The sequence below is a fragment of the Paenibacillus sp. OAS669 genome (assembly GCF_014873645.1).
GTDB lineage: Bacteria > Bacillota > Bacilli > Paenibacillales > NBRC-103111 > Paenibacillus_S > Paenibacillus_S vulneris.
This window is the reverse complement of the sequence record NZ_JADBDR010000001.1, coordinates 301,736-532,421: the sequence shown is the minus strand read 5'-3', so window position 1 is coordinate 532,421 and position 230,686 is coordinate 301,736. Positions and strand designations below refer to the sequence as shown.

157 protein-coding genes and 2 pseudogenes (2 of these 159 cut by a window edge) are annotated in these 230,686 nt (G+C 48.8%); 132 read left to right on the top strand and 27 right to left on the bottom strand.

All coding sequences use genetic code 11. The features are described from left to right. From GGC63_RS01935 to GGC63_RS01910, 6 genes are all read left to right on the top strand, one after another. Positions 1–721: the 3' portion of an ABC transporter permease gene (locus GGC63_RS01935; RefSeq protein WP_192700896.1), read on the top strand. 230 nt of this gene lie to the left of the window's left edge; only the last 721 of its 951 coding nucleotides appear in the window; the start codon falls outside the window, past its left edge; it ends in the stop codon at positions 719–721. Between the two features lie 18 nt (positions 722–739). Continuing rightward, positions 740–1,615 (top strand): carbohydrate ABC transporter permease, encoded by an 876-nt coding sequence (locus GGC63_RS01930; RefSeq protein ID WP_079908727.1) that lies wholly within the window; start codon positions 740–742, stop codon positions 1,613–1,615. Positions 1,616–1,694: 79 nt separating this feature from the next. Beyond that, positions 1,695–3,335 carry an extracellular solute-binding protein gene (locus GGC63_RS01925; RefSeq protein ID WP_192700895.1) on the top strand — a complete coding sequence of 547 codons (1,641 nt, stop codon included), beginning with the start codon at positions 1,695–1,697 and terminating at the stop codon, positions 3,333–3,335. Positions 3,336–3,342: 7 nt separating this feature from the next. After that, positions 3,343–9,261: an OmpL47-type beta-barrel domain-containing protein gene (locus GGC63_RS01920; protein WP_192700894.1), complete on the top strand. Its 5,919-nt coding sequence runs from the start codon at positions 3,343–3,345 to the stop codon at positions 9,259–9,261. 191 nt (positions 9,262–9,452) lie between these two features. Next, positions 9,453–11,315 carry a sensor histidine kinase gene (locus GGC63_RS01915; protein WP_192700893.1) on the top strand — a complete coding sequence of 621 codons (1,863 nt, stop codon included), beginning with the start codon at positions 9,453–9,455 and terminating at the stop codon, positions 11,313–11,315. Next, positions 11,308–12,114, top strand: a complete 807-nt coding sequence (locus GGC63_RS01910) for a response regulator transcription factor (RefSeq protein WP_192700892.1) — start codon at positions 11,308–11,310, stop codon at positions 12,112–12,114. Before GGC63_RS01915 ends, GGC63_RS01910 begins: the two co-directional genes overlap by 8 nt. 323 nt (positions 12,115–12,437) lie before the next feature. Here GGC63_RS01910 and GGC63_RS01905 read toward each other — a convergent pair whose 3' ends face one another. After that, a complete protein-coding gene (locus GGC63_RS01905) occupies positions 12,438–13,022 on the bottom strand; it encodes a TetR/AcrR family transcriptional regulator (RefSeq protein WP_192700891.1) in 585 nt (194 codons plus the stop codon). A gap of 231 nt (positions 13,023–13,253) precedes the next feature. Between GGC63_RS01905 and GGC63_RS01900 the strand changes: the two genes are divergently transcribed. The 11 genes from GGC63_RS01900 to GGC63_RS01850 all read left to right on the top strand — a co-directional run bounded on the left by GGC63_RS01900 (position 13,254) and on the right by GGC63_RS01850 (position 24,220). Further along, positions 13,254–14,015, top strand: coding sequence for an SDR family oxidoreductase (locus tag GGC63_RS01900; RefSeq protein WP_192700890.1), 762 nt, complete (start codon positions 13,254–13,256; stop codon positions 14,013–14,015). A gap of 59 nt (positions 14,016–14,074) precedes the next feature. Continuing rightward, entirely contained in the window at positions 14,075–14,254 is a 180-nt protein-coding gene (locus GGC63_RS01895) for a hypothetical protein (protein WP_192700889.1), read from the top strand. 98 nt (positions 14,255–14,352) lie between these two features. Beyond that, on the top strand, positions 14,353–15,984 hold the full coding sequence (locus GGC63_RS01890; RefSeq protein WP_192700888.1) for a DHA2 family efflux MFS transporter permease subunit: 1,632 nt from the start codon (positions 14,353–14,355) through the stop codon (positions 15,982–15,984). Positions 15,985–16,295: 311 nt separating this feature from the next. Beyond that, positions 16,296–16,802, top strand: coding sequence for a DUF6773 family protein (locus tag GGC63_RS01885; protein WP_079908736.1), 507 nt, complete (start codon positions 16,296–16,298; stop codon positions 16,800–16,802). Between the two features lie 23 nt (positions 16,803–16,825). Beyond that, positions 16,826–17,023, top strand: a complete 198-nt coding sequence (locus GGC63_RS01880) for a helix-turn-helix transcriptional regulator (RefSeq protein ID WP_079908737.1) — start codon at positions 16,826–16,828, stop codon at positions 17,021–17,023. A 25-nt stretch (positions 17,024–17,048) separates the two neighbouring features. Beyond that, positions 17,049–18,470: an erythromycin esterase family protein gene (locus tag GGC63_RS01875; protein WP_192700887.1), complete on the top strand. Its 1,422-nt coding sequence runs from the start codon at positions 17,049–17,051 to the stop codon at positions 18,468–18,470. A 335-nt stretch (positions 18,471–18,805) separates the two neighbouring features. After that, complete coding sequence (locus GGC63_RS01870; protein WP_192700886.1) at positions 18,806–20,110, top strand: ABC transporter substrate-binding protein; 1,305 nt, start codon at positions 18,806–18,808, stop codon at positions 20,108–20,110. Next, on the top strand, positions 20,110–21,018 hold the full coding sequence (locus tag GGC63_RS01865; RefSeq protein WP_079908740.1) for a carbohydrate ABC transporter permease: 909 nt from the start codon (positions 20,110–20,112) through the stop codon (positions 21,016–21,018). The genes GGC63_RS01870 and GGC63_RS01865 overlap by 1 nt, the downstream gene beginning before the upstream one ends. A 1-nt stretch (position 21,019) precedes the next feature. After that, positions 21,020–21,841, top strand: coding sequence for a carbohydrate ABC transporter permease (locus GGC63_RS01860; RefSeq protein WP_192700885.1), 822 nt, complete (start codon positions 21,020–21,022; stop codon positions 21,839–21,841). 115 nt (positions 21,842–21,956) lie between these two features. After that, complete coding sequence (locus GGC63_RS01855; RefSeq protein ID WP_192700884.1) at positions 21,957–23,108, top strand: Gfo/Idh/MocA family protein; 1,152 nt, start codon at positions 21,957–21,959, stop codon at positions 23,106–23,108. A gap of 20 nt (positions 23,109–23,128) precedes the next feature. After that, positions 23,129–24,220: a Gfo/Idh/MocA family protein gene (locus GGC63_RS01850; protein WP_192700883.1), complete on the top strand. Its 1,092-nt coding sequence runs from the start codon at positions 23,129–23,131 to the stop codon at positions 24,218–24,220. Here GGC63_RS01850 and GGC63_RS01845 read toward each other — a convergent pair. Further along, positions 24,198–25,106, bottom strand: coding sequence for an AraC family transcriptional regulator (locus GGC63_RS01845; protein WP_079908744.1), 909 nt, complete (start codon positions 25,104–25,106; stop codon positions 24,198–24,200). The genes GGC63_RS01850 and GGC63_RS01845 overlap by 23 nt on opposite strands. A 191-nt stretch (positions 25,107–25,297) precedes the next feature. Here GGC63_RS01845 and GGC63_RS01840 point away from each other — a divergent pair, with 191 nt between their 5' ends. The 19 genes from GGC63_RS01840 (at position 25,298) to fumC (ending at position 48,772) form a co-directional block, all read left to right on the top strand. Further along, entirely contained in the window at positions 25,298–26,482 is a 1,185-nt protein-coding gene (locus GGC63_RS01840; RefSeq protein WP_192700882.1) for a sensor histidine kinase, read from the top strand. Next, positions 26,479–27,126: a response regulator gene (locus GGC63_RS01835; RefSeq protein WP_079908746.1), complete on the top strand. Its 648-nt coding sequence runs from the start codon at positions 26,479–26,481 to the stop codon at positions 27,124–27,126. Before GGC63_RS01840 ends, GGC63_RS01835 begins: the two co-directional genes overlap by 4 nt. 114 nt (positions 27,127–27,240) lie before the next feature. Continuing rightward, positions 27,241–30,330 carry an efflux RND transporter permease subunit gene (locus GGC63_RS01830; protein ID WP_192700881.1) on the top strand — a complete coding sequence of 1,030 codons (3,090 nt, stop codon included), beginning with the start codon at positions 27,241–27,243 and terminating at the stop codon, positions 30,328–30,330. 28 nt (positions 30,331–30,358) lie between these two features. Beyond that, positions 30,359–31,627: an efflux RND transporter periplasmic adaptor subunit gene (locus GGC63_RS01825; protein WP_192700880.1), complete on the top strand. Its 1,269-nt coding sequence runs from the start codon at positions 30,359–30,361 to the stop codon at positions 31,625–31,627. 33 nt (positions 31,628–31,660) lie between these two features. Next, positions 31,661–33,421, top strand: a complete 1,761-nt coding sequence (locus tag GGC63_RS01820; RefSeq protein ID WP_192700879.1) for a hypothetical protein — start codon at positions 31,661–31,663, stop codon at positions 33,419–33,421. A 335-nt stretch (positions 33,422–33,756) separates the two neighbouring features. Beyond that, positions 33,757–35,295: a spore germination protein gene (locus tag GGC63_RS01815; protein ID WP_192700878.1), complete on the top strand. Its 1,539-nt coding sequence runs from the start codon at positions 33,757–33,759 to the stop codon at positions 35,293–35,295. 6 nt (positions 35,296–35,301) lie between these two features. Further along, positions 35,302–36,480, top strand: coding sequence for a Ger(x)C family spore germination protein (locus tag GGC63_RS01810; protein WP_192700877.1), 1,179 nt, complete (start codon positions 35,302–35,304; stop codon positions 36,478–36,480). A gap of 25 nt (positions 36,481–36,505) precedes the next feature. Continuing rightward, positions 36,506–36,730 (top strand): hypothetical protein, encoded by a 225-nt coding sequence (locus GGC63_RS01805; RefSeq protein ID WP_192700876.1) that lies wholly within the window; start codon positions 36,506–36,508, stop codon positions 36,728–36,730. 16 nt (positions 36,731–36,746) lie between these two features. Beyond that, positions 36,747–37,835, top strand: coding sequence for a GerAB/ArcD/ProY family transporter (locus tag GGC63_RS01800; protein WP_192701392.1), 1,089 nt, complete (start codon positions 36,747–36,749; stop codon positions 37,833–37,835). Between the two features lie 143 nt (positions 37,836–37,978). Beyond that, positions 37,979–38,137 carry a hypothetical protein gene (locus GGC63_RS01795; protein ID WP_192700875.1) on the top strand — a complete coding sequence of 53 codons (159 nt, stop codon included), beginning with the start codon at positions 37,979–37,981 and terminating at the stop codon, positions 38,135–38,137. 216 nt (positions 38,138–38,353) lie between these two features. Continuing rightward, complete coding sequence (locus GGC63_RS01790) at positions 38,354–39,142, top strand: DeoR/GlpR family DNA-binding transcription regulator (RefSeq protein ID WP_079908754.1); 789 nt, start codon at positions 38,354–38,356, stop codon at positions 39,140–39,142. A 181-nt stretch (positions 39,143–39,323) separates the two neighbouring features. Further along, positions 39,324–40,541 carry a pyridoxal phosphate-dependent aminotransferase gene (locus GGC63_RS01785; protein ID WP_192700874.1) on the top strand — a complete coding sequence of 406 codons (1,218 nt, stop codon included), beginning with the start codon at positions 39,324–39,326 and terminating at the stop codon, positions 40,539–40,541. Further along, complete coding sequence (gene aepX, locus GGC63_RS01780; RefSeq protein WP_192700873.1) at positions 40,538–41,401, top strand: phosphoenolpyruvate mutase; 864 nt, start codon at positions 40,538–40,540, stop codon at positions 41,399–41,401. The genes GGC63_RS01785 and aepX overlap by 4 nt, the downstream gene beginning before the upstream one ends. Positions 41,402–41,590: 189 nt before the next feature. Then, positions 41,591–42,376 carry a carbohydrate ABC transporter permease gene (locus GGC63_RS01775; RefSeq protein ID WP_225947862.1) on the top strand — a complete coding sequence of 262 codons (786 nt, stop codon included), beginning with the start codon at positions 41,591–41,593 and terminating at the stop codon, positions 42,374–42,376. Further along, positions 42,373–43,197, top strand: a complete 825-nt coding sequence (locus GGC63_RS01770; protein ID WP_079908758.1) for a carbohydrate ABC transporter permease — start codon at positions 42,373–42,375, stop codon at positions 43,195–43,197. The genes GGC63_RS01775 and GGC63_RS01770 overlap by 4 nt, the downstream gene beginning before the upstream one ends. A gap of 33 nt (positions 43,198–43,230) precedes the next feature. Further along, positions 43,231–44,538, top strand: coding sequence for an ABC transporter substrate-binding protein (locus GGC63_RS01765; protein ID WP_192700871.1), 1,308 nt, complete (start codon positions 43,231–43,233; stop codon positions 44,536–44,538). Positions 44,539–44,586: 48 nt separating this feature from the next. Next, positions 44,587–46,083 (top strand): alkaline phosphatase family protein, encoded by a 1,497-nt coding sequence (locus GGC63_RS01760; protein WP_192700870.1) that lies wholly within the window; start codon positions 44,587–44,589, stop codon positions 46,081–46,083. A gap of 6 nt (positions 46,084–46,089) precedes the next feature. Next, positions 46,090–47,229, top strand: a complete 1,140-nt coding sequence (locus GGC63_RS01755; RefSeq protein ID WP_192700869.1) for a M20 family metallopeptidase — start codon at positions 46,090–46,092, stop codon at positions 47,227–47,229. A gap of 154 nt (positions 47,230–47,383) precedes the next feature. Beyond that, positions 47,384–48,772, top strand: a complete 1,389-nt coding sequence (gene fumC / locus GGC63_RS01750; protein ID WP_192700868.1) for a class II fumarate hydratase — start codon at positions 47,384–47,386, stop codon at positions 48,770–48,772. Between the two features lie 218 nt (positions 48,773–48,990). On the opposite strand, the gene GGC63_RS01745 is transcribed toward fumC, so the two are convergent. Further along, the gene (locus tag GGC63_RS01745; protein ID WP_079908980.1) at positions 48,991–49,356 is read right to left on the bottom strand and encodes an HsmA family protein; all 366 of its coding nucleotides are present in this window, start codon (positions 49,354–49,356) and stop codon (positions 48,991–48,993) included. A 211-nt stretch (positions 49,357–49,567) separates the two neighbouring features. Then, the gene (locus tag GGC63_RS01740) at positions 49,568–50,083 is read right to left on the bottom strand and encodes a PadR family transcriptional regulator (RefSeq protein WP_192700867.1); all 516 of its coding nucleotides are present in this window, start codon (positions 50,081–50,083) and stop codon (positions 49,568–49,570) included. Between the two features lie 318 nt (positions 50,084–50,401). Here GGC63_RS01740 and GGC63_RS01735 point away from each other — a divergent pair, with 318 nt between their 5' ends. From GGC63_RS01735 to GGC63_RS01720, 4 genes are all read left to right on the top strand, one after another. Further along, positions 50,402–51,706, top strand: coding sequence for an extracellular solute-binding protein (locus GGC63_RS01735; RefSeq protein ID WP_192700866.1), 1,305 nt, complete (start codon positions 50,402–50,404; stop codon positions 51,704–51,706). 77 nt (positions 51,707–51,783) lie between these two features. Beyond that, complete coding sequence (locus GGC63_RS01730; RefSeq protein ID WP_192700865.1) at positions 51,784–52,707, top strand: carbohydrate ABC transporter permease; 924 nt, start codon at positions 51,784–51,786, stop codon at positions 52,705–52,707. Positions 52,708–52,712: 5 nt separating this feature from the next. Then, complete coding sequence (locus tag GGC63_RS01725) at positions 52,713–53,564, top strand: carbohydrate ABC transporter permease (protein ID WP_192700864.1); 852 nt, start codon at positions 52,713–52,715, stop codon at positions 53,562–53,564. Between the two features lie 56 nt (positions 53,565–53,620). Beyond that, on the top strand, positions 53,621–55,561 hold the full coding sequence (locus GGC63_RS01720; RefSeq protein ID WP_318780965.1) for a glycoside hydrolase family 127 protein: 1,941 nt from the start codon (positions 53,621–53,623) through the stop codon (positions 55,559–55,561). 126 nt (positions 55,562–55,687) lie between these two features. Here the strand turns inward: GGC63_RS01720 and GGC63_RS01715 are convergent, their stop codons facing one another. Further along, the gene (locus GGC63_RS01715) at positions 55,688–56,602 is read right to left on the bottom strand and encodes a helix-turn-helix transcriptional regulator (RefSeq protein ID WP_079908768.1); all 915 of its coding nucleotides are present in this window, start codon (positions 56,600–56,602) and stop codon (positions 55,688–55,690) included. A gap of 458 nt (positions 56,603–57,060) precedes the next feature. On the opposite strand from GGC63_RS01715, the gene cysD reads away from it, so the two are divergent. The 3 genes from cysD to GGC63_RS01700 all read left to right on the top strand — a co-directional run bounded on the left by cysD (position 57,061) and on the right by GGC63_RS01700 (position 60,708). Beyond that, on the top strand, positions 57,061–57,996 hold the full coding sequence (gene cysD / locus GGC63_RS01710) for a sulfate adenylyltransferase subunit CysD (RefSeq protein ID WP_079908769.1): 936 nt from the start codon (positions 57,061–57,063) through the stop codon (positions 57,994–57,996). Further along, entirely contained in the window at positions 57,884–59,707 is a 1,824-nt protein-coding gene (locus GGC63_RS01705; RefSeq protein WP_225947860.1) for a GTP-binding protein, read from the top strand. The genes cysD and GGC63_RS01705 overlap by 113 nt, the downstream gene beginning before the upstream one ends. 185 nt (positions 59,708–59,892) lie before the next feature. Continuing rightward, a complete protein-coding gene (locus GGC63_RS01700; RefSeq protein ID WP_192700862.1) occupies positions 59,893–60,708 on the top strand; it encodes a tetratricopeptide repeat protein in 816 nt (271 codons plus the stop codon). Positions 60,709–60,830: 122 nt separating this feature from the next. Here the strand turns inward: GGC63_RS01700 and GGC63_RS01695 are convergent, their stop codons facing one another. Next, positions 60,831–61,562: an SGNH/GDSL hydrolase family protein gene (locus GGC63_RS01695; RefSeq protein WP_192700861.1), complete on the bottom strand. Its 732-nt coding sequence runs from the start codon at positions 61,560–61,562 to the stop codon at positions 60,831–60,833. A gap of 1,096 nt (positions 61,563–62,658) precedes the next feature. On the opposite strand from GGC63_RS01695, the gene secD reads away from it, so the two are divergent. The 4 genes from secD (at position 62,659) to GGC63_RS01675 (ending at position 67,658) form a co-directional block, all read left to right on the top strand. Beyond that, positions 62,659–64,800 carry a protein translocase subunit SecD gene (gene secD / locus GGC63_RS01690; RefSeq protein ID WP_192700860.1) on the top strand — a complete coding sequence of 714 codons (2,142 nt, stop codon included), beginning with the start codon at positions 62,659–62,661 and terminating at the stop codon, positions 64,798–64,800. A 231-nt stretch (positions 64,801–65,031) separates the two neighbouring features. Continuing rightward, on the top strand, positions 65,032–65,967 hold the full coding sequence (locus GGC63_RS01685) for a LytTR family transcriptional regulator DNA-binding domain-containing protein (protein ID WP_192700859.1): 936 nt from the start codon (positions 65,032–65,034) through the stop codon (positions 65,965–65,967). Between the two features lie 138 nt (positions 65,968–66,105). Continuing rightward, positions 66,106–66,951: an ABC transporter ATP-binding protein gene (locus GGC63_RS01680; RefSeq protein ID WP_192700858.1), complete on the top strand. Its 846-nt coding sequence runs from the start codon at positions 66,106–66,108 to the stop codon at positions 66,949–66,951. Further along, on the top strand, positions 66,948–67,658 hold the full coding sequence (locus GGC63_RS01675) for an ABC transporter permease (protein ID WP_192700857.1): 711 nt from the start codon (positions 66,948–66,950) through the stop codon (positions 67,656–67,658). The genes GGC63_RS01680 and GGC63_RS01675 overlap by 4 nt, the downstream gene beginning before the upstream one ends. A 187-nt stretch (positions 67,659–67,845) precedes the next feature. Here GGC63_RS01675 and GGC63_RS01670 read toward each other — a convergent pair whose 3' ends face one another. Further along, on the bottom strand, positions 67,846–69,288 hold the full coding sequence (locus tag GGC63_RS01670; RefSeq protein ID WP_318780964.1) for an MFS transporter: 1,443 nt from the start codon (positions 69,286–69,288) through the stop codon (positions 67,846–67,848). 435 nt (positions 69,289–69,723) lie between these two features. Between GGC63_RS01670 and GGC63_RS01665 the strand changes: the two genes are divergently transcribed. The 8 genes from GGC63_RS01665 (at position 69,724) to GGC63_RS01630 (ending at position 86,192) form a co-directional block, all read left to right on the top strand. After that, positions 69,724–70,071 carry a YciI family protein gene (locus tag GGC63_RS01665; RefSeq protein WP_192700855.1) on the top strand — a complete coding sequence of 116 codons (348 nt, stop codon included), beginning with the start codon at positions 69,724–69,726 and terminating at the stop codon, positions 70,069–70,071. Positions 70,072–70,078: 7 nt separating this feature from the next. Further along, positions 70,079–71,302 carry an RNA polymerase sigma factor gene (locus GGC63_RS01660; protein ID WP_192700854.1) on the top strand — a complete coding sequence of 408 codons (1,224 nt, stop codon included), beginning with the start codon at positions 70,079–70,081 and terminating at the stop codon, positions 71,300–71,302. 463 nt (positions 71,303–71,765) lie between these two features. After that, positions 71,766–74,000 (top strand): AraC family transcriptional regulator, encoded by a 2,235-nt coding sequence (locus GGC63_RS01655; protein WP_192700853.1) that lies wholly within the window; start codon positions 71,766–71,768, stop codon positions 73,998–74,000. A 273-nt stretch (positions 74,001–74,273) separates the two neighbouring features. Beyond that, the gene (locus tag GGC63_RS01650; RefSeq protein ID WP_192700852.1) at positions 74,274–75,923 is read left to right on the top strand and encodes an extracellular solute-binding protein; all 1,650 of its coding nucleotides are present in this window, start codon (positions 74,274–74,276) and stop codon (positions 75,921–75,923) included. Between the two features lie 104 nt (positions 75,924–76,027). Beyond that, positions 76,028–77,014: an ABC transporter permease gene (locus GGC63_RS01645; RefSeq protein ID WP_192700851.1), complete on the top strand. Its 987-nt coding sequence runs from the start codon at positions 76,028–76,030 to the stop codon at positions 77,012–77,014. A 141-nt stretch (positions 77,015–77,155) separates the two neighbouring features. Continuing rightward, positions 77,156–78,034 carry a carbohydrate ABC transporter permease gene (locus GGC63_RS01640; RefSeq protein WP_192700850.1) on the top strand — a complete coding sequence of 293 codons (879 nt, stop codon included), beginning with the start codon at positions 77,156–77,158 and terminating at the stop codon, positions 78,032–78,034. Between the two features lie 131 nt (positions 78,035–78,165). Then, a complete protein-coding gene (locus GGC63_RS01635; RefSeq protein WP_192700849.1) occupies positions 78,166–85,002 on the top strand; it encodes a fibronectin type III domain-containing protein in 6,837 nt (2,278 codons plus the stop codon). 452 nt (positions 85,003–85,454) lie between these two features. Further along, the gene (locus tag GGC63_RS01630) at positions 85,455–86,192 is read left to right on the top strand and encodes a YheC/YheD family protein (protein ID WP_192700848.1); all 738 of its coding nucleotides are present in this window, start codon (positions 85,455–85,457) and stop codon (positions 86,190–86,192) included. Positions 86,193–86,329: 137 nt separating this feature from the next. On the opposite strand, the gene GGC63_RS01625 is transcribed toward GGC63_RS01630, so the two are convergent. Continuing rightward, the gene (locus GGC63_RS01625; protein ID WP_192700847.1) at positions 86,330–87,556 is read right to left on the bottom strand and encodes a threonine synthase; all 1,227 of its coding nucleotides are present in this window, start codon (positions 87,554–87,556) and stop codon (positions 86,330–86,332) included. A 177-nt stretch (positions 87,557–87,733) separates the two neighbouring features. Between GGC63_RS01625 and panD the strand changes: the two genes are divergently transcribed. The 4 genes from panD to GGC63_RS01605 all read left to right on the top strand — a co-directional run bounded on the left by panD (position 87,734) and on the right by GGC63_RS01605 (position 93,148). Continuing rightward, positions 87,734–88,141: an aspartate 1-decarboxylase gene (gene panD / locus GGC63_RS01620; RefSeq protein WP_192700846.1), complete on the top strand. Its 408-nt coding sequence runs from the start codon at positions 87,734–87,736 to the stop codon at positions 88,139–88,141. A gap of 518 nt (positions 88,142–88,659) precedes the next feature. Beyond that, positions 88,660–90,822, top strand: coding sequence for a rhamnogalacturonan lyase (locus tag GGC63_RS01615; RefSeq protein ID WP_225947932.1), 2,163 nt, complete (start codon positions 88,660–88,662; stop codon positions 90,820–90,822). Between the two features lie 78 nt (positions 90,823–90,900). Continuing rightward, on the top strand, positions 90,901–92,238 hold the full coding sequence (locus GGC63_RS01610; protein WP_192700845.1) for an ABC transporter substrate-binding protein: 1,338 nt from the start codon (positions 90,901–90,903) through the stop codon (positions 92,236–92,238). Between the two features lie 121 nt (positions 92,239–92,359). Continuing rightward, a complete protein-coding gene (locus GGC63_RS01605) occupies positions 92,360–93,148 on the top strand; it encodes a sugar phosphate isomerase/epimerase family protein (protein WP_192700844.1) in 789 nt (262 codons plus the stop codon). Between the two features lie 62 nt (positions 93,149–93,210). Here the strand turns inward: GGC63_RS01605 and GGC63_RS01600 are convergent, their stop codons facing one another. Together GGC63_RS01600 and GGC63_RS01595 are read right to left on the bottom strand one after the other, a co-directional pair. Next, positions 93,211–94,242, bottom strand: coding sequence for a glycoside hydrolase family 88 protein (locus GGC63_RS01600; protein ID WP_192700843.1), 1,032 nt, complete (start codon positions 94,240–94,242; stop codon positions 93,211–93,213). A gap of 20 nt (positions 94,243–94,262) precedes the next feature. Next, entirely contained in the window at positions 94,263–95,978 is a 1,716-nt protein-coding gene (locus tag GGC63_RS01595) for a glycoside hydrolase family 2 protein (protein WP_192700842.1), read from the bottom strand. Positions 95,979–96,141: 163 nt separating this feature from the next. On the opposite strand from GGC63_RS01595, the gene GGC63_RS01590 reads away from it, so the two are divergent. The 9 genes from GGC63_RS01590 to GGC63_RS01550 all read left to right on the top strand — a co-directional run bounded on the left by GGC63_RS01590 (position 96,142) and on the right by GGC63_RS01550 (position 108,925). After that, a complete protein-coding gene (locus tag GGC63_RS01590; RefSeq protein WP_192700841.1) occupies positions 96,142–97,002 on the top strand; it encodes an AraC family transcriptional regulator in 861 nt (286 codons plus the stop codon). A 170-nt stretch (positions 97,003–97,172) separates the two neighbouring features. Beyond that, positions 97,173–98,198 (top strand): GDSL-type esterase/lipase family protein, encoded by a 1,026-nt coding sequence (locus GGC63_RS01585; RefSeq protein ID WP_225947859.1) that lies wholly within the window; start codon positions 97,173–97,175, stop codon positions 98,196–98,198. A gap of 64 nt (positions 98,199–98,262) precedes the next feature. Continuing rightward, entirely contained in the window at positions 98,263–100,521 is a 2,259-nt protein-coding gene (locus GGC63_RS01580; RefSeq protein WP_192700840.1) for a rhamnogalacturonan lyase, read from the top strand. 597 nt (positions 100,522–101,118) lie between these two features. Then, positions 101,119–102,075, top strand: coding sequence for an ABC transporter permease (locus GGC63_RS01575; protein WP_192700839.1), 957 nt, complete (start codon positions 101,119–101,121; stop codon positions 102,073–102,075). Positions 102,076–102,085: 10 nt separating this feature from the next. Next, positions 102,086–102,973: a carbohydrate ABC transporter permease gene (locus tag GGC63_RS01570; RefSeq protein WP_192700838.1), complete on the top strand. Its 888-nt coding sequence runs from the start codon at positions 102,086–102,088 to the stop codon at positions 102,971–102,973. Between the two features lie 68 nt (positions 102,974–103,041). Continuing rightward, positions 103,042–104,643, top strand: a complete 1,602-nt coding sequence (locus GGC63_RS01565) for an extracellular solute-binding protein (protein ID WP_192700837.1) — start codon at positions 103,042–103,044, stop codon at positions 104,641–104,643. Positions 104,644–104,661: 18 nt separating this feature from the next. Next, complete coding sequence (locus GGC63_RS01560) at positions 104,662–106,887, top strand: helix-turn-helix domain-containing protein (protein ID WP_192700836.1); 2,226 nt, start codon at positions 104,662–104,664, stop codon at positions 106,885–106,887. A 25-nt stretch (positions 106,888–106,912) separates the two neighbouring features. Next, positions 106,913–108,247 (top strand): glycoside hydrolase family 28 protein, encoded by a 1,335-nt coding sequence (locus GGC63_RS01555; RefSeq protein ID WP_192700835.1) that lies wholly within the window; start codon positions 106,913–106,915, stop codon positions 108,245–108,247. Between the two features lie 372 nt (positions 108,248–108,619). Further along, on the top strand, positions 108,620–108,925 hold the full coding sequence (locus GGC63_RS01550) for a hypothetical protein (protein ID WP_192700834.1): 306 nt from the start codon (positions 108,620–108,622) through the stop codon (positions 108,923–108,925). Positions 108,926–109,056: 131 nt separating this feature from the next. Here GGC63_RS01550 and GGC63_RS01545 read toward each other — a convergent pair whose 3' ends face one another. Further along, positions 109,057–109,218 carry a hypothetical protein gene (locus GGC63_RS01545; protein WP_179135864.1) on the bottom strand — a complete coding sequence of 54 codons (162 nt, stop codon included), beginning with the start codon at positions 109,216–109,218 and terminating at the stop codon, positions 109,057–109,059. 357 nt (positions 109,219–109,575) lie between these two features. On the opposite strand from GGC63_RS01545, the gene GGC63_RS01540 reads away from it, so the two are divergent. Continuing rightward, entirely contained in the window at positions 109,576–110,898 is a 1,323-nt protein-coding gene (locus GGC63_RS01540; protein ID WP_079908792.1) for an ABC transporter substrate-binding protein, read from the top strand. 31 nt (positions 110,899–110,929) lie between these two features. On the opposite strand, the gene GGC63_RS35050 is transcribed toward GGC63_RS01540, so the two are convergent. Next, entirely contained in the window at positions 110,930–111,742 is an 813-nt protein-coding gene (locus tag GGC63_RS35050; RefSeq protein WP_192700833.1) for an AraC family transcriptional regulator, read from the bottom strand. 74 nt (positions 111,743–111,816) lie between these two features. Next, complete coding sequence (locus tag GGC63_RS01530) at positions 111,817–112,593, bottom strand: AraC family transcriptional regulator (protein ID WP_192701388.1); 777 nt, start codon at positions 112,591–112,593, stop codon at positions 111,817–111,819. 412 nt (positions 112,594–113,005) lie between these two features. Here GGC63_RS01530 and GGC63_RS01525 point away from each other — a divergent pair, with 412 nt between their 5' ends. The 18 genes and pseudogenes from GGC63_RS01525 (at position 113,006) to GGC63_RS01450 (ending at position 142,948) form a co-directional block, all read left to right on the top strand. Continuing rightward, positions 113,006–114,313, top strand: a complete 1,308-nt coding sequence (locus GGC63_RS01525; protein WP_192700832.1) for an ABC transporter substrate-binding protein — start codon at positions 113,006–113,008, stop codon at positions 114,311–114,313. A 239-nt stretch (positions 114,314–114,552) separates the two neighbouring features. Beyond that, complete coding sequence (locus tag GGC63_RS01520) at positions 114,553–116,367, top strand: sensor histidine kinase (RefSeq protein WP_192700831.1); 1,815 nt, start codon at positions 114,553–114,555, stop codon at positions 116,365–116,367. Next, on the top strand, positions 116,342–117,877 hold the full coding sequence (locus tag GGC63_RS01515) for a response regulator (protein WP_192700830.1): 1,536 nt from the start codon (positions 116,342–116,344) through the stop codon (positions 117,875–117,877). The genes GGC63_RS01520 and GGC63_RS01515 overlap by 26 nt, the downstream gene beginning before the upstream one ends. A gap of 22 nt (positions 117,878–117,899) precedes the next feature. Then, positions 117,900–118,874: a sugar ABC transporter substrate-binding protein gene (locus GGC63_RS01510; protein ID WP_192700829.1), complete on the top strand. Its 975-nt coding sequence runs from the start codon at positions 117,900–117,902 to the stop codon at positions 118,872–118,874. A 39-nt stretch (positions 118,875–118,913) separates the two neighbouring features. Further along, positions 118,914–119,945: an ABC transporter substrate-binding protein gene (locus tag GGC63_RS01505; RefSeq protein WP_318780963.1), complete on the top strand. Its 1,032-nt coding sequence runs from the start codon at positions 118,914–118,916 to the stop codon at positions 119,943–119,945. 243 nt (positions 119,946–120,188) lie between these two features. After that, positions 120,189–121,220, top strand: a complete 1,032-nt coding sequence (locus GGC63_RS01500; protein ID WP_079908798.1) for an ABC transporter substrate-binding protein — start codon at positions 120,189–120,191, stop codon at positions 121,218–121,220. A 122-nt stretch (positions 121,221–121,342) separates the two neighbouring features. Then, the gene (locus GGC63_RS01495) at positions 121,343–122,863 is read left to right on the top strand and encodes a sugar ABC transporter ATP-binding protein (RefSeq protein WP_256865213.1); all 1,521 of its coding nucleotides are present in this window, start codon (positions 121,343–121,345) and stop codon (positions 122,861–122,863) included. Continuing rightward, positions 122,860–123,876, top strand: a complete 1,017-nt coding sequence (locus tag GGC63_RS01490; protein WP_079908800.1) for an ABC transporter permease — start codon at positions 122,860–122,862, stop codon at positions 123,874–123,876. The genes GGC63_RS01495 and GGC63_RS01490 overlap by 4 nt, the downstream gene beginning before the upstream one ends. After that, positions 123,873–124,856 carry a galactofuranose ABC transporter, permease protein YjfF gene (gene yjfF / locus GGC63_RS01485; RefSeq protein WP_192700828.1) on the top strand — a complete coding sequence of 328 codons (984 nt, stop codon included), beginning with the start codon at positions 123,873–123,875 and terminating at the stop codon, positions 124,854–124,856. The genes GGC63_RS01490 and yjfF overlap by 4 nt, the downstream gene beginning before the upstream one ends. Position 124,857: 1 nt before the next feature. Then, positions 124,858–125,097 carry an HPr family phosphocarrier protein gene (locus tag GGC63_RS01480; protein ID WP_079908802.1) on the top strand — a complete coding sequence of 80 codons (240 nt, stop codon included), beginning with the start codon at positions 124,858–124,860 and terminating at the stop codon, positions 125,095–125,097. A 774-nt stretch (positions 125,098–125,871) separates the two neighbouring features. Beyond that, positions 125,872–129,105, top strand: a complete 3,234-nt coding sequence (locus GGC63_RS35045) for a family 43 glycosylhydrolase (protein WP_192700827.1) — start codon at positions 125,872–125,874, stop codon at positions 129,103–129,105. Between the two features lie 63 nt (positions 129,106–129,168). Then, positions 129,169–129,954 (top strand): annotated as a pseudogene (locus GGC63_RS35285) (carbohydrate-binding protein); the annotation flags it as partial. A 24-nt stretch (positions 129,955–129,978) separates the two neighbouring features. Beyond that, a pseudogene (locus GGC63_RS34270) lies at positions 129,979–131,244 on the top strand (cohesin domain-containing protein); the annotation flags it as partial. A 150-nt stretch (positions 131,245–131,394) separates the two neighbouring features. Then, on the top strand, positions 131,395–131,700 hold the full coding sequence (locus GGC63_RS34815) for a dockerin type I domain-containing protein (protein WP_264082007.1): 306 nt from the start codon (positions 131,395–131,397) through the stop codon (positions 131,698–131,700). 381 nt (positions 131,701–132,081) lie between these two features. Further along, the gene (locus tag GGC63_RS01465; protein WP_192700825.1) at positions 132,082–133,074 is read left to right on the top strand and encodes an S-layer homology domain-containing protein; all 993 of its coding nucleotides are present in this window, start codon (positions 132,082–132,084) and stop codon (positions 133,072–133,074) included. An 88-nt stretch (positions 133,075–133,162) separates the two neighbouring features. Beyond that, positions 133,163–136,642, top strand: a complete 3,480-nt coding sequence (locus GGC63_RS01460) for a carbohydrate-binding protein (protein ID WP_192700824.1) — start codon at positions 133,163–133,165, stop codon at positions 136,640–136,642. A 66-nt stretch (positions 136,643–136,708) separates the two neighbouring features. Beyond that, positions 136,709–138,442 (top strand): S-layer homology domain-containing protein, encoded by a 1,734-nt coding sequence (locus tag GGC63_RS01455; protein ID WP_192700823.1) that lies wholly within the window; start codon positions 136,709–136,711, stop codon positions 138,440–138,442. Between the two features lie 30 nt (positions 138,443–138,472). Next, positions 138,473–142,948 (top strand): beta-L-arabinofuranosidase domain-containing protein, encoded by a 4,476-nt coding sequence (locus tag GGC63_RS01450; RefSeq protein ID WP_192700822.1) that lies wholly within the window; start codon positions 138,473–138,475, stop codon positions 142,946–142,948. A 282-nt stretch (positions 142,949–143,230) separates the two neighbouring features. On the opposite strand, the gene GGC63_RS01445 is transcribed toward GGC63_RS01450, so the two are convergent. Next, positions 143,231–144,784, bottom strand: coding sequence for an S-layer homology domain-containing protein (locus GGC63_RS01445; RefSeq protein ID WP_192700821.1), 1,554 nt, complete (start codon positions 144,782–144,784; stop codon positions 143,231–143,233). Positions 144,785–144,983: 199 nt separating this feature from the next. Next, the gene (locus GGC63_RS01440; protein ID WP_192700820.1) at positions 144,984–152,507 is read right to left on the bottom strand and encodes an endo-1,4-beta-xylanase; all 7,524 of its coding nucleotides are present in this window, start codon (positions 152,505–152,507) and stop codon (positions 144,984–144,986) included. Between the two features lie 430 nt (positions 152,508–152,937). Between GGC63_RS01440 and GGC63_RS01435 the strand changes: the two genes are divergently transcribed. From GGC63_RS01435 to GGC63_RS01415, 5 genes are all read left to right on the top strand, one after another. After that, positions 152,938–153,915, top strand: a complete 978-nt coding sequence (locus tag GGC63_RS01435; protein WP_192700819.1) for a DUF4097 family beta strand repeat-containing protein — start codon at positions 152,938–152,940, stop codon at positions 153,913–153,915. Next, entirely contained in the window at positions 153,896–154,594 is a 699-nt protein-coding gene (gene liaF, locus GGC63_RS35040) for a cell wall-active antibiotics response protein LiaF (RefSeq protein WP_192700818.1), read from the top strand. The genes GGC63_RS01435 and liaF overlap by 20 nt, the downstream gene beginning before the upstream one ends. Beyond that, positions 154,591–155,661, top strand: coding sequence for a sensor histidine kinase (locus tag GGC63_RS01425; RefSeq protein WP_192700817.1), 1,071 nt, complete (start codon positions 154,591–154,593; stop codon positions 155,659–155,661). Before liaF ends, GGC63_RS01425 begins: the two co-directional genes overlap by 4 nt. Beyond that, positions 155,658–156,317, top strand: coding sequence for a response regulator (locus GGC63_RS01420; RefSeq protein WP_192700816.1), 660 nt, complete (start codon positions 155,658–155,660; stop codon positions 156,315–156,317). The genes GGC63_RS01425 and GGC63_RS01420 overlap by 4 nt, the downstream gene beginning before the upstream one ends. Before the next feature lie 128 nt (positions 156,318–156,445). Further along, entirely contained in the window at positions 156,446–157,891 is a 1,446-nt protein-coding gene (locus GGC63_RS01415; protein WP_192700815.1) for an alpha/beta hydrolase family protein, read from the top strand. Positions 157,892–158,112: 221 nt separating this feature from the next. On the opposite strand, the gene GGC63_RS01410 is transcribed toward GGC63_RS01415, so the two are convergent. Next, positions 158,113–159,924 carry a hypothetical protein gene (locus GGC63_RS01410; protein ID WP_192700814.1) on the bottom strand — a complete coding sequence of 604 codons (1,812 nt, stop codon included), beginning with the start codon at positions 159,922–159,924 and terminating at the stop codon, positions 158,113–158,115. A gap of 149 nt (positions 159,925–160,073) precedes the next feature. Between GGC63_RS01410 and GGC63_RS01405 the strand changes: the two genes are divergently transcribed. Further along, positions 160,074–163,037: a TIM-barrel domain-containing protein gene (locus GGC63_RS01405; RefSeq protein ID WP_192700813.1), complete on the top strand. Its 2,964-nt coding sequence runs from the start codon at positions 160,074–160,076 to the stop codon at positions 163,035–163,037. A gap of 8 nt (positions 163,038–163,045) precedes the next feature. On the opposite strand, the gene GGC63_RS35035 is transcribed toward GGC63_RS01405, so the two are convergent. After that, positions 163,046–163,606, bottom strand: a complete 561-nt coding sequence (locus GGC63_RS35035; protein ID WP_192700812.1) for an AraC family transcriptional regulator — start codon at positions 163,604–163,606, stop codon at positions 163,046–163,048. Positions 163,607–164,025: 419 nt separating this feature from the next. Between GGC63_RS35035 and GGC63_RS01395 the strand changes: the two genes are divergently transcribed. Both GGC63_RS01395 and GGC63_RS01390 read left to right on the top strand, forming a co-directional pair. Next, the gene (locus GGC63_RS01395; protein WP_192700811.1) at positions 164,026–166,281 is read left to right on the top strand and encodes a TIM-barrel domain-containing protein; all 2,256 of its coding nucleotides are present in this window, start codon (positions 164,026–164,028) and stop codon (positions 166,279–166,281) included. A 42-nt stretch (positions 166,282–166,323) separates the two neighbouring features. Further along, on the top strand, positions 166,324–167,625 hold the full coding sequence (locus tag GGC63_RS01390; RefSeq protein WP_192700810.1) for an ABC transporter substrate-binding protein: 1,302 nt from the start codon (positions 166,324–166,326) through the stop codon (positions 167,623–167,625). An 82-nt stretch (positions 167,626–167,707) separates the two neighbouring features. Here GGC63_RS01390 and GGC63_RS01385 read toward each other — a convergent pair whose 3' ends face one another. Further along, the gene (locus GGC63_RS01385) at positions 167,708–168,316 is read right to left on the bottom strand and encodes a TetR/AcrR family transcriptional regulator (RefSeq protein WP_192700809.1); all 609 of its coding nucleotides are present in this window, start codon (positions 168,314–168,316) and stop codon (positions 167,708–167,710) included. Between the two features lie 177 nt (positions 168,317–168,493). Here GGC63_RS01385 and GGC63_RS01380 point away from each other — a divergent pair, with 177 nt between their 5' ends. After that, a complete protein-coding gene (locus tag GGC63_RS01380; RefSeq protein WP_192700808.1) occupies positions 168,494–169,504 on the top strand; it encodes an alpha/beta fold hydrolase in 1,011 nt (336 codons plus the stop codon). A 197-nt stretch (positions 169,505–169,701) separates the two neighbouring features. On the opposite strand, the gene GGC63_RS01375 is transcribed toward GGC63_RS01380, so the two are convergent. Next, the gene (locus GGC63_RS01375; RefSeq protein ID WP_192700807.1) at positions 169,702–170,286 is read right to left on the bottom strand and encodes a TetR/AcrR family transcriptional regulator; all 585 of its coding nucleotides are present in this window, start codon (positions 170,284–170,286) and stop codon (positions 169,702–169,704) included. A gap of 229 nt (positions 170,287–170,515) precedes the next feature. Here GGC63_RS01375 and GGC63_RS01370 point away from each other — a divergent pair, with 229 nt between their 5' ends. The 5 genes from GGC63_RS01370 to GGC63_RS01350 all read left to right on the top strand — a co-directional run bounded on the left by GGC63_RS01370 (position 170,516) and on the right by GGC63_RS01350 (position 174,387). Then, positions 170,516–171,547, top strand: a complete 1,032-nt coding sequence (locus GGC63_RS01370) for a zinc-binding alcohol dehydrogenase family protein (RefSeq protein ID WP_192700806.1) — start codon at positions 170,516–170,518, stop codon at positions 171,545–171,547. Between the two features lie 238 nt (positions 171,548–171,785). Next, on the top strand, positions 171,786–172,148 hold the full coding sequence (locus tag GGC63_RS01365) for a winged helix-turn-helix transcriptional regulator (RefSeq protein WP_079908824.1): 363 nt from the start codon (positions 171,786–171,788) through the stop codon (positions 172,146–172,148). A gap of 247 nt (positions 172,149–172,395) precedes the next feature. Continuing rightward, the gene (locus GGC63_RS01360) at positions 172,396–172,836 is read left to right on the top strand and encodes a hypothetical protein (protein WP_192700805.1); all 441 of its coding nucleotides are present in this window, start codon (positions 172,396–172,398) and stop codon (positions 172,834–172,836) included. A gap of 255 nt (positions 172,837–173,091) precedes the next feature. Beyond that, a complete protein-coding gene (locus GGC63_RS01355; protein ID WP_192700804.1) occupies positions 173,092–173,652 on the top strand; it encodes an NAD(P)H-dependent oxidoreductase in 561 nt (186 codons plus the stop codon). A 24-nt stretch (positions 173,653–173,676) separates the two neighbouring features. Then, a complete protein-coding gene (locus tag GGC63_RS01350; RefSeq protein ID WP_192700803.1) occupies positions 173,677–174,387 on the top strand; it encodes an SDR family oxidoreductase in 711 nt (236 codons plus the stop codon). Between the two features lie 80 nt (positions 174,388–174,467). On the opposite strand, the gene GGC63_RS01345 is transcribed toward GGC63_RS01350, so the two are convergent. Both GGC63_RS01345 and GGC63_RS01340 read right to left on the bottom strand, forming a co-directional pair. Further along, on the bottom strand, positions 174,468–174,761 hold the full coding sequence (locus tag GGC63_RS01345) for a spore coat protein (protein ID WP_192700802.1): 294 nt from the start codon (positions 174,759–174,761) through the stop codon (positions 174,468–174,470). Positions 174,762–174,784: 23 nt separating this feature from the next. Next, positions 174,785–174,991, bottom strand: coding sequence for a spore coat protein (locus tag GGC63_RS01340; protein WP_225947858.1), 207 nt, complete (start codon positions 174,989–174,991; stop codon positions 174,785–174,787). Positions 174,992–175,442: 451 nt separating this feature from the next. Between GGC63_RS01340 and GGC63_RS34250 the strand changes: the two genes are divergently transcribed. Together GGC63_RS34250 and GGC63_RS34245 are read left to right on the top strand one after the other, a co-directional pair. Next, complete coding sequence (locus GGC63_RS34250) at positions 175,443–175,916, top strand: cation diffusion facilitator family transporter (RefSeq protein ID WP_318780962.1); 474 nt, start codon at positions 175,443–175,445, stop codon at positions 175,914–175,916. Continuing rightward, the gene (locus GGC63_RS34245) at positions 175,891–176,217 is read left to right on the top strand and encodes a cation diffusion facilitator family transporter (protein ID WP_225947857.1); all 327 of its coding nucleotides are present in this window, start codon (positions 175,891–175,893) and stop codon (positions 176,215–176,217) included. Before GGC63_RS34250 ends, GGC63_RS34245 begins: the two co-directional genes overlap by 26 nt. Before the next feature lie 143 nt (positions 176,218–176,360). Here GGC63_RS34245 and GGC63_RS01330 read toward each other — a convergent pair whose 3' ends face one another. Beyond that, complete coding sequence (locus GGC63_RS01330; RefSeq protein ID WP_192700801.1) at positions 176,361–177,182, bottom strand: DUF2935 domain-containing protein; 822 nt, start codon at positions 177,180–177,182, stop codon at positions 176,361–176,363. A 643-nt stretch (positions 177,183–177,825) separates the two neighbouring features. After that, positions 177,826–178,704: a sigma-70 family RNA polymerase sigma factor gene (locus tag GGC63_RS01325; protein ID WP_192700800.1), complete on the bottom strand. Its 879-nt coding sequence runs from the start codon at positions 178,702–178,704 to the stop codon at positions 177,826–177,828. Positions 178,705–179,147: 443 nt separating this feature from the next. Between GGC63_RS01325 and GGC63_RS01320 the strand changes: the two genes are divergently transcribed. The 5 genes from GGC63_RS01320 (at position 179,148) to GGC63_RS01300 (ending at position 182,511) form a co-directional block, all read left to right on the top strand. Next, positions 179,148–179,702 (top strand): NADPH-dependent FMN reductase, encoded by a 555-nt coding sequence (locus tag GGC63_RS01320; RefSeq protein WP_192700799.1) that lies wholly within the window; start codon positions 179,148–179,150, stop codon positions 179,700–179,702. A gap of 21 nt (positions 179,703–179,723) precedes the next feature. Continuing rightward, positions 179,724–180,074 (top strand): ester cyclase, encoded by a 351-nt coding sequence (locus GGC63_RS01315; protein WP_225947856.1) that lies wholly within the window; start codon positions 179,724–179,726, stop codon positions 180,072–180,074. A gap of 89 nt (positions 180,075–180,163) precedes the next feature. Next, positions 180,164–180,565: an ester cyclase gene (locus tag GGC63_RS01310; protein ID WP_192700798.1), complete on the top strand. Its 402-nt coding sequence runs from the start codon at positions 180,164–180,166 to the stop codon at positions 180,563–180,565. Between the two features lie 218 nt (positions 180,566–180,783). Continuing rightward, entirely contained in the window at positions 180,784–181,221 is a 438-nt protein-coding gene (locus tag GGC63_RS01305) for a hypothetical protein (protein ID WP_192700797.1), read from the top strand. A 438-nt stretch (positions 181,222–181,659) separates the two neighbouring features. Continuing rightward, a complete protein-coding gene (locus tag GGC63_RS01300) occupies positions 181,660–182,511 on the top strand; it encodes an alpha/beta fold hydrolase (RefSeq protein WP_192700796.1) in 852 nt (283 codons plus the stop codon). A 184-nt stretch (positions 182,512–182,695) separates the two neighbouring features. On the opposite strand, the gene GGC63_RS01295 is transcribed toward GGC63_RS01300, so the two are convergent. Continuing rightward, the gene (locus GGC63_RS01295; protein WP_225947855.1) at positions 182,696–184,375 is read right to left on the bottom strand and encodes a hypothetical protein; all 1,680 of its coding nucleotides are present in this window, start codon (positions 184,373–184,375) and stop codon (positions 182,696–182,698) included. Positions 184,376–184,880: 505 nt separating this feature from the next. On the opposite strand from GGC63_RS01295, the gene GGC63_RS01290 reads away from it, so the two are divergent. The 8 genes from GGC63_RS01290 (at position 184,881) to GGC63_RS01255 (ending at position 197,482) form a co-directional block, all read left to right on the top strand. After that, positions 184,881–186,698: a sensor histidine kinase gene (locus GGC63_RS01290; RefSeq protein ID WP_192700795.1), complete on the top strand. Its 1,818-nt coding sequence runs from the start codon at positions 184,881–184,883 to the stop codon at positions 186,696–186,698. 43 nt (positions 186,699–186,741) lie between these two features. Continuing rightward, positions 186,742–188,322, top strand: coding sequence for a response regulator (locus GGC63_RS01285; protein WP_192700794.1), 1,581 nt, complete (start codon positions 186,742–186,744; stop codon positions 188,320–188,322). Between the two features lie 199 nt (positions 188,323–188,521). After that, positions 188,522–189,427, top strand: a complete 906-nt coding sequence (locus GGC63_RS01280) for an ABC transporter permease (RefSeq protein WP_192700793.1) — start codon at positions 188,522–188,524, stop codon at positions 189,425–189,427. A 2-nt stretch (positions 189,428–189,429) separates the two neighbouring features. Continuing rightward, a complete protein-coding gene (locus GGC63_RS01275; protein ID WP_192700792.1) occupies positions 189,430–190,299 on the top strand; it encodes a carbohydrate ABC transporter permease in 870 nt (289 codons plus the stop codon). A 66-nt stretch (positions 190,300–190,365) separates the two neighbouring features. Beyond that, positions 190,366–191,946: an extracellular solute-binding protein gene (locus GGC63_RS01270; RefSeq protein ID WP_192700791.1), complete on the top strand. Its 1,581-nt coding sequence runs from the start codon at positions 190,366–190,368 to the stop codon at positions 191,944–191,946. 75 nt (positions 191,947–192,021) lie between these two features. Beyond that, on the top strand, positions 192,022–194,673 hold the full coding sequence (locus GGC63_RS01265) for a glycosylhydrolase-like jelly roll fold domain-containing protein (protein WP_192700790.1): 2,652 nt from the start codon (positions 192,022–192,024) through the stop codon (positions 194,671–194,673). Between the two features lie 47 nt (positions 194,674–194,720). After that, on the top strand, positions 194,721–195,623 hold the full coding sequence (locus GGC63_RS01260) for a nucleoside hydrolase (RefSeq protein ID WP_192700789.1): 903 nt from the start codon (positions 194,721–194,723) through the stop codon (positions 195,621–195,623). A 287-nt stretch (positions 195,624–195,910) separates the two neighbouring features. Then, positions 195,911–197,482: an ABC transporter substrate-binding protein gene (locus tag GGC63_RS01255; protein WP_192700788.1), complete on the top strand. Its 1,572-nt coding sequence runs from the start codon at positions 195,911–195,913 to the stop codon at positions 197,480–197,482. Positions 197,483–197,606: 124 nt separating this feature from the next. On the opposite strand, the gene GGC63_RS01250 is transcribed toward GGC63_RS01255, so the two are convergent. Continuing rightward, positions 197,607–198,431: an AraC family transcriptional regulator gene (locus GGC63_RS01250; protein WP_079908850.1), complete on the bottom strand. Its 825-nt coding sequence runs from the start codon at positions 198,429–198,431 to the stop codon at positions 197,607–197,609. Between the two features lie 124 nt (positions 198,432–198,555). On the opposite strand from GGC63_RS01250, the gene GGC63_RS01245 reads away from it, so the two are divergent. From GGC63_RS01245 to GGC63_RS01200, 10 genes are all read left to right on the top strand, one after another. Next, positions 198,556–200,859, top strand: coding sequence for a glycoside hydrolase family 2 TIM barrel-domain containing protein (locus tag GGC63_RS01245; protein ID WP_192700787.1), 2,304 nt, complete (start codon positions 198,556–198,558; stop codon positions 200,857–200,859). Between the two features lie 33 nt (positions 200,860–200,892). After that, a complete protein-coding gene (locus GGC63_RS01240) occupies positions 200,893–201,072 on the top strand; it encodes a hypothetical protein (protein ID WP_192700786.1) in 180 nt (59 codons plus the stop codon). Between the two features lie 153 nt (positions 201,073–201,225). Further along, on the top strand, positions 201,226–201,825 hold the full coding sequence (locus GGC63_RS01235) for a glycerol-3-phosphate responsive antiterminator (protein ID WP_225947853.1): 600 nt from the start codon (positions 201,226–201,228) through the stop codon (positions 201,823–201,825). A gap of 282 nt (positions 201,826–202,107) precedes the next feature. Further along, a complete protein-coding gene (locus GGC63_RS01230; RefSeq protein ID WP_318780961.1) occupies positions 202,108–207,609 on the top strand; it encodes a glycerophosphodiester phosphodiesterase family protein in 5,502 nt (1,833 codons plus the stop codon). Positions 207,610–207,872: 263 nt separating this feature from the next. After that, positions 207,873–208,655, top strand: a complete 783-nt coding sequence (locus GGC63_RS01225) for an HAD-IIA family hydrolase (protein ID WP_318780982.1) — start codon at positions 207,873–207,875, stop codon at positions 208,653–208,655. 138 nt (positions 208,656–208,793) lie between these two features. Further along, positions 208,794–210,134, top strand: coding sequence for an ABC transporter substrate-binding protein (locus tag GGC63_RS01220; RefSeq protein WP_192700784.1), 1,341 nt, complete (start codon positions 208,794–208,796; stop codon positions 210,132–210,134). Positions 210,135–210,269: 135 nt separating this feature from the next. Further along, positions 210,270–211,163 (top strand): carbohydrate ABC transporter permease, encoded by an 894-nt coding sequence (locus GGC63_RS01215; protein WP_192700783.1) that lies wholly within the window; start codon positions 210,270–210,272, stop codon positions 211,161–211,163. Between the two features lie 21 nt (positions 211,164–211,184). Continuing rightward, positions 211,185–211,997, top strand: a complete 813-nt coding sequence (locus GGC63_RS01210) for a carbohydrate ABC transporter permease (RefSeq protein WP_192700782.1) — start codon at positions 211,185–211,187, stop codon at positions 211,995–211,997. Positions 211,998–212,059: 62 nt separating this feature from the next. Next, entirely contained in the window at positions 212,060–212,896 is an 837-nt protein-coding gene (locus GGC63_RS01205) for a sugar phosphate isomerase/epimerase family protein (RefSeq protein ID WP_192700781.1), read from the top strand. A 395-nt stretch (positions 212,897–213,291) separates the two neighbouring features. Continuing rightward, positions 213,292–217,068 carry an OmpL47-type beta-barrel domain-containing protein gene (locus tag GGC63_RS01200; RefSeq protein WP_192700780.1) on the top strand — a complete coding sequence of 1,259 codons (3,777 nt, stop codon included), beginning with the start codon at positions 213,292–213,294 and terminating at the stop codon, positions 217,066–217,068. 129 nt (positions 217,069–217,197) lie between these two features. Here the strand turns inward: GGC63_RS01200 and GGC63_RS01195 are convergent, their stop codons facing one another. Then, on the bottom strand, positions 217,198–219,507 hold the full coding sequence (locus GGC63_RS01195; RefSeq protein ID WP_192700779.1) for a putative bifunctional diguanylate cyclase/phosphodiesterase: 2,310 nt from the start codon (positions 219,505–219,507) through the stop codon (positions 217,198–217,200). Between the two features lie 693 nt (positions 219,508–220,200). Between GGC63_RS01195 and GGC63_RS01190 the strand changes: the two genes are divergently transcribed. Genes GGC63_RS01190 through GGC63_RS01180 form a run of 3 tightly spaced genes read left to right on the top strand, consistent with a single transcriptional unit; the run spans position 220,201 to position 223,605 of the window. Next, complete coding sequence (locus GGC63_RS01190) at positions 220,201–221,154, top strand: ABC transporter permease (protein WP_377740576.1); 954 nt, start codon at positions 220,201–220,203, stop codon at positions 221,152–221,154. Between the two features lie 19 nt (positions 221,155–221,173). Beyond that, positions 221,174–222,055, top strand: coding sequence for a carbohydrate ABC transporter permease (locus GGC63_RS01185; RefSeq protein WP_192700778.1), 882 nt, complete (start codon positions 221,174–221,176; stop codon positions 222,053–222,055). 38 nt (positions 222,056–222,093) lie between these two features. Continuing rightward, positions 222,094–223,605: an extracellular solute-binding protein gene (locus GGC63_RS01180; RefSeq protein WP_192700777.1), complete on the top strand. Its 1,512-nt coding sequence runs from the start codon at positions 222,094–222,096 to the stop codon at positions 223,603–223,605. A 130-nt stretch (positions 223,606–223,735) separates the two neighbouring features. Here GGC63_RS01180 and GGC63_RS01175 read toward each other — a convergent pair whose 3' ends face one another. Continuing rightward, on the bottom strand, positions 223,736–226,030 hold the full coding sequence (locus tag GGC63_RS01175; RefSeq protein WP_192700776.1) for a helix-turn-helix domain-containing protein: 2,295 nt from the start codon (positions 226,028–226,030) through the stop codon (positions 223,736–223,738). Between the two features lie 264 nt (positions 226,031–226,294). On the opposite strand from GGC63_RS01175, the gene GGC63_RS34810 reads away from it, so the two are divergent. The 3 genes from GGC63_RS34810 to GGC63_RS01160 form a co-directional block, all read left to right on the top strand. Next, entirely contained in the window at positions 226,295–228,178 is a 1,884-nt protein-coding gene (locus tag GGC63_RS34810; protein WP_192700775.1) for a stalk domain-containing protein, read from the top strand. Positions 228,179–228,590: 412 nt separating this feature from the next. After that, positions 228,591–230,474 (top strand): sensor histidine kinase, encoded by a 1,884-nt coding sequence (locus tag GGC63_RS01165; protein ID WP_192700774.1) that lies wholly within the window; start codon positions 228,591–228,593, stop codon positions 230,472–230,474. Position 230,475: 1 nt separating this feature from the next. After that, positions 230,476–230,686, top strand: partial view of a response regulator transcription factor gene (locus GGC63_RS01160; RefSeq protein ID WP_192700773.1) — the beginning only. The gene runs 1,313 nt beyond the window's last position; only the first 211 of its 1,524 coding nucleotides appear in the window; it begins with the start codon at positions 230,476–230,478; its stop codon lies beyond the right edge, outside the window.

The following is a 230,686-nucleotide window of genomic DNA, read 5'->3' as shown; positions in this document are numbered from 1 at the left end:
GCTGTTCGAATCCGAAATGTTCCGCAATGCGTTCAAGAACACGCTGCTGATCAGCTTGTACAAAATGATCAGCGGCTTCCTGTGCCCGATCGTTCTGGCGCTTGCCTTGAACGAAATTCGCGCCATCTGGTTCAAGAAGACGCTTCAAACCGCCGTCTACCTGCCAAGATTTGTCTCCTGGGTCGTATACGGCGGGATCATTACACTGCTGCTTTCGCCAGAGACTGGCGTCGTTAACAAAATCGTCGAGCTGTTCGGCGGGACACCCGCTTATCTGCTCGTCGAGCCTGCCTACTTCCGGACGATACTGGTCGTGACCGACGCGATGAAGGAGATGGGCTGGGCAGCCATCATCTATATGGCCGCCATCGCCGGGCTGAACCCGGAGGTATACGAGGCGGCGGTGATGGACGGAGCGACGCGGCTTCAGCGGATCCTTCACGTCACTTTGCCGGGCATCACAGGAACGATCGTCGTTATCTTCATCCTTAGAGTCGGATACATCATGAGCGCCGGGCTGGATCAGGTGATCAACCTGTACAATCCGATGGTGTTTGAGGTTGGAGATATTCTGGATACCTACATATACCGGGTAGGCATCGAGCAGTTCAGCCTCAGCCTCGCCGCTGCAGCCGACGTCATCAAAGGTGTCATCGGGCTCGCACTGGTGCTGATCGCCAATCATATCGCCAGGCGCATCAACGATTCCGGCATTTTCTAGCGAAGGAGAAGAGAAACGATGAAGCTCACGAGAGGCGAGACCGCCTTTGTTACCGTCAACTATACCGTACTCACCGCCTTAACCGTACTAATCGTCATTCCTTTCTGGTACGTCATAACCATCTCGGTGACACCGTATCACCTGTTCAGCGAGAAAAACGGATTCATCCTGTTTCCGACCTCCTTCAGCTTGCAGTACTATGAATATTTACTGCAGAAAGGCTCCCTGATCTATACCGCCTACGGCACCACGATCCGCAACACGGCGGCGGGTGTCCTACTGGCTCTGTTCCTGACCACAACGGCCGCTTACGCGCTGGCAGAGAAAAAGCTGCCAGGCAGGCGGATCATCCTGCTGTACTTTCTCTTTACGATGCTGTTCAAAGGCGGGATGATTCCCACCTATATCACGATCAAGCAGCTCGGGCTGCTCAACACCGGCTATGTGCTCATCCTGGTTATGGCTTACAGCGCATTTAACATGATCATTATGAAGTCGTTCTTCGAGGGTATCCCGGACAGCTTGAAGGAATCCGCCTCGATCGACGGAGCCTCGGAGCTCAGAATGCTGTGGCAGATTGTGCTGCCGCTGTCCATGCCGGTGATAGCTACCATCGGTTTGCTGTATTTGGTGGTGTACTGGAACGATTTCTTCAACGCCATGCTGTATGTGACCGATTGGCACAAAGCGCCTGTGCAGCTTGTTCTTCGCACGATCGTCGCCAGCTCCAGCCTCCCGCCGGAGCTGCTGGAAGCGGCAGGCTCGACGCCACCGCCTACGATAGGCATCCAGATGGCTGCGATTGTCATTGTAGCGCTGCCAATGCTGATCATTTACCCGTTCGTGCAAAAATATTTCGAGCAGGGCATGCTGGTCGGATCAGTGAAAGGATAGTGGGATCGTCCGCCGTAAATAGGATCGCAGCCGGGGAGAAATAGACAACTGATTGGAAGGAAAATAAGGAGGTTTATGAATGATGGCGAGTTCAAAGAAAAGATGGCCGCTCGGCATACTTACCGCCGTACTGGCCGGGACCGTAACTGTTGCGGGTTGCAGCAAGGAGAATGGGGTAGGAAGCACTCCGCCTGCGCCCACAGGGGATTCAGGATCACCTCAGGCGAAGGCGGAAACCCCCTATGAGCTTAAATGGCTCCGGGCTCAAGACATTTCTAAGCCTTACGACCCTTCAAAAGATGTAGTCAAGCAGGCGATCGAGCAAAAGCTCCGTGTGAAGATTGTGCCCGAGCTGGTTGATGTTCAGCAGTACAAGACGAAGCTGAATCTGAAAATGTCCAGCGGTGACATTCCCGATGTAGCAAGAATCGATTTTGCTGACGATTTCCAGAAGTATGCCCTGCAGGGAGCCTTCGTCGATCTGACCAATCTGATTAACGAGAAGGATACTCCGAACATTCTGAAGGAGGTACCGAAGAACGTTTTCGAACAGGCAAAGGTCAACGGTAAAATGTACGGGATTCCTTATCAAGGAGGGCCTGGTGCCGGGTATCGGTGGAATCTGGTCCTTCGCAAGGACTATCTTGAAGCGGCGGGAAGCGCGGTGCCGAAGACGCTTGACGAATATTATAATCTGCTGAAAAAGATCAAAGCGGAAAAGCCGGAGGTTATCCCTCTCGGTGGGTATACGGCCCAAATCGGGCAGCCCAAGTACGCCAACAATTCCTTCGACCACATCTTCGGCGCGTTCGGAGTGACGCCGGGTTATTTTACGGAGAAAGACGGCAAGTTCAGCAACTATGACATCGATCCGAGAATGAAGCAAGCCCTTCAATATTTGCAAAAAATGTATGCGGAAGGTCTGATCGATAAGGAGTTCGCCACCATCAAGGAGGAGCAGCTGCGGGCAAAGCTGTATAGCGGCAAGCTGTTCTCCTGGATGGGCTGGTGGTCTACGGCAAGCGATTACGACACCCAGATCGAGACAAGCGAGCTTAAGAAAAGCGGCAAGCTGGCCGCAGACGGGAATCTCCCGAATCAAGCCGATCAGCCGTTCAAATATTTGACCCTGACCGGTTCGCTTACGGGTCCGGACGGCAAGGCGGTGGCTCCAATGGGAGCGCCTTTCTCCCAGATGCACGCCATCAGCGCGAAAACCAAGGATCCCAAAAAAGTGCTGGGCATTATCGAGCAATCGTTGTCCCTCGACAACCAGATGCTGACCGTTTGGGGCATCGAAGGAGAAGACTACAAGATCGAGAACGGCAAGATGAAGCTGGCCACCGATCTGATCGACCCCAAGACACAGCAGGACAAGAACGGGAATTTCCGCGGGACGCAGGGCTATCTGTTCGCTCCCGGGCTGCAAGGGTGGCCGCGATACCTTGAATCGCTCCCGGTGCGAAATGCACAGGCACTTGATATAGCAATCCATAATCCGTACCAGATTACCGACGCTTCCAATTATCTGGATTCCCCGACCAAAATCGCCAAGCTGGTGGAGTTGAATACAATGCGCGACTCCGTCTTCACACAGATCATTATGGGCGGTGACATCAAGAAATTCGACGAGTTCACGGAGAAGTGGAAGGCGCAGGGAGGCGCACAAATTTTGAAAGAGCTGGAGGAGTCGCTGAAGAAGAAATCAGGCAAGGGGTGATTCCGTAATGAAAAGGTGGTTCGGCAAGATAAGCATGCTGTTAATTGTGACGTTGCTGATACAGCCGCTTCCGGTTTCCGTAGAGGCGGCGGATTCGGCACCGTTGTTCGAGGACAGCTTTGCCGGAGGGCTTGGTAATTGGGATATGTTCGGCAACACGGCATGGCAAACCGCGGGCAGCGGAGCAGAGGTGGTGCTAACAGGCTCGACGACAGCGACCTCCCCTCAGCGGGCTATTGTGAAGACGTCTTCGTTACCGTACAGCTCCAAGGATTACGTCATGGAGTTTACGGCCAAAGGAGACCGGTTTCGGGCGCTGTTCCGCTACAGCTCCGGTACCAGCTACTATTTCATGGAATTCAAAAACTCCAGTTTCGTCGAACTATGGAAATACCCAGAGTCGCCCTCCGCCGTGCAGGTGGGAGCTTCCGCAGATATTAGCGCAGCAGTTCATGGATTTCAGCTTGCGGATACGCATTCCTATCGGATTGAGATAAATGGAAGCGGTTTCTCATTGCTCGTCGACGGCACTAAAGCTGCTGCCTTCAACGACTCGTCCCTTGCGGCTGGCGGGGTCGGCTTCTCACTGAAAAGTATCGGTCCGGCCGTTCATTTGAGCGTAGATCGTATCGCGGTCTGGCCGCTTTCCTCACAATCAGCGTTCGGGATCGTTCATACGCCTCTAACCGAGGTTCCGTACAATGCCGATGTACCGGTTGCCTTTACCGTAGCGAATGCCGCCTCAGCAGTGACGGCTCAGATCCGCTACGCTTACGGAAGCGACGGAACCGAACAGTCGGTTCAGGCATCGGGAGGCGGCAGATCGTATTCGGGCACGATTCCGGGAACGAACCGGTCCGACCGTATTCGCTATTATATTACCGCCCAAGACGGCTCCGGCCAAACCGCGCGCTATCCGGCAACGGGAGCAATCGAGGTCGCGATCAGGGAAATAACGCCTTACCGGAACGATTTTGAAGCGGAGCCGGCAAATACAGCCCCTGTCGGCTGGTCCGTGACGGGGGCCGGGACGAAGGTGATTCAGCTGCCGGATGGGAACAAGGTGCTGAATCTGAATGGGTCGGGGAGCGCCAAGCTGAATCTTCCCATGTATCAGAATGCCGATAACTTCGTCGTCAAGTTTAAGGCCAAGTATGAGCGGACCAGTACAGCGGTGCAGAACACATGGCGGCTGCGATACCGCGCCGCAGACGACGCGAACAACAATGCGCTGGAATGGGCAACGCATAATTCCAAATATTTTCTCATGCGGAAGACGACGCTTGGGGGCAATTACTATATCGCCAACTATGTCAAATCGCTGCTCGGCGACTGGCATGACTATGAGCTGCGCGTCAGCGGCATTACCCATAAGCTGCTCATAGATGGTGTGGAGACGGCAAGCGGTGACGATTCTGATCCACTCGCTTTGAAGAAAGGCTATTTTCAATGGAATGTTGTTGGCGGAATTAACCTGATGATTGACGATTTTTCCATCGATCCGCTGCCTGTGCCCTATGTGATCGATCTCCAGCCTGCCGGCAATTATGCTGGAATTTATTCGAAGGAGGAGTCACCGGGCCTTAGTCTCGCTTTGGAAGCCGGAGCAGAGCCTCATGAGCTGCGGATCGATTATACCGTACGACGGGCGGACGGTGACGGAGCGCTTGCCGCATCAGGCTCAAAAACGTACAGCTTGGCCAGATATGCAAATCAGCGGGACACGATTCCCTTCACCCCGGACCTCAAGGAGATTGGGACCTACGAGGTATCGGCCGACTTTACGGTGGACGGCGTGAAGCAGCCCGAACAATCAAAGCGGATGCGCCTTGCGATCATTACCAAAGCGGCGCCTATCCCGCAAGTCGATCTGGACAACGAGAGTAAATTCGGCTTGAATACGCATTACGCATTGAACTGGAGAGACGATATCATAGACGGCGCGCGGAAGATGGGTGCCCGGAGCCACCGTTCCGGGATTTCTTGGGAGGATGTCGACAGAAATATGAAGGACAGCTCTGGCCGGACGGTTTACAATTACAGCGGGACCGATTCTTTGCTAAATAAGCTATTCACCTACGGGTTTAATCAGATTCCGGTGCTCGGTATTGACCGGAACGCTTATTATCAACAGGGAACGGCCAACACGCCAGCTGCTCTCAAAGCGATGGGTGACTTCGTTGCGAATGCTGTCAACCGCTACAAGGGCAAAATCCGGCAGTGGGAAATGCCGAACGAGCCTGAGATTTTCTCCAAGCCTTATATCCCTGAGGAATTCGTACAGCTGCAGAAAACCGCCTATCTGGCGATGAAAAAGGCGGATCCGGACGCCATGCTGCTGGCCGGTGACCACACATCCAGCGTATTGAGCGTGCTTCCAAGCGAGCTGGAGCTGGGCTCCTTCGACTATGCCGACGCTTATTCTTATCATCCGTACGTATACAATTCGATGCCGGACGGGAATCTCCAAAATATGATGGATGGAGTCAAACAGCTTGTAAACGCTTATGGAGGCTGGAAAGATTATTATTTGACCGAGGGGGGATGGCCGACGGCCAAAGCGGGCTACCCGTCGGTTTCGGAGGAAACCCAGCGGGACTATATCGTTCGGGCTTTTCTCAACTATATGATTACCGATCAAGTGAAGGTCTACGAATATTATAACTATAAAAACGACGGTACGGATGACCGGTACTATGATATTTTCTGGGGTATCACGGACAATGACGGAAGACCGAAGCTCGCTTATACTGCGGTCAATCAATTGATGACCACTCTGGACAAGGCGCGGTATGTCGGAACGTACGACACCGGAGATGCGGATGTCGCCGTGCAGGTTTTCCTGAACGAAGGATTACCGGTGACGGTCGCTTGGAGAAAGGTCGACCACAAGGACAATCCAGCGGTTCGCGCACCTGAAAGCGTCATCACGCTGCCTTTTGCTGCGGCGGGAGTGAAGCTGAAGAATGTTAACGGCGCGGAGCTTCCGGTAACGGGTGCAGGTGGGGGTGTGCAGATCACTGTCAGTGGATCACCCGTTTACCTCACGGGTGTGCCTGAGGATTTCGTGCTTGGCGCTGCCGCACAGCTGCTGAAAAATAAGGCGCAGGAGGCGGCCGCCAAGCTGGACCGGATACGCACGCCAGCTAACGCCATCCTTGTGGACGGGGATAAGGCGGAGCTTAGTCGCATAACTATGGAATGGGAGACGGCCTTGGGGAGCGGAAGGAGCTCGTCCGGACTGGAACAGGGAATCAAGGACATCTACCGGCTGATGACCCGGATAGCGGGTCAGATCGAGGCAGGCTCCCTAGAGCGAGCTCCCGGCTACGTGGCTCTGGAGGCACTATATAACGTGGCGGAGAGTGCCTCAGTCGCCTTATCCTACACACTTCAAGGCGTGGGCGCGAATACCCTCGATTATGCGGCAGCCATGCAGACGGCCACCGCCGCCTTCAACACGAAGAAGGGCGATTACAGCGTAATGCCCGTCTCGGCGTCGGCCGTGCTCCGCATGAACCGGTACGGCCGCTTGGCGGAAGCTGCTTCAGCCAGAGGCAGCTATGCGGATAGCTACGCCTACAATCTGTTGGCACGGGAATTCGCCGGTGCGGCATTGGCGATAGTTCGTTCCGAGCCGGTTAAATTTGTCGGCGTCAAGGCTAGTGTCGTACCGACGGAAATTACCGGTGAAGCCGGCCATCCAAGCGGATTCCAGCTATCCCTTGTCAACGATACAGATACTCCGCAGCCAGTGACTGTGCGGATGAAGCTGCCAGAGGGTTGGGATGCCGCACAAACGGATCCGGCGGAAGCCACCGTGATGATTTCGCCGCATGCATCGCTTGATCGGCTTTACCAAGTGAAGGTCCCGGACCGTACGGTCAAGGGACGTTATGAAATCGCATTAGATATCGTCTTCGACGGAGCGATTCTGGATACAAAGAAGGTTCAACTGACCATAGAAGACGGCATCGGCCTGAAACTGCTGCCCGTCAAAAAAACGATCGAACAATTGGATGTCGTCTCCGTGCAGCTGACGGGAACGTCGTCGTTTGAGAAATCGGGCCGAGTAACGGTTAAGGGCCCGGATGGCGTTGCGCTTGAGCCTATCGCCTCCGATACGTTCAGCAGCTTGAAGAAGGGCGACCGGCTTCAGCTGGATTTCCGCTGGACGTATCATAAACCTGCTGCATTCAACGAATACGGCATCGACCTGCAAGTCGAGGATACTGCAAGCGGTAAAGTGATCTTCCGCGATCCTGCGATGCCCGTCGACTTCAACCTGGTGCAGAAGGCACAAGCCGTAACGATCGACGGCGATCTGAGCGATTGGAACGATGCTTATCCGTTCCATCTCCGCAGGAACGATCAGAATGCGGACGGCTTTCACGACCCCGATAATCTTGAAGCTGCGGCTTACGCCAAATGGGCCGAGGACGGGATGTATTTCGCCGTGTCGGTCCGCGATAATATCCATAAGCAATCGGAGAATGCGGCGAATATGTGGAAGAACGATTCCGTTCAGATCAGCCTGGATCCTCTGAACAATCGGGAGGCTCCGTACGGGGCGGACGATACCGAATGGGGATTCGCTTTGACGAACGACGGTAGTCTGCCCGTTCATATTTTCTATTCGGCCCCGCCCAATCCGAATGGCGAAGTAAACGGTCGTGTTCCCTTCAAGGCGGTTCGGGATGAAACGGCCAAACGGACGATTTATGAATTCAAAATTCCATCCGCTTATGTGAAGGATTTGAAACCTGGACTCGGAGGGAAAATCGGCTTGAATGTCGCAGTGAACGACGCGGATCTGCAGAACGGCAGGGACAACTTCATCCAATGGACCCCCGGCACGGCGGATTCAAAGAATACGGCCCTGTATGATGCGTTTACGTTCATTGATTATCAGCCACAGCTACCGAAAACCGGCGTTTCAGGTGTTGCGGTGCAGCCAGAGATGCTGCTGCTCCAGCCGGGACAGGGGGCTGCGTTAATAGCCGTCGTTACGCCGAAGGACGCAACGGATAAGTCGCTCACCTGGTCGACCGGCAACGCATCAGTTGCCGAGGTCACTTATGGAGGCATCGTCACCGGCGTTAGCGAGGGCAGGACCGCTGTGACGGCGACGACCACTGACGGCAGCTACAAGGCCTCAGCTGCCGTGATCGTGGACGGCACGCCACCGGTAACGGCCGACGACGCTGCTCCAGGGTGGCAGCGAGCAGGGCAGACCGTAACCTTGTCCGTTTACGATGCCTTAAGCGGTACCGCCCGGACGGAGTATCGGCTGGACGACGGGCCTCTGTCGGAAGGGACATCGGTTCAAGTGAACGGTGACGGAATGCATGTACTCGTATACACAAGCACGGACCGGGCTGGCAACCGGGAAGTTCCCAAAACGGCGGTGATCCGTATCGACTCCGCTCCGCCGTCGTTTCAAGTGATCGGGCCGATTACGGTGTCCTGTGCGGCTTACGGAACCCTGACCTTTGTGGCGGAGGATACGTTAAGCGGCGTAAAGGAAGTCTCGTACCGGCTGGACGGCAAGCCGATCCAAAGCCCTTATACGATCGAACCGATGTCACTGAGCGTTGGGGAGCATCAACTGATGCTGGAAGGCACAGATGCGGCAGGCAACAAGACGACGGTGCAGCAGGTCTTGACGGTTATGTTGACCGTAGAGGAGCTGGGCGACTTGATTAGGTATGGGTACAACAAAGGCTGGATCGATGGCCGGGGCATCCGGGACAGCTTGCTAGCCAAAGTGGAGGCCGCTCTGAAAGACGCCGCCCGAGACAATCAGAAGTTCGATTTCACGCCGCTGATTCATGAAATGGAGGCCCAGGCTGGCAAACACATAGACGCAGCATTCGCTTCACGCTTGTTGGAGGATATCGAGTATTTGCGGCGAAGCATGAAATAAAGATGCTTTTTTTAAGATAAGCAGGGATAGGGTACGGTACCACAGCCTGGCCCCGGCAAGCGGGTGCCGGTCCGAAAGGCTTTGGTAAGCCGGGCATGATTTTCGGAGGCATAGGGAGAGCTTCATCGGATCGGGTCTGTCTCGGCTGATGAAGCTCCCGCTGGATGAGAGCAATAGAGAGAGGGGGGACGATGATTTTGCTTATATCCAAGCGGACCGGGTATTCTGGCTTGTTAGCCAGGCTCGGGATACCAATCTTCGTGTTGATCGTCACCTTCATCGCTCTTTTTGCAGCAGCGGCCAGCTACATCCTCATCCGGGTGCAAAATGAACATAACCTCAAGCTGGCGGAGCAGTCGATGAAATTCGTCGATAGAAACATCGAATACCAGTTCGATACGATGAATAACATGGCGGCGTTTATTATGAGCAATCAGTCGATAGAAAATTTGCTGGAGAAGACGCACCCGCAGCCATTTGATGCCGTCGACGACTTTTACACACTGCAGATGAATCTGCAGAATTTGTCCCTATTGTCGCTGCTTAACAATTTCGGCCCCCTCTCGGTTGCACAGCAATCCTACGTTGTGGCAGTCGCCCTGGCCCCCGGCAGCGGACTGTACACTATGGCCTCGGACCATTTCGATCCTTCCACGGGAATTTTCAAGGAGGCGGACTTGAAAAACGAGGAATGGTTCCAGCAGCTGCAGCACGGGGAACGACAGACCGTCTGGTGGGCGCAGAACACGGACACACTGCACGCCCCGATGATTTATTCCGCGAGAAAGAAGACGAGCATCAAGGACGGCAGGACGATCGGCACGGTTATCGTTGGCGCGGATAAGCGCAGCATGCAGGGGGTATTTGACAATGCTCCGCTCGAGAAAGGCTATCATCTTCTGCTTGATGAAAAAAACCAGGTTATATACAGCGAGCGGTACGCTTTTCTGGAAAATGCGGGAGCGCTTCCTTTCGTTGACTCGCTAGCCGGTAGCAATGCCTCAGTTGTGACGAAGATCGACGGAGAGAACCACCGTGTGATGTCCGAAGCGTTAGGAAACGGGTGGAAGCTGCTGGCGGTTGTACCGGAAAGCCACTTCAGCCGCTATACGTTCGCCATATCAGCTATCGCGGTCGCGACCGCCCTTATCGCGCTGCTGGTTGCTGGCATCTGGCTGCGAAGCATTGTCGTACGGGTGACCGTTCCGATCTCCAGATTAGTTGGCGCCATTCAGCGCCCTGGGGTCGTCGAGCGAAAGGAGCCGTTCGTGTACCGGAATACCGGCATCTATGAAGTGGATGAGCTGAATGAGAAATTTGCTTCCATGCTGAAGACGATTCATGATTTGATCGAGCAATCCTTTAAGGAAGAGCTGGAGCGCCGGGAGCTGCGTCTGGAGCTGCTGCATGCTCAGATCAATCCGCATTTTTTGTACAATACGCTCGATCTTATCAACTGCCGAGCCATTATGGCAGGTGACCGGGAAACAAGCCGGATCGTTCGTTCCTTGGCCAATGTATTCCGCTACGGGCTAAATCAAGGACAAACCTGGATTACTCTGGAGGATGAGCTGAAGCAGGTCGAAGCCTATCTCCACATCCAGAAGATGCTGATGAACGACCTTCACGTGGAGATTCATGTGCCAGACTCCTGTTTATCCGCGAAAGTTGTGCATCTGACACTGCAGCCGCTGGCGGAGAACGCGATTATACACGGTTTTGCCGGCCAACGGTCCGACTGCCGGATCGTCATCTCAGCCCGCAAGGAAGGAACGGAGCTGGTGCTGCGGGTGAAGGACAACGGCCGCGGCTGCGACGCGGAGCGAATGAACCGGATGCTGGGGCAGCAGCCGGAGAGCGATACAGGCGGCAAACTGATCGTTGCCACCGGCTATGGTACAATGAATGTCCACCGGAGAATCCAGCTTCACTGTGGAGAAGCATTCGGTCTGCGTTATGTGCATGCAGTGAAAGGTACCTGCGTGGAAGTCGTGCTGCCTTATAGCCAGGCTGTACGGGAAGCGGCTGGACAACGGAGGGGAACAGATGTATAGACTATTGATTGCCGAAGATGTAAGAACGGTCAGGGAAATGCTGGTACGCTCCGTCCCTTGGCATGCCTTGGGCATCGAGCTGCTGGGCGCTGCAGAGGATGGGGAAGAGGCGCTCGACCGGCTTGTGCGAGAAGAAGCGGATTTGCTCCTAACCGATATCGGGATGCCCGGCATGAACGGCCTGGAATTGATCGAGTCGGCAAAAGCTCTTAAGCCGGAGCTCGCATGCATCATCTTATCCGGACTGAATGAATTTGATCATGCACGGCAGGCTATCAAGCTGCAGGTGCTCGACTATATTCTGAAGCCGATCGACATGGATGAGCTGGAACGGGTCGTATCAAGCGCGGTCGAGTCGCTGCATAAGGAGAGGGAAGAGCGGCGGACGCTGGCGTTCGCGGAACAAGCCGCCAAGGATCATCTGCCGCATTTATCGGAAGCGCTGCCTCCCGCGGAATGGGCAGGAAGCGTGAAGAAGAAAAAGCTGGCGGAGCGTGCGCTCCGCTACATGAAGGAAGCAGATCTGCGTCAAGAGCTGGCGCTCTCGGACGTGGCGGCGGCAGTCGGGCTCAGTGATAAATATTTGAATCAGCTGTTTAAAGAAGTGACTGGAACAACAATCCATCATTCGATGATTCGTCTGCGCATGGAGGAAGCGGCCCGACTACTAAAGGACCCATCCGTCAAAATATACGAGATCTGCGAGCGAATCGGGTATTCGGATCAGGATCATTTCCGGGAGAGCTTCAAGAAACAGTTCGGACTAACTCCAACGGATTATCGTAACCGGTACTTATAGGGGGGGGCCATTGCCCCCGAGGTTCCATTATGCGAGTCTACCGTACCTCTCATGCCTATGTATCCATCGGATATAAGGGAAGGAACATAGGATTACAACTTGATGTTGCCTGACTACAATTCATATGAGAGAGGACCTGCCTAATGTTCTCGATCGATGGTGTAAGGGTAAATGGTCAATGTAGTATTGGCTGTACTGCCTTACAACCTTATACCGTCCGTTCCCCGCTTTATAAATGATGATGAAATAATCCCATGGGCACCAAGTTTAAGCTGTTCCTTCCACGATTTCCAATGTAGGCCGATTGGGTAAATAGAGATCGATTATCGCATGGTTGTCCGCAACAAAGTAAACTGTTTGGCAAGAAAAAGCGGCGTATAAGGCATGTCATTTCGAAGCCAAGATACAATCGTCCCGATCAAGGCGGAAGAACCGTACCAGATAGCAATATCTTTTTGAATGCCGTCTGTCGAACGGGAACCGCCCTCCATAATCTCTTCTATTTTTGCGCTAATCAATTCTGACAACAGCTTCAACAGACGATCTGTAAAGATCGGAATACGTTTAGATGCAAGAACGACTTTATAAAATGAGGCATGCTCGGCAATATGCTCGAGTAAACTAATCAGCGCCGGCAGCTCTTCTTCCGAGGAATTAGAGCTAGTCGGTGTTTTTTGCAAAACCCCTGTAATTTCTATAATCATGTCATCCGCCATCTTCTCCAGCATATCTGGAATATCCCTATAATGCAGATAAAAGGTAACTCGGTTAATGGTAGCCCTCTCAGAGAGGCGATTGACCGATATTTTCTCAATCTCCATTTCCTGAAGCAATTCAATTAAAGCATTTCTAAGAAGTTGACGTGTACGAAGTACACGGGGATCCATGCGAGGCGGCGTTTTGTCCATCGGATTCTATCCTTTCCTTTTTATATAAAAACTACAAATGATTTGCCGGACGTAGTATTTTTTCAGGATTAGCTACAGAAATAATGTGTTCTGTATTCTAATTTACACTTCATCATTATGTGTCGCTTGTAAATACGGCTGTCTTATTTATAATCTAATTTATATATTGTTAACTATACAACAAGATGTAAACTAAGTCACGAATCAGTAAACTATTTGGAGGGATTTATTATGCGTTTGGAAGGTAAAGTAGCGGTCGTTACCGGGGCAGCCTCGGGCATGGGCAAAGCCATTGCTGAACTGTATGCAAAAGAAGGAGCAAAGGTGGTCGTCTCCGATTTGAATATGGAAGGTGCTGCAGCAGTTGTAGAGAGCATTAAATCCAACGGCGGCGAAGCCATTGCTGTGAAAACGAATGTTGCCGACTTGAATGACATTAATAGTATGATCGATACGGCTGTTAATGAGTACGGAACGCTTGATATTTTGGTTAACAACGCCGGCATTATGGATAACATGGCACCCGTAGGCGACGTGGACGACGATAAATGGGATCTTATTTTTGATGTAAATACGAAAAGCGTTATGCGTGCAATCCGTAAATCGATTCCCATCTTCCTGGAAAAGGGGAAGGGCGTTATTATAAACACAGCCTCTACGGGCGGTTTCAGCGGCGCCCATGCGGGAGCAGCCTATACAGCTTCTAAGCATGCCGTTGTCGGTATCACCAAAAACACAGGCTTTATGTACGCGCAAAAAGGCATTCGCTGCAATGCGATAGCACCGGGTGCAACGATGACGAACATCACTTCATCGATCCATAACGTGAATGAGTTCGGTGCTTCCCGAACAAAAGTAACCCAAGGAGTTATTCCGCGCATCGGCCAAGCCGAAGAAATCGCACAAGTGGCTCTCTTCCTTGCATCCGATGAATCAAGCTTTGTGAATGGCACGGTCATCACCGCAGACGCCGGGTGGACAGCAGGCTTCTAGGAAGCCGATCTTATGGATCGATATTTCGTGTACGAAATAAAATGAAGGGTCAATAACAAATGAGCAAAATGCAAATCGGCGAATCTATAAGTAAACTGACTACTATTTTCAATACTCCGATGGGGATTGAGGTAGAGAGTCTTCTGAAGGATTTGGCACCGGAGGAACTGGATAGCATTATCCGGTCATTGGATCTGCTGACTAGTTATTTGGAGAAGAAGGTTGAGGAAGAACCATGAACAGGAAATATATGATTCTCGCCGTATCGATGATTGTTGCAGCTGGGGGCGGGTGCTCGTTCTGGTACCAAGTCAAGAGTAAATAGGAGGCATTAAACATGTCGGACCCGTCTCAAGCTGCAGCAGCGGCCCCTCCGCTCGATCATACGGAGGAGTCTAACTTTTGGCTGCCTCTTATTGCTATTATTCTGGCTACCTTCGTGTCGGTACTAAGCAGCAGCTTGGTGAACGTTGCGCTTCCCAAGCTGTCAACTGTATTCGGAGTACCGACGACAACAATTCAATGGGTTGTCACCGGGTTCATGCTGGCGTCAGCGGTTGTTATTCCGGCGAGCGGCTTTTTGTCCGCCCGATTCGGCAGCAAGCAGGTGCTGCTTCTTTCCGTTATCGGTTTTACGATGGGATCTTTATTGTGCGGCCTTGCTTGGAATGATACAAGCTTGATTGCATTCCGGATTTTTCAAGGGTTGACGGGCGGTTTCATCATGCCGGTCGGTATGGCTGTTATCTATACGATCGTACCGCGACAGCAAATCGGTCTGGCGATGGGGATCTGGGGTGTTGCAGCAATGGTTGCGCCGGCCCTCGGTCCTACGCTAGGCGGCTTTTTGATTCAGTACTACAGCTGGAGAACGCTGTTCTTTTTAAATGTGCCGGTTGGCGTTGTCGCTGCAATAGCCAGCTACTTTTTTCTAAAAGACGGCGTGAAGCAGACCAATCTGAAATTCGATACGCTTGGGGCTGCAATGTCGGTCATTTTTTTCGGATCACTGCTGCTTGCCTTGAGTAAAGGGCAAACGGAGGGATGGACCTCGCAGTATATCGTCACTTTGTTCTTCATCTCCGCAGTAAGCTTTGCACTGCTGTTATGGGCAGAATTGACCGCTGAGGCGCCGCTTCTTAATTTGAAGGTGTTCAAGAATCTGCAATTCAGCGCAAGTACGTTGACCGCTGGACTTATCACTATGGCCATGATGGGTGGTACGTTCATGATGCCGATCTATCTGCAGAACGTGCAATCCATGACAGCACTGGATTCCGGTATTTTACTTCTTCCACAGTCGGTAGCTATGGCACTTATGATGCCGATCAGCGGGAAGCTCCAGGAGAAGATTGGCGTTCTCCCGTTGGGCGTCATCGGGCTGCTTATCCTCGGTATAACAACGTATGATCTTTGTAAGCTTACAGCGGATACATCCCATCTGTGGATTAATGTTGTATTAACTATTCGTGGCTTTGGCATCGGGCTATGTATGATGCCGATCTCAACAGTCGGGATGAGCAGCGTCCCAAAGGAACTGATCAATGATGCGTCGCCGCTCTCTAACGTAACCCGTCAAGTAATGAGCTCCATGGGGATCGCGATTTTGACCACCATCATGAATTCACGGCAATATTTTCATTACTACCGCATTACAGAAGATGTGCCGAGCTATTCGGAAGCTGCCGCTTCCTTCATCTCGACCTTATCCGGGATGCTGATACAGGGCGGCGTCGATTCAGCGACCAGCAACAGCACGGCGATAAGTTATTTGGCAGGCATTATGCAAAAGGAAGCGATGGTTCGCGGTATCGCAGATACTTTCTACGTTTCAGCTATACCAGCATTCATTTGTATTCCTCTTGTCTTTTTACTGAGAGAAAAAAAGAAAGCAAAGGAGCAGCCCGCTTCGGCTTCGGTTTCTTCCGAAAGCTCAGAAATCCATGCGGCAGAGCCTGTTAAAGCATAAGTTTGTGCCAGTATTTCGACAACGTGTCGGATGACAAGGAAGAATACTATTTCAGACCCACATCAATCGTGGGTTTTTATTTTTATCTTTTCGAACGAGGAGGAGCAAAATGACAGCGTATACATCGGCTATCTCAATGCAATAAGTCACCGGGCAAACATGATAGGTTTATAAAATTTCGTGAAGGTTCTTCCACCTTGTTTTTGTAGTGAAGATAAGTATATATGTCAAATTGTAATATATATATTGCATTATGACATATATATTTGTTACAATACACACGAGTAATCTTATACAGAGGAGTGGGAGTCATGATTTGGACCAGGAAGAGCGCAGTGGAGGATGAACGTATTGTTAACATGAAAAACAAAATTTTTAAAGAAGCTTATGCGCTGATCATGACGATCTGCAGTATTTCCGTCATTGTGAAAACCTTTATGTCCTCCGATATGGAATCCGTTATGCTGGAGCTGCTCATTCTTGCGGGAGGGAGCCTTTATTGCTTTATCCGCAGCGTAACGCTGGGATTGTATTCCGACGAAGTAGAGGTGCACGACAGGAAAAGAAAAATGTCGTTCAGCAAACGAATCGCATTTACGGGTCTCGTTATCGGCTTTTCTATCGCCATGCTGCTCGGTATTCGAAGCGCGGTACTTTATGGGGATGGCGGCGGTGCAACCACAATCAAATATTTCTTTATCGTCTTCTTCGTCTCGCTAATCATCTATATCCCGTTTTTTGTGGCGGCCGTCTCGGGTCTTCATTATTTTGCCAACAAAGTAAGCCGGAATATGTCGCACAACGATCTGGAATCGTAGAGAAGAGATGAGGCGGACGCGCAATGAAAAATATCAAACTCAAGATGGCTCGGGTGGAAAAGGATCTTTCTCAGGAAGAGCTTGCCCGGATCGTCGGTGTTTCCAGACAAACCATAGGATTAATCGAATTGGGCAAATATAATCCGTCCCTCAGTTTGTGTGTGGCCATTTGCAAGGCGCTGTCTTGCACGCTCGACGATCTGTTCTGGGAAGAGGAATAGAACACGTAAAGGAGAATAGTCTACCATGAAATCATTTTCTAGTATAAGTAAAGTTTCTGCGGCATTTCTGCTGACAGTCTCCATTCTGGGAGCCGCCGTTACTTTAGAAGGAGGTTCTCGGACGGCTTATGCCACCGAAAATTCTCAGAACCAGGCTGCCGAAGGGAAGGGCGCCCGTACATCCGATGAAAAAATCGCTGATTGGAAAGCATGGGCCAAAGAGAACGTATACCGTCTGGATACGATCCAGCCCTCTAATGGCGATGGTGGGACGGACTCATTCCGGGATCTGAACATGCTGAAGCCTCTGCTGTATGACAAACGTATTGTTTTTCTAGGGGAAAGCTCCCATGGCGTTGCTGAGTTCAACCTTGCGAAGACCCGGCTCATTCAATTTCTTCATCAAGAAATGGGCTATAACGTACTGGCCTTTGAGAGCTCCCTAGGAAACGCCGCTTTGGCTTACGGCAAGTCCGGACAACAGAGTGCGGAACAGACGCTGAAGAAGTCCATTGTCGGTGTGTGGGCGTCCAAGGAAACCTTGCCCTTATTCGATTATATTCATGCATCGCAAACCAGCCGGCAGCCTCTCATATTAACAGGCTTCGACATGCAGCTGCAGTACCCGTTATTTGACGGTTCATGGCTTAAAGATGAGGCGGTCGCCAAGCGTCTTGCCGAAGCGGAGCAAAAACTGTCCAATTACTCACTCGGCAAAGAGCTGGAGGTTTACCGCCAAGAGAAGGAATCATTGATCGAGGTATATAAGGAAGCGTTAGTATCATTGCAGTCGGATGCGAATCAAGATTATTTGAAAATAAATTATCCCAACAATCCAAAACTCGCGGTTCTGCTCGAAAGAAGCCTGAACGACCGGATTCGGGTAGCGGAGGAGTATGTGGAGATTTCGATCAGGTCCAATATCGGCCTGGAGGCCGGTGATCCCGCCCCTTTTTACGAATCGATGACATGGCGGGACAGAGCCATGCTTGATAATCTCATGTGGCTCGCTACCCAGGTATATCCTAACGAGAAGTTTATCGTCTGGGCTCACAACGATCATATCCGTAAAGCGCACTCTGAAGTGATGGGCACGCCGTACCCGGTTTCATTGATGGGGGAAATGCTCTCCGATGAAATGAAGAAGTATAGTTACGTGCTTGGTCTTTATCCAGCCAGCGGGAAAACCGCCGATAACTTAAGAAAATTGCATGACGTTGCCCCACTTGATCCGGGCTCGATCGAATCTATTTTATCGTCTGCCGGTTCTCCTTATACCTTTGTTGATATGCGCTATCGGAACAATGGAGCTGGCAGCTCATGGATGTTCGAGCCCCGTTTTGCCTACAGCTGGGGAATGATTCCGGAAAGCATCATCGCCCGCGATCAATACGACGGAATTCTGCTCATTAATGATGTGAATCCGCCCCAGTATTTGTCGAAGTGAAAAGGAACAACAATTATGCCGAGGCCTATCCGGGCCCCGGCTTTTGTACGTATTTCGAAGGACTGTACCTACGGGCATGCACTGCAAAATTGACAGCGATCAAATTAACTTTTCTCTAAATACTAATCCCAATGTTTTTTCAATACAAAAAGTCACTCAACCACAAAGTAGTGTTATTTTTTCACAAAGTAGCGTTACTTAAGTAAGCGCATTCTTGATATGCTAGGAAGCAGGAGGCGAAGTTGTGAAACGGGGAGCGCGCTAGGCAAGAAGCCCGATTTGCAAGCTAGGAGCATCATATGCTAACGAGGATTTAAAGGAAAAGGGGAGTATGTATGAGCAAGATTATGAAAGCGGTATCTATCACTATGGTTCTGGTTTTGATGACATTAATGGTAGCTGCTTGCTCCAAGAAAGAGCCGGGGGATGCCGGGAAGGCGGCCGGTGCCAAAAAGAACGCAAAGCTGGATTTCGTTTGGTTCTCGGACGGCAATGAAGGCGAGATCATGAAAGGCATCATTAAAGATTATGAGGCTAAAAACACGAATATCAAAATCAATATGATCGAGGTTCCTTTCAAGGACTTGAATACGAAGCTGAAAACGATGATCGCTGGCGGACAACCCCCTGCGCTTGCCCGCGTCACGACAGATCTTGGGGCATTCGCCAATCAAGCGGTAGATTTGAGCCAGAACAGCGGCGGTTTGGATTCCTTTACCAGTCAGTTCCTCGATTCATTGAAACCGTTCTATGTCGTCAATGGCAAAGCGGTGGCTGCTCCCATGGACGTGACGGCCAACGGACTGATCTATAACAAAACCTTGTTTGACAAAGCGGGGGTCAAAGTGCCGACATCTCCTGACAATGTCTGGACATGGGACGAGTTCTCAGCTGCCTTGAAGCAGGTTATGGACAAGGGCGGAGCCAAATACGGTCTCGTATGGGACTATACGCCGCAGCGCTGGTCGACCTTGCTGTATCAATTCGGAGGCAGCATGATGAGTCAAGACGGCTCGAAAGCGACGATCAACAACGAAGCAGGCGTGCAGGCGGCGGAATATTTTAAGAAGCTCCATACGGACGGCATCGCCCCGACATCTGTTTGGCTAGGCGGGGAAAACCCGAATAATTTGTTCCGCACCGGAACGGTTGCCGCGCATTTGGCTGGAAACTGGATGATCAGCAACTATAAAGATATTACGAACTTTGAGTGGGGCGTTACGTATATGCCGAAGGGCAAAGTGCGCTCCTCGGTGCCCGGCGGCAAATTCGCCATGGCGTTCAAAAATTCCGGCGTGGAAAAAGAAGCGACGGATTTCATCAACTACATTTCGAGCAAAGAAGTGAACTCCAAATTTACGCAAGAGGCGCTATTCCTGAGTCCGCGCAAAGACAGCGCCAAGCTGGACTACGCTTTCGGCAAAGACATGATGGAAGTGTTCTCGAACGAACTGAACAACACGGTACCGGCTGCGGCGGAGGATTGGTCCAGACAAACAGTCGTGCCGAAATTCAGCAACGATTTGAAAACGACGATATCGGAAATCGTTGCCGGAAAATCGACGGCGCAGGCAGGTCTTGATAAGATTGCCGGATTAATCGATAAAGCTATTAAAGATGAAAAGAGGGGGCAACCCTGATGTCTGCACAAGCCTCGGCCGCCAAGGCGATACAAAAAAGGAAGCGGCCCAACCCATCCATGGGTTGGATTCCGTATCTGTTTGTGCTGCCTAACTTGCTCATTTTCACCACGTTTATCGTCATTCCTATGATTACCGGGTTTGTCTATTCATTTCATGAGTATGACGGATTGAATCCGATGGAATTCGTCGGTCTGGATAATTACAAAGAGCTGTTTACCAACGGAGAGTTTTGGACGGCGCTGGGAAAAACGGCCCTCTATGCGCTTATCGTAGTGCCCTTGATTTACTGCTTGTCGCTCGCCGTAGCGATGATGCTGATTCAGCCGCTCAAGTGGAAAGGCCTGTTTCGCTCCGTCTTTTATTGGCCTACGATGATTTCTTATATCATTGTCGGTTTGACGTGGAAATGGATTTTCGGTGATTTCGGCGTTTTGAATTACTTCCTGACGCTTTTTGGTATCGAACCCGTTCATTTTTTGTCCGATTCCTTTTTTGCGAACGGTTCCGTTATTATCGCCACCGCCTGGTCACGTCTTGGATTTTATATGGTCATTTTTATGGCCGGATTGCAAGCCATTCCGACCGATTTTTACGAAGCGGCAAGACTGGATGGGGCTTCCAAGCTTCGGGTATTCCGGAGCATTACACTGCCGCTGCTCAAGCCGACGACCGTTCTTGTCATTATGCTTTCCCTGATCGAGGCGGTAAAGGCCTATCCTCTATTGTTTGCTCTGACAGGCGGCGGACCGGGCAAAGAAACGACGTATGTCGTGCAATATATCTATGAAACCGGCTTTGCCAAGCAGGAGCTGGGGATGGCCAGCGCCATGTCGGTGCTGCTGTTTATTCTGATTTCGCTGTTTACCGCATTGCAGTTCAGATTGTCCAAGGGAGGCGCCGACTAACGTGGAACTGAAAACATCTGCCAAAATATCCTTGTACCTTCTTCTGTTTGTATTGGCTGCCGCATGGCTGTTTCCCGTGCTTTGGATCGTCCTCTCGTCCTTCAAGACGAACAACGATTTGTACAGCTTTCCTCCGCGGTTTTGGCCCGAGCCGTTTACGTTCGAGCACTTTACCGATGCTTTCGAGAAGGGTAATTTCGGCCGGTACTTTATGAACAGTGCCATAGTAACGATTAGCTCGACGGTGCTGCTGCTGCTGATCAACTCGATGGCGGGGTTCGCGCTGGCAAAATACAAATTTAAAGGAGATACCCTGCTGCTTGTCGGATTCGTGTCTACATTGATGATTCCGCTTGAGGTAATTATGATCCCGATCTTTAAGGTGCTCAGCTTTCTGGGTCTGTTCAACACCCTGCTGGCTCTTATTATTCCTCCTGCGGCCACCCCGACCGGGGTATTTCTGATCAGACAGTACTTGCTTAGCGTTCCGGACGAGCTGCTGGAAGCAGCGCGGATGGACGGGGCAACCGAATGGCGGATTTATTCGCGGATCATTTTGCCGCTGTGCAAGCCCATATTATCGGTTCTTGCGATTTTCTCTTTTATGTGGCGGTGGGACGATTTTCTATGGCCGTTGATCGGCATCAGCGATCCGTCCTTGTATACCATTCAATTGGCCCTGTCCAACTTTATGGGGGAATTCAATGTGGACTGGGGCAGTCTGCTCGCGATGTCTGTTATTACGATGATCCCGGTACTTGTTGTATTCATTATTTTCCAACGCCAATTTGTGAGCGGAATGGTGACATCCGGCATGAAATAACGGCAGGGTCTGTAAGAAACCGCAAAGTAGTATTATTTTTAAACAAAGCAGCATCACATGGGGCCCTGTATTATTGATATGCTGGGAGCAACCAAACGATGGGAGGCATAAGAACGTGTTGAGGGTAGCTATTATCGGAGCGGGCGCGATTTCAGCGGCGCATATGGAAGGGTATTTGCAATTTCCGGAGCGATGCCGCATTGTTGCAGTCAGCGATATTTATGTTGAAAAGGCGCAGGAGCGCATCGACCAGTTCGGGCTTGAGGCCCGGGCGGTCAAGGATTACAAGGAGCTTTTGCAGGAGGATATCGATCTCGTCTCCATCTGCACGCCGCCCTATACGCATGCGGAATTGGCTGTCCAATTTATGGAAGCCGGTGCTCATGTTCTGGTGGAGAAGCCGATGGCTTCTTCTCTTGAAGAATGCGACAGGATGAATGAAGCGGCTCGAAGGACAGGCAAAATGCTATCCGTAGTGGCGCAGAACCGGTTCAAAACGCCCATGATGAAAATGAAAGCGGTTCTGGAGAGCGGCCTCATCGGAAAAGTCCTCCATGTGCAGGTCGATTCGTTCTGGTGGCGGGGACACTGCTACTACGATCTGTGGTGGCGCGGAACCTGGGAGAAGGAAGGGGGAGGGCCGACCTTAAACCATGCCGTGCATCATATCGACGCACTGCTCTGGATGATGGGAAGTCCTGTGGAGCTGCAGGCTATGATGAGCAATGTTGCGCATGACAATGCGGAGGTCGAGGATCTTTCGATCGGCATGCTCCGGTATGCGGACGGCGCTCTGGGACAGCTGACCAGCTCGGTTGTCCATCATGGCGAAGAGCAGCAGCTCATCTTCCAAGGGGAAAAAGCGAGGGTTTCGGCCCCATGGAAGGTGACCGCGTCCAACTCGCGAGCGAACGGGTTCCCCGAGCCGAATACAGCGTTGGAAGCTCAGCTTCAAGCTTTGTATGACGGGCTGCCCGAGGTGGCCTATGAAGCGCATACGGGACAAATCGATAATGTATTAACCGCTGTAGAGACGGGCGCTCCCGTGCTGATTGACGGTATTAGCGGCCGCCAGACCCTGGAGCTCATCACCGCGATCTACAAGTCGGCCAGCACCGGCGAGAAGGTCAAGCTTCCGCTTACCGAACAAGATCCGTTCTACACAAGAAGCGGGGTTCAAGCTAATGCCACGCGATTTTATGAGAAAAAAACGTCGATTGAAAATTTCGCGTCACAGTCGATTACAACGGGAAGCACTTATCAATAAAAAAAGGGGATCTATAGAACATGCAAAAGAGTGACGGAATGAATTACGCGCCGAAAGGCAATTTTAATGCGGTCTGCGGGCCCGGAGAGTTCATCTTCGCTGCGGCGGCACTGGACCATGGACATATTTACGGCATGTGCAACGGATTGAGGGAAGCGGGCGGCCAGTTAAAATGGGTGTATGACCCGGATCCGGCGAAAGTGGAGGCATTCGTGAACGCTTATCCCGAAGTTCGGGCGGCCCGCTCGCTAGAGGAGATTTTGCAAGATGACGAGGTCAAGCTGGTCGCTGCGGCCGCCATTCCTTCGGACCGCGGACATCTCGGGCTTCGCGTCATGGATCATGGCAAAGATTATTTCACGGACAAAGCGCCTTTCACGACACTGGAGCAGCTGGAGGCGGCCAGGAAGAAGACGGCCGAGACCGGACGTAAATATGCGGTCTATTACAGCGAGCGTTTGCATGTGGAAAGCGCGGTTTATGCCGGGCAGCTTGTCCAGCAGGGGGCTATCGGCCGTGTCCTTCAGGTGATTGGCTTGGGGCCGCACCGGATCAACGCCGGCAGCAGACCGGACTGGTTCTTTGAGAAGGAGAAGTTCGGCGGTATTCTGTGCGATATCGGCAGCCATCAAATCGAGCAGTTCCTTTATTTCACCGGGGCGAAGGATGCCAAGGTTGTCCACAGCAAGGTCGCTAATTATCATTACCCTCAGTACCCCAACTTTGAAGATTTTGGCGATGCGACGTTGATCGGAGATAACGGAGCGACCGGTTATTTCCGCGTCGATTGGTTGACGCCCGACGGGTTAAGCACCTGGGGGGACGGGCGTTTGACGATCCTCGGTACGGATGGATACATCGAGCTTCGCAAATATGTGGATATCGCCCGCGATCAGACAAGCGACCACGTCTATTTGGTGAATCAAGAGGGTGAGCATCATTTTGCCGTAAACGGAAAAGTCGGCTTCCCTTACTTCGGACAGCTGATCCTGGATTGCCTCAACCGCACGGAGACGGCGATGACGCAGGAGCATGCCTTCAAAGCGGCGGAGCTGTGCCTGATTGCCCAACGCGATGCGATCGATATTGTTAAAAGTCAGGAGTTGTCGTAAAGACGGATTGGTTTTGCCACTGCTTCCGGTATTGATGCGGTGTGACGCCCAGTTGTTTTTTAAATGTTTTGCAAAAAAAGGAGCAGTTGGGCATCCCGACGGATTCCCCGATGTACGCTACGGATTGATCGGTGGAGATAAGCAGCTTCACGGCTTGCTGCATCCGCCTCGCGATCACGTAGTCGGAAATGCTGGAGCCTGTGCACTCCTTGAACAAGTGGGATAGATGGTGCGGAGACAGATGCAGCTCTCCCGCCATCTTCTCCAGACGAAGCGGTTCAGTATAATGCCCCTCCAGCCAGGCGAGAATTCGCTCGGCTTGGTGGGGTTTTCGCGTTACGCTCTTGCTGATCTGGCCCTTGCTTTTTTGCTCCCAAAGCGGCTTGAATTCGCGGAAGAACGAGATGAGAAACAAGGAGTATTCTTCGAGCGCATCTTTTTTGTTTAAAGCGGGCAGTCTATGCTCCATGCTTTGCAGCAGCGAGTGAAACTGCATCGACGGTTCAAGCTGATACAGGCATGGATATGGCAGCTTGCTTGTATGAATATGTCTGAAAAAAGCCGCCAGGCTGGGCCATTTCTCGAAATAAGCTTCATAGAGCGAAGGCTCAAACTGAATGATGGAGCGAATGAAAGGCGTCTGCCGGGTAACTTCCATTTGGATATGATGCAGTTGATAAGGCTGAAAGAGACAGAGCGTGCCCGAGGTGACTTCGTAGCTTTTCTGATCGACGATCAGCGTTCCTTTCCCTTCATGGACTATCAATATTTCAATGCCTTGATGGGCATGGAACGTGCCTCGAAACGGCTCGATTTCCGTGCTTTGTCTTTTGTAGGCAAAATAAAGCTTAAGCTCATTCAAGTCGAGAGATTCAATATAAGACATATCCTTCACTCCTTATCCCTTTTAGCTTACAAAAATAAAGGGGAGTAGGCAAGGAGCAGCGAAAGCCGAAACCTGTCCGGGATTCGGCTTTTGTTTGTATTTTCGAGAGACTGTACCTACGGGCATGCACTAAAGTACAAGTATTAAGGGGAAAATAATACTATAATGAAACTATAGAAAGAGGTGATACTATGGAATCTGGCCCAAGCCATGAACAACTATCTGTTTCAAGAGGTCCCATTCTGATATGGGTGAGCCTGGTCTATATCGCTGTGATTATTATACAAATGACATCCGCTCCATTATTAGGCCAAAGTTTGCTTTTTACGGGACTGATGTGCCTTCATGTCGGGTTGTATTGGTTTTCAAGCAAGCTTGTCGCCAAGATGGCGTGGATTTATATTGTTATTCAGGGCCTCGTAATCCTGGTATGCGCATATGTGATGCCGCGCGGGTTTGAAGCCGTTCTCATAGGCTTGTTCCCGATATTGATCGGTCAAAGCGTTGGAGTGTATTACAACGTGTTAAAAGTTTTTTTCGTGTGCCTGTTTGTGTATATTTTATACTATCTTTCTTTCGTTTATATTAAAGAAGCGAATTACCCGCTGTTTTTTTTGAGTTTTCTAATCTTGAACACGATTATTACCGTTGCCTATGCTACGTTGTTTTTTCAACAGGTGCACGCCCGAATTCGAACGCAAACGTTTCTTCGCGAGCTGGAGCATACCCACCGGAAAGTAGAGGAGCTGACCTTGGCCAACGAACGTCAAAGAATGGCAAGGGATCTGCACGATACGTTGGCGCAAGGCCTGGCAGGGCTCATTATGCAGTTAGAGGCGGTAGATGCCCATTTGTCGAACAACAATATACGAAGGGCTCAGGACATCGTGACACAGTCTATGGCTCAAGCAAGAAGAACACTGGGCGATGCCAGAGGAGCCATTGACGATCTGCGCTCCAAGCCTGCAGCGGAAACGGATTTTGCTGAAGCTGTCCGCGAAGAAATCCAACGTTTCACAAATGCTACAGGCATCCATGTGACCTCGGACATAAGAATTCAAGCTCCATTATCCGGTCTCATCATGGAACACGGGCTGCATCTCGTAAGTGAGGGATTGACCAATATAGCACGGCATGCGCAAGCCGAACGAGCCTGGATCGAAGTAATCACTAGCAGCGATTCCCTTCTGATCGGGATCCGGGATAACGGCATCGGATTTAACACCCATACAATTGGTAAACAACCTAGTCACTATGGTTTACTGGGGATGATGGAGCGCACCCGATTAATAGGAGGAACATTGGATATCAGCAGCGGGACTGAAGGCACTCACATTGAGGTCAAGGCTCCGCTTAGGAAAGGAGATTTGTCATGAAACATCAAGTGCTGATCGTGGATGATCATTTTGTCGTTAGAGAAGGACTCAAGCTAATACTGGAAACCAATGATCAATTTCAGGTCATCGGGGAAGCGGAGAACGGAGAGGTGGCATTACGTTTGCTGGAAGAGCTGCGGCCCGACGTGATCCTGATGGATTTGAATATGCCCAAAATGAGCGGTCTGGAAACAATGCAGGTGTTAAAAGAAAGACAGTATGACGTTCCTGTCATTATTCTTACCACCTATAACGAGGATGAGCTGATGATAAGGGGGCTGGCGTTGGGAGCTAAGGGGTACTTATTGAAGGATACCGGCCGCGACCATTTGTTTCGAACGCTTGAATCGGCCATAAGAGGAGAGACGCTGCTTCAACCGGAAATTACGGCTAGAGTATTTGCCATGAAGGAGCAGGACATGACTCCTGTCTCCAAACCTGAAAAACCGATGATGTCCGAAAAGGAGCTGATCATCCTGCAGGCCGTCGCACGGGGCTTTCGAAGCAAAGAGATCGCGTTCGACATGGGGATCTCCGAACGGACCGTCAAGGCGCATCTGACGAATATTTATAATAAGCTTGGCGTAGATTCCCGTTCCGAAGCTGTAGCGGTTGCTGTGGAGCGCGGAATTCTGCACCTTTAATGCCCGATCGTACATAAGGCGTCTGCCCTTAGGTACGATTTTTTTTGTGCTCAAAACCTATAAGATGAGGAGGCAGAGCTAAATGTAATCGAAGGTTACGAAAGGAGTGCAGGAATGAATCAATTAACGCGTTTTTCCATGAAAAACGTTTCGGCGTTGTTCATCATTGTGATCATGCTTTTTGTTGGCGGATTTTATTCAACGACCAAGCTGAAAGTAGAAAACATGCCCGATGTGTCGTTCCCGGTTTTGGTTGTATCGACAACTTATGCGGGTTCGCCGAAGGATGTAATGGATGAGATTACCGATCCGATTGAAAAAAAATTGGCGAATGTGGAGGATCTGGATTCCATGTCCTCGACATCCAACGATAATTATTCCACTATCATTCTCATGTTCAAACAGGGAGTGGATATGGACAAGAAAAAGACGGATGTCCAGGATCTGCTGGCCGAGGTGACACTGCCTCAATCGGCAGGCACGCCCAAGGCTTCAACCTTCGGGGCGGCGTCAGCCCCTTCCAATTATCTGGTCGCCTATGCCGGCAATGGCATGAGCCAGAGCGAGCTGGATAAAGATTTTAAAGACATCATCAAGCCAGGCCTGGAAGGGATCAAGGGAGTCGACCATATCGATTTCATCGGCAACCGCGAGACATCGCTGGATATTCAACTGGATGCGGGCGCGCTGGATTTCTACGGTCTGTCCCCGTCGCAAGTCAGCAATGCCATTAATGCGGCTGCAACCAAGAGCCCGATCGGCAGCGTGGAGATTAGCGGAAACAGCAAAATGACCCGGGTCACAGGCGATCTCCAAAGTCTGTATGACCTGGAACGAATGGAAATAACAACCTCAAAAGGAATTGTAACTCTTAATCAATTGGCGAAAGTCAAGGCTATCTCCGAATCGAAATTTAAAGGAAGACTGGACGGGCAGCCTGCTATTGCCATGATTTTATATAAAGCTAGCAGCGCGAATGCGGTGGATTTCTCCGATGCCATTCATAACAAGCTTCAAGAATGGCAAACTACGCTGCCGAATATTACGTTCAAAAATACGTTTGACAGCGCGGATGAAATCAAGCATTCGATAGATGGCTTGATTCGTGAAGGTATAGTAGGAGCCATTTTGGCAGCGGTCATGATTTTGTTATTTTTACGTAATGTCCGGATGACCCTAATCGTTCTCGTATCGCTGCCGCTGTCCATATTGATTACCTTGCTGTGCATGTATGAGCTGGGAATCACGCTCAATACGATGTCGCTGGGCGGCATATTTATGGCCATAGGACGGGTCGTTGACGATTCGATCGTCGTCATCGAGAATATTTACGCCAAGCTGGAAAAAGCTCATGAACGGAATGAATCCGTCATTGCCTTGGCCACCAAAGAAGTATCGTCCGCCATTACGTCTTCGACGTTGGCGACCGCGGGCGTGTTCGTTCCGTTGGCGCTGGTTTCCGGCTTTATTGGAGAATTTATCAAGCCGTTCGCAATAACGATCGTCTGTTCTCTATTGGCCTCCTTGCTTGTTGCTTTAACGGTGATCCCTATGCTGGCGAAGATACTGGTACTGCGGGGGAAACCGCCGAAGGCGCATCATGACGATTCCAAGCCATCCGGGTTGACTGAGTTCTACGAGAAGGCGCTCATCTGGAGCTTGAAGCATCGTATCAAGATGCTGCTTCTATCAGGTCTCGTGTTTGTGGCTACGATTGTCGTTACTGTTCCTTCGCTATCGGTATCGCTGATGCCGAGTGCAAAAACGTCCCAAACGATGTACTTCCAAATCAAGATGCCTTATGAAACCTCGTATGAATCAACTGACGCTAAGACCAAAGAGCTTGAAACGATCTTGTCGGATAAAAAAGATTCGAACGGCGAACCGGTGTTTACATTTGTCGAAGCTTTGGTAGGGTACGCCGGCGATGATAAAGAACGAACTCCTTACGCGTCGCAAATTTTCGTTGAATTGAACGATAAGGTTGACGCTGACAAAGTGAAAGATCAGGTCAAAGCTTTCATCCTTTCCGAGCTGCCTGCCGGCTCTGAAGTAGAGCCCAAATCGATGGGAGGAAGCATGGGGACATCGCCCGACTTTGAGTACAGCCTACAAGGGGAGGACCAGCTTCAATTAGAGAAAGCGGCGGCGATGGTAAAAGCCAAGCTTAACACGATACCTGAGCTTACGGAAGTGGAGGACAATCTCAGTGACGCCAAGACGGAGATCGAGATTGCCGTTGACCAGAGCAAAGCCAGAGCGTTCGGCTTAAATCCCGCAACCGTGAGAGACACGGCGCGCGCGTGGATCCAGGAGCAGAAGCTGGGCGACTTGAAATTTGACAATATCGTCTATGCCACCAAGGTGTCTATGGATAAATCGGACAAAGATACGCTCGAAAAGCTGGGCAACATTCCGTTGAAGAGCGATAACGGCTCGGTTGTTTTATTGAAGGAAGTCGCTAAAGTGAATGAAATCAAAGGAGCTGCGTCATTGACGCGCGAAGGCCAGCAGCAGCTTGTCAAAGTGACCGCCAAAATTACCGGACAAGATAAAGGCGGCATCAGCGCCAAAGTCGGGCAAGCTCTGAAGGAGCTGGAGCTTCCAGACGGGGTAACGCCGAAAGCCGGCGGGATAACGGACGATATTAACGAAAGCTTCTCCCAATTGTTCGTTGCCATGGCTGCAGCCGTGCTTATCGTTTACATGATCATGGTTCTGGCCTTTGGCAATGCGAGCGCACCGTTCGCCATCCTGTTCTCGCTTCCGCTTGCCGCTATCGGCGGACTGCTGGGTCTATTCCTTACAGGTGAACCGCTTAATGCCACCTCCATGATAGGATTTCTGATGCTTATCGGAATTGTGGTCACCAATGCCATTGTCTTGATAGATAGAGCGCAGCAGCTACGGGAAGAAGGCTTTATAGTTCGCGATGCGTTAGTACAAGCCGGTAAAGTGCGGTTACGTCCCATCATTATGACTGCCGGAGCGACCATTGTCGCACTGCTCCCGCTCGCGCTGGGATTTTCAGGTGAAGGGGTTCTGATCGGCAAAGGACTCGGTATCGTAGTTATCGGAGGCTTGCTGACATCTACGGTGTTGACACTGGTTGTCGTTCCGATTGTCTACGAGCTGATCGAGCATATGAAGCTTGGAATCGCAAGGAAATTAAAGCGGCAGACAAGCAATGAATTCCAAGCATAATAGATAGAGATATAGAGGAGGTTTTCCGATGAAGAAGGCTTGTCGGGGGAGAAAAGGGAAAAAAAGAGCGGTTTTATTACTAATGTTCATTGCAGCGGTCATCGCGACGTCAGGCTGTTCCGTAGGCGCAGGTCCGGCAACCGTGCAACTGGAGCCAAGACCGGTCAAGACGGAGCTGATCAAGAAACAGACGATCGGCGCGCCTATAGAGCAAGTAGCGGAAGTTAAGGCGGGAACGACGCTGGATGTTGTCGCCAAAGCGAACGGGGAAGTGGTGAACGTTCTGAAGAAGCGCGGAGATTATGTTGAAAAAGGAGACGTGCTGTTTGTCATCGACAGCAAGGAAGCTGAAATCTCCAAAAGGAAAAGCGAGGTTGCGCTTCAAAATGCACAGGAAGCATTAAAGAAAGCAAAGGATGACAAAGCCATCAATCATCAAAGCTTGCAGGATGAGGTTACTCGCACACAGACCGCTTTGCAAAATGCGCAGCAGGATTACAATAAGCTGCGAAACGATTTCGACTCGGGTGTCATCACGCAGCACGAGGTCGATCAAGCGAAGCAAGCGGTGGATAATGCGGCGATGAATTTGCAATCCGCTCAGAACAAGCTGAACGCCAATGATAATTCCAATTCGTTGGCATCCTACGAAACTCAGCTTCAAACAGCGCAGCTGACTCTCGATGAGGCTGCTATGTCCTTAGAGAATTACAGTGTGAAAGCGCCTGGAAGCGGTGTTTTAACCGATTTTAATGTTGTGGCGGGCCAAGTGGTATCGTCTTCCTCAGGGAAAATAGGCCAAGTCCAGCAGATCGATCCGATCAAAGTGACGGCCGAATTGTCGGAAAACAATGTTCAGCTGGTTAGAGGGAAGCAGGAGCTTGTATATTATGACCCCGATAATCTCTCGGTCAAAGGAACGGCCAAAATCAGCTATTTGGCGCCCATTATGAGCGCAGCGACCAAGACGTACACGCTGGAGCTGGAGATTCCGAACACAAACCGGCAGCTTCAACCGGGCAAAAGATTCATGGTTCAGCTTACGACGGAAGTGGAAGAGCAAGTTATTGCCGTGCCTACGTTAAGTGTGATCCGCGAAGACTCCGACGCCTACGTTTTTGTGCAGCAAGGCAATCAGTATCAGAAGCGTAAAGTTTCGCTTGGGCGTATTAACGGGGAGTATCAGGAGGTGCTGACCGGTGTTAAAGACGGCGAGCAGCTCGTTGTAACCGGACAGCATACGCTCAAGGACGGCCAACAGGCTGAACCTGCGGCACCGGCAACGAATGCCAAATAAGCATGGAACATCATCAAGAAGGAGCGGTAGATCATGAAGAATAAAACGTGGAAAACGAGTCTTACAGCCATGCTGCTAAGCGCAGCGATGATTCAGTCAAGCGTCCCGGCTCTTGCGGCTTTGGCCCCGGAACCGGCTGTATCGGCGACAAGTAGCAACTATGGGTTAACGGACGACATTCGCGCCGCAATCAAGAATGTTTCCGTCATTCCAACGGTATCGGGATCGCAAATTGCAGCAACAGTGCGTCTGTATAACGGAGGGGCTGCCCAGAACCGGGTGCCGGAACATGAGCTCCGCGTGCTAACGACGAGCGGCGTAGAGTACAAGCTTGTCCCGAGTGCAAATAACAAGACGGCTTTGCAGCCTAAGGAAATTAGCGAATTGGTGTATATGGCGACGGTGGAGAGTAAAGAGATTACCAGTATTGACCAGCTATCGTTTGTTCATACCGATGTTTATACGTATCCGAAGCAAGAAACCACGCTGCTCTCCATGCCCGCAACGTCAGTATGGTACGGGAATAACGGAACGAATCAGATGGTTTCGCTGCGATGGGGCCAGCCTTTCAGCATCCCGGGAGTCAATTCGGATCTGGTGTACACGCCCGCCGAAGTTTCTAAACAAAGCGCGAGCGCAGCTCCTGCGGCATCGGCTGAAGCTTCCAAGCAAAGCACGGTTGCCGGGCCAGTCCTTCTGGTCACTTTATTGGCCGAAAATCCGAGTGCAGGCCGGCAAATGATCCCATCATTTCGGATCGACGCGCGATCCGGCCAAAAAACGTACGAAGGCAAACGTTCAGAAACCGATCCGGTTTCGTTGGAGGCAGGCGAAAAAGCGTATATTCATTTTTCCATCCCGGTTGATCAGGATGCAGCCATGACGGATCTGCTCGTGGTTTCGACAGATGCGTTTATTTCCAAAACGGGGAATCAGGAAGTGCCCATTTCCACAGGAAAAGCGGCCATAGCTTGGCCGACAGCGGATCAAATGAAAAGTCCTGCGGTGTCGTATACGATGGGAGCCCCCATCCCTTTCGATTCCTTAACCAAGGTGATCGATAAACAAACTGAAGTTTCGCTGGTGGAGCTCCATTTGCACGAAAACCCGGAATCCGGGTACAAAACGGCCATTGCCAAGCTCAAATTTACGAATAACGGCAGTTCTCCCGTCTCTATGCCGGAGCTTCAAGCTGAATTGGCCGATAGCAACGGCTTAACCTTCACAGGTGTGCGTCAAACGAACGTATCTCCAACACTGGAACCCGGATTAAGCTACATTGCAGCCTACTCCTTTCATCTGCCTCGTTCCGAGAGCGGCGATCAATTCCAATTAAAGCTTCTTGATCCGATTACGGCAGCTCCTTACAAGACAACTGTCGCTTCGATTCAAACGGGGGCGCAGCAGGAAGAGGGCGGGGATACGTTCTCCATGTATCCGTATGATATTACACTGAATGATTATAGCGTCAGCTACTCGACCATGGCCGGTAATCCTATTACCTATACGTACAAGATTAATGTTGATATGGATATCAAACAGAAGGAGAATGTCGTTGTCGATACGAATTTCCCGATGCTGCGATTCGAAATCGTCGATCCTGCGGGCCGGATTGTCGGCACGACGGACGCTTCCTTTACGGGTCCCAAAAAATTGATCAGCGGCAAACAGAAGATCGATTCGAACAGCATCCAATCCGACGAATTCTCGTCTCCAATTACCGTGAATATGTACGAAGTCATTACGACGCCGAACGGCGAAGCTGAACGTTTGGTCAAGAGTTTTCAACAATAGCCTGCCCTTAAAGTGAAAGCGGGCCTACCAAAGAACCTTCCTTTTATGCCGGAAGGTTCTTTTATTTAGAGGAAAATGTAGATTTCATCGTATGTTCTCATCATAAGGAGCTACACGAATAACCTCAGCAATGCCCATTCTACTTCCCTCCAATTTATTATTTGGTATATTGTACGGTGCGAAACAAATGGAAACAACAAAATGATTGGCAGCCTGTGATGGGGTACGGGTGCTGCTGGCGGAAGTTGGAATGAAAAGCCGTTATATGGATAAAATAATGGTGCGTTTACAAGATGAAACGGCCAGTAAAGGAATCGATTGGCAGGGAGAGTGCTATGCGGACACGAAATTCTACCCGTAACGTCAGCTTCGAATCCGATGATCACACGGCATTGGGTCCGGAATTGGAACGTAATGTTGAGGCACTCAAACAGGTGTTGGGTGAAGCCGACGATGTTTCGTTCCGCTCCTTCTTGATAGCCGGAAGGGTTAGGGCGGAGCTTGTCAGCATCCCCGGCATGTCGGACAAGCAGGAGATTGACAACAGTGTACTAAAGCCGCTTATGCAATCCCAGGACGTGGTGTGTGCCGATTTGCAAACGGTTAAGCACAGACTTTTGCACGTCGTGTCCGCCGATGAGGCTTCGACCGTTGAGGAATGCGCGGGACAATTAATCAAAGGGTATCCCGTGCTTCTGATTGACGGTTGCACCGGTGCTTTACTGCTTGGAATTCCCCAATGGGACAAGCGCAGCGTAGAAGAGCCGAAGACCGAACCGTCGCTTCGGGGGCCGCGAGAAGGTTTTACTGAATCGATTGAGACCAATCTGTCGCTGTTGCGGCGCAAAATCCAGAGCGTCAAGCTAAAGCTCAAATCGCAAAAGATCGGCCGCTATACAGGGACGGAAGTCTATATCGCTTATATGGATGACCTGGCTAAGCCTTCCTTGCTGCAAGAGGTGCAAAATCGACTCGAACGCATTGATCTGGACGGTGTACTGGAATCCGGATACATCGAAGAACTGACGGAAGACAGCCCGTTCTCGCCGTTTCCTCAACAGCAATTTACAGAACGGGTCGATATAGCGGCTGCTAGTTTGCTCGAAGGCCGTATCGTTCTGCTGGTTGACGGTACGCCCGATGTGCTGATCGTACCCGCGACACTTGCGACACTTCTACAGGCTGCGGACGATTATTACAACCGAGCGTTATACACCAGCGTTCTGCGCTGTTTACGCTACATAACGTTGCTCATTTCCATGATTCTTCCGGCGATGTACGTCGCGATTTTGAATTTTCATCATGAAATGGTACCGGGCAAATTATTGACCAGCATTGCTTCCGCACGTGAGGCAATTCCGTTTCCGACGTTCGTGGAGGTGATGATGATGCAGCTCGCGTTCGAGGTGCTGCGAGAAGCTGGGCTTCGCCTTCCGCGGCAGATCGGTTCGGCCGTTACGATAGTCGGTGCGCTTGTCGTCGGTGAAGCTGCAGTATCGGCGGGGCTCGTGTCGGCGCCGATTGTCATCATCATCGCGTTCACGGGTATTGCGGGATTTACGGCTCCCCATTATTCGTTGGAGCTCGCCATACGCCTTTTGCGGCTGCCGCTGATCGTGTTAGGAGGGACGCTAGGCATGCTTGGAGTTATGTTCGGAATAATAGCTGTTGCCATCCATTTGTGTATGCTTCGTTCCTACGGCGTCCCTTATTTATCTCCGTTTGCGCCATTTGAGGCAAGTGAAATGAAGGACACAGCGATCCGGGCTCCAAGGTGGAAAATGACGATGCGTCCCGGTTTTTCGAGTATGCGAAGCCGCCGACGACTCGCCCGGGGACAGAAACCGGAGCCCGGTAAAGGAGGCAGAAGCTAAAGGAATATGGTGAGTAAATGGGCATCTTCCTGGATATTTGCCTGCAAATGGCTTACATTCGCGATGGTCGTGACAGCTTTGCTTTTGTCGACTGGCTGCTGGGACCGAAAGGAAGTGAACGATCTGGCGATCGTAACGATCGCCGGGATAGACCGGAAAGACAACGGGGAGATCGAGTTGTCAGTGGAGATCGTCGTGCCTAAGCAGGAAGGCGGCAAGACACAGATAAGCGGCAACGCTTCTAAAGAAAGCGGTCCAACTTTAATCTGGTCCGCTTCAGGAGCTACGGTTGCTGACGCAGTCTCCAAGCTGCAACGCAAGCTATCTCGCGCCATCTATTGGGGGCAACTGGAGCTGTTGGTCGTAGGGGAAGCGTTGTCCCGCGATCGTTTTCGGGAACAGTTGGATTATATCGTGCGCGACAATAATATTCGCCTGAGGGTGCAGCCGTTCGTCTGCAAGGGGGCCGTGAGCGATTTTCTCGCTTCTGCCTCTCCACTCGAACAAACAAAAGCGGACTTTCTGGGTGGTGAAGCTGATCGCGTCTTCCATCGGTCGATAACGCTTAACCTCTTGGTGCAAGGGCTTGGTAAAAATACGCAATCGGCAATGCTGCCATACCTCGATATCACACAGGAGGGTAACAAAAGTATACCCTATGTGAAAGGTTATGCCGTATTTTCCCGCGAGCGTATGGCTGGAGTGATCCAAGGGGATTCGTTCTCGGGAGCGAAGTGGATACTTCATCAAGTTAAAGGTGATATCGAGACCGTGAAGATGAGGAAGCCCATTTCGTCACTCATATCAATTGGCATTCTTTCATCCAGCACCCAGCTCGTTACTGAATTGCAGGAGGGAATGCCAAGAATTGAGGTCGGGATTGAAGCCGAGGTGAACGTCGTTCAAAATACAACTCGCTTTAAAACGTCTGATCCGAATTTCATCCGTCAAGTCGAAAAATCGGCATCCGACGACATACGACGCAATGTAGAGACCGCAATTAAGCAATCCCAAGAGATGGGGGCTGACATTTTCGGTTTCGGCGAAGTGATTAATCGCCGTTATCCTGGAGAATGGCAACAATTGCAAGACCGCTGGGACATGATTTTTCCTTCTATGCAAGTCAAAGTGGAGGTCAAGGTGAACGTTCGACATATCGGGATGTACAACGAGCCCACCGGATGAACCGCAATAAGAGGTGTGAGAGCCAGTGACTTGGTTGAACTTAACTGGGGTAACGTGCGTAACCGCGTTGATGGTTTGGGCCGAATGGCGCGGTCTCGAATTCGATTGCAAGAAGGAACGAGCGGCCTTAATTGCCATCGCTGCCGCCGGCTGGCTTGTAGCCGTGCTAGTCCTTGTTTTTCCGAATATGCCCGGACCGATCGAGCTATTCAACAATATACTCAAACCGCTAGCCAGCGGGTTAAAGTGAGGGGAGAGGTTTGCTGATGGTAGAGGGAGGGAAAATTTCCGCATCACAGCTAGGGCTTCTTTTTTATGCGGTCGCCGCTTACGATGGAATCCTTTTTATTCCGAGGATAACGGGGGAGGAAGCCGGACGAGATCTGTGGCTATCGCCGATCTGGGCTCATTTGATCGGTTTGCTCTTCGTGCTTGCGATGCTTTGGCTTAGCCGTATGTTTCCGACGGAAACCATCATACAGTACAGCAGGCGTATACTTGGTTCGTGGTTAGGCAAAGCGGCGGGCCTTACTGTGATCATTTACGGTGTCAATTTGACTTCTGTCGTCTTGAGAGAGTATGGCGACTTCATTTCTGTCGTCTTTTTGCAAAAAACGCCGGCTGTTGTTGCTATAGGGGGGATGCTGCTTCTTGTGTCCTTCGCGGTCAGGGGGGGCGTGGAGGTGTTGGGTCGGTTGGCGCAGCTGTTCCTGCCGATCACGTTCTTGGTGTTCGGGCTGCTAGTCGTCTTATCGGTTCCCGATTGGGACGTAAATCGTATTTTGCCGATTATGGGTAAAGGGATCGCTCCTTCCGCTAAGGGGGCCATCATCCCCTTAAGCTGGTTCTCCGGCTATTTGATGCTTGGATTGTACTTTCCTTTTGTGTCAGATCAGAGGAAAACGACGAGGTACGTAATAATAACCTGGTTTGGACTCATGGTTACGCTGTCCGTCTCTGGGCTTGTATCGGTTTTACTGTTCGGCAAGCATGCTCATACGTTGAATTATCCGTTCATTGAGGTTGTTCGCTATATTGGGGTTGGGGAATTCTTCCAGCATATTGATGCTTTAATGTTGGCTGTTTGGCTTCTCGGTACGTTCGTTCAATTGACCTCCTATTTGTATACTGCATCGTTGGGGGTGGCCCAATGGCTCGGGCTCAAACAATACCGGGCACTGGTTTTCCCGATCGGCTTTTTTATTCTCGCAATCAGCATGTGGGGACCTTCCAGTGTAGACGTTTTCGAGACCTACTTGGGAACGAGTCAAGTCGTGTTCGATTTCTTCTATGTTGCTCTCGGCCTGCTCCTATTCGTAACGGCATGGATTCGGGTTAAAATTCTCCAAAATTAATATGAACAACTATGTCGTCATAGAACAATCATATGGAATAGAACAATCATATGGAGAAAAATTACAAAGGTTTCATATAATATTCCAAAAAGCTGATGTTCACCTTTGGCCTCAAGGGGAACACATGGAACGTGAGGGGAAGCATGGATTTTTATGTTGTAGATGTTTTTGCTGAAGAAAAATATCAGGGAAATCAGTCAAATGTGAATATTGCCGCCAAATTAACAAATGGGACCTATGATATCCAGATTGGCGGTAAGGTACAACTGGTTGCAAAGGGAGACTGGTTACAAAGTATCTAAAAACGGTTATGGCCCAAAAGGAAAGTTCAGTGTTGAGGTACTACATATGAAGAATCTTTTGTGTGGTTTTTATGTTGTAAGTTCCAAGTGAATTTATTAAATGAACGATATTACGTTGTAATTAAATTGTAAATGATGTTATTTCCCGTGGATTCTTCGGTGTGATTCGATTAAGATAAATGTAATGGAATGACATACAAAGTGTGGAGGGTAAGGATGCATTCTTCCTATAGCGATGTAGAGAAAAGAAGGAAAGAGATCTTAAAGGAACTAGAAGAACATGACAAAGTCTATGTAAAAGAGCTTGCTGAGAAATTCGGCGTGACAACTGAGACCATTCGTCGAGACATGGACAAGCTGGAGAGTCAGAATAAATTAAAAAAAATATTTGGCGGTGCGATCAAAACGAGCCATCAAAAGCTGGAATGGGCATATAACGACCGGGAGTCGCTTAATCTGGAGGTCAAAAGAAAACTGGCGGCCGAGGCAGCCAAATGGGTGGAGGACAACGATATTATATTTCTCCAGGCAGGGAGCACCATCGCCCAAATGCCATCATTTTTAAGAGACAAGAAGGAGCTTACGGTAGTCAGCAATTCCGTTCCGATCATTTTTGAATTTGCTCAATATAAACGAAATGGAGAGTTTGACGGGCGAGTGATTCAGATTGGCGGGGAGCTTCAAGTTTCTTCGATGGGGATGTCGGGTGTACTCGCTCAAGACATGTTAAGGGACATTACTGTAAATAAAGCTTTTTTTTCCTGCGGAGGCTTTACTCCTGAAAATATCAGTACGTTTCAAAGTGAGAGCGCAGTAATGATGAAAATTTTGTTGGCACAAAGCCAAAAGAAGGTGCTGGTAGCGGATGCATCTAAAATAGGAGTCAAACATCTATATAAAGTAGCAAATTTACATGAAGTGGACATCATTATTACGGATACGGATTTGCCTGAAGAATGGAAATCATACATCGAATTATCCACATTAAAATGGGTTTCTACCTAAATTCAAGTGATTTAAGATAAAGCAACACGTCGTTTGGAAACAAACGGCGTGTTGTTTTTATTTTGTAATATATTTGTTTTATGATAATTTACAATATATTTACGTTGTTTTTACGCTTGTATTACATTTGTGTGATAAGATTTATTTGTAAAAACAACATGAAACGAAAGGGGCAACAACGTTGAATTACCAACTTAGTCATCGTGTTAGTGCGTTAAATCCTTACATCGGAGCGGAATTAAGGGATAAAGTCGAAGCACTCCGCAGATCGGGACGCAAGCTCATAGCTCTTAACGTGGGCGAACCAGATTTTTCCACACCGGTCCATATCGCTCATGCAGGTATAGAAGCAATAATTAAAGGCGTAACGAAATATACCCCGGTGCAGGGTACATATGAAGTTCGGCAAGCAGTCTGTGAAAAACTCAAGCGGGACAACGATCTTAGTTATGCCCCGGAGGAAGTGATAATCACCACTGGGGCCAAACAGGCAGTAGCCAATGTGTTGCTCTCGATTTGCAACGAGGGGGACGAAGTTCTTTTACCGATTCCCTGCTGGGGGAGCTACCCGGAAATGATCGCGCATGCAGGGGCGGCTCCCGTGTTTGTTGAAACCGATCCGGAACAAGATTTCGGACTAAGCGTGAAGCGACTGGAAAGTAAAGTAACTTCCAAGACGCGAGCTATTTTGCTCACAAATCCCAACAATCCGACCGGAACGGTGCTTAATCGAGAAACGTTGTATGCCATTGGCATGATCGCCGTTCGTCATCATCTCTACATTATCGCGGATGAAATCTATGAACATTTAATCTACGGCGATAAAGTTCCTTCGATCGCATCGTTAAGTGAGGAAATTAAATCGCTGACGATTACGATAAACGGGTTATCCAAGGCGTTCTCCATGACAGGCTGGCGAATCGGTTACGCCTGCGGCCCACTGCCTGTGATTCGTGCAATGACAATCATTCAAAGCTATACGACCTCCAATCCAAGTTCGATCGGTCAATATGCAGCGATTGCCGCACTCAAAGATGAAGGTGACTCGGTAAAGGAAATGACAAAGTCTTTTGATGAACGGAGGCAATATCTGATTCGTGAAATTCGATCGATTCGAGGATTGACATGTCCCAATGCAAGAGGCGCATTTTACTTGATGGTTGATGTGTCCCGGTATTTTGGTTCTGTTTATGAGAAGGGGACGATCGCCAATAGCAAGGACTTTGCCGAATACTTGTTAGAGCAAGCCGGCGTCGTTGTGACGCCAGGGGAAATGTTTCAGGCTCCCCGGTTTATTCGGCTTTCATACGCCACATCTATGACGCAATTGCAAGAGGCAGTTACATTGATTAAGGCGGCGTTGTCTCAATTGGTAATGGGAGAGGAGGATCCGAAATGAATCCATCATCGTTACGTTCATTGTTAGAAGAGGGACGATTGCTCCGATTTTTAGAGGCGCATAACGGATTGACGGGATTAATTGTAGATCGGGCGATGGCGACACTCGAGAATGGACAAACCAAGGCTTACGATGGCATGTGGTTAAGCAGTTTATGCGATTCCACTGCTAAAGGAAAACCGGATATCGAACTTGTTGATTTTACCTCCCGACTCGAAACTTTGCATCAAATTCAGGAAATATCTACAAAACCTATTATTCTCGATGGGGACACCGGCGGTCAAATTGAACATCTGGTATTTCATATCAAGACCTTGGAAAGATGGGGCGTCTCAGCCATCATTCTCGAAGATAAGATTGGTTTGAAGAAAAATTCTTTATTCGGAACGGAGGCCGATCAACAACAAGACAGCATCACTCATTTTCAAAGCAAAATTAGAGCATGCAAGCAAGCACAAGTTCATTCGGACTTTATGGTGATAGCGCGTATTGAAAGTTTGATTTTGAACAAAGGTTTGCCGGATGCTTTGCAGCGGGCCGAAGCGTATGTGCAAGCGGGGGCGGACGGGATATTAATCCATAGCAAAAAGGAACAGCCAGATGAAATCTTTGCTTTTCTGCGGGAATTCAAACTGCAGTTCAAGGATATCCCCGTCGTTGTAGTACCCAGCACATTTTCAAGTGTGACGGAGACGGAGCTGGAGTCAGCGGGAGTGAATATCGTCATTTATGCCAATCATTTGCTGCGCAGCGCTTATCTATCGATGAACAGGGTAGCCCATACTATCCTGCAGCAAGGAAGAGCTTACGAAGTGGAATCCGAATGCGAGCCAATTCCAAATATTATTCGAATTCTGTGAGTCATCAATGGATACAAAGGAGTGCATATGGATAATCATAGGGTTTTGGGAAAGCAGAGGGGTTTGAGCGAGCCATCGGTGAAACGCAAAAAAAGTATAGTCAAATGGGCGTATGCGAACTTAACCGCTTATTTATTAGTTTTTCCAGCTATTGTTCTACTTTTTATATTTCATCTTTATCCGATGTGTATGACATTTTTTCTGAGCCTGACGGATTGGAATCTGATTGCCCCTGATTTTAATTGGATTTTCGCAGGCAATTATACGAAGATGCTTACCTCGTCCGAATTTTGGAAGGTCGTTGGAAACACGTTTATATTTGGTGTCTTCTCGGTAGGCTTTACAGTCTTGCTGGCTACTGTACTTGCTGTTGTACTGGACGAAAAACTGCGGGGCGTCAAGTTATTTCGTTCGGTCGTATTTTTGCCCTACATTACACCCATGGCAGCTATTGGAACCCTATGGGTATGGATGTACAGCCAGGATTTCGGTCTTATCAACTGGGCGCTCGGTTTGTTCTCCATTCCTCCTGCCCCCTGGCTGGCAAAGCCGGGGTGGGCAATGGTTGCACTAATCATCACGAAAGTATGGAAGGTGGTTGGCTACTACATGGTGGTTCTGCTTGCCGGCAAGCAGAACATAGCAGAATCGCTGTATGAAGCGGCCAAGATGGATGGAGCAGGAAAGCTGCAGTTGTTTAAACATATTACAATGCCATTGCTCTCTCCATATATCTTTTTTGTTCTTATTGTCGCATTAATTGGCGCTTTTGAGGATTTTGATCTTCTGTATTCGATGACGCGAGGCGGGCCTGCTGAAAGCACAAATATGATGATTTATTACATTTACCAGCATGCCTTCGATTTTTTTGATATCGGCTATGCTTCTGCAGCTGCGACAGCACTTTTTGTTATCCTTCTGCTCATTACATTTATCCAGATGAAGGTTTCCAAAAGGTGGGTGCACTATCAATGAGATGGCAGCAATTTGTATTTCGATGGTTCGGATACGCCTTTTTGAGTCTTTTTTCATTCATAATGCTATTTCCTTTTGTTTGGTTGTTGAGCACTTCATTAAAGAGCTTCGATCAGGTGTACGTGTTTCCGCCGACCTTGATCCCGGAAGTATTCCGCCTGGAAAACTACGTAGAAATATGGAAGTCGGCTCCGCTGCTTCGGTATCTATTCAATAGCCTGTTTACAGCAAGCGTCATTATTATAGTGCAACTGCTTCTGATCATCCCGGCGGCTTATGCTTTTGCCAGACTACGGTTCAAAGGAAGCGGCATTCTTTTTCTCTCGGTTCTGGCTACCATGATGATCCCGAACCAAATTACGTTTATCCCTAATTTCTTGACGATCAAACAATTGGGCTGGGTAGATACGTATGCCGGTTTGATCGCGCCATTCAGCGTGAGCGCCTTTGGCATATTTATGCTGCGGCAAGCCTTTATGCAAGTACCGAAGGAGTTGGAGGAAGCCGCCATTCTCGATGGCTGCGGACACGCCAGAATCATGCGCCATCTCATGCTCCCTTTGTCAGGAGCCGCCGTTGTGACGTATATATTGTTGTGCTTTATCAAGAGTTACAATGAATTGTTCTGGCCGCTTATTGTGACCAATAATGAAAATTTGCGAACGGTTCAGTTAGGACTGACGCGATTTATTACAGAAGGGGGAACACAGTGGAATCTGGTCATGGCCGTCGCTACAGTCATTATCGCGCCATTGGCCGTACTGTTCATTTCCATGCAGAAGTTTATTGTTAAAGGCGTGGCCACTACGGGTTTAAAGTAAGAGACAGGCTATTAAAATAACGAGGTGAAACCATTGAAACGTAAATTCATTAGTAGTGTTCTCGCAACGTCATGTTTGGTTACGGTACTTGCAGGCTGCGGACAAGAAGCTTCCTCCTCATCTCAGAACAAGCAGGGGAACCCGGTGCAAATTGAGTTTTGGTATGGCAATGGCGGGGTGATCGGAGAAGCCACGAAGAGTTTGGTTGAACAATTTAATCAATCGCAGAATGAAGTAAAGGTCAATGCGGTGTTTCAGGAGACTACGAATAATATAGGCAAGAAGCTATTGACGGCCATTGTGGGCAATGCTGTACCGGATGTTGTTCAGTTGAACGCAAGATTCTGGCCAACCTTTGCTTACAATAAAGCACTGCTGCCGCTTGACTCTTATATTCAAAACGATTCGAAGTTTGATTACGGTGATTTTGTGGACAGCTTTGTTAAGAACACCTTAATCGATGGAAAGACCTACACCCTTCCATTCAATCGGAGTACATCGATCTTGTATTACAACAAAGATATCGTGAAGGAGATCGGGCTTGATCCGGAGCATCCGGTGTCCACCTGGGACGAATTGGTGGCTGCTGCGAAGAAAGCGACCGTCGTTAAGGATGGGAAAACAGAACGATTCGGCTTTTCAACCTATTTGCCGCCCCTCTACTACTACTCGTTGATGTGGTCCAATGGCGGTGATCTTTTCAGCCCGGATCAAAAGGAGGTTGTGCTCGACCAAGCGCCGGCGGTTCAAGGTTTGGAGATGTACCGGAACATGATCTATGAGACAAAAACGATGATGCAGCCTACGGGCGGGACGACTACCGACAGCGGGCAGGAACTCGTCAATTTTAAAAATGGCAAGGTGGCTTTCCTGGTGGCCTCGACAGCCGATTTGAGTGAGATTCAAAAAAGTATCAAATTTAACCTTGGCGTCGGTTTCGTGCCAAAATTTAAAGAGTATGCCGTAACTACGTCTTCCGGGGGAAATCTCGCCATTGTAGCGAAGGCTCCTAAGGAAAAACAAGACGCGGCCTGGAAGTTCATCAAGTTTCTTACCGATAAACAGCAAACCATTTATTTCACTCAACACACCGGATACATGCCGATTCGAAAATCTGCCGCTACAGCGCCTGAAATGGTGAAGTTTTATGAACAAAATCCGTTCTTTAAAACCGCAGTCGATGAGCTTCCCTACGGAAAGGCACTCCCGGTCGTGCCTGACTTCGATAAAATCGAAGCAGAAATCCAAAAGGCAATCGGTAAAACCTATGCACAAAATGTTCCGGCCCAAGAATCGATGAAGGAAGCTGCCGCACAGATACGTGCGATCATGAAGAAATAAAGGATAGTGAAAAAACGGATGACTATAAAACACAAAGGAATGAAATCCATGGGGAAAACAGCTGAAAAGAAGAGTCCTTCGGGACGGCGGGTACTCATTATCGGAACGGACGGATTAAGGCCGGATCAGGTTAAAGCCGATACGATGCCTACGTATTGCCAGTTAATGAAAAGCGGTACGGTGTTCAAATCTTTTTATTCCGTATATCCGTCTCTTACACGGGTATGCATGGCTTCCTTAACTACAGGATGCTATCCGGGAGAGCATGGACTAATGAACAATCTCATGTATGCTCCCGGTTTTTCGGAAGACGGGCTGCTTCAAACAGGAGACCATCGAGAATTATTTCAATTTCAGAAACGAACAGGGGAAGCGTTGCTCTTGCGGCCGACGTTAGGGGACCGATTAGCTCAAGCGGACTTGCGGTTGACGGTTTCGGCCGGAAGCTCACCCGGTGCTTCGTTGATCTGGAATTTTAATCATCCGCAGCATGTCATGAATCCTTCTACCGACTACGGGATCCCGGAGCTTAGCCGGTTGCATGCCGTTCGAGGCGCAGCCGCTGCCGAATCGGATGCCTCGATCCGAAAGAAGGAACGCACTTTATGGGCAACTCGGACGCTCATTGAACAGCAATTGCCTGATGAAAAGAATACCGTTATGGTGCTGTGGCTTCCTGAACCGGACGATACGCAGCATTATTTCGGCATCGCATCGCAAGAGACCAAGCAAGCCCAGAGGCTTGTGGACCAATGTCTGTCCGAGATTTTGGAAGCTATCTCACGACTTGGCATGGAGGATGAATTGGATATATTGCTCATCAGCGATCACGGGCATTCGACAGCAAACATGATAGGCAGCCTGGAACATTATTTGGATCAAGCCCGGAGGGAATTGAACAGAGAACTGAATTTCGTTGCAGTGGATGCTTTTATCTACGGGGACGAAAATCAGGTAGAGGAATTGCAGGCGCTCGCTGACTGGTTATCTGCCCAAACCTGGTGCGGTATGCTGCTGGCGAAAGAACCGCTTCATCAGCAACTGAACTATGCGCTGCCTTTGAGCGCGGTGCTCGGAAGCATTACTCACGACAGAGCCCCTCTGTTAGCCGTTGTTCCAACATGGACCGATGAAGTGAATCAGGATGGCGTTCAAGGAGTTGTTCATTACTTAAACGCCAAAACGGAGAATAAATCGTACCATGGCTCTATCCGAAATGAAGATATGCAGCCGTTTTGCATGGGAATCGGTCCCAGCTTTAAAAAGGGCTATGTAACGCATATTCCGGCGGGCATTATTGACATTGCGCCAACGGTTTTGCACTTGATTGGAGTTACTGGAGAAAGCGGCTTTTCGGGAAGAGTTTTATATGAAGGTTTGCAAGGCTGCGAGGAGCAGGCGGTGCGGCACGATACTGTTAAGCACGTGGACCTCTATGCGGATTCGGAACGAACAAAAGGAATTCGGATCGCGGATGTGAATGGATCGAATTATCTCATCGATTGTTTTTGTGAAAATACAAGAAGAGCGGAAAAGAAAGGATGAGGCGCGATGCCAACAAAATGTTGGGAAGCTAAGGAAGCGGATATGCTCAAGCTGCTGGAGAAGCTTGTTAATATCGATAGCGGGACGTTTTATAAAGCGGGTGTGGATCGGGTAGGGAATGTGCTGGCTTCTGCATATCAGGCTCTGGGATTTCAAGTTAGTGTCGACCGTCAGTCGGAACGTGGTGATCATTTGATCATCGTTCATCCCGAGGCGCAACATCCAAATATCTTGATGATTGGACATTTGGACACCGTATTTCCTGTAGGTACAACGCAAAGCCGGCCTTTTTCGCGCGATGAATTTTTTGCTTACGGACCCGGTGTATATGACATGAAAGCCAGCTTGGTCATGATGCTGTTTGCGATACAATCTTTGATCGAAGCAGGGGACGAGAGTTTCAAGCAGATCAAAATCATTCTGAATTCGGACGAAGAGCACGGCTCGATTTATTCAAGGAATCTGATTGAGCGGGAGGCGGCAGGCGTTAAGTATGCTTTGATCGTTGAACCGAGCGATATGACAGGGAAGCTTATAACCGGTAGGCGCGGTGGTGGTAAATTTGAATTGCTTGTAACTGGGAAGGCGGCGCATTCTGGAGAAGAACCGGAAAAAGGGCGAAGCGCAATTGGTGAAATCGCGTATAAAATTGTTCAACTTCATGCATTGACCGATCCAAATGCGGGCGTACATGTCAATGTCGGGGTGATTAGCGGGGGAACAACCAGCAACACGATTGCTGCACATGCCAAGGCTTCGATTGATGTACGAATGGAGACACCGGAACAGGCTATGGAGCTTGAACGCAAAATCAAACGCATTTGCTCGACTACAATGATTGAAGGAACAACATCAGTCTTGCAAGGCGGTATTACAAGACTACCGATGATCAAAAGTGCGAATTCCGAGCATTTATTGAGTATCGTTCAAGAAGAAGCGATGCAATTGGGAGAGTCGTTAACCGATAAGAGAATAGGTTCAGGGTCGGACGGTAATCTGACTGCGGCCGTAGGGATTGCAACGATTGATGCCTTAGGTCCACGTGGTGGAAATGCGCATACTGCGGACGAATTTTTGGTTATCGAAAGCTTGGTGCCAAAAACAAGGCTGCTCGCTAATATAGTGAAACGATTAAGTCGTGAATAAACCATTTCCTTATCAGGCCAAGTGGGGAGTGCCCCGCCTTCTTTGAGTCAAGCGAAACGACCTGATCCTAAGTTCCTACGGATGCAGCCAACCCGATGTTGTTCAAAGGTGGTATTCGGTAAAATATCAGGTAGAAAAAGGAGATGCTGTACTTATGAAATACAGAATAGAGTATGACACAATGGGCGAAATTCAAGTGCCGGCCAACAGGCTGTGGGGAGCGCAAACCCAGCGCAGCATCGAAAATTTCAGAATCGGTTCGGAGCGGATGCCGATGGAGATTATCAGGGCTTTTGCCATACTGAAAAAATCAGCTGCACAGGCCAACAAAGATCTGGGTAAGCTGGATACGGACAAAGCAGTGGCTATCCAGGCTGCTGCCGAGGAAATATTAGCGGGACAATGGGACGATGAATTTCCGCTGGTCGTATGGCAGACCGGTAGCGGCACGCAGTCCAATATGAATGTGAATGAAGTGATTGCACATCGCGCCAATCAGCTTCTTGAAGGCAAGGGAATCGATAAAAAGGTGCACCCGAACGACGACGTAAACCGTTCACAAAGCTCTAACGACGCGTTTCCTACGGCAATGCATATCGCGGGAGTTCTTGCTGTAGAGAATCATTTGCTGCCGGCGCTTGCGAAGCTGAAGGGAACTATGCGCTCCAAAATGGAGCAGTTCGCTGACATCATCAAAATTGGCCGCACCCATCTCCAGGATGCAACTCCCTTAACCTTGGGGCAGGAAATCAGCGGATGGTGGGCTATGCTGGAGAAGACGGAGCAGATGATCACAAGCAGCGTGGATACGATGAAGGAGCTCGCGATCGGCGGCACGGCAGTCGGTACAGGCTTGAACGCCCACCCGAAATTCTGCGACAAGGTAGCCGAGGCGATCAGCAAGGATACCGGCTTAACGTTCTTATCTGCAGCTAACAAGTTCCATGCTTTGACAAGCCATGACCAGCTTGTGTTCGTACATGGAGCGTTGAAAGCATTGGCGGCTGATTTGATGAAAATCGCTAATGACGTTCGATGGCTCGCGAGCGGGCCGCGGTGCGGCATTGGAGAGCTGGTGATTCCTGAAAACGAGCCTGGAAGCTCCATCATGCCTGGTAAAGTGAATCCGACCCAGAGCGAGGCCATGTCGATGGTTGCCTGCCAGGTCATGGGCAACGATGCGGCGATAGGCTTCGCGGCAAGCCAGGGCAATTTCGAGTTGAATGTGTTCAAGCCGGTGCTGATCCATAACTTTCTGCAATCAACCTGCCTGCTGGCGGACGTTATGGTGTCGTTCAACGATCATTGTGCAGTAGGTGTTGAGCCGAACCGGGAAGTAATTAACCGGTACCTGCAGGAGTCGTTAATGCTCGTCACTGCATTAAATCCTCATATCGGGTACGAGAAAGCGGCTATTATCGCCAAGTTGGCTCACAAGGAGCATCTTACCTTGAAGGAAGCGGCGATTCAAAGCGGATTTTTGACTGCGGAACAGTTTGACCAATTCGTCCGCCCGGAGCATATGGTGAGCCCGCAGAAGTAATCGGAGGAAGAGATTAAGGATGTTCTGTTCGATGGTCATCGAGTGCCTCAGGATGGCAAAGAAGTGGGTTATGTACCGTCATAAGTGTAAAGGTATGAAAAAATGCCGAGTTCAGGAGCAATTTAAGCTCCGACTCGGCTTATATTTAGCGATATCTCGGCAATCAGGTTGATGAAGGCCATGTGGCGTTCGAAGGCAACCGCTTTAAGCAGCGTGGCTTACTTAAAAATACTTAATCCAACTCCAATCAAGTAAGGTACTAACCACAATCCCCAAACCACCAAGCTAAATGTATGGAATTGACCAATTTGCTTTTCCTTCTTCCTCCATAATACAATTGCTGCCCATATTGCATGAATTAGCATCAATAATAGGGCGACCATGCCGGTAATACCATGCAAATTAATCTCTTTGTTTGGATTCAGCTGGCCCATAAAACCAGTGCCAATTCCATCAAACAATAAACCGGAAAAGAAGAAAGCGAGATGCTTCGGTTTCAATCGCCCCGAAATTTTTTCAGCCCAAACACCGATAGTATAAGCAACCAACGCCAAGTTTATAAACAAAACCGCAAAAAATAGCAACATAATTTCCTCCTGATTAGTTTGTTGTTGAATAGTCGAATGTGACTATTACGCATTTGATTATATACCCCGATTTTTGAATAGTCAATCCTGACTATTTCGTTTGTGACTATTTACCAATTTACTTTGAAATATTCAGGTTAGAACCTATATAAAAAGGGCTCTGCGCTGCTGCGCAAAGCCCTATAAAAATAATTGTACCGATCGAAAATTATTCATTTTTTAATTTTTCAATTACAGATTTCAACCAGTCCCTCTCAGCCTGTTTGCATACAAGATGATGTTCGATAGATAAATCAATCCCTCTTGAGAAATTATGTTTAGGTGTTTGCTGCAATTCTTCGATCTGTTCAGTCAAACCATTCAAACGTAACATGAGACAATCGATCGCTTCTTCCTTGGACAGATGGTCCATAAACATAAGTCCAATATCGCCTTTGAAAGAAGTAGTATCCTGCTCGGACAGGTTCCCACGAAGTAGCAAGTAAAATTCCTCTTCCCCGGCAGGAGTAATGGAGTATACTTTTCTTGGCGGGCGATTTCCTTCCTGGTCCTCGCGTACGCTGATAAAGCCTGCAGTGTTCAGCTTGTCCAAAATGGAGTAAGCTGTAGCTTTTTTCATGGAGGTAATCCGGCTCAAATTTTTATCGATAAATTCATTAATTTGATAACCATGCAGACTTTGAGACTTCAATATTCCAAGCAGCAGCAGCGTTCTTTCATCCATAGACTTCCCCTTCTGCTCTATCCAATTTATTTTATTATATATTACAGCAATTTCTTTATTTAATAAAGTTTCATGGAATATTCCACCATTATGAAATATTTATAATACCTTAATAGGATGACGAAAGCTGCCCATGCAGGTTCATACAGACCTCGATGGGCAGCTTTTTTTTACCCGCCGGCAGCTTGTATTCGACGTTATGGTGGTTTCCACAAGGTTGATATTTTTAAAAAATTGGTTGAGATCCTTTGTCGTCAAGATTTCCATATTTAGCTATAATTCATTTGTAGCGCTTTCATCAATACAACATAATGGGGGATGAGAACTTTGAAGAGAACTCTGTTTATTGCGTTGGCCTTTGCCTTAGCTACTTCGGCTGTGCTAAGCGCTTGTACCAGCAAGCCCGACAACACGGCAAAACCGGGAGCGCCAACGAAGCTAACGTTCTGGACGTTCGTCGACCTGCATCAGAAATATTGGGAGAGTATGGCGCAGAGCTGGAACCAATCGCACCCGGATGAGCAGATTCAATTGGAAGCGACGACCATCCCGTATGATGATATGCATTCCAAGCTGCTCATTGCTCTGCAGACCAAGACGGGGGCACCCGATCTGGTCGATATCGAGCAAAGCAAATTTCCGAATTTTGTTCGGGGACAAACGAATCTGGTGCCGCTCGACGATATCGTGACTCCGGCATTACCTGACATTGTGAAATCACGCGTTGATATTTACAGCAAGAACGGCAAATATTACGGAGTCGATTATCATGTAGGGGCTACCGTGATTTATTACAATAAAGAGATTTTAGGTAAGGCCGGTGTGAATCCGGACAATATCAAGCTATGGAGTGATTTGGAAGCAGCAGGCAAACAGGTTCTTGAAAAAACAGGCAAGCCGATCATTACTTTTGAGGGAAACGGAAACTGGTCCTGGTGGCCGGCGATTTCGCAGCAGAAATCGGATCAAGTCGACGCACAGGGCAACGTGACGATCGATAATGAGGTTAATATTAAGACGATGCAATTTTTTCAAAAGCTTGTTAATGAGAAGGTAGCGGCAGTAGCGCCTGGCGCCGGTCATGATACAGAAGAATATTTTGGCTATATGAACAGAGGCGGTGCTGCATCAGTATTTATGCCGTTCTGGTTCATGGGACGTTTTACCGATAAAATGCCGGATTTGAAAGGGAAAATGATCATTCGTCCGATGCCTGCATGGGAGCCGGGCGGGAATCGATCCGCAGGCATGGGAGGAACTGCGACCTCCATTACCGATCAATCCAAGCATGTGGAACTGGCCATGAAATTCCTTACCTATTCTAAGCTGACCAAGGAAAGCGGGATTCAAATTTGGAAGCAGCTTGGATTCGATCCTATCGTCACGGCAGCCTGGACGGACCCGGCAATGAAACAATCGAACAAATTCACGGACTACTTCGGCAACGATATATTCGATACGTTATTGAAAGTGAAAAATGAGATCGTGCCAGTTAACATCACCGATAATGAGCCGCTGGTATTTGACGCCATTCGCAATAAAGCGATGCCGCAGATTTTCCTGGAAAAGAAAGATCCCGCTCAGGTATTAAAAGCCGTAGGGGACGAACTAAGAAAAAAATAGTCGGTATGCCTGTCGCTGGCATAGCTAAATTAGTCTATGCCAGCGTACAGGATGGATGCGGGTAAAGGGGTTGAAACATGCTCAGTGAAAATGGAATAGCCAAGGTGCATGCGGTCCGCAAGAAGAGAACGAAAACGGTTCGTTGGGCACCGTACTTGTTTATATCGCCATTTATCCTATCTTTTTTGCTTTTTTTCGCGTACCCGATAGTCAGCTCTTTCATCATGAGCTTCCAGCATATAGAGTCAGGGGAAGAGACTTTTATCGGCTTCGATAATTACATCAAGCTGTGGAATCCCGATTTTTTCAAAGCGATCCTTAACAACGTCAGCTATACCTTTTGGACTATTCTTGTACTAATTCCGATTCCCATGGTGCTTGCAGTGCTCCTGAACTCGAAGTGGCTGCCGGGACGCAACGTCTTCCGTTCGGCTTTGTTCATCCCTGCATTGACTTCGGTTGTCGTGGCCGGGGCTATTTTCCGGCTTATCTTCGGCGAGCTGGATGGATCGTTGATGAACTCCGTGCTGCATGTATTCGGACTACCCAGCCAAAAATGGCTGCTGCATCAGCATTCGGCTATGCTCGCTATGGTCGTCTTGGCTTCCTGGCGATGGATGGGCATTAATATTCTCTACTATTTATCCGCACTGCAAAGCATACCGCGGGATTTGTATGAGTCTGCCGAGATCGACGGGGCGGGGATAGGAGCGAAGTTTTTTCGTATTACCGTTCCCATGCTAAGACCGATCACCATTTACGTTCTAACGATCAGCATTTATGGCGGATTCGCGATGTTTACCGAGAGCTATATGCTGTGGGCCGGGAAGCCTTCACCCCAAAATATCGGACTCACTATTGTTGGATATATTTACCAGCAAGGGTTTCAGTACTTTAACCTCGGTTACGGCGCTGCGATTGGGATAGCCCTGTTGATTATTACCATGCTCATCAATCTGATTCAACTACTCTGCTTTGGCTTGTTTCGGAAGGAGGAATGACCGGTATGGGAGCGAAACGGACCCGGACCGTGCCCAAAGTAATTCTCGTGCTCCTGTTTGTTATTTTATCCATCATGGCACTGTTCCCGCTCTACGCACTGCTGCTCGGTTCCATGAAGCCGGCGACTGAATTTTTCCGCTATGGGCTGAATGTCCGGTGGGATTTCTCGTTGATGAGCTTCAAAAACTATCAGGCGATTTTCGAGGCTAAGGGCGCAGCACGCCATTATTTTACTTGGTATAAGAACAGTATCGTCATTACTGTCTTGTTCACTGTCATCAGTCTGCTGCTATCTTCTCTGGTTGGATACGGTTTAGCCATGTATAAGTTCGTCGGCAGAAATTTGGTCTTTTCCCTTGTGCTGCTAACCATGATGGTTCCAGTGGAAATCATTATTCTTCCTTTATACAAGGAAATGATTGCGCTCCGGCTGATCAACACGATCTGGGGTATTATTTTACCTTTTGCGGTTGCTCCGCTGCCGATATTTTTCTTCCGCCAGTTTGCTTTAAGTCTGCCCAAAGAGTTCATGGATGCTGCGCGGATGGACGGCTGTTCCGAAGGCGGCGTATTTTTTCGGATTATGATGCCACTATTGGTACCTGCCTATGCCTCCATGGCAATTCTGCAGGCGCTGGCTAGCTGGAACAATTTCTTGTGGCCGATCATTGTTTTGCGCACGACCGATCAGTTTACTTTGCCTATTGGGCTGGCTACGTTCCTGTCTCCGCTCAGCGATAACTATGATGTATTAATTGCCGGAGCCGTGCTGTCTATTGTGCCGATATTCATATTATTTGTGTTCTTCCAGCGCTTCTTTATTGAGGGGCTTACCGTTGGCGGGGTTAAGGGATAGAGAAAATAAGAAGATGAGAGTGGTGCTTGCACATGACGAACCAAGAGCCGATAATCGTGACCAGTTCAAATTCATTACACGTACGAATCGCAGACCCTTTCTGGTCCCCCTATATTCAGCTTGTCAAAAACATCGTGCTTCCCTACCAATGGGATGCATTGAACGATTTGATTAAGGGTGCCGAACCAAGTCACGCCATACGGAATTTCCGGATCGCCGCGGGTGAAGAGCACGGGGAATTCCGCGGCATGGTCTTTCAGGACAGCGATGTATACAAATGGCTTGAGGCTGTCGGGTTTATGTTACAGGCAGAGCCTGACATGGAATTAGAGCAAGTAGCGGATGATGTCATCGAGCTGCTTGAGAAAGCGCAGCGGCCTGATGGCTATTTGAATACGTATTTTACATTGAAGGAACCGGACGGCCGCTGGACGAATCTGGCGGAGTGCCATGAGCTTTACTGTGCGGGCCATTTGTTTGAAGCGGGTGTTGCGTATTACCAAAGTACAGGCAAGCGCAAGCTGCTGGATATATGCTGCCGGTACGCGGATTACATAGATACGGTATTCGGAAGCGAGCCTGGGAAGCTGCAAGGTTATGACGGACATCAGGAAATTGAGCTAGCCCTTATGAAACTGTATGAAGCGACAGGGGAAATGCGGTATTTGCGTCTTAGCCAGTTTTTCCTTGACGAACGCGGGAAGCAGCCCGGCTTCTATGGTCAGGAATTTGTGAAGCGGGGGAAGAAGGTGCATTTTCCCGAGCTGGATATCGTCCACGATTTGAAATACAGTCAGGCGCACCTGCCCGTCCGCCAGCAGGATACGGCCGTAGGTCATGCCGTTCGTGCCGTATATATGTGCACAGGGATGGCCCATGTTGCGGCAGTCACTCAAGATGAAGGCTTGATTGAAGCGTGCCGCAAGCTGTGGTCCAATATGGTCAGGAAGCAGATGTATATTACAGGGGCCATCGGCGCCATGGCTTATGGGGAGTCTTTTACGATAGATTACGATCTGCCGAACGATACGATCTATGGGGAGACGTGCGCTTCCATCGGTCTTATCTTTTTTGCAAAGCGAATGCTGGATTTGGAACCTAGAAGCGAGTATGCCGATGTGCTCGAACGGGCGCTATACAACGCGGTTCTAAGCGGGATGGCCAGAGACGGCAAGCACTTCTTCTATGTCAATCCGCTCGAAGTGTATCCCAAAGCTAATCAGATTAACCCAAAGTATGCCCATGTCAAATTACAGCGGCAGCCATGGTTCGGCTGTTCCTGCTGCCCTCCGAATATTGCCAGATTGATTGCATCTTTAAATCATTATGTATATTCTCAGAGGGATACGATTTTATATACTCATCTCTATATTGGAAGCGAGGCCAAAGTCGTTCTTGCGGAACAGCACGTAACCGTCGTCCAAAGCTCCGATTACACTACAGATGGCTGTGTCCGGTTCCTTGTGCAGACAGAGAAGGCGTCCGCTGCTTTTACCCTGGCATTTAGACTGCCGGAATGGTCCGACCGGATGGATTACCGGGTAAACGGTGTACGTTATGAACCTGACATGATAAGGGACGGCTATGGATTCATCACAAGAGATTGGCAAACCGGCGATACAATAGATTTGCAGTTCGACATGACGGTCCGGAGGGTAAAAGGGCATCCGCTCATTCGGCAAACTACTGGACAAATCGCTCTTCAGCGGGGACCGTTCATCTATTGCATAGAAGAAGCAGATAACGGAAATGAGCTTCACTTATTTCAGCTGCGGGGAGACAATACTTACAAAGTAGAGTACGATTCGAATTTGCTTGGAGGGGTGTATAAAATTACGGCCCAGGCAAAGCGCATCGAGGTCCCGGTAGAAGTGGATCATTTGTATTTCAATGATGCACAGTGGAAGCTGCGTCCTGTTCAATCCACCTTCATCCCGTATTATGCTTGGGGCAACCGCGGAGCAGGGGAGATGCGTGTCTGGGTGAAGGAAGGCTAAGTGTCCCTGCTTAAAATGAGCTTTAGATGCCCGCCCGGAAATTTCAAGCACCTCGTGTCGAAGTTGAAAGATAAAAACTCCCTTCAGAACAGGAACAGGGGGAGTTTTTTTATCGTAAGGGTCGGTTTAGTCGTGCATAGGGCGCCCCGGCACAGGTTGGCCGGTGAAATTTTTGCGGAAGTTTAGCGGAGAGATACCTTCTTTATTCGAAAAGCAGGAGGAAAAATAGGAGGCATGCTGGAATCCGCTTTCTTCTGCGATCCTTGCCATCGACCAGTTTGTTTGAATTAATAGCTTCTTGGCTTGCTCGATGCGATATTGAAGCAAATAATCATTCGGTGTCATACCGAACACTTTCAGCATGCATTTGGCCAAGTAGTTGGGATGATAGTTCAAATGCTCCTGCAGCATGGCATTGGAAATTTTTTGAGTGTAGTTTTGACGGATGAATAGTTCGACCTTCTCGGCTAAGTGGAAGGCCGTCATATCGGTCGTTGCGATCAATTCCCGGCTAATATGCTGCATAAACAACTGGAAAGCATTCTGCTTTCTCCAGTTGCGGATCGAACGCGATTCATGCTCCAGCTGAAAAAAATATTCGATGCTGCCCAGTGCCTTCTGCGTTAACTTTACATATTTCGGGATAAAGATCGAGTTCACTTCAGCATGATTCAAAAAAGCGCTCTGCTTATGGTTCTCTATGAGGGAAGCTTGATTTTCCAGACATGCGTTCATATCCTCATATTCTTCCCAGGCACCATGCGTATAAAAATGAATCCAAATGATCTCCGTTTCATGCTCGCAAGGGGCGCTCCCGTAGTGGTGCAAGTCCGGTCTAAGAATAAGGGCATCGTGTTGTTGGATCTGCCAAGTATGCGTGTCCTCTCCTATGAAAAGAGATCCTTTCTTAACTACGATTAAATCGAAGGCTCCGATGTTAGTTCTGCTAATATGCCGTTCTCCCTTTTTGTAGAAAGCGCTTCCGAAATCCAGAAAATAAGGGATCGGAGGGGCAATGAAATGTAATATTTGCGGCTTCATAGACATCCCTCAAAGAATAAATATTTGGACAGCAGCTGTTACGATAATCATACTTGATTCGCTTTCCAAAATAAAGCATCGGTTCAGCAATTATGAACTGATTCTGCAGATTCATTTTGTGGAACTGCTTTTTATCATTCTTAAATGAAGTTTACTCTTTGTTTTACTGAATTAGGGGTATGGGCTTCATTTTCACATGGATAAATGAACAGAGGTTCGACTCCCGCAGCATACAAGAACCGCTGTTATTTGAGCGCAACGCAGCAGGTTTTACCGTCACACACAGTGATTATTGTGTTAAAGGAGCGTTATTTTCCAAAAAAATACTATAGTATTCGACGCAAAATAATAGAATTACTGAGAATTTTAGATTCTACCACTTTGCATAAAAGTAAGAATCTGATAGAATATAAACAAATACTATAAACTTAGTAGGGATTAATAGGAGGCTCCTTTCCATGCAAAAACTGACGCAGCTGGATCAACTTGATTCCACGCAAGAAATGACGCATTTGGATCAGCTCGAAGCTGAAGCGATTTATATTATACGAGAAGTAGCGGCGGAATGTGAGAATCCCGTGATGCTGTATTCGATCGGGAAGGATAGTTCTGTGATGCTGCATTTGGCGCTGAAAGCTTTTTACCCCGAGAAACCGCCATTTCCTTTCATGCATATTGATACAACGTGGAAATTTAAAGAAATGATCGAATTCCGCGATCGCAAAGCTAAAGAATTTGGTATCGAAATGATTGTTCATTCGAATCAGGAAGGTATTAATCAAGGGATCAACCCATTTGATCATGGTTCCGCGTATACCGACATTATGAAAACCCAAGCATTAAAACAGGGATTGGACAAGTACGGATTTACGGCTGCGTTCGGCGGTGGAAGACGTGACGAGGAAAAGTCGCGTGCGAAGGAGCGGATTTTTTCGTTCCGGAATAAGAACCATGCATGGGATCCGAAAAACCAGCGGCCGGAAATGTGGAAGCTGTTCAACACAAGAATTAATAAAGGCGAAAGCATCCGCGTCTTCCCAATATCCAACTGGACGGAAAAAGACATCTGGCAATACATTCGCAGAGAAAACATTGATATTGTGCCTCTCTATTTTGCAAAAGAAAGACCGGTCCTCCAGCGTGATGGACATCTCATCATGGTCGACGATGACCGATTGAAACTCGAACCCCATGAAAAAATTGAAATGAAGAAGATGCGGTTTCGCACATTAGGCTGCTATCCTCTTACTGGCGGAGCCGAGTCTGAGGCGGATACGCTAGATGCCATCATCGAAGAAACACTTGGTGCAGTTTCATCCGAACGGACAACTCGGGTTATTGACCAAGAAGCGGCTGGAAGTATGGAAAGACGGAAACGGGAGGGCTATTTCTAAAATGAAAAGTCTACTTAAATTTATTACATGCGGAAGTGTAGATGACGGAAAGTCCACTTTAATTGGACATATGCTTTATGATGCTAAGCTCTTGTTCGCCGATCAAGAAAGAGCATTAGAGCTGGACAGCAGGCTTGGCAGTCGCGGTGGAAAAATTGACTATTCCCTGCTTCTTGATGGGTTACTGGCAGAGCGCGAACAAGGGATAACGATTGATGTGGCCTATCGGTATTTTACGACGGATCACCGTTCCTTCATTGTAGCGGACACACCGGGACATGAAGAATATACACGCAATATGGCAGTTGGCGCATCCTTTGCCGATCTTGCCGTCATTCTTGTGGACGCAACAAAAGGGGTCATTACCCAAACCAAACGCCATGCACGGATTTGCTCGCTCATGGGAATTAAGCATCTGGTATTAGCTGTGAACAAAATGGATTTAGTGGATTTTGATCAAACCAAGTTTGCGGCGATCAAAGAAGATTTCTTCCAAACGACCGCTGAATTCAACCTTCAAAGCATACAGGTGATCCCTGTTTCGGCCACAGAAGGGGATAATATTACAAAAAAATCACAAAATACCCCTTGGTATGAAGGCCTTCCTTTATTGTCGTACTTAGAAAATGTGGATGTTCATAACACGGATGAAGCGAAACACTTTATGATGCCAATTCAGCGTGTATGCCGGCCAGACCATACGTTTCGCGGCTTCCAAGGCCAGATTGAGGCAGGCAGTATCGCGGTAGGCGATGAGCTGACGACTTTACCTAGCCGCGAAAAGGCGAAAGTGAAACGCATCTTAGTGACAGACCAGGACAGAGACTCAGCCCATGCCGGACAACCCGTAACCATTCAATTGGATCGCGAGGTCGACGTTTCGCGGGGATGTGTGTTCACCAAAGACAGTCATATAAAAGAGGCAGATAGTTTCAGTGCCACAATTCTTTGGATGGATGATTCCATGCTGGCACCAGGTAAAAATTATTTGGTAAAAGTAGGAACAAAAGTCCTGCCGGGTACCCTGACAGCCATTCTGCATAAAATCGATGTTAATACTGGAAATACAGTTCCGGCAGATCGTATTGTCAAAAATGAATTGGCAAAATGCGAATTTTCTTTATCGGATAATATTGTTTTTGATTCCTTTGAGCAATATAAAAGCATTGGCGGATTTATTCTGATCGATCGCGTAACCAATATGACTTCCGCTTGCGGCGTTATTGATCAAGCCCTTCAAAACTCCGATAGATTGGTCAAGTTAGATACGGAAATCACCAGAGAGGTTCGTGCACAACAAAAAGGACAGAACCCATTAACCCTCTGGTTCACCGGTTCGGTTTCGGATAAATCACCCCTTGCGAAGGAAGTGGAAAAACGGTTGGTATCGGCAGGCTACCATACCATGTTACTTGAGAATGGCCAGGGAGAATCAGCGCGGCGAATGGTGGAAGCTGCAAAATGGATGAACGATGCAGGACTTATTGCATTGGTATCGATTGATTCCCCATACGACAACGACCGGGAAATTGCGCGGGACATCCTTGGAAAAGATTATATAGAAGTATATGTAAACGAACCGCTTGCAGGAAGCTCGAGCACAAATGATGCCACTGGGAACCCAGTAATTGAAATCGATACAAACAAGTATTCAATCGAAGAAGCTGCGAATGTTGTAGCGAAACAAATTATGAAATACTTAATCAATTAGCAGCGCAATCGCGCGGCGAAAAAATCTTTTCATTATGCCTACATCCTCGTTAATAGTGATGTGGGCATCCTTTTTTTATGTCCGCGGCATGGGGCAATGGAATCCTATACTTACCCAGACTCTATTTGGCTATTTCTTCACTTCCGGCTATTATAGTACTAGAGCGAAAAAAAGGGGATGATTTAATGAAGCTGCTCATCAAAGTGGCGCTTGCCGGCGCCGCACTTATACTGATTATGATTATAGCATTTCGCTTACATACGCTGCTCGGGTGGGGACTCGTTATCGTACTAGCCGGGGCTATGGTGTATGTCTCCAGATCAAGCTACTATGCCATTCGAGGCAGCTCGGCGTTCGCGGCCGACCAGTTCGAGCAGGCGCTTGCCTGGTACCGGAAGGCATATCACAGCAAACCGTGTCCGGAGAACCATCAGATTGGATACGCCTATATGCTGATGAGGACAGGCGAGTCGGTGCAGGCGGAAGCCGTGCTGCAGAAGCTGCTTGGCCGAACCGGCAATCACGAGATCAGGATGCAAGCTTCCTGCAATCTGGCTACCGCATACTGGCTGCAAGGGAAGCGGGACGAAGCCGTCAAAGAACTGGAAGACGTGTTCAAGCAATACAAAAACACGCTAATCTACGGCAATCTGGGCTATTTCAAGCTGATGCACGGCGATCTGAGAGAATCGCTGGAATTCAATCTCGCAGCGTATGAATTCAACAGCGACGACAAGACGATTCTGGACAACTGCGCATTGAACTATTACATGCTTGGCCAAATGACAGAGGCAGAGGCACTGTTCGAGAAACTGATGTCCAAATCGCCGAAACGCGCCGAGCCGTACTATTACTATGCGTTGACCCTTAAAAAGCTCGGGAAGAACGAGGAGGCTGCTGAACAGATGAAGCAGGCGCTTAGTAAAGAATTGTCCTTCCTGACAACCGTCACACGCAGCGAAATTGCGGAAGCAGCCAAAGAGATGAATGTGGAAGAATAGCGATGCTCGGTATGTTCTTTTATTGGGAGTTGGATGACGACGAAGTCGGAAAAGCCCGATCACGTTACTTCAAGAAGATGCATCAACCAAATGGGAGGGAGGGATACGAATGGAGCGGCTTTCTACGCTCGTCTCCCATACCATCGGCTCATTCGCTCCCACAACATTTCAGCCTCACCCTTAATGTCTTGGGGGATCTGCAGCTTGGGAAGCTTGAGTTCCTCAGAAACGTGCATGCCCATAAGGAGATTTCCTAAATGATTAACATGCAGCCGGTCGCGCATCAGCCTCGTGTATTCCTCGGGCTCGTGGAGGTAGAAGGGCTCGAAACGACTATATGTGTCGAGATGGGTCAGATCCATCTCCTTGGACAGCTGCCGGTTAGCTTCGACTATATCCTTGAAGGTTTGCTCAAATCCCTCAGGATGAAGGTGATACAGCGGACAATAATACGAATGGAGCACCGGTTCGGATTTCAATTCCCGCAGTCTCGAACAGATTTGACGTACATTGTCGATATACTGTTCGACTGACCCGCCTTTCGCAGCATCGTTGCCGCCGACCGTAATGATGACGGCAGCAGGCAGGAAAGACAGAACGTCACGGTCCAGCCGCCGCAGCAGATCGGAGCTTGTGTCCCCACCAATCCCTTGATTGATTATGCAAACATGTTTTCCAATATGTGCCCTTAGATTAATCCCGAGCCAATCCACCCAATTGTGTCGGCCTTCGCTCGACCATGTCAGCTCAGTATTGCTGGAGCCAAACGCAATAATACGGTAAGAAGTCTCCGGCTGATTTTTCCACAACTGTACGTTAATCATATTTTCGCTCCGTTCGTTTCGAGAATCCATTTTAGCCTTCTCTGACCATTGATTATTAAAGCTCCCTCAATTATAACTCCCTTTGTCGTTGATGTGCACGAAAAATAATGAGCTTGCAGCGCTGGAGGAAAAGAATATGAGTATGTTATCAATCGGAAAGTACCATCATGATCTAAGAGAAAACTCTGAGTTGAATCTAAGAGTTTTTTGGTTTGAAAATAACTCTTCTTACAAAAAGTATCACAAAAATAACAACATATATCATTATTAAAGAAGTGAAATAAACCCCTAAACCCATCCAAACTCCTTTTTCGAATGTTCTTATGATACTATCAGGGTTAATAATAAGTCTAAGAACGAATTTAATAATAAAGATCAATGCAGTCAAAATCGCAGTGTCTTTTAAAATCTTCTTCAACATCAGTACCCCCTTTTTTACATATAAGGTTATACTTCGATAATGAGTGATTGGTTTCAATTAATAAAAATGAAACATAACTTATTAAAAATCGACAACGGAAGGGCTCTTTTTTTATAACACTATGTGAAAATGCAGTAGACTCATAGATTTTACAAAAAAATCATGCATTGCGAAGCGTTATTAAAAAACTGAAACTTTTCGAAATCCATGTCGTATTCATATAGCAAGCATTTCGGTCGGGTCTTCTAACCCTTTGCACCCGAATGCTTGAATTCTGGCTTCGCTCCGCTTTTGGCGAAGTCCTTATCGACCGGCGAAAGGGGGTGATTACTTGACAAAGCTTCTGAAAGTTTTCCTGACAGCGATTATGATTATCCTGTGCTGTCTTGTCTCCATTCAACTACCAAGCGGAGCTGTTGCAGCTTCTGCTCAGCCTTTACTGCTTGATCACTCATATATCGATGAGCACGCAACTTTGCTGAAGGAAAGGGACCATTCCCTTTCGTTCACGAACATTCTTCTTCTGTTCTGTTTATCCGCAGCACTTTCCCTTATGTTCCCCGAATATAAAATAAGGCGATATATTTATTCCTTTATCCCCATCTTTAAACGCTTCTTTCTGCTTTACCCGATCAAATATGAATCCTGTTACATAGACCAGCCCCATTTCAACGAAACATTACATTGAAATGGGGTACGAACTGAATGATAAAATGGTCAAAATTACTATGGTTTATCTTGATTGTTGCCGTAACCGGCACGTTGTTTTTTTCTACAGCACCCAACATTGCCAAAGACATTAATCTCGGGCTTGATTTGCAGGGCGGCTTCGAGATCTTGTACAAGGTGGAGCCATTGCAGCAGAGCGAAGCCGTGACGATGGACACCTTGAAAGCGATGGCGACAATGATCGAAAAACGCGTCAACATTGGTGGTGTAAAAGAGCCGGAGGTTACGATCGAACAGCCTGATCGCATCCGCGTCAAATTAGCCGGGGTGACAGACCAGGAAATGCTGCGTTCCTTGATCGGCAAACCGGCGGTACTGACATTCCGTGATGAACAGGGAAACCGCGTGATGCAGGGCAGTGACCTCGCGCCAAATGGGGCAAGCGTAGGCTATGACGATTTGCATCGGCCATTAATTTTGTTGAAGTTTACCAATGCAGATAAATTTACGCAAGTGACCCGGGAAAACCTGCACAAAAAGGTGGTTATATACCTTGATGAAACGCTGCTGACTGATCCGGTCATTGACGAAGTGATTACAAGCGGCAGCGCACAAATCAGGGGTCAGCACACCGCGGAGGAAGCGACTCAAATCGCGAAAATTTTAAATACGGGGGCGCTTCCTGCCAAGCTGGTCGAGCTGCAAGCCAACTCGGTCGGTGCCAGCCTGGGAGCGTTGGCGTTTGACAAGACAATGTTTGCTGGATACGTCGGTTTTAGCGTCGTTCTCTTGTTCATGCTGTGGGTCTATCGCCTGCCGGGGTTGATCGCCAATATAGCTCTTGTCTTTTTCACATACGCCTGCCTTGTCGTGTTGTACTGGATGCAAGCGACCTTGACCTTGCCGGGAATCGCCGGATTCATACTCTCAGTGGGAATGGCCGTCGACGCCAACATCATCACCTACGAGCGGGTTCAGGAGGAGATCCGCAGCGGCAAGACGATTCTGTCCTCCTTTCGCATGGGTCAGCGCCAATCGTTCATCACCATCGTCGACTCGCACGTGACGACGATCATCGCGGCCGCGGTGTTGATGCTATTCGGCTCCAGCTCTATTCAAGGCTTCGCGATCATTCTGATCATGACGTTGATCGTTAGTCTTCTGACGAACGTCTTTGGTTCCCGTTCCCTGCTCTGGCTGCTGATCAAGTCCAATTTGTTTAAAAAGCCTGCCTGGTACGCGGTAGCTGAGCAAGACATTGGCAGGTCAGCCCCGGTCGCCCCAGTCAAATTCGACATCGTTAAAAGCCGGCGGAAGTTTTACGCCTTCTCCTTGAGTATTTTGGTGTTGGGGCTGGCTAGCATGCTGATTTTCGGACTTAACCTGGGAGTCGACTTCAAGGCTGGGACGAGGCTTGACGTGATGATCGGCAAGCAGTTTAACACGGCCGACATCGCCGGTGTGATTCAAAAAAATGTTCCGGACATTGCCTTTAAGCCTGTTACGACGTTTGGCAACAACAACGAATGGGCGACGACAACGTTCGATCAGCCCGTTTCCAAAGCTCAGCTGGAGATGATTCAAAAGGACCTGCAGCAAACATATGGCGATCAGGTTAGCAGGCAAGAATCGACGGTCTCTCCCGTCATTGCTGACGAGCTTGTGAAAAAAGCAGCGATTGCCTTGCTGCTCGCAGCGGCCGGGATTTGTATCTACATCGCCATCCGGTTTCAATTATTGTTTGGGGTGGCGTGTATCATCGCGCTCCTGCATGACGTGTTTATTCCGCTTGCTCTGTTCTCCGTGTTCCAGCTGGAGATTGACCTGACGTTCATCGCAGCGATTCTGACGATCGTCGGCTATTCTATCAATGACACGATTGTCATTTTTGACCGGATTCGGGAAAATCTTAGGACGATGAAAGTCGAAACCGTTGAAGAGCTGCAGCAGATGGTCAACATTAGCTTATGGCAGACGATGCGCCGTTCGATTTTTACGGTTACGACCGTATTCATTACCGCATTGGCAATCGCCGTACTCGGCAGTGAAGGAATCCGCAATTTCTCACTGGCGCTGATTCTCGGATTGGTCAGTGGAACGTATTCCTCTATTTTTATCGCAGCACAGATGTGGGTATCGCTGAAAAAGCGGGAATTTTTACGGAAGAACGTGCTTTAACTAACTTTTCATATAAATAAAAAGTTGAAAAAGAAAAGTGGCTAAACATAATTATGGGTAAGACGTCAGCACTTTATTGCTTTATTGTGTTGGCGTTTTTTTACTTATACCTGAACGCAAGAAAGAATAAAATAAGGGCCCCAAGCTGGTATATTTTTTAATAGAAACTGACAAAAAAGGATCCCGACATTATAATTGATATAAATATGTGACACGGACCTGGAGGACGGCATGCAATTTCAACCAATCTTTTATAATGGGGAGCTATTCCTGCCTAAGATCGAATTAAATATGATATCGAACCAATCGTTTGGCATTATAACGGACTTGAAGCGTAAGCAGCTATTAATGGATCAATTGACGGATCATTCCATATATTATGTATTTCGAGTTCAACAAGGCGAGTATATGCGTTTAACCGTGGAAGAGCTGATCACTTTTCTAATCAAAGTAACGGGGCGGGATGAGCGTGTCGCTCTGTTAATGGATTATTTTGCTTTAAACGAAGAACGTAAAGTGAAAATCAAGGATCTAAGCTCATCAAAAAGGATGTATGTGACATTGCTGCGTGTCTTTTTTGCGCATCAGCCTACACTGGTGTTGGAAGAACCCTATTTTTATTTGGAAGAAGAAGATCGTCGTCATTTGAAACGGATTTTGGATGACCTTTCGAACGAAAAGCAGATTTTGATTTTAACTTCAAATTTAGAGGACGCCATCATTTCCTGTGATGCCATTTATCGATTGAACGAATTCGGATTTCATCCATTGGATATTCGGGACTCCGAAGAGGATAAGCAGGAAGTGCAGGAACAAGATCAGGCCAATATCACCTTGCAGAAGATTTCTACGAAAAAAAATGACAAAGTGATTTTATTTGATCCGCCGGAAGTCGATTACATAGAAAGTATGGATGGTTCGATCCTGGTTCATGTGGGTGGAGAAAATTATGTCTGTGGTTTGACGCTAACCGAGCTTGAGCAGAGATTGGTAAATTTCGGATTTTTCAGGTGTCATCGTTCCTACATCGTTAATCTGCAAAAAGTAAGAGAAATTATTACATGGACGAAGAATAGCTACAGCTTGCGATTAAACACAGGCAAAGATGCTGTGGTTCCATTATCTCGTTCAAAATTGCATGAATTAAAAGCACTTCTCAATATTTAATTTCCTGGGCAATAGCGAACCAGTCAAGCATTCCATGGTACCATTCGGGCGACAACGGCTACATTTCGGCGGGTTTTGATGGCTGAAAGCATGCAATCTTTATATGCTTAAGGCATCAACTCGAAGGAAGTGGTGTTCATGGATGTTATTCAAGTAGAACATATTCGAAAGAGATTCGGAAATAAGGATGCGTTGTCAGACGTGTCCTTTTCCATTCCGAAAGGGGAAATTTTTGGTTTCCTGGGTCCGAGTGGTTCGGGAAAAACAACATTAATTAAGATTTTAACGGCGCAATTAAATCCGACAAGCGGACAGGCAAGTGTATTTAACCAGCCAGCGGAGATGATGCAACAGTCTGCACAGAAGATGCGTTTTGGCATTTTGACGGATAACAGCGGTCTATATGAGAGATTAACGATTGAGGAAAATCTAGAGCTGTATTGCCAATTATATGATCTTCCTAAATCCTCGATCGATAAGGTGCTGCAATTTGTTAACTTAGGCGGAGAACGCAAAAAGAAAGTCAATCGATTATCGAAAGGGATGCGTCAGCGTGTCATATTGGCATGCGCCATTATCCATGAGCCGGAATTATTATTTTTGGATGAGCCTACTTCGGCCTTAGATCCGGTAAACTCCGCACATATTTATAAAGGCTTACGGTACTTAAATGAGAAAGGAACAACGATTTTTTTAACTACGCATGATATGGCTGAGGCGGAATTGCTATGTAACCGTGTAGCGATTTTATATCAAGGACAAATCCAAACCATCGGCTCACCCAAGGAGCTTAAAAAACAGCATCGGGAAGACGTAGTTAGTGTTGAGTTAATCAATGGGGAAGCCTACGAGCTTCCGATCGATGAGGGAACGGCTGATCAAATAGCTGATTGGATGAAACGGGGATTAATTGATAGATTGGAAACAAAAGAGCCAAGTCTAGGTGATATTTTTATTAAAATGACAGGAAGTGAGTTACTATGAGTATCTCATTAAAACGTGTTTGTGCGATATTTTTGAAGGATTACAAAGAGTTTTCACGCAATTATGCGATCTCCATTATTTTGACTTTTCCAATTATGTTCGCATTACTTTTTCGGGTTTCTAGCCCGTCTTTGACTGTAGCTGCCGGTTTTGTTCTAAATACTTCGTTTGTGATTCTAACGAGTTTAGCACAAGCATGCTTGATTGCGGAGGAAAAGGAGCGTAACACTTTACGATCATTAATGATGACTCCGACCACGACCATGGATGTTCTAATCGGTAAAAGTACTTTAGTCTTTGTTATGTCTGCTGTTGTTTTGGCTATTGCTACCTATATATTAGGCTATGTGCCAGCTAGTCTATGGGCGTTTGTGGCGACCATCATTTTTTCGATTATTCTATACACCGCAGCTGGGACGATATGTGGTTTGTATTCCAAGACGTTACTTGAAGCATCATTATCTATAATGCCTGTGGCGCTCGTATTCACTGGGGCACCATGGGGGGTGTTGCTAGCCGATGATTTTCCGATCTTCAAAGTGTTGGAGTATGCGCCAAGCGTTCAGCTTGTGCATCTGCTAAATATACGTAATATAGGCTTTACGACGGTAGATTTATTAAAGCCTGTCCTTATTACTTTGGCATGGACGGTTGTATTAACGATTGTGTCTGTTGTGTTGTATCAACGGAGGTTAAAAGACGAGTAAGAAAATATAAAAGAGCATCTGGCTTTGTGCCGGACAGCCATTATAGAGTTGTGTATCGCCGCCGAGCCGGGCTTTTCCGGCAAGGTGTCATGTTAATTCAATAAAGACAAAAAGGCAGCCGTTTGATATCGGTTGCCTTTGTTGAGCTAACGAACAATCAGGAAGGGTCAAACTTCTACGTTAGCCGTTATATTTTTCGTTTTCGAGGCAAAAACAAGGTGACAATCGCGCCGAGAAGGATGCCGAGCGCCGCCATATAAATAGCTGATCGATTACCCTCAGCTAATGCTTCACGCAGAGCTTCACCCGTTATTCCCCGAATGCCCGAGTTGGCGATGGCAATCAAAATGGCAAGCCCGATGGCATTGCCGATGTTTAATGTGGTCGACGCTATCCCTGACGCAACGCCTTGATCCTCCGGGGCTACGCCGTTTGAAGCTGCGATCCACATGCCGGTCCATGTGATGCCCTGGCCGATGCCGGAAATAATGAGCCCCGGAACGATTGTCAGATAGCTGCTGCCGGTGTACGCCCCTAACGGAATCAGCAGCGTCCCGGCAATTCCGATAATCATACCGATAAGCAATGTGCTTCGCGCCTCCAAACGGGTCGCCAGCCGTTCTCCGAGCTGGGTGCCTGCTGCAATCGCCAAAGAAGGAATGATGAAGGCAAGCCCGGTCTGCAAAGCACTGTATCCGTGCACGTTCTGAAATAAGGTTGTCAGGAAGTAAGGTAGAGCACCGAATGTGGCCATGTAGATGAATGTTATGACCATGCTGGTGATCAGGCTGCGGTTATGGAAAAGATGTATCGACATTAAAGGAGCGGTGCTGCGCATTTCGATAATGGCGAAGATCGACAAGAGGATCAAAGAAAGCACGGCGCTAATGATAATTTCTCCGGCACCCCATCCCAATTCGGGTCCTTGTACAAGAACATAGACTAGAAGAGTAGCTCCTGCGGTTACGGTGGCGGCGCCGGGTAAATCAAACGGACGTTTTTGGTTCCGATGTTCATCACGGGGAATCACGTACAGCGCAGCCAGTGCAACAATCCCTGCTAATGGAACATTAACCAAGAAGACTGCTTCCCAGCCGAACGCATTGGTCAGTACTCCACCCAGGATAGAGCCGATTGTCAATCCGCTGGCTCCGGCACCGCCCCATACGGCAAGAGCCCGATTGCGACGCGGACCTTCCTCAAACAATCTATTGATTAGCGATAATGTGGCCGGGAACAGAAACGCTGCTCCTATACCTTGAATGGCACGGGCTATAATGATGACGAGCGGGTTCCAGGCCAAGCCCCCCAATAAAGACGAAAGCGCGTAAAGGAGCAACGCGAAAATAAACATTCGTTTTTGTCCGAGTAAATCGGCAGCACGTCCTCCAAGAAGCAGGAAGCCCCCACAGAAAACAGTGTAGGCACTGACCACCCATTGCAGCGACTGTTCCGAGAATCCAAGACCATGGCCGATCTCAGGCAAAGCTACGAAAACGATATTGATGTCGAGCCCGTAAATAAGCTGGGCTAAAGCGAGCAGTGCCAAACTCCACCCCATGGCCTGCTGTTTGACAGCAGCCAATTCAGATGCAGAAGCACAAAGTCGAGTTTGTTGATCGTTAGACACTAGCATATCACCCCTATAATTCAAATATTTTTGAAACGTCCCAGGTCATTATATTTCAAAAATATTTGAATTGTCAACATGGAGCGAGTATAATGATTTCATAAGTCATGATCATGAATATGAGGTAGCCCAAGCGGCCAAAGTAATCAGCGATCCGATACGGCTCGCCTGATGTAGACGGGATTCACGAATCATATCATTGGGCAAACAAACATTGTTCACCGACAGCAGGATCAAGTCCATTTGTAAAACAAAGGGAGCTGCATAGGCTGCTTCTTATACACATTTCGCCATTATGATTATTAAGCTGAACCTTACCCGCAAGAAACGGCAAGTTGTTAAAAATAAAATTTTGTGCAATGTAGAAATCAGCACAGCTTATACGACATTATAGTGAAACCAAATCTAATACGGTTTGAAGAGAGGAGTTTTTGTATGAATTACACTTTGATGTTTTACGAAAGTCAGGAGGACTTTGCGGCGAGAACGGATCCAGCTAGACAACAACAATACCTGGCAGGCTGGACGCACTATGTGCATGCTTTGCGGCAGGCTGGAATTGTAGTATTCGGTTCGGGTCTCTATGCCCCTGAGACAGCTGCAACGATGAAGCGGCGCGGCGGCGAGATGGAGGTTCAGGACGGGCCATTTCCCGAGACGAAAGAGCAGCTCGGCGGGATATTCGTGATTGATGTTCCGGACATTGACACTGCATTGGAGTGGGCTGCTCGAGGGCCTGTCGATACGGTTGAGGTCAGACAGAACATCCCCGCGTTGAAGTAATCGTTCTATGGAAACTCATCTGATCATTGAAGAAACGGCACGTGCTGCTTATGGTCGATTGCTCTCCTATTTGGTAGTAAATTGGCGGGATCTGCAGGCTGTCGAGGATGCCGTTGGAGATGCTTTTCTCGCCGCGTTAGAAACTTGGCCCAAGATCGGCATACCCGATAAGCCTGAGGCATGGCTGGTTACGGCCGCCCGAAGGAGGCTTATCGACCGTGCCCGTCGTACACGTATCTCCGAAAGTGCTCTGCCGACACTCCTTGCCATGTCCGAGGATACGCAGCGTCTAACTTCTTCAAACGCTGCTTTTCCGGACGAACGCCTAAGGATGATGTTTCTTTGTACTCACCCGGCAATTGATCCAGTGATGCGTACACCCCTTATGCTGCAGACAGTGCTGGGAATCGATGCAGCTAGAATTGCGTCAGCATTTATTATCAAGCCCTCAACTATGAGCCAGCGACTTACACGGGCAAAAGCAAAAATCCGTGCCGAACGCCTCGTATTTGAAATGCCTGGTGCGGAAGAGATCCCGAATCGTCTCGATTCCGTTCTGGAAGCCATTTATGCTGCTTACGGGAGCGGGTGGGACGAGGCAGCTATTGCCGATTCACCACGCAGGAGCTTGGCGGAGGAGGCGATTTACCTGGGAAAGCTGCTTCTCCAATTTGCCCCCCGCGAACCGGAGGTTTATGGTCTGCTGGCGCTAATGCTGCACTGTGAGGCGCGCCGCGAGGCACGATATGATGACGAGGGGAACTATGTTCCCCTCTCCGAGCAAAAATGTACGCGATGGGAACAAGGCTTGGTCATGGAGGCGGAGCGTTTTCTCCATACCGCTTCGCAAGCTGGTGGAATCGGTCACTTTCAACTCATGGCCGCGATTCAATCGGTGCATGCTCAGCGTTTATGGACTGGGCATACAGAGTGGGAGGCGATTGCTCAGTTATACGAGGGCCTCATTCGTATGTACCCAACACTGGGCGCTTTAGTCGGGCGAGCTGCAGCGGTCGCGGAGGCTTATGGGCCAGAGCGGGGCATTACCTTGCTGGAAGCTATTCCATCTGAAGAAGTGGTGAATTATCAGCCGTATTGGGCGCTTGCCGGTCATCTGTACAAGCAGATGAATCGAAAAGAAGCTGCCCGTTCTGCATATAGCCGTGCTATCGGATTAAGTACAGATGCTTCTGTTCGACGATTTCTCAGCCGGCAAGCCTCCGCGATATAAACGTGGCATTGATAAAAAAGATCTCCGTATCTCTATGAGGCACCCCATGTGGGTGCCTTAATCTTCGTTACAGGTAGCAACATTTCAGCAGCAGCCCGTCCCGTTATAATGGTGCGATAAAAAAAGGAAAATGAGATTTTTAAAGCGCCGATCGATTTAGTTTCCAATATCAATCGGCCGGGCTGAGATAAGAAAATGGTTGTTAATGCAGGTGTTAATTTGGAGGCAGCAAGCTTTCGCGTCTTCGTCTGCATCGGGAAGGCGACGAGGTGACGGGGAGCGCCTGAAGATTATATCCATTTTTATATCTGAGCGATAGAGTGATTTCGGGAGAACTCATTACCTTCTTACCGGCTTCTTTACAGTCAGAGATATCACGTGTTATCATTCGTGCCATAGGGATTTCGCCTCATAGGCATTTCCCCCTTATTCTGGTTATCTCCAAGTCCCGAAGGAGGACAACATGAAGAAGTCCTGGTTTTATCGTTTACTGTTCTCATATTTCCCCATATTCTTCAGCCTCACCTCGATTCTCATTGTGGTTACCTTCATGCTGCTGAGCCAGATGTCCCAACGGGAAACGGCAAACAGTAACCAGCAGCTCGTGCGGCATCTCATGCAATTAATCGACTATTCGCTCAAGGAAATGGATAGCGCTCTCATCAAAGAGCTGGAATCCGATGAGAAGCTCAGCGGGTTCTTCCAGGGCCAGGGCGCCATTTCTTACTTTGACAATTACGAAATATCGAAGCGGATTCATCAGATGGAAGGAATCGATAATCTGATTGATTCTATCTATTTGTACCGTTTCACGGATCACATGGTGCTCAGCCCCAATACATTCATCCCTCTGGAACAGTTCGGAGACCGGGAGTTTGCATCCAGCAGGGAGGAGCGGGGATCGCTCTATGAGCTGTCCGGCCCTCGCACCTATATGGAGTTTCAGGGCCAGGAACGGTTTCCGGTCTCTGTCGTATCCATGGTACGCAAGTACCCGCTGCTTCAAGGCGGCCAGGGCTTAGTCGTTGTCAACATCAGCCTGGCCAAGATAGGTAAGCGGCTTGCGGAGCTGACAGGCTCCGGCAGCTTCATCGAAATACGCGATGCGAACGGCAATGTCATAGCAGGTCCGGCGGACGGCGACGGACAGCTGCCCGGGACAACGCTGTCCAGGCTCAGCTCCGACTACACCGGCTGGTCTTATACCGGCGGTGTACATGACGACAATATGATGCGATATGTATCGATATTTTCGTACGTATGGATTGCGGCGGGTCTGGTCGTGGTGGTCGTAGGTACCGTTTGGATGACGTATGTCACCCGGCGGAACTATAGGCCGCTGGAATCGATTATAGATCGCATTCAACACTATTCCGCAAACCGCAGCTCCAAGTTATCGCGCAGCGGACAAGACGAGTTCAAATTTATCGAACAAGCGTTGGACAGCTTAATCGATCAGTCCAATACGTATCAGAAAATGCATGAAGAGGACTCCGTCTACCGAAGCCGGCATTTTTTCATGGAGCTGCTGGAGGGGAGCCGACCCATCGGCCGTGAAGAATGGGACAGGGAAACGGAACGCTTCGGTCTGCAGGGGGAGTTTCGCACGCTGGTTGTCGTGACGTATGAAATCGACAAATATGCCTCGGTGCAGTCCAATTATTCCCAGCGGGACTTGTTTCTGCTGAAATTCGTGCTGAACAGCGTCATCAAGGAGCTGGCGGAGACGCATCGGGTGACGGTATGGACGGAATGGACCGCTCAGCAGCAGCTGGCCGCCCTGTATGCTTGCATACGCGAGGGGGAGGAGGCGGAGGAACGGGTACGGCAGATTGCGGACGAAGTACAAGCCTGGGTGAAGGCCAATTTGGAATTTACGGTAACGGCCGGTCTTGGCGCTTCCGTGGACGACACGCTGCACGTAACGGAATCCTATGCGCAGTCGCTGCAGGCGCTGGGCTTCAAGGTGAGCCTTGGTTTGAGCCGCGTTATTTCTTACCGCGATGCGGATTTCAATGAGGGCGAGACCTACCGCTACCTCCAGCTGATCCGCAACTTCGCCCGAGCCTTCCGTACGGGAGACGACGAATGGAGGGACATGGTTCAGTCTGTATTTCGCGAGCTTCGGACTCAGCGGCTGCCTAGAGAGGAGCTTGTGCAGGTGCTGAATGCCTTCATCGATCATTTGTATCGGGAAATGGTCGAGCTTCCGGAGGGCGCTCAGGAGATATGGAGGAACGAGACGGTCGGGAAGCTTGGCGAATTGCGCGATACATTCGACTGGAGCGGGGAAATGGAGGGGCGGTTCACTGCCATCCTCGAAGACCTTAGCGGCAAACTGCGGGAGCAGCAGGAGAACCGCAGTCATTACAAGCTGATCTTGGAAGTCAAAAGCTACATTGACCGTGAATATGCCGATCCCAACCTCTCCCTGAATCAGCTCTGCGATAAATTCGGTCTCAACGGCAAATACATAAGCCGGCTGTTCAAGGAAACTTTTGGCGAGAAGCTGGTCGATTATCTGGTGGGCGTCCGGATCGCTCAAAGCCGCCGGCTTCTCGAGGAAACTTCCCTGTCGCTCAAGCAAATCGCGGCGGAGGTCGGCTACCTCCATGATATTTCGTATATCCGCGCCTTTAAAAAGGTGATGGGGACCACACCGGGCGATTACCGCAAAAACTATGATAAAAACGTCTAACGATGCTTTCTCTTAGAGGTGCGACCGCGAATAGCGGAGGTTTTTATCGCCAAATAGAATTGTCGCTTCCGAGACTCAGAATCTTATCAAAGCCCGTCACGACGGGCTTTTTGCTATTCGGTTCATCGTTGGAATTTGGTTCATTCCGCGTTTTTGGATAATCGGTTAGCCCTAAGAATCATATCCATTGCTGAAAAATGCAGCCATGAGGTATTCTGCAATCAGGGCAACGAGCCGCATGGAAATCACGTCAACCGAGGGGAGCATGATTCAATGATCAAGAGACAAGGACAGTTCATTAGAGCGGGCATGACCGCCATGGCGCTGGCCGGCGTTGTAGTCGCAGGATGCAGCGCGGAACAGACGCCTTCCTCCAAGGAGGGAGAGAAGGGCTCCGCCCCCGATAAACGGGGAAGCATTACCGTCTCGATGTATGAACGCAACAATATTCCGCCGGAGGAGGGCAACTGGGACAAAAACCGCTGGACGGAATGGGTGAATAAAAACGGTCCCGTCGATGTGAAATATATAACAGTGCCGCGCTGGGAGTCGCTTCAGAAGTTTAATGCGCTGTTCGCGACCGGCGGCGCACCCGACCTGATCCTGGAGTACGATACGGGCTACCGGAATCAATGGTACTCGCAGAGACTGCTCATGCCGCTGGATGAGGTGATCGACAAGTACAGCACCACATACAAGGACCTGATGAAGCAATTCCCGCAGCTGAAGAAGCTCGGTACCAAGGATGACGGTAAGCTGTATGAAATCGGCAAGGTCACCCCGCTGATGGCAGGGCATCGGATCTACATCCGCGAGGACTGGCTGCAGAAGCTGAATCTCAAGATGCCGCAAACGTCGGAGGAGTTTCTGCAGGTGGCGAAAGCGTTCGCCGCCCAGGATCCGGACGGTAACGGCAAGGTCGATACGTTCGGCTTGAATCTTAGCGGCAACGGCATGTCGATCATTCAGCATATGTTCGGCTTCGGCGAGGTGCAGTGGCGCTTCGAGGGCGATACCTTTGTTCATGAATGGGACCGGCTGAAGGCGGCGACCGCCTTCCAAAAGCAGCTGTTCGACGCGGGGATCGTGGATAAGGACTTTCTCACGGACAAAAACGGCGAGAAGGCCAAGCAGGATTTCTTATCCGGCAAGCTAGGCATGTACTTATATCAGGAGATCGCGGACAAGGATTACGATGCGCTGAAGAAAAACGACCCCGGCGCGAAATTGGCAATCCTCCCTTTACCCAAATCCCAGTTTGGCCAGTTCAGTCCGGTCATCGGCAGCCCGATTCAAATGGTCGGTGCAATCAATGCGGGAGCGAAGGATCCCAAGGCGGTCATGCAATATATTGATTTCATGATCAAACCGGAGACGGCACGCACGCTGGAGAGCGGTGAGGAAGGCATTCATTGGAGCAAGGACGAGGCGGGATGCCCCAAGCCGCTGGACGCGGAGAAGAACAAGAAGGAAATCTCCTACACCTCTGATCTGCGGATGATGTCCTCCGTGCTTCTGCTGGGCAAGTGCTCGTTCGTGGAACAGCGTCCGCAGGATACGGAGACGCAGAAGTCGCTGCGCGAGCTCGCGATTAAGGCGAATCAGGCTTATGTGAGCAAGGAGCGCCAGATTCCGACGCTCAAGCCGGAATATCTCCCTGTCCTGCCGCAGGATCTGGCATTGATCGTGAAAAACACGGAGCAGCAGATGAAGGACATGTGGATGAAGGCGGTCGTGAGCGGCGGCAACTATACCCCGGACCAGGCCGAGAAGGATGCCAAGAGCGTCTGGGAGAAGTCGGGCGGTCTGCGAGTCGACGAATTCTACGCCAAGTGGTACGAAACGAACAAGGCTAACGCCTTCCTGCTGAAGGACCTGTATCAGTTTGGTGAGGATGCCGCGAAACTGTACGCCAATAAATAATAGGGAGGGGGAACGGGTCCGGTCGGCTGCCGAACGGGCCCGATTTCATCCTCGGCCAGAATACAAAGCCATTAAAGGATAGGAAACCATGAGGAGGAGCTGTCATGAAAACTAAGGAAAGGGCAATAGAAGGTGGCGTGAGCCTCACCGGCCAGCAGGCCAATGCTTCGGCTGTGGGCGGAGTACTGCGGACACAAGGCCGCAGCAGATTCCGGCGTAATGTGCCGCTGCTGATGATGTTTGCGCCGGTCATCGTATTCTTCATCGTATTCCGCTATGTGCCTATGTTGGGCAATATTATCGCCTTCAAGCATTACAATCTGATGCAAGGCATCTGGGGAAGCCCTTGGGCGGGACTGGATTATTACCGGATGATGTTTTCCAACCCGCAGTCCATCGCCATCATTCGTAACACATTCATCCTAAGTCTCCTTAAAATCGTCATTGGCTTCCCTTTCCCGATTCTGATTGCGGTCATGCTGAACGAGGTGCGCAAGGCATGGTTCAAACGCTCTGTGCAGACGCTGCTGTATTTGCCTCACTTCTTCTCCTGGGTAATTGTCGGGGGAATCGCCGTCATGCTTTTTGGATCCCAGGCAGGCGCCTTGAATGCGGTTATCAGGTACTTCGGCGGCGAACCGGTCAATTTCCTGTACCAGACCGGTTCCTGGCTAGCGATCTTCTTCGGCTCCGGCATTTGGAAGGAAGCCGGATTTTCGGCCATCATCTATCTGGCGGCCATAAGCTCCATCGACCCTTCGCTGTATGAGGCGGCGAGTATCGACGGGGCGAGCAAGCTCAAGCAGATCGGGTACGTAACGCTGCCGGGGATTATGCCTGTCATGACCCTGATGCTCATCATTTCTATGGGCAATGTCATGGAGGTCGGCTTCGATCAGGTATACAATCTGCAGAATGCGGTTGTATCAGATGTGTCCAACGTCATCAGCACTTATATTTATACCGTCGGGATTCAAGGCGGGCTGTACAGTATGACGACGGCAATGGGACTGTTCGAAGCCGTCATCGGTCTCGTCCTGGTGGTGGGGGCCAATCGTTTGGCCAAGCTGTTCGACCAAGCGTTGTGGTGAAAAAAATGTCTATCGACACCCTTTCATGGATGTTCGACCGCGGTCAAGGTAGTTTTTATCGCCAATCAGAATGCTGTTCGTACGCACTTTATCGCTGTAAAGAACTTAAATATTCTGATGTGGTAAGAAGGGAGGAAGGTCATGAGACTTTCGCGCAGTGAAAAATGGTTTTATGCGATCAATAACACTTTGCTGTTTATTGCCGGGATGAGCTGTCTGATCCCTCTTCTGAATCTGGCGGCGATCTCTCTCAGCGAATACGAGGCCGTCGCAGCTGGCCGAGTCGGCATTTGGCCTGTAGGCTTCTCGCTGGAATCCTACAAGATGCTGATCGACGGCACGCCAATTATGCGCACGTTCCGCAACAGTCTGGTCATTACCGGCCTTGGGGTCCTGTTCAGTATGCTGTTTACCGTTTTGGCGGCCTATCCGTTGTCCAAGAGCTATTTCTACGCCCGGCGGTTTTTTACATTGGGGATCGTTTTCACGATGCTGTTCGGTATCCAGGCGATTCCTGCCTTTCTTGTCAACCGGGCGCTTGGAATCGTAGACACGTACTGGGCGCTGTGGCTGCCGGGGCTGGTCAGCGCTTATAACATGCTCGTGCTCAAGTCCTTCTTTGAACAAATTCCTGAAGAAATGAATGAGGCCGCCCAGATTGACGGCTGCAGCGAGTGGCGGCTGCTCTGGCAGATTGTGCTGCCGTTGTCGCTGCCGGTTCTTGCGACGTTGACGCTGTTCTACGGTGTCGGCTACTGGAATTCCTTCCAGAGCGTGCTGATCAACATCCATGATTCATCCAAGTTCAATCTCGCTGTACTGGTGCAGAATATGGTCGCCAACCAGTCGCTGCTGCAGAACCTGAACAATGTGCAGCCACAGGAGGCCGATCAGATGCTGACGCCGGAGTCGATCCGATCGGCAGGGATTATGGTTATGCTGATTCCGCTGCTTGTGGTATACCCGTTCCTTCAGAAGTACTTTGTGAAAGGCGTACTGATAGGAGCTGTAAAGGGATAAGAAGCGTCTCATGGTTCATGCTGCTCCCCGCCGGTTATGGCAGAAAGGAGGTGATGCGGCTTGGCTTCCAAGCGAGGCCGCTAATGACTGGGCTGGATCATTAAAAAGTCGATGAAAGGAGAGAGGAAAGAATGTGGAAATCCATGCATCGCATAATGGCAATGTGGCTGGCAGGGATGCTGATTGCCGGTCTGCTGCCGCTTCAATCGGTCCCGGCTCTGGGGGCAGGCACGCAGGCGCCGGGGATTCCGACTAACGTAGAGTCCGTCTGGCGCACCGATACCTCGGTGCAGCTGACTTGGTCGCCCCCGTCTGACTCTTCGGGTGTGACCGGCTATGACGTATATCGGGACGGCGTGCTGCTGGGGAGCGCAAGCGGCGCCCCGCTGTACCAAGCGGACGGCTTAATTCCCGGAACGGATTATGCGTTCACCGTGAGAGCGAAGGATGCAGCAGGGAATAGCTCTGCCGACAGCACCCCGATCGTTGTCAATCTCGAGGAGCTCGACCGTGCGTTGTGGACCGTTAGCGCTTCGCATAACAACGGAGGGGGAGCGCCCCGTCAAGCGGTCGATCCGCTATCCTCTTCGCGATGGAGCAGCGGCACGGCTCAGGTGCCGGGCATGTGGTTTCAGGTCGATACCGGACCTGGGGCAAAGTCCTACCATAAGCTGGTACTGGATTCGACGGGCTTCAGTGGAGACTATCCTCGGGGATACTCGTTGAGCGTATCCGACGACGGTCTGACTTGGAGCAGCCCGATTGCATCCGGTAACGGCAGTGCACTGACTCAAGTCGAGTTTCCGGATCAGACGGCCCGTTACCTGCGGATCACGCTGACCAAAAGCGTCGGAAGCTACTGGTCGATTCAGAATTTGAAGCTGTTCGGTTCGCAAACGGAAGATTTGGAAGCGCCTACAATTCCAACCGCTTTAACAGTGAACTCGGTTACGGACACGGAAGCTTCGCTGTCGTGGAGCCTAAGCGCCGATAATGTGGCAGTACTCGGCTACGAAGGTTATTCCGGGACAGCATATGCGGGGTTCACGCGGCAGCCCGCTTTGACCTTGAAGGGGCTGGTTCCTCATACAGCTTACACTTATCAAGTTCTGGCAGTGGATATGGCCGGTAACCGGTCGGAGGCCAGCCCGCCGTTAAGCCTTACAACGCAAGCCTCACTGGAGCGGGCCTTATGGAAGCTCAGTGCTTCACATGGCGGAAGCAGTACAGCGTTAGCTGTGGACGGCGCCCCTTCCACCCGATGGACGAGCGGGGCAGCCCAGTCGCCCGGCATGTGGCTGCAGCTAGATACGGGAGCGGGAGGCAAGTCGTATAACAAACTGGTGCTCGACGCCACCGGTTCAAACGGGGATTATCCGCGCGAATTTCAGCTGTCCGTATCCGAGGATGGCGTGAACTGGAGCGATCCCGTCGGGACATTTACCGGAAATTCCGCTATCGTCAGTGCGATATTTCCGGCCCAGACGTCCCGGTTCCTCCGTCTTACTCTGACGAAATCGAGTGGCAGCTATTGGTCGATTCATGAGCTGAATCTGTACGGGGTGCCCGATCCTGATTATAATCCGCCGACAACGCCAGGGAATTTAACGGTCAGGAAGTTGATGGATACCCAATTTGACGCGGTCTGGGACGCTTCCACCGACGATACCGGGGTGGCGGGATATAACCTGTACCTGAATTCCGCCAAGGTAGCGTCCACTCCGGCGGCGGTGCGAACCTATCGCTTCACGGGCCTGAATCCGAATTCGTCATATTCGCTGGAGGTCAAAGCCCGTGATTTGTACGGCAATGAATCCGCTCCCGCCGCTCTATCGGTCACAACACTGCCGGTGATGGAGCTCCCGCTGATCGCGAAGTATGAAATGGAGCCCCAGGCTTCCGCCCCAACTGCCATTTGGGATACGCATAATCCGGCCCAGCCCGAGAATGCCGGCTTGCTGAAGGCTCCGGCTGCATATGCTCCTGGACGTCCGGGAGCAGGCCAGGCGCTTGTCCTTAGCGGAAGCGACCAGGCAACGATTACGAAGCCTGGCCTGTTAAACCGGGTTTCCTCGGCTTTCACGATCTCCGCTTGGGTCAAGCCCGATGATCTGAATGGATACCAGCCGATCGCATCCAAGAGGGATGCTAATTGGAAGGGAACGACCTTCTACCTCGGTCTTCAGGGGAACAAGCTGTACTTTGGCTCCGACTATGGGGAGAAATGGTATAACTGGTCGTTCGCGGCCCCCGAGTTGATAGCCGGCCAATGGTCGCACGTTGCGGCTGTCTTTGAAAAGTACGAAGGGGTCTGGCTTTACGTCAACGGCAAGCTGGTCGGTCAGGTACCGGCAAGCAGCGTATTTACCGATCTGCTTCCCAATGATCTGCCCATACTGCTCGGGACCGAGTGGCATTACGACAGCACCACCCGTTCGATGGTGAAATACGGCTTCCGGGGAGCGATCGACTCACTTCGAATGTATGCCGCCCCGCTGTCCCAGCCCCAGGTTCAGGCGGATATGAACAATACGATTATCACACGATCAGCTGAAGACAGCGACTTCACTGCCCCGACTAAATACGTAACGCTGCGGCTGGTCCGTTTCGATACTCCGACCGGATTGTTTACCAAGGGAAATGCCAAGATTCATCAGAATGCGATGCGAAAGGGCGGGCCTGATGCGGTGGATTGGCCTCAGATGGAGCTGGCTCTTCCTCAGGATAACCAAGGTTCCTCCATCCGTAGGGTACAGCCATTCGCTGACGGAGCGGAATACAAGACGGAGATCCTGCTGCAGCAGCAGCCCGCGAACATGCCCATTGTGCAGCAGTCCTATGACAATGTACTCTCGCCGGGAAATCATTGGTTCCGTGGAGTTGCATGGCGATGGGGGCAGACCAACGTGTATACCACGGATCTGACGGCCCGCTCATGGACCTGGGACTATGAGCTGTGGACCTTCCCGGTCAAAATCACCGGGGACGTTCCGGGAGCGGTACAATCCGTCATATTGAAAAATGACGGCAAAGAAATCTACAATAGCGGGACGCAAACCCTTAATTCCCTAACCCTGCTGCTGCCGCAAAATGAAACGGGCAAGCCTTACGAGTTATGGGTGGACGGCCGGGGACCGGTGGCATTCGACGTCGGGCTGGCACCGGTGGTTCCCGGTCATCCTAAGGATGTGCCGCTGAAGCTGAACAAGACGGTACCGGGTACGGGGCCGAAGTTTACGGTTACCAGTGTGGAAGCGCCTGAAACGTTTCCGCATCAGAGCGCGTGGGATGCCGATGTACAGGCACTGGCTGGGGCAAAGCCGTCATCGCCGAAGTATGAGCAGGAGACAGGCTCCATTGCGCGGCATCTCGGAACGGAGGTACCCCGTTCTCCGGAGACGATCAACTTTGTGTATTTACCCCATGGGATGAGCTCCGGCGGGTTCTATCATTCGGAGCACCGGGACATTGCTCAAGCGTATCAGGATCTTGGAACGGTCGACGACTATGCGGCCTATGTCGGCGACACTGGCTATGATCGAGTCTTTGAATTCGGCACGTTCTCCGAATCTTCCAGCGCCAAGAGCCACGAGAATATGGCACAGGCGCTTGCACGCCGTGGTGTTCAGCTGGGCATTATCCCGCGCACGGATTGGGATGTGGTAGACGCCGCCAGCCAGAACCTGCCGTTTTACAGTTCTTACATCGCGGATTTTCACGCTCCGCTGTACCGGGAGCTTCAGCTGGGTCTGCAGCGGCTGAGCCGCTATCCGAATTTGGCCGGGATCAGTCTGGGTGCCGACAATGCGGCTTATGCCCAGTATTGGGACTGGGCTCCGCCTAATCCGAACCGGCCTTGGGGGCGGGCGTTCACGCCGTTCCAATCTGCTGCGGGCGAGCCTCCGACGACGCCGATTGCCCCGAGTTTGCAGGGGCAGTACACGCTTAAGTCCCATGAGTATTGGGCCAGCGGCAGCAAACCGTTTCTGGATTATATCGCTCGGTATAACGATACGTTCAAGGGATACGGCTATTTTGCTCAAGCAGCCGCCGAGGTGAAGCCATCCTATATAACGACAACGGGTTCCTACGGAAGCTCTCCCGGGGTAGGCGGACGCGGGGGCTGGCTGTGGGCCACCATTCCCGGTAAGGAAATGCATGAATCATTGCCGGTACAGAGCGCTTACGACTGGAACGAGCTAAGCTCCTCCAAGCCGCTGCATCTGGTCTCGCTGGTCGACAAGCTGCGCAGCTATGCACCGAATAAAACGACATGGGCGCTGCAGGACGATTTCTCCCTGTTCTTCGGCAAAGCCGACCGGGAGAAGTCATATGCGATGACGCTAACACGTGGCGTACAGGCGATCGGCACCAATGTGCTGCCCAACGACCGCGGCTCGCTGGCCCGCCCGCAGATGATTGCGGAGCAGAAGGAGCTGTATGACTGGATTCACAAATACGGCGGGGTGTATTCCATAACGGAGCCTACGCCGTCAATCGGTATTATGTATGTGAACGATCAGGCGCTGCTGCGGGGTGTTGTCGGGGGTGAACATCCGACCGAAACGCAACTGCTGAAAGGCTCACATGAAGGCAAGGTCACGGAAGCTTTGTTCCTGACGCATGCGGCAGGTTGGCCTTCTAAAATCATTACGCCGGAAGAGTTAAAACGCGGGCTTCCGTCGTCGATCAAGGCGATCCTGCTCGTTGGGCTGAATGAATTCGACGCAAGCTGGCGATGGTATGACGGTCTCGTTCCTGAACTACAGAGCTTCGTCGATCAAGGCGGATTGATTCTGAAGGACGACGAATCCGTCTCCCCGGTAAGCGCTATCGGAACGGGCATGCAGGTTGCATCCTACGTGATTCAGAGCAATACGGACCAGACGAATTTGCTCTTGAGCCGTAACGAGGCGAATATAGCCAAGCTGCGGTCGGCGATGGCGGCTGTGCCAAGACCGGCGGCATCCTCGAGCAGCACCACCGTTTGGGCCGTTCCTGCCCGGGCGGGCGATACGGAATACGTTACCGTTCTGAACGAGCAGCATGACCCTGCTGCCGGAGAAAGCCAGCATCTGGTTGGCCAGACGGCCGCGCTGCAGTGGAGCACGTCACGGCCGATTTATGATATTAGGGCAGGGCGGAAGCTCACTTCTGCAGAGGCGGCACAGGTTGACCTTCAATCGCACGGGTTCCAGTGGTATGCATTGCCCCCTGCCGAGGTCACTGCGCCGGAGATCACAGTCACCCCGTCCAGTACCGGGTATTACGAGGCTTTCACGGCGATCCGCAATCCCGATGCCATGGCCGGCATCCCGGTGGAGGTGACGGTGTCGAACGCGTCAAGCGGCGATAGCGCAACGGTATATACGGCGACCGGCTTGACCGCCAAGCTGCCGCTGCATGTCACCGATGTCCCCGGGCTCTATCATGTGAAGGCAAAGGAACTGCTGAGCGGCCTGGAGACGACCGTGCAAGTAACCATACAGCCTGCGGCCTCTGAGCCGGAAACGTCCGTTAAGATGGACCGGGCGGCAGCTATTCGCACTTTCGGTTCCCGGACGGATGTTCCGCTGACGATCGCGCTGACGAAGGCACAGCAGGCTGATCCGGTCTGGTTGGCGCAGGCTGACCGGCTTGCGCAGCATTATACGCGGCAGGGCAGGAGCGTATCGCTCGGCTTGGCTGAGCCCGGAGGTGTCGTGAAGAGCCTGCAAACCTACCAATCGATCAACAAATATCCGCAATGGAGCACGATCGATTCCGATCTTGTGCTGCTGGGTACATCATCCACTAATGTGCTGCTGCTGGACCAGGCACGAGGCTATTTGCTACCGGAGCAGGGAACCGGGCTTCAGCCGGGACACGCGGCGGTTAGCCTGGCGAATTCGCCCTTTGTCGGAGAATATCAGGCGCTAAATGTCATAGCGAATGATATTGCAGGTCTCACCGCAGCTGTAGATGAACTGGTTCAGCTGGCGCCGCCGGCACCCGGAGCAGTTCAATTCCTCGGCGTGACACGGATTACGGCCTCGTCGGCTGTCTTGTCTTGGGCGTCCGATCCGCTGGCCTCCGGTTATCGGGTAGAACGGCGCAGCGGGGGAAGCGCCGCCTGGCAGACTGTAGCTGCCTCGGTTACGGGAACGACTTATCACGACGAAGGGCTCAGCCCCGGCGTGTTCTACACGTACCGGATCACAGGCTTCAACGGAAGCGGCGACGGACCCGCTGGCGACCCCGTCTATATCTTCGCTCAAGGCGTGCCTGCCGCAGAGACTAATCCTCCGCAAGCACCTGCCAATCTGACTGTGCTTGGAAGGACGGCTTCCTCAGTCCGGCTTGGCTGGAGCGAGCCGATAGGGCATACGGCTATCGCAGGATACGAGGTATACAAGGGGTCCGAGAAAGTGAGCAGCCAGACGGTGACGGGGACGACGTACACGGTATCCGGCTTGGCTCCGGCTACGTCCTATACGTTTACGGTCAAGGCCAAAACGGCAGCAGGGCTCGAATCGCGGGATTCGCTGCCTGTCACGGCTGCGACCTACGCTTCACCGGGAGGAGTCTATAAGCTGGAACGGACCGGCTGGACGGCTACGGCATCCCATCAACCAGCTAAGGCTGCGGGCGCACTGGACGGTAATCTTGCTACCCGGTGGGATACGGGGGTACACCAGGTAAGCGGGCAGTGGTTTCAGGTGGATATGCGTACGCAGAACATCTTCAACGGCCTCGAATTGGACGCTGCCGGAAGTGCTTACGACTATCCGAGAGGCTATGAAGTCTACGTATCCTCGGATGGGGTGAATTGGGGGACGGCCGTTGCTGCAGGCGCCGGCGCGCAAAAGCTAACGATCCGTTTCCCGGAAGCGAAGACAGCGCGCTATATCAAGGCCGTACAGACAGGAAGCGTGGGCAATTATTGGTCCATTCATGAGTTGAATGTGCTGGAGTATCCGCCGGACTAAGCAAACCAGGGTAAAACGGCAACGGTTGGCGAATGTAACATCGGATACCAGGATTCGGGAGCTGCATCATCTGAAGAATGGCCATAAGGGCTTTTACTAACAAGCCCGCAAAGTAAGACAAACAGAGCTTTAATGAAAAAGAAGGCAGCCGTTTATAAATGGCCGCTTTCTTTTTTTATTGTTTTAGACTGACTAGAGCAGGTCTTTCCTTTGGCTTGCAGGACGGGCAGCACCGATGGACGAGCCGTATTTTTCCCGAAAAAGTCCACTTGATTCCCTTTGTGAGCTCCCATTAAGGAATGCCAAATGGAAAAAGATTGTTATGGCGATGATCCATGGTATAGGAAATGAAGGAAATAAGACCAAATACGCCCGAATGCGCCCTGACAAAATTCGCCTAAGGTACATATCTTATTGGGAGTTCACGGTTCGACATAAAGGAGAGGGTTTACTTGTGGAAGATTCGATTTCACCGTATGTTTCAGAAGGTGCCTCAACTTAGGAAATATTTGCCGGAAACTGCGCTATGCAATGAAGTCCGGTTAGCCGAATATTTAGACCGCTATCCTGCGGTATACATTAAACCGGATGGAGGCGGACGCGGAAAAGGTGTCATTAAAGCCTGGAAAAAAGGGAATTTGATTTATTACGTAAAGGTAAAAGGGGATGTACAGAGCGTTAATTCTGTTAAAGAATTATTTCATAAGCTGAAATTAAAAAAACCGGTGCATATTGTTCAGCAAGCCATTGATCTTGCAAGAATCAACGACCGTCCTTTTGATATTCGTGTCATGATGATGAGGGATCGACAAGAACGATGGAACTATATCGGAATGGTCGCCAAAGTTGCTGGAACCAAAAGCATAATCACCAATGTTGCTAGAGGAAAAGGCTACGTGTTACCCATTGATAGGGCGTTACGAGAGTCATTAGGGCTTACTGGCTTAACGATCACAAAGAAAAAAAACGAATTGATACAATTAGCTGAACTATGTACCCGTACCCATAGTAAAAGTCGGTACGACTGGCAGATTGGTTATGACATTGCTGTTGACCGTAAAGGCAAGGTGTGGTTTATAGAAACGAACCCAGCCGTACCGGCTCATAGTCTATTTCGTTCAGAGCCAGCAGTTTACCGGACAATGAAACAGCTTGCCGCTTTTCATAAAAGAAAACAAAAAGATGTTTAGGTCTCGAACTATACCATAATCCGGAGAATTTAGACTCACTCACGAAACAAACCGCATTGTCGAACAGACGCTGCGGTTTGTTTTTATGTCTAGGGTAATGTACACGTTCAGGTGGAGGGGAACATTCTGCCTAAGGCTTAGCTCGCCCCGGACGAATTTTGCAGATGCTCACGAAGATCTTCATAGGTCTTGATGATAGGGACAGTCGGAGAAGGTGCGTACGGCAAATATTTATCAGCGTGGGACGTGTTGAAGAGTACAACGGTCTCCGAGGGGGCAATCCAGCCCTTCTCCTTCAGCTGCAGCAGGCCAGCAAGCGTGGCGGCTCCTTCGGGTGAGCTGGAGATTCCGAGACGCCCTAACCGCTTTTGGGCGCTTTGGATTTCTTCGGCCGTCACGCTGACGGCTGCGCCCTGGGATTGCTTCAGGATGCGCACCACAAGCTCGCCATCCGGCGGATTTGGAACACGAAGGCCTGTTGGGTTGGACCGGACTGAATCGGGCGGTGATGCAGTGAATGCCCCCCTAGTCATCGCGTCTACTAAAGGTTGGCACCCTTCTTCCTGTATGCTGACCATACGAGGGAGGCTCCCGCTTACCCATCCCAACTGATGCAGCTCTTGAAATGCCTTCCACATGCCGATGATGCCCGACCCGCCTCCTGTTGGATACAGAATCACATCGGGAAGCTTCCAGCCGAGCTGCTCGGCAAGCTCCAGCCCCATGGTCTTTTTTCCTTCAACTCTTCCGGGCTCCTTTAAAGTGCCGGCATGGAACCAGCCTTGCTCTTTCACTCCTTCTTCGATAATACGGCTCGCATCGTGAATCATTCCGTCAACAACATAAGTCAAAGCACCGTAACGCAGGCACTCCTCAATGATGATACCCGGGCAATCCTTGGGAACGATGACGGTTGATTTTATTTGCGCCCTCGCCGCATAAGCGGCCATGGCTGAGGCTGCATTCCCGTTGGATGGCACGGCAACATGGTCAACCCCGTGCTCTTTCAAAAGGGATAAGGTTGAAGAGAAACCTCTTGACTTGAAGCTGCCAGTAGGATTTTGCTCCTCTCTTTTCAAATACACGCCTTGTATATCTAGCTCTCGCTCAAGGGGGTTCATCGGCAGGAGCGGTGTCCAGCCTTCTCCTAATGTAACAATAGACTTTTCATGTTCCAGTGGAAGCAGTTCCTTATAGCGCCACATGGTGGCGGACCTCTCCCTCAGAACAGAAGGATGTAAGCTTCGGCTCACCTGTTCCAAATCGTACTCCACGAGCAAAGTACCGCCGCATTCGCACCTTCCTTTCAGGGAAAAGGGAAAGTGTTTGCCGCAGCGAGTGCACTTTTGACGAAATCTGCTCACAAGCCGCACCTCCTCGTACTGTCACCTCATAGTGTTTAATACGACAGAGCGAATTCGTATTACGATACGTTATTTCAACCGTAATGCGACGGCTTTGACCTAATTATCGGAAATTAAGGAAACATTAGGCGTTGCTCTCCATAGGATGTGGTGTAACTTCTTAAAGGAGGAATTCCATTGCTCCGTTTGATGTGTAAAGGCAAAATTCACCGGGCGACCGTCACGGAAGCTCGGCTTGATTACGTCGGAAGTATAACATTAGATGAACTGCTGATGAAAAAGGCCAATATCCAGCCTTATGAGATGGTGCAGATCACAAGCCTCCGCAATGCCACTCGCTGGAAAACATACGCCATTCCAGCTCCCGAAGGCTCGGGCAAAGTATGCTTGAACGGCCCGCCTGCTCACTTGTTTCAGCCAGGAGATTTGATCATCGTGCTCAGCCTCGGACTGTTCTCAGAGCAGGAGATGGACCAATTAAAGCCTGCGGTCGTCTTCGTCGATGAGAATAACTGCATAACCAAGGTGGAACACCATGATCTGGTCATATGGAGGCAGGATGCGGAGCTGAGTGAAGAAAAGTAAGGTAAGGATCGTTTTAATAAATTTGTTTCAGACCCGCATCGATCGCGGGTTCTTTGGTTTTGTGCAAACCTGATTTGGTGAATTGATTCAACATGTATCCAATCCGAATGCTCGAATTTGACAATTTCTCCTCGGTTTTTTCCATTTTCTATTACTATCCAAAATGATACTATCCATTTAATCACACCAACGGCACCTTGGCTGCGAAAGACGAGATGTATATCTACAGAAGCAATTTCCACTTACCTGGAAGTACAACGCTTGTGAATGGATGAAAGGGCTTGCAGATATTTTTTGATACCTTTGCCGTTTGCTATGCTAATTACCTTTAAAAATGTAAGCGTATTCCGATGCGTCTTACGGTAATGCTTCAGCAGGTACGCTCAACGAAAGGAGGTGAACGGAGGTATATAGCACATGTTAAATTCCACTAAAGAAACCAATTTAGGGAGGCTTGTAAATTGATTCTGAACATCAACCGTCGATTGAAAAAAATGAGCGTTTTGCTGCTGGGTGCTATGCAGATCGCGGTATTCCTGCCTCATACATCTGCCTTTGCGGCTGAAGGTCCGGCTGCTGCCCCGTTGCAGCCCCAGCGTCAAATGGAATTTTTGGATCGGGGTCTTGTCGCGGTGAAAGTGGATAACGGGGTGTTTGTCAGCTGGAGGCTTCTTGGGACCGACCCATCGGGCATTAAGTTCAATCTGTACAGAGATGGTGTGAAAGTCAATGCAGAACCGATCTCGAATAGCACGAATTATTTGGATATCTCCGGGGCCCCAGAATCCAAGTATTCAGTCAGGGCCGTGTTGAATGGACAGCAGCAAGAGCAGTCAAAATTGGTCGGTGTCTGGGGCAATAATTATTTATCTGTGCCTTTACACAAGCCGGAAGGCGGCACCACGGAGCAAGGCGAAGCCTATACATACAGGGCGAATGATGCTAGTGTTGGCGATTTGGACGGTGACGGCGAGTACGAAATCGTACTTAAATGGGATCCGACCAATTCTCACGATAATACAGGCGAGGGAATAACCGGAGAGGTCTTCCTTGACGCTTATAAACTCGACGGCACCTTCATGTGGCGAATTGGAATGGGGAAAAATATCCGGGCCGGCGCCCACTATACGCAATTTATGGTCTATGACCTGGATGGAGACGGCATTTCAGAAATTGCCGCCAAAACGGCGGACGGTACGACGGACGGATTGGGTAAAGTTATTGGCGAACCCCATGCGGATTATCGCGATAAGAATGGCCGAATTCTGGCCGGGCCGGAATACTTGACCATTTTTAACGGCAGAACGGGTCAAGAAATGACAACCACCGATTACGATCCGCCGAGAGGCAATGTAAGCGATTGGGGTGACAATTACGGCAACCGAGTAGACCGGTTCCTGGCCGGTATCGCTTATCTGGATGGCCAAAGACCAAGTCTCATTATGGCACGTGGATATTATAATCCCCGAACGGTGGTCGTCGCATACAACTGGAGAGACGGGCAGCTGACGAAGCAGTGGAGATTCGATACCAATAACCCTGGATACGAATCTTGGAGGGGACAGGGCAATCACAGCTTGAGCGTGGCGGATGTGGATGGCGACGGTAAGGACGAAATCATTTACGGCGCCATGACCATTGACGACAATGGGGAGGGCTTGTACAACACAGGACTGGGGCACGGCGACGCTCTGCATGTCGGCGACCTCGATCCGACTCGTCCGGGACTTGAAGTGTTTAAAGTTATGGAGTCTACACGGTCTCCCTACGGTGCGGCTCTTTGGGATGCCGGCAACGGAACCGTTCTCTGGGGAGTGTATACGGGACGAGATACCGGACGCGGCATGTCCGCCGATATCGACCCCAACTATCTGGGTGAAGAGCAATGGGCTGCTACGGGAGTAGGACTTTATACCAATAAAGGGCAAAAGATTAGCAGCTCGATTCCTTCTGTTAACTTCGGCATCTGGTGGGACGGGGACTTGCTGCGCGAGCTGTTGGATGATAACCGTATTGACAAATGGGATTACAACAACTTCACAAAGGTCAACTTGCTGACCGCTGAAGGAGCCTTGTCCAACAACAGTACTAAGGCAACACCTAACCTGCAGGCCGATCTGTTCGGTGACTGGAGAGAAGAAGCCGTTTGGAGAAACGAAGATAGCAGCGCGCTGCTTATCTATACGACAACGGATCTCACGGAACACCGCATTTATACTCTAATGCATGATCCCGTCTATCGATTGAGCATTGCCTGGCAAAACGTGGGTTATAACCAGCCGCCGCATACAGGGTTTTATTTGGGACACGGCATGCAAAATCCGCCGATTCCGAATATTTATTTGACGGCTCCTGCCGATGTGGAAGTGCAACCGGCTGTTCTCAATCTGAAAAGCAACAGCGGCGAGTATTCGTTGACGGTCAGCATTTCTTTACCGGATGGCTATAACAATTCACAAATAGACCTGACAACGGTGCGGATGATAGTGAATGGAACCTATATTCCTGCACAAACCCGTGAGGAAGGACAGGGGAGCAGCCGTATGAAGGTTAAGTTTGATCGCCAGCAGGTCATATCCGCATTGGCCGGGCAGAATGGTCTGATTCAAGCTTCTGTATCAGGGGTCCTGAATAATGGCACCCATTTTCATGGGATCGGCACATTTAAAGCTATCGACTAAATGGTAGATATAAATCCAGGAAGCCCGTGGGGGCTTATGCGGGCGTGAAATCGTTGAAGTGAGAAAGGGGATCTCTATATGCAGAAAAATAAAAAATGGGTGCTGATTTTGCTTGCAGCTAGTATGGCAGCAGCGCTTGCAGGGTGTAACAAAGGTGGCGGTGACGGCGTAATTGAAGGCGGATCGCCCCAGTCGGGAAGCGACGCAGGGAATCAACGGGCGGATCTGGTGATTACATCAAGCGGAGCAATGGATGATGCAGCATTTGAGAAAAACTACGGCCAATACATCAAGAAGAAATTCCCTAATTATACTATCACCTACATTAAGAAGGGGTCCGTCGGTTCCGGTACATCTATTAACGAGCTTCTAGTAGCGGGTACAAAGATTGATCTGATTTTTGAGTCGATCGGCGGGATGGTCGACGGGCTTATTCGACCGGGTCTCGGCGGGGACATTACCGAATTGGCAAAAAAAGCGAATATTGACCTTAACCGATTCGATCCAACTTTACTAGACGGGATGCGGGCAGTGGCCGGCGGAAAGCTGTATGGGCTACCGGTGAATAACATGGTTATGAATTTATATTACAATAAGGATATTTTCGACAGGTTCGGCGTCGCGTATCCGAAGGACGGTATGACCTGGGACGAAACGCTTGAGCTGGCGAAGAAGCTGAATCGGGAGGATGGCGGAACGCAGTTCCTCGGACTCGCGGTGTCTTCACAGCATTTGCTGCGTATGAACCCGTATTCGATCGGATATGTCGATGAAAAAAATCAGCAAGCCACCTACGACAATGAGAAGTGGAAAACAATTCTCTCCACCATCTACGTCGGGGAAGCGGACGATCCCGGTTATCAAAAATATATGGAATCGAACAAAGGGAAAATCCCGTACAAGGATGAGTTTCTGAAAACGAAAAACCTCGCGATGTTCGGTTATTTTACGGATTTACCGATTACGTATCCGGAGATGGATTCGGTCAACTGGGATGTGGTGGCGCTTCCAGCCTTTAAAGATATGCCCAAAATAGGTTCCCAGCCGTATCCGATCTATTGGAATGTTGTTTCCACGAGCACGCAGAAGGACGCAGCGATGGAAGTGATAAAATATTTAACGTCAGACGAATTCCAAATGATTCTTTCCAAGCGTGGGGAATTAACGTCACTTACGAATCCGGACATTCAGAAGGCATATGGCTCTGATTACCCCCGTAAAGATATCAACTGGGGAGCGGCATTCTACAACCAGCTAGCGAAGGTGCCGTACAAATCATTGTATGATGTTATAACGGAAAAGCCGCTGCTTGATTTAACACCGCAAATCGCTTCGAAGAAAATCGACATTAACACGGCGCTCAGACAAGCACAAGAAGCGGCAAACAAAGCGATAGCAGCTGAGAAAAGCAGGTAATGCATGGAAACCGTTCCGTCCGGAAACGACTGCCATGCATCTGTGGCGCGAGGGAAGACAAAAAGTGGCTATCGATAGCAGGGATATCGAAGATAAACAATTCCAATAGAGGGGCGAGACTATGTATTCATTTGGCTGGTGTAAAGGGATCGATGACGCGGAGATGCTTTGCAGGTTAGGATTCGACTACATCGAGTGCACTGTCACTTCTTTAAAATTGGAGGATAAGTCGGAATTTGAGAAGGTCCTGCCAAAGTATACGGAAAGTCCGCTGCCGGTTCTTGCCTTTAATGTCTTTTTTCCAGGGGGTTTATACGCTGTAGGTCCAGATACAGATTCTGATCGCATACGTAACTATGTATCGAAGGCGGCTTATGCGTTAAATCGAATCGGCGCGCGTATCGTGGTATTAGGAAGCGGCCGTGCCCGGAATGTGCCGGATGGATGGGAGCGGGAACATGCGGAGGAGCAGTTTTTACAGCTGCTGGATTGGATGGGGGACGAATTTGATGGAACCGGTGTTACCGTAGCGATCGAGCCCCTCAATAAGCAAGAAACGAATTTAATCAATAGCGTTTGTGATGCGGCTGCTTTCGCACGTCAGGTTAACCGCCCTTCGATACGAGTATTAGCGGATTTCTATCATATGGACGAGGAGAACGAACCGCTAGATACTTTAGTGGAACATAAGGATTGGCTGGCCCATATTCATTTGGCGGATACAGGACGGTTAAGTCCGGGCACTGGGCAATACCCATACGAGCAATTTGCTCAAATATTAAAAAAGACGGGTTATTCCGGCCTTATATCCGCAGAATGCAGCGTGAAACATCCGGAAGAAGAGCTTCCGGCAGCTCTGGAATTTATGAAAAATCGTTTCGGTTATGGGCCTGGAAAGCCACAACCCTAGTTAATCCAAGATCTTGAGATAATACAACAACCCTCCTTAAGCTTAAGGAGGGTTTGGCTATGTCAATAGGAATTGTTTTTCGTCCTCAGGAGCTGAGCGAGGAGAGCCAGGACCAGGCCCTGTCCCCAGCCCTGGATGCGCTTATCGGATACCTGCTTATAGCCCTCCGCGTCATCCATAACTGCTGTTCCAGCCGACACACGGCTGACGGTGCCGTTAGGTGTGATACTGGCAAGTATCGCATGGAGCGTTTTTTGCGCATACTTGCTGTACATGCGGCCTTTGCTTAATAATGCTACACCAATACCGGCGGAGCCGGAGGTTTCCAGCGGGGATGCAGGATCATCGAGAACCGTATGCCATAAGCCGGACTCATCTTGCAGCCGCACAAGCGCGCTTAATTGGTCACGAAGCGATCCTGCTATGATCATGTAGGAAGGATGCGTGACCTTGACGATGCCCAGCGCTTTCGTCATCGTAAGCGCAGCCCATGAGTTACCGCGTGCCCAGTATATTCCGGACATATGGTCCTGAGCGATATTGTCCCATCCGTGATAGTACAGGTTGGTTTCCGCATCCTGCAGGACATCCTCGTGACCATGGTACTGCCGGAGCCCGTCATTGAAGTATTTTTCTTCTCCCAGCAAATCCCCGATGCGCAGTAAATAATAGCCCGCCATGAACATGGTGTCTACCCACGCCTGCTCAGGAAATATATCTTTGTCCGAGTTCACGGTATGCTGAAGGATACCGTTGCCGAATCTCGGCGCATCATTCAGCAGATAGTCTGCCATTTCTACAGCTATATCGAGGTATCGCTGCTCCTGGGTTGCTTCATACAACGTAAGCAAAGCATGGCCGATGGAGACTGCGTTAACCGTCCACTTTGGCAGGCCTTCTTGTCTATATTCATCAACCCAAGACTGGATCTTCTCCAAATATGCAGGATTCCCGGTGACCTGATAAGCTTCGCATACGCCGTAGAAAGCAACACCACCCGGCCAATCCCAGCTAAAATCCATGTTGAAGGTTCGCTCAACGACCCGATCGATGGTCGCAAGAATCTCGTTCTCGTCAAAAACCAATTTCGCCATGAAAAATACTCCCCTAATATTTATGTTTGATCGTTCCAGGACCGATACATGCGACGCACTTCTCGGAACGATTGCTTAGGTTTGCGGTATTCGTTCACCAAGCCCTTGTTGTTGAAGCTGCGTGCCCGGTCACGGAAATACTTGCCGTCACTCTTCAGATCGCCTCGAACATCTGCGAACTGCCAGATATAGGTGCCGCCAATCTTGGGATCGTTCCGGAATATTGCCAGTGCCTCGGTAACGATTTGTGCCTGATAATCCTCGCTGAACAATCTTGGCTCCCAACCAACATCCCCGAAGATGCCGGCACCGCCGAATTCGGTCATAAGCACCGGCTTATCGCCGGCTCCCATTCGCTCTGCATGCTCGTGGAACTGCTGAAGCATAGCCTTGAAGCCGTCCACATCGCCTTCATACCAGCCGTAATATTTGTTGATGCCTACGACATCGAAAAGCGGAAGCAGGACGTCCTCCAACGGATACATCGTAGCGTAGGTAACCAATCTGGAAGCATCCAGTTCCTTAACCAAACGGACCAGGTGCTGTGTCATCCCATAGGCTTCCTGCGTACGGGAGTCGATCTCGTTATGAACCGACCAGAACACAACCGATGGATGGTGGTAGTGCAAACTGACCATCTCTCCTATCATGGAGAGCGCACGCTCCTGGAATAGTGGCTCACTAACCGTTTCGTTAGGTAAGAACGCCCCCCACATAGGGATCTCGCTCCAGAAGACAATTCCGTGCTCATCCAACAGGTCCAGCCAGTAAGGACTCTGAGGATAATGCGAGCCGCGTACCGAGTTACATCCTAGCTCAAGAATGATGTCGAGGTCCTTGTGCATTAGTTTGGGCGGAAAAGCGAAGCCCCACTCCGGGTGCTCTTCATGACGGTTTACACCTTTCAAATAGACGGGAGTGCCGTTGATGAGAATCCGGTGGTCCTTCGTTTCGATCCGCCGAAAGCCGATCCGCTCGACTTTGTCATCAAGATCGGTCCGGGCATGGATGCTATACAACTCCGGCTGGCCGACGTTCCATAGCCGAACATCGGTCCAATTCAGCCTCACTTTGCAGCTGACCGATTGACCCGCATCCACGGTTACTTGTTCCGAATGGATTTCACGACCACCCTCGCTTAGGGTCAACGTGGTTGTCAGCTCCGCCTGCGATAGGGAGCGGATCCGAGCCTGGATAAGAACATCTGCATCGGATCCATTCAATTCATAGTCAATCTTGAGCTGTTCGATGTAGAGATCCGGCAAACGCTGCAGCTCAACCGACCGGATGATGCCGCCATAATGGAACCAGTCGACGTGCTCGGTTGGAATCGTTAGGCGATCCAGGGTACTATCCGTTCGGACAACCAGCTCATGCTCCCCTGCGGTCAAAGAGGGGATGACAAATTCAAAGGGCGTGTAACCGCCATAATGATAACCTAGATGCTTTCCATCCAGATATACGTCGGAATGGCCCAACACGGCATGGAAGATTAGTCTGACATGCTGTGTTTCTTCGATCCGTATCGTCTTCCTGTACCAAGCGACACCTTCATAGTCATACAGGTTTAGCTCGTTATTCCAGCAGGCGGGAACGTACATAGATTGTGCAGCTTGTGGAAATCGCTCATACCATTTTTCTTCTAGACCCTCGTTGCAAGGATCCTTCTGAAAGTCCCACGGCCCGTCCAATAGTTCTGATGTGCGAATATGATGTTCTCGAAAAGTCCTTAACAAGTGTGTTATCCCTCCAAATCTACACAAGCCATAGCTAACTTTCTAATGGTCTGTTAATATGGATAGTATCATGTAAAGTTCCGGTTCGGAATGGAAAAAAAGGAGATGTGCTTGTAAATTTCGGGCTTAATGAAATTGAAAATGCATAAGGAGGGATGCAGGTTTGGAAGCGCCTAACTATAATTTGAATCGCATCGCGCTGCATATTCATTTTGTTCTCGATAAAGTAACGTACCCCGGTTGGGAAGATATCCGTAATTTGGTGAATGTGCATAGCTTGTACTGGATTCACGAAGGCGAGGGAACCTTTCTGACGAATACAGAACATAAGGTGAAGGCCGGAATGCTGGCTTACCTGAGGCCCGGTCTAGAGATGTCCATGCGCTCGGAGCCGCATGCCCCCCTCCGTATGAACATGGTGCTATTCGATTGCGCAGAGTTTGAGTACGATGCCGTATGGAAGGATGTTGTGCCAATAGGGAAATTAAACCTTCCCTTCCTAAGCCGATACGGCCTCTCCCAAACGGAGGAATTAGGACAGTTGTTCCGGGATATACATAAAGACTGGTTTCCGGGAATTGCTGCCGGAGCGGCCGTTTCCCAAGCCAAATTACAAATACTGCTGCACAAGCTGCATCAAATTGAGCAGCCTGATTGGAGTCTGGCTGAATCCGGTGCTCTGGCGGCCTTTGAGCAAATCAAGAAACATTTGGAGAACGGATATACGGAAAACCAGCGAATTGAACGATTGGCGGAGGAATACAAAATCTCGGCATCCTACCTGCGAAAGCTGTTCATTAAATATACGGGTATGGGCCCGAAGGAATATCATAATCATTTACGTAATCAGCAGGCATGCCGTTATTTAATATTTACGGATTACCCCATTAAGGAAATTGCCAAGCTGTGCGGTTACTATGAAGAGTATCACTTCAGCAAAATGTTCAAGCAGCTTAATGGGGTTTCGCCAAGCGTTTATCGCAGCAGGCACAGGAGCGCGGATGAACGTCGTCATGAGAATTAAACAGAATTAATAGTACAATCTTTTAAAAATGCAAGATGGAATCGATTATTACAAGTTATCTTACGTTTTTTATATTCCGATTCAAGGCGAACCATGGTACTATCCATACTATCAAATGCTCGATTGATAGCGTTTTAGACTGGAATGCTATTGGATAAGGAGGTAAAATTTTGCAAGTTTTTAAGGGTATTGCATTTCATAACGTAGATCAGCTGGTGCCGGTTGAAGGTGGAGGCTGGGCTCTGAGCCGTGTGCCTGCCCATGTGAGAGGGGAACTGAACGAGGCAGCCAGAGTGGACCGGGCGGTCAATACTTGCGGCGTGGAGCTGCGGTTCTTGATGCGGAGTGAAAGAGCGACGATTATTCTTCGCCGGGATAAGGCGCGCCCCGAATCGTCGCACACCGCAGAAGTCTATTTTGGCCCGTTTCAGGCACCCTATACTGTCACGCCAAGAAGGATTGGGACGGAACCTACGGCAATCACTATCGAACGGCCTGATACGACGAGGCTTTCAGCTCTTTATCGAGAGCGTGGTCTCGTCTTCGACCCGGAGGTGGTTCGAATCGTGCTGCCGTACGACTGGAAGATCATCTTCGTTGATGCGGAAGGTGACCTGGCTCCGCCAAGGCCGGAGCAGTTACCGCAGTGCCGGTATCTGGCTTACGGTTCATCCATCACACATGGCGGTGACGCCGTGCGCCCGACAGGATCTTATGCGATGCGCATCGCCGATCTGCTCAGTGTGGATCTCTTGAACAAGGGATTCGCAGGCAGCGCGCATATGGATCTGGCACTTGGCCATCATATTGCGGAACGGGAGGACTGGGACTTCGCATCGCTTGAGATGGGGATAAATGTCATAGGGCAATGGACAGCCGAAGTATTCGAGAACAGGCTGCGTGATTTTCTCGCAGCCGTTGTTAAAGGCAAACGTAATCGGTGGCTCTTTGTGACGGACCTGTTCCTATGTAACCGTGATTTGGATGGCATAGATCGGGTTGCAGCCTATCGGAAGGCAGTTCGTCGGGCCGTCGAGGAATTAGGTGACTCAAGGACAGTCTACACTCCAGGAACGGAGCTGCTGCAAAGTGTCACTGAGTTGTCCGCTGATCTTGTCCATCCTTCTGCGGCGGGTCAAGAGGCTATCGCCCTCCGCTGGTCGGAGCTCATGCGCCGCCGGATGGAGGCGGAATAAGCGATCTGGGGACGTTATGATGAAGTTTCAAGCAAATCGCAAGAGCTAGATGGAGGGACCAACGATGACAACCAGCCAAGAACGGCAAACAGACGACGCAAATAACAATTCCGCAGTGCAATTAGAATACCTGGATAGGGGGCTGGTCGCAGCCGCTACATCCGAAGGAATATTTCTCAGCTGGAGATTGCTCGGCAATGAAGTGACCGGCCATAGCAGCAACGGATTAATCGGCGCAGATTTTAACCTGTACCGCAATGGTGTCTGTATCGCAGAGGTCAAAGACAGCACCAACTATTTGGACCGCAGCGGGACGCTTACGTCAGTTTATTATGTTTGTTCCGTCGAGGACGGACGGGAAGCCGAACGAAGCGCTGAAGTGACCCCTTGGGAGGGTCCATATTATGAATTGCCATTACGAAAACCTGCTGACGGTATCACACCTGCAGGACAAACCTATTCCTACTCGGCAAATGATATGAGCGTCGGAGACGTAGATGGTGACGGCGAGTACGAATACTTCGTAAAATGGGACCCATCCAATGCGAAGGACGTATCCCATTCCGGCTATACCGGTCCGGTCTATATTGACTGCTACAAACAGAACGGAACGCTGCTCTACCGGATAGACCTTGGTGTGAACATTCGGGCAGGCGCTCATTATACGCAGTTCCTGGTCTACGATTTCGACGGAGACGGTAAAGCTGAGCTGATGCTCAAGACGGCCCCAGGGACCAAGGTGATCCGATACGATTCAGAAGGAAGACCATCCTCCGAAACCTATATAAGCATGCTTCAGGAGGATATCGATGCCGGGTACAGCCATCAAGACGACTATCGAATGAGCAGCGCGGATTACTACGAGCATATCGTGCGTATGTTCATGAGCTGGCACCGGCATGAAGAGGTAATAGCCGGTCGATGGCCATCGACACTGGAACAATGCTTCGGGATCAGCGGCCTTTATCATTATCCATTGTCAAGGGAGGATGCGGAGCGGCTGGCCGATTATTTCATCGACATTTATGCTCCAAGCCGGAGCGAGCGCAACAACCTCAGGTCCTTCGAGGGCTTCATTCTCGACGGGCCCGAGTATTTGACCGTGTTTCACGGGCAGACAGGCGTAGAATTGGAGACGATCCGTTATAAACCGGGCCGGCATGACGACGGTCTGATGTGGGGGGATTACTCGCATAACCGCATTGAGCCTGGAAACCGTGTAGACCGGTTTCTCGCCGGAGTGGCTTATCTGGACGGTAAACAGCCGTACGCTATCTTCGCTCGCGGCTATTACACCCGCGCTGCCGTTGTTTCCTATAGGTGGGACGGAAAGCACCTGAAGGAGCATTGGTTCATTGACAGCGGCTGGATTACGATGAATAATCCGTTCCACGATACACTTCGTTTGGAAGACGGACACAGCGAGAGCTTCGGCAGCCTTGCCAGGCAGGGAGCCCATTCCTTGAGTATCGCGGACGTGGATGGCGACGGTTGTCATGAAATTATATACGGTGCAGCGACCATCGACCATGATGGAACGATTCTATACAGCTCCCGGGCTGTGATGCCTCTTGAGAGCAATGCGCCTGGAACGATAGCCAAGCTTGGTCATGGCGACGCCCTTCACGTTGCGAACATCGATCCGGAACGGGAGGGCCTGGAGATTTTCATGGTGCATGAAAGCGGCGCCTCAGGACCTTACGGATATACGCTGCGCGATGCGGCGACAGGCGAGATTTTGTTCGGCGGCTTCGCAACTGACGATGTGGGACGCGGGATGATAGGACAGATTGATCCGGAGCACCGGGGCCTCCAAGTGTGGTGCAGCGAAGGCTATGAGAGCGATGAAGCCTTCGGCTTGATGACGGCCAAAGGGAAGCAGATTGCTAAGAAGGTTCCGGGAACGAACATGAGCATCAAATGGTCGGCTGACATGACGACCCAAATCGTTAACGGCAGATTGGATCAGCCTGTAACTATCGATGACTGGAAACAAGGCCGGCTGCTTACAGCAGAGGGGGCGGTTTCCAACAACGGAACCAAGGGGAATCCGTGCCTTGTCGCGGACGTATTCGGGGACTGGAGAGAAGAACTGCTGGTTCGCACGGAGGACAGCTCGGCGATTCGGATCTACCTGAGCACCGAAGTAACCGATCGCAAATTATATACCTTAATGCACGATTCTCAATACAGAACCGGTATTGCATGGCAGAATGTCGTATACAATCAGCCCTGCTACACAAGCTTTTATTTTGCAGCCGACATCGATTGGGCGAAGGTACCCATCCCCAATCTGCATTTCCCCAGAGTAAGACAAATGTAAGTTAATAAGCAGTCTGAATCTATTGTAGAATCGGACTGCTTTTTTGCGCTTGTGAGCGAACTAGGGCAAAGAAAAGGGGGAATCAGCATTGTTAGAAAGACAGTAGTACCTAGTTGATGTGCTTAGTTGGCTGAGTAAAGCTGCATGAGCGATTTTTACAAGTAAACCTTGATTTTTTCCATTCAGAACTAGATTACACCATGATACTATTCAAATATCAGACCAGGGGTTCCACTCGGTGCAGGTCTTCGGGAAAAATATTTTGAGCGATTTCCCCATTTCCATATAAACAAACTTTTGGCAGCAGCAAAGAAATAAGAACGATTAGCCGCTCCGTGGGCAGCCTATCCTGAGGAGCGGTTTTGTGTCGGCTTGGCGAATAATGCAGGGCCTGCTGACGATAGAAGCTTCTATGGAATTATACATTGGATAGCTGAAAAACCCAGTCGTATCAACGGTTTCGGAATTCTGCAAATCAACGGAATCATATCTATTGTGCATTTCGTCATCCTCCAAGTATAGTTTGTGTGCGGCAGCTGGCTCGTTCAAAGGAGCTGCTAACATCAAACTTATTACTTGAAGAGAGGAGGGTTACATTTGGACAGAAGCTTGGCAAAAACCAAACCGCAATTCATTGCAACGTCTTTGAAGCGCCGGAAGGCGGATGGATGGAAAAGAGACTACCAGCTATATTTGCTGCTCGTGCTTCCTATTTTGTATTTTATAGTTTTTAAATACGTCCCCATGTACGGAGCGGTCATCGCTTTTCAGGATTACAGTATTTTTCAAGGGGTAACCGGAAGCGAATGGGTCGGCTTCGAAAATTTCAGGCAGTTATTCGAGATGAGCCAGTTTTATATTGCCGTAAGGAACACGCTGACGCTCAATTTCCTCGATTTGGTATTTTCGTTTCCCGCCCCTATTATACTGGCTATTTTGCTTAACGAGCTTCGGGTGATCTGGTATAAAAAATTGGCGCAAACGCTTCTATATTTGCCTCATTTTATTTCGTGGATCATCATTGGCGGGCTCGTGTATCAAATGTTTGCCACAAAAGGGGGCCTGGTCAACAATCTGATTGTCATTCTCGGGTTTGACCCTGTGCCTTTCCTGACGGATAAGCTTGCTTGGCTCTCCGTGTATTTGGGAACCGGGATTTGGCAGAGTGCCGGCTGGGGAACCATTATTTACTTGGCAGCCTTAACTGGAATCAACAAGGAGCTCTATGAGGCGGCAGATGTCGATGGAGCCGGAAGATTAAAGAAGATGTGGTATATTACACTGCCGGGTATTCGCTCGACCATTGTGGTCATGTTAATTATGCAGCTCGGTCATATTATGACGATTGGTTTCGAACGTCCGTTTGTTATGGGAAATGCACTCGTGATGGATTATGCGGAAGTTATCAGTACCTTCGTATATAAAGCGGGACTTCAATCGGCGCAATTCTCGCTGGCAACCGCGATGGGTTTATTTCAGGCATTGGTAGCCGTTATCTTTGTCGTCGCTGCCAACCGGATCGCCAAGCGTTTCGGTGAGCAAGGAATTTGGTAGGAGGAACAACATGACAACCAGTGTACTTAAGAAGCAATCGACCGTTCGTATATCCGACATCATCATTATGCTGATTATTGGCGCGGCCATACTTTTATGTCTCCTGCCTTTCTTGCACATCATCGCTATCTCATTAAGCTCCAAGCAGGCCGTCCTATCCAACGCGGTTACATTTTTTCCTCGTGAGCTGGATTTGCATGCTTACAAAATCGTATTTGCGGATTCCAGGATGCTATGGTCGATGGGCTTAACGATTGTGTTAACGGTAAGCTATACCTTGGTCTGCATGGTGATGACTATCGCTGCCGCCTATCCATTAACAAAGGATCGGCTTAAGGGGAAGACCGTGTTTATGATGCTGATTGTTTTTACCATGTTTTTCAGCGGCGGCTTAATCCCCGACTATTTACTTGTGAAGGAATTGGGACTGTTGGACAGCCTATCTTCCTTAATTTTGCCCGGTGCGATAAGCGCCTTTAATCTGATCATCCTGCGGACGTTTTTCTTGTCCATTCCTGCCAGCTTGGAAGAATCGGCATATATTGACGGCAGCTCCCACATCGGCACCCTAATTCGTATAGTCCTGCCGCTTTCTTTACCGGTTCTTGCAACGCTTAGCTTGTTCTATGCGGTTCATCGATGGAATGGGTTTATGGATGCGCTTTTCTATATAACAAATTCCGATTTGTTCCCTATCCAGCTTAAATTATATCAAATTGTCATGAACAGTATGGTGACGGATTTGACCGCTCAGGAAGGAGCAGCTCAGGTCGATGTCGTTCCGGAAGGAATCAAAGCGGCCAGCATTATGTTCGCAACCACGCCCATATTAATCGTTTATCCGTGGCTTCAACGTTACTTTGTCTCAGGTATTATGATAGGTGCAGTCAAAGGGTGACCCGCTCGGGTTCCCCTTCCACAATGGAGAATTTTTTATGGAAAAACTAAGTAAAGGGGAGTTCAGATGTGATTATAAAAGCTAGATGGTTTGGAATTTCTGCCTCAGCCTTGTTGCTAGCGGGCTTGTTGTCTGCTTGTTCGAGTAAGGATGCAGCCAATGGGGAGGGAGCGGGAAGTGCTGCAAGTAAAGACCCTGTCACCTTGAAGGTAGAAGTGTTTGACCGCGGCAATGCTCCGGCGGGTGCAGGACCCGTCAATAATAACTTCTGGACGCAGTGGATCCAGAAAAATTTCGGCGATCCGAACAACATCAAGCTGGAATTCATTCCGGTTCCACGGAATCAAGAGACGGAAAAACTCAATGTGCTAATGGCTACCGGTGATGCGCCTGATATTGTGTTTGCTTATGATATGAATACGGTGAACAACTATGTGAAAAGCGGCGGGCTGGCTGAAGTGGGCAAGCTGATCGATGAACATGGTCCGAACCTGAAAAAGTATCTCGGTCAAGAGGTTCTATCCTACGGTGTATTCAGCGGCAAGCAATATACGATCCCCGCGAAGAGAACGCTGCAATATACCCAGTCCTCGTATATCCGCAAGGACTGGCTCGATAAGCTGGGATTGCCGGTTCCGACGACGACGGAGCAATTTTACAATACAATGAAAGCGTTTAAGGAGAAGGACCCCGGGAATACCGGCGGCAAGGTAATTCCTTTCGGCTTCAGTGCTTTAGGCGGCAGCGGGATTAATACGCCGATCGTTTTGGCCAGCGCGTTCGTAAAGAACATGCCGGAGGAAGATTTCTACGCATTTTCGACCACAAGACCGGTCCTGGAATTGATGAAGCCGGGTTTTAAGGATGGCGTGCAGTTCTTGAATAAGATGAACCAGGAGGGCTTAATTGATTCGGATTTCGCTTTGGACAAAGACGGCAAAGTTTTTGAGAAAAATGTAGCGAACGGTCTAATCGGGGCCTTTACAGCTGTGGCCGCTCATCCGACGTTAATGGGTCCGGGCAACTTATTCGATACGTTGAAGAAAAACGTCCCTGGCGCGCAGTATGTCGCGATGGATCCCTTTACGAATGAGGAGGGAAAACATCCGAAAAATATTTACGGTCCGTCCGGCATGCACATCATGATTCCCAAGTCGAGTAAGCATGCGGTGGAAGCGATCAAGTATTTGGATTGGATGTCTCAGGAAGACGTATTATTCACGCTCACCAATGGTATCGAAGGCCAGCATTATACACTCGAGAACGGCTTCCCGAAAGCAATCACAACGGATGAAGCCAAGAAAACATTCTATAATAACGTCGATATTGCCATTATAGTTAACGGTAAAGACTATGGTACTCTGGAAAAAAATATTGAAGCTACCGCTCTAGCTTTTCCGGATTATAAAGAAATGGCTAAGCAATCCATACTCAATGCGCTGAAAGACGGGTACACAGAGCCTCGATTTGAACGTCCGATCGATGCCGAGAATAAGTACAACAAAACGCTTGTGGATAAGTCGCAGGAGGCGATTGTGAAGAGTATCCTGGCCAAGTTGGAGGATTTCAGCAAAACCTATGACTCGCTTGCTCAGGAATACTTGAAGCTGGGTGGGCAGGCCGTCATTGACGAACGCAGAGCGGCGTACAAGGAAATGCAAAAAAAATAAATCAAAGGAGCGGGAGATATGAAAGCCCCACAATCCAACTACATCAAACGAATGCTGTTTTCATATCTCCCTATTCTGTTTGTTACGGTCAGCCTGCTGATCTTCATCTTCATTTCCGTATTTAATCAAATCAATGTTCGTAATGCCATTCAAGCGAATTACTTAACGGCTGCCTTTATCGTGAATGTGGTAGACAACTCGTTGAAGGGCATTGCTGACGATGCACAGAAAATGGCGGACACGAACGGACAGCTTCGTTTTTTTCTTGAAGGTCCCTCGGACAGAGCTTTGGAATTCGATATTTCCAAATTGCTTCACAATCTCATGGATCTTCGATACGGACTTATCGACTCCGTTTACTTATATCGGGCTAAGGACAGCAAGGTGCTTGACCAAAACGCGCTGAGGCCCATTGAATTGTTTCCAGATCGCAACTATATCCGCAGTTCAATAGAGCAGCCCTTGATGGAGGGCTGGTCTTCGCCGAGGCTCAAACAGAACGAAGGGAATGACATGGCTATCTCCGTTACTTCGTTGGTAATCAAAATACCGCGCGATTCCGGAAGTCTTGGATATCTAATCATCAATGTCAACCTTTCTTCCCTTCATACATTCATTAGCCAAATGATCAATCAGGAATTAACCGAGGTGCAGCTGTTTGATACTAAAGGAAATCCATTCTTCAAAGGGCGGCCTGATTCCATCGATCATGGGGTGAATGCGGATATCGTATCCGATTATACGAATTGGAAATACAGAATCAGCATTAAAGGGGACCAATGGTTTAATAATTTGGTTCAGGGGAATACGATTTTACTTATTCTCGGCCTTGGTGTGATCATCTTTGCGGTTGGCTCCACCTTTTATGTAACCCGAAGGAGCTACAAACCGATCAAAGCGATTTTGCAGCGAATCGATCGTTTCCCTTCTATGGTGAAGTCCGTGGATCAGAAAGGAAGCAAGGACGAATTTGCTTTTATCGATCAAGCCATTGAACGCTTAATTACAAACAATATGGATTTTCAGGAAAAACAGCAGGAGCACCAGGTTATCCGGAGACAGCAATTTCTGCAAATTTTGTTAAAGGGTGAGTATGAGGACGACCGGGATGCTTGGGAGCAGGAAAGGCAGCATTTCGGGCTAACGTCAGGCAAATTTATTGTTGCGCTGGTCGAAATCGACCATTATGTGCAATTCGGACTCCAATACAACCCAAAGGATCAAGCTTTATTCAAGTTTATTATAAGCAGTGTCGCTTTTGAGATTGCAGAGCAGAACGGTCAACGAATCATGTCGGAGTGGATATCCAAGCATCAATTTGTCATTCTTCTCCTCTCTGATGATACAGAGACTTTGGAGCATCGCATCCTGCAGATGTCCGAGCAAATCAGAGCTTGGGTCGATAAAAATCTGGATTTCACCGTGACGATCGGAATCGGTTCGGCTGCGGAAAACGAGTCGGCAATAAGCCGTTCGTTTGATGATGCATTAGAAGCCGTTAACCGAAAAGTGACGCTTGGGATCAATCAAATTATTGACACCGTTGAATGGTCAAGTCATTCGCACGGTGATTGGTTTAACTATTTGGAAATCATCCGTACTATCGTCCGTCAGCTGCGGATGTCGGATACCGGATGGGAGAACGAGCTTAGACGGCTTTTTAGGGAAATGACTGTCGAATGTCTTCCTAAGGATGAAGTCGAGCGCCAGCTTCATTATTTTGTATTTCATCTGGAGTATGAGATGGAGAAGGTGTTGCCGGAAACGGTTAAGGCTTGGCTTCAGGAGGCGAAGCCTGACTTGCTTCTTGCGATCGCGCAATCGGATACGCTGCCGGAGGTCGAGTCCGCCTTCCATAGCGTATTGGAGCAGCTATTTCAGTTTATCGAAGAGCTTGCGAGGAACCGGCGGCATGATGCGCTTATGAAAGAAATACGTAATTACGTAGCGGAGCACTACACGGATCCCAACCTGTCGCTTGCCATGCTGAGCGATCGTTTTCAAATCAGCTCGAAATATTTAAGCCAGTTGTTCAAAGAAAGCATAGGCCAAAATTTTGTTGACTTCCTAATCTTCTTAAGAATGGAATATGCCAAAGCATTGTTGCGCGAGACGGATATTTCAGTCGGGGAAGTCTCGGAAAAAGCGGGATACACGAATACGACCTCCTTTATCAGAACATTTAAGAAGATGGTCGGCGTGTCCCCTGGCCTATATCGGGAATCTCAACCAAAAAAACAATGAGTGAAGGATGGTAGTAAGAATAATTATGAGCAGACATTTTTATGGTACACCGTTCGAAATGGATGAAATAGCGGCTCCAACGTTTTCGGACAAGCGGTTTCAAGCAGAGGACTATTTAAGCGACAATCAGGATCGAAAAGCAGATTATCGTGTAATTCAAAGGGCTGTTGATGCATGCTCCGAGCAAGGAGGGGGCACGGTCGTTGTGTCTCAGGGGGAATGGGTGTCTGGTCCGATCCATTTAAGGAGCAACGTCCACTTGAAGCTTGAAAAGGATGCGACGATTCGATTTAGCAGTACATTTGCCGACTATCTCCCTGTCGTTTTTACAAGGTGGGAGGGGATGGAGTGCTATAATTATTCCCCACTGATCTATGCCAAAGATTGTGAAAATATTGCAGTAACAGGAGAAGGCAAGCTGATCGGAAGCGGGGAAGCCTGGTGGCATTGGAAAAAGCTGCAGCAAGATGCGGCAAACAGGCTATGCTATGCCGAAAGTCTCGGCATTCCCGTTCAGGATCGAATTTATGGTACGGAGAAAGATGCTTTAAGACCTTCCTTTATTCAACCCATCGGTTGTAAAAATGTACTTATCGAGGGGGTATCTATTAAGGATGGTCCCCAGTGGACGGTGCATCCGGTATACTGCGAAAACGTCATTATACGCAACATACATATTGTAAGCTGCGGACCTAATACGGACGGTTTAAATCCTGATTCATGCAAAAATGTGTTGATTGAGGACAGTTACTTTGAAACCGGGGATGATTGTATTGCCATCAACTCCGGCATGAATGAAGATGGCTGGAGAGTGAACAAGCCTTGTGAAAACATTGTGATCAGGAATTGTGTGATGAAGGAAGGCCATGGAGGCTTGGTCATCGGAAGCGGCATGTCCGGGGGAGTGAGAAACATTTATGCGTCTCATTGCAAGATCGGCGGGGGAGATCGAGGCATCCGTCTGAAGTCTATGCGCGGCCGGGGAGGCTTCGTTGAAAATGTATGGTTTGAAGATATTGAGATCAATGACGTAAGGGAAGAGGCTATACAGATTAATATGTTCTATCCTTATAGTACCGTTGTTCCAAAAACCGATATTCCTTCGGATTTCAACAATATCAATATAAAACATGTTACGGGAAAAGGTGCCAAAATCGCAGTAGAAATCAGGGGTTTGCCTGAACACCGGCTCAAGGATATCCGGCTTGAAAACATTCAGTTAAGTGCTGACACGGCCATGGTGTGCACCGACGTAGAAACCATAGATATCCGGGAAATCGATATCCAGGCAGACGTCAATAAGAGTACGGAATTTGCGAATATTGATCATTTGAAGCTGCAAGGTTTTTCCGTGAAATAGGTTAGGAGAGCTCAATATAGGCAGCCGAGAGTGTTGACTTGACTAAGTGGAATAGAGAAGGGGACCCTGAATAATTAGGGTCTCCTTTCCTTTTATCTTGGTCATTTCTTCCTCTACAAATGTTTCCTCGCTTATTTTTTTGTGTGGCAGCTTGAGAAAGATGCACTATAATTTTTTACTTTATTTAGCAGAACTTTTCTTACAATTGTACGTCACAGCTATATAATTTGATAGCGGATCTAAAGTTTATGTTTTAGATTTTTATCAATGGGGCTAGTGTAGAGATAGTATGTAGTAAGTAACTCCTAATTTGCGCTTGAGCTCAGATGCAAAACATAATGCAGTTATTTGCGTTTCGGGGGATATGATGATATGGGGAAAATTGAACTTAAAGAGGCATTTATTATCGATAGTATTATGAAACGAGATAAAACATTCGATGATTGCGTTATTGTTTATGGGCAAATTTCTGGAAAAGAAGTCCTTAAAATTGGAGATAAGCTAGTCAATGACTCTGATACAGGTTTCAAATGCACTATCATTAATTTCCCTTTGTTAAGAAGAGTGCCTTTCTATAAGGATCATGTACACATCATTATAAAGCCAGCAGATCCAGGTTACCCATTAAATGCAATACAAAAAATGACGTTAATAAAAACAGAAACATATTCTGTTTAGTTGTCGGTGTCCACTTTCATGGCTATAGAAAGCAGGATTTAGTTTATAAAAATTCTTAATCTTATTGCTAGCAAAAGAACAGACTGACCAATCCCTATGGAGTGGACAGTCTGTTTTTTATCGTGGGAATCCTATTCGATCGGAACGCCGTCCATTTTCTCGCCACGCTTGCCGTAATTGCGAAGCGGCGTGTCGTCATCGGCTCTAAAGCCGATACGCTCGTGCGCTGTCGTGTCCTCGTACATGGTTTCCGGGTTGCCATCCGTTTCGATATCGATGTGCTCGTTAGGCATTGTTCTAGCCTCCTATTTATTATGATTTCATGGGGTCAGCTTCTTTCCCTACGATCGTTACCCCCATGACTTTCCGTTCTTTCCTTTATATAGTTAACCAATGATGAACTTTTATACGGCCGGGTGATCTTCATTCTTCTTTATGAAACTTTCATTCGTGTAAAAGGAGAATTACAGCAATAAAATCAAGAAATGGATAAATAATGATCAAATTACTCAATGAATTCTAAAAAAATTTAGTTTATGCTTTATCTCATGTGGCGTTTCCAGATTAAATATAACATGTATCACAACCCTTGAAACCGCTTACTAAAAATTTTTTATTAGTTAGGTGACACCATTAGGAGGGGAAAAAAGATGAAATTGACTAGAATTGCATCTTCTGTTGTATTGATCACAGTGCTTGCGGGTTGCAGCCAAGGAACAGGCACAAAGGATGATAAAGGGATTGTTGACAAAGGGGCGGGTCAACCGAAAGTTACAAACGAACCGATAACGCTTACACTTTACCAGCACGCGGCGATCAGCAATGAGGAAATAGACAAATTTATAGTTCAGCCTGTACAAAAGAAATATCCTAACATTTCGTTTAATATTGTACGTAAAGGGACAGGCACCAATCCGGAGGAATTAGTGGCCGCAGGCATCGTCCCGGATCTGATCTATACGACAGACGCTAACACCCCTCTTTGGCGAGAACTTGATGTGCCGGAGGATCTGAATAATTTGATTAAGAGCAACAACTTCGATTTGAACCGTTTCGACCCTAATGCCATAGATGCTGTAAAAGTTTACAGCGGCGGAAAAGGTGCAATCTACGCTTTACCGGTCGCTCAAAATATCGCAGCTCTTCTCTATAATAAAGATATTTTTGATAAATTCGCTGTCCCGTATCCGAAAGACGGGATGAATTGGGATGAGATCATCCAGTTAGCACGCCAGCTGACCAAAACCGAAAACGGGGTCCGATACATAGGGCTGAGTCCCGATACGGTTTCCCGTTTAGGCTATGGACTTTCTTTACCGTACGTTGATCCGGCTACGAACAAAGCGACCATTAATAACGACAATTGGAAAAAAGTTCTTACCACGATGAAAGCGATGATCGATATTCCCGGATTTCTCGGAGAGGATAAGAAGCTCAATTATGGTAGCGGTGATTTCTTTAAGAACGGGAATATAGCCATGCTGACCGCCTGGATTCCCGATATGATAGCGAGCACGGATCCGAGTATCGCGGATAAATTTCCTTGGGATTTCGTCTCGCTTCCTAACTACCCTGAAGCCATCGGTACAGGCCGTATCATTACCCCACATACGATTATGCTGAATAAGCACAGCAAATATAAGAATGAAGCTTTTGAAGTGATGTCGATCTTTACTTCCGATGAGGTACAAGCAGAGCTGAGCAAAAGCGGAAAAATTTCCGTTGTAGCCAAAGCGGACATTCAAACTCAGTATGGCACCAATGTACCTTATCTAAAAGGAAAGAACGTAAGCGGTATATTTAAGTCAAAAACACGCAAAATAAACGATCCTCTTACGGAGTATGACGGTTTAGTTCGTTCGGCGCTTGATTCCGCGGCTAAAGAATTGGCAGCAGGGAAAGATGTTAATACGGTCTTACGGGAAACCGAAGAAAAGGCGAACAAAGCAATTGAGGAAAAATTAAAAAAATAAACCGTTCGGTTACTGAAAAAGCCCATGATGATCATGGACTTTTTCTTTTTTGATACTTCCTGTACTGCAAAGGTGACAACCCTGTTGATTCTTTGAAAGCTTTTGAAAAATAATTACTGTCATTAAACCCGCAGTCGAAAGCGATTTGCCTGATAGAATGATTTGTAGCTTTTAACATCTGCTTGGCCTTGTTGATTCTTATGATCTGCACATACTCTTTAAAGCCCAACCCTGTAGTTTTAAGAAAAAGTCTGGAAAGATGAGATTTGCTTAAATTAAGCATATCAGACGCAGAGTCTAATGTTATCGATAAATGATAATTTGCATTAATGTACCGAACAAGTCTTTCTATAGTGGGGTTTGCATTGCTGTTGCTATTATAGACGAATTCCGACTTGTTTCTAATAAAGTAGGAAAGCAGCTGGATGAAATAACTTTTAATAAGATCAGAGGATAAATCATCATTTCTATCCATTTCCTCTCCAATCAAAAAGAATAGCTTTTTAATCCGTTCAGGGTCCTGTGGCTTGTAAATACACTGCTCAAAAAGAGGTCTCATTCTGCATATGAATTTTGAACCTATGTAGTCCTCTGTAAAGTTAATGACGGCCCTCTCATAGCTTCGCGAAATGTAATTATTCTTATGTAACGTTCCTTTGGGAATAAAAAGGATATCATGATTTGAAACCGGATAAGTTTTATCCTTTACAAAATACTCGCTGCTGCCGGAAATAAGAAAATAAATTTCATAATTGTCATGATAATGATAGCTGGATTTAATAAGAACTGATTTAGAATAACCGTATTGAATCCCTGGTAGAGGGCTATCATCCTTTTTTGGCACTATCGTTCACCTTTCCATGACAATAATAGCAATATAGCAGTTCTGCTATGCGCGGCGCGATGTAGGGCATTGACTCACTTCCTCACAGCAGAAGGCGGGTATCCCTTAATCGATTTGAAGACATTACTAAAATAGGAAATATCGTGAAAGCCACAACGTTCGGCAACCCCCGTTACAGAAAATCCCCCGGTCGACAAAAGCATCTCGGCATGATTGACACGGATCTGGTTCAAATATTCCTTAAACGAGCAGCCGGTATTGATTTTAAACAGCTTCCCCAGATAAGCCGGATGAAGATTGACGATCCTGGCTATCTTGGTTAAGTTCAATTCCTCCGAATAATGCTCCATGACGTATTCCAGCACTTGACTGATCCTTTTGTCGGATCGAACCTCAGCCTCTTTACGATAATAGATGGTCATAACCTGATGCATGATCAGCATGAATAACGCCCTTGATTGCATAATATATCCCGGCTGCCTGCCGGCCCAAACCTGATTGAACTGTCGGATGTAATTTAACATTTCACTTGTAATGATATTTTTGGTCACAGTATCGAGCGGAAGCGCATCCGGGCTGCCCATGGGTAACCAGTTGAAATTGAAGGCATAGGAATGCATGGGGGTTTCCTTAATTGTGTGAGCCTCGCGTTCGCTTCCCAAAGGGATGTAGATGACATCGCCTGCTTCCACCGTATATTTTACACCGTTGACGTAATAGTTTGATTTCCCCTCAACAACAAAGGTAAGATCATGGAATTGGATGATATCCCTCTCAATCTTCCATTCCGGAAAGCAGCGTCGATCTACAAAATGGATAATACCGGGAAGTCTTGTTTGAAGCTGTTCCATGTTCAACTTTGCCCACCACCTGTATTAAATCGAAAATAACCGGGTGCCTCAACAAAAGTCATCGTACAAGACCATAGTAACATTGATTCATGGCGCAATAAAGAGATGCCAGACAAAAATTATTTAATAATTACAAATTAAAATCTAATTCCTCCATGGATTATGAAAGCGTTTTTACTATATAATGTATCCATTAGAAATACCACAACCTTAAGCCGATTAGACATGACAGAACGGGACCGGGTGGAAACGCCGCATGACGTGCCGGATGGAGGTTCACTGCCCTGAAGCTGAATTTTAAAATTACAAACTTCTCTGGTCTGTAAATTTTTCTTATTGTAAACCACTATCGTGGAAAGCAGTTCTGCTATGATACATACGAGAAATCATGAATGATATGGGGAGGATCAGAATGAAGACGAGGAATTATTTGATTGTCACGGTTATGCTATCGCTGCTTTCGTTAACGGCTTGCGCAAGTCAGAAAAATGGCGCAGTAGAGACCAGCGGGGATGCTTCTGTAAGTACGGAACCCGTTAAATTGAGACTGGCCGTAGTATCAACTGCGTTATCCGATGATTCGTTTCAGACGTACTTTGTTCAGGAAGTAAAAAAGAAATACCCCAACATTACACTAGAAAAGGTTGATTCCAGCCAGAGTATAGAGAGCTTGGTCGCTGCAGGGGAAACCCCGGATCTTATCTATTCCTCCTTGCCGGGAATCCCCAAACTACAGACGCTGAAGGTCCTGGAAGACTTAACCCCCTACATTAGAAAATTTAACACGGATTTATCCCGATTTGATCCGGTGCTGATGGATTCGCTGAAGCAGTTCGGCAGCAACGGCGAAGTGATAGCGCTTCCCTATAAAATGAATATTCCCGCACTTTTTTACAATAAAGAGGTATTCGATAGGTTTGGGGTCCCTTATCCGAAGGACGGAATGACATGGGACGAAGTATTCAGCTTGGCAAAGACGCTTACCCGAGAGGACGGAGGCACACAATACCTCGGGATTTCAACAGGCGGAGCAGACCGTATGGCGATGGGTCTTAACCTTCCCTATGTAGACACGAAAACAAACAAGGCACAATTGCAGACGGATGACTGGAAACAGGTACTCAGCATGTTTACATCGGCCATGTCGTTGCCGGGTTACGTAGTTAATGAGAAATTACCGGATCTCTGGGCTATATTTAATAAAGAAAAAAGAGTAGCTATGGGTGCCTTCTGGGGACCTGATGCTATCGGGAACTTCAGTGAAATGGAAAGGAAAGGTGAGGGCTTCCCATGGGATATGGTCACCGTTCCGACAGTCAAGAAGGGACAGGGCTATGCATGGCAGGTGGATGCACATACGCTGGTAGTGACCTCGACAAGCAAACACAAGGAGCAGGCCTATCAGGTTCTGTCAGTGATGACTAGCGATGAGGTGCAGAACCTGCTGAATAAAAACGGCGTACTTACCTCTTTGAAAAAAACGCCTGAGTTGATAAAGGAGTACGGCGCGGAAATTCCCACAGTCAAAGGGAAAAACGTGAACGCTCTCTTTGCCCTGAAGCCGGCAGTAAAAGAATTTACTAAATTTGATGATAAAGGCAGATCCCTTGTAAATTCAGCCGCAAACGATGTGCTGCTTAAGGGTACGAACGTGAACACCGCATTGAAGAATGCGGAGGAACAATTGGACCAGTTTATTATACAGCAATCCCAAAATTAACTAGAGTCTTCTTTGGAAGGGTACCGTCTTCCGACACTTTTAAAATGAAGCTTGGCTTGACAAAAGCAGCCTGTATGATCCGGATCGGGGTGAACAGGCTGCTTCTATTCTTGTTTTAAACTGAAAAAATCATAACAAATGCGCATTATTTTCTATTTTCTTAATCTGTAAAAAAGCTTAAAATATGTAATGGCGCAAGCGCATTATGGAACGAAACGATGAGAACCGGGGGGACCGGCATGAGATGGTACCGTTGGATCGCCTCCAGTTTAAGGGCAAAAATGTTAGTCATGTTTGTGATGCTGACGGCGGTTCCCTTAATTGTGATAGGGATTATCAGCTACACGAAATCGTATAACACCGTTTCCAAGCACAGCATTGCAACGACGGAGCTTGTGGCGGAGCATCTGAAGAACGATATCGATGTGCTGTTTTCGGACAACCGGAAATTTTTGGACATCAGCAGAAACTCCAATGTGCTGAGATTTCTGCTCATTCAGAGCGAGACATATAATGAGGCTAAAGATATATTAAAAACGTTCAGCCTTTACCGGGATACATACAGGTTCAGCGATGGCCTGACGAATATTATATTGTTTAACCGCTATGGCAAGGGGATTAGCGAGAAGCGAGGCATTTTTCAAATGGAGGAGGATCCGTTCTTCTATCCGGAGTTCAAGAGCTTGTTGGCCCATCCCGACGAGGTGCTTATCATTCCGCCTGCCGGCTCGCAAGGGATCAGCAATTTGGACCGGGCAGAGGAGGAGCGGCCGCCATTAATTTCGATTATTTCCACGGTAAAACAGGAGATTACGGACGAAGTCATCGGTTTTATGGTGATGAATTTGGATGTATCGGTTATCGAAAATTTTTGCAACAATACCAAGATGGGGGACAGCGGCTTCTTTTATGTCATGGACCCGCAGGGCAAGCCGATTATTTTACCGGAAAGGCTAAAATCAACAGGAGCCGTAGCAGGCTTGACGAAGCTGCAATTAAGTGCTGTGTCGGGGAACGACATTCGTGAGCTGGCGGGTAAGAGGCAGTTTATCGTGTACAAGACTTCAGAGCTTACAGGCTGGAAGGTCGTCGGGGAAGTGCCTCTGGAGGAAGTGACCAAGGATGCGGATCAGATTCAGACCCTTATATTTGTCAGCGTCATCTTTACGATTGCCTTTACTATTGCTTTGTACGCCTACGTATCCAACCGGTTGATCCGTCCGATCCGCTACTTAAAAAATAAAATGCGCCAAGCGGCCTCCGGTTATTTGGATGCTAAGGTGCCTGGCGGGGGTCAGGATGAAATAGCCGATTTGGGGGTCAGCTTCAACATGATGCTCGATCAGATCAAGCTGCTGATTGAAGCCAGTATTAAGGAACAAGAGCAGATCAAGCTTGCGGAGCTCCGGACCCTGCAGGCTCAAATTAACCCGCATTTTTTGTACAATACGCTCGATTCGATTATTTGGCTGGCGGAAAACGGAAAAAGCGAGGAAGTGATCGGCATTGTGAATGCGCTCGCAAGCTTCTTCAGGATTTCGTTAAGCAAAGGCAGGGATGAGATTACGATTAAAGAAGAGTTGGATCATATCGCCAACTATCTCACGATCCAGCAGATGAGGTACAGGGACATTCTGGACTATGAAATTGATGTGCAGGACAGCGTGCTTAGCTGCAGTGTTTTGAAAATGACACTCCAACCGCTGGTTGAAAATGCTTTGTATCACGGCATTAAGAACAAGCGGGGGAGGGGCTGTATTCGAATCACAGGCGGGTTTGGAGCTAACGGCAATATCGAGCTGTGCGTATCGGATAACGGCGCAGGCATGACGGCGGAGAAGCAAGAGCAGCTTAGACAGCTTCTTGCAGAGAGCAAGCACCTTCAAGCCCAGCCGGCGGGGTTCGGAATTATCAATGTGCACCAGAGAATTAATCTTTATAACGGAGACCCGTACGGTATTCGGATCGAAAGCGAATATGGCTTTGGCACGACAGTGCTCGTGAGTATACCGATAAGGAGAGAGCAAGATGAAAAAGGTGTTGTTGGTGGATGATGAAATCCTCGTTCGGGAAGGTATCTGCAATCGGATACAGTGGGAGAAGGAGGGGTTTATTTATTGCGGCGACGCATCGGACGGGGAGATGGCGCTCCCCTTAATCGAGAACCTGGCACCGGATATTTTGTTAACCGATATTAAAATGCCTTTTATGGACGGACTCCAGCTAAGCCGGATTGTGAAAGAGAAGATGCCTGCGGTCAAAATCATTATTTTAAGCGGGCACGACGAATTTCATTATGCAAGGGAAGCTTTGCGGATTGGGGTGGAGGAATACTGTCTGAAACCGATTAACGCGAAGGAACTGCTTCAAGTGCTCCATGGGGTTGCTGCCAAAATCGATATGGAGCGCGAGGAGCAGAAAAATAAAGAGCTGCTGCAGATGAGAGCGAGCATCAACCAGGAAACCGTCAAGGAACAGCTGCTGATCGACCTGTGCTCCGGCGCTATACCGACAGCGGATGCTATTCATGCGGCCGAGGCACTTGGCATTGGTCTCATTGCAAGGCATTACCTGGTAGTGCTTGCGGAGCTGACGGATGAAGCTGAGACACACTCGTTATTTAAGCAATTATTGAGTGACATGTCCGGCCATCTGCATGTGAAACGCAGCAAAAAAGAGCATGTCTGGATAATAAAAGGGGAAGAAACGGTAGGGGTGGAGAATACCGTCCACAGCCTTATCCGCAAGCTGAAGCAGATAGAAGAAGGACTTGGCTGCATCCTTTATTATGGCAAAGGAACCGTGAAAGGGCGAGTCCAGGAAATTGCCGCATCGTTTTCTGAAGCAGAGCAAAATAAATGCTACCATTATTTTTTGCGCAATCGTCCGATCGTCAGCGTGGATAAAGGAGGCCTGGCGGGCTATGACCGTCAACAAGTGACCAATTTTTTGAAAATGGGAGATGCCTCCAGGATCGATAGTTTTGTTTGCGGTTACATTCATAGCATTGATAAGCAGACCGGGGCGGAAAGCAAATTTTACTGGCATTATCTTATTCTGGATATGATTGCCTCTGTAATGGCGGTTATCCATGAATCCAACGGAGATGTGCAGGCATTTCTATCCGAGATGGCACCGGTGGAGGAAACGCTGTTAATAAGCAATACGTTGGAGGAGGTGCGGGCATGTGCCACCACCGTTCTCATGCTTGCCTTTCAGCATCGGGAGCGCATAACCGACAAATACGGCGAGCTGCTCGCCAAGGCGAAGGATTATATCGATAAAAATTTTGATAATCCGGACCTCTCCTTGCAGGCTGTTGCAGCCTATGTGAACGTAAGCCCCAGCCATTTCAGCGGGATTTTCTCTCAGGGGACAGGGCAGACATTTATCGATTATTTAATTAAGACGCGCATTAAGAGGGCAATGGAGCTGCTCAAAACAACGAGTGCCAAATCATATGAAATCGCTGCCATGGTGGGCTATAACGACCCGCATTATTTTAATACGGTATTTAAAAAAATCACCGGCGTTACAACCAAAGTATTCCGTAATCAGGCATAGCGATAAGAAGGGGGGAACGGCCATGCAGGCCCGAGTTACAAACCGGGCTTTACTGATTCTATGCTGCATTCTGATAAGCCTGACCAGCGGCTGCAAGCAAGAGCCGACAGCAGCATCTTCAACTATTCAGCAGCATGGAGCGGGAGGGAGTGTGCAGAAGAAGGGCCGTACGTTCGCTATCGTCTACTCGACTGCCGATGTGTTTCACAAGGTAGTGACGAGCAGAGCAGAAGCCGTTGCAAGCAAGCTTGGTGCACAGCTCGTGATTAAGGCACCGGATGAGGCGAATCTCGAGCAGCAAATTCGGATGATGGAAAATCTGATCAAGCAGCGCGTGGACGGCATTGCAGTTAGTCCGGTTAATGCGGATGCATTAGCGCCTTACATTAATAAAGCGGTGGATGCCGGGATTCAAGTCATCTGCTTCGATAATGACGCACCGCAAAGCAAACGTGCCGCCTTCATAGGTGTCAATAATTATGAGGCTGGCCGTATGCTTGCTTCGTATATTGATCGCGCATTGGACGGGAAGGGAATGATCATTGCCGAGACGGGTACGATATCCTATTCCAGCATACAGCAGCGGGTTGCCGGCTTTAGAGACTACTTGGCCAGGTTGCCGGAAATGCAGCTCCTTGAACTGAGAACGGACGGGGATAGTCTTGATAAAGCGATAGCAAATGTAGAAAAGATGATAGATGCACATCCGCATTTTGAAGCCTATGCCGCCCTGGATTCGTTAGCGGGCTCTGCGGCGATTCTTGTTTGGAAAGCAAAGGGTTTAAGCCAATTATCGGTAACAACCAGCGGTTCCCCGGAGCTGTTGGACGGAGTTATGAACAAGCAGATTACCGCTCTAATGTCGCTCCAGGAGGATGCTTGGGGGGACAGGATCATCCAGCTGCTAAACGATGCTTGCGACGGAAAGGCGGTGCAGGAATGGAATCAGTTAGAGCCGACCTTTGTAACGCAGCAATCATTGAAGAGCATTAAATAATACAAGGTGTCTTCATTTCGATAAGGGAAGGTGAATGGGGTGTATAATCGTTGGGGGAAGGCGGTCATCCTTTTGTTGGTATTTCTCTGCGCGTGTACATCTGTGCCTGTACCGAAGGAGACCCTTGTACAAGCTCCCGCCGTGCTCCAAACGGATTCCAGCCTGACAACGGCTCTCAAGCAAGACGAGCGGCCCGTCGTACTGGGGTTCTCGCAGGTTGGAGCGGAAAGCCGCTTTCGTAACGCGAATACCAAATCCATTCAGGATGCCGCCAAGCAAGCGGGAATCGACTTGAAGTTTTCGGATGCCGAGCAGCAGCAAAGCAAGCAAATTGAAGCGATCCGTTCCTATATTGCGGCAAAGGTTGACGTGATAGCCTTCTCTCCTGTCATTGAGACAGGCTGGGACAACGTACTTATGGAAGCGAAAGAGGCTGGTATTCCCGTCATTATAACGGATCGGTCTGTGGACGTGAAGGACCACTCCTTGTATATTACGCTTATTGGCTCTAATTTTGTGGAAGAAGGCCGCAAAGCAGGGAAATATGTCATCGATAAAATGAGGAACGTTAACAGGCCCATTCGTATTGCCGAAATCCGCGGTACGGAGAACTCGGCACCCGCGCTGGATCGGAAGCGGGGCTTTGAGGAAATCATTAAGGATAACCCGAACATGGAAATCATCGCCAGCGAAACGGGCAATTTTACGAGAGAAGAAGGCAAGGAAGTCATGACCCGTTTTTTAAAGAAGCATGGCCGCGATATTCAGGTGCTGTTCGCTCACAATGATGATATGGCGTTCGGAGCCATGGAAGCCATGGAGGAAATCGGCTTGAGACCCGGCAAGGATATCGTGATCGTTTCGGTCGATGGCGGGAAGGAAGCCTTTCAAGCGATGCTGGATGGCAGGCTCAACTGTACGGTGGAATGTAATCCGCTGTTCGGACCGCTCTTAATGCAGGCGGTCCGGGAGCTTATGGCGGGAAGGAATATCCCGAAGCGAATTATTGTTAAAGAGGGGGTGTTCACGCAGGGGACCGCCGCCCGTGAGATCGGCAATCGTAAATATTAGGATATAAAGCTGTACTATCTTCAGACAAAGCCCAATTGCCGGGCTTTTTTTGTTTATTCCTTGACGCGGCGGGACGAAAAAATTCAAATTACTTCATAAAAAAACAAAATTTCGATTCTCCAGGCTCGAAAACACCGAAAAAGACTCTAATTTATTCAGAATGGATTCTATTCAATCACATTTGAAAGCGTTTTAAAATAAAGTTACACCCATCGATGGTGAAATAAAAGGAGGGTTTAACGGATGAAAATGAAGTGGAAATCAGGCGCGGCCGTCTTGATGATGGCATCTATGCTTCTAACCGCGGCGTGCGGCGGTAATGCGACGACAGGCGGGGCTAAGGACACAACTGCCAAAGGCGGCGATACGCCGAAACCGGCCGACAAGAAAATTGTGCTTGGCTTCGCTCAGGTTGGAGCGGAGAGCGGCTGGCGCACGGCTAATACCAAGTCTATCCAGGATTCGGCTAAGGAAGCGGGAATTGAACTGAAATTCTCCGACGCGCAGCAAAAGCAGGAAAATCAAATCAAGGCGATCCGCAGTTATATTGCACAAAAGGTGGATGTCATCGCATTCTCCCCGGTGGTTGAGTCTGGCTGGGATACGGTGCTAAAGGAAGCGAAGGATGCGAATATTCCGGTAGTACTGACCGACCGTGCGGTAGATTCCAAGGATACATCTCTGTATAAAACTTTTCTGGGCTCCGATTTCGTAGAAGAAGGACGCAATGCAGGGAAATGGCTGCTCGAAAAAGTGAAGGATCAGAAAGGCCCGGTCAACATTGTCGAGCTGCAAGGTACGACAGGCTCCGCACCGGCGATCGACCGCAAGAAAGGCTTTGAAGAAGTGATTAAAGATAACGCGAACCTGAAAATCGTGAAGTCCCAGACAGGTGACTTTACACGCGCTAAAGGGAAGGAAGTTATGGAGGCGTTCATCAAGTCCGCGAAGGCGGAGAACACCAAAATGGATGTCTTGTACGCGCATAACGACGATATGGCGCTTGGTGCCATTCAGGCCCTTGAGGAAGCGGGCATGAAGCCGGGCAAAGATATTCTCATCATTTCCATGGACGGAACCAAGGATGCTTTCCAAGCCATGAAGGACGGCAAGATTAACGTAATTATCGAATGTAACCCGCTAATGGGGCCGCAAGTGATGCAAATTGTCAAGGATATTGTCGCTGGCAAAGAGGTGCCTAAGCGTATTTTGACCAAAGAAGGCGTGTTCCCGCAAGAAACAGCTGCGAAGGAATTGCCGAACCGTCAATATTAATCTGACCATATTGTGAAAGAGAATGTCTCCCGCCGGCTGCAACAGTGTAAAGCTGCATCAAAAAACGCAGCTTGGCGGGAGAGTTTGGGATATAGAATGTATTCAGGATAGGAGGCAGCAAGGTGACAGATAAAAAACCTCGATTGCGCATGGAGCGAATTCATAAGCAGTTTCCCGGAGTGAAGGCTTTGACCAACGTATACTTTCGAATGTTTTCAGGTGAAATTCACGCTTTGATGGGTCAAAACGGTGCAGGCAAATCAACTCTCATTAAAGTATTGACAGGTGTACATGCCATCGACGAAGGCCAAGTATGGCTTGACGAGCAGCAGATTCGCGCTAAAAGCCCGTTGGAAGCCCAGGAGCTCGGGATTAGCACCGTTTATCAGGAGGTTAATTTATGTACCAATTTAACGGTTTCTGAAAATATTTTTATCGGGCGCGAGCCGATGCGAAGAGGTTTTATTGATTGGAAAGAAATGAATTCCCGTTCCCGAGAGCTGCTGAAGCGGCTAAATGTAGACATTGATCCCTCCAAGCTGCTCGGTTCCTATTCCATAGCCATTCAACAAATGGTCGCCATTGCCAGAGCCCTCAATGTTTCGGCGAAGATATTAATTTTGGATGAGCCGACATCCAGCTTAGATTCGAATGAAGTGAAGCAATTATTTAACGTCATGCGAAAATTGAAATCGGAAGGCTTGGCGATTTTATTCGTTACGCATTTCCTGGATCAAGTCTATGAAATGTCCGATCGGATCACGATATTGCGAAACGGCCAATTCGAAGGGGAGTACTTGACGGAAGAGCTGTCCCGCATGGATCTCGTATCCAAAATGATCGGCAAAGAGGTAACTGAGTTGGAACAGCTGCCGAATATGACGGCTTCACATAAAAAGAACAGCGGAAAGCAGCCTTTCCTGCAGGCAAAGCAGGTTGCGCGAAAAGGCTCCATCGAACCGTTCGATTTGAACTTGTATCCGGGTGAAGTGTTGAGCCTTGCGGGATTACTTGGTTCCGGCCGTACGGAAATCGCCCGTATTTTGTTCGGAGCCGACCGGGCGGATCAGGGGGAAATGAAAATCAGCGGAAAAGTAGTGCAGCTGAATTCCCCGCGCCAAGCGATAGACGCAAGAATAGCCTTTTGCCCCGAAAACCGGAAAACGGAGGCCATTATTGAGGATTTGACGGTGAGGGAAAATATTATTCTTGCAATGCAAGCAACATTTGGCACATTCCGGTATTTGACGAAGAAGAAGCAAACCGAGCTTGCGGATCAATATATCGAGCTGCTCAATATCAAAACGCCGGGTCCTGAGGCTTTAATCAAAAATTTAAGCGGTGGTAATCAGCAGAAGGTGATCTTGGCACGATGGCTGTTGACCAATCCCGAGCTGCTCATTCTGGATGAACCTACACGGGGGATTGACGTCGGGGCGAAGGCGGAAATTCAGAAACAGATGGCACTGCTGTGCGAGAAAGGAATGTCCATCTTGTTCATTTCCTCCGAGCTGGAGGAAGTCGTTCGTTCCTCTCAAAAAATTGCCGTCCTGAGGGACAGGAAAAAAATTGCTGAAATAAGAAACGAAGGTGTGAGCCAGCAGGATATTATGAAATTAATTGCAGGAGGGGGAGGCGAATGAGCAACCGTTTGTTGTGGCCTTTAGTGACATTGGCTTTCTTATTGATCGCCAATGTCGTTCATAATCATGATTTTTTCTCCATTACGATGAAGGAAGGCCATCTGTTCGGCAGCCTGATTGATATTTTGAACCGCGCTGCACCTCTTGTCTTAATCTCTATCGGTATGACATTCGTCATCGCTACCAAGGGGATTGATTTATCGGTTGGCTCCATCGTTTCCATCGCAGGAGCGATGGCCTGCCTGCTCATCTCTAAGCAGGGCACCAGCGACATAAGCACACTGTTTATGGCTTTAGGCATTGCGCTTCTGCTTTCCTTGGCCGCAGGTGCTTGGAACGGGCTATTAGTCAGCTTCTTGGGCATTCAACCGATCGTCGCAACCTTAATCCTAATGGTCGCAGGGCGTGGGGTGGCACAATTAATTACGAACGGACAAATCATCACCGTGTCCTCCAAACCTTACTCCTTTATAGGAGGAGGCTATTTATTTGGCCTTCCGTTCTCGATTTTTATTATTACGTTCTTCTTTCTTATAGCAGTGATCCTAACAAGAAAAACAGCGATAGGACTGTTTATCGAATCAGTCGGCTCCAATCCGACGGCGAGCCGGCTTGCAGGAATCCGGTCGAGCTCAATCATTTTTATCGTATATGTACTCTGTGCCTTTTTAAGCGGGCTTGCCGGTATTATCTTAAGCTCGAACGTATCCAGCGCAGATGGGAATAATGCCGGGCTGTGGTATGAGCTTGATGCGATTCTGGCCGTTGTGATTGGCGGCAACTCATTGAACGGCGGGAGATTTTATTTATCGGGCACCATCATCGGCGCGCTCATCATTCAAACACTTACGACTTCCATCTATTCCATCGGTGTACCACCGGAGATTACATTGGTCGTCAAGGCTATCGTTGTGCTGATCGTATGCCTGATTCAATCGGATGCCTTCCGTGCATCGCTTGCAGCCAAGCGCAAAGCCAAACAAAAAAACGTGGAGCAGGGGGTTACCGTATGAGGCTGCGCAGCATAGATAAAAGATATTTACCGCTTCTGGTGACCATAGCCTTATTTGTTGTTATGTTTGCGGCGGGCTCAGTGGAGTATAGGGGATTTTTCTCACTGCAAGTTTTCTTTAATTTGCTGATCGATAATTCATTCCTGCTCATTGCAGCCATTGGGATGACCTTTGTCATCATTTCGGGCGGGATCGATTTATCCGTCGGTTCTATGATTGCATTAACTACTATGATTTCCGCAAGCTTAGTCCAAAATCATCATTGGCCGCCGGGTGCCGTTATCCCGTTAGTACTGCTTATGGGAAGCGTGTTTGGATGGTGCATGGGCAGTTTGATTTATCATTTCAATCTGCAGCCGTTTATCGTAACATTGGCGGGGATGTTTTTGGCAAGAGGACTATGCTATGTCATCAGCATTGAGAGTATTACGATCGAGAATGAATGGTATAAGGCGGTTTCACAGACCAAAGTGTACGTATTTGGCAGCTCCTATGTTTCCATTAGTGTCATTATCGCTCTTTGTATGGTTGTTGGAGCTATCCTGCTTGCACATTATACCCGATTTGGACGCAATATTTATGCATTAGGCGGCAACGAGCATTCGGCTATGTTAATGGGGTTGCCTGTCAAACGGACAAAAGTACTTGTCTATACCTTAAGCGGCTTCTGCTCTTCGCTTGCGGGTGTGGTCTTTACCTTTTATATGCTGTCGGGTTACGGCCTACATGCGCTGGGGACGGAGTTGGATACGATAGCGGCTGTCGTCATTGGCGGCACCTTGCTGACCGGTGGCACCGGTTATATTGCGGGCACGCTGGTTGGCGTGTTGATCCAAGGCATCATCCAAACGTTGATCATGTTTGAAGGAACCCTTAGCTCCTGGTGGACCAAAATTGCAATCGGACTGCTGCTATTCTTGTTTATCGTACTGCAAAAGCTGCTTGGCACTAGAAAGAAGGCTGGAGGGGAGGTCGTCTGATATGCATAATACAACAGAAATCGGTTGGGAAATTTCAAAGACGGCGAATCAATTCCGTTCATCTTGTGTGCTGAAATTCGGGGATGTCATTGTTGACGCGAAAAGCATTCTTAGTGTGTTTGTAACCCTAGTTGATCATCACAATTATGAGCTGTACGTGATGGGCCCGGATGCGGAGGAAGCCAAGAAAGCGATGTCGGATTTATTCGCCCGCTATGATTTGTCTTATGTAATCAAATAAACGGGGGAAAGAGCGGTCCGCCTATAGCGGACTGTTCTTACCACATAAATGTTTAACTTTATTAAAGCGTCAGCGTGATAAAGATCATTTCTATTGGCGATAAAAACTACCGCTGAACGCGGTCCTCATCATTGAACAGACGTCGATACGTTTTTCTCATCTCCGATTGGGCTCAAAGCCTGTAACCGTATCATTTGGGAAATCACTATTTCTTTAGTAATTACAAATAGTATCTAGTTATTCTATAGAATTTGGTATTGCCCCCCCTTTATAATGTGGACAGATAGCGCTTACAAAAGGGGTTATTTTTTTAATAACGCAGGGAAATTACAAGATCGTTAATAAGGGGGGGATTGGCAAGATGATTGCTGTAAATTAGAAGCATAAAGCCATGCTAGAAAAGACAACTTAAGCCCTTCAAACCATTGCATCTTGCAGATAACTGAGCTTGTTCCCAATACATAAAGCAAGCTAACGCCCTCGATTGTTCAGACTTCAACGATAACATTTCCAGTAACGGCTGGTCTTAACTACTCTACCCAATCCCCTAGTCCGTTTCAGCTCGCCAACATAGATAGTCACCTTATTGTCCCTAATATTGTATAAATTGTTTAGTGCCGAGCAACCCGACGGATTGCTGCAGGAATGCCTAAGCTTTCAAACAAAGGTTCCGAAAGCTGCTAATAACAAAAATTAAAGCGCTACCAAAAAAACTGGAAAAACCTTTGCATTTTCAAAAATGTAGATTGAGCCAATACGGGAGGTTTGAAATCCATGGGGAAATTATTGGTATTCGTACTCGTTTTTTCATTAATCATAAGCTCTTTGCCAGGTTTTACTGCACATGCGGATGGCATCACGGCCAAGAACCCCATAATATGGGCGGATGTGCCGGATGTCGATGTGATTAGGGTAAATGATACTTACTATATGACCAGCACGACAATGCACATGAACCCTGGGGTTCCAATCATGAAATCCAAGGATCTCGTCAATTGGGAGATCGTCAATTACGTATATGATATCCTTGCGTCTACTGACAAACAAACCCTCTCCAATGGAGAAAACATATATGGGAAAGGCTCATGGGCCAGCAGCATCCGTTTTCATAACGGCAAGTTTTATGTGGTATTTGCCTCCAATGATATTGGAAAGACATATATCTTTCAAACGGCCGACATAGAAAAGGGTCCATGGGAAAAGTATGAGCTTGCCGGCGGAGTGTATCATGATATGTCCCTGCTGTTCGATGATGACGGACGTGTCTATATGGTCTACGGTAATGGAACCATAAAGATTATTGAGCTGACCTCAGATGCCACAGCCATCAAAGCAGGCGGAATGAATAAAACGATCATTCAAAATGCAAGCGCTCCCGGAGGATCGGGTGGCCTTGGAGCTGAGGGCTCACACGTTTATAAAATAAACGGTAAGTATTACATCTTCAATATCTCATGGCCATCAGGGGGCATCCGCACGGAATTAGTGCATAGGGCGGATACTGTCGATGGTACCTATGAGGGAAAGATTGCTTTAAAATCGGGCAGTAATTCAAACAGCGCCGGTGTGGCACAAGGAGGGATTGTTCAATCCCCTGACGGAAAATGGTACGGAGTGTTGTTCCAGGACTACGGCTCCGTCGGGCGCATACCTTACATTGTTCCGATGACATGGAGCGAGGATGGATGGCCCGTCTTCGGGGATGTCAATGATACGGGAATTGCTGCAGGCCTCTCAAGAGCATGGGTCTCATCGGATAGCTTTGATCAAAGAGCAGAGAAAGTTGGCGCTTACCATACAGAGGCGGCAAACGGAGAAAACGATGACAACGGATCCAATCTTGCCCTGGTGTGGCAGTGGAACCATAATCCTGACAATCGGTACTGGTCCCTAACCGACCGGCCAGGGTATTTGAGACTCACTACTGGAAGCACGAGCAGCAGTATTCTTAATGCCCGAAATACGCTTTCCCAAAGAACCTTCGGTCCGGAAAGCTCGGGAACGGTTGCTATAGATGTCAGCCATATGAAGGACGGAGACTATGCCGGCATTGCCGCATTTCAGCAGAACTACGGGTTTATCGGTGTGAAAATGAGCGGGACTACCAAATCTGTTGTTATGGTAAATGGAAGCTCAGGGACGGCAGTGGAAGCAGCAAGTATCCCTGTCACTCAGAATGTCATCTATTTAAGGACCGAATTGGATTATAAGAATAGGACGGACAAAGCCTATTTCTATTACAGTCTTGACGGTGAGCGTTGGGCATCCATAGGTAACACACTTCAAATGTCCTATACGCTGCCGCATTTTATGGGTTACCGATTTGCCTTATTCAATTTTGCCACAAAGACGACAGGCGGTTATGTTGACTTCGATTATTTCAAAATAGATGACAAGTTAGCAGGATCCAACTTTGATACGAATTTGAAGTCCCTCCAGGTAAACGGGGCGCAAGTGAGCGGGTTCAGTCCGAGTAGATACGACTATTCCCTGGATGTTCCTGCAGGATCAGTCCCCCATGTTACCGCGACCCCCAATGATCCTGCTGCGAGTGTTTCTATTACCCAAGCGGCAGGGGTGCCGGGAAAAGCCACGGTCACTGTAAGCAGGGAAGGCCTACAAACAGCGGTCTATACCATTCAGTTTAATACGCCTGTTTCCGTAGCTATTGAGGCAGAAACAGCAGCGGAAAATTCCGCTGAAGCGTACGTACATGGCACCGCCAACGGCCATACCTGGTCGCTTGTGGACGGTCTATCTACGAAAGCCATGCAGTTTTTACCTGACGACGGCACTTCGGTGACGCCGGGCACAGATGCGGCAAGCCTTGCAGCCGGCTCCAGATTGAATTATAAAATCAACTTCACGACTGCAGGAACCTACTATGTTTGGATTCTTGCCAAGAGTCATAGCTACCAAACGGACTCCGTCCATGTGGGGTTGGATAATCAGTATAAATTCACTTCCAACGGGATTGAAGGTGTCAGCGGTGGTCAGTTTAAATGGGTGAATCTCAGCAACGGCGGTACTGTAGTGACGGGAGGTATTCCTTTGAATATTTCCGCCGGCGTGCATGAATTGAACTTTTGGGGAAGGGAATCCGGCCTTGCCATAGACCGGATCTATTTGACCACAAGTACCGCAACGACAGATCCGGTCTGGCCGGAGGCTAAGGTACCTGCAGCCGCACTTAGCGCAGACAGCAGCGTGAAGCCTGGAAGCAGCTTTACCGTGGGCGTTAGCCTGAACAATCTGACACAAAGCGTGTTTGCCCAGGACATCACCTTGTCTTATGATTCCAACGTATTTGACTATGTAAGTGCGGCAGGTGCGAACAGCAATATCCAGATCGTGACAGAGGATAAGGCGACTTCCGGAAAAGTAAGGCTCATTGCCGCCGATATCGGAGGCGTATCTGGAGTCAGCACGCCGGTTCTGAATGTAACCTTCAGGGTCAAAGCCGGTGTCCAGAATACAACCGGAACTATTGCGGCAGCCCAAGCCAAGCTGGGTGTGGCTCCTGAGGGAACTGTGATTCAGGCGGCGCTCAGCAGCAAGAGCATAGCTATAGGCAAGATTGATGCCGTTGTAGACAAGACGGCATTGGCAACAGCGATTACGAATGCACAAAGCTTATATGATACTGCGGTGGTTGGCACACTGCCGGGTCAATACCCGCAAGCAGCCAAGGATGCGTTCGGCGTAGCGATCAATGCAGCCAAAGCCGTCAAAGACAGCTCAAGCGCGACGCAGTCCCAGGTCGACAATGCAGTCACCGCACTGAACAGCGCGGTAGATACGTTCAAGGCAGCTGTCATTAAGGAAGTGTCTGCAGACCTCAACAAGGATGGAATCATTGATGTAGGCGACCTCGCGATCGTTGCTTACCATTACGGTAAAGATTCCACCAGCGCAGACTGGGCAGCAGCTAAGACGGCGGATATGAACTACGATAATAAGATCGATATTATGGATCTGGCGTATGTTGCATCGAAAATAACGGAGTAAAACAGGACACAAGAAGCTATGGACGGGGATTCGCTTCTCCCCCTCCATAGCCCTTAACAGGAGATGAAAACCATGATATCGCGATTGAGGAAATCACTTTGCGTATTTTTAGCATGTGTCACTGCGCTGCCACTAGTTTCCGTGCCGGTATCTGCTGAAGTTTCAGCGGCTGCAGCTGCAACGGAGGTTATCGTTAATTTATCGGCGGAGAAACAAGTGATTCGCGGCTTTGGAGGCATGAATCACTCCGTCTGGATCGGAGATTTGACACCGGCCCAAAGGGAAACAGCTTTTGGCAATGGGGAGAACCAGCTGGGTTTTTCTATATTAAGAATTCCTATACATGAGAACAAAAGCAATTGGCAAAAAGAGGTGGAAACAGCCAAAAAAGCCATTGAGCATGGAGCTATCGTATTTGCTTCCCCATGGAATCCTCCAAGTGAAATGGTAGAGACCTTCACTTTGGGTATGAGCTCGGGCAATGGTACCACTTATGAAGCGGAGTCGGGTACGACATTGAGTGATTCTTCAGTGCAAAGCTCCTATTCGGGCTATAGCGGCAGCGGGTATGTCCAATTTCAAGCTTCATCCGGAGCAGCCATTCAGTGGAACAGCATCGGCATTGGCACGACAGGAACCAAGAACGTTAAAGTCCGATATGCTCTCCAGTCAGGGACAAGTAATCTGGATGTTTATGTTAACGGGACGAAAGTGCTCAGTCAGGTGGCCTTTGCAGCAACCGGCAGCCCGGCTGCCTGGGGCGAACAATCGATTCAGGTACCCATGAGCAGCGGGACCAGCACGTTACAGTTTGTAGCTACCGGTGAAGAAGGATTAAACATAGATAACATCCATGTTACCGCCTATGTTGTGGACGCAACAGCAAAACGGCTAAAACACGATATGTACGCTGAATATGCGCAGTATCTGAATGAATTCGACTCCTTCATGAAGAGCAATGGAGTGGAGCTATATGCTATTTCGGTTCAGAATGAGCCGGATTATGCACATGACTGGACATGGTGGAGTAAGGAAGAAATGCTTCGTTTTATGAAAGAAAATGCCGGATCCATCCATAACAGGGTCATAGCACCAGAGTCGTTTTCTTACGTAAAACAAATGTCAGACCCCATTCTGAACGACCCGGAAGCATTGGCCAATATGGATATTCTTGGCGCTCACACGTACGGCACTAGTTATAATGATTTCCCTTACCCCTTGTTTGAACAAAAAGGTGCAGGCAAAGAACTCTGGATGACGGAAGTCTACTACCCGAACAGCGACACGAATTCGGCGGATCGCTGGCCTGAGGCGTTGGGTGTTGCCGAGCATATGTATAACGCCATGGTAGAAGGGAATTTTCAGACCTACGTCTGGTGGTATATCCGCAGGCATTACGGTCCTATGAAGGATGACGGTACGATAAGCAAGCGGGGTTACAGCATGGCTCATTACTCGAAATTTGTTCGACCCGGCTATGTTAGGGTGGAAGCGACCAAAAATCCCGATCCGCAAGTGTTCACATCTGCATATAAAGGTGACAATAAGATAGTTATTGTCGCTATCAACAAAGGTACTTCTGCAGTGAGTGAAAGGTTTGTTCTGCAGAACGGGTCTGCAACGAAAGTAGCCTCCTGGGTAACGGACAGCAGCAGGAATCTTGCGGCCGGAGCGCCTATGCCAGTGTCGAACGGCTCCTTCACAGCCGAGCTTCCGGCTCAAAGCGTTACAACCTTTGTAGCTGAGAATGTTGACAGCACAGGCACTACAGCTGCACTTACCGCAGACAGCAGTGTGAAGCCCGGAAGCAGCTTTACCTTAGGCGTTAGCCTGAACCATCTGACACAAAATGTGTTTGCCCAGGACATCACCTTGGCTTATGATTCCAATGTATTTGACTATGTGAGTGCAGCAGGTGCGAACAGCAATATCCAGATCGTGACAGAGGATAAGGCGACCGCTGGAAAAGTGAGACTCATTGCCGCCAATATCGGAGGGGTATCCGGAGTCAGCACGCCGGTTCTGAATGTAACCTTCAAGGTCAAGGCTGGTGTACAGAATACGACCGGCACGATTACGGCGACCCAAGCCAAGCTGGGCGTGGCTCCCGAGGGAACCGTGATTCAGGCGGCGCTCAGCAGCAAGAGCATAGCTATAGGCAAGATTGATGCCGTTGTAGACAAGACGGCATTGGCAACAGCGATTACGAATGCGCAGAGCTTGTATGACGCTGCGGTGGTTGGCACATTGCCGGGTCAATACCCGCAAGCAGCCAAGGATGCGTTCGGTATGGCGATCAATGCAGCCAAAGCCGTCAAAGACAGCCCAAGCGCGACGCAGTCCCAGGTTGACAACGCGGTTACCGCACTGAACAGCGCGGTAGATACCTTCAAGGCGGCTGTGATCAAGGAAGTATCTGCAGACCTCAATAAGGACGGAATCATTGACGTTGGCGACCTCGCGATCGTTGCTTACCATTACGGTAAAGATTCCACCAGTGCAGACTGGGCAGCAGCTAAGACGGCGGATATGAACAGCGATAATAAGATCGATATTATGGATCTGGCGTATGTTGCAACCAAGATAATCGATTAAGTCATCGGTACGTTCATTGCAGCTCTGCTTACCATTTTCGTTATATGAATAACAAAGTTCTGGTGATGCCCTATCTTGGGAAGGGACCTCATTGGGGATAGGGCACACTAGAATCGTTCCAAATGCTTCATTGCACAAAATGCTAATCCTTAAAAAATCAACTTTTTGAAGAAGAAATTCCATCGTGATTTTCTAGTGTCTTAGCTATAATAAAGGCAAAAAATGGGAGGGATACAAAATAAGGTAGAGGAACAGCGAGGCAACCCTGCATAGCTTTGGATTTCAAGCATGAATGCTCGTCATAGTTAAAGCACTATCATAATTGTTCGGGTCGGGATGCTCAGTATTCCTTCCTAATTCTCACGATAAGGAGATTGCCACATGAGAAAAGGAAAATTAACTTTTGTAATGTGTCTTATTGCTGTCATGATGGTTACTTGTATGCCCGGTACCGGTTATTCAGAAGAAAATACGATCTTCACTCTGAGTCAAAGTGCGGAAAAGGCTCTGCCAAACCAAGCTCTAGAAGTTACGTTGAATGGAAGCAACTTAAAGGATCTCTATGCCTACGAGGTTTTGATTACATTCGACCCTGATATGGTTGAGCTGGATAAGGCAGAATCGAAGCTGGAAGGTTTTTTTATACCACCGAAGATAGATAACGGCAAAATAACGATGGCCTTTACGAAAATTGGCAAGAAGGAAGGTGAGCAGGGAAGTACAGCCTTAAGTACCATTGCCTTCAAAGGGAAGTCTCAGGGAGATGCCAATATTAAGCTGGTATCCGTGAAAGCACTGAATCCGAATCTGACAGCGACGCTCTACAGCTATGGGACCACTTTTGACGATCTGGCGGGCTACGAATGGGCCAAGATGGAGATTGAGGCCCTCGCGTCCTCAGGAATTATCAAGGGTACGTCGGCTACTACCTTTAGCCCGGGAGCCGACATCACCAGGGCAGACTTCCTATGCTTGCTGGTCAGAGCATTAAATCTTAATGCAGAAATAGACGAGAATTTCAAGGATGTAGAGCAGTCCGACTATTATTACAAAGAAGTAGGAATTGCCAAAAAGCTTGGCATTGCTCAGGGTACAGGCGATAACCTGTTCGAGCCGAGAGTTAGCATATCCAGACAGGACATGATGGTAGTGGCTGCACGAGCGATGAAAATGGCCGGAAGAATGCTGGATGAGTCCATTTCAGACTTAGGAGGGTTCAGCGATGCCGGTGAAGTAGCGGATTATGCAGTAAGCCCCTTGGCTCAACTGGTCAAGAAAGGAGTCATCCAAGGCTACAATGGAATGATCAAACCGGTGGATACGGCTAGAAGAGCGGAAGCAGCCGTTATCATATACCGCTTGTTGAACATGTAGAGTTGTATTTCACTACTCAAAGGAGGTGTTTATTTTCAAGAGCAGGTAACAACAGCAGCTACTATTATAAGAGAGGTGGAAGGATTCAGTGAAGCTATGGAAAAAAATGATGTCAGTGACGATGGCTTTAACGCTCATGGCCCCATTAACCCCGGTCATGGATAGGGCAGAGGCCGCAACAGCTGCGGTCGCTCCGGCACTTGCAAAAACGCCTGGAAAAGGCAATCCGCTATTTACGCAAAAGTTTGGTGCAGATCCCTATGCAATGGTTTATAACGGAAGAGTTTATGTTTATATGACAAATGATACGTTGGAGTACAATGCTGACGGGACCGTTAAGGATAACGGGTATAGTTTGATTAATAAGATAACGGTTGTTTCGTCTGACGACATGGTCAACTGGACAGACCACGGGGAAATCCCTGTAGCCGGGCCGCAGGGCGCTGCTAAATGGGCAAGAAACTCCTGGGCCCCGGCTGCAGCACATAAAACGATAGACGGCAAGGAGAAATTCTTCCTCTATTTTGCAGATAGTGCAAACGGGATCGGCGTGCTCTCAGCGGACAGTCCGTTCGGACCGTTTACAGATCCCATTGGAAAGGCTCTGGTCAATAGAAATACCCCGGGAGCTAGCGATGTTACATGGCTTTTTGACCCAGCGGTACTGATTGATGATGATGGAAGCGGGTATATCTATTTTGGCGGCGGTGTTCCGACAGGTAAGGACGCTGACCCGGGAACCGCACGTGTTGCAAAGCTTGGAGCGGATATGATCAGTTTGGATCTGGCTGCAAGCGGAGGAGCGGTTAAGCCTATTAGCCCGCCATGGTTGTTTGAGGACTCTGGAATCCACAAATACAACGGGAAATATTATTACTCTTATTGCACTAACTTCTCAGGCGGACATCCATCGGATATTCCTACAGGAGCTATTGCCTATATGGTAAGCGACAACCCGATGGGCCCTTTTACCTTTGTCAAAACCATACTGCCCAACCCCGCTACCTTCTTCGGAGTGGGAGGCAACAATCACCACGCCATCTTTGAATTCAACGGTCAATGGTATATCACTTACCATGCCCAAACTCTTGCAAAGGCCATGGCGGAAAGCGGGACGGTACCACAAATGGGAGGGCAGCCCCATGGATACCGAAATGCACACATTAATAAGGTAAGCTTCGATGGAAACGGAGTCATCCAGAATATTACCGGAGATTATGCAGGTGTTCCGCAGCTGAAAAATGCGAATCCCTACGCAAGGGTTGAGGCCGAAACCATTGCTTGGAACGGGGGAATAACCACGGAGAGCATTACCGAACCTGGAGGCATGGTAAGCAGCATCAACCTGGCTGTCAGCAATATTAATGACGGGGACTGGACAGCCGCATCCAAAGTGGATTTTGGCGCGACAGGCGCCGGGACATTTACAGCCAAGGTTGCCAGCGGTTCGAGCGGAGGAACGATAGAGCTGCATCTCGATAGTGCGGATGGCCCGTTGGTGGGTACGCTTCCCATTTCCAACACAGGAGGGGAAAATAGCTGGAAGACAAAAACAACCAGTATTTCCGGTGCCACGGGTGTTCATGACCTGTATATGGTATACAGGGGAGCAACAACCGGTAATCTGTTCAAGGTCGATTATTGGCAGTTCGAGCAAAAGAGCGCTGCCCATCAACTGGCTGCCATCAACGCGTCCATCGATAAACAAAAGATTGATACCGTTTCCGGGACCAACACGGCAAGCATGAAGGTTATGGCGATCTATTCCGATGGAACGAGTGAAGATGTTACGGCCGAGGCCGTTGCTGCACCGGCGCAAAACGGCATTGTAAGTATCAGCAACGGAATCATAACCGGCGTCGGCTATGGTTCGACAAGCATCGACATCAGCTATGGCGGAAAAACAGATTCACTGAATCTAGTGGTGAAAGACTTGAGCAGCGAGCTGAGGGTGAAGCAGATTACAGTGGACAATAGCTCCGTTGCACTCGATTCCGGTAAAACCGCTGCATTCAAAGTCACGGCAGAGTATTTCGACGGGCATACGGAGGATGTAACCAAATTAGCGACCTACAGCAATCCGAATCCGGACGTTGCTGACGTCTCCAACGGCACCATTACGGCCAAGGCCAGTGGAACAGCTAACGTGGTGGTTAGCTACAAGGGAGCATTGGGCGAAGCAGCAACCGCGCAAATTCGGATAAGCGTCAATACTCCTGCTGTTGTGGCTATTGAGGCGGAAACAGCAGCGGAAAACTCGGTCAACGCTTATGTATATGGCACCGCCAACGGCCATATCTGGTCGCTTGTGGACGGCCTATCTACGAAAGCCATGCAGTTTTTACCTGACGATGGCACTTCGGTGACGCCGGGCACAGATGCAGCCAGTCTTGCTGCCGGCTCCAGATTGAATTATAAAATCAACTTCACGACTGCCGGAACCTACTATGTTTGGATCCTTGCCAAGAGTCATAGCTACCAAACGGACTCCGTCCATGTTGGCTTGGATAATCAGTATAAATTCACTTCCAACGGGATTGAAGGTGTCAGCGGTGGTCAGTTTAAATGGGTGAATCTCAGCAACGGCGGAACTGTTGTGACGGGAGGTATTCCTTTGAATATTTCTGCCGGCGTGCATGAATTGAACTTTTGGGGAAGGGAATCCGGCCTCGCCATAGACCGGATCTATTTGACCACGAGTGCGGCAACGACAGATCCGGTCTGGCCGGAGGCTAAGGTACCTACAGCTGCACTTAGCGCAGACAGCAGCGTGAAGCCTGGAAGCAGCTTTACCGTGGGCGTTAGCCTGAACCATCTGACGCAAAGCGTGTTTGCCCAGGACATCACCTTGTCTTATGATTCCAACGTATTTGACTATGTGAGTGCGGCAGGTGCGAATAGCAACATCCAGATCGTGACAGAGGATAAGGCGACTTCCGGAAAAGTAAGGCTCATTGCCGCCAATATCGGAGGGGTATCTGGAGTCAGCACGCCGGTTCTGAATGTAACCTTCAAGGTTAAGGCCGGTGTTCAGAATACAACCGGAACGATTGCGGCAACCCAAGCCAAGCTGGGTGTGGCTCCTGAGGGAACCGTGATCGAGGCGGCACTAGGCAGCAAGACCATAGCTATAGGCAAAATTGATGTCGTTGTAGACAAGACGGCATTGACAACAGCGATTACGAATGCACAAAGCTTGTATGACGCTTCTGTGGTTGGCACACTGCCGGGACAATACCCGCAAGCAGCCAAGGATGCACTCGGCATCGCGATCAACGCAGCCAAAGCCGTCAAAGACAGCTCAAGCGCGACGCAGTCCCAGGTTGACAATGCTGTCACCGCACTGAACAGCGCGGTAGATACCTTCAAAGCAGCTGTCATTAAGGAAGCATCTGCAGACCTCAACAAGGATGGAATCATTGATGTAGGCGACCTCGCGATCGTTGCTTACCATTACGGTAAAGATTCCACCAGCGCAGACTGGGCAGCAGCTAAGATGGCGGATATGAACAACGATAATAAGATCGATATTATGGATCTGGCGTATGTTGCAACCAAGATAGACTAATAAATCAAGAAAAAGGCGATGGGAGACGTTTGTCTCCCATCCGTTCCTTTATAGTGAGGGATCATAATGAAGATGCGCAAATTTCCACTTTATTGCCTGGCTCTTATGTTAGCCGCCACGCTATTATCTTCTTCGGCTGTAGCACAAGTTCCGGATGAATTCGTCTTGCGTTCCTCGGCCACTAATGTGAAGCTGGGTGATAACGTGACTATTTCTGTTGCTGGCCATGCACTTACAGATTTATATGCTGCCGGGATGGAGCTAACCTATGATGCGCAGCTGCTAGAGTATACCGGTTATTCCAGCAGTCTAAGCAATCAAGCCATCGTGCTGGAGCCTAAAGTACAGGGAAACAAAATCCGGCTGCTATTCACTCTAACGGGCAATAAACCGGGAATAACCGGCGATAAGGATTTATTCACCCTTTCGTTTAAAGCGTCCCGGGTAGGGACGGCTTCCGTTTCCCTAAGCTCCTTGACGCCAGTCAACAGTGAGCCGAGAAAAACCATCGGGAATATAGGCAGCGGAATAACCATGTCGGTCATTCAATCAAACTCGCGCTCCCGTTCCAGCCACTATTCTGCTCCTAATGCCTGCTCCCAAGAGGCGTCAACGCCGTTATCGCGAAGCTCCCAAGGGACCTCTGCTTTGTTTTTCGATATATGGTCTGCTACCAATGGTGTTGCGTGCATTAATGTGGGGTCCAATGATCTACTTGAAGCAGGAAACAATTCCAAAGACAGCTCGGTAACGATTAAGGTCAACACAGGTTTGGACGTAAACAAAATCCAGCTGAATCTGCCGGCATATCAGCTTCAACAGCTCAGCTCGGAACCAGGCAAAGTCAAGATGGTTAGGATTGAGACAGATTTTGCTTCCGTTTCCATTCATCGGGATGTACTTGATGGCAGCGTGCTGTCAGAAATATCCAATTTGCAACTACAGATCGCAAAGGCAGACCCTGCCAGCTATTCACAGGATGTTAGAGCAAAAATCGGAAATTCCGTTATAAATGAGCTTCAATTGAGTTTAGACGGCAGCCCAATCACAAGCTTTAACAAGAACCGTGTCGCAGTAGAAGTACTGTATACGTTGTTAGCGAATGAAAATCCAAATCAGGTAGTCCTTTACCATATATCTGATGATGGAAAATTAGATGTGGTTAGGAACGGGTATTACAACCCGGCTGCAGGGAAGGTACAGTTCCATCCTGCCCGCTTCGGCATGTATGCGGCAAACCATGTTCAGGTTTCCTTTAACGATATGGATGGGCACACTTGGGCGAATGACGCCGTTCTTGGCTTGGCGGCCCGTGAAGTAGTGAACGGTAGAAGCGAGGGTCGTTTTACACCGGATGGGGAGGTAACAAGAGCCGAATTCGTGAAAATGCTGATGCAACTGTTTGATTTGGAGGACTCCTCTGCAATGGCGTCATTTACGGATGCTGCTCCAGGTGCATGGTATTACAATTCCATTGCTTCTGCGCAAAAGACCGGCCTTGTGCAAGGTAAGGAGGACGGCAGCTTCGGAGTGAACGATCCGATCACCCGTGAAGATATGGCGGTGCTGATTTACCGGGTATCCAGGATAATTAGTTCTGCAGCTGTTCAAGCAAACGGGACAACGGGGGATTTCCTTGATCAGGATCGAATCTCTGCCTATGCCAAGGATGCTGTTTTATTTGCTAAACAGACGGGCTTAATGGACGGAGTGGCCGAAGGGCATTTTGAACCAAAGGGTGTATCGACGAGGGCACAAGCTGCAACCGTAATCTACAGGCTGTATCAAGCAGGGAAATGAAAGTAAAAAACTTTCAAAAGGAGCAATGTCATGAAACGGTTAAAAGGAATAAATAGGCCAATGAGGAAGAGCGTACCTAAGTTAATATCCTTAACATTAATGGCCAATCTAATGTCGGGTTTTTCTGGTTTCGCTATTCCGACATATGCAGCAGAATTAGATGGTTCAAAGCAGCTGGAGTTAAAATTTGAAAATAATATTGCAGATTCCTCTAGTAATAGAATTCAAGGGGTACTGAACGGCAACGCAAATTATGTTGATGGAAAAGTCGGGAAAGCCTTACAGCTAAACGGAACAAATAATTATATTGATTTAGGTACGTCACCCGCATTACAACCGCAAAATCTGACCGTTTCTTTTTGGGTAAAGCCAGATTCTGCGTTAAAAGGCGAGCATATGATCATGTGGAACAAGCCAAGTGGAAATTGGATGGGAGAAGGATGGTATTTAAGCATCCTGAGCGATACAGTTCCATTAAAGCTTTCCACGGGAACAAGTGTGCAGGAATCGTATGTGACAGGGGACAGAAGTACATTCTTTCCCGTTGGAGAGTGGACTCATATTGCGGTCACCTATGATAGTGCAACAAAAAATGTGGGAATTTACCGTAATGGTATTGCTCAAAAGGTTTCTTATAATAAGCAGGGCGGCAGCATTGTAGCAAATAATACCGATCATAAGTATTTAGGCTTTAACTCCCCCCTCTACGGTGGAGGCTATTCAAAACTGAACGTGGATGAATTCAAGATTTACAGTGTCGCTGCGTCAGATGAAGCTATTCGGAACGTTTATAAAGCGGAAGGCGGGTTTATAGACGAAAAGATCATTGCACAGCAAGATAAGGATGCAATCATTCTGCCGGAGACAACGAGAGGCAATCTTACGTTCCCGGCAAAAGGGATCAATGGAAGCACCATCTCATGGAGTACTTCGAATGAAAATGTAATTTCAAATGCAGGAGTGGTCACGGATCCAGGGGTTGATACTCCAGTTACAATAAAAGCCACTATAACCTATGGTTCCGTAACGTTAACCAAAGAATTTTCTGTCGTTGTAATAACCAGTAAGTATGCAGGAGATTCTGCAAAGCTCAAAAACTTTGACATGGAGCAGGTAGATGTTACAGATCCCTTTTATGTGAATGCATTCAATAAAGATGTTGAATATTTGTTAAAGCTTGATCCGGATCGTCTTTTGTCGGGATTCAGAACGGTAGCAGGTTTACCAAAGAAAGCAGAGCTTTATAACGGTTGGGAAGGCAACTGGAGCTATCTTAGAGGGCATACATTGGGACATTACATGACAGCGTTATCACAGGCATATAAACAAACCAAAAATAATCCGGCTCTGAATGCGCAAGTGAAGAGCAAAATCGATTACATTATCAGTGAATTGAAGGCATGTCAGAATGCAAGCAGCAATGGATATGTTTTTGCAACACCGGAGGCTCATTTTGATGTGATTGAAGGCAAGATCGAGGGGCAAAGCTGGGTACCGTGGTATACCATGCATAAAATTATTGCAGGGCTTGTAGATATTTATAAATACGAAGGAAATGGAGATGCCTTGCAGATTGCAAGCAAGTTGGGAGATTGGGCATATAACAGAACTCAAACATGGGACGATTCAACTCATACAAGGGTATTGAACGTAGAATATGGCGGTATCAACGACGCGCTATATGAACTCTATAAATACACCAGTAGCCCTAATCATTTAACGGCAGCCCATAGGTTTGATGAGGATTCCTTGTTTACCCCCATCGTTAACGGTCAAGATGTATTGTCGAATAAGCATGCAAATACACAAATTCCCAAGTTTATCGGCGCATTGAACCGATATCGTACATTAGGTGAAGCGGAATCGTTCTATTTAAAAGCAGCGGAGAATTTTTGGGAAATGGTGGTCAACGACCATACCTATGTAACGGGTGGAAACAGCGAAAACGAGCATTTCAGGGAACCCGGGCAGCTGGATAATTACAGGAATAACATAAACGATGAAACTTGTAATTCCTATAACATGTTGAAGCTTACAAGAGAGTTGTTCAGGCTTACCGGAGATATCAAATATGCAAATTATTATGAAAAGACATTGCAAAATGAGATCATGTCCTCCATTAATCCGGAGACTGGTATGAGTACGTACTTTAAACCGATGGGAACCGGATATTTCAAAGTATTTTCTACAGAGTTCGATAGCTTCTGGTGCGATACCGGAAGCGGTATGGAGAATTTCACCAAATTGGATGACAGTATCTACTATCATACCGATCAAGATCTTTATGTCAACATGTACCTGAGCTCAACGCTGAACTGGGCCGAAAAAGGCTTTCAGCTAACACAAGAAACCAATATCCCTCAAAGCGATAAGGCAACGTTTACAATTAATGCTGCACCTTCCGAGGCCATGAATATTAAATTTAGATCGCCAGAGTGGATTGCCCAAGGTCAAAAAGCAGCTGTGACGATTAACGGGGCAGCATTGAATGTGGAAGCAGCCAACGGATATATCGATATAAATCGTGTATGGAAGAAGGGGGATGTTGTTGAATTGACGTTTCCTTTAGAAGTACAGGTATCAACCCTTAAGGATAATCCTGAAGCGGCAGCATTTACGTATGGTCCTCTTGTTTTAAGTGCAGGACTTGGAACGGAGCAGATGGTCGCGATTCCGCATCTTGCTTCACAGAAAGCAAATTTGCCCCCGGGCGTAACCTTTAAGGATTATATCCTTGTTAAAGATGGCTCTGTTACGGACTGGATACATAATGTCAAAAAAAATCTGGTTAAGACGGAAGGAAAGCTGGAATTCACTTTGCGGAATACGGATGAAGATAATCATTTGAAGTTTACACCCTATTATTCACTATATAAAGAAAGATATGGGATCTACTTCTATTTATCTGCCTTAGATTCCCCGACGTTCCAGAAAAATATTTTGAATAAAAAGAATGCGGCAAAAAGGGCCATTGCCAAGATCGATGAAGTGCAAATTACGAATGACCAGCATGAATTGGCGCATAATTTGCAAGGAAATACGGGAGGAGGTTCCTACGGCGGGGAACAGTATCGTCAAGCATGGGGAGGGGCAACAGGAGCCGCATGGATTAGTTATGATATGGCAGTCGATCCTTCCGTTACTAATTATATATCCACCAAATATTATAGCGGTGACAAAGGAAGAACCTTCAATGTATATGTTGATGGCAATCTCATTAAGGAAGAAACCATAGCAGCCAAAACCCCCGACCAATTTTATGAGGTTAGATATCAAATTCCGGCGAATTTGATAGCGGGAAAAACAAAAGTAACTGTAAAGTTCGCCAACAAAGGCTCGGGTTACGTGGGCAGATTATTCGGAACGGTTTCCATTCTGAAAGACTATAACAATAGCACGAAGCTTCAGAGCGTTACTGCAGGCGGAACGTCAGCGGCATTGACGGATAACCATTATTCAGTTTCTGTTCCCGCTCATTCTACAGAGGCTCTAGTTAAATTCACTCCTGAAAACGCGAATGCTTTGGTATATGTTGATAATGTCTTAATTGACGATACAGCAGAAAGAAAAGTAACTTTACTATCTGACACGACAACTTTGAACGTTAGAGTGGTTGCCGAGGATGGAGTAACAGAAACAGCTTATACCTTAAGCATCAACAAACAAGCGCAAGAAGCAACGGCCGCACTTACCGCAGATAGCAGCGTGAAGCCTGGAAGCAGCTTTACTGTGGGCGTTAGCCTGAACAATCTGACACAAAGCGTGTTTGCCCAAGACATCACCTTGTCTTATGATTCCAACGTATTCGACTATGTAAGTGCGGTAGGTGCAAACAACAACATCCAGGTCGTGACAGAGGATAAAGCGACCGCAGGAAAAGTGAGGCTCATTGCCGCCAATATCGGAGGGGTATCCGGGGGCAGTACGCCGGTTCTGAATCTAACCTTCAAGGTCAAGGCCGGCGTACAGAATACGACCGGAACGATTGCGGCTGCCCAAGCCAAGCTGGGCGTGGCTCCCGAGGGAACGGTGATTCAGGCGGCTCTTGGAAGCAAGAGCATTGCTATAGGCAATATTGATGCCGTTGTAGACAAGACGGCACTGACAACAGCCATTACGAGTGCACAGGGCTTGTATGACGCTGCCGTAGTGGGCACACTGCCGGGTCAATATCCGCAAGCAGCCAAGGATGTGTTCGGCATAGCTATCAATGCAGCCAAAGCCGTCAAAGACAGCCCAAGCGCAACGCAGTCCCAGGTTGACAATGCGGTTACCGCACTGAACAGCGCGGTAGCTGCCTTCAAGGCGGCCGTGATTAAGGAAGTGTCTGCAGATCTCAACCAAGATGGAATCATTGATGTAGGTGACCTTGCAATGGTTGCTTACCATTACGGTAAGGATTCCGGCAGTGCAGACTGGACAACAGCCAAGATGGCGGATATGAATAGCGATAATAAGATCGATATTATGGATCTGGCGTATGTTGCTTCCAAAATATTTGAATAGGTGACTAGCTAGTCGTCATGATTAAAAACGAAGTGAAGCAGAACATTGCAGAGAGAGAGAGCAAGCAGCGGTTAGAGCTTGCTCTCTCTGCTGCTCAGGCGAGTAGGTGGCTTATCATAGGCACAATGCTTTGGCAGAGGGAGACTTTCAAGCCTATGTATGGTGGTACATCCGCAGGATATTGCTGCGCATAATCTCCTAAACGATAAAGGATCAGCCTCCCGGCTTAAGGGAGGCTGATTGCATTTTACCGATTCCAAGGGACCGTCAGAAGCAGCAGCATTACAAACTCAAGAAATTGTAAATCACTTGGGCCGCCTCCGCTCTAGTTCCGACTCCTTGAGGGATGAACCTGTTATCCTCCCGGCCCTCGATAAGATGCAAGCCTTTCGCATTCCTGACATAAGGCAAGGCCCATGGAGAAACCGCGTCCTCATCATCAAAGGCAGCTCCGGCAGGTATAGCATCTGCCTTATGCTGCAGTAGATAGGTGCGCATAAGCATGGCAACCATTTCTTCCCGTGAGATTGGTGTCCCGGGCTCGAAGGTTGTTTCGCTCGTTCCTTCAACCATTCCAGCCTTCACTGCAATGGAAACCTCAGGGAAGAACCAATCAGATTCCGAAACATCCGAGAAGCGGATATCCCCTTTGTCGGTTAAATGAAGGGCCCTAACCAGTAAAGCGGTAAATTCAGCCCGGGTGATCATCCGTTGCGGCTCAAAATTCATGTCGCTGGTACCAGCTACAATATGCTTGGCAGCAAGCTCCGTAATGACCTTCTTCGCCCAGTGACTATGGGGAACATCCTCGAATACTTTGGTATATTCTAAGGCGGCATATTGGCTAAAATGATGAAGGTCGGCGGAAATTTCCCCATTGGTGAAGGTTCCGCCCATAAACTCAAGCGCTTCATCTTTCGTTATGTGATAAACGGAGACCAGCTTGGCGTCTAAGGAAGGATCTACTTTCAATCGCAAAGTAATCGGCTTTGTGAAGGTTGTCAAGGAAATGGTCTGATTTTCTCCTGTAATCAATTGCAGGCTGAATTCGTATACGTTGCCGGACAGCCTTAAACCGACGTGATGGGAATGCTGAAGCCGATTTATCAGCTTCCCTGCATCATCGGGAGGCAGCGGATTCATGACGAAATAGAGTGTACTGGTATTCAGTTGTTCCTCGGATACAGCTCCTTTTAACTGCTGAAGCACCTCGGGTGGAAGCTCCACGCTCAGATTGTCGTTCCTGATCTCGAGGCGAGTCCGGGGGTCGGTGCCAATCTGGCTCATTGCTATTTTCACTTCCGTGGCGCCGGCAGGAAGCTCTACGGTTTTTTTGCCATGACCATCATCCGTCATTTTTACAGGAGCAGGAGTAGAGGACGGTCCGTTAGCACCGCCGGAAGCTCCTCCGCTGCTATGGCCTCCGCCGTTATTGCCGCTGCTTCTATTCACAATGCTAACGGTTTTCTTGACACCAATGGCTGCTTCTGAAGTATGCAATTGGGAATCCACTACATTCACCAGGGTCATTTGATCAAGCCCAATATCAGCCGTTCCGGCAGCTATCCCTGTGAAGGTAAGAGTAAAAAGGGTTTGGTCCCCGTTCAATCCCTGTACTGCCCCTACGCCTGTATGTGCGAGCAGAATCCTGTTGCCATTGATAATGGGGTCGACAGTAAACCCGCCGGGTGCATTGCTTTCAGCGGAATGGAACTTGAGCTTCGTTGCATCATAAGTAAGGTTGACTTCGTATGCATATAAGTCCTGCAGCTGTAATCCTTTAACACTGACCTTCCATTCGCTTCCAACTGCAGCCGAATCTGCGTTTGTTGTCAAAATAAACCGGGGTGATCCTTCAGCATACGCATGCGATATGGAGGCCGAACTAATGGAGCTTATGAATATGATCGCAAGAATCATTCCTATCAAACCGTATCTTCTAGGCATAATGATAAGTCCTTTCTACCCAAAATGCCGGAAGGAAGGTAAGGATAAGGGCAAAGGCTACCTTCCTCCGGAAAAACCATGGCTTGCTTCAATATTTCAGAATCAATCTTGCGATATGCGCCAGGTCGGAAATATCTATCCGGCCATTTTGATTCAAATCGTAGCGCATATAAAGGCTCCAGTCCGGTGAATCGGAGGTTTTATTGTAATTATTGGCCATGACTCCCAAATCCCCGATGGTAGCTTGGGTCTGAAGGGAGCTTTGGAAGGCTTGCAGCGCAAGGTTAAGCTGAGTGAGAGCCTGATCCACCTGCTCTTGGGCAGCGGAAGGATTCGAGGCTGTTGCCTGCGCAACGTTGACCGCCGCCTGCAGGGCCCCCTTGGACCCGACTGGATATTGTCCCCAGAGAGTGCCTTCCGTGGCAGCATTCAAGCTCGCAACGGCCGTTTCAATAGCGCGATTCAGTGCCGTTTTATCGACTGAGCTTATAACGACTCGATAGGCAGGCCCGCTGCTAACGTTCGAGACTGCTCCGTTACCGTCAGATACCTTTACATTCGTCAGGTATACGGCGCTAGTGACCGTGCTGGACACGGGAAGCGCCTTGAACTGAAGCTGAAGCAGGTCCCCGTCGCCGTTCACGGCGTTCTTCCCGCCTTGAGAGGCCACCAGAATACGTATTTGGCCAGGTGCCGCTTCATGGCTGTCAACGACGGAAAGTCCTGTCTTCAACGATTGAATGCCTAGAAGCTCTAGTTGGGAAGCGTTATAATTGACGGTTACATCCTGGGCGTAGACACTCTGTGTTACGTTACTCAATCCATAGTTCACGTTAAAGGACTGGCCGGGAACGACACGATCTATACCCGTTAATGCTGCTGAAAGTACGGTTGAGGGGAGCGTTCTAACTGATTTGGAGAGACCATTCGTGCTCCAATTGCCGGCCGTATCTCCTGCTTCAACCTTAAATGTATAGCTCGTATTCGGCATTAAGCCAGTAACAGGATAGCTATATACAGCTCCGGATACAGGAATTGGTTCAGCATCTACTCCATTGTATATCCTGTAGCCGGCCACCCCGCTTACGTCCTCAGCCGCCGTCCACGTTAATGTGAGCCCCGTGCTGGTTACATTAGATTCTTCGAGCCTGCTGCCTTGTGCCCATGTCGGCGGATTCGTGTCAGCCGCTGTCTTGCCGATGAGGGTGAGGTTCCCGAATACCTCTGTGGATTTATTCGCTCTTCCAAGAATATCATTCCATGTAGCCACGCTCTGGAGCGTAGACCCGGCTGCATCGTTTACCTGCGCATCAAACCGGATCCTTGTACCGTTTTGCGGTGTTATCGTTTTAAACGGTATCTTCATTTCGACCACATAATTCGTTCCGTCTACAGCAGCTGCCGACTCAAAACCGGGGGATGTGGCCGGCGTCGAATTGCTGAGGAACTTGAAGGATTGCTCATTTGCGTAGTTGACTCTGTACTCTCCGTCATCTTCGCGATAAGGCCATGCGTCCACCCGGTCTTCGTCCACGTAAGCTTCAACGGAGTCCTGGTTCGCCTTATTCGTGCTTGATTTACTGAGCTGCGTATCTTTTACCTGGAACAGTACATACAGATGGTTCTCATCCCAGAGAGCTCTCGCAGTTCCTGAAGCTCCTGCCGTTGCCATTAGAAAATGATTAATCTGCATCTCTGGGGCATTGTTCCAAATATCATCGACAGTTCCGTCGATTGCAGGTGTGCCATACGGAGCCGTGGAGCTGCTCGTCTCAGGCGGTGTATAGAGCGGATGCTCTGTCAGGTATTTATCCGGATCAATGATTCCGTAGTAGGCCGGCTTTGGCGCCAGAGAACCAACGAAAGGCAGCGGATTTTGGCTGGCTCTCCAGCTGAAATTATCCGCATATCCCCAGATGGTCACTCGTGCTATTTTATCGGCGTGCTTCTTATAGATTTTGAATAATTGCGCGTATAGACTTGCCTGTTTATCCGCCCATTCCGCAGATAGAGAGGAGTTCATTCCAGCCAGAACATCAAGCTCGCTGATGCTGAGCTCAACGCCCAACGAGGCGTACTTCACAATTGCAGCCTCAACATTGGCCGGGTTTGTTCTCATATCGTAATGAGACTGCAGACCGATGCCGTCAACGAGCAGCTTTCCTGGGTGGGTCTGAGCATATCTATCGTTCATTTCTTTTATCATGTCGTAGATAGCATCTCTCTTCGCAGGGAATTCCTCATTGAAATCGTTATAGTACAGCTTTATGTTCCACTCGGGATGGTCATTCAGCACGGCTCTAGCCGCGAGGAATGCCTGTTCTACGAAGTCCGGGCCTACGGAATAATACCATGGCGATTTCCGCATCGCATCTTTCCAATTGGTAACAGCCGGCGGTCCATCCTGCATAGCCTCATTGACGACGTCCCAAGAGATTACTTGATCTCCGTAGTGCTCCATCACGGTTTTGATATGAGTCCTCATATTGGCAAGAGCCTCGTCACGGCTGAGGTAGATCGGATTACCAGCTGCATCCTTCAATGCATTTCCAGCTGCGTCTACCTTTTGAGTAAACCACGCAGGGGTCTGGCTATGCCACACCAGCACATGGCCATGGATATTCATTCCCATACTCTGGGATTTCGCAACCATGCTGTCTGCGGTAGTAAATGTAAAGGTACCCTTGTTTTTCTGCAAAGCGTCCGGCTTCATCTCATTGCCAAAGGTCACGGTGTTAAAATGATAGTTATAGAAGGCATTCTGCCCGTTGCCCGGTGTCAGATCATTGGGTCCAGGCACATTTCCGAGCAGGAAGTCATTCTTATAAGCCTCTTTGAGAGGAAGTATATTTGGCAAACCCGTGTCCTCGAAGCTGAAATCGTCGATATAGTAGGAGGCTGTAGTGCTGTTAGGGCTTTCCACATATAAAGTTACATCATCGTCCAAATAACGATAAGTGCCTTCCAGCTTGACCCAGCCGGCTGTGTCACTTACTGTTTGCTGCTGAAGGCTGATATAGTAAGGTGTTGCCGCATGAACGACTGCGGTAAGCTTCAATTGCGCATTTGTCGGGCTGACCAGCTTGACCCATACGGCGGCTTTGTATTCGTGGCCGATCTTGACGACGTTCTTCACATGGATGGAAGGCCCATCCGAATTGGCATTTCTGCCGGTTACTTTCAAAGCGTACGTTCCGCCTGTCGTATGATTGGCTTCGTTTGTCGGGGTTAGGGTTACGGTAGCGCTGCCCTGCGGAGTGAAGCCTTGAAGCGTCTGATCCTCAAAATCTTTGGTAATAGCTGCCGATCCGTCTCCTGCGATGGTAAGCGAGCGGATGCTTATACTGGCGGCTCCTTTAGTTATGGTCAGTACGAATTTCCCATCCTCAATGGAAATATGGCAGGTAACTCCAAGTGATTTTAGCTTTGCATCATTAACAAGTACATCTTGTGCTTTTGCTTGCAAGGTTGCTGCGTCATTCCCGGCTGCATTTGGAACGGTAATACGGTTTCCTATTAGAGCCGTTGCTTGCTCCACCGCCTGTTGGTCGGAATTAACATTCCCAGGATCAGCCGCAGTCATCAATAAAGTCACATTGGAGAATGCCGCATCCAAATCGTTGGTGCTGCTTTTGTTTACAGCAAACAGACGAAGCTTGGCATTTTGGAAGAAATCAGGGGTAAATGACACATTCGTTCCCATCGTATTCCAAGTGGAGCCGCCGGTCGTTGAATAATACCCCTGCACACCGGTTCCATTCTTCACTATCCGAATCCAATAGCTTGAACCATTCAGGTTGGTGCTCGAAGTATTATTCGTCGTGCTGGTACCCGATTTACTTGCATTATGAACTTTGGTATTCGTGTTTACCTTTTGGGCATCAATTTCATAATTATCTCCACTGGAAGTATTGTAGATACCAATACCCGCTTGTGTGCCGTTTGTATCGGATGCACTAAGTGCTATATTCGTGTTAATGGTCGCTGTAATGGTCCAATTCCCAGCTAGTGAAACCGGTAACTGCAGTATGTTACGGTTATTGGGGTAATCCGCATCCGCCTTAAAGGCTTTTACAGTTACAGCGCTCTTGGTTGTACTGACTGAAGCTTCAACATGGTCCGGGTTCAGGATCTCCCAGCCTGCCGGAAGCCCATTGGCAAAGCTTATGACTTCATTTGAATTAAATGCTATTCTATACGTCTTCACATTCTGTCCTTTAATAAAACGTACAACAGCTGTACCTAGATTACTTTCGGCCTGGGAAATACTTACTTGTTCATCCGGATCACTTGATGACGCCGTTACTATGGGTACGGTGCTTCCAGTAACGGTATACGAATAATCGGACTTACTCACATCAAAATCGGAAGGCTGGACTCCGTCAACGAAAATATGATAAGTGGATACAACTTTGGGTGTTAGCGAAAGCTGATCGGCAAAGAGGATGTTGGAATCCTTCGCATACAGGGCCAAAACCACCTTGGCTGTGCCATCCGGCTCATTATAAGTGAAAGGTTGGTTAGGGGTCTCATGCCAGTCAGCCACCTTAACGTCGACAGGCTGGAAGGAGGTGAGGCCGAGCGGTCCGCCCTCCAGGATACGGCCTACAAGTTGGCCACTGGCGTTCCAGTAGGCAGGTTCTCCGGCTTCACGAGCTGCGTAAGGCTCAGGCATATCACGACTATTGATAGGAGTTAGGCCCAGCTGTTTTCCTTCGCTGTCGTAATATACCAGGGCAATTTCGACGTCACCCGGGTTTTCCGCAGCAACATCATAGCTTTCCGGGCGGGTCATCATGGATAGAAAATACCCCTTAAAGTTGTATTTTTCTCCTTTTGTCAGCTTGCCGGTAACATCCTGCCACATCCCGTCATATCGGTCAGCGGCATCAATGCGGCCGGAAATTTTTGCAGAGCCGGCAACCTTCGATGTGGAGCTGTTCTTGAGATAACGCGAAAGACCAGAGTAACTCTGCACGGTATCGGCAGTTAAGGAAGGCTCTGTTACCGATTGTATAAATGTCCCATTATTGAATCTGCCGGTGGACCAATTGTTTGTATTGGAGGCATTGGCGGTGTCAAAGTCACCGTTAAGAAGAATATTGCCTGGTATGGAAACGGTCGAGTTGTTAGCAGCGGTACTCCAGTCGGAGTCATTGGCTCCGAATAAGAACCGGTCGACGGTTAGGGAACCATTGGTCCCGTTCGTCGCTGCCACGATATAGAGATCCTTATGCCCATATGCGCTAAGGTCCCCCGTAGCTACCATGTCTTGATATTTGCCGTACTTGTCGTTAGCCGGTACCTGAATCTTGGCTACCTGCGTACCTTGCGATACTATATCGGCAGTATCGTTCACAGCGGTACCAGTTGGGAGGATATAGGCAAGAAGACTGCCTCCTTGTGTTGACTTCACCTGTGCGGTTAGATACAACAAATGTCTGCGGACCACACCGCCGTTAGCGGAGCCATCTGCAAAGTTCACGTTTTTGTATGCGAGATATTTTCCGTCACCCAGAGTAACAGCTTCATTGGCACGGCCGGCATTGCCTGTGGTGTCGCCTGTAACGCCATTGTCGTTTCCTTCCGCTTCCAGAGAGGAGAAAATATCGCGCTCACCGTCAAGACCGTTATATGAGGCATAAGTGCCCTGGGACGGTACAATGGTGACGATACTGGCTGCTGGGATGTCTATACGGAATTTGCCGTTTGATACGGGAATCGCATCGAGCTTCTTTTGATTCTCGCTGCCCGAGGTACGGAATACGGTTACGCTCTTGGTGCCTGCCGGGAAGTCCTTCAGCGTAAATTCCAAAGGCTGAACGCTGTCGTCGTTATTGGCGTTGGTGACCGTGATGGAGAAATCATTGTTGTTCGGGTTCTTGAAGCCGACCACATTCACATCGGTTGCGGGTACCCGTGTGACATCGAAGCGTACGTCGCCCGGCTTCATAAAGCGGGAGAAGTGGCCGAAGCCGTAAAAGCGCTTGAACACGCGGTATTCACCGGTCAGCGTGCTGATGCGCCCGGACTTTTGCTGGGAATTGGTAGTAACGAAGCGAATCAGGTCGGAGCCGTCTGCACCGTTGCTATCCCACATGCTCCACCAGACGAAGCCGTTAAAGCCCGGATTGCTGGTGAACATATTGGTCATCAGATTGGACCAGCGTACGGCGTCATTGATGTTCTGATTTCCGTAGCGCTGGGTGTAAGCACCGGCTGATCCGTCGCTCGTGTCCTGATTCATGAACTCTGCCTGCCACAGCTTATACCGGGTCAGGTATTCCGGATACTTGGATCCGTCCTTCGTATAATCCAACGGGCTCTGGGAAAAGTCTCCCGTATGGTAAAGCTTTGTCTCATCCGTGCCGATCCCGACAGTGCCATACAAGTGGGTAGTAAACACGTCGAGGTACGGATTTTTGTTTAACGCATTGGCTTCGTCGGTTTCGGAAAAAACGGCACCGCCTCTGCTTAGAGAAGCACTGAGGTTGGTTCCGTCCAATGCAGCAAGCTGAGGGATAAAATCAATGACCTTTCCGTCAGGATTCTTGATATCGTAGAGCGCGCCGCCGGGCTGCATGGATTTTTTTAAGGCAGGACCTATATAGCCGTCAATAAGCTCCTGGACATAGGCCGCGGTTCCGCCAGCGAGGTCAACCTCATTAAAGGGGTTGATGTGGGTAATGGGGATCCCCCATTGCTCCCACATGCCGCGGATATAATTGACGAGATAATCGGCATAAGCCTGATAATAAATTTTTACGGTTTTTCCATCGATTGTGGCTGTGTCGCCGCGGATAATTTTGTTAGGAGCATTGGTCGAGGAATTGCTCATCCAGTAAGGTACCGTCCACGTGCAGGCGTAGAATTGCTTAACGCCATACTGCATAGCCTGGCGCATGGTCCACACCTGGTCGAAATCGAAGAGCTCTTTTCTCGTACGAGGAGAGTTTTTGATCACAACAGGATCGCTGTCAGGTGAACTGAGGAGGTTGGTAGGGCCTCCGTCGTCATTGGCAATCGGTTGATTCCAAGACGGGTAATCCCATACGAAGCCCTCCACAGGCACCAGCGTACCCGGGTCATGCTCCGGCTCGTTAGGCCAGATACTATCGGTGTTGCCGTCGTAATAGCGATCGCTTCCTTCTATTTTATAACCGTACTGTCCGGCCGTTCCTCTCATGGGGATGGGATTCCCCTGGACGTCAAAGCCGGGCTTTGCCACATCGGCAAGCAAACCCGTTACCGGGTTAAAGCCAGGGCTTGCTGCCGTCCCGCTGGCGGTGAGGCCGCCGTTATCGCCAATGATCACACGTACGATGTCGTGGCCGGTGCCGTCCTTCTCGCTGAATGTCAGATTAAGCAGATGCCTTACAGTATCCTGATGGCCTGCGGCAGCAAGCTGCATCATATGTACGGAATCGGTGTATGCATAGGCAGCGCCTGCACCGTCCATAGTCTGGTAGGTATTGTACCAGTTGGCTGTCACCGGAGCAGCCATAGCCGCAGCCTGAACCGGGGCGGAAAACGGCACAGGGCTGATGATGGAAAGCAGCAGCGCGCTAACCATCTTAGCGGCAAGTGCTTTTCGCCAGCTAATTTTTCTCATTCTACATGTTCCTCCTTAGCTTTCATCTTGTTAAACAAGGCTCGGCTCAATCAATCTAAACACCTGATTGGAAGCGCTGACAACAAACAGGATTCTCGGTCTTGCTGGCGATAAGCATCTCACCTCCTTCGAAAAAAAACGTAAATGACCCATGCATGGTAAGGCTGGTCTACAGCTCATAATGTACCATCCCTATGACAATATTGAACATATACATTAATTTAAGACTTAACTTCCTCTATTACCGGAGAGAAGGAGGGAGACCTTACCATTTTTTGAGAGCTAACATCTTTTCCGTACAAACCAAAATCTGCTGACAGCTTCTACTAAGACCGGGGTCTTAGAGCATTTCTGGATGGAGGACGGGTTACAGGCGGATACGAATTTGGTATGATGGGGGGAACATGGGTATCGGGAAGGCAGGAGCGGTATGAAAGGTAAAAAGCAAGTCGGTATGGCATTGCTTGGGATCGGTTTGATCCTCTTAATCAGTGCTGTTCCGAAAGAAGGGATTACGTGGAAGCCCAACGAAGCGGCCGTGGGCGGGGGAAGCCTGCCGCAGACGATAGGGGTTCATGCATCCGGAATGAATGTAAGAATCGTTACGGAAGAAAGAGATGACGTGCTTGCCGTGATGGAGGGCAGCGGAGCACTGCATACCGGTACTGTCGGCCAAACGGTCGAGATCAGCGCGGAGCGCGGCCGTTTTGCGCTGTTCCCGCTTCGCTCCACACTGGTCGTGCACCTTCCGTCGGCTTATCGAAATCGGCTGTCAGTGAACTATGACGAAGGAGACTTCGCTTTCGAAGTACCGAAGGAAGCGGAGGGAGCCGGCTTATCGCTGGCAGAGCTGACGATTCAAGCCAGGACAGGACAGGCGAAGCTGGCAGGCGTACATGCAAATAGGCTGCAGTATACGGCAACGTCCGGCTCGTTCCGAGCGGAATCGGTCGTTGCCGGAAGCGCGTCCATCGAGCTGCAGACCGGTGACGTCCAACTCGATACCTTTGCCGGCAAGCTGAGCGTCGTTTTAAAGCAGGCGGGGGAGCTTTCTGCTGCCCATATGACGGTAAACGGGGGCGACTTTAATGTAAGGAGCGGTGAAGTCCGCTTGGAGCAGTACAGCGGCCCGCTGCGCGCTGAAATGCAGTCCGGCGAGCTGGTAGCGGACTTTCGCGAGCTGACCGGTCCGGCTTATGCTCGAGTAGGGAACGGAAGGGCCGAGGTTCATTTGCCAGCACCTGCGGACGCCCGGATAGAGGCGAAGGTCGAACGCGGTAACGTCGACAGCCGGTACCCATTCGAGAACATAGACAAGCGTTCTGAAAAAGAGCTCTTGGCATCCAGCGGGGAAGGCCGCATTCCAATCAACATGGAGGTGTCCGCCGGTGAAATCACGATTAAATGAACGGCATCACCATTCCGGGAACCGTGGCATGATCAAACGTATGGGCCGGCATCCGGTCACCCTTTTTGTCGTCGGGTTTGCTGTATTGTATTTCATTGCAGTCCGATATGGATACGGCGATTGGCTTGATCCGTTGTTCGGGCTCGGAGCAGGTTTACTTGTTTACCGCTATTTATCGAGAGCGGCCGCCGTCTTGCCATGGGCGTACGCCGTGGTCCAGGCGGCTGTGAGCCTGGGACTATCGAAGAGCGGTACGCTTATGGCCGCCGCAGTGATGGGCTGCGGATATTTGCTCTTGGCTGACTTTTCTCCAGGCCGCGTGTGGAAACGGCTTCGATGGACCGCTATGCACATTCGGTTAGACTATATGGAGCCTGTCCGCATTGATCGCGGTATGGGCGACGTTCGGCTTGATTTGTCTAGCGCTATCATCCCGAAAGGCGAGCATAGAGTGTTGGTCGAGCGATGGGTGGGAAGTATCGTTGTTTACGTTCCGCCCGATGTCGAAGTAAGCGTCGTAGGTAAGGCGGGCGCGGGCAGCATGGATGTGTTGGGCAGCAAATCAACCCGGTTCAAACGGTGCGTAGAGTATCAATCAGAGAAATATTCCGAGTCAGGCACGAGGCTCCATATCGTCGTGACGACTATGGCCGGAGATGTGGCGGTGAAGTATCTATGAAACGAACTCCATTTATGGGAATCCGGTGGAAATGGCTCTGCGTGCAGCTGCTCGCAGCCGTTCTCGTTATGTCGGCATCGGCTGTCGCTATTACGGCTTTGTTCGGGCTGCCTATTCCATTCTTGCTGCTAGCCCATCCCCCGATACTGGCAGGCGCCGCCGTACTGATCACTGCGGCCGGGACCGTCCCGGGTTACGTATACGGCGGACGAATGAAGCGGAAGCTGGAGCAGCTGGCCGACGCGGTTTATCACTATGAGCGGGGGTATTTTACCCATCGCATACCGGGGAACATGACCCTGGAGAACGATGAAATCGGTGTTCTGAGTGCCCATTTGAATACAATGGCGGAACGCATCGAGCTGCAGGTGGAGTCGCTGCAGCGTCTAGCGTCGGAAAAGTCGGAGCTAGGCGAGCGGCTCAAGGCTGCTGCTGTGCTCGAAGAGAGACAGCGCATTGCGCGCGACCTGCACGATGCGGTTAGCCAGCAGCTGTTTGCCATAACGATGATGACGTCGGCACTGGCCGAAAGCGTAGATTTGAACGCGGATAAATCACGCAAGCGCCTTTCTGCCGTACAGTCGCTGGCCGAAGAGGCGCAGAAGGAAATGCGGGCGCTGCTGCTGCAGCTGCGTCCCGCGGTTCTTCAAAGAGCAACCTTGAAGGAAGGCTTCGAGGAGCTGCTGCAGCAGTATGCGGAGAAGCATGATGTGTCGATACAATCCGAGATCGAGGATTTGCACGGAATTGCCGGCGGGGTCGCCGATCATCTCGTTCGTATACTGCAGGAAAGCTTATCTAACGCGGCGAAGCATTCGCAAGCCGCATCGATTACCGTAAAGCTATTTTTGTCCGGCGGCCAAATCCATCTTAAAATAACGGACGACGGCATAGGCTTCGACAAAGCTAGGGTGCAAGCCTCGACATACGGCCTGCGTATTATTAGGGAACGCGCTGTTGAAATCGGGGGCGTTGCCGATATCGTATCGGTACCGGGAGCAGGGACTCAGGTTCACGTCCTGGTGCCGTGTTCGGACCGGGAGCAGGAAGGAGAGCGTAGTTCATGATACGTGTATTATTGGTGGACGACCACGAAATGGTCAGAATGGGGTTATCCGCTTACTTGGAGATGCAGCAAGATATCGAAGTGGTCGGCGAAGCCTCGGATGGCAAGGAAGGGGTACGGCTGGCCGGTGAGCTGAAGCCTGATGTCGTCGTTATGGATCTGGTCATGGAACAGATGGACGGGATTGAAGCAACCCGAGCGATTTGCAGCAGCGGCGATCCGGTCAAGGTCATCGTGCTGACCAGCTTTTTGGATGACGATAAAGTCTATCCCGTTTTGGAAGCGGGAGCGCTCAGCTATTTGTTAAAAACGTCCCGAGCGGAGCAAATCGCCGAGGCGATTCGAGCGGCCGGCCGAGGGGAATCCGTGCTTGAGGCCAAAGTAACGGGCAAAGTGCTGTCCAAATTACGCCGCGGAGACGAGCCGAAGCCGCATGAAGCGCTGACGGCCAGGGAACTCGAGGTGCTCCGGCTCATCGCACTCGGGAAGTCGAATCAGGAAATTTCGGAGGAGCTTATTATCGCGATGAAAACCGTGAAAACGCATATCACGAACATTTTTGCCAAGCTCGGTGTAGAGGATCGTACGAAAGCCGCAGTTTACGTTCACCGCAACGGCTTGTTGTGTTCGGTTTTCCGTTCGGACGAGTCGGTCTGAGATGTCTAAGACCGTGGTCTTAGACGAAAATACGGTTATGGAACGTTTTGGCATCCGTTGTTTTTTTATAAGCTTAAAGCGTCAACAAGCTGTTGGCCTTAAAAAACAACGGAAGTAGGCTGAACTCATTGAAACGATACTTAAGCATTGCCAAAAAACTCGCCGGGCTTGCGCTGGCTGTCGCTGTTGCGGCGCATGCTCTGCTGACCCCTTCTGCAGCACATGCAGAGTCCTCTCGCTATAAGGAAGAACCGATTCAATTTCAAAGCGGAGAAACGAAGTTGAATGGAACGGTTCTGATGCCGAACACACCGGGCCCTCATCCGGCCGTCATACTTGTGCATGGCTCCAATTCATCCGACAGGGAGAAATATCGCAGCGAAGCGGAGATGTTCGCGACAGCCGGCATAGCGGCGCTTATTTATGACAAGCGGGCGGACGGATTCTCCCAATCCCGCGCCGGCGGCCGGTCGTATTCCATCCTGGCGGAGGATGTGAACGCGGCAGCGGCGGCATTAAGCGCCCGTATGGACATAGACCGGAAAGCGGTCGGTCTGTGGGGCATCAGCGAAGGAGCTTGGGTCGCCTCGCTCGCCGCAACCCGGGAAGCCAGTCCGGCGGCTTTCCTAATTACCGTCGGCGCCGCCGGTGTGCTGCCGATCGAGCAGCAGTCGTGGCAGCTGGCGAACCGGATGCAGGATCAAGGCGTATCGTCTCCCGGGATGGCAAGAGCGTTCTCCGAGAAAAGCTTGCAGCTGGCTTTGTCCGGAGGCATGTTTGCCGAAGCTTTATACGATCCCATGCCGACATTTGAACAGGTGAAGCAGCCGGTGCTCGCCATCTGGGGGAGCCGGGACCGGGTAGAGCCAGCGCTGGACAGCTCGAAACGGATTCAGCAGGCACTTCAGCGGGGCGGGAACGACAAGGTGACCCTTCGTTTTTTTGCCAACGCAGGCCATTTGCTGAAAGAGACAGCGGATGGCATTAAACAGCTCGATACCTATCCGGCGGGTTATGCGGAGTCTATGACGTCATGGATTCAGCAAACGGCGGGCGGGAACGCCCCGAAATCGGCGGTTATCGGTGAATGGCCTAAGCAGGAAAGACACGCTCCTTCCGGCATTGGCAAATTGCACTGGCATAATAGTGCATGGCTGCATGCCGCCATAGCGCTGGTTCTACTCTTCGGCTTTGCAGGGGTCGGCATCGGCACAGCATTTCGTACGCTGCGCAAGAATGCGGGAACTGCTTTGGAACCGGGACGGCGTTCAAAAATCGTCCTGTGCGCCGCCGCTTCCTTGACCGTCCTCGGGTTCCTGCTTTATTTCGGCTTCCTGCTCACTTCGGGAGCCAAACAGCTTGTGCCGGTATGGCTTGGCCGCTCCTTGGTTTGGCTAGTGCTGCAAGGACTTGCCTACACTGCGCTGGCTGCCGCACTAGTTCATGCAAAATCGCTTTGGGCGGCTAGATTCGCCATGGCAGCGGCGGCTGTCAGAGTCCGCAGCGGGGCACTTCTTGCGGCAAGCGTGCTGTTTATCGCCTGGGCGGCGTACTGGCAGCTGTTCTTCCGGTAACGGCTTCATGCGAACGTGAGCTGCCGACCAACTCTGGCATGCAGGATTGCAGCAGCGAAATTACATCAATAGGTAAAAGTCCAAAGCCACCACTTAGAATGCAGTGGTGGCTTTGGATAGAATCAGCTGGTGCCGATGACGAGTGCGATGATTGGTGCCTCGAAGTCATCCGCGATCATCATCATGGTACCGGCATAGTGTAATAAGCCGAATTCTCATAATTACGATAATTTTACTATGCATAAATAAGTATTGGGCATACCTGCTTGTATCGCTGCATCATGCTCCGTCCATACTCGTATATCGAAAGTTTCACCGTTGTTAAGCTTGACGGGGAAAGACCCCTTGGAGCTGATGAATTCAGCCAGCGCATCATCTATATAAGCCAGTGGGGTGCTGCTATTTCCTATATGAATAGACATCTTAATACGATTAGCTAGAACCGGCTGACTCCAAGTGGCACAAACCGTAACCAGGTAAATTCCGGAGGTTTTAGCTTTGAAGCTGGATGAAATCAGATCGAATTCGCCAATATTGTCCAGTTTTATGGATGGAAATGCGATTTTTGTTAATACACCTGCTGAAACAAACTGACTGACATCTGCGTAAGCATGAACGAAGCTAGGCTTTTTGATCGTAACGCTCTCTCCAAATACGACGCCCTCATTGGTGTAAGTTTCTGTAATCATTTTGGCCTCACCTGTGCCCAGCTTGTCAGCCATCAAGCCATCGCCATAATCCCAGTCTACACATCCGCGAAACGTGGCGCGCTGTCGGGTATAGCTCCCTTCAAAGGCAACTAGCTTCTTCAGATTGTGCGGAAACGCCGTAACTTCATCAATCAGGATCTGACTGGCATTACCAATTCGTACAAAGTACTTACACACAGGCTCTCCATTCACTTTCGCCCCTATAGCCATGCAAGAGTCTCTAAAAATGATACTTTTGGAAGGCTCTGCATTGGCTCCGCATGAAATTTGCACAAATGAATCCAGACGGTGAGAGGAGCCTACTTCGAACCAGCAACGATGAAAATATACAGAGTCATATGGAGAATGATGGTCTTCGATAATAATCGGAGCCGTGCTGCCGCTACCATCCTTAACGAACTGGCAATCTTGTACTCTTAAACCGGATGCGCCCTTAATCCATAATGCTGTATCATTACCTATGGTGTATAATTCACGAAGCGTATTTTGGCTGCAGGCCAATCCCAAAAACATGCCTACCTTGTTGTAGAAAAGATTGACCAGGTCGAAGGTATTAACATCGCTGTACATGCCCCAGAATCCATATTCGAAGCGTTCAATTTGTACATTTCGAAACTCGACATTTCCATTACTATTATCTTTGACCCCGTATGTACCCGCTCCGTAATTTCCTCTTCCGGTTGATACCGCCATGGGGTTGTTAAGAGATACGCGAGTACTTCCCGTTGAGGTCAATGTGATATGATCGAGAGTGAAGCCCTGGACCGTATCGGCAAATCCGGTTGCGGGCTCTCCAAGCTCAAAGCATGCGCCTGTTCCTGCATAATTGATACGAGTGCCTCCCTCGGTTTTCCCGGAAGGATCCGTTGGCCGGCCGTGGCGCAGCCCTATGATTTGAACGCCCCTTTTGCGAATATGGATTGTAGAAGAGATGACATAATCCGGTTTGGTCAAATAGAGCTTACGATTATTAGTGCCGCTCGTCTCGATATGAGCAATGGCACGAAGAAATCGTCCCGTATCGTCGCTTTCAGGTGGAATAACCGGGAAATCCTCTTCCAGATCAATCCATAAATTCGCTTGCTTACGCATAATGGTATCGATACGAGGATCCGGATTCGGCCCCGGGTTTTCATATACGGCATTGGTTACGGTTGACATACCAAAGCTTTTGTTTCCCAGCAAACCAAATCCGGTTACTGCCGCAGCTCCTGTCATTCCTAAAGATAACAGAAGCTTTCTGCGAGATAGCTTCCCATCCTGAATATCCTCACCGGAGTCAGCATTCTTACTATGGTGCTTATGCGGATCTACTGGATTCATTTTATTCACTCCTCCATTTAGTAATCGCTTTCATAATACAACAGGCTATTGCTTAGACAATAGTGAAAATAATTGCAATTTCTCGTGCTTTTTTTTGCTTATCCGTTGCAATGTTTCATAAAATTTTAACCAAAGGAGAGTATGGCTGAATGAATGCAGAGTATCCCATGGTTATCCGTACCCGCTCAGGGAAAATGATTCGTATCGATGTGTGGAACGAGAACGTATTCCGTGTCCGCATTCAGAATTCGGAGGATTGGGTGCGCTCTATCCTTGAACGCTATGGTTTCATACAACAAGGCGAACCGACGATGAAGGTCTATCAAATGATAGCAACTGACCAGTATACGAAAGTTCACACGAAGCAGGCTGCTCTAACCATTAAGCATTCGTCCGGCGAGCTGTTCTTCGAGAGTTCAACAGGCAGATTTCAGTTGGAGCAGCTTACTAGTTCTTTGCAGGATGAAAGGTATCCGTCTTCCATTTGCTTCATGCTTAGTCCGGAAGAAAGGCTATACGGGCTTGGAGATGAGAACAGGAACATGCTTATGAAACGGGGGCATCGGACTCACATGATCGCAAGCGAGCATGGGGCACGTGCTCCGGTACCCTTCTTGATGAGCAGCTGTGGTTGGGGAATGTTCCTGAATACAACGAGTCCGCACCTTTTTGATATCGGCAGTACGGATAGCAATCGGTTGATGATAAGCGGGCAGGACGACAAACTGGACTTGTTTCTTTTTGCCGGACAACATATGGCTCACATATTGGAATTATTTACGGAAGTATCAGGCCGGCCGGTTTTGCTGCCAATCTGGGCCTATGGCCTTACCTTCGTTTGTAATCAGCAGGCGGATGCGCGCGAAGTCCTGGAAGATGCGATGAAATTCAGGGAAGAAGGAATACCATGCGATGTCATTGGGTTGGAGCCGGGTTGGATGAAACCGGGGGATGAAGGCTCTATACATAAACAATGGCATCCTGAGCGGTTCTATGTTCCGCAATGGAGCCCCAAAGGACAGCACACTTTTATCGGCGCTCTCCGCAATAGGGGCTTCAAGCTTAGCTTATGGATGACCTGCTATTATGATCTAAGCCGCTACGAGGAGGAAAGAATCGGGGGAAGCATACGAGCCAGCAGTGGTCCTTCCGGCGAGCCTGGAGGAGATCCCGTTTACGGGAGTGAAGAGAGGTGGTATCAGCATTGGGAGACATTCGTGGATCAAGGGACGGCTGCCTTTAAGCTAAGCGCTGCCTATATCCGGCCGAACAACAGCAATAGACAGTGGGCTAACGGTCTAACAACCGAGTCCATGTGCAACCTATATCCCTTGCTGCTCGCAAAACAAATGCATCAAGGTTTTGTGGAACAGACCGGCCGTCGTCCTATGATCTACTCCGAGGTAGGTTATATGGGGCTGCAGCAATACGCGGCCATGTGGACAGGGGGGCTTGCGGTACAGGGGGCTGATCTACCTTCTTTATATGCCATGCTGAATCTAGGTTTAAGCGGAATGACGAACCTGTCGGCCGACATGGATATTCATACCGTGGAAGGTATCCATTTCGGCTTCTTGCAGCCCTGGGCTATGGTTAACAGCTGGGCATATTGGAGGCATCCTTGTCTGCTGCCGCATGATCTTCGGGAAATTTTCAAACGCTACGCGAAGCTGAGGTATAGATTGCTGCCTTACATCTATTCCGCCGCCTACACTGCTTATTGTAAAGGAATGCCTATCATGCGGGCGATGCCGATCGTATTTCATGACGATGTCCAAGCCTGGACCTATGAGCGCCAGTATATGTTCGGGGATGCTTTATTAGTTGGGGCCTATACCCGCACCATCTATTTGCCAAAGGGCAGGTGGATCGATTACTGGACAGGGGAGAGCCATACGGGGCCTAAGCAATTGGACTATCTCACGCCTGAAGGGACAGGAGGCCCTCTGTTGGTACGCGCCGGTTCGATAATTCCCATGTATTCGGATGCAGAGTACATAAGTGAAAAGCCGGTGGAGCAAATAAGCTTACATATATATCCGGAAGGTACGAGCGCTTATAGCCTTTACGAAGATGATGGAATATCGTTGGATTACATGAAGGATGGTGCATTTCTAACCAATATAGCCTGTTCAGCTCAAGACGGAGACATTGAAATAACAATAGAGAAAAGAAAAGGAAGCTGCGCGGGCATTCCTCATCTCAGAAGTTATGAAATATTGGTGTATACAACCTCCAAGCCAACGTGGGTCAAGGTGAACGGGATGGAGCGTCAGGAACATCCGGCTGCTTTATTGAAGAAAGGAACGGACGGCTGGACTTTTCATCGAAAGTCCGGATGTCTTCGTCTCTACTTGCAAGAGGGGACCTCGGACCAGGGTAGAGACCGCGATAGCCAGACGATTCACATCCATTGCAGTCCGCATCGCAAACCGGCGAATGAAGCTCGCTTTCAAGTAATAACGGCTGCAGCTATTCCACAAGAACAAGGCGCTGAGCACAAATTGCGCCAGAAAGGGAGTCGCGGAGCAGACCTTGACGTTATTCGCGTGGAAGATCTTCTCTATCAGTTGGAAATTTTACATCCTTCAGCAGTCAAGGCACGGGAGCAGTTGCTGCACCTGGGGGGATTGCTCATTCATTATGCCGTATCACGCGGCTGGTCGCTTCATGAAATTTTAAGGGAAGAATATGCGTCCTTCCTGGAAGCCACGGCCGCTTCATCCGTAGAAGAAAGCCTGCATAGGTTACGAAGTGCCGCCGAACGCCTGGCGCAGCATGCTCATAAACAAGCCCGTCCAAGAGAGCACCCTCTTATTGAACAAACAAAAGCTCTTGTCGAGCAAGAGTTAGAGCATGAGATTACATTGCGTGCTGCAGCAGAACGACTTCATACGAATGCCTCCCATCTGAGCAGACTGTTTAAACAATCTACATCCATAACATTCTCCCAATATGTATTAGAACGTAAAATGCTGCATGCTCGAAAGCTTCTCAATCAAGGCTGCAAAGTAGCTGTTGTAGGAGAACGTCTAGGTTACAAAGACCCGGGCTATTTCATACGAATTTTTCGCGAATACTGGGGTACAACCCCGGGTCAATGGCGGGAGTAAGCAGAGGCTTAAAAAAGGGTAGCTCGTTTAATATATTCCGAAGGGCTTATGCCCTTATTTTTTTTGAATATGCGGCTGAAATAGAATGGATCGCTGAAGCCCACTTTAGCCGTGACCTCACTAATAGTGCAGCCCTTTTCCAACAAGAACTGGGCTTCGTCAATACGAATCGAATTGAGATACTCTATGGGCGTCATTCCCATGATTCGGCGAAATGATTGGCCGAAATAAGAAGGCGTTAATCCTGCAAGCTCTGATAGAGCGCTGAGCGTGAGCTTTTGATGATAGTGAGTTTCCATATATTTAATGACATGTTGAATCCGCTCTTTGTATTTATGACTTTCTGTATTGAGAGAATAAACTTGAAATAGCTCATCCAGGATTTTCATGAAGTGGCTTCTGCAGGCTAGCATTCTGTGATCTATGCCATTGCCCCAAGCAAGGGAAAGATCCGTGAATAGCCGAACGAAGCGGTCAAAATTATCGGGGACAGTATAGGTATCAAAGGGGAGCTTGGGCACATCGTATGACCTGGTCTGAGATCCTTCAGGAATGACTGCCGTTAGCACGAAGTTCCCTCCCATACACCGGAGATAGTTCGTTCGGGATGTTTCGTAACCAAATTCCTCATTGGTGGGATGATAGACAAGCATCCCGGGCGACAGCCTTGTTTCTTTCCCGTTTGTCCATGCGGCTCCTTCCCCTTCCACAATCAGCATCAAATTGTGAAAATTGCGTTTTCCTACGGGAACGCACCAGGATTTATGGGTATGCCGATCTACAATATGATACAGGGTAGGCACTAAAAATGGATACTCCGGCAATGAATCCATACGATCCTCCGTTCACTTAATTGAGATCATGTAACCTGAACCAAATTATAACAAAGAACGAGAAATTGTACAGGTGACTAAGAAATGCTGCATGTTCAATTCATGAAAACTCAGTAGAATGGAGGCATAACCCCAGAGAGAAGGATGGTATGGTAATGAATTCATCTGTGACCCTCCGTGTAGAGAGCGGAGGCTTCGTGCGAGTTGAAGTTATTGGCGAATGGACATTCCGGATTCAGCTCTCTAGAGACGGGCAATTTAAAGATGCTGCATTATTGAAATATGGCATTGTTCGGGGAAGCTGGCCGAAAGTGCGGTTTGAGCTGCAAGAGACGGGTGACGGATGGCAGATACGAACAAGCGGTGCTCAGCTGTCAGTAAGCAAATACGACGGACGGATCGTATTGAAGGATGCCAAAGGACAGATTCTTCTGCGGGAAGCTGTCCCGGGACAAGCAAACGGCCCGGCTGGCTTAAGGGCAGAATTTGAGCTTAGCGATGAGGAACGATTGTATGGACTTGGAGATGAATCAAGAGAAGGAATTCAAAAGCGCGGCCATAGGGCTAAGATGTGGGTGAAAAATGTAGATTGCTATGCACCGATACCTTATGTGATGAGCAGCAGAGGGTGGGCGTTTTTCTTCAATACGACCTGGAGGCATTTCTTCGATCTAGGTTATACCAACAAAGAGAGATGGAGCGTGTTCGCCAAACGCGGAGAGCTGGATTACTATTTAATCGCCGGGGAGAGCTTGCCCCAGTTAATTAACCGGTTTACGGACATCACAGGAAAACCTCATGTGCTTCCCATTTGGGCATACGGTCTAACCTTTGTATGTAACGAACAGGCGGATGCAAAACAAATGCTGGACGATGCATTGAATTTTCGCAGAGAGGGGATCCCCTGTGACCTGATCGGTTTGGAACCGGGGTGGATGGCGCGGCATTACGATTATTCTACAAAGAAAACATGGCATCCGGAACGTTTTTACATTCCGCCCTGGGCGCCAACGGGGCCTCAAAATTTCACAGGGGCACTTGAACGTCTAGGCTTTAAACTAAGTCTGTGGCTATGCAGCGATTATGATGTGACGCATCATGAGGAAAGGGAGCGTGAAGGAAGCGAGCAAGAGCTTAATCAAGGTGAACCCCTAAATCACCCGGAGGACTTTGAGCAGGATCTTCGCGCCCATACACCGGTCTATATGGATCAGATTACAAACAAAGAAGAGCCTTGGTTTCAACATCTCAAGAAATTCGTCGATCAGGGTGTTTCCGCTTTTAAAATGGATGGGGCCCGTCAAGTGAATGAGCACCCGGACAGGAAATGGGCGAACGGGATGGATGATGAGGAAATGCATAATTTGTACCCAACCATCTTAAATAAGCAGATGCATGAAGGCTACTCGGAGCATGCTGGGCGCAGGTCGATGATCTATAGCTCAGGAGGGTATACAGGAATACAGCAATTTGCCGCAACTTGGGCCGGTGATACGGGCGGTGGTCCCAAGCCGCTGATCTCCTTGTTAAACCATGGTCTGTCAGGCCATTCCAACACCAGCTGTGATATGGACGTATTTACACCGGAGGGGATCCATTTCGGATTTCTTCAGCCATGGTCTCAAGTTAATAGCTGGGCTTATTGGCGCCAGCCCTGGCTCCTTGGGGAGAAATTGCTCCCCATATTCAAAGATTACGCCAGGCTTCGATACAGGCTGATTCCGTATATTTATTCAGCCGCACACAATGCGGCCCTAACGGGGATGCCGATCCTTCGTGCAATGCCGCTCGTATTGAATGAAGAACCCCAAATAGATCATTTAGTAAATCAATATATGTTGGGGGAGCATTTACTAGTCGGTGCATTTACTAATCATATGTATTTGCCGAAAGGGAAATGGTGGGATTTTTGGTCGGGAAGAACCTGGGAAGGCGGGCGAGAGGTCGTTGTCGGATTTCCAGTAAACCGTGGAGGACCGCTGTTGGTTAAGGGGGGAGCGATTATTCCCACATGGTCGGAAAGGGACTACATCGGACAGAAGTCCGAGCAAGAAATACACCTGCAGGTCTATACCGGCGGGAGCAGCAGCTTTGTCTTATACGAAGATGACGGTGTTAGCTATCAATATAAAGAAGGGAAGATAGCCGTAACCGAATTTCTTAGTCAGACCAGAGGCAACGAATTTGTGCTAACCATTGGTGTACGCCGGGGAAGCTATGATGGAATGCCCGCACATCGATCTTATAAGGTATCCATTTTGGCGGAGGCATGCCCGTTGTCCGTTACCATCGATGGAAATCACGCAGGAGGAGAAGCGTGGACCTATGACAAACAAGCAAAGTGTATCCAGATCCAAGACCTCCCGGATTCTCTTGAAGATGCAAGCAGAGAAATCATTATTCGGTTTTAATTAGTAAAGGTACCTACAAAACAAGGAAAGGGTCGATAAGCCATGAAAATAAAAAAGGGTGTTCTGCCGACGCTGCTTGGGATTCTTCTACTTACTGCTTGCACCAGTGGACCGCAATCGCCGACAACGGATGTAGACCCAAGGAACAAAACCGTCCTTGAAAGCGGCGAACCTGCCGAGCTAAGTATTTACTTATGGTCATTATCCCAACAGGAATTTGATTACATTGCCGAGCTAGCTAAAGCCCAGTTCCCCAACTTGACGCTAAAAGCGGTTGCACCTCAAACCAGTGGTAACAGTATAGATGAACTATTAACCCTTGGAACCATGCCTGATATCTTCGTAAACCGCTTCTCCACTGATCTGAAAAAACGGGACCTTCTGGTTGATCTTGAAGACTATATCAAGAAATACCACTATGACACGAATCGCTTGGAGCCTGTTACTCTCGAACTGATGAAGAACGATGCAAACGGAATGGTTGCCGGTATTCCGCTTGATTTTGCAGTGAATGCTCTTCATTACAATAAAGATATCTTTGATAAATTCGGCCTTCCCTATCCTAAAGACGGAATGACATGGGATGAGGTCTATGATCTGGCTAAGCAGCTTACTCGCAATGAGAACGGTACATTGTATCGCGGTTTCAGCGACCGATGGATGGACACATTCTTTGCACAAAACCCATTCGGTTTAAGCTACTTAGCTCCCGATGAAGATAAGGCTGCTGTTAATAACGAGGGCTGGAGGAAGGTCGCCGAGAATTGGAAGCGTTTTTACGCACTTCCCGGGCTTCAATTCGACGCTAAAACGATAAACAAGGAGGAGGACCGAAAGGTATTTCAAAAAGGAGCCTCGGCGATGACGGTGTGGGCAATGAATATGCAGGACTGGAATTTCAATTGGGATGTGGTCAGTATGCCCACCTATGCTGAGAAGGAGGGCATCGGAGCACCTGCAAGCGTCAGATATCTTTATATTACGAAAAGCAGCAAAAACAAGGATGTCGCGTTTCAATTTGCCGCCTGGTTAACCCATGATGAGGTTCAAACCGCGCTAGCCAAAAACAAAGGCTTTCTGACAGTCCTTAAAAATCAGGAGATTCAAAAAGCATACCGCCAAAACGACGAGATTTACCGAGGAAAGCATGTTTCATCCTTCTATTTCAACAAATATCCGGCGGTGGCAGCTGCCAGAAAACCAGGATTGGTCTCGATAGACGCTCAGAGCTTATTTATCAAGGAATTGGAAAAAGCAATTTTACAGGGTACGGATTTGAATACCGTTATGCGCAGTGCCGAGGAATCGATAAACCAGGCTATTCAAACGGAGAAAAGCAAGTAAGCATGTTTTTAATCACGCGAAACGAAGGCAAATCGGTATAGACCGATTGCCTTTATTTCGTTACCGGGCATGGACGGCTCATCTAACGCTCATCTAACTCCTTCACACATAACGATCCCAAGTAATGATCCAGCAGGTGTTCCACTTGCCCGGCAGTGAGTCGTGCCGGCCTCATCATTTGATGTATAGCTAGTCCGTCGACAAGCGCATACAATTTCTCCGTTTCCAGAGCGGCATCCAAGCCCGGCTTGGCCAGATTGTTCGTTTGCAAGCATTCAATTACAAATCTAGAGGCATTGTATAACCCATTCTGCATTTCTTCGCTTACATGCTTAAGCTCCGGGTAAATAAATACCTTGGCGTTAAATAAAAACCAAACCTCCATCTCCATAGTTCTTTCCTCATCCATAGGCAAAAATTGCATGATCAGTTGTTTCAAATCTGGTAAAAACGGTTTCGCAATAATAAGCGATTCGACACGCTCTTGAACGCGTTGAACAAAGATGCTCATGCAAAAGGCAAAGAGCTCAGCCTGTGTGGAAAAGTAGTGCCTCATCGACCCTACCGACAGACCGGCTTCCTTCGCAATATTTCGTACCGTGGCCTGTTCCAGTCCAAATTTCCGAATGACTCTCAGAGCGGCTTGAGCAACACTATGTCTCTGTTTCTCATGATCAACAATTTTAGGCATAATTTTATTATATCAATTTGATTTCACAATACAATGTGTTAAAAAAACTGCATGATGAATTTCAAAAGGATCTATTGCTTCATGAGTAATAGCTCAACATTTCTTTTTATAGTACATTGTGCTATAATAACTTTGTTTATTAATACAATGTACTAAAAAGAGAGGAATCATACTTCAATGAATCGTAGGGCTAGACAAAAGAAAACATCAAAGTGGAAAAGATTATCGCTCGGTGTAGTCACTGCCGTTATCGTCCTGGCAGGATCCGGGATGATTTACGAACGGGTGGCGTCAACAGAGGCAAAGAAGAGCTTTCCTCCACCTGGCAAATTAGTAGATGTTGGCGGGCATAGACTACATCTCAAAAAACAAGGAAGCGGATCTCCGACAATCATTCTTGAAGCAGGAAGCGGAGAAACGAGCCTATCCTGGAGAAATATCCCTGAGCGACTGGCAGAGAATGCTGCCGTTGTTGCCTATGATCGCGCCGGCTATGCTTGGAGCGAGAGCGCAAGTACGGAACGAACGGGAGCAAACATCGTACAAGAGCTGCACGCTGCTTTGGAAAAAGAGGGAGTTGGCGGGCCTTATCTGCTCGTCGGTCATTCATTGGGGGGGCTATATGCAAGATTGTTTGCACAGACATATTCCAATGAAGTCATGGGCTTAGTACTTATCGACGCCAGACCCGAAAACGATGAGAGAGAAACCAAACCTATTCTCGAAAAAGAGAATTTTGCTAAAACGCCGCCTGCATCGATTTTAAAGCTTCTTAAACTGTCAGGAGGCTTCCGGTTATTCCAGAATTATTTGTTGGAAGGGCTGGTTTCGGAAGCCGACCGAGGACAGTTCCTCGATGTTATAGCGACGCCTAGCTATTTTGAAGCTAAGGAACAAGAAGGGAATTTGGCGCAATCTACGGAGGATGCAGTCCGGGGACAAACCTTGGGATCGCTCCCGGTAAGGGTCATTGCCAGAGGACTTCCTCAGAATTATACTGCGTTCGGGATTTCAGAAGACGGGGGCAAGCGGCTGGAGGAGATATGGCAGGCGGGCCAGAGAAATATGCTGAACATTTCAACCAACAGCGAGCTTATCGTGGCAAAGAACAGCGGTCATATGGTCATTCACGACGAGCCCGATCTGGTTATAGAAACGATACGTAATTTGTTACAGCAAAATCAATAGCAGCCTGGTTGTTGAAAAAACTATTTAGTGAAAAAATGCGAAAGGTGATAGGCGGGGTATTCCTTGTAGGAGCGACCGGAGGGGGATACCCCACCGGTTACCAAAGTATGTCCACGATATTGAACATTCCGGTAATGGCAATATTCAATGAAATTCCTTACATGATGGAAATGATCATTCTAATTTATCCCCTCAAATTAGCTACCCTTCTCTAACAAGCTCAGCGACATCGCCGCGATGCGTTCCAGCTTCTCTTTTGGTGCGGTAGTTCGCGCCAAGACCCGCAGTCCGACTAACGAGTTATGAAGGAATTCGGCGTATAGCTTCGCCTCCTGCTGCGTATTAAATTCACCGTCCTGTTGTCCGCGGGCGATAATGCCTTCGAGCAAGTGCTCCAACTTCGCAAATCCTTGCTGTGTCTTCGCGTCAATTTCCGGATCGCGTGCTGCAAGCTCGACTGCCGAATTGACGATCATGCACCCGGGCGGCGCGTCCTCCTGACCGTAGATCATGAAGTCGAAGATGAAACGCAGTGCCCCCCTTGCCGTTTCGGAGCGGTCCACTCCGCTTTTTAGCCAGGTGTCGACCCGATTGTCGAAACGCTCTACGGCCTTCAAAAACAACGTCCGTTTGTCGGAAAACGTGTCGTAGAGGCTTCTGCGGTGAATGCCCATGTTTTCGACCAGATCTTGCATGGACGTCTTCTCGTACCCTTGCTCCCAGAACAGCTTCATGGCTTTCTCCAATACAGCGTTCTCTTCGAATTGTTTGCTTCTTGCCATGTTCTTCTTGCCTCCTGAACGCAATATAACATATTGAGAACGAAAGGTAAAGAAAGGTTTTTTTATTGCTACAGAGGGTCTAAGTCTTTCTGTAAGACATGTTTAAAAGCAGTAACAGTATAAATATTGATACTATATAACAGGAATGTGCGTACTTTTTAAAACATGGTGTATAAACTATACTTCGTTCATAACCAATTCAACAAAACATTTGAAGGAGAGATGTAAAATGGCAGCAGAAAAAATGAAAGCAGTAGGTCTTTACAAGTATTTGCCTATTGAAAATCCGGATAGTCTGATCGATGTGGAGCTGGATATGCCAAGTCCGGCAGGAAAGGATCTTCTCGTGAAGGTAAAGGCAATCTCCGTAAATCCTGTCGATTACAAGGTCCGGTCGCCCAAAGAGCGTGAGGAGACTGTACCGAGGGTGTTGGGTTGGGATGTTGCGGGCGTGGTCGAACAGGTGGGCCCCGACTGCTCCTTGTTCCGCCCTGGCGATGAAGTCTTCTATGCCGGCAGCATTACGCGTCCCGGGGGGAATAGCGAGTTTCACCTGGTGGATGAACGCATCGTTGGAAGGAAGCCTTCCAGACTCGATTTTGCACATGCGGCGGCTTTGCCTTTAACATCGATTACGGCTTGGGAAAGCTTGTACGACCGGCTGGGAATTTCACCAAATAAAGCTGATAACGCCGGCAGGACTATCTTGATTATTGGAGCAGCAGGGGGCGTAGGCTCGATTGCCACGCAATTAGCGAAATATTCGGGATTGACTGTCATCGGTACGGCTTCCCGCCCTGAATCGGCCGAATGGGCTAAGGAACTTGGAGCGGATTACGTTATTAACCATTTTGAGGCGTTCGTGCCGCAACTAAAGGCTGTCGGATTCGATCAAGTTGACTATATTCTCTGCTTGAACAGCACGGAAAAGCATTGGACGAACATGGCCGAAGCGATTGCACCACAAGGCAAAATTTGCTCAATCGTTGAGACCGATGAATTATTAAATCTGACATTGCTGAAAAACAAGAGTGTCACGTTCGTGTGGGAATTGATGTTTACCCGTTCCATGTACCAAACCCCGGATATGATCGAACAGCACAAGCTGTTGAATGAAGTCGCGCGTCTCGTGGACGAAGGAGTGCTTCGGACTACCACAAACGTAACGCTGACGCCGATAAATGCCGAGAACCTGCGAAAAGCGCATGCCATGCTGGAAACGGGTCGAACCGTCGGAAAAGTGGTTTTGGAAGGTTTTTAACTTTATAGAAGCGAGTCGGTTAATCGCATGCCGCAGCCTCAAGCGCAATTTACTTAATCCAGAGTCATTTTGTGACTGGTACGGGTTTGGATTTGGAAACGGACATCATCGAATCCATCACAAGGAGCTCCTCATGATTGGAAAATCTTCTTTTCCCTTGGCATCCACGGCGAATTTATTTATATTGAACATAAGTGTTGGGATGAGCAGGAAACCTGGATTGAGGAGCTGAGTATACATGCGAGACCGTAAAAGCGGGTACGGGCATTGTCCAAATGACGAGGGCTGCCCGGTTGAATTCACTTTGGATGTTATTGGGGGGAAATGGAAAGGGGTATTGCTTTATCATCTGATGGAAGGACCCAAGCGCTTTAATGAATTTCGTCGAATTTGTCCGACCATTACCCAACGGATGCTTACGCTGCAGCTTAGAGAGCTGGAGGAAGACGGAGTCGTACACCGGGAAGTGTATCACCAGGTACCGCCCAAGGTAGAATATTCCCTAACGGCATTCGGGGAAACATTGACTCCGATTATTGCCGCTATGAAGGAATGGGGGAACAACTACAAGAGGACCATTCGCAATCCTATGGAAAAATAATGAGTTGTGGATTGTACCGCGGCCCGGGAACGGTGTTCCAATTCTTGGCACGTGGGAGTCATGATGGCTGGGTGATTTGAAAAAAGCATAAGAGAATGATCGGTAAAAAAATAATTCTTTACCGATCGTTCCCAATATGTTACGATACTTTTCGAAAAGAAGGAAACGAATAAATCATCTTCAAAATAGAATGATCATTCTCAAATTGAAAAACCAGCTGTTACCAGATGAAAGGAGATGGAATGAAATGAGTTATTTTGAATCGGCACACGGGGTAGTAAGCTGGAGTGATGATCTGCAGAGCGTGATCATGGAATGGAGAGGCTTCGCTTACGGTCAGGAGTTTCAAACCATTTTTCTCAAGGGAGCGGAGCTTCTGCAAATAAAGAACGGCAGCAAAGTGTTGATGGATATCCGTCACGGCTCGGCCATCAAGGCGGAGGACAAACTTTGGATTGGGGAGATCTTCATCGAGCGTGCCTACGAAAGCGGCCTACGCCATCTTGCAATGGTTCAGCCGGAGAGCGTGATAGCCAAGCTGAGCGTCAATCGAACCGTAGAAGGTCTCAGCTCGCTGCCTTACCAGCAAGAAAGCTTCACCGATTGGGACGAAGCCGTGCTATGGCTCTCGAATCAGCCGCATCAGCAAGCAGCACTACCGGTTGAACGTGCGGAGCGAACAGCCTAATCTTTAACGTTCTAATTGGAGAACGGTCGTTCTAATAGAATGATGGTGTTCTCTAGGCCAGACAAATGATCATAGACCCATCTTTACATAGATCCGATGCAGGCGGTAAAACTAATCTGACGTTTCCGCACTGCTTGATAACGGACCTGCAGGCAGATTCCTGCTTCCGGATCATTATTACTAACATAATAACCGCTGCTTCTTTTTTAGAATGATCATTCTCATAAATGAAGCACTTGATAAGGAGCGATTTCCATGAAAACTTTAATTATCGTTGCACATCCTCATATGCAGAGTTCCCGAATCAACCGGTTTTGGACAGAAACCATGAAGCAGCAAAAGGATACGACCGTTCACGAGCTGTATGACACGTATCCGGATCACAATATCGATGTCGCGCATGAACAGCAGCTCTTGGACAGCCATGACCGCATCATTTTCCAATACCCACTCTATTGGTACAGTACACCTCCTCTGCTCAAGCAATGGTTTGATGAAGTCTTGGCTTATGGCTGGGCTTTCGGTCCGGGAGGGGAGCACTTAAAGGGCAAAGAAATTGGCATAGCCATCTCCACAGCAGGCACTGCAGCCTCTTATCAGCCGGGCGGATACAATTTGTTCACCATACGGGATATCGCCAAACCAATGGAGGCACTTGCCAATTATGTAAGCGCCCATTACCTTCCGCCGTTTGCATTACATAATGCACATCACTTGACGGATGAGCAGATCGCTTCCAGTGGGGCTGCTTATGTAAAGCACTTAGCATCTGTGCAGCATGTTCAATCGAGCGAACCCATCGTCATATTAAACTAATCTAAAACTAGGAGGACAATGTCCATGACTAAGAAAATTGCATTGATCACAGGAGCAAGCAAAGGACTTGGATTCGAGATTGCCAGACAACTGGGCCAGCAAGGCATCACGGTATTAGTAACAGCAAGGACACAAGACGCAGCTGATGAGGCTGCAGTTCAATTACAGGGTGAGGGCATTCAAGCCGTCGGTCTTCAGCTTGAGGTAACGAACGCGGAACATATCGCTGAAACGGTACGGTTTATCGAGAAGGAATATGGACGGCTGGATATTCTGGTGAACAATGCGGGAATTTGGGTGGAAAAGCCAGGCTACGAAGGGGATGCATTCCGAGATACGTTTGAAGTCAACACCTTCGCCCCTTACTTGATCACAGAGGCATTGCTGCCTCTGCTGCTAAAAAGCGATGCCGGACGGATTGTCAACCAGAGCAGTGCACTCGGATCGATACAAATGCTGCTAACGAATGAACTGGCTCAGCGCATCGCCACTCCTGCCTACTCGGCCTCCAAGGCGGCTTTAAACATGCTTACAGCCTACTGGGCGCAAAAATACAAGGCGACCAAGCTGAAAATCAATTCTGTACACCCGGGCTTGGTAAAAACGCGAATAGGCGGCGATAAGGCGGAGCTGTCCGTAGAGGAGGGAGCGAAGACTGCTGTTCGTTTAGCTGTATTGCCGGAAGACGGGCCAACGGGCGGTTTCTACTACATGGAGGAGCAGCTTCCTTGGTAAAAATATTTTAGGATCTAGCCTGTTGACGATCCACATAGTAAAGAACAGCCGCTTTTAAAAGAAAGAGGCTGTTCTTTAATCTAACTCAAGCTTAACGCGGTTTGAGCATTTTGAATATCCAATTGGATTTGCTGCTTCACCTGAGTAGGGTGATAGAATCCATTTTGAATCATATAATTGGATATTTGCTCATGCGCCATAATTGCATGATCCAATTGTTTACGAAGAATTTGTCTTACTTCCGGAGTACTTGTCTCGGAAAGAGCAGCAGCATAAGACTTAATGCCGCTTTTTGCTGAAATCAGCATGTCATTGGCTATTACTTGATCCGTCATTTGACCCATTCCAGCCATATTTTGGACAAGTGTATTCATTCCATTCTTCCTCACTTTCTATTTTAAACTTTAGCCAGCACATTTTGAAGCTCTTGGATATCCTGTTTAGATTGAGTAATATCCTGAACAATGATGTTCTTTAAGTTGGGATCCTGAACTAAATTTTGCATCGCAGCGGACTTAGTTAAACATACATTTTTAAAGGACAAGATTTCATGCAGCTCCAAAATCTCGTGGGTTCCCAAATTTCCTGCAATGGGGCTATTCAATGACCTCACCTCCTTATATTGACTCTAATACTGTATACGTAGTACCTTGGAATTAATCTTCCAAAATAATCCAGAATCGTGAAGGCTGAATTTAACAGAAAAATGGATGGAATATGTATAGATGACCTGCTGCAGATAGTCGATGATGGGTTCGATACGCCGGAATGCTGATGATCTTGGGCCGATGAATAAGCAAGCTGCAGCTCAATTGCTAGCCGCGAATATAATCGAAGGCATCACTGAATTGACGCTTGCTCCGCAAGAGCCTCCGTACATGACCTAAACGTGGTTTTTCTGAAGCGATTGCTTTAATTTTAGAAATTTATCATGAACAAGAAAGCCCCCAGGGCTCGTGCCTTTTTTGTCGGATGACAAGAATATAGTCCGATTAAATACCGCGTAGATTTTAACTGGTCTAAAACTAATTATAGGTCTTATATTCAATAGCCAAGTGTTAATAGTAGACGGTGTTCATAATGCAGGGGATGTGATTGCAACAATGGCTGCTTTAGGCTCAGCGAAGGTTGCACAAAAGCCTGCTGATGATGACCATCCGTACGGACATGGTAAGAGTGAACTTATCGGTTCTGCTATGGTAGCTATTATTATGGCTCTTGCTGCCATTTATATTGCGTATCATTCTATTGAATCTTTTTTTCATACAGCAACCGAAGCAAGCTTCGTTGCATTAATTGCTGCATTCATCTCGTTAGTTTGGAAACAATGGTTGTACATTTACTGCATAAAACTTGGTAAAAAGACAAATAGCAAGAGTCTTGAAGCAACGGCTTACGATCACCTGGCGGATGTGTATGCTTCCATCGCGGCAGTTGTTGGGATTACAGCCTCTATCGTTGGAGACAAGTACAATATTGGATTCTTAAGTTATGGAGACGCGGTTGCCGGTATTGTTGTTGCATATTGATGTGTTGATGGAAAAGACAATTTCACCGGAAAAGTTAAAAGAGTATGAAGAGCTTGTTTTTTCTGTTCCGGAAGTAAAACGTATCGACCGACTACGTGCGCGAGCATTTGGACAATACGTGATGATTGATGTTCGAGTTGGGATACCGGCTCGATTGAGTGTCCAAGAAGGGCATGATATTTCGAGGAAAATCAAACAAATTATCATGGAGCAACACAACGATGTTGAAGAAGTACTAATTCACTTGAACCCTTGGTACGAAGAAAATAATAATGAACCTATGTGTTTAGATCAAATTTGAGATAATGAAGAATTATTACCTAATAAAGAATAAATAGGGCGAGGCTTCCGAGGTGACCGGGAGCCTCGTTATGTGCTGATGTCTATTATTGGAAGATTATAATTTCTAGGATTAGCCCCAATGACCATGAACAGTATTGTAATTCATAAATGCCAAGAGTCTGGATCTATGGTTCTATTACTTGTTAAATATTGCTCAAACATATCTATGATCGCTAAAAATCGCTCTGCTTCACGATAAACATGGTCAGCTAAAAGGGGATGAATGATGCTCTTGATACGACAAGCATCAATTAAATCACGAGCAGTCTTTTTAAAGTCACGGAGACTGACTACAGATACGCGATTTTGGTCCAAGAATTGACTAAGTAACGGTTGTGTTTGAGATTGGGGACGCATGGAGCTTAAATCTTGAGCTTGCCAGAGCAATTGGTCAAAATCATGGCTAAATTCATTTGCTTGATCAACTAATTTGCGCTCCGATGGGTCAAGGAGATGACTTATAAACTTAGCATGGTCAGCCATTATTTTCAAAAAGAAAACATTTTCGTCGATAATAGCATCGGGAAGTGGTTCTAATTGGCCATTATTAAGTTCTGAGAGTCGATTTCTAAAATAATTAGCTTCTCGGCTAATGTGATCAACTAAAAGGGGGAAGTTATTTGCCCCAGGAAGTTTACAAGTTAGAATTAACCCCAATACTTTTCGTTTAAAGACCCAAATATGTGAAGCAGCATTGCGTACTTCCGAGTTAAAAGCCCTAATAAGTTGTGGATCAGTTGCAATAGAATATGAATTCGCTCTCGTCTCAATCTGTTCGAAAATTGAATAAAAACCATTTGCTTCCTGAATTAATTGTGTGTCTTCACATCGAAAACCAAGCCTAAGAAATAAGGAGTGCTCTTTCATTATTCGTGACCAAAATCGAATTTCATCGAGGGAACGTGTAACAAAAGCATCCGCCATGGACCCAGCCTCCTTATTAAGGTTCTTTTTATATTCATATGTGACAATACTGCTACAAGAACATAAAAAATCCAAATTCCCAATCGCTTAGGAATTTGGATTTATAATCGGATTTCAATGTAACTTAATGGTGCGGACTTTCATTCTTTTTTTCAATGTATGATGTCCCTGACAATTTATCGTTGTAAGGGGCATTCATGGAGCAGTTAGCTCCTGTGATTGATAGTGATTTCTCATGTTGGTATTTACTGCAGCGAAACCCGCCACAGCGGAAGCCAATGTATGGAACATATCCGTATTTGTTACTGAGTCATGTGCCCACTTTATGGGCATTTGTACCAACACAAGTTATCAGCACTTGGTAATAGGGGAAAAATTATGAGATTAGTTAGTCTTTATTCTCACGAAGTTGAGAAATAAAAAAGTTGGCTCCTGAATTTATGACCATCTATGCTGAAAATCAGAAACGGAGTAACGTACTTGTTATTGGAAGTTACTTGCGCGGCTCTATTAATTTGAACAATTCGGAATATATTCTTGTCATTTATCGGAACAAATTCTTGTCATCCGACATTTTTCGACGACACAAACCTTGGAGGCTTTCTTGTTGCTTGAAGGATCAAATGCCGTGCACCGGGAACAGTTAGTCGCCGGCGCTCAGAACGGCCAGATCCATCTGACCGATTTGCTCCTTGTCGGAGATGATATGGAACCTGGTGATTTTGCCGTCTGCGATCGCCACCTTGATTACGAACAGCAGCTCGCCGCGCGGAGCAACCACAATGCCCACGGCTCCGTCGATGAGCATCGGACGAGCGGCCCGTGCTCCTCCTGCGACCACCTGCCCCGATACGGCCTGCACGCCGCGTATCACTCTTGCTGCGCCGTCCACACCCCGGTCGTCCTGCAGCACGACGTTCGGGTCGAGCACCTTGAGCAGCGCTTCGAAATTGCCAGCGCGAGTCGCCGCGAGGAAGGCGTCGACCAGTTCCCGCTGACGCGCCAGATCGGGGCGTTGGTCCGTCCCCGTCCCCTGCACCCGTCTTCGCGCACGGCTGGCCAGCTGCCTTGCCGCCTCCTTGGAACGCCCGACGATCGGGGCGATCTCCTCGAAAGGCAGCGCGAACACATCATGCAGCACGAACGCGATCCGTTCGGCCGGATTCAAGCTGCCAAGCACGACGAGCATGGCGAGTCCGACGGAGTCGGCCAGCAGCGCCTCTTGCTCGGGATCGCTCCCGTCTCCGCGGCTTGAGCCGGGCTCGGACGCGTACGTCGCGAGAGGCTCCTCGCACCTTGATTTGCGCGAGCGAAGCATGTCAAGGCATACCCGCGAGACGACGGTCGTCAGCCAGCCGCCAATATTCTCGATGCCGCTCGTGTCAGAGCGGCTGAGGCGGAACCAAGACTCCTGAACGGCGTCGTCCGCCTCACTAAGCGACCCCAGCATCCGGTAAGCTACTGCCTGAAGGTGATTCCGGTGCGCCTCGAATTGCTCCGCCAACCATTCCTGTGTCTCCATTCGATCTTCCCATTCCTCTCTATTTATTACCACATCAGAATGTTTAAGTTCATTGCAGCGCTAATGTGGGTAGGAGCCGCATTCTGATTGGCGATAAAAACTAGCTTTGAACGTGGTCGAACATCCATGAAAGGACAACGATAAACGTTGATCTCATAATAATGACGTATAAGACCCGATGAATGTGACCAAAAGTCTTAACCAGCGGGCCGTTCTCCGGCCGCCAAATTTTTTTACTCGGATCGGTCACATCTTCGGAATGCGCTCCGTCAATGTAGTGAACAACGAAAACGGCGGGCAGCGAGGGGAGACCGGCCGGCTCCCGAACGCTCCGACGGTTCGTTTCCCGATTCCATCTTCTGATTATTTCGCACGAAAGCGATAGCTGCGTTGGAGTGCCTGGATAATGAAACAACAATACCATAGTGAAAGGTGATATGAAAATGAAAATAACGATGATAGCAGGAAGCAACCGGGAAGGTGCGGCGAGCACGATGCTTCTCCGATATATCGAACGTCAGTTGAAAGCGAATGGTATTTCTGTTTCATTCATAGATCTGCACAAGCTGCCTTTGCCTCTGTTTTCGCCTCAATCAGGGGAGCTTCACCCGAATGCCGGTATGGTAGTGGGGGAGGTTATCAGTGCAGACGGTTTGGTTCTGGCGACGCCGGAATATCATGGGTCGATCTCGGGGGCGCTCAAGAATGCTCTGGATTATCTTCAGCCTAGTCAGGTTGCAGGAAAGACAGTGCTTGCCGTCAGCTCCGCCGGCGGTCCGGTGGGAGTCGGCTCGCTGCTGCATTTGCAAAGCATTGTGCGCAATTTGCACGGCGTCAATAACCCGGAATGGATTTCCACAGGAGGCGGCTACCTCAGCTGCGATGCCGACGGTACCCCACTCGATGAAGACCTGAAGGCGAGGATCCAATCCGCAGTCACGTCGTTCATACGGCTGACCCGGGCGATTGCCCCTGGCATCACAGCGGCTCAAGGATAACCATATAAAGGAGATGAAAGAATGATGCAAACGATCGAACAGAAAAATACGGAAACGGCTGTCGCGTTCATTGAGGAGCTGGGAAAACGGGGCGATCTGGAGCATACGGAGCAATTTTTTGCGGGGCAAATGATGGAGGCCTTTACGAATCGTCGCTGGACGGTTGAGGAAACGCTGGCCCAAGGGGAGAAGGTAACGGCCCGGGTGATTATTACAGGTACACATTCTGGGATGTTTGCAGGCCATGCCCCTACCGGCAAGCAGGTGAGAACCGCGCAGTTTCACGAGCTTCGTGTCGTCGATGGCAGCGTTGTTCATCACCGCCCCTGGTTCGACACGGGGACGCTGCTGCCCCAGTTGAAGGCCGAATAGCTTGCCGTTCGCATAACAAAATGTCCTTACTAGAGCAGAACGAAAACCGGTTGATTTTCCAGAACTTTAATTAAAGGAGATGCTGAACGTTGAAATCGGTAGAACAGCAAAATATCGAGACGGTGACCGCGTTTATCAAGGATTTTTGGAACGAGAGTGATTTTGACTGCATAGATCGGTTTTTGTCTGAGGATTATCAGGAGCTTGCCTACGGGTCCCGGGAAGGGCTGAAGCAGTTTGCCGGCAAAATATTGGAGGCTTTTCCGGACAAACGCTACACGGTGGAAGATATCATAGCTCAAGGGGAGAAGGTTCTCGTGAGAATGACAGTGAGGGGCACGCATGAAGGGGTGTTTTTCGGAACGCCGCCTACCGGTCATTCGATCGATGTCACGTTGTACCGCCAATACCGGCTGGCAGAAGGCAAAATCACCGAGCACCGCGGCTGGATCGATATGGTGACCATGTGGAGTCAAATTAAGGGCGCATAGCCCGCGGTTAAGGTCAGGAATCCTCAAAGCAAGAGGGTCCTGGCTTTTTTGCTGCCGCAAAACGGAGCTTAATTGTTTATTGGCGTTACTAGTAAGCAACCGCAACATAATCTGACGGGTTCCCGTTATTTAGCTTACAGGGAATGATTGCAAAAAAGTTACACTTCTAACGATAGAATTATTTTTATAGCTGCATCTCAAACGTTTGGGGGGACATTATGAAGAAAATTTTTATTGCCGGTGTGCTGCTGTTTATCTTGCATATGGTAGTTGCTTGCAGTCAAAAAGAATTATCGTATGAGCAGAACCTGGATCCTCGTTTCCAAAAACCTGTACATCTTCATTTCAGCAAACCCGATGGTCAGGGCTACATGATTTATAAGAAAATTGAAGATAATGAAACAGTTCAAACGATACTGGATATTTTAATACATGTGCCATGGGAAAATGCAAAAGTATCCATGCTGGGACTGCCTGATTATAAAATTACAACCGTCAATATAGATCCAACAGTTAGTTATGAACCTGTAACTTATGCCATTTGGCTCTCGCCGAAGAAAGACATACTAGAAGTGAATATTGAAGGTCAGTCCAAGTTTGGGAAAATTTCGAAAGAAGACACTGCAAAGTTACTTTCAATTTTGGCATCGCCCTGACGGAGTAACCGTTGCAAATGCCCTACATCAGTGACATTTGCCTTAAGTTTGGCGGCACTTGCTCCCAGCTATTTACAAATGATGGTATACCTGTTACTATGGATTCAACTTATAAGGGCGGAGGGGTTACGTGTGTTAAACTAATTTTCGATTTTACTTGCACAAAAAAACAGTGTTTTAAGGCTATTTGTGTGCATAGAAATCGGAAATTGGTATGCTTACATGCTAACCTTTTTAGTCGTGTGCTAGCGAGGTTGAGGACTATCTTCATGTCGCTTCGCACGGACTAGATTTTAAAGAAAATGAATTGAACATCCCGCGACGGGATTTCTGACCCGCTATAGGGTCTCGTACGTTCCTTTCATTTCTTTTTCGATTACTGTGCGCACAGGCAAAATAGCCTGTGCTTTTTTTATTATCACTTTGGAGGAATTATACATGAACGAACGATTAATACAGGTGGATGGAATAGAAATACGTACCGATAGTTTTGGAAGAATAGATGACCCGGTCGTATTGCTTATAATGGGTGCCCAGTCCTCGTTAATTTGGTGGGAAGAAGAGTTTTGCCATCGTTTAGCGCAAACGGGGCGTTTTGTAATTCGTTATGATAATCGCGACGTTGGCGTTTCTACAACCTATGAACCGGGTCAGCCGGACTATACATTTGAAGACATGGCAGATGACGCCATTCGAGTGTTGAATGCTTATAAGATCGAGAGGGCTCACATTGTAGGCATGTCCATGGGAGGTATGCTGGCTCAAATGATCGCGCTCAGGCGTCCAGAGAGAGTCCTTACCGTTACACTGCTATCAACATCCAATTTTGCACCGGAGCTTCCTCCGATGGAGGAACGAATTATGAATTTTTTCTCCAACTTAGGGGAGATCGATTGGACAAACGAACAGTCGGTCGTGGATTTTGCGGTTGATAGGTCCAAAATTCTTGCAGGCTCGAAGCATTCTTTTAACGAGAACAAAGTTCGCGCTTTAGCTAAAATGGAGTTTGCAAGAAGCAGCAGCATGGCCAGTATACATAATCACGCCTTGCTGGCGGGTGGAGAATCATATCTGACTCGGACGAGCGAGATTAAGATTCCTGCTTTGGTTATCCATGGCACGGAAGATCCGATCATTCCTTATAAACACGGACAAAATCTTGCGAATGTACTTCCTGGCGCGGTCTTGCTGACACTCGAAGGCACCGGTCATGAGCTGCACGAGGATGACTGGGATACTGTAATCGAATCGATTGCAAGACATACCTCGAAACCGGATTCGTTCAGCTAATATGGAGCATGGGAGTTATCGGATCAGATCGTGAAGCTACGTGAGGCTGTCCTTTAAGCAGGTAGCCAATTAGGAGAGATAACCCGATTCTGTCGAATCGGGTTATTTGCTGTCGAATAACACAGACGAGGCTTTGCTGGCACATTGCTCGGTATATCGAAGGGATGAAGTCGGGAACGTAGTTTTACTCTAACAGATCTTCGATATTCAGGGTGACGCCGCCATAGGAAGCATATCCGTAGCTTTTGGGCTTCCCATCTGCAACGGTATCGAACAGCAGTTTAGCAGGCGTCGCACCACCAAGTGCGGAAAACGTTGCTCTAAATTTCATTTCACCCTGTTTTGGACCAGTCAATTGAACATTAGCTTCATAACGGCTTTCCCCGCCGGCATTAATATTGGTCTTCTCATACCCGTTGTAGAAGTTCACGCCATCATCACTATAATTCACATACTGTACTTCCGTTTGTCCCGAGAAGATAGAGGAGCCATTTCGAATATAGGAGATGTACCCGGAGGCTTTTCCTGCAATCTTCCCATTCACATTGGGATTAACGGAATTGAGTACGGTCAAGTCTTTGATCCCATACGGGATATTATCTGTAGTGGGTTTAATCGGTACTGTCGGTTTAGGCTTATAATCAAGCAGGCTTACTTTCTGAATCCGCATTTGAGAGCCGCCACTGCCCCTGTATACTTCCAGCCACATCGCACGCTTGCCGTTCGGATGCCAGGACATTGGCGAGTAGTACACCCAATTTGGATCCGTAGTAAGCTGTATTCCTTTATACCCTGATTCGTTTATAGAACGATCAATGTCGATCAATACGGGACCTATGTTACCTTCCCTGAAATTCCGAACCCCAGTTACTGCATATGTATACAGCGGCCACATCATATCCGTAAAGGTATATATACCGTAGGGTCTTGGCATAAGCCCAAATAGGGCCGGGTCCGTATGGTTTGAGAATCGGGTGCTCATGACCATACCCAATCGTTCATCCGGGGAAAAGATAGTTGTTTCATCGTAACCGGGAGTATAAGTAATTTGCGTAGTATTTTCAGTATTCAAATCCTGTACAACAGAATCTGGGGTGCTGAATGCCTTCCCTCCGACAACCGATATGGCATTTCCTCCCTTTACAAACTGCTTCACTTCTCCTCCTCTTAACGGATTAGGAATCATATAGCCCGGTTTGTTCGGATCGTCCTTGAAGGTGGGGATACTGCTGATAAGCTGAGCCTTTTCAATTACATAGGTATCCGTTTTACGTGCCAGGACACCGATAGCTGCTGCACCGCCAATATCCGAGCGGAGTATCGTCCAGCTCATGTGTTTGTTGTCAGGAGCTATGATTATTTCTGACCAATGGGCGGTTATGCGTGCATCATCTACCAAGGTCGATGGATAGACGACAGGTACTAATTTAGCGCTGGTGCTGCTGTCGATGCTGGGCCCGCATTCAAGCACGTAATCCCCTAGCAATATTCGCTTATTATCCTGAAAGGGCATAATCCGGATACCGGGTGACTTTGGTTTTGTAGGTATGACCCCAGAGAAGATGACCTTGAAATTCGTTCCATCATCGTTCATTACCGCTATGTTCCAATAATCCGGAGTATGGATATCCGTTTCCTTTTTATAAATAAGGAGTACTTTTCCAGAGTACGTATAAGTGCTGCTCTCCAGCTTCTTAACCGAACCCGGCAGCGGAATAGTGCTTATAGCTACCCTTCCAATTCCATTGCTGCTGGCTTCCAGACTGTTACTGTCAGAAGGTGCGTTCGAAGCCGATGCCGGTGTTGCCACGGAAAATAAAAGACTCATCGCTACCAGTACAGGAACGATTCTTTTTTTCATCATGCTCGCCTCCAAATGAATAATTGACCAGGTTACTGCGTAGGGCTCAATCCATTTTTCCCAATGAAGAGCCTAGCTTGCTTTAGAACTATCCAAACCTGCAAATGTAAAATTACCTTGACCCAATTCACCTCCCGTCAGGAAATTGTATCCGGTTACAAAATTCAATATATGATTTGGTAAAAAATTACTCAACAGGTCGTTTTTAAGTTTTTGCAGGGTCATTTTTAAGGTTGCATAATAACATTGTTGGAGTAGCAGCTCCAAAAAACAGACTTAACAGGACTATGAAGCTGCTCAGGATCTAATAGAAAATCATAAAAATGCCCTTGTATAAACTTAAAATTGCCCCTTTGATAAATGAATCCTCTTAAAGTATATTTCATGTAAACGGATACAAAAAAAGAACAATGGCCATTGCCATCTTCTACCATAGAACTTTGGTAGCGTCGATACATCGCGGCATGTACAATAGTTAGAAAAGGCGTTTGACAAGAAGGGGCAGGGTATGGAGCGTAGAAGCCGGATGCGAAGGATTATGTCCATGATAAGAAACATGAGATTCCAAAATAAATTGTTGGCAGGCTACCTTCTGGCCTGTGTCATTCCGCTGCTAGGTGTAAGCGCCATCATTTTCCACCAATCGGCAGCTGGACTTGAGGATTCCTCTCAAGAATTCGCTTCACTGTATACATCCCAAATCAGAACCACCTTGAACGAATTCATCAAAGAATACGACAAGGTCACGAAGTCGGTGCTGGTCGACAACGATTTAATCTATAAAATCGGACAAGAGCGAAGCTTGCCCATGGACGAGTTGATTATCCAGAAGGTTGCCGTCCAGCGGCTGCTGATGCGGGTCGCCTTGCTTAAACCGGAGATCAGCACCGTGATGCTGATAAGCCGCGATAACAGTGTATATCAGTATACAACGACAACAAGCAGAGTGAATGAGAACATGTTACTATCCCGTGACTGGTACAAAGGGCTTCGCGGCTCGGAGGATACCTTTTTCATTACCGGACTGCATGACCGTTCTTATTACGAGGATAAAGGTGCTGGAGCCGTAGTAACGGTAGGAAGGGTTCTATTTAGCTACGACGGCGCCTATGCGGGCATCCTGCTCATCGATCTGGATCCGTTTACATTGCTCCAGCTCGATCATGATTTTGTATTGGCTCGTGATAAATACGGCATGAGTGTCATCATAAGCAATCGGCAAAACGAAATCGTCTATCATTCCGATGCGGCCAGCGGCCGGTTGTCCTGGCAGCAGGTGCTTGAATCCGGAGCGGAGTACCTCAAGGATGACAACAGCCATGACCAGATTGTATTATCGGGAAGCACCTCGCAGGGGAACCTGTTTATCAAAACCGAGATTCCGCGCTCGAAGCTGCTTCAGAAGATCAATCGGATCAAAGGAATGACGGTGGCCGTTATTCTGATGAGCTGTCTGGTCATAACTCTTATCTCGTTTGGGTTGAGCTATACGATCACAAGGCCTATTAAGTCGCTCCGCCGAAGCATGAAGCAGGCGGAAGCAGGCCAATATCTGCCCATAGAGAAGGAGCAGGCTAATGATGAGATTGGAAGTCTGGTTTATAGCTACAACAAAATGATAATAACGATCCGAACCCTGATTGAAGATGTGTATATTGCTGAGATCAAGCAGCGTCAAGCCAAATTCATCGCGCTTCAGAATCAGATCAATCCCCACATGCTGTATAACACCCTGGAATCCATCCGCATGAAAGCGCTGGTGAAGGACGACGAGGAGACCGCCGGCATGATTAAAATTTTGGCCCGCATGTTTCGGCTGGCATTGGGTAAAGAAGGCAAGCACCATTCTGTGAGACATGAACTGGATTATACGACGAATTACTTAGAGCTTCAAAACATCCGGTTTGATAATATGTTCAGGCTGCATATCAGAATCCCCGATGAGATGCTCGATTGCAGTATGATTCCACTGGTATTTCAGCCTATTGTGGAGAACAGTATTAACCACGGATTCGAGGACTATAGCCGGCCCATGAATATCGAGATTGAAGGCGTCTGGACCGAAGAGGAGGAAATTCGAATCCGTATCACAGACGACGGAGCCGGTATTCCTATGGAGAAGCGAGAGGAACTGATCGCCATGCTGGAGGATGCTAAATCGGACAAATACAAGCTGGAAGAAACCGATGTAGCGGAAAGCGGAGGTCTGGGCCTCAAAAATATCGCCGAACGGATTAAACTCCACTACGGCGACCAGTATTATCTGACGATTCGTCCTGGAGCGGAGCGCGGAACGACGGTCGAAATCTTAATCCCTAAGCTTTAGATCAACGCGCTGGATACAAACAGAGAAGGAGAGGTGCTTTGGGATGAGGTTGATCTTGGTGGATGATGAGAAGGGTATTGTAGATGGTCTCAAAATAATGATAAGCCGCTATATTCCGGAATGCGAGATTGTCGGCGCAGCTTACAATGGGGTGGAAGGGTTCCAATTAATTCAAAAACTTCGACCTGACATTGTCATTACAGATATCCGAATGCCTCAGGCTGACGGCCTCGATATGATTAAGATGCTGAAAGAAAAGGGCAGCCAGGCTAAGTTCATTCTCTTAAGCGGATATGCCGACTTCGAATATGCCCGAAGGGGTATACAGCTTGGTGTGCAGTTTTATATTAATAAACCGGTTGAGGAGGAGGAGCTGCGGGAATGTGTTTATCAGGTCATCGAGGCGGTCCGTGCGGACAAGGCCAAGCTGCAGGAGGTCGACGAACTGAAGCAGGAGGTTCAAAGCCGGATTCAAGAGAGCGCCTTGCGGGATATCCTCGATATCGGCAGCGATAATACTCTTGCGGAGGAACTGCTTCGAATTGCGCAGATACCAACGGAGGGGACTAATTACGCATGTATCCTGCTTGAATTCTATGGCAATGTCGATGCCTTAAAGGAGCATGGTCTTCAGCCGGTATTGGCCCAAATAGACCGAGTCCTGAGGCAATACCGCGGAGTGTATCTGCTGCGTTATTCGGGTGCGCAATTTGCCATGGTGGTTACTCAGGGAGGAACTATCGGGTATGCAGATCTTGTTCGTTCGGTACGGCGTCTTAAGGAGGAGCTGTTCGGGCAGCTGGGACTGTCCATGACCGTCGGTATAGGAACGGTTCAGAATCGGGCCGCCGGTATCAGCCAATCCTTTGAGGAAGCCCGTTATGCGTTAAGCTATAAAGTTGTCAAAGGGGCAGACACCGTAATCCCATTTCCTGAGATCATGAATCTGTCGGGACGCAGCCAGCCTGTTCCCGAAGCCATGATTGCTAAGCTGGAAGCAGGCATCGACAATATGGACGAGATGGAATGTGCAGGCATCATCCGCGAGATCTTTCGGGGGATGGAAGCCGAGCCCGGCATGAGTCCGGCAGACCTTCAGCTGCAGTGCTTGAACATTCTTTTATCAAGTGTCCGGAAGATGTCCTTTCAGCAGCTGCAGCAAAACGATTTCCTGGGCCGGCATATTTTGTCTTTAGAGGGTATTTCACGGTTTCAGACGCTGGTCTCTCTGGAGGAATGGATGGTTGAAGTCATTCGAAGAATTATTGCGTTCAAGATTGAGCATAACATACCTAAGAAGAAGGACATTATCAGTGAGGTCAAGGAGTATGTATCTACACACTATAATGAACCGATTACCCTAGCAGACTTAGCTGCCCGGTTTTTCATCAGCCCCTATTATTTAAGCCAGTTTTTCAAACAAAAGACAGGGGATACTTATGTGAATTTTTTGTCGCAGGTCCGAATCGGCAAGGCAAAAGAGCTGCTCGAGAAGACAGATTTGAAAGTATATGAGATTTGCCAGATGGTAGGCTACTCCGATTCGCAGCATTTTACCCGGCTGTTCGAGAAATTGACTGGGAGCAAGCCAAGTGAATACCGCAAGAATCTGTCTAAAATGTAAATCGATGTTATATAGCCGTTTAGCGGGAAGGAGTATCCATCAGGGTTCAGGTTTTCAACAATCTCCCCCCACTATGTGGGGTTTAAATTCTTAAAAAAGACCTTGTTTAAACTTAAAAATGCCCCGTTGAGAGCTTTTCCCCCTGAATGTATAGTTACTGTGTAAGCGAATTCAGCAACTAGATATTGGGGGGAACAAATTGAAAGCAGTTGCATTTCATCGAATGAAGGTATATTGGCCACTATATGTCATGGCGATACCGGGGATCATTTTTCTTATTATTTTTAAATATATCCCACTTGCCGGTGCCGTTATTGCCTTTAAGGATTATTCGGTTTTCAAAGGATTTATCGATAGTCCCTGGGTGGGTCTCAAACATTTTGAAACTTTGATTCATCATCCAGACTTCGCAAAAGTGTTTGGTAACACAATGATGCTAGGATTCCTTAAGCTTGTTCTGGTCTTCCCTGTACCTGTTTTGCTGGCGCTGATGATCAACGAGATTCGAAAATCGGCGCTGAAAAAAGGGATTCAAACCGCTCTGTACATTCCGCACTTCTTGTCTTGGGTTATCGTTGCGGGTATTATCTTCGATTTTTTCTCTATAAGCGGATTGTTCAATATTGTCATGGGCTGGTTTGGTCATGAACCTTTGCTCGCCATGCAGGAAAGCGCATACTTCCGGCCTGTCTACGTTATTGCATCTATATGGAGGGATGCCGGTTGGGGAACTGTGGTATACATGGCTGCGATCAGTGCAATAGATCCTCAGCTTTATGAATCAGCAATGATTGACGGTGCATCCAAGTTTAAGCAGATTCGACACATTACGTTTCCGCTTCTTTTACCTACTGTGTTGGTGCTGTTCCTGCTTGAGATCGGTAACTTCTTGGATCTGGGCTTTGATCAAGTGTTCAACATGCTCACTCCTATGACTTACAGTGTAGGAGATATTCTCGACACGTATGTGTTCCGAACAGGAATTCAGCAGGCGCAATATAGCTTCGCTACGGCGGTGGGATTATTTCAGTCAGTGATTGGATTTGTCTTGGTATTCATCTTCAATAAGATGTCAAAGAAAGTTTCGGATGGGGGGCTCTGGTAGATATGTTTGAATCAAGAGGGGAAAAATTATTTGTTTCAACAATTACAGTCGTTCTCATCCTACTGTCTATCATAGCGCTCATACCGCTCCTGTCCGTGATCTCGACATCGTTCAGTTCCAAAAGCGCAGTCGATATGAACCTGGTCACCATCTGGCCGAAACAATTTACGTTTGCCTCTTGGGGACATATCATCGACCGTCCCGACCTATGGAAGTCGTTCTTCCTGACGCTCGGCTCGACAGTGATCGGCACTGCACTCGCTTTGCTAATGACCGCTTTACTGGCGTACCCGCTGTCAAAACAAGAGTTTAGCTGGGGGCCTGTCATTATGGTCGGCGTGGTCATCGCGATGATCTTCAAGGCACCCATTGTACCTTACTTTCTAACGGTCCGCGGCATTGGTCTTTACAATAACCCGCTGGTCCTGGTCCTGCCGCATATTTTGAATCCGTTCAACTTGATTATCATGAGAACTTTCTTTAAGGGATTTTCCAAGGAATTGGAGGAAGCCGCCTTTCTTGAAGGCTGCGGATATTTCCGGATGCTGTTCCAATTCGTCCTTCCGTTGTCCAAGGCAGTGCTGGCGACCCTTGCTTTATTCTATGGTGTCGTGCTGTGGAACCAGTTTCAACATCCGCTCCTTTTCTTGCAAAATCCGGACTGGTTCCCGCTGCAGATCAAGATCCGGCAGTTCATCACCGACGACAATGTGATCATGGCGGGTGCTGTTTCTACGAGTGATCTAAACTTCAATGAGCGGACTTTAAGAGCAGCGACCGTTATCTTTGCTATTATCCCAATTATCTTGGTCTATCCATTCTTGCAGAAATACTTCGTCAAAGGAGCCATGATTGGCTCGGTAAAGGGGTAATACGACATTTTCGGTTTAAAGGCAAGATCACATAAACGATCATTACGATATAAGGGGGAACAACACATGAATTTTAAAAAGATGGGGTTATTATCAGCGGCAGGTGTCCTTGCGATTACTGCTGTAACCGGCTGCGCCGGAAACTCGAATTCCTCAGCAGATTCATCATCAGGTCAGAACCAAGCGTCGGGGGATGGAGTTGTCGATATTGAAGTATGGGGAACCAATATCGGCTACAAACCCATCACCAAAGGCAGTAAGACTTATGATTTTCTTAAGGAGAAGCTGGGCGTCGGCGTGATCAGTCCGTATGTAGAATGGGGCGGAGGCACCAACTACTTGAACCAGTTGAATCTGAAGATCGCCGCAAACGAAATGCCCGATTTGTTCCTGCCCTATAACGGCAGCGAAAGCAGCTTGGCCAAAAACGGCGCTATCGCCGATCTGACCGACCTGCTGCCGAAATATGCGCCGAATGTATGGAATAACATTCCGCAGGATGTTTGGGAGGTTGTCAAAGCAAACGACCCTACCGGGCAGGGAAGAATTTATTATATTCCTCAGGTCGTGGACTACGGAAGATACGCTGGCATGATTCGTCAGGATTGGCTGGACAAGCTGGGCTTGCAAATGCCGAAGACGCAAGAGGAATATGTAAAAGTTCTTGAGGCATTTCGGGATAAGGATCCCAATGGAAACGGACAGAAGGATGAGGTGCCTACCGGGGGGCGTCAAGAAGCTCGTTGGATGGACCATTTGTTTGCTATGTACGGTGTGGCCATGAACGAAGGCCAACCCGATTGGGACCTGTACGACGGGAAGCTGACTTATTCTGCAGTAACACCGAATATGAAAGCCGCCTTGGAATTCATTGCCAAATTGTACAAGGACGGATTGTTGGATAAGGAATCCCTTTTGAACGACAAGTCCAAGTGGGAGGGAAAAGTGAACTCGAATAAGGCTGGTAACTACTTCCAATGGGTAGAAACGCTCAATCTTAATTTGGACGCTATGCAAAAGAACACGGGTGTGAAGGCCCAGTTCTCTATACTTCCGATACCGGAAGTCCCGGGCTATAAAGGTTTCTATACTTCGAAAAGAAGGATGTCCCCGCAATGGGTCATCAAAAACAATAATAAGGACCAGACGAAGCTGATGGCCTCTTTAAAGCTGCTTAACAATATGTACGACAAGAAGAATTGGAAGGATCTGTACCTTGGAGTAGAAGGAATGCACTATACGATGAAGGATGGCAAAGCTGTCAAACTTCCGGATGACAAGAGCACACAGGAGAATATTGGGTTATTTAATCCGGCTTCACCTCTGGCGACCCTTGATTTTACAATCGATCTTCTTAAGAGTACTGCATCGGCAGATGATATGTGGGAGATTGATCAGACCGTCAAAAATATGCAAGAAGCTCAGAAATATGCCAAGCACATTGCTGGCGATGGCTTGCCGGTGAGTGTCTACGACGGCTACCCGGACATCAACAATCGAACTCTGTATATCGAATACGCAACCAAGATTATCCTTGGACAATATCCGATCAGTAAGTTCGACGAATTTGTAGACAAGTGGAACAAATCGGGCGGCGAAGAAGTAACAAAGCGCGCGAGAGACTGGTACGCAAAAATGAAGAAATAATCGTTTGATCAAGCACAATCCGCCTTGCTTCGATACGAAGTCGGGCGGATGTTTCAATAATAGGGGGGCTAACACATGAGCAATCGAATTAGAGAAGTACTCGAGGGGCAAGAGCATAATTATATCCTTCCTTTTCTCTGGCAGCACGGCGAGGAGGAACAGGCAATTCGGGAGGAGATGGCCCGTGTTCATGAATCCGGAATCGGGGCCGTTTGCGTGGAGGCGCGACCACATCCTGATTTTCTCGGACCGAAATGGTGGAAGGACATGGACATCATTATGGAGGAAGCACGGAATCGGGGAATGAAGGTATGGATGCTCGATGACGACCATTTTCCGACGGGTCATGCGGCAGGTAAGGTGAAGGAGGCGCCGGAGGAGCTTCATCGCGTGTTCCTGGGTGAGCGATATATCGATACCATCGGTCCGGCTGGGGGCACATCCCTGCTGCTGGAAACCCTGCTGCTGCGCGGACTTCGACCGACCATCTCAAATAGCCGAAGCGCGAGTGGCCGGAACAAGCTGGTTTCGGTCGTTGCGGTTCGTCGCGATCCGTCTAACGGATCATTAACCGGTGAATCGATCGAATTAACCGGACTTGTACAAGAGGGGATCTTGTATTGGGATATCCCCGAAGGGTATTGGCGCATATTTATTATTTCGGAAACTAGGGAAGGCGGCAGCAAGCAGCAGGCCGATTATTTGAACCCGCTGGATCGGGATTCCGTTCGGATTTTGCTCGATACGATATATGAGGCTTTTTATGATCGATACAAGGCGGATTTTGGAAAGACATTCGTTGGCTTCTTTTCGGATGAGCCCGGTTTTTACAACGACGAGAAAACGTTCGACTTCAACTCGAGACCCGGAAAGCAGGGAGTGCCGCTTCCATGGAGCCGGGACATGCCGGCCCTGCTGGAGGAAGCTCTGGGGTCTGATTATCGGAAGCATTTGCATCTCCTCTGGCATGATGAAGGAGAACGGTCGAATAGGGTACGGTATCACTATATGAATATTGTCAGCAAGCTTTATGCGGAAAGCTTCTGCAATCAAATCGGAGAATGGTGCAGAGCCCGCGGAGTAGAATACATCGGGCATGTCCTTGAAGACAACAACGTTCATGCAAGGCTCGGTCCCGGCACCGGACACTTCTTCCGCTCGCTTTGGGGGCAAGACATGTCGGGGCTTGATGTGGTACTGTGGCAGATCGTTCCCGGCTTCGATGAAATGTCTTTCCGCCAGCCAACGAGCGGGGAGACGGATAGTGAATTTTACCACTATGGCCTCGCCAAGCTTGGTGTGTCTCTGGGACACCTCGATCCGAAGAAACAAGGCCGTACGATGTGTGAATTGTATGGGGCTTATGGCTGGGCGGAAGGGTTAAAGCTGATGAAATGGCTCACTGACCATATGCTCGTCCGCGGTGTAAACTATTTTGTCCCGCATGCCTTTACCCAAAAAGCATTTCCGGACCCGGATTGTCCTCCGCACATGTATGCGAGCGGGCAAAATCCGCAGTACCGTTACTACAAGCATTTGAATCGCTATATGAATCGGATCAGTCACTTAATCTCAGGAGGAAGACATATGGCGACCGCGGCGGTCGTGTACCATGCTGAGGCCGAATGGTCCGGGGAGGCGATGTATTTTCATAAACCCGTGAAAAAATTAATGCAGCATCAGATTGACTGCGACGTTCTCCCCATCGATGTGCTTTTGGAAACGGGGATCGTAGAGGACAACAAGCTGCTTGTGAATGGCGAGGATTACGAGTGCCTGATCGTGCCCTATGCAGAAGCGCTTCCGGCGGCGATGATTCAGCGTTTGGTCCGGTTTGCCGAACAAGGATTAGCTGTTCGCTTTGTTGACGGGCTACCGCTGCGATCGAGTGAGGGCAGCGATGTTTCTGCCGAACTGGCTTGCCTTGCCAATCACCGCAATGTGAAGCTTGCAGCTCTGGACAACCTGGCACAAGACCTTATTACGGACGGACATTATGATATTCGAGTTGACCAATACCAGCCTTATCTTCGGTACTATCACTATGTTCATGATGGTTTGGATGTGTTTATGTTCTTTAATGAACATCCAAATCAACCGATTAGCACGGAGATTGTTTTGCCCGTTCAGGGTGATGTCTATGCTTATGATGCCTTCCTAAATCGGTTGATCCCATTAAATGTGGATAGGGAGAGGGACGCCACGGCGGTACAGCTTGTCCTGCATCCGTATGAATCTATCGTCCTTCTGCATGGAACTGCCCTTGAAGGGTATGCAGCACACCCGCCTCATACAATTGGAACGGCTCTAGAGCTCCAGGGCGATTGGACTGTTTCCACTGCGAATGCAGAGAGCTACCCTCACTTTACGGAGTGGGGAAAACTGACGGCCTTAGTGAACATGAGCGGGCCTGACCGTTTACCACGGTTTACGGGCACCTTCCGATATGAAACTGAATTTGAGTGGAGCGAATCCGCAAGCCAGGCTCTCTTGGATTTGGGCGAGGTCTACGAGACAGCAGAGGTATGGGTAAACGGCGAACAGGCCGGGGTGCGCATCTGTCCTCCTTATCACATACAGATAGGCGGTCTGAAGAAGGGCAGCAACAAGCTTGTCATCGAAGTTACGAATACGTTAGTGAAAGATCAGCGAGACTTCTTGTCTTCCTTTGCTCAGCAGGAACCAAGCGGACTCATCGGGCCTGTCAAGGTGAAAAGCATCATGTAAAATGGAATTGCCGGAAGTAGCGAAATGTCATCCAGTGAGGTGCGATTATGAAACTTCTATACGATGTGCCGGACCCCAAAAGGATCCGTTTGATCGTGAACAGTGACGCCAAGAACGAAGCGGACGACCAGTATGCAATCGTTCATGCGTTGTTAACGCCTCAGTTTATGGTGAAAGGTCTGATTGGCGCTCATTTCGGAGAAGAGAGAAGCCAAACCTCGATGTTGGACAGTGTGAAGGAAATCGAACTCCTATTGGATCTAATGGGAATGTCGAGAGAGTATTCTGTTCTGCGTGGAGCGGATCGTGCCATGCAAGACGAGCGGATGCCGGTCCTGTCCGAGGGGGCGAAGTTTATTGTGCGAGAAGCCATGTCCGATGATCAGAGGCCTTTGTTCGTCATTTTCCTTGGGGCCATCACCGATCTAGCTGCGGCTTATCTCATGAATCCGGCGATTGCCGACCGTTTGACAGCGGTATGGATCGGAGGTGGAGCTTGGCCGGAGGGTGGGACGGAATTCAACTTAAGGAACGACATTCACGCTGCGAACGTTGTGTTCAACTCTCCGATCCCGTTATGGCAGATTCCTAGAAACGTATACTGCAAAATGCGCGTCAGCATCGCAGAATTAAAACGGAGAGTGGAGCCATGCGGCGCCATCGGCCGATATTTATATCAACAATTGCTGGAAACCAATCAAAAATGGGCAAATAATCCGAGCTGGCCTAAGGGGGAAATGTGGACGCTTGGAGATTCCCCAGCGGTAGGATTGCTGATGCATGATCAGCCTTATGATTACGAATTGAAGCCTGCACCTCGTGTATCCCCGGATATGACCTATGTCCATTATCAATCGGAGAGACGAATCAGGGTATATCGAGACATCGATGTTCGGTTTATTTTGGAAGATATGTATGCCAAACTGGAGTTGTTCCATTCGATGCAGTGATTAGATTTCCCTATTCCATTTTCTTTATATGCCATATCAACAGGCCTCGTCCCTTTCCCAGCGGATTGAGGCCGTTGCGCTATGTCTGCAACCCGGTATCATAATGTTTCCTGCTTGAATAAATTCTTAAAAATGCCCTTGTTTAAACTTAAAAATGCCCAATTGAGCGTCTTAACCTCCGGTTGTATAGTATCAATGTAAGCGGATTCAACGCCTTGAGCAACCCATGATTGGCACCGTAAAGGGAATTAGAAGCCTCACACATTCATTACGAGGGGGATCGAAACATGAATTTTAAAAAAATGGGGTTATTATCGGCGGCAGGCGTCCTCGCAATTACGGCAGTCACTGGCTGCAGCGGAAACACGAAATCTTCGGAAGGGTCAACTCAGAGCCCGACCGCCAATGCTGATGAGATTGTCGACATTGAAGTATGGGGTACCAACATCGGTTACAAACCGATCACCAAAGGAAGTAAGCTGTATGAATTGTATAAGGAAAAGCTTGGTGTCGGTGTCATCCATCCGTACGTGGAGTGGAACGGGGGCACCAACTATCTGAATCAGCTGAACCTGAAGATCGCTGCAAACGAAATTCCGGACCTGTTCCTGCCCCAGCAGGGCATCGAAGACAGCTTGGCTAAAAATGGCGCGATTGCCGATCTGACGGAGCTGCTGCCCAAATATGCGCCGAACCTATGGCAAGCTATTCCGAAGGAAATGTGGGATGTGGTCAAGGCTAATGACCCTACCGGTCAGGGGAAAATTTATTACATCCCGGGTATGGTGGACTACGGCAGATACGCCGGCTTGATTCGCAAGGATTGGCTCGATAAGCTGGGAATGACAATGCCGAAGACTCAGGACGACTACGTCAAGGTGCTGGAGGCTTTCCGGGACAAGGATCCTAATGGCAACGGCCAGAAGGATGAGCTCCCCACGGGAGGCCGTCAGGAGGCGCGCTGGATGGACCATCTGTTCGCCATGTATGGGGTGGCCATGTTCGAAGGATATCCGGATTGGGACCTATATGACGGGAAGCTGACTTATTCTGCAGTAACTCCGAATATGAAGGCCGCCTTGGAGTTTATCGCCAAGCTGTATAAGGACGGTTTGTTGGATAAGGAAACGCTCCTGAACGACAAGGCCAAATGGGACGGCAAGGTGGAGGCGAATAAAGGAGGCAACTATTTCCATTGGGTAGAAACCGGCTATTTGCCTTTAGAAAATCTGTTTAAAAACACCGGCGTTAAGGCTGAATTTTCCGTTCTCCCTGTACCGGAGGTCGCGGGCTATAAGGGCTTCTACACGTGGAAGAGGTTTCAGCCGCCTGCCTGGGTCGTCAAGAATAACAAGGATCAGAAGAAATTGATGGCAACCCTGAAGCTGCTGAACAACATGTACGATAAAAAGAATTGGATCCCGCTGTATCTTGGCGTGGAGGGCATGCACCATACGGTAAAGGACGGCAAGCCGGCTAAACTTCCGGATGACAAAAGCACGCAGGAAAACTTGATTCTTGATCCATATTCCAAAATATCTACTCTCGATTTCATGATGGATCTGAATAAGAATACTGCCTCGGAAGACAGAATGTGGGCTATTAATCAGGTGAACCGAAACATGCAGGAAGCTCAGAAATATGCTAAGGTCATTGCCGGCGACGGTATGCCAGCCAGTGTGTACGACGGATTCCCGGACATCAACAATCGTACGCTGTACGTGGAATATGCCACCAAGATTATTCTCGGGCAGTACCCGATCAGCAAATTTGATGAATTCGTAGACAAGTGGAACAAATCGGGTGGCGAAGAGGTTACGAAGCGTGCCAGAGAATGGTATGCAAAGGTAAAGAAATAATCATCAAACCCGTTGTAAACAGGGAAGGGCACAGGTAGCAAAAAGAGCTGATAAGAGAAAGGTTTTATCTGCTCTTTTTATATTTCAAGGAAGAGTGCTGATTCACTTGCGGATCTAGTTCCTCTCAATGATGGATCCTTCTGAACTGGCTGGGACTTAAATGCTCCAGCTGTTTAAAGACGTAGCTGAAGTAGTTCGCATCCTCAAAACCGGTCAAAAAGGCAATCTCCCTAATATGCATCTGCGGGTTTTGCAAGAGGAGCTCCTTGCTTTTATTAATTCTAACGGAATTAATATACTGGAAGATTCTTATATTCGTTGCTTTTTTAAATACGGTACATAAGTGCTGCGGCGTCATTCCGGTAATCTCGGCCATGGCTTCCAAAGTGAGAGGCTTGTTAAAGTTTTGATCAATATAAAGGAATAATGGCTTAAGCTTGAAATGCAGATTAGACGCGCTATTGTTAGGATTTACAGAGGTATACTGCACCAAGTCCGTGAGAAGGGAATAGATCACGCTGGAGCATTGGATGCTTTTTAAAGCGGAATCCGATTGTTCAATGTCCAGCACACTTTGAATTTTGGATAAAAACATATCGGGCCTGGATATATATAACACACCGGATTTTGTAATCCCGGCCGTTTTCACTAAAAAGTCTTCTACTTGATGACCGTCGAAAACTATCCAATCCACAATCCAAGAAGGACTAATGGCATAATACTCGTGGGGGGTTCCTTTGAACAAAAGCATCGCCATACCTTCCTTCACTCGAAAGGTTCGTCCCTCCGTCAGAAGCTCCCCCTCTCCCTCAATGCACTGAATCCACTGATACAAATATCCATTCGGACGTACGACATGCTCCTGATTCCAATTGGATCCCACATCTACAAGATAATAGGGGAGTTCCTTATCGGATTCCGTAATGATAGGTATGCGTCTTTTTACCATTAGATCACCTTAATATTTTGATATGAAACTTAAAATCGTTAGATTGTTCGGCTGATTATTGAACCCTATAATTTGAATATAACAAAGAAATCGCCACGAAGGCAACGAAAGGATGATATTCATTATGAGCCGGAACGAGACCCAATTAATGAATGGATGGGAATTTACGTTAAAAGAGCCTGAAGATTCTAACTTCGAAGCGGTCAACCTGCCTCATGATTGGGCTATTCACGCACCCATTAACCGGAATATGAAGCAGGGGGAAGCTCAAGGATTCAGGGACAGATGGGGAATCGGTTGGTATAGGAGAAATCTTGTATTTCATGAGATAAGGGAGGGGTATGTGTACCAGCTGCAATTCGATGGAGTTTACGAGAACAGTACGGTATGGGTGAACGGCCGAGAAGCGGGCGGACGAAAATATGGCTATTCCCAGTTTACACTGGATATAACGGATTACATTCATCCGGGAGACAATCTGATCCTGGTTAAGGTGGACAACACTTCCTTCCCGGCAGACAGATGGTATTCGGGGGCAGGCATATATCGGACCGTGAAGCTTCTCGAACTCAATAAACGCCACCTGAAGCCGGAAGACATTCAAGTGATAACAGCCATCCATGGAGATACGGGTGCAGTGACCATCATGACAGGGGTCTCCTCCTTGGTGAAAGCATGTATTTCGGATGGAGCTTTGCGCATGACTGGTGAATCTGAAAACGGGACGATCCGCATTGAAATCCCGCAGGTAAAGCTGTGGAGTCCCGAGCAGCCGTATTTATATCCATTGGAATTGTCACTGTATGAAGGAAATCAAGTCGTAGATACGTATGAGTTGCGGATTGGAGTAAGAGACATCCAAATGATTGCAGGCAAAGGGATGTTTATCAATGGCAAAATGACGAAGATCAAGGGATTTTGCATTCATCAGGATGCAGGCTGCCTGGGAGTTGCCGTCCCATCGGAAATCTGGAGGGAGAGACTGTTACAATTCAAGGCCATGGGGTGTAATGCTATTCGAACGGCTCACCACATCCCTGCATCGGAGCTTCTGGATCTATGTGATGAACTGGGAATGCTTGTATACGAAGAGCCGTTTGATAAATGGACCGGCGGTTCCTATAGAAGGTACTTTGAGACGGAGTGGCAAAGCGACCTGGAATGTATGGTGAGAAGGGATCGGAACCATCCGTCTATCTTTATGTGGGGCGTTGGAAACGAAGTTGAAAACCAAGGGCAGGAATCCATGCTCAAGATTTTGAAAATGCTTAAGGAGCATCTTGTGACGCTTGATGATACCAGACCGGTTTCTTATGCCATGAACCCCCACTTTAAATACGAGAGTAACGTGGATCTTTCCAAGGTGAAGGATATTCAACAGTTCGTAGATGAAGTGAGCGATACGGAAATCTATAATTCCGATGAAAGAGTGGAGCGCATCCGGAGGATTGCCGAACTTGTCGACGTAATCGGTTGTAATTATCAGGAGCAATGGTACCCGGCCATCCATAAGGCCGTTCCTGATAAGTTGATATTGGGAACGGAGACCTTCCAATATTTCAGGGGGCATCCGGATCAGATGCAAAATTTCAGTGAGGAAGTCCCATGGATGGATGTGGAAAAGCATGATTATGTCATAGGCGGCATGCTTTGGACAGGCATCGATTATTTAGGCGAATCCATGGGGTATCCTGCCAAAGGATGGGCAGGCTCCTTGTTCTGGACGAACAACGAGCGTAAGCCGCTCTCCTACCTCTATCAAAGCTATTGGACAGAGGAACCGATGGTCTATTTGGCTGTGATGGACTATTCTTTGCAGGACGAAGGGGCCAAGGAACATTGGGATGCCCCAAGATACGCAAGCCATTGGAACTTTCCGCAGTTTAACAAGACGGTGATTCCTTATATGATCGCAACGAACTGTGAAGAAGTCACCGTCGATTTGAACGGCAAACCGTTCTATGTGAATAAACCGTCCTCCTATCCCAATCGAATGATCACAGGCTTTCTTCCCTATTCACCGGGAACTATAACGGTCAGAGGTTATATTAGCGGGCAAGAGGTATGTACGTATACGTTGAAAACTGCAGGGCCTGCCGTAAAGCTTGGTTTTGATTCAGAAGAGTTCCGTCTGGAAGCCAAAGAGGGCTACCATACATTATTTACCGTTCGGGCCAAGGACAGCGGGGACATACCGGTATTCCGGGAGAGTTCAAAAGTCAGTTTTCGTGTAACCGGGCCGGCTGAGATCGTTGCTGTTGATAACGGGGATCTTTGCTCGAGTGAAGCCTACGACAGGCATTGGATGCATATGTATCGGGGATGTGTCAGTGCGGTCCTCCGGTTTACAGGAGAAAGAGGCCGTGTCGTATTATCCACCTACTCTGATGGAATGGCTCCGGGTCAGCTTGTTATCCATGTTATTTAACAAAAAATGAGCGAAGCGGGGCGTACGGCATGATTGATCACGGTGACAATCAGCGAAATCGTGGTTATCGGCCGTAACCTGAATGGAAGCGTCTCCGCTTACAGCTTGCCGGTTGTGCAGCCGGTTAAGACAACTGCGCAAGAGGCAAAGACCCAGCAGCCCCGAAAGCTGGTTCCATTTCGGGTGCGGGGTCTTTTTGCTTTATCTCAATAAGGGACCGACGGAATGCTTGGCTAATCAGACTTGATTGAAGTCGAAATTTTCACTCTTTTTTCTGCCCGTTTAACGTTCCAATAACAATCATTTGTTAAGTTAGATACAGGATAACAAATTTGAGTTATGGGAACGAAGGGGGAGCGGTATACTTTGAAGCATGAACTGCACAATTATTGGGGCAACGATAGAATCATTCCAGCTGTGCGCAGACCGGAGGATTTATCGGCAGCTTGCCGTGGCGAGTGGCTGGCGGTATTTTTGCTGACCGGTGATTTATTTACGGTAGAGGATTATGTCACACAAGTGCAGCGTGCAGGGAAAAAGGTGTTTTTGCACGTCGATTTCATTAACGGGCTCGGCGGGGACCCGATCGTAATGAAATTTATAGCGGAGCGGGTAAAGCCGACAGGCATTATTTCTACCAAAAGCCATTTCATCAAGCATGCCAAAAAGAACGGGCTGCTGGCGATTCAGCGTCTTTTTCTTATCGATACGTCGGCGCTGGAGCATGGAATTCAGAACATCGAACAAAGCGGTCCCGATGCGGTGGAAATTATGCCGGGGCTGATTCCGCGCGTCATTACAACATTGAAGAACCGTATTTCATTGCCGATTATTGCCGGTGGGCTGATTCAAGACCGCAGCGAGATTGACACCGCGTTGCAGGCAGGGGCTAGTGCGGTTTCGATGGGCAGCAAGCATCTGTGGGTCCCTAGGGAGGAAGGAAATTTACAATTTTTTCAACACTAGTTGATGCAGCGATAACAAACCGTTGGTAGAGTAGGACTTGTAACGGACAAAAGAATAACGAGGGTACGAGTCGAGGAGAAAACCCTTTATGCAACAGATGGAAACGCCCCTGTCAAAGGGATCCCTGTTTTCGTTTTGTGTTGGATAAAGGGTTTTTTGTGTTGAGTAAAAGACAAAGGAGGCGGATAGCCAAAAAAGCCAGCTTTTAAAAAATACCAGGCGGTGTCAGTTCGGTAAGAGGCTTTACGTGAACCTATCATGAGAAAAAAGGAATGAGATCCCGTGAAAAGAACATCAACCAAGCTCGTACGCATGGCTACGGTCACTGCGCTGATCGCTGGTCTTCTTCAGCCTATTGCGGCCCTTCCGCACGCTCAAGCGGCGGATACCGGCAGGAAATCGCTTGATGTCCGCAAAACGTTAACCGCTCCTGTTATCGACGGCAAGCTGGATGAAAGCTTGTGGAAAGTCGATCAACCGCTGGCCGTCCAGGTCGGACAAGGCACGTTTAAGGACGCCAAATTCGGGCTGCTGTGGGACAACCAGTACTTATATATCGGTGTGAAATCGGATGATGACAGCTTGATACATAACGGAACCGGCAATTGGTTCGAGCAGGATAACATCAATGTGTTCCTTGATCCTACGCTGCATCAATCCGCTCCTTATCAGAATGACGACATGCAGGTCGGCCTTGTATACCAGCCTAATTCAAGCACGCCGGAATTTCATTTCGGTGCGGCGCTGAATGGACACAGCGGGAAGAACGAGAAAAAAATATTACGGGCGATTAGCCAATTGCCTACGGGTTGGTCTACGGAAGTAGCGATACCGTGGGATATGCTAAATTTCGATCCGAATTTGAAAAAACAGCTGGGGATGGAGATCGGAGTTACGGATAGATACGGTACAGCTGCAGCGGAACAACGATCAAGCTACTGGAGCGCTTACCAATCCTCCTCCTTTTGGAACGATACATCCGGATACGGCATCTTGAACCTCGTGGAAGCAAACCCGGTATCCGGGACGGTCAATCCGGTGCTGCTGCAGGAAAATTTCGATGGTGTTCCCGCCGGGCAAATCCCGGTGAACTGGATTTCCGATGTGAATGCGGGAAGCCCGGAATTCTCGGTAGTCAAGGATACGTATGGTGATGGAAGAATGACTTTCAATGGCAGCTCGTCCGGCAAGCAGAGCCGGATTACAGCTCCAGTGCAATGGGACAATTATGCCATCGAAGCGGATATGCGGTTTGAGGCCGTAGTGAACGATGCCAGATGGGCGTCGATTATGTTCCGCGTGCCTGCAAACGGTAAAAATCCGTACGACCAGATGGCGATTCGCCGCAACGGCACCTATGAGCTGGCTTATCGGATGCCGGATAACAACTGGGCTTCTCCGACACCGGTTTCGGGAACGTGGCAGACACTCGCGATGAATACGTATTATACGATGAAGGTGCGCGTGTTCGACAACAATGTAAAAGAATATATTAAAGCCAAGACGGACCCGGCTTATACGCTTTTGATGGATAAGAGCTTTACTACCAACCTGCTGGAGCGCGGGAAGATCGGCTTGCAGGCAGACCAGAGCAAGGTTTCGTTCGACAATGTGAAGGTGACACGAATTACGGCTGACCGGTTGGACGTGACGATGCCGAGTACACTGGAGGCGCTGACAGGCGGACAGACCGTGACAAGCAGTGTATATTACTCCGACGGAATTACGGAGCCGGTTGCAGCCGATCGCGTGAAGCTGTACTCAGGGGATGAGAGCATTATTAAGATCATAAATAATCAGCTGGTGCCGCTCAAGCCAGGCAAAGTAACGATAAAGGCGGTCTATGCCAACGCAGAAGCGAAGCAGGAGATTACTGTGACGCCTTCTCTGACCGGCTTGAAGACAGTTGCCTTGAAGCATGACGAAGGTTATTTGCTGGCAGTCACCCATCAGCCTCTCGATTTGAGCAAGGTGACGCTAAAAGCCGAGTATAACGATTTGACGACGGGCACAACAACCGGAGATCAATTGAGCTGGACCTCGAGCAGCCCGGATGCTGCCGTATCCGGTGGGCAGCTTATCATCAACAAGAAAGGGATTTATACGATCACCGGAACGAAGGATAATGCAGCAGTCTCGCTGGTCGTCGTAGCCAAAGACGCGGCAGATGCGGAGTATGTGCTGTATGAGGAAAGCTTCGACGCTTTGCCTGACGGAACCATGCCTCCCGGCTGGACAAGAAAGGAAGGAGCGACACCGTCGGCAGCGGCTGTAATGAACGGGGCGTTCGAAATCAATGCAGCAGCCTCACCGGATAACCCCTCCCGGGTTCTGCTCCCTTCCTATTTGGGCTTATTCGGAAACTATAAGATTGAAGCCGATGTTACCCATTTGGCGGCTAACGATACGGCAAGATGGCATTCCCTGATGTTCCGAATTCAAAATCACGATTACCCTTATTACCAAATGGCGGTAAGAAAAGATGCGACCGCAGCCAATGGTGTCGAATTTGCGGAGAGAACACCGGCTAACGCTTGGAACGTCATCGATCGGGCTTCCAATACGGAAGCGATTGATTCGGCCAAAATGTATCACTATACGGTGAAAGCTTACGGCAGCAGGGTTCAGGAGTCGATTAATAATAAGGTCATTATCGATACAGATGCGGCCACTGCCTATGCGAAAGGCGAAATCGGTTTGCAGTCCAACGGAAGTACAATGAGACTCGACAATCTGCGGATCACGCTGCAGCAGGATACACTTCCGCCGCTTCCGAACGGACATTTCGCGGATGTGCAGGAGCCTGACACGAAGATCGCTATGGCGGCTTCCATTGTAACGGACATTCAAAGCACCGATGATTTGGTGAAGCTGAATCAGCCGATGCTTCCATCCACTGTCATTTTCCATGTGGCGGAAGGGTTGAAGGTAACCGACAACTCCGGTCAAAAGACGATTGGCAGTCTGGACACGCTTCTTAGCGCGATTGATGGGCGAATGATTCCTGCTTTTTATGTAACGGATGCCGCAACAGTGGATCAATTGACGGCATTTTTGGCGGATCAAGGCTGGGAGGATGCGGATATCATTTCCGATCAAGCAGCACTGATTCAAAGGGCGCGGACGGCTTACCCGAGTATCAGGGGCATTCTCGATTTCAGTGCCAACGATAAGCTGACGAAAGCGGAACTGCTGGATATCCGCAGTCAAACGGCTGCAGCCCAAGCCAGAATCGCGATATTACCGCAAAAGCTGGCTTCGAGAGATAACGTCGCTTATTTGCAGCAGCGGATGATTACGGTTTGGACCAAAGCAGGAACGACGGCTTCGGAGTCGGAATCCACAGTCCAAATGCATCAAATGATTACGTCCGGCGTCAACGGCATTGTGACCGCTGCACCGGAAGCGGCTTGGAAAGCGCTCAAGGTGTATTCCAATAACACGACGCTGATCCGTAAACCCTACATCGTAGCTCACCGGGGAATGCCTGCGAACTCTCCTGAAAATACAATCGAGAGCAATCGTGAGGGCTTAAAAGCCGGCGCTGAATTTATTGAGAATGATATGTACATTTCCAAGGACGGACATATTGTAATCCTGCATGACGGATCATTGGAAAGGACGACGAACGGTACTGGAAACATTGAAAATTATACGCTGGCGGAGCTGAAGCAGCTCAATGCCAACAAGCCGTATCCCGCCGGTTATCCGGATGTCAAAATACCTACGCTGGATGAGCAGATTGATCTGGCTAATGAATACGGCGCGATGGTGATGGCTGAAATCAAGACAGCAACACCGGCGGCGGTCGACGCTTATGTTAAGCTGTTGAAGGATAAAAATGCCGTTGGGATCGTCAATACGATGTCATTTGACCTGAATCAGCTGAAGCGGATGTCGGCGCTGATGCCGGAAATGCCGCTTGGCTTGCTCGGCAGCGGCTACGCGAATGAGACGAACGTAAAGAAATCGCTTCGTGAGACATTAAAGGCGCTTCAAGGCATTAATGCTTCGTACAACCCTGGTTACGGAGAGATAGGACCTAAATTTATGGAGGCTTCAAAGCACCGGGGACTCGTCATTTCTCCCTGGACCTTCAACAAGAAGAGCGACTTTATTAAATTTATGAAAATGGGCGCTTTCGGCATAACGACGGATTACTCCCTATGGGCTTCCGATTGGGCGGCATCCATTCGTCCCGAGAAGGACAAATATGAACTTGCGGCAGACGAAAGTGTAGATGTATCCGCTATAGTGAAATCTTACAAAGGAACAGAAACGAACGTGAAGCCGGCCGTGATTGTGATCGGAGGACAAGATACAGTCGAAGTGAACGGATCGAATGTGACTGCCAAGAAAGCAGGGACTGCCCATGTGCTGTTAAGATACACGGCTTCGCTGGATGAAAGCAACGTTTATGATATTTATACGCAGCCTATCGCAATTCAAGTGGCAGGCGGCAACACTGGAGGCGGCGACGGCGGTAACACCGGAGGCGGCGACAGTGGCGATGATGAGGGTGATTCCCGCAGCAGCACCGGAAACGGACATAGTCACTCGGGCGGCACAACAACTCCTGGCGGCGACTCGTCTGCATCAACACCTGCCGCACAGGTTGTGGCAGCTAAGGAAGGGACAGCGAACGCAGATGAGCTGAGGAGAGCCTATGAAGCTCACAACAAAGTACAAGTGCAATTTACTGGCCATTCCGTAGAGTTTGCAGCATCAGGGCTTACAGAGGCTGCCCAGGCAGGTGGTAAAACGCTGCAGCTTTCCGGAGAGCGGACTTCCTATACGATCCCGCTGTCGGGATTGAAGCTGGATGCTATTGCCCAGCAGCTCGGAACTGGGATTGAGAATGTATGGATCCGCTTTACATCTAATAAGCAGGGAGGAACGGAAGCTGCCGATTTACAGAAGCTAACAGCAGCAGCTGGAGGCAAGCCATTGACGGAAGCGGTACGCTTTGATGTGGAAGCTGCTACTAAGGAAGGGAAATCGGTGGCGATTGCTATGAATTCCCAAATGGCAGTAAAGGAGATCAAACTGGATCAAGCCGTTGTTCCAGGCAATGCGACCGTCGTGCAGCTGATTCCGGGAAGTCATCAACTGCGGTTTGTTCCGGCTGTGTTCACGATGAAAGAGGGTCATATGACAGCTATGTTGAAAGGCGGCAGAGACCAAGCTGCGTTTATGATTATCGAGAATCATAAGGCATTCTCCGATTTGGACAAGCATTGGGCGAAGAATGACATCGAACTGTTAGCCAATAAGCTTGTTGTGGACGGTGTCGACGGGAAACGCTTTGACGCAGACCGTCACATTACCCGTGCGGAGTTTGCGACACTGCTGGTAAGGGCGCTGGGGCTTGACGCAGCTGCAGCAAAGAACAAGTCCGGCTTCAGTGACGTGGCGGCGAACGATTGGTATGCGGAAGCAGTTGAAGCGGCTGCAACAGCAGGCTTGCTTGGCGGATACGAGGACGGAACGTTCCGTCCAAACCGTGAAATTACGCGGGAGGAGCAAGCGGCCATGATGGTCCGCGCGCTTCGCAACGTGGGGCTCGAGACTGGAATGACCCAAGCGAAGCAGCAGGAAATGCTGGCGGCGTTCAAGGATGCCGGACAGATCGGCTGGGCCAAGGCCGACGTGGCTGCGGCGCTGCAGGCCGGATTAATGAACGGCATGACATCCGATACGATCGATCCGCAAAGCTTTGCAACTCGGGCGCAATCGGCTGTGCTATTGAAACGCTTCTTGGGCAAGGCAGGCTTTATCAATTAATGGAATGCAGATGCTGAAGTCGGGGCAACACTTTTACAAATCCTTCACTTTCCCTTGATTTTGCGATAACAGTGGTCGTTTATACTTATAGTGTAAGCAAGAAGCAAGATGAATAGATGCAAGGGTACGAGACGAGGAGAAAACCCTTTATGCACCGGATGAGAGATGTACAGGCCAATACTGGCTTGGACGAGTATTATTCGGTGGATAGGGGGTTTTTTGTGTTGTCTTCTAGGGAGGGGGCTGCATGAAACTTGCCGGATGTGAACGAATTTGACGGCTATTTTTTTGACTTGGACGGAACGATTCTGCTAGGGGAGCAGCTGCTTCCCGGTGTTCCGGAAACATTGGGGGCGCTTCGTGCAGCCGGCAAACAGGTTTTGTTCTTGACGAATACGACAACCCGGACGCGGGCTGAATGCAGCCTTCGGCTTCAGAGGCTGGGGCTTGCGGCGGAAGTCGGCGAGATTATGACGGCTGCTTACGCCTCAGCGCTCTACCTGCGCGATCAAGGTAGGCGTACAACAGTATTCGTAGTCGGTGAGAGTGCACTCATGAAAGAGCTGGTAGCCCAGCAGATTCGGGTTACCGCAGACCCGTTGAAGGCGACTCATGTGCTTGTTGGTATGGACATGCATTTTCATTATGACAAGCTGCATCAGGCTATGAAAGCTGTACGCAACGGAGCGGAGCTCATTGCAACCAATCCGGACCCGTTCTGTCCGATCGACGGGGATGAAATCCCGGATACATGGCCCCTTGTGAAGGCGATTGAAGCGGCGAGCTGTACGGCTTCGGTCGTCATTCTCGGCAAGCCGTCGCCTCATTACGGCGCCATGGTGCTGGAGCGGAGCGGATTGTCCGCAGAACGGTGCTTAATGGTCGGCGACCGTCTGGAGACCGATATTATGTTCGGGGTTACCAACGGTATGCGAACCGCCCTAGTGCTGACGGGTGTCACCGATAAGGCGCAGCTGCGCCAGTTTCAGGTACAGCCGGACTACGTATGGGATGCGCTGAGTGATCTGTTATTGCTAAAGCGTTAAGTGAAAATGAGATCGATATTTAACCCTGTCTTCACACAGTCCTAATCACATGTTTACACTTGTCCGTTACAGTGGGAATAGACAAAAGGGAAGCGGGGCTTATGCATGCACCTAATTCATTGTATAAGGAGAGATATCATGAGTTCCATGATGAAGAAAATGATTAGCCTCGCGCTTTGCTGCTCTACCTTGGCGGCTTGCGGGCAAACAGGCACGACTTCCAAGCAGGCAGCGCCACCGGCAGCGTCAACTGCGCCCGCTAATGAAACGAAAGCAGACGAAAAAGTCGAGCTGACCTTCTATTACCCTATCGCGGTAGGCGGTCCATTGACGGCAACCATTGAGTCGATGGCGCAAGAGTTCACGAAGCAAAATCCGAATATTACCGTGAAGCCGGTATATACAGGCAGCTATGCAGATACTGCAGTGAAAACACAAGCGGGCGTACAAGGCAAAAACCCGCCAGATGTAGCAGTGCTGCAATCGACGGAGCTGTTCAGCCTGCTGGACATGAACGCGGTCATTCCGCTGGACGATTACATAGCCAAAGAGGGCGGGGACAAGTATTTGTCCGATTTTTACCCGGCATTTATGGCGAATTCCCAAACCGGCGGCAAAACCTACAGCATTCCGTTCCAGCGCAGCACCATCGTGCTTTACTATAACAAGGATATGTTCAAGCAGGCGGGTCTCGACCCGGAGAAGGCGCCTCAGACATGGGCGGAAATGAAGGAATACGCCCAAAAGCTGACCAAGAACGGCACCTGGGGACTGGAAATTCCGGTGACAGGCTATGGCTACTGGATGCTTCAAACCTTCGCCCTGCAAAGCGGCAAAAACCTGATGACCGAGGACGGCAAAAAGGTCATGTTCAACACACCTGAGAACGTTGCTGGCTTGAAGTATTGGTACGACTTGTCCCATAAGGACAAAGTGATGCCGGAGGGAGTAACCGATTGGGGAACGGTGCCTTCCGACTTCCTGGAAGGGAAGACGGCTATGATGTACCATACGACAGGCAACCTGTCCAATGTGAAAAAGAACGCCAAATTCAATTTCGGCGTCAGCTTCTTGCCTAAAAATACAAGCTTCGGCAGTCCGACAGGCGGCGGCAACTTCTACATCTTCAAGGACATCGACAAGAAGAAGCAGGATGCAGCTTGGAAATTCGTCAAGTTCATGACCGAGACCGAGCGTGCGGCGCAATGGAGTATTGACACCGGGTATGTTGCAGTGAAGAAATCCGCATACGATACGGACCGTATGAAAAAGTACGCAGCTGACTTCCCTGCGGCACTTGTTGCCCGTGACCAGCTGCAATATTCTGCGGCCGAGCTGTCCACACACAACAACGGGAAAGTAATGAAGACGCTGAATGACCAGGTGCAGGCAGCACTGACCGGTGCGGCGACGCCGGAGGAAGCGTTGAAGAAGGCTCAGGAGGAAGCGGACAAAGCGCTGGCTCCGTTCAACAAATAACATTCGGAATGGGTTCCGCTGCATGGGGCTAAGCCTTTCGGCTCTTACTTGCGCTTTGCGGCGGCAGCCCATTTTCTTTTCACAGCTCGACAATTCACTTATCGATGGATCGGCTTTACTGAAGGAGGTTCTTGTATGGGCGCTACGGCGTTAAAGAAACATTGGAGAACAAACACCTTTGCTTGGCTGCTGCTGCTGCCTTCGCTCTTATTTTTGTTCCTATTCACGTTTTACCCGATGGCCAAAACGATCAAGCTGAGCTTGTACCAAGCGGATTTGGCCACTCCGGTCCCGATGTTTATCGGGCTGGACAACTACAAGCACTTGGCTGAGGACGAGATCTTCTGGAAAGTAATGGGCAATAACCTGTGGTTTGCCATCGGTACGGTACCTACCTCGATAGCGTTAGCCATCGTGATGGCGATCTTCGCCAACAAAGCCATGCGCGGGACCGGTCTCGTGCGCGCCGCCTTTTTTTACCCGACGATGATTCCTATGATTGCCGTAGCGAACATTTGGCTATTTATTTATACACCGCAGTACGGGCTCTTAAGCCGGTTGATGAAAATGATCAGTGTCGGGGAGCTGCAATTGCTTGGCTCGTCTCAGCTTGTGATGTGGGCGATGATCATTATGGTTATTTGGAAGGAAGCGGGTTATTTTATGATTTTTTATTTGGCAGGGCTGCAAAATATTTCGCCGGACCTGTATGAATCCGCACAAGTTGACGGGGTGTCACGGTGGACGGTTTTTCGCAAAATCACGTTCCCCCTGCTCATGCCAACCACCTTGTTCGTCACCATTGTGGCACTGACCAATTCGTTCAAGCTGGTCGATCACATTATGATCATGACCAAGGGCGGGCCGAACAACGCGAGCAACCTGCTGCTGTACTATATCTACGAAACGGCGTTCAGCTTCTGGGATCAAGGGATGGCTTCGACCTTGACGGTCGTCATGATCGCGGTGCTGCTGTTGTTCGCAGCGTTGAACTTTTTCGGACTGGACAAAAAGATACACTATCATTGAAGCAGAAAGACAGGCGATACCATGCGGTATAATAAGATAACCTGGGGCCGGGGGCTCCTCTTCCTATTCGCGCTGCTGTGGCTCGTGCCGCTGGTTTGGATGCTCCAGACGGCATTCCGGCCGAAGCAGATTGCGCTGAGTCCGGGTTTTTCCCTTGAATTTACTTTGCAAAACTTCGCGACAGTGTGGTCGGCTGCGCCGTTCGCACAGTATTATTTCAATACGATCTTGATTGTAGTGGGTGTCTTTGCAGTTCAGATGGTTACGGCGACCATGGCCGGGTTCGCATTTGCCCGGGTCAGCTTTGCCGGGAAAAATATCGTATTTCTTCTGTTCCTCGTTCAATTGATGGTGCCTGCCGATGTACTCATTTTTCCAAACTATACGGTATTAAAGGAATTGTCGCTGCTGGATACGAAGCTGGGCATTATGCTCCCGTATTTCGCCTCGGCTTTCGGCATATTTTTGCTGCGCCAAATGTTCAAGACAATTCCGCCGGAGCTGGATGAGGCCGCTGTAATGGAAGGATTCTCAAAATGGAGAATCATGTGGCAGATTTATTTCCCTCTGGCGCGTCCTTCGTATATAGCGTTCGGGCTTGTCTCCGTGAGCTATCATTGGAATAATTTCCTTTGGCCGCTCATAGTCACCAACTCCGTGGAGAATCGCCCGCTTACGGTGGGGCTTGCCATTTTTGCGCAATCCTATGAGATCGGTGCTCAGTGGACGGAGGTCAGCGCAGCGACACTGTTGGTCATTGCTCCATTAATGGTCGGATTCCTGCTGTTCCAACGTCAATTCATAAACAGCTTTATCCATTCGGGGATTAAGTAAAGAAGGCACGCAGTTCCCGATTGATAGAAAGAGAGGATAGGATCCATAAGGAGGAGAATCAAATGAAGGAACAAAGCAAATACTCCGTATCTACCTATGCTTTAATTGAGCTGCCTTTGGAGGAGGCTGTGCAGCGCCTGCTGCAGGAAGGCTGGACAATGATCGAGATTATGGGTGAAGGACGGCATGCCGAAGTGTTTGACTGGCCGGAGGAACGGCTGGATGCGCTGAAGCGGTTGGGACAGGCGCACAGGGTAACCTGGTCGCTGCATGCGCCTATCACCGGCTTGAATCTAGCCTCTATCGGGGAAGAGGAGGTTCGCACTACCGTCCAAATGCTCGAGCGCAGCTTGGAGGTAGCACGAAAGCTGGAATGTACGCATGTCGTCATTCACCCCGGCGAGCTTTCTCCCGAAGAGGAAGGTGTGACGTGGGCTGACACGGAAGCGGTGGCGACGCGCGCAGCTGGCGTGCTATCCGATGCCTTGCGGATTACCGAAAGCATGGGTATCATCATGGCGCTTGAAAATGTGCCTCCTTATCCGGGACTGCTCGGTGCGGATGCAGACTTCTTGCTTCAAGTGCTTCACAAGCTGCCGCCTTCCGGCTTCGGAATTATTTTTGACGTAGGGCACATGCATTTGACTGGGGCAGGCATGTGCATGTCTGCGTTGCGGGAGGTATTGCCTTATGTCGTAGGCATTCATTGGAGCGACAACAATGGGGAACATGACGATCACATGAGGCTAGGCGCAGGCACAGTGCCATTGCAGGAAGTGATTGATTTACTTCAGGCATCCGACTATACGGGGGCTTGGGTACTCGAGCTTCGGAGCTTACACGATGTGGAAGCTTCGGCAGCGTGGCTTGATGAACACCGGACCATTCTGGCCAACTGAATGGGAGCCTTAGTTTTGTATGGAGCTCAATCAAATATGAAACAACTATAACGGAGCCGGGGTTTGCGGACTCCGTTTTTTCTGCAAGACCTATATTCCAATAACAGGATATCGAGGTTTAAAAGCCCAATGGAATGGAATCGGATTTGCAATATACAATAACGCCAGCTGCCGAACCATTCCTCCAGGATTCGTTCAGCCTGTCAAAATCCCGTTTTGGTTCATGTGGTATAGGAATGAACCATTGTCATCTCTGAAGCAAAGTGAGTAAGATGGCGGTACATGCCGGTAAGGGAGGGAGATCAAGAACGCTGAATTGCATGACCACGACCCTAATTGTAAGCATTTACATTTGTGGTTGAGAGGCAGGAACATTTTAAAACAGGAGGATGGGTATGAAAAGAAGACGGTTGGCTCTTATTTTAAGTGTTGCTATGGGTCTTTCATTATTCCAGCTGCCGATGCCTGCAGCATTCGCTGCTTATGATTCGCTGCCGGCGTTTCCGGGGGCGGAAGGCTTCGGATATGCCGCTGCCGGAGGGCGCGGAGGTGAAGTGTATCACGTCACCAGCTACGACCTTACAGGACCGGGGACGTTCCATGACGCACTGACAACGGCCGGATCGACGCCGCGGACGATTGTATTCGATATTTCGGGCGAGCTCACGATCCCTCAGATCATCGTTTCGGGCAAGTCCAAGATTACCATTGCAGGCCAAACCGCGCCGGGGGACGGAGTGACGATCCGCGGCAACAACATCCGGTTTGTTAACTGCAGCGATATCATCATTCGGTATATGCGGTTCCGGATGGGGGCGCAAAGCTTTAACGATGATTCGATGTATTTGGAGGATTGCCGTAATGTGATGATCGATCACTCCTCCTTTTCCTGGGGAACCGATGAAGTACTGTCCATCAAGAGCAAAGATTACAATAATCCGAAATCCAAAAATATTACGGTTCAGTGGTCGATCATTTCGGAAGGCTTGCTCACGCATTCCATGGGCGGACTGGTAGAAATGAATACGATTACAATGCATCATAATCTGTATGCTCATAACAACGACCGCAACCCAAAAACCAAGGGTGTAATGGATTTTGTGAATAACATTATCTATAACTGGGGCGGTTATCCTTATGTAGCTGGCGGCGAATCCGGTACCAAAGGCTACGGCAATGTCGTCGGCAACTATTTCATCGCAGGAATGAATTCCGCCAACCCGCAATATGGGGTTGTTCGCGGTAATGAGAACTATAATCTTTATCTTACAAACAACCGTATCGACAGCAACAAGAATGGGATTCTCGATGGAACGGATACGGGAACCGGGATGATGGAAGCGGAAAGACCTAGCCTCATCGTGCCGGAACGCTTCGAATATCCGCCGGTACATACGCAAGAGCCCGAAGCGGCTTATGAAAATATTCTGAGTCACTCCGGCGCATCGATCTCTCGGGACAAAGTGGACGAGCGGGTGATCGATAGTGTGCGTCATCAAACCGGAGCTATTATCGGGAATGAAAATGACGTCGGAGGGTTTCCTCAGCTGGCCAGAACCAAGGAATCCCTCGACACGGACCGCGATGGAATGCCGGACGCCTGGGAGATAGCCAAAGGTTTGAATCCGAACGACCCCGAGGATCGAAACGGCGATCTCAATGGTGACGGTTACACCAACCTCGAGGACTATCTGAACGAACTGGCGGCACCGGGCTTCCCTGCGAATTATCCTCAAACGCCGCCTGCGTGGACGGGAACGCCATTCGATCCGCCGGCACAGCCCCCGACAGAGCAGCCCGATCCGGAGCCTGCACCTAGCATGGACGGGAAAACGCTGCGGAATGTCGTCATTCACGATAACAGCGGCAGCGGTACCGCCAATGCGGCAAACTGGTCGGTTCAAAGCAATTTCCAGCCTGGCGATTTCGTAGCCGGGGACCGTATGACTGGAAGTAAAACGTATAAATTTGTGACCATACCAGATGAACTGAAGGGAATGGAGTGGATTCGTTCTGCGGTAGCCTCCAGAAGCTCGACCAGTGCGGATTTGCTATCCTTCTATTTAGCTGCGGATGCGGACGTATATGTCGCCCATGATTCGAGGATTTCGTCCCGCCCGCAATGGCTGACATCGGCATACGAAGATACGGGACTGGTCATCGCCGATGACCAGCCGGTACAGTACAAGCTGTTCAAAAAGCGTTATCCGGCAGGCTCCCATGTAGTCATGGGGGCAAATAACAACACCTCCAACATGAACTATTTCGTTATTCTGAAGCCGGTAAGCCCGGACACGAAGGCTCCGGCGGCAGCGCCTTCAGGGCTTGCGGGTGAGCTAACGGCCGGGCCCGCGATTTTGCTCCAATGGGAGCCTGTCGATGGTGCGGATCAGTATTTGATTTATCGATCCACGTCGACGATGCCGTACTTTAAAGTCATCGGAAGCTCCAAATCCACGGAGTACACGGATGCCGCCACGGTGCTCGGGATTACGTATCAGTATAAAGTGTCCGCCGTCAATGCGGGCGGCGAATCCCCGCAATCGAGCCCTGTGGAAGTGCTTGCCTTCGATCCGTCGAAGCCGAAACCGTCGGTTCCTACAGGACTGCAGGCAGCGGATGCGAAAAGTATGTCCGTAGCACTGAAATGGTCACCTGTAGATGGTGCTGTCAGCTACGAAATCTACAGGGCCGACTTACCGGACGGCACGTATCGGAAGATCGCGGCCGTATCCAAGGCGGCATTCACCGACAAGACAGTCAGCCCGTCCACGTCGTATTCCTATAAAGTGGCTGCGGCGGGAGTCGGAGGGGCATCCGCCTTGTCCGAGGGCGTCAGCACGACGACGAAACCGCAGGTTTCGCAACCGCAAGCGCCGGAAGGCTTGACAGCGGGTGAGGTGACAGCCGCCGCGTTCGCCATTCAGTGGAATCCGGTTGATTCGGCAGAACGTTATTACGTTTACAGGAAAGGGATCGGCGACAACGATTTTACCCGGCTCGGCAGCACGGTTTCGCCTCGTTATCTCGATGATACGGTAAGCGCGGACCGCGCCAGTTACATCTACAAGGTGACGGCGGAGAATGAAATGGGCGAATCGGCAGCATCCCGCGAGCTGGCCATTGATATGCCGCTGCCCGCGACGCCTTCGCAGCTTTTTGTCGGATTAAAGGGAGAGACGTTCGTTGGGCTTATCTGGACATCCCATGGCGGGGCGACCCAATATAATGTGTACCGGGAATCAGCAGGAGAACCAATGCAATATGTAGGATATGCCAAGGTGGATACGTTCTACGATCGTACCGTCAAGCCTGGGGTAGAGTACACCTACTATATCACCGGGAAAAACGCGAGCGGGGAATCGGGGCCGTCCAATCGGGTAACGGTCAAGACGCCGGAGACATCCAAGGACATAACGCCGCCTGTTACGACGACGGACGCCAAGCCAGGCTGGCATAACACCGCTCAAACGATCAATCTGATTGCGATTGATGCCGAGGGCTCTGCTGTATCAACCTATTACAGAGTAGACGACGCTCCATTCCAGGCAGGCAATCGGATCGAGATCGGTCAAGAAGGAGTGCATACGCTCCGTTATTACAGCGTTGATGCATCAGGCAACCGGGAAGACATCCAATCCGCACAGGTAAGCATCGATCTTACCGGACCGGTCGTTCCGCTGTCCGTTACAGAATCGGTCTATCATTCGGATGCCGTGAATATCCGTCTGGATATTACGGATGCGCTGAGTGGCGTGGACCAAGTGAAAGCGACGCTTGACGGCAAAGAAGTAAGTCTGCCGATTACGGCAGCTCCTTACGAGCTATCGATCGGTGATCACGCAATGACGGTAACGGCGACAGATCATGCCGGAAACGTAACGGTTCAGCACGGGGTATTAAAGGTCGTGATGAACCGCGGTTACTTGGATGAAGCCTTACAGTCGGCGTATGATCAGGGCCTTATCACGAATAAAGGTATCCTGAACAGCCTGCTCTCCAAAGTGAACCGTATCCAAAGCGAAACGGATCCTGCGAAGATCATCAACGCATTGAATTCGCTTGAGAACGAACTAAAGGCGCAGGCAGGCAAGCATATTGATGCGGCCTTCGCACAGCACCTGCTTTCGGATATCGATTATTTAATAAGTCAAGCTAAGGATCAACCCTAAGAAAGGGTAAAGACGATTGCTTCCCGATGCGTAAATCGGGGAGCAGTCGTTTTGTTTTATTGGTGCGAAAAAAGAACCTTCAACCGCCATGTTCGGCGAAAGAAGGTTCTTAGCTAATAACCAGCCCGTTTATAATGCAGCCTTCACAGAGGCTGCTTGTCCGGCAAAAACCTCGCTCATTTCATCGGCAGGCAGCGGCTTTTGAAAATAATAGCCTTGAATCCAGTCACAGCCATGCTGTTTGAGGAATTGGAACTGCTCCTCCGTTTCTACCCCCTCGGCAATGACCGTCAGCTTCAAGCTGCTTGCCATCGCCAGGATGGCCTTGACTATCGAAGCTTTGCCGGAATCGCCGGAAACCTCGGAAATGAATGTCTGAGCCATTTTTAGCACATCAACCTGCAGCAGCTCTAAATAGCCTAGAGATGAATACCCGGTCCCGAAGTCGTCCATCGCGATTTGCACACCGAGCCGTTTGAGTCTATGCAGCTTCTCTACGGTTTCTCTTTCTTCCTGAATCGCGATCCCCTCGGTTATTTCAAGCACGAGCAGCTCGGGCGGAAGCCCTGAGGTTTCCAGTACGGAGATCACCATATCCACAAAATTGGCCTCGTTGAACTGCCGGGGCGAGACATTGACGGATAAATGAAAGGCTGGAGCCCCCTCATCCATCCAAAGCTTCGCCTGATTACAAGCTGTGCGGATGACCCATTCGCCGATGGGGACGATCAAGCCGGTCTCCTCTGCCAGCGGAATAAATTCAGCGGGGGACACCATGATTCCGGACGGCTTCTGCCAGCGAATCAGGGCCTCAATACCAACGAGCTTCTGACTGGCAGTATCGATTTGTGGCTGATAGTAAAGAATAAAGTCCCCTTGCTCCAATGCCTTTCGAAGGTCGGTCACCATCGCCATCTTAAGAGACAGGGCCTGATTAAACTCCTCGTCATAGAAGACCGCACGATTTTTACCAAGTGATTTCGCTTTATACAAAGCGATATCCGCATTCCTGAGCAGCGCAGATACGGTAGTTCCATCTTTCGGGTATACGGAAATCCCGACGCTTGCCGACGTACATACTTCCCCTTGCTCAAGCTGAAACGGGCGGCTGATTTCCTCGATAATGCGCCGGGAAAGCTCCAGCAATTCTTCCTCGGAGCAGGTTTTGCACAGCATTGTAAATTCGTCGCCGCCCATGCGGGCTACAAAATGCCGTTTATCCGCAAGTGCAGTCAATCGGGCGGCGACCGCTTTAATGAGGGCGTCCCCGGTGCTGTGGCCATAGCTGTCGTTAACATATTTAAAGCGATCGAGATCGAAAAACAGAACAGCCAAGCTATGCTGCCCGCCTTCGTTTGCAGCTGCCATGTCAATGTCTTGTGCTGCCTGGATTTCAAACATACGCCGGTTGGGGAGAAGCGACAGCTGGTCGTGGGAAGCCAAAAATTCAGCTTGGCCAAGCATCAGCTGCCATTTGTGCATCAGCTTATCGTTCTCCAGTAAAACGGTGATTTGCCGAATAACGATAAGCGCTACAGTAGCCGTGCTTGCAATAAAAATAGCATCCATCATTTGCGAATCGATCCGACATACCGAAAAGGCGAGAAAAACGATCGCACTGCTATAGGGCAGGAGATATCGCAGCTTCGAGGCGGCCTCCTGAGGAACTGCAATACGAGCGGTGTCGGGCTTTAGCCTAGTGGAACTCAATCCGGCGATAGCAACCAGCATAGCTGAAGCGCTGTACAGAGGGTCAATCCATCCGCCGATCATGTATGTATTGGTTGTGAGCTGGGTCAAGTATAATGTATCTGTAATAACAAACACGATGAATCCCGAGGCAAAAGGGAAAAATACCTTTTTTGGATAAGGAAAGCGGCGGGTATAAAAAAGCATGAATAAGCTGATAAAGATGACCAGGTCTGTTACCGGATAGGAGGAGGTTGCCACGGCCCCCCACACGGTTGTCCTTTTAAGAAGCTGTGCAAGCTGCGGGTGAATGACGTATTCCCAGCTCATTATGCTAACAATAATAAAGACAATCAGGGTATCAAACAAAAAACGAACGCCTTGATAAATGCTCCTTTCTTTTACCAACAAATACACGAGGGCGCTAACATAGGTTATGTTTTGCAGGTTCCAGAAAACATCTCCGATGCTGGGAACCGGAGCCACGATGCCGAGAACCCAATCGTATACAATCCACGAGAGCAGGGCAAGGATGTAAAGGATGTCCGCCCACGATAATAGACTCCAAAACCGGCGGTAATGCCCATGCTGCTTACGGGCCGCGTACCGCAGTGTGAAAAAAGATAATAAGTAAGGAATAGTCTCTATGGCAAGGATCAAGCTGGGACAGTCTCGTAAATAAGGAAACAAAAGATACTGCATGATAATAAACCCTGTAATTATGTATAAAAGCCTGTTGGGGCTGAACATATCGGTTCCCTCCTAGCTCATGCAGGTGGCTTGGTTCGTAACGGAGCGAGACTATGGAATGCAAGCGAAAGAGCATCATTCCCGACTCCCTCAAGTAACATCCCTTCTGAATCAGCAATTTTTTCATAGGATGTTAATTCAAGCGCTTGCAATTTGAGTGAGCTTAAAGACCTAGATTCGTTTGGGGCTTGTTGCCTAATTATAATGCTGCTTCAATCCACCTGTAAATAGGAAGGATAGCAGGTCTTTTGGCGTGCAGGCTGCCAAATGTTCGAGTCAAGGAAACACATTTGTCATACATATGCGATTCCCTGGTTCTCCATAGCATCATGGGTATCCGTACGCCAACAATTCGTGGATGCTTTGGGTGCGGCCTAAAAGTCGCTCCTAACTGGCTTTCATGCCGCATTCATCATGGGTACACTACTAGGAGCAAATCAATTATAATCCCCGTTTGATAAAGGCATTGATCCTCAAATGCCTTATCGAACGGGGATTTTTTTCATACGCAACTAATGACAATGAGTGCAATTAATGACTGTTTGCCATAGTCATCATTCTATGAATGGTAAGCCACAGCCGATTCAAGCTGATCTGAACAAGTAGGGACTATCGACGGAAATCTCCATCCCGCCGTATGATGAATCTGCAATTTCACTAGATGTCATGGAGAATCGAAAGGAAGGAAGTCACATGCAAACCAATATGAATGCGCGGGTCTCTTCACCTCCGGCAGCGAGGTCATCGACGTTGATGGGGAGGCTGGTGCGGAACCGCTGGCTCTATTTTATGGTCGTCCCAGGTCTTTTGTACTTTCTCATATTTAAGTACTGGCCCATGTACGGAATTTTTATCGCATTTAAAGACTATCAACCGTTTCTTGGCTTTTGGGACAGTCCGTTTGTCGGACTTAAGCATTTCGAGCGCTTTTTTAGCGACTCCAATTTTCTCGTCCTGTTTCGCAACACACTAATTCTTGCTACTTACAATATCCTGTTCTTCTTTCCGCTGCCGATTGTGATTGCGCTCATGTTAAACGAGCTGAGGCTTGAATTCGTTAAGCGTACCGTTCAAACGCTGGTTTATATTCCTCACTTTATGTCCTGGGTCGTCGTGGTTGGGATCGCCTACATCTTTTTGACGACGGAAGGCGGCATTGTGAACGATTTGCTGGCCCGTTACGGGGGAGACAAGATCAATTTTCTTGTAAGCAACGAGTGGTTCCGGACCATTATTACTGCAGAGGTGATATGGAAGGAAACCGGATGGGGGACTATCATTTTCCTGGCGGCCTTGGCAGGTGTCGATCCTCAGCTGTATGAAGCCGCACGCATGGATGGGGCAAACCGTCTCCGCCAGCTGTGGCATATTACCTTGCCGGCTATTCGCAGCACTATTGTCATTCTGCTGATCCTCCGGCTGGGAAGCTTTCTTGATACAGGCTTCGAACAAATTTTCCTGATGCTTAATGCGATGAACCGCGAGGTAGGGGAAGTCTTCGATACTTATGTCTACTCCGTCGGCATTAGTCAAGGACAGTACAGCTTCAGTACCGCGGTCGGCTTGTTCAAGTCGGTGATCGGCTTCATTCTTGTTGTCGTGTCCAATTATTTGGCCAAAAAATTCGGAGAAGAAGGTATTTACTAGATAGGAGGGGCTGAAAGTTATGCGGATCAAAACAAGCTGGGGCAGCCGGGTATTTGACAGCATTAATATGACGCTGTTGATTCTATTCGCTTTACTTACGGTAATCCCATTCATTTATGTTATCGCCGGATCATTTGCTACACAGAAGGAATTGCTGCAGCGGGGCTTCATCTTATTCCCGACGGAATTTACGCTGGATGCTTACAAGTATATTTTTTCCACGCAGACACTGGTTAGAAGCTTGCTAGTTACCGTTTATATTACGGTCGCAGGTACGCTGATCAACATTTTCCTTACATGCTTAATGGCGTATCCGTTAGCCCGCAAAGATATGGATTTCCGCAGGCCAATCCTGATGCTTGTCGTATTCACGATGCTGTTCAGCGGTGGAATGATACCTACATTTCTGGTTGTCAAGCAATTGGGAATGATCAATACGTACTGGTCCTTGCTGATCCCGGGCGCTATCAGTGCATTCAACTTAATTATTATACGGAACTTTTTTCAACAGCTGCCAGATGGACTGGAGGAGTCCGCCAAAATGGACGGATGTAATGATCTGGGCATCTTTTTCCGGATCGTCCTTCCGCTGTCTATGCCTGCGATCGCAACATTCTCGCTCTTCTACGCCGTAGGTCATTGGAATACGTTCTTCAGCGCTGTGCTGTATATCAACGATAGCGCCAAATGGCCGATACAAGTGCTTCTAAGACAAATTGTTATTCTTGCCTCAGGGGGGATTGGAGACTCCGCCAGTATGGGAGCAGAATATGTTACTCCTCCGGAGCAATCGGTGAAGATGGCAGTCATTGTGGTATCTACTCTTCCGATCCTGCTGGTATACCCTTTTTTACAGAAACATTTTGCCAAAGGGGTACTGCTAGGCTCGGTTAAGGGATGAAGATATAATAGGAACATGGAAAAGGGAGGATTCACAAAATGAACAGAAGACATCATAAGACACTTGTCAAAACAGGAGCCTTGCTCGCATCCGTGACTCTGGCTCTGACCGCTTGCGGCGGGAATAATCAAGGAGCTTCCCAAGGCGGCGAAGCAGGGGGCAATCAAGGTCCGTACCAGCTGACGATGATGCTGCCGAGCTACAATCCGGAGACTATGCCTGCGGACAGCTCTGTTTTAAAGCTGCTTGAGGAGAAGACGAATACGAAGCTTACGGTATCCTGGGTGCCTTCCTCGTCCTACACAGATAAATTAAGCGCCACCGTGGCTTCCGGCGAATTGCCGAAGACTTTTGTTGCGCTGGAGCCGAAGGCTTCCTTCATCGTGAATGCCGCCCGTACCGGCATGTTCTGGGAGGTCGGACCTTACTTGAAAAGCTATCCGAATCTGAGCAAGATGTCGGATATCGTTCTGAAGAACGTATCGATTGACGGTAAAATTTACGGCGTGTACCGTGAACGGGATCTGGCCCGCTTCGGTTTGATGATCCGCCAGGATTGGTTAAATAACTTGGGCTTACAGCAGCCGAAAAATATGGATGAGCTGTATACGGTTCTGAAAGCCTTTACGACAGGGGATCCAGATAAAAACGGAAAACAGGATACCATAGGGCTTGCCGTAGGGATGCAAGGGGGTGTTATCGCCGGTTTTAAAGACATCCTGACCTATATGGGCGGCCCGAACGAATGGGAACTGAAAGACGGCAAGCTCATTCCGGCTCATATGACGGATGCCTATATGGACACCATGAAGTTCTACAAAAAATTGTATGACGAAAAGATCATCAATCAGGATTTTGCGCTCATCCCGGACGGTAGGGCCGTTATGAATAAAGGTCAAGCCGGGCTTTGGATCGATAATATGCTGGACGGCCAAAATATCGAAAATAACATCAAGAAGGTTGATCCTAATGCCAAAATCAATCTAATCAACCGCATCTCCGGTCCGAAAGGCGAGAGAACCCGTGCCGGTGCCGGATACCTGGGCATGTATATGATTCCTAAGACGAGCGTGAAGACGGAAGCTGAGCTTAAGCAAATTTTGGCTTATTTTGATAAGGTTTCCGAAAAGGATATTCAGAACCTGATGAAGTATGGTATCGAAGGAAAGCAATACACGGTCGAAAACGGCCAATACAAGCAAAATACCGATGCGAAAATAAAGGCCGAAATCACAGACGGCAATCAGTTTATGATCCTGCAGAACGAAGTTATCAACTATGGAAACGAGCTGGAGAAGCTCAGTACCAAGCTGTTCCAGGATAACGCTACCTTCGCTCTGGCCAACCCTGCAGCGCCGTTTATCTCCAACACCGAGGTCGAAAAGGGCAAGGAGCTCTCCAAAATCATTCAGGATGCCACGGTAAAATTCATCATGGGTGCATTGACAGAAGCGGATTGGAAACAGGCGGTTGATAAATGGCTGCAAAGTGGCGGAAGCAAGGTCATTGAGGAAATCAATGCAGAATACGCCAAGGTTGCGAAGCCATAAGGCTTGATAATAAATAGACAGGCAGAAGAGGGTTCCGTTCTCGCGGTCCTTCTTTTCTGCCTGTCTAACTTCAAATGAGGATTCCTGAAAGGGACTCGCCCCCCATAAAGTAGACAGCATGGTCTGTTGACTAAATGGGGGCTTTTTTTTCCTCTTCCCGGTACTGTCCCGGTGTCATACCTACGATTTTTCGAAAGGAGCGGATAAAGTTTGCTGAGTTATTGTACTGTAACCGCTCTGCGATCTCAACAATCTTCAAATCAGACTCCTTCAGCCATTTCTTGGCCATATCAATCCGATACTGCGCTAAATATTCTCCAAAATTAACCCCTGCCTCCTGACGGAAAACACGGCTCACGTAATGGGGATGGTAGTTAATGCGGGAAGCGCATTTTTCCAGCGTCAGCTCCGAATCAAATTCCCGCTGAATCATATCGATGACGGCTTCCGATATATGCTTGAACTGGGACTCCCGGCGGTTGCCGAGCTCTTGGATGTAAGGAAGGACGAACCTCGTCCAGAACCAGTCCTCCATCTCCTTGACATTTCGAAGCTTAAAGAGAGCTGGGAACAAGGAGGCTTCATCCTCTGCAACCCGGTCCATGGGAATGGAAAGCTCCTGACCGAATTTGAGCAGGTCGACAAGAAATCGCAGCAGTGACAGCTGATAGCTCTGATGCTGCGTATGAGGCCGGAACAGCTCTCCGATAAAATGCTTCAAGGCTAGCTCCGACTGCTGCGGATCCCCCGCCCGAATCGCATCGAATAAGGCCTGCTCCCCTTCGTGAGGAAACCAGTACAGATTGCTCTTCTGCGGCTGTACATCTTCAATAAACAGAATCGATTCTTGCCCCAGTCCTGCCCTATATTTCAAAGAGGTCATAGCTTCATGCAGTGCCTGCTGGGTTTCTGAGAACGAATGGAAGGTACGGCTGATTCCTATGCTTATTTTGATCCCCAAATATTGAACAACCGCTTTCTGGATCTCATCGGACAGAGCGAAAATCTGTTCTTTAAAGTCCTGCCCTTCCTCGGAGGAACCGATCAGGGTCACTTGAAAGTCCGAGGTGACAACCGGCACCAGTCTTTGCTCTGCGAGTACAAGCTCGCCGACGATATTATTGATGGCAAACATGAGTAAATCCCGGTTCGTCTCTTCATACCTCGTATCCTTCAGCGTGTCGATTTGGATGGCGAGTATGCACATGGAGGACCATGGCTCATCCAATCCATACAAGCCTAATTTTTCTTCGAATTCGGCCGGACGAATGGTGCCACTGAACAATTTCTGCACGAAAAATTCCTTCAGCTGAACCTGCTGTCCTTTGAGTTCATTCATGATCAAGGACTGATTTCTGATCAAATAGTCGACCCGTTCTCCGATAACATGAAGCTCGCCGTTTGAATGTGCTGCATCCTTCCCTTCGTCGGCAGCGGAAGGAATACCGACAAGAGTGGTATAAATGGATTGAATGGGGCTGTACATCCTCTTGGAACCTATCCATGCGAGAATCAGCGTAACGACAAGTATGGCCATACATACGAGCAATGTCATCCAACCGATCACTTTATTCTGTCCGTTTACTTGCTCGTTCGAGGCTAAGGAGACATAGCTCCAGCCGTTGTATGAGGATTTCCGGTAGGTGACCGTCACCGCCTCGCCATCTATCTCATCCGTATATTGGCCAAAGGCATTGTTCGCTTCGAAAAGAGGCTTCAGATAAGGCTGGTTCGACATATTGCTTCGCAGCTTCGAACGGTCTTGATGATCTATGATCCGGAACTTTTGATCCAGAATAAACGAGCTGCCGAATTTGTCATTCTGATCCGGCGCAAATTCCTTCATCACATCGGAGGAAAGCACGACGCAAATGATCCCTTTCGGATTAACGGAGTTGAAGGGATATTTTTTAACAAAGTAGATCCTTTGGGAGGAGGATGCTGAGTCATCCGTTCCGCTTGCCCAAAAAGACCCGGCCGCTTCTTGGGAGAATGCCAGAAGCTGAGGCTTAAAGTCCGGTGAGCTGTATTCGTTAACCCCGGTGCTTGAGACCATCCAGTCCTTGCTCAGACTGAACAGAAATACATCCTTGATGCCAAGCTCATAGGTTTGAATTTGGCTAATGCCTTTAAACAGCTCATGTACCATTTCGAAATCATGGTTGGATATATCTTTATCGAAGGCGTTGGTAACGGTAGGGGACTGCAGCAGCTGCGTCGCTGAGTTGTCAATGGTTCTGAGGGTTTGCTCGACACGCATCTGCATTTGCTGCAAAAGCTGTTTATTTCCCTCGTTTACCTTCTCCTGCACAGTTCGGGAAGAATTGTAATACGCAAAGGTGCCCAGTACAATGACGGGCAGGGTGCCGATCAAGATGGAAAATAACATCAGCTTCAATAAATAGGAAGGGGATCGGAATTTCATTAGGGCCTCCAGGTGGTCGTTCATACATAACATATTAATTTTACATGAAGACCCTGTATTTAGCCATACATTCAAAAGAGATGGGGCCGTTCTGTGGAAAAAGGATTCCCGGCCGCTTCCCGGTTTCCGTCCTAATTTTATCACAAGCATCTCCCGGGCCGTGTCTCATGAAATAGGAGCGCTCGCGTTGTATGCTGGATTCAGGAAGCAAATTCCACAGTATCGGGATTTATAACCTGTTTATGAAAAGGAGAACGAAAGAGAATGACTAGAAGAAAACAAGTATCGGTAATTTCACTTTTACTGGCAGGCTGCTTGGCGTTCGGCGGCACAGCCGGCGCTTTTGGCGAGACACCGCCTGCAGGTGTGCAGATTAAGGAATTCAGCTTGCTCGATACGGCGTCGGATGTTGTCGGTTCGGCAGATTTTACACCAGAGGGCAAGAAGGACGGACACTTCAAGCTGCAGCTGAAGCTTGCTCAGAAGACCGTTATTCGTTCCGTCGTATTGCGTTCAACGGATGCTTACGGGAAGGACAATGATCAAGGGGTATGGCGAACCAACCGTGTAACTACCGGATGGCTGCTCGGTATCGTGCAGGATACAACAGTTACAACGGCAAGCGGTACAACCCATGAAAGCATCGTCGTCAACCCGGGTTTTCGCAAGGATGTGAAAGAGCCTGTCGGAGAATTTGAGGGTGATCTTACCTTCGATTTATACGCGAGCGATAACGGAACAATCAAGGAGACACAGTACTACGTGCTAGAGATAGAAACACCGCAGGGCACAGTTGCCTCCAAGCCGATCCGTTTTAAAAAGCCTATGGTTTCGGAGGGGACACCGGCGACTGTGCCAAGCCCGTCACCTTCAACTGGCCCGAATCCGACACCTGGCCCAACACCGGCTCCGTTACCGAATCCAGTGCCGACAACTGACCCAACGCCTGCTCCTGCAGATGGATCGAAGGATATTGCCATCCAAGTGTTTTTCAAAGGAACCGAGCTTCATTTTGACGATGCGCAGCCGATAGTGAAAGATGGGCGAACACTCGTTCCATTCCGGCTGTTGTTTGAAACATTAGGCTTTACGGTGAAATGGGTGGAAGAAGGAGCCGTCCGGAAAGCGATCGGAACCAAAGACGGACTCTCCATTGAATTGACGATTCATAGTACGAATGCGATCGTAAATGGAAAAACGGTCACTCTAGACGTACCTGCCCAAATCATTGACGGTCGCACCATGGTGCCTTTACGCTTCGTTTCGGAGAGCAGCGGCTACCGGGTCGCTTTCTCCAGCAGCGGCAATGTGTGGACGGTTCGGATTGAGGAAGCCAGCCCAGGCACGGGCACGGATTCGGCACCAACACCAACACCAGCGCCGGTTCCAATACCAGTACCGGAGCCGACTCCAGCACCAGTCCCAACACCGATACCGGAACCTGCACCGACCCCGACTCCTGTACCGTCTGCAGGGGAAGTTGAGCCCTATGTTGTGAAAGGCTACCTGCTTAACAAGCAGGGGAATCCAATCGCAGGAGCTGAGATCAATGCAGATAACCAATTGTTCTATGACAGTAACTTGGGGGCAGTGACCGATGAGAACGGATATTATCGGATTGAAATGCCTCAACTTCCTACGACCTGGATTATGTCCGCAAAATTTTCCCGTGAATATAACGGCAAGGAGCAGAAGTTTTATTTAAGGTCTGACGTCGATCAACCATTCGCCGGGAGTACAGGTGCGGTTCGCAATTTTACCTTGAAGGATGTTGTGGGGCATATTGAAATTCATCCCGATTTTTGGTCGTTTGACGATAGCTTGCCGCAATTCCAAATGAACGACTTGGAGGTTACCCTTACGCCGGAAGGACCATTATTTGACGGAAGTGCCGGCAAAACGATTACGACACGTGCCGATGTACTGCCGACAGGCGGCCACGGAGTGGATAAAATACCGCTCGGCCGGTACAAAATTTCCGCCACATGGAAGCCGGAGGGCCATGCTCCAATGCCCATGCTGCTGCGAGTTACAGGGACTAGTAAATATATCCAGTCCCCCGAGTTCGATTTCCATAATCCGTTGGGGACACAATCCATCTTCCTAAACCAGTTGGATACGAAGCTCGACAACCAAAACGGAAAATAACATCAAGGTATGCACAGCCTCTCTGACAAGGGAGGCTTAAGCTGCTTTTTGAATACAGCACTAACTATGAGTATTTAATAATGAGACAGGTTCGTGTCATTGCTAGCACGGGCTTTTTGACATGCACTGCGAAACCGAGACTCCGCTCTGTGGAGTTATCTCGCCTTATACAACAGAACAATCCAGAACAAGAAATCACAATTGAAGACATAGGAGGGACAGCTTTTACAAGGTATGATCAAGGTAACCGCTTACAGGGTGGAATGGCTTTTTCAACAGTGGAGAAATGTCCCCTATTATTACCAATAAATGGGGTTTTTGCATAGGGATTTTGAAATAGAGCTCCATGTCTTGAAGTATGATACTATATCCGTGAGACTCGCAAACAATCTATATGAATGAGGAAGCAATCATGCGAAAATGGGCAAGCCCGGTATCGAGACGCAAACATATTCTGACCTTGGCTAGTCTCCGAATGGAAAGCAAGCTGATCATGATTTTTATTGTGCTCATTATGATTCCAATAGCCTTGCTGCAATACGTGACCAATAGAAATTTTAACCAATCGCTCCAGGATAACACCCAAGCATATGTCATGGAAGTGTCCACGGAGATGATGCATCGGCTCGACGAGTACATTAAGGATATAGAGCAGCTGTCGACGATCCCCGCCTACGTGACAGAAATTAAGGAGAATTTGGAGCTGTCCAATCAATATTACGAAACCGAGCGTCTGCGCAGCCAAACGGGACTCAAGCAGCCGCTGCCTTTGAACCCCATTACGCCGACTTCAGTTGAAATCAGGCAGAAAGTGGAATCGAGCATCAATTTTCTGAACAATATAAAGGAAGAAACGACATCCGTATATCTTTTTGATAAGTATGGAAATGCCTACTATCGTTATAAGAATGGCTATCGGACGGACATCAATACCCGGTATCCGGAATGGAAAAGAGCCGTCGAGCAGCAAAAAGGAATTCCTGCATTAATAGGAACGGAAGAAATTATTAGCAACACCAAAGGGCGAAGCTATGTTTTTTCGGTGGTTCGGGAAGTGTTCAATGACGCCTATCAGTCGATCGGATTAATAGTCGTAGATGCAAACATGAGTACCATTGAGCGGTTCGTAAGCAGCCTGGACAAGGTCACAAGAGGCAAAACCTATATCATGGACCCCAATAATCTGGTTATTTATGATAGCGATCGTGCCTACATCACCCGCCAAATTCCGGATTCCCAATGGCTGCAAAAGGCTAGCGGTCAGCAAGGAAGCTTCGTGGATGACGTTAACGGGGTGCAGTCGCTCGTGGTGTATGTCGCCTCGGAGCGGACACAATGGAAAATGGTCATCACCGTGCCCTTGAAGGAATTAACGAAGGATGTACAGCGAAATCAAAAGCTGGCCTTTTATCCTACGATTGTTACCGTTGGCTTAGCATTAACCGCTTCCATATTCTTATCATTCGCCGTGACGCGTTCGCTGCGCAAGCTGATTAATTTAATGAAAGTGGTCCAGCAAGGGAAATTGGAGGTCAGGTACCCGATCACGGTTGACGATGAGATTGGACGGCTTGGCCATCAATTTAATCGGATGCTGGAGCGGATTCAGGATTTAATCCATGAAAATCAGGTGATCGGGGAGCGGAAAAGAGAAGCGGAGCTGGATGCGCTTCAATCCCAGATCAATCCGCATTTTATCTATAATACGCTGGAATCGATTCGAATGACGGCCGAGATCAACGACGATGAGGAAGTTGCCGATATGACGGAAATACTCGGCAAGCTGCTTCGCTACAGCATCTCCATGGGCAAAGAATTTGTAACCCTGGAGGAGGAGCTGGATCACTTAAGAAATTATATGAAGCTGCAGGAGTACCGGTATCCGAATCAATTCCGGCTTCACATTGATCCTTATGAGGATTACAGCAGCCTTCCGATGCTGAAATTGGTGCTGCAGCCCATCGTAGAGAATGCCGTATTCCATGGAAAGGACGCTTCGAAGCCGGTTATGATGCTTCGGGTATCCTTTCAAGTTACCGGCTCCGATATAGTCATCCTGATCAGGGATAACGGATTGGGAATGGAGCCGGAGGTGTTGCATAACCTGCGGGTTTCACTGATGAATCCCGCGGCAGCAGGTCGAGACAAGAATAAGCGCAGTATCGGCCTTCGCAACGTGAATGAACGGCTGAAGCTGTATTATGGAGAGCATTACGGGCTAGAAGTCGATAGTATGCCCGGTATAGGTACGGAAGTGCGCGTAAGGGTTCGAAGCTTGGAAGGAAAGGAACGTTAGTATGCTCAAAATAGCGATAGTAGATGATGAAGAACGTATTCGTTTGGGATTAAGCAAAATCATTAGGAAAGCCAGCGCCCAGTATGAAGTCGTCGGCTCCTACACGAATGGCATGGAGGCGCTGCAGGCTTTGACGGATCTGGAGGTCCATGTCGTGATCACGGATATCCAGATGCCCGCACTGAACGGACTGGAGCTCATTGAGCAGCTCA

Coding starts and splice junctions, on each gene's coding strand:
- GGC63_RS01930 (WP_079908727.1), top strand. CDS start 740: ATGAAGCTCACGAGAGGCGAGACCGCCTTTGTTACCGTCAACTATACC.
- GGC63_RS01925 (WP_192700895.1), top strand. CDS start 1,695: ATGATGGCGAGTTCAAAGAAAAGATGGCCGCTCGGCATACTTACCGCC.
- GGC63_RS01920 (WP_192700894.1), top strand. CDS start 3,343: ATGAAAAGGTGGTTCGGCAAGATAAGCATGCTGTTAATTGTGACGTTG.
- GGC63_RS01915 (WP_192700893.1), top strand. CDS start 9,453: ATGATTTTGCTTATATCCAAGCGGACCGGGTATTCTGGCTTGTTAGCC.
- GGC63_RS01910 (WP_192700892.1), top strand. CDS start 11,308: ATGTATAGACTATTGATTGCCGAAGATGTAAGAACGGTCAGGGAAATG.
- GGC63_RS01905 (WP_192700891.1), bottom strand. CDS start 13,022: ATGGACAAAACGCCGCCTCGCATGGATCCCCGTGTACTTCGTACACGT.
- GGC63_RS01900 (WP_192700890.1), top strand. CDS start 13,254: ATGCGTTTGGAAGGTAAAGTAGCGGTCGTTACCGGGGCAGCCTCGGGC.
- GGC63_RS01895 (WP_192700889.1), top strand. CDS start 14,075: ATGAGCAAAATGCAAATCGGCGAATCTATAAGTAAACTGACTACTATT.
- GGC63_RS01890 (WP_192700888.1), top strand. CDS start 14,353: ATGTCGGACCCGTCTCAAGCTGCAGCAGCGGCCCCTCCGCTCGATCAT.
- GGC63_RS01885 (WP_079908736.1), top strand. CDS start 16,296: ATGATTTGGACCAGGAAGAGCGCAGTGGAGGATGAACGTATTGTTAAC.
- GGC63_RS01880 (WP_079908737.1), top strand. CDS start 16,826: ATGAAAAATATCAAACTCAAGATGGCTCGGGTGGAAAAGGATCTTTCT.
- GGC63_RS01875 (WP_192700887.1), top strand. CDS start 17,049: ATGAAATCATTTTCTAGTATAAGTAAAGTTTCTGCGGCATTTCTGCTG.
- GGC63_RS01870 (WP_192700886.1), top strand. CDS start 18,806: ATGAGCAAGATTATGAAAGCGGTATCTATCACTATGGTTCTGGTTTTG.
- GGC63_RS01865 (WP_079908740.1), top strand. CDS start 20,110: ATGTCTGCACAAGCCTCGGCCGCCAAGGCGATACAAAAAAGGAAGCGG.
- GGC63_RS01850 (WP_192700883.1), top strand. CDS start 23,129: ATGCAAAAGAGTGACGGAATGAATTACGCGCCGAAAGGCAATTTTAAT.
- GGC63_RS01845 (WP_079908744.1), bottom strand. CDS start 25,106: ATGTCTTATATTGAATCTCTCGACTTGAATGAGCTTAAGCTTTATTTT.
- GGC63_RS01840 (WP_192700882.1), top strand. CDS start 25,298: ATGGAATCTGGCCCAAGCCATGAACAACTATCTGTTTCAAGAGGTCCC.
- GGC63_RS01835 (WP_079908746.1), top strand. CDS start 26,479: ATGAAACATCAAGTGCTGATCGTGGATGATCATTTTGTCGTTAGAGAA.
- GGC63_RS01830 (WP_192700881.1), top strand. CDS start 27,241: ATGAATCAATTAACGCGTTTTTCCATGAAAAACGTTTCGGCGTTGTTC.
- GGC63_RS01825 (WP_192700880.1), top strand. CDS start 30,359: ATGAAGAAGGCTTGTCGGGGGAGAAAAGGGAAAAAAAGAGCGGTTTTA.
- GGC63_RS01820 (WP_192700879.1), top strand. CDS start 31,661: ATGAAGAATAAAACGTGGAAAACGAGTCTTACAGCCATGCTGCTAAGC.
- GGC63_RS01815 (WP_192700878.1), top strand. CDS start 33,757: ATGCGGACACGAAATTCTACCCGTAACGTCAGCTTCGAATCCGATGAT.
- GGC63_RS01810 (WP_192700877.1), top strand. CDS start 35,302: ATGGTGAGTAAATGGGCATCTTCCTGGATATTTGCCTGCAAATGGCTT.
- GGC63_RS01800 (WP_192701392.1), top strand. CDS start 36,747: ATGGTAGAGGGAGGGAAAATTTCCGCATCACAGCTAGGGCTTCTTTTT.
- GGC63_RS01795 (WP_192700875.1), top strand. CDS start 37,979: ATGGATTTTTATGTTGTAGATGTTTTTGCTGAAGAAAAATATCAGGGA.
- GGC63_RS01790 (WP_079908754.1), top strand. CDS start 38,354: ATGCATTCTTCCTATAGCGATGTAGAGAAAAGAAGGAAAGAGATCTTA.
- aepX (WP_192700873.1), top strand. CDS start 40,538: ATGAATCCATCATCGTTACGTTCATTGTTAGAAGAGGGACGATTGCTC.
- GGC63_RS01775 (WP_225947862.1), top strand. CDS start 41,591: ATGACATTTTTTCTGAGCCTGACGGATTGGAATCTGATTGCCCCTGAT.
- GGC63_RS01770 (WP_079908758.1), top strand. CDS start 42,373: ATGAGATGGCAGCAATTTGTATTTCGATGGTTCGGATACGCCTTTTTG.
- GGC63_RS01760 (WP_192700870.1), top strand. CDS start 44,587: ATGGGGAAAACAGCTGAAAAGAAGAGTCCTTCGGGACGGCGGGTACTC.
- GGC63_RS01755 (WP_192700869.1), top strand. CDS start 46,090: ATGCCAACAAAATGTTGGGAAGCTAAGGAAGCGGATATGCTCAAGCTG.
- fumC (WP_192700868.1), top strand. CDS start 47,384: ATGAAATACAGAATAGAGTATGACACAATGGGCGAAATTCAAGTGCCG.
- GGC63_RS01740 (WP_192700867.1), bottom strand. CDS start 50,083: ATGGATGAAAGAACGCTGCTGCTGCTTGGAATATTGAAGTCTCAAAGT.
- GGC63_RS01735 (WP_192700866.1), top strand. CDS start 50,402: ATGAGAACTTTGAAGAGAACTCTGTTTATTGCGTTGGCCTTTGCCTTA.
- GGC63_RS01730 (WP_192700865.1), top strand. CDS start 51,784: ATGCTCAGTGAAAATGGAATAGCCAAGGTGCATGCGGTCCGCAAGAAG.
- GGC63_RS01725 (WP_192700864.1), top strand. CDS start 52,713: ATGGGAGCGAAACGGACCCGGACCGTGCCCAAAGTAATTCTCGTGCTC.
- GGC63_RS01715 (WP_079908768.1), bottom strand. CDS start 56,602: ATGAAGCCGCAAATATTACATTTCATTGCCCCTCCGATCCCTTATTTT.
- cysD (WP_079908769.1), top strand. CDS start 57,061: ATGCAAAAACTGACGCAGCTGGATCAACTTGATTCCACGCAAGAAATG.
- GGC63_RS01705 (WP_225947860.1), top strand. CDS start 57,884: ATGCCATCATCGAAGAAACACTTGGTGCAGTTTCATCCGAACGGACAA.
- GGC63_RS01700 (WP_192700862.1), top strand. CDS start 59,893: ATGAAGCTGCTCATCAAAGTGGCGCTTGCCGGCGCCGCACTTATACTG.
- GGC63_RS01695 (WP_192700861.1), bottom strand. CDS start 61,562: ATGGATTCTCGAAACGAACGGAGCGAAAATATGATTAACGTACAGTTG.
- secD (WP_192700860.1), top strand. CDS start 62,659: ATGATAAAATGGTCAAAATTACTATGGTTTATCTTGATTGTTGCCGTA.
- GGC63_RS01685 (WP_192700859.1), top strand. CDS start 65,032: ATGCAATTTCAACCAATCTTTTATAATGGGGAGCTATTCCTGCCTAAG.
- GGC63_RS01680 (WP_192700858.1), top strand. CDS start 66,106: ATGGATGTTATTCAAGTAGAACATATTCGAAAGAGATTCGGAAATAAG.
- GGC63_RS01675 (WP_192700857.1), top strand. CDS start 66,948: ATGAGTATCTCATTAAAACGTGTTTGTGCGATATTTTTGAAGGATTAC.
- GGC63_RS01665 (WP_192700855.1), top strand. CDS start 69,724: ATGAATTACACTTTGATGTTTTACGAAAGTCAGGAGGACTTTGCGGCG.
- GGC63_RS01660 (WP_192700854.1), top strand. CDS start 70,079: ATGGAAACTCATCTGATCATTGAAGAAACGGCACGTGCTGCTTATGGT.
- GGC63_RS01655 (WP_192700853.1), top strand. CDS start 71,766: ATGAAGAAGTCCTGGTTTTATCGTTTACTGTTCTCATATTTCCCCATA.
- GGC63_RS01650 (WP_192700852.1), top strand. CDS start 74,274: ATGATCAAGAGACAAGGACAGTTCATTAGAGCGGGCATGACCGCCATG.
- GGC63_RS01645 (WP_192700851.1), top strand. CDS start 76,028: ATGAAAACTAAGGAAAGGGCAATAGAAGGTGGCGTGAGCCTCACCGGC.
- GGC63_RS01640 (WP_192700850.1), top strand. CDS start 77,156: ATGAGACTTTCGCGCAGTGAAAAATGGTTTTATGCGATCAATAACACT.
- GGC63_RS01635 (WP_192700849.1), top strand. CDS start 78,166: ATGTGGAAATCCATGCATCGCATAATGGCAATGTGGCTGGCAGGGATG.
- GGC63_RS01615 (WP_225947932.1), top strand. CDS start 88,660: ATGCAGATCGCGGTATTCCTGCCTCATACATCTGCCTTTGCGGCTGAA.
- GGC63_RS01610 (WP_192700845.1), top strand. CDS start 90,901: ATGCAGAAAAATAAAAAATGGGTGCTGATTTTGCTTGCAGCTAGTATG.
- GGC63_RS01605 (WP_192700844.1), top strand. CDS start 92,360: ATGTATTCATTTGGCTGGTGTAAAGGGATCGATGACGCGGAGATGCTT.
- GGC63_RS01600 (WP_192700843.1), bottom strand. CDS start 94,242: ATGGCGAAATTGGTTTTTGACGAGAACGAGATTCTTGCGACCATCGAT.
- GGC63_RS01580 (WP_192700840.1), top strand. CDS start 98,263: ATGACAACCAGCCAAGAACGGCAAACAGACGACGCAAATAACAATTCC.
- GGC63_RS01570 (WP_192700838.1), top strand. CDS start 102,086: ATGACAACCAGTGTACTTAAGAAGCAATCGACCGTTCGTATATCCGAC.
- GGC63_RS01560 (WP_192700836.1), top strand. CDS start 104,662: ATGAAAGCCCCACAATCCAACTACATCAAACGAATGCTGTTTTCATAT.
- GGC63_RS01555 (WP_192700835.1), top strand. CDS start 106,913: ATGAGCAGACATTTTTATGGTACACCGTTCGAAATGGATGAAATAGCG.
- GGC63_RS01550 (WP_192700834.1), top strand. CDS start 108,620: ATGGGGAAAATTGAACTTAAAGAGGCATTTATTATCGATAGTATTATG.
- GGC63_RS01545 (WP_179135864.1), bottom strand. CDS start 109,218: ATGCCTAACGAGCACATCGATATCGAAACGGATGGCAACCCGGAAACC.
- GGC63_RS01540 (WP_079908792.1), top strand. CDS start 109,576: ATGAAATTGACTAGAATTGCATCTTCTGTTGTATTGATCACAGTGCTT.
- GGC63_RS01530 (WP_192701388.1), bottom strand. CDS start 112,593: ATGGAACAGCTTCAAACAAGACTTCCCGGTATTATCCATTTTGTAGAT.
- GGC63_RS01525 (WP_192700832.1), top strand. CDS start 113,006: ATGAAGACGAGGAATTATTTGATTGTCACGGTTATGCTATCGCTGCTT.
- GGC63_RS01520 (WP_192700831.1), top strand. CDS start 114,553: ATGAGATGGTACCGTTGGATCGCCTCCAGTTTAAGGGCAAAAATGTTA.
- GGC63_RS01515 (WP_192700830.1), top strand. CDS start 116,342: ATGAAAAAGGTGTTGTTGGTGGATGATGAAATCCTCGTTCGGGAAGGT.
- GGC63_RS01510 (WP_192700829.1), top strand. CDS start 117,900: ATGCAGGCCCGAGTTACAAACCGGGCTTTACTGATTCTATGCTGCATT.
- GGC63_RS01500 (WP_079908798.1), top strand. CDS start 120,189: ATGAAAATGAAGTGGAAATCAGGCGCGGCCGTCTTGATGATGGCATCT.
- GGC63_RS01490 (WP_079908800.1), top strand. CDS start 122,860: ATGAGCAACCGTTTGTTGTGGCCTTTAGTGACATTGGCTTTCTTATTG.
- yjfF (WP_192700828.1), top strand. CDS start 123,873: ATGAGGCTGCGCAGCATAGATAAAAGATATTTACCGCTTCTGGTGACC.
- GGC63_RS01480 (WP_079908802.1), top strand. CDS start 124,858: ATGCATAATACAACAGAAATCGGTTGGGAAATTTCAAAGACGGCGAAT.
- GGC63_RS35045 (WP_192700827.1), top strand. CDS start 125,872: ATGGGGAAATTATTGGTATTCGTACTCGTTTTTTCATTAATCATAAGC.
- GGC63_RS34815 (WP_264082007.1), top strand. CDS start 131,395: ATGGCGATCAATGCAGCCAAAGCCGTCAAAGACAGCCCAAGCGCGACG.
- GGC63_RS01465 (WP_192700825.1), top strand. CDS start 132,082: ATGAGAAAAGGAAAATTAACTTTTGTAATGTGTCTTATTGCTGTCATG.
- GGC63_RS01455 (WP_192700823.1), top strand. CDS start 136,709: ATGAAGATGCGCAAATTTCCACTTTATTGCCTGGCTCTTATGTTAGCC.
- GGC63_RS01450 (WP_192700822.1), top strand. CDS start 138,473: ATGAAACGGTTAAAAGGAATAAATAGGCCAATGAGGAAGAGCGTACCT.
- GGC63_RS01440 (WP_192700820.1), bottom strand. CDS start 152,507: ATGAGAAAAATTAGCTGGCGAAAAGCACTTGCCGCTAAGATGGTTAGC.
- GGC63_RS01435 (WP_192700819.1), top strand. CDS start 152,938: ATGAAAGGTAAAAAGCAAGTCGGTATGGCATTGCTTGGGATCGGTTTG.
- GGC63_RS01425 (WP_192700817.1), top strand. CDS start 154,591: ATGAAACGAACTCCATTTATGGGAATCCGGTGGAAATGGCTCTGCGTG.
- GGC63_RS01420 (WP_192700816.1), top strand. CDS start 155,658: ATGATACGTGTATTATTGGTGGACGACCACGAAATGGTCAGAATGGGG.
- GGC63_RS01410 (WP_192700814.1), bottom strand. CDS start 159,924: ATGAATCCAGTAGATCCGCATAAGCACCATAGTAAGAATGCTGACTCC.
- GGC63_RS01405 (WP_192700813.1), top strand. CDS start 160,074: ATGAATGCAGAGTATCCCATGGTTATCCGTACCCGCTCAGGGAAAATG.
- GGC63_RS01395 (WP_192700811.1), top strand. CDS start 164,026: ATGAATTCATCTGTGACCCTCCGTGTAGAGAGCGGAGGCTTCGTGCGA.
- GGC63_RS01390 (WP_192700810.1), top strand. CDS start 166,324: ATGAAAATAAAAAAGGGTGTTCTGCCGACGCTGCTTGGGATTCTTCTA.
- GGC63_RS01385 (WP_192700809.1), bottom strand. CDS start 168,316: ATGCCTAAAATTGTTGATCATGAGAAACAGAGACATAGTGTTGCTCAA.
- GGC63_RS01380 (WP_192700808.1), top strand. CDS start 168,494: ATGAATCGTAGGGCTAGACAAAAGAAAACATCAAAGTGGAAAAGATTA.
- GGC63_RS01375 (WP_192700807.1), bottom strand. CDS start 170,286: ATGGCAAGAAGCAAACAATTCGAAGAGAACGCTGTATTGGAGAAAGCC.
- GGC63_RS01370 (WP_192700806.1), top strand. CDS start 170,516: ATGGCAGCAGAAAAAATGAAAGCAGTAGGTCTTTACAAGTATTTGCCT.
- GGC63_RS01365 (WP_079908824.1), top strand. CDS start 171,786: ATGCGAGACCGTAAAAGCGGGTACGGGCATTGTCCAAATGACGAGGGC.
- GGC63_RS01360 (WP_192700805.1), top strand. CDS start 172,396: ATGAGTTATTTTGAATCGGCACACGGGGTAGTAAGCTGGAGTGATGAT.
- GGC63_RS01355 (WP_192700804.1), top strand. CDS start 173,092: ATGAAAACTTTAATTATCGTTGCACATCCTCATATGCAGAGTTCCCGA.
- GGC63_RS01350 (WP_192700803.1), top strand. CDS start 173,677: ATGACTAAGAAAATTGCATTGATCACAGGAGCAAGCAAAGGACTTGGA.
- GGC63_RS01345 (WP_192700802.1), bottom strand. CDS start 174,761: ATGAATACACTTGTCCAAAATATGGCTGGAATGGGTCAAATGACGGAT.
- GGC63_RS01330 (WP_192700801.1), bottom strand. CDS start 177,182: ATGGCGGATGCTTTTGTTACACGTTCCCTCGATGAAATTCGATTTTGG.
- GGC63_RS01325 (WP_192700800.1), bottom strand. CDS start 178,704: ATGGAGACACAGGAATGGTTGGCGGAGCAATTCGAGGCGCACCGGAAT.
- GGC63_RS01320 (WP_192700799.1), top strand. CDS start 179,148: ATGAAAATAACGATGATAGCAGGAAGCAACCGGGAAGGTGCGGCGAGC.
- GGC63_RS01315 (WP_225947856.1), top strand. CDS start 179,724: ATGATGCAAACGATCGAACAGAAAAATACGGAAACGGCTGTCGCGTTC.
- GGC63_RS01305 (WP_192700797.1), top strand. CDS start 180,784: ATGAAGAAAATTTTTATTGCCGGTGTGCTGCTGTTTATCTTGCATATG.
- GGC63_RS01300 (WP_192700796.1), top strand. CDS start 181,660: ATGAACGAACGATTAATACAGGTGGATGGAATAGAAATACGTACCGAT.
- GGC63_RS01295 (WP_225947855.1), bottom strand. CDS start 184,375: ATGATGAAAAAAAGAATCGTTCCTGTACTGGTAGCGATGAGTCTTTTA.
- GGC63_RS01290 (WP_192700795.1), top strand. CDS start 184,881: ATGGAGCGTAGAAGCCGGATGCGAAGGATTATGTCCATGATAAGAAAC.
- GGC63_RS01285 (WP_192700794.1), top strand. CDS start 186,742: ATGAGGTTGATCTTGGTGGATGATGAGAAGGGTATTGTAGATGGTCTC.
- GGC63_RS01275 (WP_192700792.1), top strand. CDS start 189,430: ATGTTTGAATCAAGAGGGGAAAAATTATTTGTTTCAACAATTACAGTC.
- GGC63_RS01270 (WP_192700791.1), top strand. CDS start 190,366: ATGAATTTTAAAAAGATGGGGTTATTATCAGCGGCAGGTGTCCTTGCG.
- GGC63_RS01265 (WP_192700790.1), top strand. CDS start 192,022: ATGAGCAATCGAATTAGAGAAGTACTCGAGGGGCAAGAGCATAATTAT.
- GGC63_RS01260 (WP_192700789.1), top strand. CDS start 194,721: ATGAAACTTCTATACGATGTGCCGGACCCCAAAAGGATCCGTTTGATC.
- GGC63_RS01255 (WP_192700788.1), top strand. CDS start 195,911: ATGAATTTTAAAAAAATGGGGTTATTATCGGCGGCAGGCGTCCTCGCA.
- GGC63_RS01250 (WP_079908850.1), bottom strand. CDS start 198,431: ATGGTAAAAAGACGCATACCTATCATTACGGAATCCGATAAGGAACTC.
- GGC63_RS01245 (WP_192700787.1), top strand. CDS start 198,556: ATGAGCCGGAACGAGACCCAATTAATGAATGGATGGGAATTTACGTTA.
- GGC63_RS01220 (WP_192700784.1), top strand. CDS start 208,794: ATGAGTTCCATGATGAAGAAAATGATTAGCCTCGCGCTTTGCTGCTCT.
- GGC63_RS01215 (WP_192700783.1), top strand. CDS start 210,270: ATGGGCGCTACGGCGTTAAAGAAACATTGGAGAACAAACACCTTTGCT.
- GGC63_RS01210 (WP_192700782.1), top strand. CDS start 211,185: ATGCGGTATAATAAGATAACCTGGGGCCGGGGGCTCCTCTTCCTATTC.
- GGC63_RS01205 (WP_192700781.1), top strand. CDS start 212,060: ATGAAGGAACAAAGCAAATACTCCGTATCTACCTATGCTTTAATTGAG.
- GGC63_RS01200 (WP_192700780.1), top strand. CDS start 213,292: ATGAAAAGAAGACGGTTGGCTCTTATTTTAAGTGTTGCTATGGGTCTT.
- GGC63_RS01195 (WP_192700779.1), bottom strand. CDS start 219,507: ATGTTCAGCCCCAACAGGCTTTTATACATAATTACAGGGTTTATTATC.
- GGC63_RS01190 (WP_377740576.1), top strand. CDS start 220,201: ATGCAAACCAATATGAATGCGCGGGTCTCTTCACCTCCGGCAGCGAGG.
- GGC63_RS01185 (WP_192700778.1), top strand. CDS start 221,174: ATGCGGATCAAAACAAGCTGGGGCAGCCGGGTATTTGACAGCATTAAT.
- GGC63_RS01180 (WP_192700777.1), top strand. CDS start 222,094: ATGAACAGAAGACATCATAAGACACTTGTCAAAACAGGAGCCTTGCTC.
- GGC63_RS01175 (WP_192700776.1), bottom strand. CDS start 226,030: ATGAAATTCCGATCCCCTTCCTATTTATTGAAGCTGATGTTATTTTCC.
- GGC63_RS34810 (WP_192700775.1), top strand. CDS start 226,295: ATGACTAGAAGAAAACAAGTATCGGTAATTTCACTTTTACTGGCAGGC.
- GGC63_RS01165 (WP_192700774.1), top strand. CDS start 228,591: ATGCGAAAATGGGCAAGCCCGGTATCGAGACGCAAACATATTCTGACC.